This is a genomic window from Limnomicrobium aquaticum (genome assembly GCF_040545545.1).
Taxonomy (GTDB): domain Bacteria; phylum Pseudomonadota; class Alphaproteobacteria; order Rhizobiales; family Rhizobiaceae; genus Ensifer_A; species Ensifer_A aquaticum.
Genome location: NZ_JBEPMB010000006.1, coordinates 1 through 226543, shown reverse-complemented (window position 1 = coordinate 226543; position 226543 = coordinate 1). Strand labels below are relative to the sequence as shown.

Below are 226543 nucleotides of genomic sequence, written 5' to 3'. Positions count from 1 at the left end.
GGATCACATTCCGGCTGTCGGCTTCTCGCTCTGGCTGGATCGCATTGAGGCAACCAAGGGAGAGGCCGCATGACCATCACCATCGCGCTGCCCTCCAAGGGCCGGATGAAGGAAGATGCCTCGGCCATCTTTGCCCGCGCCGGCATGACCATTGTCAGCGTCGGCAATGACCGCTCCTATCGCGGCCGCGTCGAGGGCTGGGACGATGTCGAGATCGCCTTTCTCTCGGCCTCCGAAATCTCCCGCGAGGTCGGCAGCGGCCTTGTCGATTTCGGCGTCACCGGCGAGGACCTGATGCGCGAGGAATGGGCGGAGGTCGACACGCGCGTCGAATTCGCCGCCCGTCTCGGCTTCGGCCACGCCGATGTCATCGTCGCCGTGCCGGAAATCTGGCTCGATGTCGACACCATGGCCGATCTCGGCGATGTCGCCGCCGACTTCCGCGCCCGCCATGGCCGCCGGCTGGAGATCGCCACGAAATACTGGCGCCTGACGCAGCAGCACTTCTCCGCCACGCACGGCATCCAGCTCTATCGCATCGTCGAGAGCCTGGGCGCGACCGAAGGTGCGCCGGCGGCAGGGCAGGCCGATATCATCGTCGATATCACCTCGACCGGCTCGACGCTGCGCGCCAACCACCTCAAGATCCTGTCCGACGGCGTGATCCTCAAGTCGGAGGCCTGCCTTGTCCGCGCCCGCAAGCCCGAGCATGAGGGCAACGGAACGGTCGCGAAGATCATCGCCGCCGTGCGCACCGCGCTCTGAAGTTTCGATTGCTCTGAACATGAAAAACCCGCCGGATCGCTCCGGCGGGCTGCTCTTCCATGGGGTAGGGCTCTTGTTTTGTTCGCAATTCCGGACGCAAAACCGCAATGCAGTTTTGCTGGAATTGCTTTACGCGGCGACCGCGTAGGTCGTGCCGCGGCGGGCGTCGAGCGAGAGAGCGCCGGGACCAAACGTGGCGAGGAAGAGGTAGGCGCCAGCAAGCGTCAGGTTCTTCATGAGCATGATCTGGTTCAGCGTGTTGATCCAGCCGAGCGCCGCGTCGGGCCAGCCCGGAATGGCAACGGTGCCGGCATGGAACATGAAGCCAGTGAAGACGCAGAAGGCAGCCAGCGCAAAGCCGACAAGGCGCGTCTGGAACCCGACGAGAACGAGAAGGCCGGAAACGAGTTCAAAAATGCCTGCGAGATAGGCGAGCGCAGAGGCCGCAGGGAGACCCGCATCAGCGATCATTTGAGCCGTACCGGCCGGGTCGGTCAGCTTGCCGAATCCGGACAGGATGAACATGAAGGAAAGCAGAATTCGGGCGACTAAGAGAATGTAATTGTTCATGATTTTGTTACCTCGGGGTTGAAGTTGACTAAGAGGTAACAGTTTTGATTGTCGTCTGAAAGGTGAAAAATACTACACTGATTGTTCAATATTGATGAACGAAAACGCCATCAAACTTTTGTGAGCGGAGATTGAATTTTGAGCCGCCTGGCTCCACATTGCGCCACCCGCCGCATTCGTCCCATCCCACCCCTCAAGGAGACATCTCATGACAAGCCTAGCCGATTTTCCGATCACCCAGCGCTGGCCGGCCACCAATCCCGATGCCATCCAGCTCTATTCGCTGCCCACCCCGAACGGCATCAAGGTCTCGGCGATGCTCGAAGAGACGGGCCTGGCCTACGAACCGCATCTCGTTGATTTCGGCAAGAACGATCAGATGACGCCGGAATTCCTGTCGCTCAATCCGAATAACAAGATCCCCGCCATCCTCGATCCGCATGGCCCCGGCGGCAAGCCGCTCGGCCTGTTCGAATCGGGTGCCATCCTCGAATATCTGGCTGAAAAGTCCGGCAAGTTTCTGCCCAAAGACCCGACGCTCAAGTGGGAAACCATCGGCTGGCTGCATTTCCAGATGGGCGGCGTCGGACCGATGTTCGGCCAGCTCGGCTTCTTCACCAAGTTCGCCGGCAAGGAAATCGAGGATCCGCGCCCGCGCGAGCGTTATGTCGGCGAGGCGAAGCGCCTTCTCGCCGTTCTGGACACGCGGCTGGCCGGTCGTGACTGGATCATGGGCAGCGAATATACGATTGCAGATATCGCCATCCTGCCCTGGCTCCGCGCACTGACGGGTTTCTACGAGGCAGGCGAACTGGTGGGTATCGACAACTTCCCGGCGGTCAAGGCCTGGATGGATCGCGGGTTGACGCGCCCGGCCATGGTCAAGGCCTTCAACATCCCGGCACGCCCGGTTTGAAGCAACAAACAGTTTGAATATTTCGGCGCCCCGCTTTCGCATCGATGCGATGGTCATGATCGCGCAGCCGGTCTGCGCGATCATGACAAACTGTTGAGCGTCATCTTCAGGACGGGAGCCCTTGGCTCCCCGTCGACGCATCCTGGTTGAGCGTGAAATGCGGGAACAGGAAGACACCGTAGATGGTGCCGGAATATTTGCGCTCCAGCCCTGTCGATTCCCCGATACAGAACACCGGCTGGCGGCGTCCGTTCAGCGGGTTGTGAATGGTCGTCGAGAAGCAGAAGGACGATGAGTGCGTCGTCGCCTGCTCGAAGAGTTCGAGAAGCTTGCTGCGGTCGTTTGCTTCATAGCGACGGACAAGGTTCAGGAGGCCGCATTCGCCGCTGTCCAGACCATGCATGGCAACTGCGCGTGTCCCGAGCTTCAGCAACCCTGTCGACAGATCGCCCGACCAGGCTTCGGAAAAACAGAACTGCGACAGCATCGGCAGGTCATCCTTGCCGACCCCTTGCGGACGGGAAGCGGTGGACCGTGCGATTTTAAACACCTGGGAACACTCCAGACTAAATGAATTTCGGTTTACGACCTCAATGTCCGTCTAAACCCGGTCTCAGGCACGAACATGTCCGGGCATTGCGCGGGATTGGACATCGAATCCGCCTGACGTCAGCGGGTCGTTTCCAGCGTGTGCAGGGTCGCCTCTATCCCCGCATCGCGCCATCCCTATGTTTCAAATTAGAACACAATGAAGCAATTAAAGATGGCAAAAGAGTTAAGTTCGCCGAAATAACCCAATTTCTCGCCTCATGCGTGATATTTTTGGTAAACTTTCCCGGATGAGTAGCCGAGATTGCGCTAAAATTGACAGAACGCAACTTAACCCAACCTGCGCTCCGGTCTCTTCTGTCAAAATTCTGTTCATCCAGTTGATGTCATAGGCTTCAGGTACCTGAAAAACAAAAGGGCGGCCCGAAGACCGCCCTTTCGTCCAATCCCTTTGGGGGAGATGGATCACATCATGTCCATGCCGCCCATGCCGCCCATGCCGCCAGGCATGCCGCCAGCCGATTCCTTCTTCGGGATTTCGGCGATCATCGCTTCCGTCGTGATGAGGAGCGAAGCAACCGAAGCCGCGTTCTGGAGAGCCGTGCGGACAACCTTGACCGGGTCGACGATGCCCATGGCGATCATGTCGCCATATTCGGACGTCTGGGCGTTGTAGCCGAAGTTGTCGTTGTCCTTGTCGAGGATCTTGCCGACAACGATCGAAGCTTCGTCACCTGCGTTTTCAGCGATCTGGCGAACCAGCGACTGAAGAGCGCGGCGAACGATGTTGATGCCGGCTTCCTGGTCGTCGTTTGCACCCTTGACGGTGATCTTCGTGGACGAACGCAGCAGGGCAGTACCGCCGCCGGGGACGATGCCTTCCTGAACGGCAGCGCGCGTTGCGTTGAGCGCGTCGTCGATGCGGTCCTTGCGTTCCTTAACTTCAACTTCCGTTGCACCGCCAACGCGGATGACGGCAACGCCGCCAGCGAGCTTGGCAAGACGTTCCTGCAGCTTTTCGCGGTCGTAGTCGGAAGAGGTTTCTTCGATCTGGGCCTTGATCTGGGCAACGCGGCCTTCGATTTCAGCCTTGGCGCCAGCGCCGTCGACAATCGTCGTGTTTTCCTTGGAGATCGAAACCTTCTTGGAACGGCCGAGCATGTCGAGCGTAACGTTTTCGAGCTTGATGCCGAGGTCTTCGGAGATGACAGTGCCGCCCGTCAGGATGGCGATGTCTTCCAGCATGGCCTTGCGGCGGTCGCCGAAGCCCGGAGCCTTGACGGCAGCGATCTTGAGGCCGCCACGCAGCTTGTTGACGACGAGGGTCGCAAGCGCTTCGCCTTCGACGTCTTCAGCGATGATGAGGAGCGGCTTGCCGGTCTGCACAACGGCTTCGAGAACCGGGAGCATCGCCTGCAGGTTCGAGAGCTTCTTCTCGTGGAGGAGAATGAAGACGTCTTCGAGGTCAGCGACCATCTTTTCCGGGTTGGTCACGAAGTAGGGCGACAGGTAGCCGCGGTCGAACTGCATGCCTTCGACGACTTCGAGTTCGGTTTCGGCGGTCTTGGCTTCTTCGACCGTGATGACGCCTTCGTTGCCAACGCGCTGCATGGCTTCCGCGATGTCGCGGCCAACCTGTGCGTCGCCGTTTGCAGAGATCGTGCCGACCTGTGCGACTTCTTCCGACGTGTTGATCTTCTTGGCCTTGGCCTGGAGATCCTTCACGACTTCGGACACGGCGAGGTCGATACCGCGCTTCAGGTCCATCGGGTTCATGCCGGCAGCAACAGCCTTCTGGCCTTCGCGAACGATCGCCTGGGCCAGAACGGTTGCGGTCGTGGTGCCGTCGCCGGCGATGTCGTTGGTCTTCGAAGCAACTTCGCGGACCATCTGGGCGCCCATGTTTTCGAACTTGTCTTCGAGTTCGATTTCCTTGGCGACCGATACACCGTCCTTGGTGATGCGCGGAGCGCCGAAGGACTTGTCGATAACAACGTTACGACCCTTCGGGCCGAGCGTGACCTTTACGGCATCGGCGAGGATGTCGACGCCGCGCAGCATCTTCTCGCGTGCAGAGCGGCCGAATTTGACTTCTTTAGCAGCCATTTGAAAAACTCCCGGGGCGCTTGCCCCATTTCAAGACTTCTGGAAAGGGTGACGAAAGGCGCCGGCGATCAGCCGATAACGCCCATGATGTCGGCTTCCTTCATGATCAGAAGGTCTTCGCCGTTCACCTTGACTTCAGTGCCGGACCACTTGCCGAACAGAACGCGGTCGCCGACCTTGACGTCGAGAGCGACAACTTCGCCATTGTCCTTGCGGGCGCCCGAACCGACGGCGACGATTTCGCCTTCAGCCGGCTTTTCCTTGGCGGTGTCCGGAATGATGATGCCGCCACGGGTCTTTTCTTCAGATTCGACGCGACGAACAACGACGCGGTCGTGAAGCGGACGGAAAGAGATGCTTGCCATTCTTGAATCCTCGATCAAATGACAGAGAAGGTGTGTTACCTACCCGAATGTTATTAGCACTCGCACTCGGCGAGTGCTAGCGAGGGAGAAATAGGAAAGGGCCGTCCTTGAGTCAAGAACGGCCCATCCGAAATTTTCGCGAATTTTTGATGAAGGTTAAAGGCCGGGCAACCGGGGCTGCGGCCTATTTCTTCTCGATAGAAACGCCCTGTTCGCCGATCTTCAGCTGAACGGTGTCCTCTTTCTGCTTCTCGTTATAGATATAGGCACTCATGCCCACAACGACGACGACAAGCGCGCCAACGATCACGTAGAGGAAGCTGTTTCTGTTCTGCAAGGGCAATGTCCTTATGAAACGGGTTGAACTCGATGGCTCGTAAATGAACGAAACGAACTTTTGTTCCCCGATGTTTCGCGCTGCAGCGATAGGCCCTTGCCAAGTCTTCGCCGGTTTGCGATTTGACCGGGTGAGAATATTTGAGGTTTTGACGAATGGCCGAACGGATTGGCGGACTTGCGGACATTTCCGCCCGGTATGATGTGATCCTGTGCGATGTATGGGGCGTTCTTCATAATGGCATCGACCCGTTTCCCTTCGCAGGCATGGCGCTGAGCGCGGCCCGAGGGGCGGGGGCAATGGTCGTTCTGGTCACGAATTCCCCGCGTCCGCGACCCGGTGTCGAAACACAGCTTGGCGCCATCGGCGTGCTCGATACGGCCTATGACAGCATTATCACCTCGGGCGACGTGACCCGCCGCCTGATTGCCGAGGGCCCGCGCAAGGTCTTTCTGCTGGGCCCCGAGCGCGACCTGCCGCTTCTTGACGGGCTGGACATCGAGCGCGTCGGCGAGGCCGAGGCCGAAAGCATCGTCTGCACCGGCTTCTTCGATGACGAGACCGAGACGCCAGAAGATTATCGCGACATGCTGACCGCCTGGCGCGACCGCAAGGTGCCTCTCATCTGCGCCAATCCCGACCTCGTGGTCGAGCGCGGCGAGCGCTTGATCCCCTGCGCCGGCGCAATGGCCGCCCTTTATGCCGAACTCGGCGGCGAGACACGCATTGCCGGCAAGCCGCATCGCCCGATCTATGAGGCAGCGCTGGCCGAAGCGAAGGCCCTGCGCGGCGACTTCGACCAGGCTCGCGTGCTCGCCATCGGCGACGGCATGCCGACCGACGTGCGCGGTGCGCTTTCCGCCGGCTTCGATCTTCTCTATATCAGCGACGGCATCCATGCGGGCGAATATGCCCAGGGCGGCCGAACGGACGAAGCGGCCATGCACGCCTATTTTGAACGCGAACAGGTATCGCCGACATGGTGGATGCCGAGACTGGCTTGACGCGAATGACAGTTTTCCATCGCAACGAGAAACGCGAACCTCTGCCCGATGCGCTGAAGGGCGGCGTCATCGCAATCGGCAATTTCGATGGCGTGCATCGCGGCCATCAGGCCGTTCTCGGCCGCGCGCTGGAAGAGGCCGAGAAGCGCGGCGTGCCCGCGCTGGTTCTGACCTTCGAGCCGCATCCGCGCACCGTCTTCAATCCCGACAAGCCGCTCTTCCGCATCACGCCAGCGCCTCTGAAGGCACGGCTGATCGAGTTGCTCGGCTTCCGTTCAGTCGTCGAATATCCCTTCGACCGTGACTTCTCGCAGCGTTCGGCGGAAGATTTCGTCACCTCCATCCTGCAGGACTGGCTGCATGCCTCGCATGTCGTCACCGGCTTCGATTTTCATTTCGGCAAGGGCAGGGAAGGCGGCCCGGCCTTTCTGATGGAAGCCGGCAAGCGCCACGGCTTCGACGTGACGCTGGTTGATGCATTCCGCGATGAGAACACCGACATCGTTTCGTCGACCCGCATTCGCGACATGCTTTCCAGCGGCGATGTCGTCGATGCCGCCGGGCTGATGGGTTACCGCTATACGGTCGAGGCCGAGGTTTGCCACGGGCAGAAGCTCGGTCGCACGCTCGGCTTCCCGACCGCCAATATGGAACTGCCGCTCGAAAACCCGCTTAAAGCCGGCATCTATGCCGTGCGTTACCGCCGGCCCGATGGCAGCCTCTACGATGGCGTCGCAAGCTACGGTTTCCGCCCGACCGTCACCAGCAATGGCCGTGCGCTGCTGGAAACCTTCCTCTTCGACTTCGAAGGCGATCTCTATGGCGAAGTCGCCTCCGTTTCGCTCTTCGGCTTCCAGCGGCCGGAACTGAAATTCGACGGGCTCGATCCGCTGGTCGAGCAGATGAAGCGGGACAAGGAAGAGGCCAAGGCCTTGCTGGCGGGCGTCCGTCCGTTAAGCGAGCTCGATCTCAAGCTCTGTTTCCCGGTGGCGTAACGGCTGTCCGACAAAACATCGGCTTGCGCAAAAACGTTTCCCGAAACCGGGCAAAAACATAAAGCGAAACCTATGTTTTCGCGCCGCTCGTCCTATTCTATGGCAAATAATTTTCACTCGAGGGTTTTCCCATGACGGAGTTCACGCCCCTCATGTCTTTCGCCGGCGGCCTCATGATCGGCCTGTCCGCGGTTGCGCTCATGTACTTCTGTGGGCGCATTGCCGGCATGACAGCCATTCTGGGCGGCATACTGCCCCCGCTTGATCGTGACTGGGCATGGAAGGCAACCTTTCTGGCGGGCGCAGTGCTGGCGCCTGCGATCCTGGCCATCTCCGGTATCAGGCTGGACTTCGCATCACCTGTCCCGGTTTATGCGGTGATCGTCGGCGGCGTCGTCACCGGCATTGGCGTCACCTTCGGCTCCGGCTGCACGTCTGGCCACGGTATCTGCGGGCTTGCACGCTTCTCGAAGCGCTCGGCCGCCGCCACGCTCACCTTCATGGCTTTCGCCTTCCTGACGACCTTTGTCGTCCGCCACATCTTCGGAGGCTTCTGATGCGCTACATCACCGTCTTTCTCATCGGGGCGCTGTTTGGCCTCGGCATCGTCGTATCGGGCATGGGCAATCCGGCCAAGGTGCTGAATTTCTTCGACCTCGCCGGCACATTCGACCCCAGCCTCATTTTCGTCATGGCCGGCGCGTTGTCGATTGCCGTTCCGGGCTACGCCCTGATTTTCCGCCGCCGGCAGAAGCCGGTATTCGGTGAGACGTTTGTCCTGCCCAAGGCGAAATTCATCGACCGCAAGCTGGTCGGCGGCTCGGCCGTTTTCGGCATCGGCTGGGGCATAGCAGGATTCTGCCCTGGTGCGGCCATTCCGGCGCTTGGTTTCGGCCACGCAACTGCGCTGATCTTTGTCGCCGCGATGCTGGTGGGGATATTCGTGGCCCGGTTTCTGAGCCAGGCCGATTTCTTCGCTGCACCGGCAAAGCCGATCCCGGCCAGCAAGGGCTGACGGCAGTATTTCGTTCACTCTTGTCGCAGCAATTTCAAAAACATGGACAGATAGATATTGTTTTCAGCTTTCTAAGGTTGTCTAATGACAACAAGCAGGGGCTGACGGCATCAATGCTGGATTTCACGACGGTATTCGTATTCTCGACGGGCATTACCCTGTTCGTCTGCTTTGTAACCGGCCTTGCATGGTTTGCGGACGAATCCGGGGTCGAGACACGCAACTGGTTCCTTGCGAGCCTCCTGCAGCTTTGCGGCTCGCTGTTGATGATTTCCGGCGACGTCATACCCCTGCAGATCGGCGGCTATATCGGCGGCATTATCACGACCGCGGCGAGCGGCTATCTCGCGCTCGGCTATCGCCAGCTTTTCGGGCAGCAGGCCCGCCCTGGCGGCGTGCTTCTTGTCGCCTTTGGCACGGGAACGGCCGTTTACCTCACCAAATTTCTGTCGGGCAACCAGCAGGACGGCATCTGGATGCTCTACTTTGGGAGTTCGATCAACCTGTTCGTCGCCGCCCGCACGGTATGCGTCGGCGCACGTAGCGAACGCCTGCGCTTCGGGCGCTTCGCAGCCTGGTCGCTGGGGGCTTACGCGGGAACCTATCTGGCGGTCGCTCCACTCGCCCTCTTGTTTCCCGTTCGCTTCGTCGAGGGCAAGCCGGTCTCCGTCTGGCTCGAAATTACCACCATTCCGCTTGTCCTGCTCAATCTGACCGCGTTCCTGATGACGCTGGTTGTCAAGCTTGAGCGCGCGAAGGAAAGGCAGCGTCATCTGGCCACCTACGACAGCCTGACCGGCGCTCGAAACCGCTCCGCCTTCTACGCCGCCTGGTCGCGCCGTCTTGGTCGCTCCGGGGTTCTGGCGGTCATCGACCTCGATCATTTCAAGACGGTCAACGATAGCTACGGACACCGGGCGGGAGACGATGCCCTGCTTGCATTTTCCAAAGCGGTGTCGGCCGTCTTGCCGCGAAACGCTGTCTTCGGACGCCTCGGCGGCGAGGAGTTTGCCGTTCTCCTGAACGATCTGGATGCCGCCAACGCAGCACGGCATTTGGAAAGCCTGCGGGAGAAGGTCGCCACAATGGCCATCGATGCAGGTGACGGCCGTTGGTTCACAATCACGTTTTCGGGCGGCTATGTCGCTTTTGAAGAAACGGAAAGCGATATGGACCGGATTTTCACCGCTGCGGACCGGGCAATGTATGCCGCCAAGGACGCCGGTCGCGACCGTGTCGTTCTCTTCGATCCGAACCAGCTTCTTCACCGCGATGTGCAGCAATTGCGCTCGATCTCCGTTACCGCGTCGGGTTCGATGCCGGTGAGAGCCTGAACAAGGGCGAGGCGGGAGTGCGATAATCTTCGCCGCCGCCCCTTTCATTTTCCCGCAAAAACGCCTAGAAAGCGGCCGCTATGATGCCGCGCCGGTGGAACTTGATCATCCGAATTATTGGCCCGGCCCTTTGAGGCGCTCGTGACGCGAGCCTGCCCGAGGGTCCGGGATTTCGGCGCTTCTCCCCCGCGCCAGACTTTCACACCACCCGCAGATTTCATGCGTGGGCTGCTCCCGCGCTACTCAATGAGTGACAGACGTCCATGACCGATACCGCTGAAAAAGTCGATTATTCCGCCACCCTCTATTTGCCGCAGACGGAGTTTCCGATGCGCGCCGGCCTGCCGGCCAAGGAGCCGGAAATCGTCGCCCGCTGGCAGAAGATGGAGCTTTACAAGAAGCTGCGCGCCTCTGCCGCCGGCCGCGAGAAATTCGTCCTCCATGACGGCCCTCCCTACGCCAACGGCAACATCCATATCGGCCACGCGCTGAACAAGATCCTGAAAGATGTCATCACCCGCTCGTTCCAGATGCGCGGCTATGACTCGAATTACGTTCCCGGCTGGGACTGCCACGGCCTGCCGATCGAATGGAAGATCGAGGAAGCCTATCGCGCCAAGGGCAAGAACAAGGACGAAGTCGACATCAACGAATTCCGCCGCGAATGCCGCGAATTCGCGCAAGGCTGGATCGACGTGCAGTCGGCCGAGTTCAAGCGCCTCGGCATCGAGGGCGACTTCGAAAATCCCTATACGACGATGGCCTACCATTCCGAGGCCCGCATCGCCGGAGAACTCCTGAAGATCGCCAAGTCCGGCCAGCTCTATCGCGGCTCCAAGCCGATCATGTGGTCGGTCGTCGAGCGCACGGCGCTGGCTGAGGCGGAAGTGGAATATGCCGAGGTCGAGAGCGACACGATCTGGGTCAAGTTCCCCGTTTCGCCTAACGCGCTCAGACCTAATCAACACGGTGAACCAGTCTCTGTCCATAACGGGCAGAAAGGAGATCTCCGTGGTGCCTTCGTCGTCATCTGGACGACCACCCCGTGGACCATCCCCGGCAACCGCGCCATCTCTTTCTCTTCGCGATTTCCCTATGGCCTCTACGAAGTCGAGACGGCAACGAACGACTTTGGGCCGCAGCCTGGCGAACGCCTGATCTTCGCGACGCGGCTTGCCGATGAGGCTGCCGCAAAGGCGAAGGTCACGTTCAAGTTCATCCGCGACGTCGCGCCGGAAGAACTCGCGGCCATCACCTGCGCCCACCCGCTCGCCGGCCTTGGTTATACATTCGACGTTCCCCTGCTCGATGGCGACCACGTCACCGACGACGCCGGCACGGGCTTCGTCCACACGGCTCCCAGCCATGGTCGCGAAGACTTTGACGCCTGGATGAACGCGGCCCGCGAATTGGACGCGCGCGGTATCTCGACCAAGATCCCCTTCACCGTCGACGATGCCGGTTTCTACACCGAAGACGCACCGGGCTTCGGCCCGTCCGCAGAAGGTGGCCCGGCCCGTGTCATGGACGACAACGGCAAGAAGGGCGATGCCAACAATCGCGTCATCAAGGCGCTGATCGACGCGAACAATCTCTTCGCCCGCGGCCGCATCAAGCATGACTATCCGCATTCCTGGCGCTCCAAGAAGCCGGTCATTTTCCGCAACACGCCGCAATGGTTCGTCTACATGGACAAGGAGCTTGGCGATGGCACGACGCTGCGCTCGCGTGCGCTCTCGGCCATCGACCAGACCCGCTTCGTCCCCGCCGGCGGCCAGAACCGCCTGCGCGGCATGATCGAACAGCGTCCGGATTGGGTGCTTTCCCGTCAAAGAGCATGGGGCGTGCCGATCGCCATCTTCGCCAAGGAAGACGGTACGGTTCTGGTGGATGACGAAGTCAACGCCCGCATCCTCGACGCGTTCGAGAAGGAAGGTGCGGATGCCTGGTTCGCGGAAGGTGCTGCAGAACGCTTCCTTGGGAAAACATACGATCCGTCCGAGTGGAAGCAGGTCCGCGACATTCTCGACGTCTGGTTCGATAGCGGCTCGACGCATACCTTCACGCTGGAGGACCGACCGGATCTGAAATGGCCGGCGGACGTCTATCTGGAAGGCTCCGACCAGCATCGTGGCTGGTTCCATTCCTCGTTGCTCGAAAGCTGCGCCACGCGCGGCCGCGCGCCCTACAACGCCGTCGTTACCCACGGGTTCACGATGGCTGAAGACGGCCGCAAGATGTCGAAGTCGCTCGGCAATCAGGTCTTCCCGCAGGACGTCATGGCGCAATCGGGTGCGGATATCCTGCGTCTCTGGGTCATGAACACCGACTATTGGGAAGATCAGCGCCTCGGCAAGACGATCATCCAGACCAATATCGACGCCTATCGCAAGATCCGCAACACGATCCGCTGGATGCTCGGCACGCTCGCCCACGACAAGGGCGAGGAGATTGCCTATGCCGATCTCCCGGCGCTCGAAAAGCTGATGCTGCACCGTCTGGCCGAGCTGGATGACGTGGTGCGCAAGGGCTATGACGAATTCGACTTCAAGCGCGTCGTGCGCTCGCTGTCGGATTTCGCCAATGTCGAGCTTTCGGCCTTCTACTTCGACGTCCGCAAGGATGCGCTCTATTGCGACGCCCCGTCGTCGCTGCGCCGCCGCGCGAGCCTCCATGTGATCCGCAAGCTCTTCGAAAGCCTCGTGCTCTGGTTTGCCCCCATGCTGCCCTTCACGATGGAAGAAGCATGGCTCTCGCGCAATCCGGAGGCGGAATCGGTCCATCTCGAACAGTTCCCGGAAATCCCGGCCGACTGGAAGAACGAGGCGCTCTCCGCCAAGTGGGCGAAGATCCGCGAAGTCCGCAAGGTCGTCACCGGCGCGCTCGAAATCGAACGCCGCGAAAAGCGCATCGGTTCGTCGCTGGAAGCAGCACCCATCGTGCATGTCACGAATGCCGAGCTTCTGGAGGCCCTGAAGGGCGAGGACTTCGCCGAGATCTGCATCACCTCGGATATCGTGGTGGATGGCTCGGAAGGCCCGTCTGACGCGTTCCGCCTCGATGAGGTTTCCGGGGTCTCCGTCGAGCCGAAGCTCGCCGAAGGCACGAAGTGCGCGCGCTCCTGGAAGGTCACGAAGGATGTCGGGTCCGACCCCGATTACCCGGAGGTCTCCGCCCGCGATGCGGCAGCGCTTCGCGAGCTCGGCTTCAAGGCCTGAAGGTTCTTTGGTATAAATATCGGATGAGGTTTGCCTTTTGGCGACCCATCCGGTATTTTCCGCCCGAAATTGGCCGGAATTTCGGTTAATGGCTTTTAAATTGCGGTCGTAAGCCGTAGTAAAAGGCGTGCGAAATGTACGTCAGGTATCAGGGACAATCAGAAACATGACCTCTTGGTTTCGAGTAGCAGTCGGTATTCTTGGCGCAACGGTCTCCGTCACCGCGCTGACCGGCTGCATCAGCAGCCCGACCTACGGAACCAACAAGACCGCCGCCGAGCACCTGGTGGATGACGTCGGCAGCGTTCTCGACATCGCGCCTCAGAACCGAAACGACAAGATTGCCTACCAGCCGAACCCGAAGCTGGTCGTTCCGGCCCGCAAGGATCAGCTGATGGCGCCGCAGGCCTCTCTGGCCGATTCCAAGAACAATCCGAAGTGGGTCGAAAGCCCGGAAGAGACCCGCCAGCGTCTGCGCGAGGAAGCCGACCAGCAGGGCCCCGGCTACCGTTCGCCGCTTCTCGGCCAGACGGCCAGCGACCAATCCAAGTCTCTTGCCGAGCAGAGCAAGGCCTACAAGGAAGCCCGCAAGATCGATCAGGGCATCTATTCCGACAAGCGCCGCTTCCTCAGCGACCCGCCGCTCGATTACCGCAAGGTGGATCAAACGCAGCTGAGCGACCTCGGTACGCCTGAAAAGATCAAGGAACGCGACCGCAAGAAAGAGGCCGCCGCCGCCAAGCAGACCAAGGGCAAGTGGTGGGATGTTTTCGACTGATATTTCGGTCGCTTATTGAGAAGGAAGGCCCGGAACATCACGGTTTCGGGCTTTTTTCTTTTGTGCGCGCCCTGGGCGATTGTCGCGCCCGCCTTTGTTGGGCATAGATGCGACTCGGCTCAATAAGCAGGCGCTGCAACATGCCAAGTCTCTACAGGTTCGTGATCACGCGCGCTGCTTTGACGGCGGTCCTGTCCCTTGTGGCCTCCTTTTGCATTTCCTATGCCGTGGTTCCGCTTCTGGGCGGCAAGCTGGAAGGTGCAGGCCTCATCATGACTCTGGTCCTGCCGGTCGTGATCAGCTTTCCGGCGAGTGCGGTTCATTTCTGGCAGTTCGAAACCACCCGCCGGCTTAAGAATGAACTCTGCCAGGCCCTGACGGAAATCGACGAGGTGAATTCCAGACTGGTGAAGGCCAATCTGGAGCTGATGCGCGAGCGGAGCCACGATCCCTTGACGCGCCTGTTGACGCCGGATGTCTTCCTTCAGCGGCTGAAGGATCAGCCAGATGAGCCCGACATCGGCCAGCTCGTGAAGCTTCGCGTGGACGGTATTGCCGGCCTGCGAAGGCAGCACGGCGGCACCGCGGCGGATGCTGCGATCTTTTCTGCCGCAGCTGCCATTCGGCGCGCGCTCCGGCCGGTTGATTTCGCGGGTCGCGTCGGCGATCATGAGTTTGCGATCTTCATGCCGGGATCGACGCCGATCCTCGCCTCGCTGGCGGTCAGCTCGGTCTCGAAGGCAGTGGAACTCGTGCATTTACCCTTTGACGGCAATGGTCATCTTCCGACAACTGTGTCTGCCGGCGGTGTCGAATGCGCGCCCGGTTTTGCCATCGAGGCTGCACTGGCTGCCGCCGATGCCGAGCTTGAGCGTTCGACCCTGCAGGGCGGCAATTGCAGCCATTGGGGCAATCTCCGCGGAGCCGCCATCCCGCGCAACTCGAGATGAATTCGGAGAAGCCCATGCCCGCCACCATCCGCAAGGCGACCATCGCCGACACGCCGACCATCTTCCGTTTCATCTGCGAGCTTGCCGAATTCGAGAGGGCCGCCGAAAAAGTCGAAACGAGCATCGAGCAGCTGGAAAAAACCGTCTTCGGCTCCGATGCCGTCGTCGATGCGCTGATCTGCGAGGAAGCGGGCGAGCCGCTCGCCTTCGCGCTCTGGTACTACACCTTCTCCACCTGGCAGGGCCGCCCCGGCATCTATCTTGAAGACCTTTATGTCACGCCTGCCGCGCGGGGCAGGGGCATCGGCACGATGATCCTGAAACATCTCGCCAATTTCGCGCTGGAAAACGACTATGGCCGCTTCGAATGGAGCGTGCTCGACTGGAACACGCCCGCCATCCGCACTTACGATGCGACCGGCGCGAAACCGCAAAGCGAATGGATCCGTTATCGCCTGTCCGGCGACGAGCTTGCGAGCTTTGCGAAGAGCTGAGGCTCAGCGCCGGTTGGCGAAGAAGTCCTTGAGAATGCTCGCGGCTTCCTGTTCGGCAATGCCGGAATAAACCTCCGGCGAATGGTGGCAGGTGGGTTGCGCATAGAAGCGTCCGCCATGATCCACGCCGCCGCCTTTCTCATCCTCTGCGCCGTAATAGAGACGCCGGATGCGGGCAAAGGAGATAGCCGCCGCGCACATGGCGCAGGGCTCCAGCGTCACATAGAGATCGGCATCGATCAGCCGCTCGGACCCGAGCTTTGCCGATGCCTCGCGGATCGCCAGGATCTCGGCATGTGCCGTCACGTCATTGAACTCGCGCGTCCGGTTTCCAGCCTGGGCTATCACCTCGCCGTCGAGCACGATGACCGCACCCACCGGCACTTCACCGCGCGCGGCAGCGGCTCGCGCCTCTTCCAGCGCCCGATCCATGATGCGTTTTGACCCGTTCACGCGAGAAACCTCTTAACGTCGTGATTGCGACCTGATAAGGGACGCCAAACGAATAGGCAAATTCAGGATCAAGTCCAGCGAAAGCGTTTGCGCTTTCAGCGCGGATTTGGGTGTCGTGTGACACGAGACAGCCTGTTTGCGGCTCAAGAATAAGTGGACAGCCTCTCATGGCATTCGATGACGAAAAGAAGCGCCCGGCCCGCAAGCCGGCCGGCGGCGCAGGCAAGCGAGATTCCGCCGCAGGTGGTGAGCGTGGCAAGGGCGGCCCCGGCGGTAAGGGTGGAAAGCCCTTCGGCAAACCGGCAGGCAAGAGCTTTGGCAAGCCCGGCGAAGGTCGCAGCTTTGCCAAGAGCGCCGAGGGCGGTGGCGAAAAGCGTTTCGGTAAACCTGCTGGCAGGAGCTTCGCGAAAAGCGAAGAGGGCGGAGCCGAAAAGCGCTTCGGCAAGTCCGAGGGCCGTTCCTATGGAAAGCCGGGCGACAAGCCCAGATCCTTCGACAAGCCCGCGGGCAAGCCCTATGGCAAACCGGGTGGCAAGCCCGCCTTCAAGTCGGATCGTCCGAAGAGCGACGGCAAGTTCGCCGGTACCGGCGCTGCACCGAAGACTGCCGCCGAAACTGCCGGCCTCGAGCCCGAGCGCATTTCCAAGCTTCTTGCGCGTGCCGGCGTTGCCTCGCGCCGCGATGTCGAGCGGATGATCATGGAAGGCCGCATTCGCCTCAACGGCGAAGTGCTGACGGCACCCGCCGTCAACGCCACCTATGCCGACAATATCGAGGTCGATGGCGAGCGCATTCGCGGTCCGGAGCGCACGCGCCTCTGGCTTTACCACAAGCCCGCCGGCCTCGTGACCACCAATGCCGACCCGGAAGGCCGCCCTACCGTGTTCGACAACCTGCCCGAAGGCCTGCCGCGCGTCATGTCCATTGGCCGCCTCGACATCAATACCGAAGGCCTGCTGCTGCTGACCAACGACGGCGGTCTCGCCCGCGTGCTCGAACTGCCCTCGACCGGGTGGCTCCGCCGCTACCGCGTCCGCGCCCACGGCTCGGTCGATCAGGCCAAGCTCGACCAGTTGAAGGACGGCATTGCCGTCGATGGCGTGCTTTATGGCGGCATCGATGCGATCCTCGACCGCGAGCAGGGCCACAATGCCTGGATCACCATGGGTCTGCGCGAAGGCAAGAACCGCGAAATCAAGAACGTGCTCGGCGCCATCGGCCTCGACGTGAACCGCCTGATCCGCATTTCCTACGGCCCCTTCCAGCTCGGCAATCTGCCGGAGGGCCAGGTCATGGAGATCAAGGGACGCATGCTGCGCGACCAGCTCGGCCCCCGCCTCATCGAAGAGGCAAAGGCCAATTTCGACGCCCCGATCTTCGACCATAGCGGCGCGCTTGTCGTGGACGAGGACGACGCCCGTCCGGCGGCCCGCAAGCCGCGCGACCAGCAGGATCGCGCCCCGCGAGGCGACCGCGCCGAATGGAGCGACCGTGGCGACCGTGGCGATCGCCCGCAGCGCGACCGTTCCTTCGGCGACAAGCCCTTTGGCGCCAAGTCGGCCCGCGGCGGCGACCGCAAGGGTGGCGACCGCGAAGAGCGCTCGGACAAGAAGATCCCGCCGCGCAATGTTCGCAACGCGAATGTCTGGATGGCGCCCGGCGCGCGTCCGCTCGGCGAAAAGGAAGCCGCCAAGGTGGCCAAGGTGGCAGCCAAGCGCGGCCCGCGCCCGGAAGCCCGCAAGCCGGAGGCAACCGTTTCCGACCGCGTCGTGCGTCCGACCGTTCTCAAGGTTCGCGACGACGAGGGTCAGTGGATCCGCGCCACCGGCGATGCCGACAAGAAGCGCGAAGGTGAGGGCGGCCGCGACCGCAAGCGCGGCTTCGGCGACAAGCCCCGCGACGACCGCCCGCGCAGCGACAAACCGCGTGGCGAACGCTCCTTCGGTGACCGCCCATTCGGCGATCGGCCCCCGCGCGAGCCCCGCGAAGGCGGCCGCGACGATGCCCGTCCGGCCCGCGCCTTCTCCGGCAAGCCGCGCTCGGATCGCGATGCCGGCGACCGACCGTTCGGCGACAAGCCGAGGGGTAAGTCTTTTGGTAAACCGTCGGGAGACAAGCCTTTCGGCGCGCGCGGCGGCAAGCCGGGCGGTGGCAAGAGCTTTGGTGGTAAGCCGAGTGGTGGAAAACCCGGCGGCGGCATGGGTTTCGGTGGCAAGCCTCCAGGCGGCCGCACCGGTGGCCCGCGTGGCGGCAAGCCCAAGGGCTGAAGCATGTCGCGCAAAAGTGTTCAGCGGTTTTGCGATAGCGACATGCGACAAGAAGGAATGACCCATGCGCATTGTCGGCGGTGAATTTCGCGGCCGCGCTCTGGCCGCGCCGAAATCCAACGACATCCGCCCGACCACGGACCGGACGCGCGAGAGCCTGTTCAACATTCTCGCGCACAGCTATCCGGAAGCGCTCGCCAAGACGCGGGTAATCGACGTTTTTGCCGGCACGGGTGCCGTCGGCCTGGAGGCGATTTCGCGCGGCTGCCAGCAGGGCCTGTTCGTGGAGATCAGCGTCGAGGGCAGGGGATTGCTCCGCCAGAATATCGAGACGCTGGGCCTCCAGTCCCGCGCCCGCATCTTCCGCCGCGATGCGACCGACCTCGGCGTGGTCGGCACGATGGAGCCCTTTCATATTCTCTTCGCAGATCCGCCGTATGGAAAGGGTTTGGGCGAGAAGGCGATTGCAGCTGCCATCAAAGGTGGTTGGCTGGTTCCCGGTGCGCTGGTCATTCTGGAAGAACGAGCCGATGTCGCGCCCGTGATCCAGCAGGGCCTGACGTTTGTCGAGGAGCGCGCCTTCGGAGATACGAAGATGCACTTTTACCGTTTCGGCGCGTGATGGCTGACAAGAGCAAGAAGAAAAAGAAGAAGAAAGACAAGGACCGCGAAAAGGTCGCCCAGCAGACCTCGCCGACCATTGCGCTGGCGCTGGGCGGCGGCGGCGCACGCGGCATCGCGCATATTCCCGTTCTCGAAGCGCTGGACGAACTCGGCCTGAAGCCGGTCGCCATCAACGGCTCGTCGATTGGCGCGCTGATGGGTGCCGGCCGCGCGGCAGGCATGACAGGTCGCGAAATCCGCGAATATACGCTGGCGACCGTCGGAAACCGCAACCAGGTCATCAACCGCCTCTGGAAACTGCGCCCGGAAAACATGCGCAAGGGCTTCCGCTTCGGCCAGTTCAATCTGGAACGCATTCTGCGCGCCTTCCTGCCCGATGCCATCCCGGAAGATTTCTGCCAGCTCGACATTCCGCTGCAGGTCACGGTGACGGATTATTACGGTCAGTGCGGCATGCTGGTTGGCGAAGGCGAACTATTTCCCGCGCTTGCCGCCTCCGCTGCTATCCCGGCGCTCTTCATGCCCGTGACCATGGGCGGCCGCGTCATGATCGATGGCGGCGTCTTCGATCCGGTGCCTTACGAGAGCCTCATCGGTCGGGCCGATATCGTCATCGGCGTCGATGTCGTCGGCGCGCCGGAAGGCGATGGGGTCACCATCCCGAACCGCATCGACAGCCTCTTCGGCGCATCGCAACTGATGATGCAGTCGCTGATCGCCACCAAGATGCGCAGCAATCCACCGGACATACTGCTCCGCCCCGAGGTCAACCGCTTCCGCGTGCTGGACTTCATGCGCGCCGGCGAAGTGCTGGAAGCGGCAAACGGCGTCAAGGACGAGGTGAAACGCCTGATCGACGCCGAAATCGCCTTCCGCCAGAAGGCGTGATTTGTTTCAATCCTGCTCTTCGCGCTTGCGCGGCTTGACGAGAGGTTCGGGATTGACCGGACGCTTGTAGACCATGTCGCGGCCGGCGGTGATGCCTTCCGAAGCCTGCAGAGCCAGACGGGCGAAGTCGCGCTCGCGCGTTTCGTCCGCCAGTTCCTGCGCAGTCGTTTCGTCGAGGCCCAGGCCTTCCAGCGTTTTCGCGCCAAATTTCAGGCCGGCCTCGAAGGTCTCGCGCTCGCCATAGTCGATGCCCCGCTCCTGCAGCGAGAGGAGATGCACGCGGTCATAGGCGCGCACATAAAGCCGGGTCTGCGGGAACTCGTCGAGAACCAGATCGACGATCTTGTCGGTGATTTCCTGCTTATGGGTGCAGACCGCCACGATCTTCGCCCGCTCGATGCCGGCGGAGCGCAGCACGTCCTTGCGCGTGCCGTCGCCGAAATAGATGCGGAACCCGAAATTCGCAGCCTGCCGGATACGGTCGGCGGAGTGGTCGATGATGGTCACGTCGCGGCCGCTGGCCAGCAGAACCTGCGCGGCGATCTGCCCGAAGCGCGAGAAGCCGATGATCATGACGTCGGACCCCGCGCCCTCGAAATCCTCGTCCAGTTCTTCCACCGGCCCGTCCCTGAGCAGGAATGGCACGAGCGCCACGCCGAGCGGGGTCGCCGCCATGGTCAGCGTCACGGTGGCGATCAGCAGAGAGGCCGTCGAGGCCGGAAACAGGAAGGCGGCCGTGGCGGCGGAGAAGAGCACGAAACCGAATTCTCCGCCCTGCTGCAAGAGCCCGCCGATCTTCACCGCATCATTATGAGACGACCCTGTGATGCGGCAGGCCGCATAGATCGTCACGGCCTTGACGATCATGACGGCCGGAACTGCGACCAGCACGAGGATCCAGTTCTGCTCGAGCACCTGCAGATCGAGCGACATGCCGACCGCCATGAAGAACAGGCCGAGCAGAATGCCGCGGAACGGCTCGATATCGGCCTCCAGCTCATGGCGGAACGAGGATTCCGACAGCATGACGCCGGCAAGGAAGGAGCCCATGGCCATGGAGAGCCCGGCAAGCTCGACTGTCACGGCCGCCGCCATGACGACGAACAGCGCTGCCGCGATCATCGCTTCGCGCGCACCCGTCCGGGCAATCACCTGGAAGAGCGGGTTGAGCAGATACTTGCCCGCGACCAGAACCGCGGCGATAACGGCAATGGCGATCGCGAAATTCTGCAAGCGATCGGGCGCTGCGACATCGCCCTGCTGGCGTGCCAGCAGCGGGATCAGCGCCAGCAGCGGCACGATGGCGAGATCCTGGAAGAGCAGCAGCGAAAAGGTTCGCTGGCCATGCTTGGTCGATCGCTCACCGTTGTCTTCCAGGATCTGCAGGGCAAAGGCGGTCGAGGAAAGCGCAAGGCCGAAACCGGCAATCAGCGCGCCCTGCCAGTCGAGAAGCCCGGTGACGATGCAGATCGCCGATAGAGCCGCACCACTCAGGCCCACCTGCAGCATGCCAAGCCCGAAAATATCCTTGCGCATCTGCCAGAGCCGCGATGGCTTCAGTTCGAGCCCTATGACGAAGAGCAGGAAGACGACACCAAGTTCGGCGACGCCCAGAATGTCTTCGGCTCCGCGAATGAGATGCATGACAGGCCCGATCACCACGCCGGCGGCGAGATAGCCGAGAACCGTGCCCAGGCCCAGCTTCTTGAAAATGGGCGATGCCACCACCGCGCCGCCCAGCAGAATCAGAGCTTCCTCGAACAGACTATGGGCGTTCGTCATGGCATTCCTACATCGGACGGGCGTGAAACGGGGCGGAAAGGTCGAATCGGCATCGCTTGGGCTTGATGCTTCCAGAAGGGAACAATAAATGGAGCGGAAAGAAAGGACAAATCATGTCATCGACGTCCGATTCGGAAAATCTCCTTTCCCGTGCATCTGAGCTGATCGATCTCGCCCGCGCTGCCGGTGCGGACAAGGCCGATGCCGTGGTCATGCGCTCGCGCTCATCTTCGGTTTCCGTCCGCCTCGGCAAGGTGGAAGGCACGGAAAGTTCGGAGAGCGACGACTTCTCGCTGCGCGTCTTCGTCGGCCAGAAGGTCGCGACCGTCTCGGCCAATCCGGGCTTTGACCTGAAGGCGCTCGCCGAACGCGCGGTCGCCATGGCCAAGGTTTCGCCGGAAGACAAGTTTGCCTGCCTCGCAGACGAGAAGGATCTCGCGCGATCTTTCCCCGATCTCGAACTCTTCGACGGAACGGAAGTCAGCGCGTCCGACCTGACCGACAAGGCGCTTGCTGCCGAGGCTGCGGCACTTGCCGTGAAAGGCGTCAGCAATTCGGTCGGCGCCGGCGCCTCTGCCGGCATGGGCGGGCTGGTGCTTGCAACCTCGCATGGCTTTTCCGGCGCCTATCAGGCCAGCCGCTTCGGCTATTCGGTCAGTGTCATTGCAGGCGAAGGCACCGGCATGGAGCGTGACTACGACTATTCGAGCGAGCTTTTCTACTCGGAACTGGAAGACCCGACCGCCGTCGGTCGCCGCGCCGGCGAGCGGGCGGTCAAGCGCCTCAACCCCCGCCAGGTCCCGACCGCCAAGGGCCTCACGGTCATTTTCGATCCCCGCGTCTCGCGCGGCATCGCCGGCCATATCGCCGGCGCGATCAACGGCGCATCGGTCGCCCGCAAGACCTCCTTCCTGCGCGACCGCATGGGCAAGCAGGTCTTGAAGGCCGGTCTCTCCGTCACCGACGATCCGCTGATCGTGCGCGGCTCTTCTTCGCGTCCGTTCGATGGCGAAGGCGTAACGGGCGAAAAGCTGACAATGATCGAGGACGGGGTGCTCAAGCACTGGTTCCTCTCGACCTCCACGGGCCGCGAGCTGGGTCTGGCCACCAACGGTCGTGGCGTCCGCGGCGGCTCCAGCGTTACCCCGGCTTCGACCAATTTCGCTCTTGAGCCGGGCGACATCTCTCCGGAAGATCTGATCCGTTCCATCGGCACGGGCTTCTATGTCACGGAAGTCATCGGGCAGGGCGTGAACATGATCACGGGCGAATATAGCCGTGGCGCGTCGGGTTTCTGGATCGAGAATGGCGAATTGACCTTCCCGGTCTCAGAAGTCACGATTGCCTCGAACCTCAAGGACATGTTCATGGCGATGACGCCGGCAAGCGACATCGACCGCAGCTACGGCACGGCCGCACCGACGATTGCCGTTGAGAACATGACGCTGGCGGGCAAGTAAGGGGACGACTGAAGATGACGGAGAGCGGCGCGGGCGATTGGGATGACGATCTCGAACTGCTCGTCTCTGCCGCGACCGAAGCCGGCGAGGCCGCCATGGGCTATTTCCGCAATTCGCCGGAAACCTGGTGGAAGAACGAAGGTCGCTCCCCCGTCACCGCAGCCGACTACGCCGCCAACGACATCCTGATCGACCGGCTGCGGCTGGCTCGCCCCACTTACGGTTGGCTCTCGGAGGAGACCGAGGACGACGGCGCGCGGCTTGGCTACGAAACGCTCTTTGTCATCGATCCCATCGACGGAACCCGTGCCTTCATGAACGGGCTTTCCACCTGGTGCGTCAGCGCCGCGGTGGTTCATCGCGGCCGGCCCGTCGCTGGCGTTCTCGTTGCGCCGGCACTGGGCGAGACCTTCACCGCCGTGCTGGATGGCGTCGCGCTGAAGAACGGTTTCCCGATCTCCGTGCGCGATCCTTCCGATGCCATGGCGATCGCCGCGCCCGCCGAGGCCTTCAAACGTCTGAAACCCGACTATCTGGCCCGCGCCCGCCGCGTGGAACATATCCCGTCACTCGCCTATCGGCTGGCCATGATTGCCGACGGCCGCATCGACGCGACGCTGGTCTATCCGCATTCGCATGACTGGGATCTGGCCGCAGCCGAACTCATTCTGGAGCGGGCAGGCGGCAGGTTGTCTAGCCTTGATGGGCAAACGCTTGGCTACAACGGGGCGGTCGTCCACCATCCGGCGCTCTGCGCGGCGCATGAAACCGCGCTTGACGGCTTAACGAGCGCTGCACAATCAGCTTTCAGCCATTGACCTTTGCCGTCAAATTGAGCACACCGCTAACCCGGAGGAACCTGGGCAACAGGACTATTCCAAGGAGACACCATGTCTGAAGAAACAGGCGGCAAACAGCTTCTTCATCTCGTCTTTGGCGGCGAACTGAAGGACCTCGGCGAAATGCAGTTCCGCAATCTCAAGGAACTCGACATCGTCGGCATCTTTCCAGACTACCAGTCGGCGCTGACCGCGTGGCGGGGCAAGGCGCAGTCGACGGTGGACAATGCGCATATGCGCTATTTCATCGTCCACATGCACCGCCTTCTCGATCCGAACCACAAGGACTGATCGGCAACAGCCGGACTGGGTCATGAAATCGACAAGGATTGGCGCTTTGCGACAATCTGCAGGCCCGCGCTGATCAAGCTCGGCCAGCACGAGCCAAGGCCCTCAGACGGGAAGGACCAGGATGGCAAACACGATGGCGCGCTTTGCTCTGTCCGCCTACAAGTGGGCGGGCTTTGCCCTGTTTCCGCTTCTGACACCCTATCTTGCCGTCCGCTCGGCAAAGGGCAAGGAAGACGCTGCGCGCCGTCGCGAGCGCTTCGGCCATCCGGGCCGCGAGCGCCCCACCGGCCCGCTCGTCTGGTTCCATGCCGCCAGTGTCGGCGAAACGACAGCCGTTATCCCGCTCATCCGTGAAGTGCGCAAGCGCGACATTCACGTTGTCCTGACGACCGGCACGGTAACATCCGCGAAGGTCGCGAGCGAACGGCTGGATGACAGCGTCATCCACCAGTTCGTACCCCTCGACATCAAACCCGCCGTAGGCCGGTTCCTCGACTACTGGAAGCCCGATCTCGCCGTTATCGCGGAGTCGGAAATCTGGCCCGTGACCCTGATGGAGTTGGGTGAGCGCCATATTCCGCAAATCCTCGTGAACGGACGCCTGTCTGACCGATCCTTCGCGCGCTGGCGGCGCTATTCCGGTCTGGCGGGCGAGATTTTCCGGAACTTCGCGCTGGTCATCGCACAGTCCGAGGCCGATGCTTCGAAATATAGCGAACTCGGCGCCTTGCCCGTCACGGTCTCCGGCAATCTGAAGGTGGATAACGATACGCTGCCCTACGAGGCCGATGTTCTGGCCCGCTACAAGAGCCAGCTTGGCGCGCGCAAGACCTGGGCTGCCATCTCTACTTTCGACAAGGAAGAGGCTGCCGCCGGCCGGGTGCATCAGCGCCTGAAGGCGGCAAACGGCCTGCTCACGATCATCGTGCCGCGCCATCCAGAGCGCGCCGACGAGATCGAGAAGGAACTGAACGAACAGGGGCTCAAGGTTGCACGCCGCACCCGCAAGGACCCGATCACGCCCGATACAGACATCCTCCTCGGCGATACGATCGGCGAAATGGGGCTTTATCTGCGCCTCACGGAAATCGCCTTCGTCGGCCGTTCGCTCTATGCAGAGGGCGGACAGAACCCGATGGAGCCGGCTGCTATCGGCTGTGCTGTGCTCTCGGGCGGCAATGTCCAGAACTTCCGCGACAGCTATCAGCGCCTCGCCGCCAATGGCAGCGCCAAGATCGTCCGCGACGAGGACATTCTGGCCAAGGGCGTACACTATCTGATGAACAACGACCCCGTCCGCCGCAAGATGATCGATGCCGGCTTCGACACCGTGCAGGGCATGCGCGGCGCGCTGACGGCGACAATGAAAAGTCTCGAACCCTATATCAGCCCGCTCGCCATGAAGGCGCGGCTGGACGCGAAGTGAGGCCATCCGACCATGGCGATTGCCGGCATTCTCTTCGACAAGGACGGGACGCTTCTCGATTACTTCAAGAGCTGGTCGCCCGTGAACCGCAAGCTGGCTTTGATTGCTGCTGACGGTGATCAGGCTTTGGCCGATCATCTCCTCCGCTCGACCGGCATGGATCCGGAAACCGGTCATGTCGTGGCGGACAGCCTGCTGGCCGCCGGCAACACGGAAGAGATCGCGGAAGGTCTCGTCGCTGCCGGCTCGAAACTGTCTGCCCGCCAATTGATCGAAGACCTCGACGGGCTCTTCGCGGAAGCGGCGTTGAACGCTGTGCCTGTGACGGATCTTGCCGATTTCTTCGGCCGCCTGAAGGCGCGTGGCTTCAAGCTCGGCGTTGCCTCCAGCGATAACGAGCTGTCCATCCGGCGCACCGCCGACCGTTTCGGCTTCGCGGCCTATCTGGATTATATTGCAGGTTACGACAGCGGCTATGGCTGCAAGCCGGAGCCGGGCATGGTCTGGGGCTTTGCCGAAGCGGCGGGCCTGGAACATGCCGAAATCCTCGTGGTCGGCGATAACAGCCACGACATGATGATGGGCCGAAATGCCGGTGCCGGCATGACCATCGGTGTCCTGACAGGCACGGGTACGCGCGACACTCTTGGGCCGCTTTCGGACTATTGCCTCAACGACATCACCGAAATCGAAACGATCATCTGAGCACCACACCTTGCCAATCGGCGGGAATCGCCCTCTTGGTGGACCATCGGCAAACACGGAGCGAGCATGGTTTCCGAATCCCCGCCCTTCTGGTGGACGAAGATCGGTTGGCAGGCGGCGCTGCTGTCGCCGGCGAGCCTCATCTATAGCGCGGTCGCCGGCTGGCGGATGCGCCGTGCCCGTCGCGCGCCGGTGGATTGCCCGGTCGTGTGCGTCGGCAATTTCACGGTCGGCGGGGCCGGCAAGACGCCGACGGTGATCGCCATCGCTCAGGCCGCTGCAGCCCTCGGCTACAAGCCCGGCCTGCTGAGCCGCGGCTATTCCGGCCTTATCTCCAAACCCACGATTGTCGATCCACATCATCATCGCGCCGTCGATGTCGGTGATGAGCCTCTGCTGCTGGCCCGCGCCGGGCTGACGGTCGTGGCGCGGAACCGCCTGGAGGGCGCGAAGAAGCTGATTGCCGAGGGCGCCGACCTCATCATCATGGATGATGGCTTCCAGAGCGCCCGCATCGCGATCGACTATGCGCTGGTGGTGGTGGATGGAAAGCGGGGCATCGGCAACGGCCTTGTGGTTCCCTCGGGCCCCGTTCGGGCGCCGCTGAAGGAACAGCTCCGCCATGTCACGACGTTGCTCGCGGTATCCGGCGGCCCGGCGGCCGACCCGTTCATCCGCCGCATGGCGCGCGCCGGAAAGCCTGTTCTGGAAGCCGGCGTCGCCCCGGTCAATGGGTCCGAATTCGCAGGCAAGCGCCTCTTCGCTTTTGCAGGCATTGCCGATCCTGCGAAGTTCTACAAGAGTCTTGCTGATGTCGGGGCGGAGGTCGTGGCCACGCGGGCGTTTCCGGATCACCACCACTTTGCCGAGGATGAAATCCGCTCGCTTTGCGTGGACGCCGAGCGCGACGGTCTTCTGCCTGTCACCACCGCCAAGGATCGCGTGCGCCTCGCCGGCCACCATGGCGCGATGAACGAACTGATCGAGCGCATTCGCGTGCTGGATATCGAGATGAAGTTCGATGATCCGGCTGCGCCGTGCCTTATCGTGGAGCAGGCCTTTGCCAATTTCCGCAAGCGCAAGTTCGCGCTGAAAAAGCCGGCCTCGACGAAAAAGCCTGTTTCCGCTCAGCGCCGCTGATTGGGCAATGCGCCGGCACGCTTCTCGGCCTCAAGAGAGGAGGCTGCATCGCAATAGGCTTCCTGCCGGGCGACGCTCCAGTATTTCATTTCGTCGATCGGGATCTGCTTGCCGGTGACCGCGCAGATCACATAGGAGCCCGGCGTCAGTATCTGGAAATCGCCATCCAGAAAACGGATCCGCGCCTCGCGCCCACCGGGTCCTTCAAAGCGGTTCATCCGTTGTCTCCTGAAAAGTTTTGCTAAAGTGCTTCGCCCGCGCATCCGTTCGCCATACCAGACTTGGCAGAGAGGAACAATCCGGATGGCTCGCGCCTCGGCTCAGCTCCGCCCGAACAGCCGTTCAATGTCGGCAAGCTTGAGCTCTATATAGGTCGGCCGGCCATGATTGCATTGGCCGGACCCCGGCGTCGCCTCCATCTGGCGCAGCAGCGCGTTCATTTCTTCCGGCCGCAGCCGCCGGCCGGAGCGCACAGAGCCGTGGCAGGAGAGCGTTGCGGCGAGATGGTCGAGCTTCGACGCCAGCGTATCGGACGTATCCCATTCCGCGATCTCGTCGGCCAACTGCCGTATGAGACCGTTCGCGTCGATCTCACCCAGCATGGCCGGCGTTTCTCGCACGGCAATCGCACCGGGACCGAAACGTTCATAAGCGAGGCCGAACTGGTCGAGGCTCTGCGCGTGATCCATCAGGCGGTCGCAATCCTCTTCCGGCAGATCGATGATCTCCGGGATCAGCAGCGCCTGCGAGGGAATGCGCCGAGACCGCATGGCCTCCCGCATCGCTTCGAAGACGAGCCGCTCATGTGCCGCATGCTGATCCACGATCACCAGCCCGTCATCGGTCTGGGCGACGATATAGTTTTCATGCACCTGCGCCCGCGCTGCGCCGAGATGGAAGCCCGCAGCGGTGGGCATGGCTTGAGGCGAGGGCGCAGGCTGGCTCTCCGCCGTCTCCGCGCGCGCAGACGGCGCGGCAAAGGCCTCAAAGCCTGCCTGCAGCGCCTCGGCAAATCCGCTGGAGCGATCTTCCCGCAGAGGACGGAACGGCGAAGCCTGCGGGGACCAGCCGGCGTTTGGCGAAGCACGATAGGCCGGCGCGCCGCCGCCATAACCATTGGAATTTCCTGGCGGTCTAAACGCCTGCATCATCGCCGACGCACCCGTGGTCGAGGCCCGCGCCCCGTCTCGCTGCAGCGCCTCGCGGATCGCGCCGATCAGCAATCCGCGCACAAGGCCGGGATCGCGGAAGCGTACGTCCGACTTCGCCGGATGGACGTTCACGTCTACAAGCGCCGGATCGAGCGTCAGCCAGAGCACCGCGACCGGATGCCGACCGGAAGGAACGGTCTCGGCATAGGCCGCGCGCAACGCCGAAAGGAGCTGCCGGTCCTGCACCGGACGGCCGTTGACGAAGAGATACTGATGCGCGCTGTTGCCGCGGTTGAAGGTCGGCAGGCCCGCAAATCCGGTGAGCGCCACATCCTCCCGTTCCGCGTCGATCTCGATCGCATTGTCCTTGAACTCGCGGCCCAGCACCTGTGCAATCCGGGTCAGCCGGTCGTCGCCGGCGCCGGCGAAGTCGAGTGTCGTGCGATCCTGACCCGAAAGCGTGAAGCGAATGCCCGGAAAGGCGATCGCCATACGCTTGACGACTTCGGTGACCGCTGCGGCCTCGGCCTTTTCTGTTTTCAGGAACTTCAGCCGCGCAGGCGTGGCGAAGAAGAGATCGCGGACCTCCACCACAGTGCCCTTGTTTGCTCCTGCAGGTCGCACAGGTTCGACCTTGCCGCCGGTGATGCGGATTTCAGAGCCGGCATCTGCGCTTTCCGTGCGGCTGGTGATCTGCACGCGCGCGACCGAGCCGATGGAGGGCAGGGCCTCTCCGCGAAAACCCAGCGTGCGGATGTCGTCAAGGCCGGTGTCTATCTTGGATGTGCAATGCCGCCGCACGGCCAGTTCAAGATCGCCCGGCCCCATGCCGCAGCCGTTGTCGATGATGCGCAAGAGGCTTTTGCCCCCGCCGGCGGTCGCGATCTCGATGCGGCTCGCGCCTGCATCGATCGCGTTCTCGATCAATTCCTTGGCGGCACTGGCCGGACGCTCGATCACCTCGCCTGCAGCGATCTGGTTGATAAGCGTTTCGGGCAGCTGTCTGATGGCCATGATGATGAAGAGGGAATCGCCGGTCAAAGTGTGAGAGATGAAGTGCTCTTAGCGCAAAATTGCGCCAGTCCAAAGCTTCAAGCGGTTCTCTGCCTTCAGATAATCGCCGGCCGTTCCATTTATGGCCGCAGTTATTAAACCGTCCTTAAGGTCTTGCTGCCATCGTCCAACCCATTGGAATGAGCGCGTGTTTCCCCCTTTTGGATGGGTATCTGTACATCGTTGCCGGACGAGTACCTCACGATACCCGCAACGAAAACGCTCCAATCTTTGCCCGGCATGATCAGCAAAAGTCAGTGAATGCCTGCGTGCGGGTATAGAGGTCCAGTATGGGTCGTGTTGCGCCCATTGGCAGCGACATCGCGAACCTCATGTTCGAGGCGTGCACAGACGCGCTCGACACGGGCATTGTCGTATTCTCCAAAAGCGACCATATCCTGGCGGCCAGCAAGAATGCCGGCAACTTTTTCCCTGTTTCCGACGAGTTTCTGCGGCCTGGCACAAGTCTGCGTGCGTTCCTGATCGCCCTCTTCGAGGTTGGTGCAGCTGGGTCCGCGCCTCCTTTGGTCTCGCAGCCTGGCCTCTCCCGCGACAAATGGGTTTCCGAGCGCATTGCCGCCATGTGGCACGAGCGCGGTGAACACGAAACGCGCGTGGGGCGCGACAGGGTGCTGTCGCTGACGACGAGACGGCTGGCCAGCGGTCTCGGCATTCTGATGGCGCGCGACGTCTCCGCACATCGCAAGATGGAGGACCGCTGGCGATCCGACCTCGAGCGGGTCGCGATGACGGAGGAAATCCTCGACAACCTGCCATCCATGCTTTTCGTGCTCGATCGCAATCTGGCATTCGTGGCGGTGAACAAGGCGTATGGGCGTCTCCATCGTCAGCCGCCGGAGAGCCTGATCGATCGCCGGCTTGCCGATGTCGTCGCTCCGGAACTGGCCGAGCGGCATGAGGCAGAACTGCGCGAGGTTCTGGCCACCGGCAAGGTCTCGGTCAGCCGCGCCTATGCCGACGTCGATGGCGAACGATTGCTGCTTCTGACCCAGCGTTTTCGGCTCGGCAATCCGGGAAACTACGTTGTCGTAACTGTCCAGCAGCCGTTGGCAGAGTCCGGCGACGCAAGCGGGATCATACCCGAAATCGTAGCGCCTTTGCCGGATGCAAAGGACGCTGAACTGCAGTTCGAAGAGGATGTTGAGGCTGCGTTCGAGCCTGCGCCTGCCGGCGCAAGCAGTGTCCTGGTGATCAGCAGCGATCAACAATTTGGTAGAGCCCTTAATGATGCGCTTCACGCTTTCCGCTTCGATGCCTGTCATGCTGGCGGATTCAACGAGGCGCGAGAAATCGTTCAGGCGGCATCGGAGGTCGGCCTTTCCGTCGATCTGATCATGGCTGACGACGCCGATGTCGAGCTTGCAGGGCTTGCGTCGCTGGGCATTCAGGTTCTGCCGATCAGCCGGGCGCGACCCGTTCATTTCGCCGTTGCAGAGGCCGCCGCGGCCGTCACCCATCGTTCCCGCTCCATTTCGGTGGAAATCGACCCCGACTATCTGCCGGAGTTTCCGGAGCCGGGCCATATTCCCGAGCCTTCGGGCTTCGACGTCGACCTTCTCGTGGTGGAAGACAATCCCGTAAATCAGGAGGTTTATGCGCAGATCCTCGGCACGCTGGGCATCAGCTATGAACTGGCCAGGGATGGTGCAGAAGCGCTGCGCCTCTGGGATCTCCTGCATCCCTCGCTGGTGTTCATGGATCTGGGACTGCCCGACATGACCGGTTGCGAGGTTGCCCAGCGTATCCGGAGCCTGGAGAGCGGCGCGCAGCGCACCTCCATCGTCGGCGTGATGCCCAGACCCTCACAGGAAAAGCATGACATGTGTCTCGCCTGCGGAATGGATGAGACGATTGTGAAGCCCCTTTCCGTCGAAACGATAGAATCGCTCTATAAGCGACACATGCTCGTCTTGCTTGACCAACACCAGGAATTGGTTGCGGGCGGCTGAACAGCTTTGCAATTGGAGTGTGTTGCTCAACGGAGACGTCTTGTCGGGCAATGAAGCGAAAGAGATTTCTGACAGGCCGGCACTATCCATTTCTTAATCAATTTGCAGCCAAATAGTTAAAATCAACGTTGTCTGCATCGCGTGTCCGGGAGATGGGGGTTTGGTGAAATCTGCGAATGCAGAAATGATCCTGCAGAACGAGCAGAGTTCCGGTTTCACCGATCCCCTAACAGGGCTCGGGAACCGCAATCGCTTGCGCGAAAAGGTCACCCAGCTCGCAGCCGAACGCGCCGACGATCCTGCTCCCTTCACGCTCGGCGTTGCCAATCTCGATGGTTTTCGCCCGATCAACGACCTCTTCGGTCGCGACGCCGGCGACGAAATCCTTTGCCAGGTGGCGCACCGGCTGAGCGCCTGCATGCCGAGCGGCGCGATCGTGACCCGGCATGGCAGTGACGAGTTCGCCTTCGTTCTGCCGCTTGTCTTCGAGCGCCATGGCGCCGAGCGAATCGGCGCCATGTTCAAGGAAGTGCTTTCCGCCCCTTACGACTTGGGTGACCGCCATGTTCGGCTGTCTGCGTCTTTCGGCTTCGCCGTCTACCCCTTCGCCGGTGAGGATTTTCCAGATATCCTGAAGAGCGCTGAAACGGCCCTCTATCGTTCAAAGCGCAAGGGGACGGGAAGCGTGACCGTCTATTCGAGCGAGATAGCCGATGAAATGCGGCGCTCCACTCAGATCGAGCAGGCGCTGCGCAACGCCATCATCGCCGACGAAGTCGACGTGCATTTCCAGCCGATCGTCAATCTCGCCGGAGACGAGGTGGTCGGGTTCGAGGCGCTGGCGCGCTGGACGGATGCCGATCTCGGCTTTGTTTCCCCTGCGGTGTTCGTTCCGCTCGCCGAGGAGCGCGGTTTCATCGATATCCTGACGGAGACACTGCTGCGCAAGGCGGCTGCCGCTGCCGTCGCCTGGCCGCACGACCTCTTTCTCTCCTTCAACCTCTCCTCTGCGCAACTGACCGACCTGCGCACCAGCCAGAACGTGATGTCGATCATCAATCGCGTCGGACTGGACCCGCGCCGGCTTGAACTCGAGATCACGGAGACGGCGGTCGTTGCCGATCCGGAAACCGCCAGCAAGATCATTGCCGACCTGCGCGCCGAGGGCATCCGGATATCGCTCGACGATTTCGGCACGGGTCAGTCCAGTTTGGGACGGCTGATGGATTTCAGCTTCGACAAGCTGAAGATCGATCGCGCCTTCGTCAGCCGGATCACCCAGGACCCTGCCGCCGAACATATCATCCGGGCGATTGTCGCCATGTGCGAAGGACTGGGTCTGGAAGTGGTTGCCGAAGGGGTGGAGGACTTCGCGGAGGCCTTGAAGCTGAAGGCGCTCGGCTGCGGCATGGCGCAGGGCTACTTCTATGGAAAGGCCATGGATCGCAACGCTGTCAAAACATTCCTGGCCGAGAAATACATCGATTTCACCGGTCAGTTCGGCCGCAGCTGACACAAGCCCCAATAAAACAAAAGCCCGGCACGAAGGCCGGGCTCAGACTTCAGTCAACGTCGCTGCATGCCTCATGAATGCGGCTTGCCGTTGGACGTTTCGTGCTGCAGTTCTTCGTTGATCGCGTCCTGATGATAGGACGAGCTGCAGTCCACGTAATTTTTCATTCGTTCGATATCCTGACTGCCGACGCCGCCTCGCTGAGCAAGGCGCGGCGACAACGGGAACATATAGATCGTCGCGGACTGGCGATGATGCTCCGTATGCATGAGTTGGCCTTTCACGGTTCGGTTGTGGGGTTTCCCCAGTTTATGACGTGAATATAGTCGATCTCGAAACGGAATGCACATGAAATATCCGGAAAATGCAAAAATAATAATCTTTTGCATAAAAAATAATCACAACCGCCTCGTGGAAACGATTTTTAAAACGGTGGCGAAATTTTAATCGCGGTTTTAGGTCGTTTTTCAGGCCTCCGGGTCCTCCTCCTAAGCTGTTGAGAATCATTCATTTCGCGGGCGCAGCAGAAAACTCTCGGCATTTCGGTGCTTATATTGCGCCGCAAAATCAAAGATTTTCGCATTTCTTTGGGGCCTCGCATCAAAACTGGCACGGTCCGTGCATGGAAATTGTCGGCCTGTGGCGGCGGCATGAAGCCGGAAGCCTGACCTGTAACGGTTCTCATAGACCGATCACATTTCAAGGATGAGAGAAACACAAATGACCAAGTTTAAGCTCGAGTATATCTGGCTCGACGGTTACAAGCCGGTTCCGAACCTGCGCGGCAAGACACAGATCAAGGAATTCGACGCCTTCCCGACGCTGGAGCAGCTCCCGCTCTGGGGCTTTGACGGCTCCTCCACCCAGCAGGCTGAAGGTCACAGCTCGGACTGCGTTCTGAAGCCGGTCGCAATCTATCCCGACCCGGTCCGCACCAACGGCGCTCTCGTCATGTGCGAAGTCATGATGCCGGATGGCGTCACGCCGCATCCGTCGAACGCCCGCGCGACGATCCTCGACGACGAGGGCGCATGGTTCGGCTTCGAACAGGAATACTTCTTCTACAAGGATGGCCGCCCGCTTGGCTTCCCGGAACAGGGCTACCCGGCACCGCAGGGCCCGTACTACACCGGCGTCGGCTACAAGAACGTCGGCGACATTGCCCGCGAGATCGTTGAAGAGCACCTCGACATCTGCCTCGAAGCCGGCATCAACCACGAAGGCATCAACGCCGAAGTGGCCAAGGGCCAGTGGGAATTCCAGATTTTCGGCAAGGGCTCCAAGCGCGCCGCCGACGAAATCTGGATGGCTCGTTACCTGCTTGAGCGCGTTTGCGAAAAGTACGGCGTCGACGTCGAATATCATTGCAAGCCGCTCGGCGACACCGACTGGAACGGTTCGGGCATGCATTGCAACTTCTCCACCAAGTTCATGCGCGAAGTTGGCGGCAAGGAATATTTCGAAGCTCTCATGGCCCAGTTCGCCAAGAACTGGAAGGAACACATCGACGTCTACGGTCCGGACAACGACAAGCGCCTGACCGGCAAGCACGAAACGGCTCCGTGGAACAAGTTCTCCTACGGCATTGCCGACCGTGGCGCCTCGATCCGCGTTCCGCACTCCTTCGTGAAGAACGACTACCGCGGCTACCTCGAAGACCGCCGCCCGAACTCGCAAGGGGACCCCTACCAGATCGCATCGCGCGTTCTGCAGACGATTGCCGAAGTTCCGCTTTCGGCATCCGCTGCGGCCTGAGTTTTCAGTACCTTCTGATACTTGATGGGAATAATAAGCCGGGGCAGGCAACTGCCCCGGTACTTTTTGGCCTGTGTCGGGTAGGAAAGGCGTGATCCATCACCTGCACTGATGACTCTGTCAGCGAAATTCGCTTACGCTGATCTCGCGTTCATCGTAGGACTTTCCAACTGAATCGGGAGAAGAGCCCATGAGGCCGCGCGAAATCTTGCTGGCGCTGTTCGTCGTCGTCGCCTGGGGCATCAATTTCGTCATCATCGAGGTTGGGCTCGGCACGATGCCGCCGCTTCTTCTGGCCGCGCTCCGCTTTGCGGTGGCTGCCGCGCCCGCCGTCTTCATTCCGCGTCCCGCCGTGCCCTGGCCACGTTTCATTTTCATTGGCCTCGTGCTTTTCACCGGTCAGTTTGGGCTGCTCTTTATCAGTATGAAGGTCGGCATGCCGGCGGGCCTCGCCTCGGTGGTTATCCAGTCACAGGCCTTCCTCACAGGTCCGATCGCGGCACTGGTCCTCGGCGAAAAGGTCAGCCCGCGCCAGATGGCCGGGACGGGCATTGCCTTCCTCGGACTGGCTGCGATTGCAACGACTGCCGGCGGAGGTGGTGTGACGCTTGTCGGTCTGCTGTTCTGCCTCGGCGCGGCCCTATGCTGGGCGATCGGCAACGTGGCCCTGCGCGGCGCCGGCAAGATCGACATGTTCGCCATGGTCACATGGCTTAGCATTGTCCCGCCGCTGCCGCTGCTGGCGCTGTCCTATCTGTTCGAGGGCCCGCAGGAGATTGAGGCGGCCTTCCTGCATATGGGCTGGGCCGGCATCGGCGCGGTCGCCTATATCGCCATTGTCTCGACCAATATCGGCTATGGCATATGGGCCTATCTGCTCAAGCTCTATCCGGCAGCCCAGGTCGCACCTTTCTCGCTGCTGGTGCCTATTGTCGGTATCGTCTCCGCGGCGCTGCTCCTCGGCGAACAGTTCGGCCCCGTTCGCCTCGCAGGAATGGTGCTGGTTTTCGTCGGGCTGATGGTCGCGGTCTTCCCCTTCGACAGGTTCAGATCGCGGGCAGCGAGTTAGAAAGCGCCGCCAATGGCGGCGCTTCCGGTGATCAATCTCAGTCCCACTTGAAGTCCGGCTCGAAACGGCCGTTGACCCTGATACCGAGATCGAAGGTGAAACCGGCCTTGGGTTCTGCTGCCAGCCGGGCCGCATCCATGCCCTCGCATGCGCTGGTCACCATCAGCCGGTCGGCATTCTGGCCGATGAAGGCGGGGCACGACGTCTGCGGGGTCGGCAGCTTGTAGATCGCAAGCTTGCGGCCCGACGGATCGAACTGGTGCACGCTGCCGCCGTCCCAATGTGCGCTCCAGACATTGCCGTCGGCATCGCAGACCGCACCATCGGCAGCCCCGCCCGCTTCGCGCTCGTCCGAGAACACGCGTGGCTCGCCGGCCGGGAGGCCCGTCTTCGGATCGACGGCCACACTCTTGATGATGTTTTCCATCGTATCGACGAAATAGGCCGTCGCCCCATCTGGCGAGAAGCAGATGCTGTTCGGAATTGAAATCCCGGAGAAGAGCTTCGTCACCTTGCGGCCCGCGACATGATAGATCGAGCCCGCGCCCGTGCGGCCTTCGCCGGTCTTGGTCATCGTTCCGAACCAGAGCGCGCCGCTCTGATGCACGCGCCCGTCGTTGGAGCGCATGTTCGGCTTGTCTGCCTCGATCTCGACGACAAGTTCGGTCGCGCCAGTCTCGCGGTTGCGGATATAGATGCCGTGTTCCGAAACCAGCGCCTGCCGCTTGTCGTCGATACGGGCGAGAACCGAGCACATGGCGGGCAGGGCATGCACCGTCTTGGCGCCTGTCGAAAGGTTCAGTTCGTGCAGCTCCTTATCGACGATATTGAACCACGTCGCCGTGTCGGTCGCGCGATCATAGTTCGGACCTTCGCCGAGGTGGAGGTTGTGTTCGTCGAGGGCGTGGCCCTTGAAGTCATGCGTTTTCATGCGTTGGATGCTCCAAAGACGGCGTCATAGGCGGCAAGCGTCGCGCGGGCACGCAACTGCACTTCTGCGGGCTTCATGCCGGGCTTGTAGATGCTGGAACCGAGCCCGAAGGCCTTGATCCCGGCCTTGGCATATTCGCCGAAATTCTTGTCCGACACGCCACCCACGGCTGCAATCATCAGATCGGCGGGCAACACGGCGCGGATGGCGTTGATCCCGTCCGGGCCGAGGACGGAGGCCGGGAAAAACTTGAGCCCTGTCGCGCCCGCGCGTGCGGCAGCGAGTGCCTCCGTCGCGGTAAAGACGCCCGGCAACGTGACCATCCCGAGATCGACAGCGCGTGTCAGCACCGGCACATCGACATTGGGGCTGACAAAGAGCCGTCCGCCTGCATCCAGCAGCTGGTTGACGTCGCCGACGGTCAGCACGGTCCCGGCACCGATCAGCGCGGTCGAGGGTGCGTGTCGGGCGGCAATCTCGATAGACTTGAAGGGCTCGGGCGAATTCAGCGGAATTTCGATTGCCTCGAAGCCTTCATCGAGCAGCACGCCGACAATGTCCTGCGCCTCCTCCGGCTTCAGGCCGCGCAGAATGGCGACCAGAGGGTATTTGATCGGCGGAAAGGGAACGGGGACGGGCATTTGCCTTCACTCCTGGAAATTGCGGAAAAGGGAATCAGGACCAGATTTCACTTGCGGCTGTTGCCAGCCCCTTGCGGACGGCGTCGTCGGCATCGATGCTTTCGTGAGCAATCCCGACGGTCGTCAATGCGCTTTCATAAAGTGCACGCATGGAACCGGAGGCGACAAGGCGTATCTTGTGACGGTTGTCGCTGCCGGTCGCACCGCCGATTTCCGCACCGATCAGCGTACCGGAAATATGGGCGAGCGCCGCAGCCGGCGTCGCGCCGTTGAGAAGCTGGCCTGAACGTGCGGCAAAAAGCTGGCTGGTCACACGTCCGGGCTGGGCGAAGGCGGCTCTGACGGCATCCTTGAACGACGCGCTGTCTGCGCCTTCGCCGACCGTCTTGTCGGGCGCGGCCAGAATCGTATGCTTGGTGATCGCGTCATAGAGTTCGCCCGTCATGTAGGTCGAGAAACCCTCCACGCGACCCTCGTCAACCGTCACCCATTTCGAATGCGTGCCGGGCATGCAGACCAGCGCCCGCTCGGTGATCGCAGCGGCCGCGCCCAGCAATTGCGTCTCTTCGCCGCGCATGACGTCGGGCCGCCCGGCCGTGCGCTGGCAAAGTCCGGGCAGGATGCGAATGTCGCGCTTGATACCGGGCGCTGAAATCGCACCCTGACTGATCGCCGATAGTTCCGCTGGCGTTTCGACATAGCCTGCTTCCGCCCAGCCGCTGCGCGCGCCAGCCATACCGCAAATTAGAATAGGCTGATCGGCGGGCGCCTTGGCCGCGTTCAGATGCCGCAACAGCACATTGCCAAAGCCTTCGCGGGCAGCAAACAGCATGCCGTCGCCACCTCGGCTTTCCGAAATCACCCGGGCATCGCGATCGAGAACCCAAAGCCGGAAGGAGGACGTCCCCCAGTCGACAGCGATCAGCCTTGGTTCATTCATCAAAATACGCCTCCGTCGACGATTATGGATTGCGCAGTCATCGCAGCCGATTGCGACGAGGCAAGGAAAAGGCAGGGCCCCACAAGGTCGGCGGCCTCAAGCGGGCGCTTCAGGCACTGGCGTTCCGCTACGAAAGACGCGACGCCCCCTTCGGTCAGCCATAATTTCTTCTGCCGCTCTGTCACGATCATGCCCGGCAGGACGGCATTGACGCGAACGCCAGAGGGGCCGAGCCGCCCCGCAAGCGTCTTGGTCAGGCCGATGATCCCGGCCTTGGCCGCGCCATAGGCCGGCAGATCGCCCATGTTGAGCAGATAGGCAATCGAGGAGAAGTTCACAACCGAGGCACCGGCAAACTTCTCAAAATAGGGCAGGGCGGCCTGGGTGACGAACATCAGTGGCTTCAGGTTGACCGCCTGGCTTGAATCCCATTCGGCTTCCGTGATCGTTGCCGGATCGTGCCTGTCGTCGCGCGCCGCGTTGTTGACGAGCACCTTCAGCCCGCCCAGAAGATCGGCAGCCTTGCGCACCGCCGTTTGTGCATCGGCGACACGGGAGAGGTCAGCCTGTATGAAGTGCGGCGGATGCGTGACGTTCCCAAGCGACTCGACCAAAGCCGCGCCGGCCTCCGCGTCGATATCGATGAAGGCGGTGCGCGCACCCTGCTCGGCGAAGCCCGCAACCAGGCTTGCGCCGATACCACTTGCGCCGCCCGTGACAAGAACAGGCGCGCCCTGCAGGCAGGTATACCTCACGTGATCAGGCCGCATTGATCCTCCCTAGCCATGCTGCGCAAAGGCCGCGAAACGGGCAGCGGGCAGGCCAATTGTTCCATTATTTGGAACTATGTTTGACTATTCGGAATAATCGGGCCTATCTTTGCACACGTCAAGTCATTTCGAGCCGAACAAAAGGATCACGACGTGAGCGAGCGCGATACGGGAACTCTCGGGAAAGCCATGGCGATCCTCGATGCGGTTGCGCGCGCTCCATCACCGTTGCGTTTCTCCGATCTGCTCGCTGCAACCGGCGAGCCGCGGGGCACGCTGCATCGGCGATTGCGCCAGATGCTTGATGAAGGTCTTTTGGAAACGGGCCGTGATGGGCGCTATAGCCTGGGCCTGCGGCTCCTGCATCTTGCATCGCTCACCTGGGTGCGCAACGACATCCGGACAGTCGTGCGTCCGCATCTGGAGCGCTTGCGCGAAAAGGTCGGTGAGACCGTGCATTTCGGTGTGCTGACCGGCACCGAAATCGCCTATCTCGATAAGGTGGAGGCTCAGCAGAATGTGCGCATGCACTCCAGAGTGGGCGCCGTTTCGCCCGTCTATTGCACGGGTATAGGCAAGGCTGCGCTCGCGCTTCTGGATGATGGGATTTTGACGGAGTTGCTACCGAAGATAAGCTTCAGGCAATTTACGCAAACAACAATAAGCGACAGGGATCAATTACTCGCTGCTCTGAGGAGCGTACGTCAGGATGGCGTGGCCTATGATCTGGAAGAGCACGAGCCCGGAATCTGCTGTATTGCCATCGGAATTTCAGCGGGTGACAGGGCGTGCGGTATTTCCATCACCGCGCCGGCTTACAGGGCCGACCGTTCGCGACTCGATTCGTGGCGCGACGATCTGGCCGAAACGGCGCGGCGAATCGAGTTCGAACTTTTCGCCCGACTCGGTCCCGGATCGCGCGCTGTGATATGAGACGCAAGGGCGGCTGAAAGAAGTGACAACGAGGGAGTGTAGTTCATTCCGGCAAAATGTCACTGGGATTGAATTTGATATCGAATTAGATGAGCCAAATTTATCAAATGCTAATTCTGAGATTGATCGATTGACTTCTTCTATCGTATCGGTGTCGATGGGCGCTCTGATTTGATGAATGTTCATCTTTGCTGATGGTGAGCCCATCGAAAGGTATTGTCTTGCGACATATGTTGTTCACCGAGCGAGATATCGCTGAACTGTGGAAGGCCGGCGCCAGTTTCGAACTGGAGTTCTCCGAGCTCAGAACCCAGTTCGATGTGTTCCGCGCCCTCAAGCGCGTGACTGCCGATTTCGGCTGGCGTGCCTTCATGGTTATGCGCATGCCGCGCGATCTGGAAGACATCACGCTCTCCGCCCTGTCCATCATTTGCAGCTGGCCGGCGGAACTTGTCAATCGCTATGACGAAAACGGCTTCCTGAAACGCAGCCCTATCCTGGCGCGCCTGAAGAAGTCAGTGACGCCCTTCCGCTTCGACATGACCAATATTTCGGAGCAGGAGCTGCAGGGTCCGGTCGCCACGGCGGTTGAACTCTTCAAGAGCTTCAATATGGCACGCGGCGTCTATTTTCCGGTGCACGACGTGTTGGGCAACCGGGCGGCTGTCGTGCTTTCGGGTGACCGCGAACCGGCGGAAGTCAACGAAATGTTGCAACTTTCGATGATCTCGACGCTGGTTTTCGAGCGCATTTCGCAGCTTCAGCACGCCGATGAAAAGCCTTCGGAGGAGCTTAGCGAGCGCGAGGTCGAATGCCTCATCCTGACGTCTGCAGGGCGCACGAGTTCCGAAATTTCCGAAGTGCTCGGCGTCTCCGAACATTCCGTCAACCACTACCTCAACCGCGCTGCCAAGAAGCTCGGAACTTCCAACCGCACCCAGGCCGTCGCGAAGGCCTTGAGAATCGGCCTGATCCGCTGAGCGCGGCGAGGGTCAGATTTACGTGGATATTCGTGATTTCGGTGCAATAAGGACGTTGGTAGGTTCCTCAGTGGCCCCTATATAGAACGCCGCAGTCAACGGAAGGTGCCATGAGTTCAATCGACACACCGCTGAAAGTCTCCATCGTTGCGCCCTGCTACAACGAGGAGGAAGTGATCGAGGAATTCGCTCGCCGTGCAATGGCGGCCGGGCGCGCCGCTGCTGCCGACAGTTTTGAACTGGTCCTCGTCGATGACGGCTCGCGCGATACGACCTGGGCGAAAATTGAGGCGCTCTCGCGCGAAAATCCCCAGATCGTCGGCGTTCGGCTCATGCGTAATCACGGCCACGAACTCGCATCGACGGCAGGCATCGCCTCGTCATGTGGTGCCCGCATCCTGCTCATCGATGCCGATCTGCAGGATCCGCCGGAACTCCTGTCCGAGATGATGGCCATGATGGATCGCGGAGCGGATGTGGTCTACGGACAGCGTGGCATCCGCAAGGGTGAAAGCTGGATGAAGCTGACGACGTCGGCTCTCTTCTATCGCCTCCTTCGCTGGCTCGCGAGCGTCGATATTCCGTCCGACACCGGTGATTTCCGCCTGATGACGCGCCGCGTTGCAGAGCTTCTCCTGTCCATGCCGGAGCGTGACCGGTTCCTGCGCGGCATGATCAGCTGGATCGGCGGACGCCAAGTCCCGATCGTCTACGAACGCGACGAGCGGCATGCCGGCACGACAAAATATTCCTATTCCAAGCTTCTGCGCCTTGCGCTCGATGCGATCACCGGGTTCTCGGCCCGCCCGCTGCGCATCGCCTCCTGGGCGGGTGTCGTCACGGCCTTCATTGCCATGGCCCTTCTGGCCTACACATTCTACAGCTTCGAGGCTGGCTGGGCCGTCACAGGCTGGTCGAGCACCATGGTCGCCATCACCGTCTTCAGTGCCGTGCAATTGATCACGCTGGGCATCCTCGGCGAATATGTCGGGCGCCTGGTGCAACAGAGCAAGGGACGGCCGCTTTTCATGGTCGATCGCATGGTGCGCGGTGGCGAGGATGTCTCCCCGATCGACAGTTACGATATGGGCCCCGGTCGGCACCTGAACCCCGGACGTCGCGACAACTTCTTGCCGTAAGGCCCCTCCTGCCCTAAATGAGGCTCGAAACGCGCCATCGATCGAACGCATGGCTGCGCCAGCGATTGCAAGGAGAATGCGATGTCGGCAGAACTTTCGGCACAGGTCCTCGACAAGCTGAAGACGCTGCAGATGCCGGGTACGGGCAAGGACATTGTCAGCCTCGGCCTTGTGTCCGATGTCTTCGTCTCGCAGGGCAAGGCCTATTTCTCCATTTCCGTTCCCTCCGAAAGCGCAAACAGCCTTGAGCCTCTGCGCGAGCAGGCCGCGGCGCTGGCCTCGTCCGTTCCGGGCATCGGCGCGGCGACCGTGGTGCTGACGGCTGACCGCAAGGCAGGTGCACCCACCCCGCCGCCGCAGGCACAGCGTCCAGCGCATGCCCATTCCCACGCCCAGCCCCGCGCGGTGGCCAAGCAGGCCATCCCCGGCATAGGCGCGATCGTTGCGGTTGCTTCGGGCAAGGGGGGCGTTGGCAAGTCGACGACTGCGGTCAATCTTGCACTCGCCCTGCAGGCCAATGGTCTGCGCGCAGCTGTGCTTGACGCCGACATCTACGGCCCGTCCCTGCCGCGACTGATGAAAATCGCCGGTCGGCCTCAGCAGATTGATGGCCGGATACGCCCGATGGAAAATTACGGCATGAAAGTCATGTCGATGGGCTTCCTCGTGGACGAAGGCACCGCGATGATCTGGCGTGGTCCGATGATCCAGTCGGCCTTGCTGCAGATGTTGCGTGAAGTGGCCTGGGGCGATCTCGACGTACTTGTCATCGACATGCCGCCGGGCACCGGCGATGTGCAGTTGACACTGGCACAGCAGGCAGCATTGGCCGGCGCAGTCATTGTCTCGACGCCGCAGGATCTGGCGCTGATCGACGCGCGCAAGGCCGTCAACATGTTCAACAAGGTCGAGGTTCCAATCCTCGGCATCGTGGAAAACATGAGCCATTTCGTCTGCCCGAACTGCGGTACGAGCCATGACATTTTCGGCCATGGCGGGGCGAGGGCCGAAGCGGAGAAGATCGGCGCGCCCTTCCTCGGCGAAATCCCGCTCGACATGGACATTCGGCTGAACTCCGATGCCGGAACACCTGTTGTCGTCAGCCAGCCCGATGGCCCGCATGCGAAGGCCTATAAGGAAATCGCCCGCAAGCTGTGGGAAGGTATCGAAGGCCGCGCAGCGCCGGCATTTCCGGACATTTCCTTTGAGTGAGGCGGCTGCAACCCGTTGCCTCAGCGGCGGTACGCCACAGGTGCACATCTCTGAAAAGCCGGATTTTCGTCAAATTTCCGCTTGGAATCTTAACCGGCCTGTGGTTTGAATGCAGCGCAGCAGGAGCCTTCCCCGGGGTGGTCATGGAAACCCGCCTGGTTCCGGCGTAATTGAAATGAACGTAGGAAAATCCTTTGGACAGCGGACGCGGCTTTCGAGCCTGACGATAACACCGCACACGACGTTTCATATTGGCAGGGACCATCCCGTTTCATGATCATGCTTTATCGCGCTGATGGCAGCGCACGGCCTCTTGCAGCCGCAGAGCCGATTGATATCTGTCCGGACGACACCGTCTGGATTGATCTTCATTGCCCAACGCGCGATGAGGAAACGCTGGTCGAACGCCTGCTCGGCATTGCCGTCCCGACGCGGGACGAGATGAAGGACATCGAGCCGTCGAGCCGCCTGTACTCGGAAAACGGCGCCATCTACATGACCGCCTCTGTTGTCTGGCGTGCCGAAAGTGAACAGCCCGAGCTCGCAGATGTAGGCTTCGTTCTCGCCAAGGATCGGCTGGTGACGATCCGCTATGTCGAGCCGAAGTCGATCGGCCTGTTCGTCGGCGCCTTCTCCCGCTGCGTCGATGGCCGCTGGTCCGGCATCAAGGTCCTGTCGCGGCTCCTGGAAACGATTAGCGACCGCAGCGCCGAAATCCTCGAAATGGCCGAGCGCAAGGTCGATGCCATTTCACGCCAGGTTTTCACCGCCAATGCGCGCGCCGGTCAGCGGAGCAGGGCTTTCCCGCAGGCCATTCTCTTCAACATCGGCGAAGAGCAGCGGCTGGTCGCCAAGACGCGCGACAGCCTCGCCTCGCTCTATCGCCTGCTCACCTTCTTTTATGCCTTGCCGGTCCTGCAGGACGACAAGGACATGCGCGAACTTTGCCGCACCATCACGCGGGATGTTCAGTCACTGTCGGAGCACGCCAACTTCGTGTCCGGCAACATCACCTTTCTGCTGGATGCGTCTCTCGGTTTCATCAATCTCGAGCAGAACGCCATCATCAAGATCTTCTCCATCGCCAGCGTCGTCTTTCTGCCGCCGACGCTTGCTGCTTCCATCTACGGCATGAATTTCAAGGTCATGCCTGAACTCGAATGGACCTTTGGCTATCCGTTCGCGTTGTGTGTGATGGTCGTATCGGCAGTCGTCCCGTTTTTCTTTTTCCGTTGGAAAGGGTGGCTCTGAGCCTAACGGCTTGGAGCGTAAAGGTTCATCATGAGCAATTCGCTTGAACATGAAAATCAGGAGCCCGCGGGCCTCAAGAGCCTGCTGTCTTTGGCGCTGGGCTCTGTCGGTGTCGTCTATGGCGATATCGGTACAAGCCCGCTTTATGCCTTCAAGGAAGCGCTGCGGCCCGTTTCGGCCGACGGGCTTGATCGCTTCGAAGTGATCGGGATCATCTCGCTGATGCTGTGGACGCTCACGATCATCGTGACGCTGAAATATGTGCTCTTCCTGCTGCGCGCCGATAACGGCGGCGAAGGCGGTACGCTTTCGCTTCTTGCCCTGTTGATGAAGACGGCAAACGGCCACGCTGCCATTCTTTTCTTCATGGGGATCGCAGGCTCGGCCCTCTTCCTGGGTGACGCGATGATCACCCCGGCGCTGTCGGTGCTCTCCGCTGTGGAAGGTCTCCAGCTCGTTACGCCGGAACTGAAGGAATTCGTCCTGCCCTTGTCGCTGACGATCCTTGTGATCCTTTTCCTGGTGCAGTCCCGCGGAACGGCAGCCGTATCGGTCTTCTTCGGGCCGATCACCGCGGTCTGGTTCCTGGCTATGGGCGTCATCGGGCTGTACCACATTGCTGACGATCTGACGATTTTCACGGCGCTGAACCCTTATCACGCCGCCACCTTCCTCATTCAGGAAAAGTGGATCGGGATCGTTGTGCTCGGCGCCGTCTTCCTGACGGTGACGGGTGCCGAAGCACTCTATGCCGACCTCGGCCACTTCGGCCGCCGGCCAATCCAGCTTGCCTGGTTCGCGCTCGTCTTTCCGGCGCTGATGTTCAACTATCTGGGGCAGGGCGCGTTCATTCTGAAACACCCGGAAGCGGCTGAAAATCCGTTCTTCCTGATGTTTCCGTCCTGGGCGTTGCTGCCGGCAGTCATTCTTGCGACCGCCGCGACCATCATCGCGAGTCAGGCCGTCATCACCGGCGCCTTCTCGCTGGTGCGTCAGGCCATCCACCTCAACTTCCTGCCGCGCATGGAAATCCAGCATACCTCGGAGACCCATACCGGACAGATCTTCCTGCCCGGCGTGAACCTGATCCTGATGATCGGCGTTGTGCTCCTCGTCCTCGGTTTCCGCAGCTCGGATGCGCTGGCCACGGCCTATGGTATCTCGGTGACGGGTGCGATGACGATCACCACGATCATGGCCTTCGAATTCGTGCGCAAGCAGTGGCACTGGAGCCTCGCTGCAGCGATTGCCGGCCTGCTCCCGCTTCTTGTGCTGGAGCTCATCTTCCTGGGCGCAAACCTCTTCAAGATCCACGACGGCGGCTATGTTCCGATCCTGATCGCAGGCGGCATCGTCATTGTCATGTGGACCTGGCGCCGCGGCAGCCGTATCCTGGCCGAGAAGGCCAAGGCCAACAACATTCCGATCGACAAGTTTATCGAGATGGTGAGCCGCGAAAGCGACCACGCGCCGGCGACCGTTCCCGGCACCGCGATCTTCCTGACGTCCGATCCCGGCTTTGCGCCGGCAACGCTGCTGCACAACATCAAGCACAACCACGTCCTGCACAAACATAACATCATCCTGTCGGTGCGCACGGCCAACAAGCCCTATGTACCGGACGATATCCGCTATTCGCTGTCGCATCTCTCCGATCGGTTCACGAGCCTGGAAGTCCGCTTCGGCTTCATGGAAATGCCTGACATCACGAAGACGCTGGGGCGTATCCGCAAGGAAGGCATGAAGTTCGAGATCATGTCGACCTCCTTCTATCTCGGCCGCCGGCAGCTGCTGGCAAGCCCGGATGGCGGCATGCCGCTCTGGCAGGACAAGCTTTTCATTGCCCTTGCCAACACGGCAACGCGCCCGTCGGACTACTTCCGGCTGCCGTCTAACCGCGTTGTCGAACTGGGTTCGCAGGTCGTCATCTGACGCTTGCATTGCAGATCGCTTGCGGGCACAACTGCGCGCGTGAGGCATGTTAACCAAGTATCAAGGTTAATAATGCATTTTCACCTGCAACGAAGAATGCAGTTTGGAGTTGCGTGCGTGCGTGTGAATGCGATTGCGCTTGGCGCCAGCGGCTTTGTGAACCGCAAGATTATGACGATTGCCGCGTTGGGGCTTGCAGCGCACATGGCGCTTCCCACGGAAACGGGGCGATCAGACATTGCCGCTTATCTCGCGGGCCTGAACAGCGGCGGCGCCAACATGCTGCTGACGCGCTCGCCTGCGGGCTCCATCCAGCAGGCCGACGTTGTTTTCAAGGATCCGATGAAGACGAGTGCCATCGCAGCCGGTGGCGGGCTTTCCATGCCCGACGGAACCAAGGTGGCACTGCGTGACGAAGCCAAGGGCGAGGGCGGAACGCCCGACGAAGCCCGGGTGACCCGGAGCCTGAAGAAGTCCCGCATTCTGGCCATCATTCCGGTTGCTCCGCCGAAGGCGTTCTCGGCAGGCTCTATCCTTGACCGAACCAGCTTCAACTTTGCGCCGCTGACCAAGCTCGACAAGCAGCTCGCCTTCGTGAAGCCGAAGATCACCGGCAAGGAACTGCAGATCGCCGGGACCTTCTATGTGAAGAAGCCGCCGCAGGCTGTCGACGACACCGTGCCCACCGAGATTGCCACGCTCGTCAACAACAAGCGCGCCGATATTCTCGCAACCGCCTATGCCAGCGCAGGCCCGGATTATGCCAGCGTTTCGCCCTTTGACTCGATTCTGAACAAGGACGCCGATGACGGACGCTTCGTGCCCGAGATCGGGCCGAAGGACCATGCCTGGGCGGCCACGCCGCTGCCGCCGATCGTTTTCGACGAGAAGGAACAGGACTGCCTGACGCGCGGCATCTATTTCGAAGCGCGCGGCGAGGAGATCAAAGGTCAGGCCGCCGTCGCGCAGGTTATCCTGAACCGTGTGCGTAATCCCGCCTATCCCAAAACCATCTGCAGCGTCGTCTACCAGAATGAAAGCTGGCAGAACCGCTGCCAGTTCTCCTTCGCCTGCGACAACTTCCTCGACCGTATCCTGAACCGCGACAGCTGGCAGATCGCCAAGGATGTCGCCATGGCCGTGACCGCCGGCAAGATCTGGCTACCGGAAGTCGGCTCCGCCACGCACTATCACGCGACCTATGTCCATCCGGCCTGGGCGCGTTCGATGAAAAGGGTCGCCCGTATTGGCGATCACATCTTCTATCGCACCCGTTACGGTGGCTGGAGTTGACGTCTTGGGCCGCTTGCCTGCGGCCTTTTGACCCCTCTTGAGCAAGTGATTCCGGATAACTTTCGTCTCACATTTGCAACCTTTTGATTTTCTTGAAGAAACTCTTTAAGACTTCATCACCCCTCAGCCTTGACTAGACGGGTTCACAAAACTATGTTGCGCGCGAATTGAGGAACGGGCCATACTGGCGCCGCAAAACTGACGTTGGACGCGACCGGAGAGGGTTGCATCGAAAACGGACCGTGGAGGGCGCTGACATGGACGACGGGGAAGACGGTCTCGACAGGCGCCTGAACGAACTGGGCGAGCGCCTCGCGGAACGAAAGACGGCCGCTGACAGGGCAGGGGACAAGGCCAGGGGCGCAGACAAGAGCGCATATTCCCAGGCAATCAAGGTTTCCAGCGAGTTCATAGCGGGCGTCCTCGTGGGCGCGCTGATCGGTTATCTCGTCGATACGCTGGCCGGAACCGGGCCGTGGGGGATGATTGTCTTCCTCCTTCTCGGGTTCTGTGCGGCGGTGCTGAATGTAATGCGCGCGCTCGGCGTGGTGGCGACACCGCAGCCTCGGAAGCGCGACGACAGGAAATGAACTGCCAGGGCTTTCGCCCGCGGCATTGATGATGAAAAGACGCGATCCCGAACGGATGGCGACAGAACGAAAGAGACTTGACTGTGTCTGCAGCTGACAAGGTTGATCCGATCCACCAGTTCCACCTCAAGGAACTCGTTCACATCGAATTTGGCGGGCTGAACCTCTCGTTCACCAATTCCTCGCTCTTCATGGCGATCACCGTCATTGCGGCGGCCGGTTTCCTCTATTTCATGACCTCCAGCCGCGCCCTCGTTCCGGGCCGTGGCCAGTCGGTGGCTGAAATGAGCTACGAATTCGTCGCCAACATGCTGCGCGACGGCGCCGGCAGCCACGGAATGAAGTTCTTCCCGCTGGTCTTCTCGCTGTTCATGTTCATTCTGGTAGCCAACCTGTTCGGCATGATCCCATACTTCTTCACGATCACCAGCCACATCATCGTTACTTTCGCGCTGGCGATCCTGGTGATTGGCCTTGTCGTGGTCTACGGCCTCTACAAGCATGGCTTCCACTTCTTCAATCTCTTCGTTCCAAGCGGTGTTCCGGGTGTTCTTCTGCCCCTCGTCGTCGCCATCGAAGTGATCTCGTTCCTGTCCCGCCCGATCAGCCTCTCGGTTCGTCTTTTCGCAAACATGCTGGCCGGTCACATCACGCTGAAGGTGTTTGCGGGCTTCGTCTTCTCGCTCGGTTCGCTTGGCGCCATCGGCGTCGCCGGCGCTGTTCTGCCGCTCCTGATGGCAGTGGCGCTGACCGGTCTCGAATTCCTTGTCGCGTTCCTCCAGGCATACGTCTTTGCGGTTCTGACCTGCATGTACCTCAACGACGCTCTGCATCCTGGGCACTAAGCAGTAAACAGGGAAAAAAACGTTGACGCCAAATCGGCGTCAGTCTAAAGCCGCAACAAAACCATTTCCAAGGAGTAGAACATGGATCCTCAAGCAGCAAAGTACATCGGCGCTGGTATCGCTTGCCTCGGCATGGGCGGCGCTGGCATCGGCCTCGGCACCATTTTCGGTAACTACCTCGCTGGCGCACTGCGCAACCCGTCGGCTGCTGACGGCCAGTTCGGCCGCCTGATCTTCGGCTTCGCCGTTACGGAAGCTCTGGGCATCTTCTCGCTGCTCGTAGCACTGCTCGCCCTGTTCGGCTGATACCTCTTCGATCCAAAGAGGGCCACGGGCTTCGCACGGCGAACATCGTGGCCCTTTTTTCATGACGTATCCGCACCTGGAGGTGACAATGTTCGTGACATCGGCTTTTGCCGCGTCAACGGAAGCTGCAGCCGGAACGCAGGTTCCTGCGGAAGCAGCCGGCCACGAAGGCGGTTTCCCGCCGTTCAACCCGCACTATTTCGGCTCCCAGATCCTCTGGCTGGCGATTACGTTCGGCATTTTCTACCTGATCATTTCCCGCGCGGTTGCGCCTCGCATCGGTGCGATCCTTGAAGATCGCCAGGACCGGATTGCGCGCGACCTCGACGAAGCATCGCGCATGAAGGCTGAATCGGATGCAGCGGTTGCTGCCTTCGAAAAGGAACTCGCCGACGCCCGCGCCAAGGCTTCCAGCATCGCTGCCGAAGCCGGCGCCGCCGTCAAGGCCGAGGCTGAGAAGGAACGGGCGGCTGTCGAAGCCAGCCTGTCCCAGAAGCTCGCTGCTGCTGAACAGCATATCGCATCGATCAAGTCTGCGGCTCTCGCAGAGGTCGGTTCGATTGCAGAAGAAACCGTAACCGAAATCGTCCGTCAGGTCGTTGGCGTCGAGCTGACGAGCGCGGAAGCCGCTGCCGCCGTCAAGTCGGCCGCAGGCAACTGAGGAGGGTTCTTCGATGAACGCAACAGATTGGGCAACACTCTGGGCCTTCGTATCGCTGCTTCTGTTCCTGGGTCTTGTGATCTACCTCAAGGTTCCGGGCACGATTGGCAAGGCACTCGACAAGCGCGCTGACGAAATCAAGTCGCAGCTCGCCGAGGCCGCCCGCCTTCGCGAAGAAGCCCAGGCGCTGCTGGCTGAATATCAGCGTAAGCGCAAGGAAGCCGAGGCCGAAGCAGAACATATCCTGGCCAGCGCCAAGCGCGAAGCTGCGATGCTCGCAGACGAAGCCAAGCGCAAGACGGAAGAATATGTCGCGCGCCGCAACCAGCTTTCCGAGCAGAAGATCAAGCAGGCCGAAACCGACGCCATCAGCGCCGTTCGTTCTGCCGCAGTCGATATCGCGATTGCAGCCGCTCAGAAGATTGCCGCCGAAAAGGCGACCGGCGCCACCGGTGACGCGCTTTTCCAGAACGCGATCGATCAGGTTCGCACGCGTCTGAACTGATCGATCGGTTCAACGGGAATTCGGAAGGCCGGCCTCGCGCCGGCCTTTTTGCGTTTTGGGGCTGAGGCATCCAACGAGCCTTGAATGGGTGGGAGAGCATTCAGGCACCGCGCCGGCATTCCGCCACGGGGCAGTGTCAATCCTTGCTGTGCTCTTCAGCCAAGCCATCGTCCTGCCGAAGCGGCCGAAAGCTCCATCGATGCAGCAGGCAGCCGCCAACTTGCTTGATGGCGGCGCGATGTTCGGCTGTGGCGTAACCTGCATGGCGTTCGAAACCATAGGCCGGATAGACGAGCCCGGCACGGGTCATCATTCGATCCCTGGTGACCTTGGCGACAATCGAGGCGGCTGCAATGGACAGCGAGCGCGCGTCACCCTTGACGACGGCCTTGCCACGGCAATGGAGTTCTGGCGGCACGTCGCGCCCGTCGATCAGCGCGTAGTCCGGTTGAACGCTGAGAAGCAGCAGCGCGCGGCGCATGGCATCGAGGCTCGCCTTGCGGATGTCGATCCGGTCGATCGTCGGCGCGCTGGAGGAGGCAATGGCGACTGTCGCTGTCGCCATGATCTCCTCGAACAGATATTCGCGCTGCGCCACACTCAGTTGCTTGGAATCGTTGAGACCCTTCGGCGTGTGCCTGTCGTGGAAGATCACGGCTGCGGCGACAACAGGCCCCGCAAGCGGGCCGCGACCGGCCTCGTCAGCGCCGGCAACAAGCTTGAAGCCTTCGCGCCGCGCCATATCCTCGAAGGCGAAATCGGGGCCTTCCGGAAGGGCGAAAAGAGTGGGGGAATCGGCGGGCACGCGTTTGATCATGCGGCGATTTTGGCATGCCGCGCCGATTCCCCGCAAGTCCCGGCAGAGAGGCGGTCCGCCGGGGAGCTGCCGTGATGCGGGGAAACGTCACGGCGACTGGAGTTGATTCAACTAAAGCAGCGAGAGCTGTACGCCCGCACCAAGCGGCGGCACGAAGAGATCGTCGCGCAAGGGCAGGCGCTGCTGGTCGAGGCCCAGCCGTTTGCAGGCCATCTGAAAGCGGCGATGGATCTGCCAGGCATAGGGGCCGGCGCCCTTCATCCGCTTGCCGAATTCCGCGTCATAATCCTTGCCGTCGCGCATCGAGCGCACGAGCGACATGACATGCCGATAACGATCCGGATAATTGCGCAGAAGCCAGTCGCGGAAGAGTGGGCTGACCTCGAAAGGCAGGCGCAGGATGACGTAATTGGCCTCGCGTGCGCCAGCCGCCTTCACGCTGTCCAAAACGCGTTCGATCTCGTGGTCGGTCAGGCCCGGAATGATCGGCGCCATCATCGCGCCAACCGGAATGCCAGCTTCAGAGAGTTCCTTGATCGCCTCCAGCCGTTTCGCCGGCGTCGCAGCACGCGGCTCCATGGCCCGCGCCAGTGAACGGTCCAGCGTGGTGACGGAGAGTGCAACCTTGGCAAGACCGTCCTTCGCCATCCGGCTCAGGATATCGATGTCGCGCGTCACCAGTGCCGACTTCGTCACTATCGTCACCGGATGATGCGCGGCCTCCAGCACTTCAAGAACCTGGCGCATGATCCGCCATTCCTTCTCGATCGGCTGATAAGGATCGGTGTTGGTGCCGATGGCGATCGGCCGCGGCTTGTAGCCGGGCTTGGAAAGCTCGCGCTCAAGCAGCTTGGCGATATCGGGCTTGGCAAAAAGCTTTGCCTCGAAATCGAGCCCCGCCGACAGACCCATGTACGAATGCGTCGGTCTGGCGAAACAATAGATGCAGCCATGCTCGCAGCCGCGATAGGGGTTGATCGAGCGGTCGAAGGGAATGTCGGGCGACTCGTTGCGCGTTAACGCCGTGCGCGGCTTTTCCACCTGCACTTCGGTCTTGAAAGGCGGCAGCTCTTCCGGGATATCCCAGCCGTCATCTGTCCGCGCACGTTCCAGCGTCTCGAAGCGTCCGGCCATGTTGAGCGCAGCCGCACGGCCGCGCCGGCGATTGACGTCGATGCGTGCGCCAGACTGGCTCGCCAGCGCTTCGGCCACGTCTGCCCTGTGCGAGGGCGCAAAAGCACCCTCGGCAAAATCGGTTCGAATTGCCATCGGAAACTCCTGGGCAGCAAGACTCAGCCGCCGTTTCAATGACTATATTCCTATCTCGAAAAAGAGAACAAGACAAGAACAAACTTGCGAACCCACCCGATGACAGAAATGTGGCATTTCATGCTGCAATGCGTTAAATCGGTTTTATGCTGACGATCATCATGGAATGCAGAGATCAGGAGACCGAGGCGGCGCATACGCTGAATGCGCTGGTGTCCGGTGCTGTCGAGGGTCTTGTGTCCGATGTTCTCATTCTCGACAACGGTTCCAGCGACGGCATCCAGAAGCTCGCCGAAGCCGCCGGCTGCCGCTATTACGGCGACTGGGACATGAAGGATGTGCTGGACGGCGCGCGCGGCGATTGGCTGTTCCTCATCGAGCCGGGCGCGCGACCGCAACCTGGCTGGATCGAGGAAATTTTCGAATACGCCTCGGTGACGCGCGATCCGGCGCGCTTTTCCGATTCCCGCACCTTCCGTAAGCCGCTGCTCAAGCGCATTGGCCGCAAGCGGTCGGCGCTGGAAAATGGCGTGATACTCACCAAGCGTCAGGCCGTCTCGCTGGTCCGCAGCGGCTTCGATCTGGAAAAGCTGGCCTCTGGCCTCAAGAAGCGCGTGTTGCGCTCTGAAATCATTCCGGCCTGGGTGACCCGGCGCGATAGCGTGACCGCAGACTGATTATTTCGCGTGCCCGCGCTTCAGATGTTCATCCAGCCGCGGCATGATTTCCACGAAATTGCAGGGCATGTGTCGATAGTCGAGCTGCCCCTTCAGAATGCCGTCCCAGGCATCCTTGCAGGCCCCCGGTGAGCCCGGCAGCACGAAGATGAAGGTGGCATTGGCAACGCCGCCCGTGGCGCGCGACTGGATCGTCGATGTACCGATCTTGTCATAGGAAATGCGGTGGAAGACTTCCGCGAAGCCATCCATCTTCTTCTCGAACAGTGGTTCCAGGGCCTCGGGCGTCACATCGCGGCCGGTAAATCCTGTGCCGCCGGTCGTGATTACCACATCAATCTCGTCCCGTTTCGTCCACGCCTCCACGCGTTCGCGGATCAAGGCTTTGTCGTCCGTCACGATCGCGCGGTCTATCAGCTTGTGCCCTGCGTCGAGAATGCGCGCCTGCAGCGTATCGCCCGACTTGTCATCGGCCAGCGTCCGGGTGTCGGAGACCGTCAGTATGGCGATACCGACGGGAATGAAGGGCCGCGTCTCGTCAAGTCCTGGCATCGTCTGTCTCTCCCTTTCCCACCGTGCGCGTCTGCATGAAGAACCATTGCGGCCGCGCCGCTGTCAACCGCTCGAGGCTTTCGCGCGCCTGAGCTTCCGTTTCGTAAAGCGCAAAGCAGCTTGCACCCGAGCCGGACATCCTGACAAGGGCAGCGCCCGTGTCCTTCATCAGTCCGGAAAGCTCGGCAATCCGGCTCTGCACCAGCCGCGCCGGTGGCTCGAGATCGTTGCGCAGGCTGCCAAGCCATGAAAGCCAGCCGGCTGCACTGGAAAGCGCGGGCAGGGGACCCATCGGTGCGTTGTTCTTTTCCGTCAGGCGCTGGAACACCTGCGGTGTCGAAACCGGCTGCAGCGGATTGGCAATGATGCAATGGAAGGACGGCATAGCGGGCAGGAGCGCGATATTTTCTCCGACACCGCTCGCCATCAGCGGCTTGCCCACCATGCACATCGGAATGTCCGCGCCGAGCTTCAAAGCCAGCCTGTCGAGCGTCGAAGCCGCGGGCGTCGCATGCCAGTGGCGCAGCAGCGCGCGCAGCGTTGCGGCCGCATCCGCCGAGCCGCCGCCAATGCCCGAAGCGACCGGCAAGTTCTTTTCAAGATGGATGGCGACGGGTGGGGCGCTCATGCCCTCTTCCGACAAAGCCTCGCGCAGCACATCGCGCGCCCGCAAGACGAGGTTGCCGTCCGACCCGCCGGCTTCGCGCGAGAGCCCTTGCGAAAAGCGGCCTGACATGGAAAAGGCGTCTTCGGGCGCAGCCTCGACGGTGACAACGTCGCCGGCATCGGAGAAGGTCACGACCGTTTCCAGCAGATGATAACCATCGTCGCGCTGCCCGGTGACATGCAGCGCGAGATTGATTTTCGCCGGGGCGATTTCAGTGAGAGCCATGGCGAAGGGTCCTGTTCGGTTGCCCGGTCAGGATTTCTTGCCCGGCACATCGGCGGCGGGCGTCTGCATGGCCTTTTCGGCATCCGCTTCAGCCGGCGTCTTGCCGTTGAGATCCGGCAGGCCGTCCTTGAGCTTGGCCTTGAGTTTGGCCTCAAGATCCGGCTCAGGCTTGGCAATCAGGGCGCGGTTCCACTGGAACGTGGCCTCGAGTTTCCGGCCAACCCGCCACAGCGCATCGCCATAATGGTCGTTGATCGTGGCGTCGCCTTCCTTCAGCTGCACGGCACGCTGCAACTCGCGCGCAGCATCTTCATACTTGCCGGTGCGGTAATAGGCCCAGCCAAGCGAATCGACGATATAGCCGTCATCGGGACGAAGCTCGACCGCCTTGCGGATCATGGCCATGCCCTCATCAAGGTTCATGTTCATGTCGATCCAGGAATAGCCGAGATAGTTCAACACCTGCGGCTGGTCTGGGAAGAGCTCCAGCGCCTTTTTGAAGTTCGGTTCGGCATCCGCCCACTTCTTCAGCCGCTCATAGGCGATGCCGCGCTGGTAGAACACCGCCCATTGTGCCCGTGTTGGGTTCTGGCCGATCGAGTTCACGGCGTCGTCATAGGTCGACGCCATAGCGGCATAGTTTTCCTTGTCGGCATAGACACTGCCGAGCGCGAGGTAGGAGCGAAAGTCGGAAGGGTCTTCGGCAATCAGCGCCTTGAGATGCGTCTCCGCCTCATCCGCCTTGCCGGTCTGGCTGAGGTCGAGGCCCAGCTGCAGTTCCGAGACGCGATGCATCGGCGAGGAGGCATCCACCTTGCGGTAATATTCGATCGCCTTTTCCGGCTTGCCGGCACCATCGGCGACGTTGCCCAGAAGGATCATGACATCCGCGCTGTCCGGCGAAAGCGCCAGAGCGGCATTCAGATAGAAAGCCACGATTTCCTGCGCGTTGTCGCGCATGCCGACATTGCCGCTGACCGACTGGTTCAGCGCGCTGCCAACCGAGAACAGAACGGCGCCTGCGCCATCGGCGGGTGACGCCACCTGCGGCTTGATCGGCTCGCCCTTTTCGATCATCGCACGCACGGTCTGGAACGGCGCAAAACGGCCCGTCAGGCCTTCTCCCGATGCCAGCGCGTCGAAAGCCTTCTGCTTTTCGCCGTTCTGCGCCTCAAATCCGGCCAGAGCGATAACCGAGCGAACATAGACATCCTGCGCAGCCGCGCCGCCTTCCTTGTCGGTGATCGCATCCGTCAGATACTTGCGCGCACCGTCCTTGTCGCCGGCCAGCGCAGACATCACGCCGGCATGGTAGTTCTTGAAGATCTTGAACCAGTCGGGACCGTTCAGGTTCACCACCTGGTCGATCGCTTCCTTCTTCTTGCCCGCGCCGAAATCGGACCAGGCCACGAGAAGGTTGTTCATCATGCGGTCGAGGTCGTTCGGGCCCTTGTAGACCAGCAGCTTGCGGGCCTTGGAAAATTGCTTCTGGCGGATCGCGTCGACGCCGAGCGACAGCGTCGTCACGCGCTCGACGGACGGGTCCTTCTTCAGTGTCTGGGCGAGCTTGACGCCTTCTTCGAAGTCACCATTCAGGAACAGGTTGATCATCAACCGCTCCTGGAGCTGCAGATTGTTCGGTTCGAAATCGAGCGCGACACGATAAAGGTCGATGGCATTCTTGTGATCGCCATCGCTGTCCGCAGTGAAGGCCGCGAGATAGGCGCCGGAGAAACTGTCCACCGAGCCCGGATCGAATTTCACATCGACCGCCGGCTTGGCGGGTGTGTCCGCCGACTTGGCCCATGCGCCGCCAGCACCAGCAAGAACCGCCGCAAGCGCCGCACTGCAAAGAAGGGCCGACAGTGACAATTTCCGCATGAAGAAACCTTTCAACAACATCCGCCGACGCGGACATCAGACGGCCGCATCGCCGCCGGTATGATTCGGACCGAGCATGGCTTTTTTGAAGCAGTGCCGCAACAAATTCCATCCGCCCGTCCGCCCGCGCCTGACTTGCGGACGTCATGACGGCCTAGTCGCCTCAGCTGACCCGCTCGATACAGAAGTCGATGACTTCCAGCAGCGCATCCTTCAGCGGCGTATCCGGCAGCGGAGCCAGCGCATCGCGGGCTATGGTGCCGTAGTGGCGGGCGCGGGTGATCGTGTCGGCAAGGCTGCCATATTTCTTGATGAGGCCAAGAGCGATCGCCAGGTTCTCGTCGCTTGACTGGCCTTCCTCGATCGCACGCTTCCAGAAGGCGCGTTCCTCCGCCGAACCCCGCCGGTATGCAAGGATCACCGGAAGCGTGATCTTGCCTTCGCGGAAGTCGTCGCCCGTGTTCTTGCCAAGCTCGGCGGTGGTGCCGCCATAGTCCAGCACGTCGTCGACCAGCTGGAAGGCGAGGCCGAGATTCATGCCGTAGGATTTCAGCGCATTGCGCACGGCCTTGCTTTCGCCGGCAACGATCGGGCCGACTTCGGCGGCGGCTGCAAAGAGTGCCGCCGTCTTGGCGCGGATGACGGCGAGATAGTCGTCTTCCGTCGTCTCCATGTTCTTGGCAGCCGAAAGCTGCATGACCTCGCCTTCGGCAATCACGGTCGCGGCGGTCGCCAGAACGTCGAGCGCATCCATGGAGCCGGCTTCCACCATCATCTTGAAGGCCTGACCGAGCAGGAAGTCGCCCACGAGAACGCTCGCCTGGTTGCCCCAGATCATCCGCGCGGTCGACTTGCCGCGCCGCATGGCGCTCTCGTCCACCACATCGTCGTGCAGCAGCGTGGCGGTGTGCATGAATTCCACGGCAGCCGCGAGCCGGATGTGGTTCTCGCCGACATAGCCACAGAGCTCCGCAGCCGCGAGCGTCAGCATGGGACGCAGCCGCTTGCCGCCGGAGGAAATAAGATGGTTGGCCACTTCCGGAATCATCTCGACGTCCGAGCCGGCCTTTGACAGGATCAGCTGGTTGACGCGTTGCATGCCGCTCTTGGTCAAGTCCACGAGCGGCTTGACCGATGCCTGTTTGTTTTTGTTTTCTTCAAGCGGTATGACGACGCCCAACGAAAGCACTCCTGCTATTATGTCACTCGACAATAGCGAAGGGGCCGAAGGCGCGGCAAGAGGCGATTTGCCTCGCCTAGCAGTTTTTAGGGAGAATGGACATCGTGGAAGAGCTCGTGCGGACCAATGATCCGGTTCTGATCTCGTTTCTGGAGAGTCTGATGCGCGATGCAGGCATCATCTGCATGGTTGCCGACCAGACGATGAGCATTCTCGACGGGTCGATCGGTGCGATTCCCCGACGCGTACTGGTGGACAGTGACCGCATAGACGAGGCCCGCGCCATCGTCACGGATGCCGGTCTTGGTGCCGAACTGAGGGACAGGAAGCCGACGTGACCGTCGAAACCGTCGATGCCTTTCATTTCGGAAAGTTCCATGTGGTGCAGCCGGCCACAGGCGGCCATCGCTCGGGCATGGATGCGATGCTTCTTGCTGCCATGGTCGCGGATGAGGGGAGCCTGAAGGTTGCTGATCTGGGCGCAGGAGCCGGCGCTGCTGGTCTTGCCGTAGCATCGCGTCTTCTCCAGGCTGATGTGACCCTCATCGAACGCTCGCCGGAAATGGTGGCTTTCGCGTACAAATCTCTGGCTCTCTCGGAGAATAACCATCTGGCCTCGCACGTCAGAATCATCGAGGCGGACGTCACGCTGAAAGGCAAGGCGCGGGTGGCCGCGGGGCTGGAAGACGAGGTTTATGATCACGTCATCATGAACCCGCCCTTCAACGCTGCCGCCGACCGCTGTACGCCCGATGCCTTGAAGGCCGATGCACATGCGATGACCGAGGGCCTCTTCGAAAGCTGGATCAGGACCGCCGGCGCCATCCTCAAGCCCGGCGGCGAACTGTCGCTGATTGCACGGCCGGAATCGATTGCGGACATCATTGCTGCGTGCGGGCAGCGCTTTGGCGGGCTGGAAGTCACGCTGATCCATCCGCGCGAGGGCGAGCCTGCGATCCGATTGCTCGTTTCTGCGGTCAAGGGTTCGCGCGCCCGCCTTGTCTTCAGAGCCCCCTTCGTCATGCATGACGAGGGAACGCATCGCTTCGCGCGCTTCGTCGATGATCTGAACAACGGCCGCGCCGCCTATGCCCGCATGGGACGCAAGCGTCGTCCGGTATGATGCGCGCGCGATTTTAGCGGCATTCCATTGCGTTTTTGCCGCTGATCCCTACATCTTCGGCACGACACCGCAATCAAAGGCACCTCAATGAAAGACCTGTTCCGCCGCTATCTCCCCGCCCGCTTCCGCAAGGAGGAAACGGTCATTCCGGTGGTTCGGTTGCAGGGGACGATCATGAGCGGCGGCAGCCAGTTCCGCCCGGCGCTCAATCTGGCGAGTGTTGCCCCCGCGCTTGAAAAGGCCTTCGCCTCGAAGAAGTCTTCCGCCGTTGCCATCCAGATCAATTCGCCCGGCGGTTCGCCTGTACAGTCCCGGCTCATCTATCGCCGCATCCGCGATCTCGCAGCCGAGCATAACAAGAAGGTCTATGTTTTCGCCGAGGATGTCGCTGCTTCCGGCGGCTACATGATCGCGCTGGCCGGCGACGTCATCATTGCAGACGAAACCTCCATCGTCGGCTCCATCGGCGTCGTATCCGGCGGCTTCGGTTTTCCGGAGCTGCTCAAGAAGATCGGCGTCGAACGCCGCGTCTATACCGCCGGCGAGAACAAGGCGATCCTCGATCCCTTCCAGCCGGAAAAGGAAGGCGACATCGAATATCTGAAGACGCTGCAGCTGGAGATTCACAAGGTCTTCATCGACATGGTGAAGCAGCGCCGCGGAGCCAAGCTGGCAGACGATCCGACGATATTCTCCGGCCTGTTCTGGACGGGCATCCGGGCGAAGGAACTCGGCCTCATCGACGGTCTCGGCCATGCCCGCGAGGTTCTGCGCCGCGACTTCGGCGAAAAGGTCAAGCTGGAACTGGTCTCCGGCCAGCGCTCGTTCTTCGGGCGCCGCATGCCGGGCGTCAGTGTGGGCAGCGACATCGGCGCTTCGGCGGGAGAGGGCGCGATTGCCGCCCTTGCGCAGACGGCGGAAGACAAGGCATTATGGAGCCGGTTCGGGCTTTGAGCCCGCTTTAGCAATTCCAGGAAAAGTGGAAACCGGTTTTCCGTCTGGAATTGCGTCGAGACAAAGATGGTTCACTTTTCGAGGACAAGATGCCCCAGGCGCTCTTCCTGCTGATCGTTGCAGCAGGCGTTTACATTTTCTTCAGGCGTTTTGTTGCCGACGCCCGCAAGGCCACTGAGAACGCCAACGCGCGCCGCCGCGAAGTCGAGAACGGCGCTCACGGGACCCTGGTGAAGGATCCCGTGACAGGGGAATATCGCCTCAAGAAGGACGATACCTGATCAGGCGGCCCTGATCAGGTGGATTTGTGCCGCACATCCGGCAGGAAGATCGCCAGCAGGCCGATCGCCGGCAAGATCGAGCAGACCTGATAGACGAAGCCGATCGACGTATGGTCGGCCAGCACGCCGAGCAGTGCTGCCCCAATCCCGCCCATGCCGAAGGCAAATCCGAAGAACAGGCCTGCAATCGTGCCCGGCTTGCCGGGAACGAGTTCCTGCGCATAGACGACGATGGCCGGGAACGCGGAGGCCAGAATGAAGCCGATGGGGATCGTCAGGATGACGGTCCAGGTGAGGTTCGCAAACGGTAGCGCCAGCGTGAAGGGCAGAACGCCGAGGATCGAGAACCAGATGACGCGCCGCCGCCCGATCTTGTCGCCGATCGGCCCGCCGGCGATCGTGCCGGCAGCGACAGCGCCGAGATAGATGAAGAGCAGCAGCTGGGCGGTCGACGTCGAAATCTTGAACGTCTGCATCGTGTAGAAAATGTAGTAGCTCGACAGGCTCGCCATGTAGAGGAACTTCGAGAAGATCAGCGCGCAGAGAATGATGATGGAGCGGATCAGCACGCTGCGGCTGACGGGTGATTCATGTGCTACGGCGGCCTTGCCCTTGGCCGAACGGCGCTCCTCGCGATACCAGAAGCCGACACGCGTCAGGATCGCCATGCCGGCGAGCGCGAAAATGCCGAAATAGCTGATGGCATGCTGGCCGTAGGGAACGACCAGAAGCATGGCGAGCAGTGGCCCGATCGCCGACCCGAAATTGCCGCCGACCTGGAACAGCGACTGCGCAAACCCGTGCCGCCCGCCGGACGCCATGCGCGCGACGCGCGAAGATTCCGGATGGAAAACCGAGGAGCCGACGCCGATGGCGGCCACACCGATCAGCAGATGGTGATAGGATGTCGCATAAGCCATCAGGAGCAGGCCGACCAGTGTGCAACCCATGCCGAAGGTCAGGCTGAACGGCTTCGGATGCTTGTCGGTATAGAAACCGACACCCGGCTGCAGAATGGAGGCCGTGAGCTGCCAGGTGAAGGTCAGCAGGCCTACATCCGCATAAGACAGCTGGAACTTTTCTTTCAGGATCGGATAGACCGACGGGACGACCGACTGCATCAGGTCGTTCAGCATGTGCGACACGCTGATCATGATGAGGATCGCCATGGCGGGGCCGGTTGCAGCCTTGGCCATGCCGGCGGGCGAAGATGCGTTCGACGCTTGCGACGGCGTCGCGTTCTCTGTGACGGCGCTCAACGGATGTTTCCTTCGGGAGTATTCACTGTCGGGCTTTCCGCCCGTTTGAGCCCGAACTATGCTCCGCTCTTGAAAATCCGCAAGAACGTTTCGCGCCGAATTGGTACGGCGCCCTTAACATGACGGAGGCTTAATCGATTTTGGCGGACTGCGCGGCGTTTTTGCCTCAGTCGCCCGAACCGTTGCCACCATCCTCACCGGCCCAGCCGAGCTGGATGTCGCTCACATGCGGGTTCAGCTTGGCGAGCTTGGCATCGCTCGACGCAATACTCTTCTCGCCGGAAAGTGCAGACGGAACTTCCTTGCCCTCCGGCGGATTGAAGCGGATCGTCACCACGCAGCCGCCGTCGAGGGAGGAAAGCTTGCCGCCCTTGAGGTCAGTGACATAGCCGCCATAGTCCCAATCGAAACCGCTGATCTCGAATTTGCCGCCATTGGCCTTGATGACGTCGGCCAGCGATAAGCCGAGTTTGAGGCCTGCAATCGTCCAGTGCGTCGCGCCCTGCGCGGGGCCGATGGCCGAGAGTTTGGTCATCTCATCATCGAAGAAGGACACGAAAAGCTTGCGCGTCGGGTCCTTCGGGAAAATTGCCAAAGCCTTCGCCGTCGCGCCTTCCGCGCCGGTCGTTTCCTCGATTGCCGTTTCGCCCTTGTAGCGTGCCGCAATCGTCTTGGCCGTATCGCCCGCCTTCACAATGTTGCTGCAGGTCAGTTCTTCCGCCGGCTTGGCGTCACTCGCCGCGTAGACAGGAGCGAAGGGGAGGGCGGCGAAGGGAAGAGCAAGCAGAAAGCGGCGCATATCGGTCTCCAGAGGTCGTGGGGCCAAGTGTAACGTAGCGGGGGACGGATGCAACGCGGCTTTTATTCGGCGCTCGTTCCAGAGGCGCACGTGCCCACATGCTTGACCCTGTCGGCGATAATATGCCAAACGACAGGCTCGATTTCCCAAGGCTTATGGCTGACAACATGACCACGACCCTCGCTCCCCACATGGACCCCAAGCGCTCCTTCCAGGCGCTGATCCTGACGCTGCACAATTACTGGGCCGACAAGGGTTGCGCCGTTCTCCAGCCTTACGACATGGAAGTGGGCGCCGGCACGTTCCATCCGGCAACGACCTTGCGCGCGCTGGGCCCCAAGCCCTGGAAGGCTGCCTATGTCCAGCCCTCGCGCCGCCCCTCCGACGGCCGCTACGGCGAAAACCCCAACCGGCTGCAGCACTATTACCAGTATCAGGTCATCCTGAAGCCGAACCCGTCGAACCTGCAGGAACTCTATCTCGGTTCGCTCGAAGCCATCGGCCTAGACCCGCTGGTCCATGATATCCGCTTCGTCGAGGACGATTGGGAAAGCCCGACGCTCGGCGCCTGGGGCCTCGGCTGGGAATGCTGGTGCGACGGCATGGAAGTCTCGCAGTTCACTTACTTTCAGCAGGTCTGCGGCATCGAATGTTCGCCCGTCGCCGGCGAACTGACCTACGGGCTTGAGCGCCTCGCCATGTATGTGCAGGGCGTCGACAATGTCTATGACCTGAACTTCAACGGCCGCGAAGGCGACGAGAAGATCAGCTACGGCGATGTCTTCCTGCAGGCCGAGCAGGAATATTCCCGCCACAATTTCGAATTCGCCGACACCGAAATGCTGCACCGGCATTTCATCGACGCCGAGAAGGAATGCCAGGCGCTTCTGGCCGCCGGCGCGCCGGGTGACAACGACAATCTCCGCCTCCACAAATGCGTCTTCCCGGCCTATGACCAGTGCATCAAGGCCTCCCACGTCTTCAACCTGCTCGACGCCCGCGGCGTGATCTCGGTGACGGAGCGCCAGTCTTACATCCTGCGCGTCCGCACGCTCGCCAAGGCCTGCGGCGAGGCGTTCCTGCTGACGGATGCCGGCGGCGTGAACTGGAAGGATGTGGCGTAAGCAGCCACCAGACCACGCTTGGAAAAATTGGCCATATGATCTACATTTGCCGTGAAGCAATCTACATGGTGCATCATGGCGATCAATGTGAACAATCCAGAGGCCGATCAACTGACGCGAAAGTTCGCGCAACTAGAGGGTGTGAGTATCACCGACGCAATCGTGATTGCGATGAAAGAGGCGATCGCGCGCCGCAACGCTGACGAGGCACCCTCGCAGACCGCCGAACGCCTTCGCAAGCAATACGGCATCACCTTGACCGAGCGCGCCAGACAGCCACTTCCCCGTGAAGCCTTTGACAGCCTGTGGAGCGACTGATGTTCGTGGACGCCTGCGCGATCATCGCGGTTTTGTCCGATGAGCCGGAGTCAGAGCGGATTTCGGACGTGCTCGCGGATGCGCGTTCGCCTTTTACATCAGCCGTCGCGGTCCTTGAGGTCGCGCTTGCGCTTGCAAGGCCCGACAAATTCAATTTGCCAGTTTCGACTGTTGAAGCCCTGGTGTTCGATTTTCTGTCGGAAAGGGGAATTGAAATCAAGGATATGCCGCCTGCTCTTGAGGCGGCGAAACTGGCACTTTCGGCAGCCGATCGATATCGCAGTGGACGCTACGGGTTGAACCTGGGCGACTGTCTACACTACGCTTGCGCCAAACATTACCGTGTTCCCATCCTCGCCACGGCAAATGAATTCAAGCAGACCGATCTGGAAACGGCCTAAACCCTCTCGCCCCACTTCACCCCCATCTCCCAAACCGGCTTCAGCGTTGGATAGGTCCCGGCATCCGTCTGCTTGGCGATCGTACGCAGGCACCGGCGCGTGCCGGCCGGTTCTACCTTCTGCATCGCGACAGCATAGTCGATGAAGAGAACGAGGAGCGGAAGGGCTGTGCAGAGCCTGATTGTGGTTGTCATGATCGTTCCCCCGAAATCGTGTTTATGAGGACGATCTTGCTGCGTTTGGCCTCGCACCGCTGCTTCCTGGGTAACAGAGGATGGCGCGTTCAGCCGTTTACTCTCCCCCAAAATCCCGGATGACTTTGCGCTTCCACGCGGCTAATCTCCCCGCAACAGTCGGGGAGAGGGAAACCCATGTATGCATTGATCATTATCGTCGCGATCGCGGCCTATGCCGTCATCGTCTATAACGGCCTCGTGCGCTCGCGCCAGATGGCGGAGGAAGCCTGGTCCGGCATCGACGTCCAGCTGAAGCGCCGCGCCGATCTCATCCCGAACCTCATCGAGACGGTGAAGGGTTATGCCAGCCACGAGAAGACAACGCTGGAAGAGGTGGTCGAGCTGCGCAACAAGGCGCAGGCCGTGCCGCAGGGCGATGTCGCCGGTCGCGGTGTCGCTGAAGGCATGCTGTCCCAGGCTTTGGGCAAGGTGATTGCGCTGGCCGAAGCCTATCCGGACCTGAAGGCCAACCAGAACTTCATCGAATTGCAGAAGTCGCTCGAAACCATCGAGGGCGAAGTGCAGATGGCGCGCCGCTACTATAACGGTGCTGCCCGCGAGTTGAACGTCAAGGTCGAGAGCGTACCATCCAACTTCGTCGCCAAGGCCTTCGGTTTCGTCAAGATGGCCTATTTCGAAATCACCAACGAGGCCGACAGGGCTGTTCCCCAGGTCAAGTTCTGATAAAGGGCGGGTGAGATTTCTTCCGCCGAGACCGATAAGACATGAACAAAGATACGCTCACCGTCATCCCGCCGGCCCATGCGCTGACCGGCCGCGTGATGCCGCCCGGCTCCAAGTCGATCACTAACCGCGCCCTGCTGCTTGCCGGCCTCGCCAGGGGCACAAGCCGGCTGACCGGCGCGCTGAAAAGCGACGACACGCTCTATATGGCGCAAGCGCTCCGTGCGATGGGTGTGACGGTCGAGGAACCCGACGCCACGACCTTCGTCGTGACAAGCTCCGGCACATTCAATCCGCCGGAAAAGCCGCTCTTCTTGGGCAATGCCGGCACGGCGACCCGCTTTCTGACAGCGGCCGTTGCCATGTTCAACGGCCGCTTCGTGGTCGATGGCGACGAGCATATGCGCAAGCGCCCCATCGCCCCGCTGGTCTCTTCGCTGGCCTCGCTGGGCGTCGAGATCGAAGCCCCGACGGGTTGCCCGCCGGTGACGGTGAACGCCAAGGGCGGCTTCACCGCCAATCGCGTGGTCATCGATGCGGGACTCTCCTCGCAGTATGTCTCGGCGCTGCTCATGGCTGCCGCCTGCGGGCGCGAGCCGTTTACGGTCGAGCTTGCCGGTTCGGCCATCGGCGCGCGCGGCTATATCACGCTGACGACGGCCTGCATGACGGCCTTCGGCGCGGAAGTCCGCGAGGAAGGCAATGCCCGCTGGGTCATCGCCCCGACAGGTTATAGCGCCGCCGACTATCTCATCGAGCCCGACGCCTCCGCCGCCACCTATCTCTGGGGCGCGGAAGTGCTGACCAAGGGGAAGATCGATCTCGGCGTCGCCGCGACCGAATTTTCCCAGCCCGACGCGCGTTCCTACGACATGATCGCCGCCTTCCCGCATATGCCGGCCGAGATCGATGGAAGCCAGATGCAGGACGCTATCCCGACGCTCGCCGTGCTCGCAGCGTACAACGAAACGCCCGTGCGCTTCACCGGCATCGAGAACCTGCGCGTCAAGGAATGCGACCGCATTCGCGCTCTCTCGCTCGGCCTCAACAATATCCGTCCGGGCCTTGCCCGCGAGGAGGGCGACGACCTGATCGTCACCGGCGACCCGGCGCTGGCTGGTATGACGGTTTCGGCGCTCATCGACACTTTCGCCGATCACCGCATCGCCATGAGCTTCGCGCTGGCGGGCCTGAAGACGTCCGGCATCGCCATCGAAAACCCATCCTGTGTGGCCAAGACCTATCCGAATTACTGGGATGCGCTCGGCTCGCTGGGTGTGAATTTCGAGCGCAAGCCGGGGTAATCTTTCAAAAGGGGGAATGGTATGCACAAGCTCAAAGAAGACCCCCTTTATTCTGTCGGCGGTCTTGGTTCCCCCTCTGGCTGCCGCCATCTCCCCCACAAGGGGGGAGACGGATTGCGGCGCCCTCTGGCACTAAGGCCGTGGTATATTTATAGGCCGTGGGATATTCCCTCCGCATCGCGAGAGGGCAGCGAAACGCGAGACGCTCGCCACGGGTCGTCTCCCCCCTTGTGGGGGAGATGGCCGGCAGGCCAGAGGGAGTCTTTTGCTCCACTCTCAATCCTTGCCGGATTTCTCCTTCTCTTCCTCGCCGCTCTCCCCGCCACGGCCGCCGAAGTCATCCGCAATTTCCACGCCGACGTGACGCTCGACAGAAGCGGCGTCGTCACCGTGACTGAACAGATCGAAGTCAATGCCGAAGGCCGTGACATTCGCCACGGCATCTTCCGCGATTTCCCGCTGACCTTCCGCAAGCCGGATGGCTCAATCGGCGAGGTGGATTTTTCCCTGAAGGCCGTACGCCGCGACGGGCGCGACGAGCCGCATTCGACGGAATATATCGACAACGGCATCCGCATCTATGCCGGCGACAAGGACACCTATGTCAGCTCCGGCCGCCACCTCTACGAATTCGTCTACGAAACGAACCGGCAGGTGCGCTACGGCCCGGATGCCGACCTCTTCGCCTGGAACGTCACCGGCAATTTCTGGAAGTTCCCGATCCTGCAGGCGAACGCGGATATCCACCTGCCCGATGGCGTGAAGCCCACGAGCCTCCAGGTCTATACCGGCCCGGCTGGCGCGACCGGCAGCAACGGCACGATCCGCATGAGCGGCGCTGCTGTCAATGTGCAGGCGACGCGCGCGCTCGATTCAAATGACGGCATGACCGCCTGGATCACACTGCCGAAGGGCGCGATTGACGCGCCCTCCGCCGCTCAGGAACGCTTGTGGTGGCTGAAGGATCATCGCAACGCCTTCATCGCGCTCGTGGGACTTGCGCTCGTCTGGGGCTGGTATGGCTGGTCGTGGCTGAAAGTCGGCCGCGACCCGCCGCGCGGCATTATTGTGCCCCGCTGGGACGCGCCGGATGGCATTTCGCCGGCTCTGGTGAACTACATCGACAACAAGGGCTTCGGCGATGGCGGCTGGAAAGCCTTCTCGGCGGCTGCGCTCAATCTCGCCGTGGCCGGACGGCTGAAGCTGGAAGACCTGAAGACCTCGATCATCCTGACCGACACGAAAAGCGGCGGTGCGGCCAAGCTGCCGCCGGGCGAGGGCGCCATCATGGCGCGTGTTGTGTCTGCTGGCGGCACGCTGCGGCTCGACAAGTCCAACGGGACGGCCGTGCAGGCGGCGGGCGAGGCATTTGTCTACGCCATCACAAATGAAAACCGCGGCAAATATTACAACGCCAATATCGGCTACGTAATCTTCGGCGCCATTCTTTCCGTCGTCACGTTCGTCTTGCTCGTCGGCTTCGGCCGCTTTTCGTCCGACGATGTCGCGCTTCTGGTGGTCCCTGTCATTCTGGCCGTCGTTCTCGGCATCTTTGCCGGCGTGCTGGGCAAGGGCTTCCGGCCGGGCGTGTCGGCGGGGCGCAAGATCTTCTACATCATCGTCCTCGGCATCATCGGCCTCGTCGCCTTCACGGCCCTCGGCTCAATCGTCTCGCTGATGTTCGAGGAGCTGCTGTCCCATGGCGAACTCCCCGTCATCGTCGGCCTCGGCGGCATCATCATCGCCAACATCCTCGCCTTCTTCATCATGGGCGCGCCGACAGCGCTGGGCGCGAAGATGATGGATGGCATCGACGGCCTTCGCCAATATCTGACGCTGGCCGAAAAGGACCGGATGAACATGGCCGGCGCGCCTGAGATGTCGCCGCAGCATTTCGAGAAGCTTCTGCCCTATGCCGTGGCGCTTGGCGTCGAAAAGCCCTGGACCGAAACCTTCGACAAGTGGCTTGCCGCAGCCAAGATCGACGATTATCAGCCCGGCTGGTATTCCGGCTCCAATTATGGCGGCTTTGCCGGTGCCGTCGGCGGCTTCTCGCACTCCATGGCCTCCACCATACAGTCCACGCTGCCGGCACCTCCTCCCTCCAGTTCCTCCAGTGGCGGCTTCAGCGGCGGCGGCTCCTCCGGCGGTGGGGGAGGCGGTGGCGGTGGTGGCGGCTGGTAACGTCCAACGTATCGAAATTCGCCTTTTCGCGCGCCCTCATCTGCCTGCCGGCATCTTCTCCCCAAGGGGAGAAGAGGGAAGCCGCAGCCTCTCGGATCTCCTCTCCCCTCGGGGAGAGGTCCGCCGAGCGGAGCGGAGGCGGGGTGAGGGGCCTGCTTGACGCAACACGCATAAAAACCCGCCGCTTCAGGGGTTGAAAGCGGCGGGCAAGGGGTCACTCAAAACGCCTGCTTACTGCACTGTCTTCTTCGGAGCCGGTGCCATCGTCCCGGTTGCCTTCTTGGTGGGGCCGGCAGCGGCAATTTCCTTCGCGAGACCGGCAGCACCGCCCGGATGCGCGGCAATGGCCTTGGCCAGCGTCGGGTCGTTCTTCGCAAGCTTGGCGTCAACGGCGGCAATCGTCGTGGCGGTCAGCGGCTTTTTGGCGGCCTTTTCCAGCGCGGCATAGACGTCAGCTGCGGTTTTGGCGTTTGCCCCGCCGGCGAGATAGGAGTTCAGCGCATCGGCATAGCCATGCGTAACGAGGCCGATGGCGGAATTCGGAGCCGCCTTCTGCAGTGCTTCGGGCGAGGCATGCAGGAAGCCGTTCAGCTTGCCGAGGTCGGACGCGCCGCCCTTGTCCGCCGACTTGTCCTTGTTCATCTCATGGCTCTTGTCGGAACCCATGTCGGAATGTTTCGCAGCGGACTTGTCCATGTTGGTCGCGCCGCCGGGCGTCGCGGACTTGCCGCCGGAATTGTCGCTGGACGAATGGCTGGCGCTATTGCCTGCGCCATTGCCGCCACCGTTACCGTCTCCATTGCCCCCGCCGTTACCATTGCCTGCGGCGAAGGCGGGCGCAGCAACCATGCTGCCGATGATGAGAGCGACCGCAGACATGCGGGAAAATTTGGTCGTGTGCATCTGATCTCCTTCCGGCCGCTCGATAGACGCGGCCTATGTTCGTGAGCACTAACGAGCGGAATGTGAAATCGTCTCTTGGCGGAATTGCGGTTCGAAATGGAAATATTCACGACTTTTCGCGGGCAGTGATTGCACCGCCATGGGGCGCATCGCATGCCGATTTCGCCCGCTTTACAGGTGACAAGGCGGCCATGGCTTGCTAAGTCCCGCGCACTGAAAAACAACCGTTAAAGATTGTGCGCCAAGACCATGCCGGACCTTCTGCTTGAACTTCGCTCCGAGGAAATCCCCGCCCGCATGCAGAGAAAAGCTGCCGGCGACCTGAAGAAGCTCGTGACCGATGCGCTGGTCGAGGCCGGTCTGACCTATGAGGGTGCGCGCGAATACTGGACGCCGCGCCGCCTGACGCTCGACATTCGCGGCCTCACGGCCCGCTCCGCCGATACGCGCGAAGAGAAGAAGGGTCCGCGCACCGACGCGCCCGCGCAAGCCATCGAAGGCTTCCTGCGCTCGGCCGGCCTCAACTCCGTTGATCAGGCCGAGAAGGTGACCGACCCCAAGAAGGGCGAATTCTATGTCGCCGTGATCCAGAAGCCCGGCCGCGCGGCGGAAGAGATCATCGCTGACGTCATGCCCGGCATCATCCGCAATTTCCCCTGGCCCAAGTCCATGCGCTCGGGCGCTGCCTCCGCCAGGCCCGGGAGCTTGCGCTGGGTGCGCCCGCTGCAGTCCATCGTCTGCATGTTCGGCCCCGAACATGACGAAACGGTCGTCATCCCCTTCGAGGTCGATGGCATTGTCGCCTCCAACGTCACCTATGGCCACCGCTTCCACGCGCCGGCCGCCATCACCGTCCGCCGCTTCGACGATTATGCCGCCAGCCTCGAAAAGGCCAAGGTCGTGCTCGACGCCGAGCGCCGCAAGGAAATCATCCTGCAGGACGCCAAGAACCTCGCCTTCGCCTCCGGGCTTGAACTGGTCGAGGATGAGGGCCTGCTGGATGAAGTCTCCGGCCTTGTCGAATATCCGCATGTGCTGATGGGCACGTTCGAGGAAGAATTCCTCGAAATCCCCGCGGAAATCATCCGCCTCACCATCAAGACGAACCAGAAATGCTTCGTCTGCCGTCCACAGGGTGGCGAGGGGCTGGCCAACCGCTTCATCTTGGTCTCCAACATCGCCGCCAAGGACGATGGCAAGGAAATCATGCATGGCAACGGCAAGGTCGTCCGCGCGAGGCTTTCGGATGCCGCGCATTTCTACAAGCGCGACCAGAAGGACATCCCCGACCTCGGCGACCTGACGGCTAGCGCCGCCAAGTTCGGCCTCGACCTCAAGAAGCCGCTCGACCAGCGCATGGCCAAGCTCGACCATCTGGGCGTGACGTTCCACACCAAGCTCGGAACGCAGGGCGAACGCGTCACCCGCATCCGCGCACTGGCCGCCGAACTCGCCAAGATCATCGGCGCCGACCCCGCCAAGGTCGACCGCGCCGTCGTGCTGGCGAAAGCCGATCTGCGCACCGAAGCCGTCGGCGAATTCCCCGAACTTCAGGGCCTCATGGGCCGCAAATATGCGCTCCTGCAGGGCGAAGACGCCGACGTCGCAGCCGCCATCGAAGAACACTACAAGCCCCTCGGGCCCTCCGACTCGCTGCCGACCAACCCGGTCGCCGTCACCGTTGCGCTGGCCGACAAGCTCGACACGCTGGTCGGCTTCTGGGCGATTGACGAGAAGCCGACGGGCTCGAAGGATCCGTATGCGCTGCGCCGTGCGGCGCTGGGTGTGATCCGGGTGTTGCTGGAGAAGGGTGTGCGGCTGAAGCTACTTTCTGTAGCAAAGGATACCGACCTCCTCTCCTTCTTCCACGACCGCCTGAAGGTCTATCTCCGCGACCTCGGCGCGCGTCATGACATCATCGATGCCGTGCTGACGCCGGAGGCGGACGATCTCCTGATGGTGGCCCGCCGCGCCGAGGCGCTGACGGCTTTCATCACCTCGGAAGACGGCAAGAACCTGCTCGCCGGCACCAAGCGCGCCACGCAGCTACTGGCCGCCGAAGAGAAGAAGGGCACGAAGGTCGCGACTTCCGTGGACGAGGCGCTCTTCAACCAGGACGCCGAAAAGGCGCTCTTCGCCGCCGTCGCGCTCGCCCGCCAGGAAGCCGACGAGGCCGTCAAGCGCGAGGACTTCCGCGGCGCCATGGCAGCGCTGTCCAAGCTCCGCGCCCCGGTCGACCGCTTCTTCACCGACGTGCTGGTCAATGACGAGAACGAGGCAGTTCGCGCCAACCGGCTCGCGCTGTTGGCGCTCATCCGCGAGGCGACGGGCACGGTTGCGGATTTCTCGAAGATTTCGGGGTGATGTGGGCGGGTGCGCGAGACCCCCTCTCTTGCAAAATCTATGACTTAGCCTTTGGCTAAGATCATGATTTTGCTTTCTCCCCCACCAAGGGGGGAGATGGGGAGTCTGACGTGCCCGCGATCTCCAATCTCCCCCTTGGTGGGGGAGAAAGCGATTTCAACACCTTAGCTTCAGCTAAGTGTTAGAAATCGCAAGAGAGGGGGCTCGCCCCGCCGCAACAGAGGAGAAATGGCATGAAAATCCTCATCAGCGCCTGCCTCCACGGCCAACCCGTCCGCTATGACGGTCAGGCCAAAACCCTCGATCACCCCCATGTCGCCCGTTGGAGAAACGAAGGTCGCCTCGTCGCCATCTGTCCCGAACTCGCCGGCGGTTTCGACACGCCGCGCCTGCCGGCCGAAATCGAGCAGGGCATGAGCGGTGTCGATGTTCTCGCCGGCCGCGCCCGCGTGCTCGACAGCGCCGGAGCCGATGTCACCGCCGCCTATATCGATGGCGCGAAGGTGGCGCTGGATCTCGCCCGCCAGACGGGTTGCGTGGCGGCCCTGCTCATCGACGGCAGCCCCTCCTGTGGGTCGCGGGCGATTTATGACGGGACGTTTTCAGGTAGCAAACATGCCGGCGAGGGTGTAACGGCGGCCCTGTTCGCCGCCGCCGGTCTGCCGGTGTTTTCGCATGAAGAGGTCGAGGCGCTGGCGGAGTTCCTGCGCCAGCAGTGAGCTATCACGCCGGCGCGTGGAAAATCCCGAGCCGTGCCCCTGTCTTGCCAGCCGCATTTCTGAGCACCAGCCCAGCAATCACCAGCAAGGCCAGATCGCCGACCGGCGAGGCAAGCCAGATGCCCGTCTCACCCACCGCAAAGGGCAAGGCCAGTACCAGCGGCACGGTGAGCAGATACGGCTTGGTGAGGCTGAGCAGCCCCGCCATGCGGGCCTGTCCCAACGCCTGGAAGTAGCCGGCCAGAACATTCATCGGCGCATAGATGACATAGGTCGCCATCGCATAGGGCAGCAACCGCGCCACTTCCGCGACGACCGCCGGGTTGTCGACGAAGAGCCGACCGACCGCCCCCGGAAACAGCACCAGAATAGCCTCCAGCACGGCCGCATAGATGAGCGCAGCCGATAGCGCGAAAATCGCCGTGCGATCGGAGCGGGCGTAGAGCCCCGCACCGAAATTGTTGCCGGCAATGCTTTGTGCGGCCAGATTCAGGCCGAGCAGCGGCAGGAAGCAGAAGCTCATGATGCGCACGACAATACCATAGGCCGCAATCGTATCGGCATAATGCCCGCCCGCCCAGGCTTGCACGCTGCCGATGATGACGGTGGAGGCGAGCGCAATGCCGACGAAGGAGAGCGATGGCGGCAGGCCGAGCTTTACAATCTCGCCCCAATGGGCCGTCGCGCGGAATCCTTCGGGCGCGACGAAGGTCAACGGTAGGCGGCCGCTAAGCCGGATCGCCAGCACCACGACAAGCGCCAGCGCCTGCGCCACAATCGTGCCCGCCGCCGAACCGGCCGTGCCATAGCCCATCTTCCCGATCAGCACAAAGTTGAACAGGATGTTGAGCAGCGTCGCGGTGACTGCCAGCATCGCCATCAGCCCCGCCTTGCCCTCCGAGCGCAGCGTGTCGCCCTGCAGGGAGAGGAAGAAGGTGACCGGCGCGGCATAGATGGTGATCGCCATGAAGCGCCAGCCCTGTTCGGCCAGTCCCGCATCATGGTTTGCAGCGAGCAGGATCGCCCGCCAGCCGAGAAGCGCGAAGAGCACGGCCAGAACCGCCCAGAAGCCGAGCGCCAGCGTGTGCGCCGAGAGAAAGACCGATTGCGCGCGTTCGCGTTCGCCGGCCCCTAGCGCGCGCGCCACATGGCTCGCCATGCCGGCGCCGGCCATGGTGGTGAGCGCGATCATCAGCATGGAGATCGGGAAGGTGAGGGTCACGGCGGTCAGCGCATCGGCCCCGGCATAGACGCCGAGGAAGAAGGCATCGACCACGGCGAAAAGCCCGTTGACGACCATGACGAGGATCATCGGCAGCGCGGTGCGGACGAAAAGCGCACCGATGGGCGCATGAAGAAAGGGATTGGAATTCGGGTTGTTCATGACAGCAAGCTCGCTTTGTCACCCGGTGTCCGGTGGTGCCCGCGTTGCCACAAGTCGGGTGGTTTCGAACTTGTTTGCTGTTGTCGATCTTGCTTCACCGGATTGCGGGCGGCGGGTGCAAGAAACCTGACGCATTGGATAGGTTGCGCAAGCCCGCCTGTCAAACGAAAAGGCCGCGGAGCGATCCGCGGCCTTCAACGGGAATGGTGCCTGGTGTGTCCTTCAGCGCAGGCGCAGCTGCAGCCTGTTCGGATCGAAGGGCGCAGCGTCTGCGGCAAGCGCGGCTGTCGTTGCCTCGCGGTCGATGCCGGCAGCGGTTGAGTTCCTGCGCTCGTCGGGCGGCAGGATGGAGGAGGCCTTGGCCTCGATGGCCTGAAGCTGGGCATTGCGTGCCGCGATCTTGGCCTCATGCGCCTTCGTTTCGATGGCGGACATTTCTTCGATCAGCTTGCCTTGCGTCTTCGAAAGCGTGGTGACCGGCGAGCCGCCCATGAACTTGTCGACGCGCACGACTTCCGGCTTGCCTTCCTTGTCGACGATTTCCATCGAGGCGACACCGGCGAGATCCGGAACCTGATAATTCCGCTTGCGGGCGGGTGCGCCCTGGCAATCCGTGCAGGAAATCCTCACGATGCTGGCATCGTTGACCTGGCCGGCTTGGATCTTCTCGATGGAGGCCGCGTGGGCAGGCAGGACTGCCGAGGCCATCAGCGTTGCGAGCAACAGCGTACGCATATTCAAACTCCCCTGAAACGTGAAGAGGAGTCTAACAATGCAAGCTTTACAACGAGTCAGCAGAAAGAGTTAACGCGCGATTAATTTTCGCGCGCAACCGCACGCCAGCCGATATCGCTGCGCATGAAGCCGTTCGGCCAGTCAACCTGATCGGCCATGGCATAGGCCCGGGCTTGGGCTTCGGTGACCGAGCCGCCAAAAGCGGTAACATTGAGCACGCGCCCGCCGGTTGCAACCAGCCGGCCGTCCTTCAGCGCCGTTCCGGCATGGAAAATACGCTGCGTTTCGGTCGGCGCGGGCAGGGGGGCAATTGGCGTATTCTTTTCATACGAACCCGGATAACCCTTCGAGGCCATGACGACAGTCAGCGCCGTCTCGTCGCGCCACTCGGCGGTCACCTCGTGCAGCCGGCCCTCAGCCGTTGCCAGCAGCAGCTCCAACAGATCCGACTTCAGCCGCATCATCAGAACCTGGCATTCCGGATCGCCGAAGCGGACATTGTATTCGATGAGTTCCGGCCCCTTGGCCGTAATCATCAGCCCGGCGAAGAAGACGCCGGAGAAGGGATGCCCATCGGCCGCCATGCCGCGCATGGTCGGCTCGATGATCTCCTCCATCGTGCGCGCGACAATCTCGGGCGTCATCACAGGAGCAGGGGAATAGGCGCCCATGCCGCCCGTGTTCGGGCCGGTGTCGCCATCGCCGACGCGCTTGTGGTCCTGGGCGGAAGCGAGCGCCAGCAGCGTCTTGCCGTCGCAAAGGCAGAAGAAGGAGGCCTCTTCACCGTCCAGATAGGCCTCGACCACGACTTCCGCGCCGGCGGCACCGAAGGCGCCCTCGAAGCAGTCATCGATGGCCGCGCAGGCCTCGTCCACGGTCATGGCGACCGTGACGCCCTTGCCGGCGGCAAGCCCATCGGCCTTGACGACGATCGGCGCGCCTTGCGCCCGCACATAGGCTTTCGCTTTCGGGGCATTGTTGAAACGCTGGTAAGTACCGGTCGGGATATCGTATTTGGCGCAGAGATCCTTGGTGAAACCCTTGGAGCCCTCAAGCTGGGCGGCTGCAGCCGAGGGGCCGAATACGGCAATGCCTTCTGCGCGCAGCGCATCGGCAAGGCCCGCGACCAGCGGCGCTTCCGGCCCGACGACGACGAAGGGAACCGATTTCTCGCGGCAGAAGGCGATGACGGCGGCATGATCATCGACATTCAGCGTCACGCAGGTCGCGCAGTCCGCAATGCCGGGATTGCCGGGGGCGGCGTAGAGCGTCGTCAGCTTGGGCGATTGCGCGATCTTCCATGCCAGCGCATGTTCGCGTCCACCCGAACCGATCAAGAGCACGTTCATCGTCAGCCTCCGTTTTTGCCCGTGTCCGTGCCGTTAAGCGCGGCGGCGGCTTGCGTCAAGCAGATGACGCGCTTTTCCCGGCAAAGCCGCCTGCAACTCTTGACGCACGGGGTTGCCACTGCCAACAAAAGCACTATGAGCAATACCGATCAGACAACATCCCGCGTCGCCGATGCGACCCCCGACAACTGGGTTTACCGCTGGCTGCCGCGCGCCGCCTGGCCCTATGCGCAACTTGCCCGGCTCGACCGGCCGATCGGCTGGCAGCTCCTCATGTGGCCGTGCTTCTGGTCGGCGGGCATGGCGGCGAATGTCACGGCCGCGGCCGGCAGCTTCAGCCTTCGCCAGTTTGCGGCGCATCTGTTCCTGTTCTTCGTCGGCGCCGTCGTCATGCGCGGTGCAGGATGCACCTATAACGACCTGATCGACCACGAAATCGATGCGAAAGTTGCCCGCACGCGCTCGCGGCCGCTGCCCTCGGGCCGAGCCACCCGCCGGCAGGCCAAGGTCTTCATGGTCGCGCAGGCGCTTGTCGGTCTGGCGATCCTGCTTCAGTTCAACACATTCTCCATTTTCCTCGGCATCGCATCGTTGGCCGTGGTCGCGCTCTATCCATTCGCGAAGCGCTTCACCGACTGGCCGCAGTTTTTCCTCGGCCTTGCCTTCTCCTGGGGTGCGCTGATGGGTTGGGCTGCCGTTTTCGGCACGGTGTCGTTTGCCGCCTTCGTCATGTATGTCGCGGCGGTGGCGTGGACGATCGGTTATGACTCGATCTATGCGCATCAGGACCGCGAGGATGATGCGCTGATCGGCGTCCGCTCGACCGCGCGTCTCTTCGGCGAGAATACGGCCAATTGGCTGATCGGGCTTTACGGGCTGACGCTCGCGCTTCTGGCTGTCGCCTATATGCTGGCGCATCTCGGCTTCGTGGCCTATCTCGGTCTCATTGCGGCGGGCATCGCCTTCGTCTGGCAGATCAAGGTGCTGGACATCGACGACACCGCACAATGCCTGAAGCTCTTCCGCTTCAATCATATTGTCGGCGCGATCATCTTCGCAGGCCTGCTGTTCGCCATCCCATTCGCCTGATCGAAAAGGATGGCCGGAAAAGAAAGAGGGCCGACCTTCAGGGGAAAAGGCCGGCCCAAGAGCGACTGGAGTCCTCTTTGAATGCTTCTTGTGGAGCTTTAGTTCCGGGCAATGATCTCTCTGCCCTCGATTTTCATCGTCACGCCAAGCTGGCCGATCGAACGGCGAACGAGGAAGCGCGGGCGGCGTTCGGCAAAGTAGGAGTGCCGGCGGCGCGGTGCGGAATTCTTGTTGGCGATGTTGGTCAGGTGCTCTTCGAGCGGACGGGCAACGCCATCGGCCTCCACCATCAGCATCGGAATATTGTAGGCATCGGCCCAGGAGCGCCAGTCTGCTGCGATGTCGCAGAGATCGTGGGCGACGAGCAGCGGAATGCTCAGGTCCGGGTCGTCGTGATGCAGTTCCAGCGTGACGGTCACGCGGCCGTCGCCATGATCGATGGCGCGGGCGGCAACGCCGCGGAAGGTGCGGGCAGGAAGAGCAAAGGAAATCGGCAGGCCGCTGGTCGGAAGAAGCTTCTTCAGGACCGCGCCACGCTCATCAAGCGTGATCGACACGTCGCCGGCATTGGATTGTCCAGAATAGGACACCTGCTGGGGCAAGTGTTTCGGATCGAGCCGAAAGGTTGCCTCGGCCCAGACCGGGCCCATTGCTACGTTGCGCATGTTCATTACACCCTGTTTTCCTTGAGAGCCTGGGGCTCTTCTCTCGGGGCTTTTGCCCTCTTGGTAGGATGAAGTTAGCGGGCGTCTCTTCAGTCCGGCTTAATATTCGCGGTTAAGAAATCTTTGCATTCCCAGATGGTTATCGAAGTCGAACCCGACACGGTTGAGGGAGTGTGAACGGGGATGGTCGCCTTCTTCATTCCTTCTTAAAGGTTTGGGCAAGGTTTCTCGTGTAAGGTTGGATTTCCGGAAATGCGCGCGGACGTCGCCGATGGTTTCGACCTTTCTCAGCTATGACCTGATCGCCAGGGACATGTCCAAGTCCCTGAACCGCGTGGCGTCCGAAGGGCTGACCAAGCGCGAGACCGATTATTTCAATACCAATATATCCAAGGTGACGACGGTCGACGGGTTCATGGGCGATTATCGCCTGTATTCCTATGCCATGAAGGCCTACGGGCTGGATGACATGACCTATGCCAAGGCCTTCATGAAGAAGGTGCTGGATAGCGATCTCACCGACCCGCAAAGCTTCGTCAATCGGCTCTCTGACCAGAAGTACCGCGATTTCGCCAACGCCTTCCAGTTCGGCAAGGCGACGGCGACGGTTCAGACGACGGCGCAGAAGGACTCCACAGTCCAGGCCTACAAGGATCAGCTCGCGACCGAGGAAGCCGCCGTCTCGACGGATACGGCCTATTACAAGAAGGCGATTGCTTCCGTGAAGACCGTCGACGGCTTCATGGGCGACAGCAAGCTCTATACCTATGCGATGAAGGCTTCGGGCCTCGATCCGGACACATACTCGCGGGACTTCATCAAGAAGGTCCTGACCAGCGATCTCAACGATCCGCAGAGCTATGCCAACACACTCCCCACCGACACGTCTGCACGCTACCTTCTGAAGCAGAAGGTGCTGGACCTGCGCAAGGCGTTCAACTTCAATACAAGCGGCGGCCTCGACAGCGGTGTCAGCGCCCAGACTGCGGATCAGGTCAGCAAGATCACGGAAACCTATGTTACCACGGTTCCGAGCCATATCACGCCTGCCGCTGCGCAGCTCAACAGCACCTATCTCAACGACCAGATTGCGAAGGTCACCAAGGTCAGCGACATTACCGGCAATGACCGGCTGTTTTCGCTGGTTAAGACCGCACTCGGCCTTTCGTCCACGATGCTGGCGACGACTTTCCAGAACATCGTGACCAGCGATACGTCCACGCCGAACAACTACGCCAACCAGCAGGGCGGGGCGACCTGGACGGCCATTGCCAAGATGTTCAACTTCGACACGAATGGCGACGTCAAGGCCGGTGGCTCCGCCATGTCGAGCGACAATCTGACCGCGTTGAACAATCGTTATCTGGCCAATTACAGCAAGGATGACAACGCCAACGACGCGCAGATCTACAGCTATTACGGCTCCCATATCGGGCAGGTGAAAAAGGTCGACGACCTCATCAACAATTCCGCCCTTTACAGTTTCGCGCTGCATTCGGTGGGTCTGGCTGCGCAGGACGAGTCGCAGGCCAAGATCCGGATGGTGCTGGAAAGCGACGTCAACGATCCGAAGAGCTATGTGAACCAGCTTTCCGACAAGCGCTATCTCGCACTCGCCAAGGAGTACAATTTCGAGAAGGACGGAAAGATCGGCGCGCCGCGGCTTGCACAGTCGCAGGCCGAAATTACCTTGATGGCGCAGAACTACGTCAAGATGCAGACGCGCTATGACAACAAGGCGGCCAAGGCAGGCGCGACCGACGACATGAACTACTTCACCAAGACGATCCAGGGGGTCGACTCGGTGGACAAGCTTCTCTCGGACAGCAAGCTGGTCAAGGTCATGCTCGGCTCCTATGGCTTCGACCCTGCCAAGGTAACGAAGGATTTCCTGAAGAAGATCTTTACGTCGGACCTCAACGATCCCAAGAGCTTTGCCAACACGCAGACGGACCAGCGCTGGGCGCAGATGGCGGGCGCGTTCAACTTCGACAGCAAGACGGGCAAGATCGCAAGCATCGACCAGACAGGCGCGATGGATCGCCGCGCCCGCATCGCGACCGTCGACAACTACTACCAGCAGACGCTGGAAACCGAGGCCGGCGACGACAATGCCGGCACGCGCCTCGCGCTCTACTTCCAGCGCATGGCGCCTACGATCACCTCGGCATATGACATTCTGGCCGACCAGGCGCTGCTGCAGTTCTTCAAGACCAGCAACAACCTGCCGGACGGCTTCTCAACGCTGCCCATCGACACCCAGGCCGCCAAGGTCAAGTCGGTGATGAACCTGAAGGATCTGTCCGACCCCGAGAAGGTCAAGGGCATGGTCAAGAAGTTTACCGCTCTCTACGATATCCAGAATGGCGGCACGACCAGCGGTGCCTCTGCACTTTCGGTCCTTTCGGCAGGCAGCGGCGGCGCATCGCTGAGCGCCGATACACTTTTCACACTCTCCCAGCTCAAGCGCGGATAGGACGCGTTTGCACCGCTCTGCGTGCCGCGCGGTTGCTTTCCCTTGAGAGTCGTTATATCCAATGAGACATAACGATATGGGAGAACTTCATGCATCGCCGCACCTTCGCCGCCGGACTTCTGGCCGCCTCCGTCTTCGCGCTCTCAATATTCCATGCCGCCGGCGCGGTTGCCGGTGAGGTCAAGGTCTTCGCCGCCGCAAGCCTGAAGAACGCATTGGACGGCATCGCCAAGGATTGGAAGGCCGAGACGGGCAATGATGTTGTCCTCACCTATGCCGCAAGCTCCGCGCTCGCCAAGCAGGTCGAGGCGGGCGCGCCCGCCGATCTCTTCATCTCCGCCGACCTCAAATGGATGGATTATCTCGCCAAGGCTGACCTGATCAAAAAGGACAGTCGCGAAAATCTGCTCGGCAATGCGCTGGTTCTGGTCGGCCCGAAAGATGCGGCCAAAACCTATGAGCTCCTGAAAGGCGTCGATCTGGCAGGCGCGCTCGCAGGCGGACGTCTTGCCGTTGGTGCTGTGGACAGCGTGCCGGCCGGCATCTATGCCAGGCAGGCGCTGATCAGCCTCGGTGCCTGGGATGGCGTGAAAGGCAAGCTCGCGGAATCGGAGAACGTGCGCGCCGCACTTCTCCTCGTCTCGCGCGGCGAAGCGCCGCTCGGCATCGTTTACATGACCGACAGCAAGGCGGATGCCGGCGTCAAGGTCCTCGGCTCCTTCCCGGAGAGCTCCCACGAACCGATCATCTACCCGGTTGCCGAACTGAAGAGCGCGCCGGCGCTCACGGCCGAGTTCCAGAAATATCTTCGTTCCAAGAAGGCCGAAACCGTCTTCACGGGGCAGGGCTTTACGGTATTGTCCGCCAAGTGATTGCGGATAAGCGGCATTGGAATGATATTGTCTGACGAAGACTGGATCGCGCTGGCGATCAGCCTCAAGGTGGCCGTGGTCGCCAGCGCAGCAAGCCTGCCCTTCGGCATCGCGGTTGCCTGGGTGCTGGCGCGCAAGTCCTTCCCGGGCAAGAGCGCGCTGAACGGTCTGGTCCACCTGCCGCTCATCCTGCCGCCGGTGGTTACCGGCTATATCCTGCTCATCCTCTTCGGCCGCAAGGGCGCGATCGGCAGCGTGCTCGACCAGGTCTTCGGCATCGTGCTCTCCTTCCGCTGGACCGGGGCAGCACTCGCCGCCGCCGTCATGGGCTTTCCGCTGATGGTCCGGGCGATCCGCCTCTCCATCGAAAGCCTCGACCGGGGTCTCGAATCTGCCGCCTCGACACTGGGCGCCAGCCGCTTCGATGTCTTCCGCACAGTGACCCTGCCGCTGATCATGCCCGGCATTGTGACGGGAACCATCCTCGCCTTTGCCAAGGCCATGGGCGAATTCGGCGCAACCATCACCTTCGTCTCCGCCATTCCCGGCGAGACGAAGACGCTGGCCGCCGCGATCTACGGCTATACGCAGGTGCCCGGCGGAGATGAAGGCGCGATGCGGCTGACACTCATCTCCGTCGTCGTGTCGCTGGCCGCGCTGCTCGCCTCCGAATTTCTGGCCCGCCGGGTGCATGCCCGCACGGAGGGCCGCGATGCTTGAGGTCGATATCCGACACGCGCAAGGGGATTTCCGGCTTGAAGCGTCCTTTTCCGCAGGCGAGGGCCTCACCGCTCTCGTCGGCCCTTCGGGCTCCGGCAAGACCACGCTCGCCAACATCGCCGCCGGTCTCATCTGGCCGGAGGTCGGCCGGGTCAGCTTTAACGGCGAAACATGGTTCGATAGCGAGAGGAAGATTTTCCTCCCCGCTGAGCGCCGCCGCATCGGTTATGTCTTTCAGGAAGGCCGGCTCTTCCCGCATATGACGGTGAAGCAGAACCTGCATTATGCCCGCCATTTCCGCCCGGTGCGGACGGATGAAGCGGCGGATGCTCGCCTTGTCGATCTGCTTGGCATCGGCCATCTGCTCGACCGCCGCCCGGCCGGGCTCTCCGGTGGCGAGAAAAGCCGCGTCGCCATCGGCCGAGCACTCTTCTCCGCACCCTCGCTTCTCATCATGGACGAACCACTTTCGGCGCTGGATTCCGCTCGCAAGGCGGAAATCCTGCCGCATCTCGAATATATTCGCGACGAGACCCGCATTCCGATCCTCTATGTCAGCCATGCGATGGAGGAGGTCGCCCGTCTTGCCAACCGCGTGGTATCCGTGGCGGGCGGTCGCATCGTCGCGCAAGGCGAGCCGGGTGCTGTTCTCGGCGGTGCGCGGCCTATGCCGGACGACATGGAGCCCGCGACTTTCCTCAGCGCCACGATCACCCACCATCTGGACGACGAGGGTCTCACGGTTGCCGAATGCCGGGCAGGGCGCATCTATCTGAAGCGGGGGCTCGCTGAGCCCGGCGACCGCGTCCGCGTCTTCATCGCCGCCCAGGACATCATCCTCGGCATCGGCGAGCCCGGCAACCTCTCCGCACTCAACCGTCTCGAGGGTCTTGTCCTGGCGCTTCAGGAGCGGGCCGGCAGCGTCTGGGTCACGGTCGATTGCTCGGGAGAGGTCGTGTTGGCGCAGGTGACACGCCATTCGGCGGCGCGCATGGGGCTGACGGCAGGCCAGCCGGTAAGTCTTCTGTTCAAGTCTGTGTCCATCGACACGCAGGGACTGTTTCGTCGCTACGAAGCCCGGCCATAAGCCCAGAGCAGGACGATTCCGATGGCCATCGTGCCGCCCGCCATGATCATGCCCATGTCGTAGCTGCCCGTCGTTGAGGCAATCCGCCCGACGATTGCCGGCGCGACGATCTGCGCGACACCATAGGACAAGGTCAGCCGCGCCATGGCACCGGAGGGATTGTCCTTGTTGCGCTTGCCCGCCAGCGCCAGCGTCAGCGCCACGATGCCCATGAAGGTCGCGCCGAAGAGCAACGCCCCGCCGATGGCCGCGCCGGCGCTATGGCTGACAACGGGCAACACGATGCCGACGATCTGCAGGGCATAGGCGAGGATCAACGTCGGCACATCGCCGATCCGCCGCGCCAGCCGGTCCCAGGCGAGCGTTGCGGGAATGGCGGCAAGGCCCACGACGATCCAGATGAACGGCCCGAGATGCGACAGCTGCGGCACTTTGGCAGCGGCGGCAACGACGAAGGTCGCGCTGACGACAAAGCCGACACCGGCGCAGAAATAGGAGAGGTTGAGCAGCCACGCGCCGGGATGCGGGACCTTCGCCGCGCCTGCGGCACGCTGAGGCGTCGCCCCATCGGGAGCCGGCATCCAGAACCATGCCGGGATCAGAAGCGCAATCGTGACTGCGCCGAAGGCATGCCATTGCCCCGCCCAGTCGAGCCATCCCATGGTTGCCATCACCAGCCCGCCCGACAGGATGATGCCGATGGCGAGCCCGATGAAATGCAGCCCGAGCTCCGGCCGCCGCCCGTGGCGCACCAGAAAGGCGAGCACCATGCCCGAGGCGAGCAGCATGCCGGACGCGCCGCCGACGCCGGCGACGTAGCGCAGGACAAGCCAGAGCCAGGTCTGCGTCGTCAGTCCCATGCCGAGCGTACCGATCACGCCGGCCACGAGCCCGGCGCGGTAGACGAGATAGCGCCGCCGCGCATCCGAAATCGTCGAGGCGAAGAGCGCCCCGGTCATGTAGCCGGCATAGTTCACGGTCGCGAGCAGGCCGCCGACAAAGGGCGACATGCCCGTCTGCGCCTGCATCAGCGGCAGCATCGGCGTATAGGCAAACCGCGCAATCCCCACCGTCAACAACATCGCCGCCATCCCGGCCGCCATGACCTGCCAGGGCTTGATGGTGTCGGGAGGGGCGAGGGCGGTATTCGACATGGGGGTGTCCGGCGTTGCTGCATGATAAATGTCAGTAAGTCCTAACACGTTCCCTCGATGGGGATTATTGAACTTTCGGACAGAGACTTGTGCCGTGGGTGGGTGCTCCATCCGTCTCCCCCCTTGTGGGGGAGATGGCGGCAGCCAGAGGGGGTTTTTACCGCGAACACCTGAGCAAGCGGATAGAAGACCCCTCCCCAACCCTCCCCACAAGGGGGAGGGAGAGTGGCCGTCGTGCCAGTCTCGCCTTATTCGACCTTCACCACCGGCTCCCCAAGCGCCGCCTCGATCCACGCAAGATCGGCCCCCATCGCCTCTTCCGCCCGCTTCTCCATGCTGCGAAACCGCCCCAGCAGTTCCTCGCCAAAGGGCGTCAGCGTCGCCCCGCCACCCTGCTTGCCGCCCTGAACCTTCAGCACGACCGGCTCGCGGAACATGCCGTTCAGCTCGTCGATCAGCAGCCACGCCCGGCGATAGGACATGTTCATCGCCGCACCCGCCGAGCGGATCGAGCCATGCGTCTTGATCAGCTCCATCAGCTGCGCCTTGCCGGGCCCCAGCGGATGGTCGCCCGGCAGCGTGAGGCGCAGCTTGAAACCGACCTTTGCTCGGGTTGGGGCGCTCATTTCAGCACCTTGCCGGGGTTCATGATGCCGGCGGGGTCGAAGGCGGACTTGATCCGGTGCATGAGCTCCATTTCGATGGGGCTGCGGATGCTGGCCAGCTCGTCGCGCTTCAACTGGCCGATGCCGTGCTCGGCCGAAATCGAGCCGCCATGTTTCAGCACGATGCCGTGGACGATGGCGTTCACCTCGCGCCAGCGGGCCAGATAGGCCGCCTTGTCCGCCCCAACCGGCTGGGAAATGTTGTAATGGATATTGCCGTCGCCAAGATGCCCGAAGGCGCAGATGCGGGCGCCGGGTACGGCGGCCAGCACCGCCTTTTCCGCCTCCGCCATGAAATCCGGCACCTGCGACACCGGCACGGAGACGTCATGCTTGATCGACCCGCCTTCCGGCTTCTGCGCATCCGACATGCTCTCGCGCATATGCCAGATCGCCTTGCGCTGGGCTTCGGACGAGGCCACCACGGCATCGTCGATCAGCCCGCGCTCATAGGCCGTTTCCAGCAGGGTGCCGATCATCCGCTCGGCGGTCTCTTCCGCATCCGAGGTCGAGATGTCGATCAGCGCATACCATGGATGCACGCTCGAAAGCGGGTCGCGCACGTTGGGAATATGCTTCGTCGTGAACTCGACACCGATGCGCGGCATCAGCTCGAACCCGGTCAACGCCGTGCCGCACAGTCCTGCGGCGAATTCGAAAAGCTTCAGCGCATCGGCCGGGCTTTTCAGGCCGACAAAGGCCACCTGATGCCCGCGCGGACGCGGGAAAAGCTTCAGCACCGCCCCGGTGATGACGCCCAGCGTGCCTTCCGCGCCGATGAAGAGATCGCGCAGATCGTAGCCCGTATTGTCCTTCTTTAGCCGCCGCATCCCGTCCCAGATCTCGCCGGTCGGCAGCACGACTTCGAGCCCGAGGCAAAGCTGGCGCATATTGCCATAGGCAAGCACCGCCGTGCCCCCGGCATTGGTCGACAGGTTGCCCGCCACCCGGCAGGAGCCTTCCGAGCCGAGCGAAAGCGGAAACAGCCGGTCGACCTCTTCGGCCGCCTTCTGCACGTCGGCGAGGATCACGCCGCCGTCGACGGCCATCACATTGGCGACCGGATCGACATCACGGATACGATTGAGCCGCGCCAGCGACAGGACGACATCCTGCCCCTCCGCGCGCGGCACGCCGCCGCCGACCAAACCCGTGCCGCCGCTGACGGGCACGATCGGCGTCTTCGTCTCGCTGGCAAGCTTCATGATCGTGGCGACCTCTTCCGTCGAGCCGGGCTTGAGGACAAGCGGCGTCGCGCCGCGATAAAGCCCGCGCCCTTCGGTGAGATAGGGCTCCACATCGGCATCGGTTCGCAAGGCATTGCCGGTTCCGACGATGGCGGCGAAACGGTCAAGCAGGTCGGGAGATGGCATTCTCATTTTCCTCGGGGAGCAGCGGCGCGCATCAGGCGATCGTTGATCGCTTCGCCCAATCCTGTCATGGGCACTGGCGCAATCGCAATCGAAAAAGCACCCGTCCGATCGGCGGCGCGCAGCGTCGAGAAGAGATTGGCCGCTGCCTCGCGCAGGTTGCCGCTGGGACTCAGATCGAAGAGAGCGACGGCCTTGTCGGCATCCACGACGCTCTGCCCGCGGAAATTAATCAGCGCTTCGCCGAGCGAAACACGGCTGGCATTCAGCCGCACCTTGGCGTCCGGCGCATAATGCGAAGCGAGCATCCCCGGCGCTTCAATCGCGGCCGTCTGGCTGACATCGCGCAGCACCCGCCCGCCGATGACACGCTCGATATCCTCGACCGACAGCCCACCGGGGCGAAGCAGATGCACGCCCGTTTCGTCCGATTTCACGATGGTCGATTCCACGCCTACCTTTGTCGGCCCGCCGTCGAGGATCACGCGCAGCTTCTGCCCCAGATCGTCCTCGACATCTATTGCCGATGTCGGGCTGATGCGGCCGGATGTGTTGGCGCTGGGGGCTGCCAGCGGCTTGCCGAAGCGCGCAATCAGCTTGCCCGCAAAGCCTGCCGGAACGCGCAAGCCCACGGTCGAAAGACCTGCCGTCGCCAGCGGATGAATGGCGCTGCCCGGTTTCAGCGGCACGACCAGCGTCAGCGGTCCCGGCCAGAAGGCCAGCGCCAGCTTGCGTGACATCGTGTCGAACTCGCCATACTGTTCGGCCATCGCGAGATCCGACACATGGCAGATCAGCGGGTTGAAGCGCGGCCGGCCCTTCTTCTCGTAGATGCTCGAAATCGCATAGGAGCTGGTGGCGTCTGCCGCGAGCCCATAGACGGTCTCGGTCGGGATGGCGACCGGCTCCTCGCGGGCAAGCGCTGCCAGCGCCGCGTCCATGCCGGCGTCTGCCTCAGTCTCGATGTCGTAGATCGTCGCCATGCGCATCCTTCCGATGGGCTTCACTACACGCCCGCGCGGTTGAAATGCAATGGAGGAGTGGGGCGCCTTGCCGTGCCGTCCCTGAAATATCAGCCGATGGCCCGGATGATGGCGCGCAGCTGCTCGCTGCGTGCACCCAGCATCAGCACATTCTTCATCGCCTGCTTGGGATCGTGCGTGCGGAAAATGAGCCCGTTGCCGCGCACGGCAGTGTTGATTGCAAGCTTCGGCTTGTCGCCGCTCTTGTCGGTCGCCATGGCGACAGCGAAATACATCCGGCCCTGGCGCGGATTGATATGCTCGAAAAAGCTCTCCGATGTACCGATGTCGGCGAGGAAATTGGCGATATAGAAGCCCCAGGTCACCTCATCATATTCCGCAAATTTCGTCTTCGAGGCGGTGACGTGGCAATAGCCAAGATGCGGCGCTGCCGCGAGCGTGCGGTGAAAGATCAGCTTGGGAAACTGGATGGCGCGGTGGAACGCATTCAGACGTTCATGCGTCGTCTCGCCTGCCCGCTCGAGACGCTTGCCGGTTATAGCCGCCACCTCCTGATAGCTGAGATAACGCTTTTCTTCCTCGACCCAGGTATCTTCAGGCCGGACGATGCGGCCGGTGCGCAAGAATTCGGAATGCACAGCCACGGGCAGCTGCGATTTCTTTTTCACCTTGCTGCTGTCGAAATACCTCAGAACCGGCATGTTCAATAATTCCGCCACACAACCTACCCAAATTCTGCCGCAACATGGTTAATCTTTTATTGACCGTGGGTTGCCCAGGACTGGAGCATGCTTACCCCAAGATCCTGTCCAGCATCAGTCTGCGGCAGGCTCGAATTCGCCTTTGACGTTGACGTTCACGTAAAAATAAATTAGCCATTGGACGAATTGACAAAGGGATGCGCCCATCCCCGTATGGGCGCAAAATTGTCGGGAGGATTATCGATGTACAAGGCGCCAGTTGAAGAAATCGCGTTCACCCTGAAGCACGTCGCCGGACTCGGCGAGGCCATGGAGCAGGGCCTGCTTGGGGATCTGAGCGAGGATCTCCTGGACGCCATCCTGACGGAAGCCGGTCGCTTTGCCGAAGAGGAAATCGCCCCGCTGGCCGACATCGGTGACAAGCAGGGCGCACGGCATGTCGACGGCGGCGTCAAAACGCCGGACGGCTGGGCGGAGCTTTACAGGCGCTGGGCGGAAGGCGGCTGGAATGCGCTTGCATGCCCGGAAGAGTTCGGCGGACAGCATCTTCCGCAGTCGCTCCACATGGCGACGTTCGAGATGTGGAATGCCTGCTCGCTGGGTTTCGCGCTGGGTCCGATGCTGACCATTGGCGCGATCGAGGCTCTCAACGCACACGCCTCTGATGCCCTGAAGGAAAAATACCTGCCAAAGATGGTCTCGGGCGAATGGATGGGGTCGATGAACCTCACCGAGCCGGGTTCCGGCACGGATCTCGGCGGCATGAAGACCCGCGCCGAGCGTCGTCCTGACGGCACCTATCGCATCTTCGGCCAGAAGATCTTCATCACCTATGGTGAGCACGATTTCACCGACAACATCATCCATCTCGTGCTGGCGCGCCTTCCCGATGCGCCGAAGGGTTCCAAGGGCATCTCGCTCTTCCTCGTGCCGAAGTTCTTCGTGAACGAGGACGGTTCGCTCGGGAGCCGCAACGACCTGCATTGCCACTCCATCGAGCACAAGCTCGGCATCCACGGTTCGCCGACCTGCACGATGATCTTTGGCGACGGCAAGTTCGGCTCCGAAGCCGGGGCCGTCGGCTGGCTGGTTGGCGAAGAGAACCATGGTCTCGCAGCCATGTTCACAATGATGAACAACGAACGCCTCGGCGTCGGTATGCAGGGTGTCGGTGTTTCCGAAGCCGCAACACAGAAGGCAACGGCCTACGCCCGCGAGCGCCTGCAGGGCCGCGCACCCGGATGGAAGGGCGAGGGCATGAGCCCCATCATCGAACATCCGGACGTTGCCCGCACGCTGGTGACGATGCGCGCGTTGACGCAAGGCTCGCGCGCCATGACCTATGCCTGCGCCTTCGCCATCGACATGGCCATGCGCCTGGAAGACCCGGAAGCCAAGCGCCACTGGCAGGAGCGCGCCAACCTGCTCACCCCGATTGCCAAGTCCTTTCCGACCGATGCCGGCGTGGAAATTGCCTCGCATGGCATCCAGGTCCATGGCGGCATGGGCTTCGTCGAGGAAACAGGTGCGGCCCGCTACTATCGCGATGTTCGCATCACGCCCATCTACGAGGGTACGAACGGCGTGCAGGCTGGCGACCTCGTTGGCCGCAAGCTGCCGCAATCGGGCGGCAACCACGTTCGCGGCTTCATTGCCGAGCTGAAGGAAATTGCCGAGCAGGTTCGCGGCTCCAACCTTGGCGGCTTCGGCAATACGGCGGACAAGCTCGACGCCTCCATCGCCGATCTGGAAGAGGCCTCCGAATGGCTGCTTGCGGCGCTCGCCGCCGGCAAGGCCACCGAAGCCGCATCAGGCGCCACAGCCTATCAGCGCCTCTGGGGCCTGACGCTCGTCGGCTGCTATCTTGCCAAGGGCGGCCTCGTCGATGCCGGTGACGGCCGGCAGCCGGGTCGCATCGCGCTCTGCCGCTTCGCCGCCGAAAACCTGATCTCGGAAACGGCATCGCTCAAGGATCGCATCATCAACGGCGTGGATGCGCTTGCCGCCGCGCGCATGCTGCTCGCGTCCTGAAGTCATCCGGGAGGAGGAAACCATGACCGACCATATCCTGATCGAACGCCCGGAAACGCATCCGGGCGTCCTCGTCATCCGCATGAACCGCCCGGACAAGAAGAATGCGCTGACGCGGGCCATGTATGAAACCATGGCCAATACGCTGGTTGCGGCCAACAAGGACGACACCGTCCGCGCCGTCGTGATATTCGGCGTGCCCGGCAGCTTCTCCTCCGGCAACGATCTGGCAGACTTCGTGGCAATTGCCATGGATCCGCAGGCCAGCCGCGACGTCAACCGCTTCATCTTCGAACTGGCGCGCTTCGAAAAGCCGCTTCTCTCCGGCGTCGATGGTCTCGCCATCGGCATCGGCACGACGATGAACCTGCATTGCGACATGACGTTCGCTACCGCACGCACCGAGTTCCGCACGCCCTTCGTCGATCTTGCACTCGTGCCGGAAGCGGCCTCGTCGCTCATCGGCCCCCGCATCATGGGCCATCAGCGCGCCTTCGCGATGTTCGCCGCCGGCATCGGATTTTCGGCCGAGGAGGCCCGCGACGCAGGCCTGATCTGGAAGATCGTCAGGGAGGATGAGTTAGAAGCCGAAACCCTGAAGGCCGCCGATCGTCTCGCCTCGCGCCCGCCCAAGGCGCTGGCGCTCGCCCGCAAGCTCTTGAAGGGCTCCGTTGGCGAAGTCGAGGCGCGCATGAGCGAGGAACTGGTCCACTTCGGCAATCAGCTCAAGTCGCAGGAAGCCATGCAGGCCTTTCAGGCGTTTATGAGCCGTAAGAAATGACAGAAATGGCGGCCTCGGCCGCCATTTTCATATTCACGCTTATATTTCAGACTGTTAGATCAGAATAACGCGTTCGACGAAATAGAACGCGGCTTTCACCATGCCGTAGATCACGCCACCCGCGATCACCATGGAGACGACAAAGGCGACGATGCCGGCGAGCGTCCATACGCCGTCGCGCCCCAGAATGCCGAAGCAGAAGATGCAGATCGTCAGCGCTGGCAGCATGTTGCCGAGCGGGACGGGCAGAAGCAGGACGACCGCGAGGATCAGGCAGAGCAGGCCGACGACATATTCGAACGGCGGCTCGGTGAGGAAGGAAAGCCGCATTTTCAGGAGGCGTTCGGCCCAGGTCAGCCAGGGATGCGCCTTGTTGATGATGCTGGCGAAATCGGCCTGCGCTATGGAGCGGTCGGCGATAATGCCGGGGAGCCAGGGTTTCATGCCGAATGTCAGTTGCGCGGCCAGAAACACCAGCGGTGCGCCGAGAATGGCCGATGTCCCCGGCGGTGTGGGCATGATGTTGGGAAAGGCAAAGACCAGCATCAATGCGCCGATGGCGCGATCGCCGAGCGTGTCGAGCAGGTAGCGGATTGAGATGCGCTCATTGGTCGTATCGTCGGCGATCTTGCGCAAGATCCGTGAGGTTCTCACCCGCCGCCTTTTCGGCGCTGCCTCTTTCACGATACCTGCCGCCTCATCGACCATGGACACAACAACCCTACTCTATTTCTTCGGCCGCTCCAATGCAGCCACGACTTCCACATGCGGCGACCAGAGAAACTGATCGATCGGCGTGACGGCGACCACGCGATAGCCACCGGCGACGAGGATCGAAAGATCCCGCGCGAGCGTCAGGGGATTGCAGCTCACCGCGGCAATTTTACGAACTGTTGAACGCGCAAGTTCCTTCGATTGCGATTCAGCACCCGCACGCGGCGGATCGAAGACCACCGCGTCGAAATGCTTCAGCTCGCTCGCCATCATCGGACGGCGGAAGAGGTCGCGCCGCTCAGTCGTGAGAGGCTTCAGGCCCTGACGCTTGCGCGCGGCCTGTTCAAGCGCCGCAACCGACGGTGCGTCGCCCTCGACGGCATGAACCTTCGACTGCTGCGCAAGCCGGAGCGCAAACGTGCCCGAACCGGCAAAGAGATCAGCCACGGCCTTCGCCTTGCCGACAATCCCGCTGACCAGCTCCGCCATGGCCTCTTCCGCCTCGACGGTTGCCTGGGTGAAGCCACCCGCCGGCGGGCTGGCCTCGATGTCGCCGAAGCGCACGATCGGGCGCGTCGGCTCGATCAGGATTTCGCCATCCACGCTGACGCGGGCAATGCCGCGCAGCTTGAGGATGATGGCAATCGCTGACTGACGCTGCTGATCGGAAAGTTTCGGCATGCCTTCGACCGAAATGTCGAGCCCGGTCAGCGTTTCCAGCACAGCCATGCGGAAGGCTTCGGCATTCGGCGCCAGCGCCCGGCCGACGATGCGAATGTCCTCGAGCCGCGCCACGATGGACGGCTTGAGGACGGCACATTCCGAAATGTTGACGATGTGATGGCTGCCGGCCTGGTTGAAGCCGAGCAGCAATTCCTTCTCAGTCTTGCGCGCCGCAAAGACCGCGCGCCGCCGCTCGCCGGGATGGGCGGCAATCAGCGCGCCGACCTCGACATCGATGCCCTTGGAACGCAGCGCATTGACCACCAGCCCGCGCTTGAATTCGGCATAGAGCGCGGGATCGACATGCTGCAGCGAACAGCCGCCGCAGGCGCCGTTTTCGCCATCCGGGCCGAAATGCCGACAGACGGGCGCGATCCGGTCCGGCGAAGGCTCGGTGATCGCCATGATCGTGCCTTGCGATTTTTCAACCGCCACCTTCAGCCGGTCGCCGGGATGGGAAAACGGCACATAGACCGGACCGTTTGCGGTTTCCGCAATGCCGTCGCCTTCGGCGCCCAGCCGCGTGATGTCGAGAGTGATTGCGCTCACGCCTTGCGCCCTCCAAGCAGATATTCGTGGTTTCCATCGCCACCGGCGATGGGTGAGTCGGTGACGCCGATCGGCGACCAGCCGGGCTGGCTGGCAAGCCATTCGGCCAGTTCTGCAGCGATACGCGGGCCGGCGGACGCATCTTTCAGGATGCCGCCCTTGCCGATCGCCTCGCGCCCCGCTTCGAATTGCGGCTTGACCAGTAACACGCAGAAGGAACCGGAAGCAGCAAGGGACAGGGCAGGCGGCAGGGCAAGCCTCAGCGAGATAAAGGAAACATCCGAGACGACCGCGCCGATGGAGCGGCCCTCGACATGCGCCGCAGAGAGCTCACGCGCGTTCAGCCCTTCCAGTTTGGCGACCCGCGCATGGCCGACAAGGCTTTCGTGCAATTGGTCATGTCCGACGTCGACGGCAGTCACATGCCGCGCGCCGCGCTCCAGCAGAACCTGCGTGAAGCCGCCGGTCGAGGCGCCGATATCGAGACAGTCGAGCCCGTCCGGCGACAGTGCGAAATGATCGAGCGCGGCAATCAGCTTCAGCGCTGCGCGAGATACATAGGTCTGTGCCGGATCGTCGATCTCGATGGCCGCAGCGGGCGAAACGGTCTGCCCCGGCTTGGTCACAGGCTTGCCGTCGACGCGCACAGTGCCGCGCGCGATCGCGTCGCGGGCGCGCGAACGGGTCGCGAAATGGCCCTGCGCGACGAGCATCTGGTCAAGCCGCTGTTGATCACCTGTTGTCATGCCGCCGTCTTGGCCTGCGCTTTTCAACAACGCAAGGAAATTCGAAGGCTGCCAATCGGTGTGGCCCGAGACTTCGTGAGTCGTGGCAAGTTAAAAATCACTACAACACATTGAAAATCAACAGAATTTGACAAATATCAATTTCCTATTTTAACATACCTTAACGGATTTCTGGATAGTGTGGCTCATGTAAGGGCTTCGCGCACGCGGAGCGGTTGGAGCTTGTCCATGTTGTCCAGACTTCGCGCACTTCCCCTCACTGCGCAGATACTCCTGAGCGTTTCCGCCGTGCTGATCGCCGGCGAAACGATCAAGGTCGCGACCGACATTGCCGGCGACAAGCGCCGCATCGAGACCAATGGCGAGCTGCGCGGCAATGCGGCCCTCGACATGCTGGAGGCCGTTCACGTCCAGGCCATGCTCAATCGCGGCCAGATCGAAGACGGTGACCCGGCGGTGGAAACGCTGAACGGCACGATGGCGCAGTTTTCCAAATCCAATGCCGGGATTGGCATCTGGATTGTCATGGGCGACAAGATCCTGAATTTCCAGAAGCAGCAGGGCGGTCGCCAGCTGCCCGCCCATGACGATTTCGACAAACAGGTTATCACCTCAAAAGAGCGCGCAGCCACCGTTGCCAACGGCACGACGCTGCGCATCTCCCGCCCGGTCATTCTGGGGCAGGGGAGTGCTGCGGATGAACGCTGCGGCACTTGCCACACCGGCATGATGGAAATCCAACCCGGCGAGGCGATGGGCGTCTACAGCGCCGCCGTCGATCTTGGCCCCGATCTCGCCGCCTGGCAGCAGCGCCTCACAGGCCGCATCCTGACCGGCCTCGGCACGCTGGCCGTGACGCTCGTCCTTATCTTCGGTCTCCTGCGCCTCACCACGCTCCGGCCGCTGCGCCGGCTGGCTGCGCTGACCAGCCGTCTTGCCGCCGGCGATCTCTCCGTTTCCACCGGCATGGCCCGGCGCAAGGACGAGATCGGTGCGCTGGCCCGCTCGCTCGATGTCTTCCGCGATGCCTCCGCCGCCAACAAGCGGTTGGAAAAAGAGGCGGAAGAACATCGCCTCACCGCAGAGGCCGATCGCCTCGCGGCGCAGGAAAAGGCCGAAGCCGATGCCGCCGACCGGCTGCGCATTGCCACATCCGGCCTTGCAGGCGGCCTCAAGCGTCTCGCGTCTGGCGACCTCTCCGTCAGCCTCGACACCCGCTTCGCGCCCGAATTCGAGGAGCTGCGTAAGGACTTCAACGAATCCGTCCGCCAGCTCGGTGAGACGCTGATCGCGATCCGCGATGCCGCGGGCTCCATCGATCAGGGCAGCAACGACATCGCTTCGGGTGTCGGCGAATTGTCCAAACGCACCGAAAGCCAGGCCGCCTCGCTCGACGAGACGACAGAGGCGCTCGCCCAGATCACCCAGCACGTCGCATCCTCCGCAAAGCGGGTGGCAGAAGCCCGCAACGTCGCGGCGCAGGCCAATGACAGCGCCCGCAAGTCCGGCACGGTCGTTGCCAATGCCGAAGAGGCGATGGGCCGCATCGAAGAGTCTTCGGCCAAGATCGCCAATATCATCAGCGTCATCGATGAAATTGCCTTCCAGACCAACCTTCTCGCGCTGAACGCCGGCGTCGAGGCCGCGCGTGCCGGTGACGCCGGCAAGGGCTTTGCGGTCGTAGCGCAGGAAGTGCGCGCGCTCGCCGGCCGCTCGGCAGACGCGGCGCGCGAGATCAAGACGCTGATCGAGAATTCCTCCCGCGAGGTCGCCGGCGGCGTCGCCCATGTCCGCGATACGGGCGAGGCGCTGCACCTGATCAGCACCCATATCGTTTCGATCAACGAACTGATGGACGCGATCACCAAGGCGAGCGGCGAGCAGTCGACCAGTCTTGATGCTGTCAACCGCGCGCTCGGCACGCTGGATCATGTGACCCAGCAGAACGTCTCCATGGTGGAACGCACCGATGCCGCCACGACCGGGCTGGCCAACGAGGCCTCGCATCTGCGCGAAATGGTGGGACGCTTCAAGTTGTCTGACGGCCAGTGGGTGAGCCGGTCACGCGACGCTGCCTGATCTTGCCCGGCAGTCTCTTGCCGGAACCGCTGCGCCGTGCTTATCGTCTGTCCACGACTTGAGGGGACAGACAGCGATGACGAAGACCGTGCAAACCCTTTGCGTTCTGGCAGCGCTTGGCCTTGGAGGGGCTGCCCTCCCGGCACTCGCGAATGACTCGACCGCGCAGATGAAAACCGGTGGCCTCGAATTCGTCCAGACCGACGATATCGAGATGGCCGAGGAAAAGCTTTATGTCTCGCCGGACAAGGTGACGGTCGAATACCGCTTCCACAACAAGGCGACGAAGGACATCGAGGCGCTGGTCGCCTTTCCGATGCCCAACCTCGAAAGCGGCCTCGAAGTGAACGTGGCCATCGACTACGACGCGGGTGATAACTTCCTCGGCTTCACCGTCAATCAGGACGGCAAGGACATCAAGCCGGAATTGCAGCAGAAGGCGCTGGTCCACGGCGTCGACCTGACGGACCGGCTGAAGGCTCTCAACATCCCGCTCGTTCCCAATTCGAAAGCCTCGACCGAAGCCCTTGAAAAGCTGCCGGCCGACAAGCTGGCCGAACTCGTCACGCTCGGCCTGGCGCGCGTCGATCAATGGGACGACGGCAAGGGCATGAAGGATCATCCGACGTCGAACTGGACGCTGAATTCCGTCTATTGGTGGAAGACCGTCTATCCCGCCGGCAAGGACGTGATCGTCAAGCACAGCTACAAGACCAGCGTCGGCGGCACGGTAGACGTGACCTATCTGGACGAAAACGGCCAGCCGAAGGGCGAACAGTGGAACGACTACGTCAAGCGCTACTGCCTCGATGACGACATGGTCAAGGTTGCCCAGAAGAGCTGGAAACAGAACCAGGCCGGCAAGGGCCCGCTCTATGTCGAAAACTGGATTTCCTACATCCTCATGACCGGCAACAACTGGGCCGGCCCCATCGGCAAGTTCACCCTGACGGTGGACAAGGGCAAGCCGGAAAACCTCATCAGCCTCTGCGGCGACGGCATAAAGAAGACGGGTGCCACGACCTTCGAGATGCAGAAGACGGAGTTCTATCCGGAGCGGGATCTGGAGATTCTGCTGCTGGTGCCGGCGAATTTCCAGCAGTGAGCTGATTGACGCGCGGACGCTTCGGTCAGCGTCTCAGTTTAGCTGACACTAAGATTGCGGTCGTCAGAAAAGCGAAAAAGAAAAACAAATACAAGGATATGAGGCCTGGGAGAGTGAAGAGAATCCAGTCGGAAAAGGCGTTCTGCGGAAGAAGACGAAAGATAATCTGAATTCCAAGCCAGAACGCGCCCATTGCGAGCACCGCGCTGAGAAACAAAATCAGTGCAAGCCCCAAAAGAAACTTAGCTTTCGATGGCTTTGACATGGAAGAAACCCTGGTAGCCGGCACGCCTTTGGAAACCGGATTTCGATAGAGCGTTTTGAGGAGCCTCAAGCCCGCTGCGTGAGATGCGCCGTCCCCAGCGCCGCGAACACCGTCCTGACGATGCCTTCGCGATCCAGACCGGCCTTGGCATACATGGCCTCGGGCTTGGCCTGATCCATCCACACATCCGGGAGAACCATCGGGCGCACCTTCAGGCCGCCGTCGATCAGGCCTTCGCGGGCGAGGAATTGCAGGACGTGGCTTGCAAAGCCGCCGATCGAGCCTTCCTCGATGGTGACCAGCACCTCATGCTCGCGCGCCAGACGGCGGATCATGTCCTCGTCGAGCGGCTTGGCAAAGCGCGCATCGGCGACCGTGGTCGAGAGGCCCGCAGCCTCCAGATCTTCCGCCGCCAGAAGACATTCCGCAAGGCGCGTGCCGAAGGAGAGGAGGGCGACCTTGGTGCCTTCCTTGACGATGCGCCCCTTGCCGATATCGAGGATCGAGCCGCGTTCCGGCATCTCGACGCCGACGCCTTCGCCGCGCGGATAGCGGAAGGAGATCGGGCCTTCGTCATAGGCGACGGCCGTGCGCACCATATGCTTCAGCTCCGCCTCATCGCTGGCCGCCATCACAACAAAGCCCGGCAGCATGGCGAGATAGCCGGTGTCGAACGAGCCCGCATGGGTCGGCCCGTCGGCGCCGACGAAACCGGCGCGGTCGATGGGGAAGCGCACGGGCAGCTTCTGGATCGCCACGTCGTGCACGACCTGGTCATAGGCGCGTTGCAGGAAGGTGGAATAGAGCGCCGCAAACGGCTTCATCCCGTCGCAGGCAAGACCGGCCGCAAAGGTGACCGCATGCTGCTCGGCAATTCCGACATCGAAGGTGCGGGCCGGAAACGCATCGGCAAACTTGTCGACGCCGGTACCCGACGGCATGGCGGCGGTGATGGCGACGATCCTGTCGTCAAGCGCGCCTTCCTGCACCAGCGTCTCGCCGAAAACGGCGGTATAGCTCGGCGCATTCGGCTTCACCTTGGCCTGTGCGCCGGTGATCACGTCAAACTTGTTGACGCCATGATACTTGTCGGCGGCGGCCTCCGCCGGCGCGTAGCCCTTGCCCTTCTGCGTCACGACATGGATCAGAACCGGGCCCTGCTGGTTGTCGCGCACATTGCGCAAGACAGGCAGGAGATGCTCGAACGAATGGCCGTCGATGGGGCCGATATGGTAGAAGCCGAGCTCCTCGAACATCGTGCCGCCGGTGACGTAGCCGCGCGCGTGCTCCACAGCGCGGGTGATCGCCCGGTCCACCGTCTTGCCGAGGTAAGCCGTCAGTTTCTTGCCGAATTCGCGCACGCCCATATAGGTGCGGCCAGAGGCAAGGCGGGCCAGATAGGCGCTCATCGCGCCCGTCGGCGGGGCAATCGACATGTCGTTGTCGTTGAGAATGACGATGAGGCGCGCATCCAGCGCACCGGCATTGTTCAGCGCCTCGAAGGCCATGCCGGCCGACATCGCGCCATCGCCAATGACGGCGATCACCCGCCGGTCGCTGCCCTGTAGGTCGGCCGCGACAGCCATTCCGAGGCCTGCGGAAATCGAGGTCGAGGAATGGCCGGCGCCAAAGGGATCGTATTCGCTCTCACCGCGCTTGGTGAAGCCGGAAAGCCCGTCTTCCTGGCGCAGCGTGCGGATGCGCTCGCGCCGGCCGGTCAGGATCTTGTGGGGATAACACTGGTGGCCGACATCGAAGATGATGCGGTCGTCAGGCGTGTTGAAGACCTTGTGAAGCGCGATCGTGAGTTCCACGACACCCAGCCCGGCACCCAGATGCCCGCCGGTCTTGGAGACAGCGTCAATCATCTCCGCGCGCAGCTCGGAAGCAAGCTGCGGCAAGTCACGGTCTTCAACCTGTTTCAGGTCCGCCGGAATATGGACGGTGTCGAGCAGCGGTGTGGAGGGTACGCTCGTCAATGGATGTCGGCCTTCTACAGCAATTCCGGCAGACTTGCGTCGCCGAGTCCTTTCCGGAACCGCATTTACAAAAACACTGGAAGCAAGTCAGGCGACAGGACTGTCGCCGCTCATGCCCGTTTCATGCCTGCTCTTCTTGCCGGTCAAGCAATCCACTGCCTATAGTCCATCGTGTTCCGCGTTGAAAGCGGCAAGACGATGACACACCACGGTCATCTCAAGATAATTCATTTCAGCCCTGCGGCAAAGGCACGAACTCTTCCTCGTCGCCGGGCACGATGTCGAAGCGGCCGGTTTTCCACTCTTCCTTCGCCTGTTCGATCCGCTCCTTCGATGATGAGACGAAATTCCACCAGATATAGCGCTGCGAATTCAGCGCATCGCCGCCGAAGAACATGACATGCGCACCGAGCGGCCCCGCTTCGAACAGGATAGCGTCTCGCGGGCTCAAGACCAGCAGCTGGTCGGCCTCGAACGTGGTTCCCGCGACCGTGACTGTGCCTGACAACACATAGGCCGCACGCTCTTCCCATTTCGGCGCCAGCGAAAAGCGCGCGCCGGGATCGAGCTTTATGTCGAGATAGAGCGTGCCGGTCGGCACCTTCACCGGCGAGACCATGCCCTCATAGGTCCCGATGACCAGCCGGCCCTGAAGCCCGGCTTGTGAAAACTCCGGCATCACCCCGGCTTCCGTATGCGCAAAGCTTGGATCGGTCTCCTCCATCTGGTCCGGCAGTGCTAGCCAGGTCTGCAGGCCGGAAATCGCCTGCGGATGGCCGCGCAGCTTCTCCGGCGAGCGCTCGGAATGCACGATGCCGCGCCCCGCCGTCATCAGGTTGATGTCGCCCGGCTGGATGACCATGTCGTTGCCGAGGCTGTCCTTGTGGGTGATCTGGCCGTCGAAGAGATAGGTTACGGTCGAAAGCCCGATATGCGGATGGGGGCGCACATCCAGCGCCGCATCTGCCTTGAGAACCGCCGGTCCCATACGGTCGAAGAAGATGAACGGCCCGACCAGCCGGCGCTTGGCCGAGGGCAGGGCGCGCCGCACTTCCAGCCCGCCGATATCGCTCGTACGCGGCACGATCAGCAGTTCGACAGCGTCGCAGGCGCTCGCATCGCCGGGTTCTGGATCCTGTCCGGGAAAGAATGACATGAGGTTTCCTTTCGTCATGGGGCTGTCCCGCAAACTATCCCGTCCGGCAACGAGCGCAACCGCAAAGGCACAGCCGTATTTGATTTTTGTAAGGCAACCTTCTTACCCTCTTGCGAAAGGGCAAGGAAAATTATATATGCAGCCTTATTATAAGTAAGCTTATGTTTTCAGGCTCTGCGATGCCGAAGGAAGATCAGACAATCGGGATTTTGCTGCATGACGTTGCGCGGCTGATGCGCAGGCGTTTCGAGCAGCGCGCGCGTCCTGTGGGGCTGACCCGGTCGCAGTGGCATACCCTGCTTCTGCTCTCCAAGAACGAAGGGGTTCACCAGAAGGCACTTGCAGAAATGCAGGAGGTCGAGCCGATCACACTGATGCGGCTGATCGACAAGCTGGAGGAACGCGGCCTCGTTGAGCGCCGCAAGCACGAGACCGACCGGCGGATCTGGATGCTTTACATCACGCAGACCGCGCGCAGTCTTCTGGAGGGCGCGCGGGAATTTGGGAACGAAACCCGCGCAGAAGCACTTGAAGGCATTTCGGATGCCGACCGGGTGCGGCTGTTTGAAATGCTTGAAACCATGAAATCGAACCTTGTTGAAGGCTGCCGGCAGGCAGCGGAAGTTGAGAAGAGACATGTCTGAGCCAGTGAAGATCCGCCAGGGTGAAGATGCAGGCGCTGCCAAGATGGAACGCCCGGCCAATACCTCCGAAGCCAAGAGCACAGTCATCCCGCCGGAAACCCCGGTGTCGGCGCCGGCCAAGGGCAAGCGCTCGCGCGTGCGCGGCCTTCTCTTCGCGGCACTCCCCATCGCTCTCGTTGTCGGCGGCTATTACTATGTGACCGGCGGCCAGCTTGTTTCGGTCGACAACGCCTATGTTCAGGCCCGTATTGCCGGCGTCTCCACCGATGTCGCCGGCACGGTCAAGGCGATCCAGATTCATGACAACGAGAAGGTGACGGCCGGGCAGGTTCTCTACAAGCTCGACCCCGCGAGCTATCAGATCGCGCTCGACAGCGCCAAGGCCAAGGTCGATGCCGCCCGCAACGATCTCCTGACGCTGAAGGCGACCTACGCCCAGGATCAGGCACAGATCACGCAGGCGCAGGCCGACATCCCCTTCTATGAAGACGCCTATGCCCGTGCACAGAAGCTCGTCTCGTCCGCCACCGCCTCAAAGGCGACGCTGGACCAGGCAAGCCACGATCTCGAATCCGCCAAGCAGAAGGTTGATGTGGCCAGGGCCGAGGCTGCCGCAACGCTGGCCAAGCTGAACGGCAATCTGAACCTTCCGCTCGAACAGTTCCCGGAATACATGCAGGCGCAGGCCGCCGTCGACGATGCCCAGCGACAGCTTGACCACACGGTCGTCAAGGCGCCCTTCGACGGCATTGCCACCAATGTGAACGCCATCCAGATCGGTAGCTATCTGCAGCCGGCCCAGACGGCCTTCTCGCTGGTCTCGACGCAGGACATGTGGATCGAAGCCAACCCCAAGGAAACCGAACTCACCTATGTGAAGCCCGGCCAGCCGGTGACGGTCACGGTCGACGCCTATCCGGGTGTTTCCTGGAAGGGCGAGGTCGCAAGCGTCAGCCCGGCTTCGGCCTCGAGCTTCTCGCTACTGCCTGCGCAGAATTCCTCGGGCAATTGGGTGAAGGTCGTGCAGCGCATTCCGCTTCGCGTCGCAGTTCATGCTGAAGACGGCAAGCCGCAACTTCGCGCCGGCATGAGCACGGAAGTCGATATCGACACCAACCATGCCCGCGGCCTGCCGCAATTCGTCGAAAACCTGCTGGGACGGAACACGGCCTACGCCCATGAGTAACGCGGCAACATCATCGACAGGGTTCACGCCCGTTGCCAATCGCGGCGCCATCGCTGCCTGCGTGATCCTTGCGGTGATCATGCAGGCGCTGGACACCACGATCGCAAACGTCGCTCTGCCCTATATCCAGGGCAGTGTCGCAGCCAGCGCCGACCAGATCAACTGGGTGCTGACATCCTATATCGTCGCCGCCGCCATCATGACGCCGCCGTCCGGCTTTCTCGCCGCCAAGTTCGGCCGCAAGCGCATGCTCACCATCAGCATCGTCGGCTTCGTCGTCGCCTCCGTTCTGTGCGGCCTTGCCCAGTCGATCACCCAGATCGTAGGCTTCCGGCTCTTGCAGGGCTTCTTCGGTGCGGCTCTCGTGCCACTGTCGCAGAGCATTCTGCTCGACATCTATTCCGCTGAAGAGCGCGGTCGTGCCATGGCCATGTTCGGCGTGTCCGTCATGGTCGGGCCTATCCTCGGCCCCGTCATCGGCGGCTGGCTGACGGAGAATATCAGCTGGCGCTGGGTGTTCTATATCAACGTCCCGATCGGCATCATGGCCGTCATGGGCATCGCGACCTTCGTCAAGGAAACCGAGATCAACGCCAAGGCCAAGCTTGACTGGTTCGGCTTCGGCATGCTGTCCCTTGCCATCGGCGCGCTGCAATTGATGCTCGATCGCGGCTCGCAGCTCGACTGGTTCTCCTCGGGCGAGATCGTCGTCGAGACGATCATTGCCGCCGGCGCCTTCTATCTTCTCATCGTGCATATGTTCACGTCGGAGAATTCCTTCGTCAATCCGCGCCTGTTCCTAGATCGGAACTTTGCGGTCAGCATGCTGTTCATCTTCGTTGTCGGCGTGGTGCTGCTGGCATCGCTGGCGTTGCTGACGCCCTATCTGCAGACGCTGATGGGCTATCCGGTCATCACCGCCGGTCTCGTCATGGGTCCGCGCGGCATCGGCACCATGCTCTGCATGATGTTCGTCGGCCGGGTTATCGGCAAGATCGATACCCGCATCCTGCTCTTCGCCGGCCTCGCAGTCACGGCTTTCGCCATGTATGTCATGACCGGCTGGACACCCGATATCTCGCAATGGGAAATCGTCTGGGTCGGCTTCCTTCAGGGAGCAGGTCTGGGTTTGCTCTTCGTGCCGCTGACGACGGTGGCCTTCGCAACGCTGTCCCCGGAACTGCGCGGCGACGGCACGGGCCTTTACAACCTCTCGCGCAATATCGGCTCAAGCGTCGGCATAGCGGTGGTTTCGGCGTTGCTGACCTCGAACATTCAGGTCAATCACGCGGAGATCGGGGCAGCGCTGACCCCGTTCAACCATGCGCTTCAGGCGCTGGCCCATGCCGGGCTCAATCCGAATACGGCGAGCGGTCTTTCGACCCTCGACGGCCTCGTCACCCTGCAATCGATCATCATCGCCTATGCGGATGATTTCAAATTGCTGATGCTGATGTCGATCGTCGTCATGCCGCTGCTTCTCCTGCTGCAGCCGCCCAAGCGCGCGGCCTCCGCAGCGGATCGCGAAGAGGCGATGGAAGTCGTGATGGAATAATCAATCGTCCCTGGCATGAGGCTGCCGCCTAGGCTGGTCCGCGTCTGCCAGGGAGACTGCATTGCGTTCGGCAGGGAATCCCATCATGTTCCCGTTCAGGAGCCAATGGGGGCGCCTTGAGTTCGCCCTGTCGGAGGGCGGAAGGACGTGTTCGATCATGGCGAAATCCCGATTTGCTGTTCGTGTGGCGCTAACGACCTTGGTTGTCTTGACGTTGAGCGCTCCCGTTTTCGCTGCAGGGAGGCTCGCGCTGATGTCCGCCTGCCGGCAGGACTATCGCAAATTGTGCAGTGACGTCCCCATGGGAGGAGGGCGCGTTGCTGCCTGTCTGAACGATCACCGCAACGAACTTTCGCCCGCCTGCCGCGACGCCGTTTCGGGCGGGGAGACGACTGCCGGGCGCGCGGTTGCGGAGCCGACTGCTGCGCGTCGGGATATCGCTTACGGACCGGATGCTGCACAAAGGCTGGACGTCTATACTCCGGCTGGAGCGGCGAAGGCACCGGTGATTGTCATGATGCACGGCGGCGCCTGGGCTCTCGGTTCGAAAACGTCGCACAGCATCGTCGATGCCAAAGTGGCGCATTGGCTGCCGCGCGGCTATGTCTTTGTCTCGGTTGAGACACGGCTCCTTCCGGCCGCAAACCCCGTCGAGCAGGCGCGCGACCTTGCAGCCGCCGTCGCCTATGTCCAGAAACATGCGGCGGAATGGGGTGGCGACGGCGCACGGGTGGTTCTGATGGGGCATTCCGCCGGCGCGCATCTGGCGGCGCTTCTGGCAGCCGACCCCTCGCTCGGCGCCAAATCTGGCCTTCGTGCAGTCCTCGGCACGGTCGCACTCGACAGCGCGGCCTACGACGTCACGCAGATCATGAATGCCCGGCACTTGGGTCTCTACGACCGCGCATTCGGCAGCGATCCCGCCTTCTGGCGCACCGCGTCGCCCAGCCAGCAGGTGCGCGGAAAGCCCGCGCCCGCACTCCTCGTCTGCTCTTCACGGCGCCGCGATTCCTGCGATCAGGCGGAGGGCTTTGCCGCCACCCTGAAGCGGGCAGGCGGACGTGCGACTGTTCTGCCGCAAAACCTGTCGCACATGGACATCAATGCGCAACTGGGCAAGGACGGCGCCTATACAGCGGCCGTCGACAAATTCCTGGCGTCCCTCGGGCTGCCCTGATCAGCTGTCCAGCGGCTCGACGCCCTGCGGCTTGCCGGCGCGGTCGAGACGGATCTTCTCGATGCGGGCTTCTGCGGCCGAGAGCAGCGTCTCGCAATGCTTCTTCAGCGCTTCGCCGCGCTCGTAGATGGCGATCGACTGGTCGAGCGCCACATCGCCGCGCTCCAGCCGCGACACGATGCTTTCCAGCTCGGCCACGGCCTGTTCGAAAGAGAGGCCCTTGATGTCGGCCGGTTTTGCGGTGTCCGTCATGGTCATCCTTTCATGAGCCTGTAGATATGCGCGCCGGCCGATTCGGCCAGCCCCTGAAGGTCATAGCCGCCTTCGAGGATGCTGACGAGACGGTTGGAGGCAAAGTCCCCCGCCATATCCATGAGTTTGCCCGTCGCCCAGTCGAAATCATCCGCCACAAGATTGATCTGCGCCAGCGGATCGCGGTGATGGGCGTCGAAGCCGGCGGAGATGATGATGAGGTCCGGCGAGAAATTGCGGATCGCCGGCAGCACGCGATCCTTGAACGCCTCGCGAAAATCGTCCGATCCGGTATTGGGCGACAGCGGAGCATTGACGATATTGCCGACCCCCGTCTCATCCTTGCGGCCGGTGCCGGGATAAAGCGGCATCTGGTGTGTCGAGCAGTAGAGCACTGAACGGTCGGCCTCGAAGATATCCTGCGTGCCGTTGCCGTGATGCACGTCCCAGTCGATGATGGCGATTCGCTCCAGCCCGTGCTTCTGTTGCGCGTGGCGGGCGGCAATCGCCGCATTGTTGAAGAAACAGAAGCCCATGGCGCGCATCCGCTCGGCATGGTGTCCCGGCGGGCGCGAGGCGACGAAGGCGTTGTCATGGGCACCGGAGATCACGTCGTCCACGGCGGCCATGGCCCCGCCCACCCCGGTCAAGGCGGCCTGCAGGCTCTTCACGCCCGCATAGGTGTCGCTCTCGAGCTGGTTGATCTCACCCTCGTCCTCCGGCATGGCGCGCATGACGGCAAAGAGATGCTCTTCCGGATGCGCCAGCAGAACCGCATCCTCATTGGCCTGCGGGGCCTCCTTGCGGTCGAGGGTGGCAAAATTCGGATGGCTCAGCGCCTCGTTCAGCGCCCTCAGCCGATCCGGCCTCTCCGGATGACCTTCCGGCACCTCATGCTCCAGAAAGATCGAATGCTCGTAAAGCCGTGTCGTCATGGTGGAACCTGTGTGCGTCGGAGGGGTCGTCTCCTCTCCCCTTGTGGGAGAGGAAGCGATTTCAACATCTTAGCTTTAGCTAAGTGTTAGAAATCGCAGGTGAGGGGTTCGATTTTGTGGCACTTGCGGAAAATACCCCTCACCAAGCTCGCCCACGCCAATCGGCTACGCCTCTTGGGGCGAGCTATCCTCTCCCACAAGGGGAGAGGAGGGGCCATGAACACCTCGTCTCAAGCCCGCGACGGCAGCATCGGATAGCCGGCGAGCACGGCGCGCGCGGCGAGCGTTGCAAGCACGGCCTTGATCAGGTCGCCCGGAACGAAGGCGAGGTTGCCGATGAGAGCCTTGCCGACCGGCGTGCCGGTGGAGAAGCAGAGCCACGCGATGCCGAAGGCATAGACCACGACGATGCCGCCGACGATGCTGGCGAGGAAGAAGCCGACATACTGGCGGATTTCCGGCTGGCCGTCGCGGACCAAGCGCTCGGCAACAAGGCCGGTGACGAAGGCGCCGAAGATCCAGCCGATAATATAGCCGCCCGTCGGGCCAATGATCTTCTGCAAGCCGCCAGCGCCGCCGGCCAGAACCGGCAGGCCGATGGCCACCATCAGTACGACGAGAACATAGGCTGCAGCACCCCGCTTCGCCCCGATGATCGTTCCGGCCAGCATGACGCCCATCGACTGCGCCGTGATTGGCACAGGAATGAAGGCCAGCGTGATCGGCGGCAGGAAGCCGAGCGCAACGATGATGGCGGCGAAAAGCGCCACGAGCACGATATCCTTGGTGGTCATGATTGTCTCTCCTTGATGAGGGCGCGCCAAACGCTCAGCGGCCCCTTATACCCCTGGCGTCGATGGCGTCTGCAATCGCATCCGCATCCTTCAACGCCAGAATGATCAATGGCCCGATGGCTCGCACCGGACGGAACGCGATGCCGCGCGCCGCATGCGCCTCTCTCAGCGCCTCATAGTGTCCGAAGATATCCGGCAGGAAGCGAAGCACAAGCCCCAAAGCGAGGCTGACGTCTGCCGCCCGCACGATCCCCAGCTTTTCGGCCGGCCGCAGCGCCCAGGTGATCGTCTCCATGAAATCCGCAATCCGTGTCGTCGCGGTGACCGCAGCGGCGAGGAACACGACCGCCAGCAGCCTGAAAGTCGAGACAAGAGCCTCCGGCCAGCTCAGCACATAGGCGTTGAACAGTGCCAGAATGGCGATGGCGAAGAGCACCGGTTTCAGCCGGTAAACCGCCTCGCGAACCGTCATCGGCAGGCTGAAATAGATCGCCCCGGCGATAACCATCGCCACCGCCTGAACCGCCATAAGCTCGGTGAAATAGAGCGCCAGACCCAAGACGAGGATCAACGCCAGCTTCGCGCCCGGCCGCTGCCGATGCAGAAACGTGTCGCCCTCGACATAGAGGCTCGTCAACATCCGGCAATCTCCCGGTAATACGCAATCGCCGCCGCAGGCAACCCGTCGAAGACGATGCGCCCCTCATGAAACACCAGCACCCGGTCGAAATCCTCGACCAGCGGCAGATCGTGGCTGATGACGATGGCGTTTTCGGAAAGCGCATGGATCGCCTCGACCACGCGGGCGCGGTTTTTCAGGTCCAGCTGGTTGACCGGCTCGTCGAAGATGAGAATATCCGGCCCCGTGGCCGACACGCTGGCAATGGCCGCCAGCTGCAATTCGCCACCGGACAGTTCATGCACCCGGCGCTGCCCCAGCGCCTCGATGCCGAAGCGGGCAAGGGCGGCTTGCGCCCGCGCCTCGGCCTCCGCCGGCGCGACGCCATGCGCCTTCAGCCCGAACACGATATCTTCCATGACCTGCGGCATGATGAGCTGCTGCGCCGGGTTCTGGAAGATGAAGCCGGCAACGGTCAGCACCGCCCTGGCATCCTTGACCGTATCGAGCCCGTTGACAGTCACTGTCCCCGACGTCGGCTTGACGAGCCCGTCGATCAGCTTGGCGAAGGTCGTCTTGCCCGAGCCGTTCAGCCCGATTATGCCGATGCGACGCTCCGACAACGTGAGCGAAAACGGGTGAAGCGCGATATGCGTCTTGAATTTCACCGAACAATCGGAAAAACGGATGTCCAACGCGCTACAGTCCCAAAAAGAGTGACCCCGATGCAGCGTCTATAGCCAAGGATGGACCGTTTGCAAACAGAACCATGTTGCAATGCAGTGGAGGAGCAGCAGCCCGTGCGCCTGCGCGGCCACCATTTCCTCTGCCTCCTGACCTACAAAGGCCTCGGCTACACCCCCGCTTTCGTCGAAAACATGACGGCGGTCGCCACCCGCATCAACGCCGGCGCCAAAGTCATCCTCCACCCCGGCCCTGACGACATCTGCGCAGCCCTCACCCCCGCCGACCGCGCCGCCTGCAACCACGATTGCGCCAAGCCGGAGACGGCAGCGCTCGACGAACTGGCCGAAAAGGCGACCGTCGCGGTGCTGGGGCATGGCTTGGCGGAAGCCTTCACGCTCGACGCGGAGAAGGTGGCGCAACTGCGCGCCGCCTTCCTCACCGGCGAAAGCCGCACCGCCTGCGGCCTCTGCCGGTGGCGGGCGGTGTGCGACGAGATTGCGGCGAGCAATTACGCGCAAACCTTGCTCATCGGCTTTCACGCCGCCTGAGTTCCGCCTGCGCCGAAGGCCCGATCCTTCAACTCGCGGAACTTGGAGGACGCAGACGCCAGCCGTGCGTCCCATTCCGGATTGGGCCGCTGGCCTTCGATCGCTTTGAGATAGACCTGCATCAGCGCCGTGATCGCGAAAGGTTCCAGCACCGCGGCCTTGAAGGCCCAGGCGAAGATGATGGCGAGCACGATGCCCCAGCCGGAAAGCGCGCCCGGAAACAGATAGGCAATCGCACCCGCAGGCGCCAGCATCAGAATAAAGACCGCAATCGCCAGCACCCAGAGGAAGACCGAGAGCCAGATGGCGTTCTTCACCATCGTCTTGCCGTTCTGCGCATAGAGCACGAGGCCCTGCCGCGATGTCTCCCAGGGGTTCTGGCTGTCGATGCGCATGTTGTAGCCGAGAATGATTTCGTCGACATAGGTGAGCGAGAGCCGGATGACCGTGTTGATAAACCGCGCGATCCCTTCCAGCCCGAGGATCGGAATGAGCCACGCCACCCCGCCGATGATCCCCGTCAGCGCCCGGATCACGCCCTTGATCAGCTGGTCGAGCACGAAGAGCACGTTCATCTCGGCAAAACGCGCCTTCACCGTGTCGGTCGCATGCGCAATCTGGCTCTTGCCCTCCGGCATCGGCTTGCCGTCCAGCATCTCAACGATCACCGCGATATGCCCGGCCTTGATCGTGTAGAGAATATATTCCCGCACCCAGTAGACGCCCGCCGAGACGATCCCGAAGCCGATGATCCCGCCCCAGACCGAATAGCCGGTCGGATCGGCACTGATATGCCCGATCCCATACCCCAGCCCCGCGCCGCCGCCGGTGCCGACGATATAGGCCAGCGTAATCCCGAAATAGACCGCCATGCGCAAAAGAATGAACGGCATCGTCCGCGCCATGATGCCCATCGTCCTGCCAATATCAAAATCCCACATCGCCCCGCCCTCCGGATTGGATGGATCATAATCGGTTTTGCCTATGACGGGCAGGGGGTGGGTTTTGTTCGGGGGGGCGTTTTCCCTTGATTACATATAAAACCCTGCGACTTTCAAACTCGTTGATCTTCAACCAAATAGAGCAATAGTTGCCTGCTAACAAAGGTTGGGTCGCGTCTTACGGGGCGCAGACTCGGTTGAGACATTTTGGTTTTTTCTGATATGAAACTAAAACGTGCATCTCGAACGAGGGGGAATTCGTGCTCGATTGGTCCAAGCTAGAAGACGATGTGAGAACCATAGCCAGCGCGCACTGGAACGCGCCATGCCAGCCCCGAACCATCAATGGCGTTAGATGTGACGGAGTGATCGAAGTGAAGAGCGATCACTGGATAGCAATCGAGATATCGAAATCCGATACTTTGGAGAAACTAAGAACAGATCTTGCAAAATTTGCAGCGTTCCGTTTGGCTCAAATGGTCGATGGAATATATACAGAATGCCTGTTTATTACGGCAGGAGATACTAATTCTCTGAAGGAAACCGGAAGAGCTAATAAAGTTGATGTAATGTCGGTGAACGAGTTCGCTGGAAAATTTATTGGTAAAGACGAATATGTGTATATCCGTAATAGCCAAAAATTTGGAAGTGCTGTTGATCCAGATACCGGAGGGAAAGACAATGCAGCGTTTGCTGAGGTTGGGTACATTCTGAGTAACACCGGAAGCGCTGTCGATATTACGAACGTCGCCGATAAGGTCGCCAATCGGAAAAAAGCTATTCTTATCGGTGAGTTCGGAAGCGGGAAATCCAGATGCGTACAAGAGGTGTTCCTGGCGCTTAGTAAAGCCGATGACATGTTTCCAACGGTAGCGATCAACCTCCGCGAGTGTTGGGGCTTGCAGAGCTTTGACTTAATCATTCGAAGTCATCTTGAAAGTCTTGGATTGTCTAAGATGGCTGACAATCTCATCAAGCTGGCCTTGGCTGGAAAGGTGCGCTTTTTGCTGGATGGTTTCGATGAGATTGGTTCACAGTCATGGACGGGAGAAATCGAGCGGTTGAAAGATCTGCGACGTCGCAGCCTAAAGGGTGTGTTCGATCTAATTGCAAAGTGTGGAACCGGAGGAGTGCTTATTACCGGACGGGAGCACTATTTCTCTTCCAACGATGAGATGCTTGATTGCTTGGGGCTAGAGGCGGGGCAAGTCGAAATTATCGAATGCCGTGATGAATTTTCGGAAGCCGAGTTGCAACACTATCTCACATCAAATTCTATTATGGTTGATGTTCCTTCTTGGATGCCTCGCAAGCCGTTAATATGTCAGCTATTCTCAAAGCTACCTTCATCGGAATTGAATTCAATATCTGATGACGCTGTCGATGAAGTCGATTTTTTTGAGAAATTCTTAGATGCTATATGCCTCCGAGAAAGGAGAATTCATCCATCAATAGATGACAAGGTTCTGAAGGCTGTATTGTTAAACCTGGCAGATAAGTCGCGTGAAAAATTATCTTTACCGGAGCAAATTACGCCAGAGGATATAAATAGATCTTTCTTTGAAGTTTCCGGTCTCACCCCACTCGATGAATCCGCGATTATGCTCCAGCGGTTACCTTATTTAGGAAGAACCGGGACTGATAACGCAAATCGCATATTTATCGACGATTACGCAAAAAGTGGTCTGCGAGGATTGTCACTTTGTGAACATATCTACGTCTCTGACAAAAGGATTTCATCCACCCCTTGGAAAGGCGCGCTCGGAGAATTCGGCTCACGTGTTGTATGTAGTCGCGTCAGCAATTGGAATGACGCCTATAAATATGGTGCGTACTGCGCCAAGTACGGTAATTCTCAAGTCGCAGCCGATATTGTGACATCACGGCTGGCTGGCGATGATGCAACGATTAGTTTTCTGGGCGTCCGAGTGGAGAATGCTCACTTTGATGTATTGGACTTCTCCGGAAGTGAAATAATAAATTTGAACATAGAAAGCTGCTCTGTCGATGAAATTAAGATAACTGAAGCAGAATTCAAAAAGTGCTCCTTCCGAGATGTGATTGGAGACAGGGTATTGGGCGTAGGGTCACATGCTAGACTGCCTGATTGTTTTCAGAAATGCGACTTTTCGGCTTATGATCAGGCCGACAATGCCGCAAGGATCAGTGAACTTCCTTTAACGAATGCGCAAAAGACAATCTTATCTCTGATAAAGAAGCTGTTTTTTCAGCGGGGGCGCGGGCGTAAGGAGGAAGGGTTACTAAGAGGAGCGGAGGACTACTGGGAGAGGAAGACTGCGGCATCTTTCCTAAGCTACGCTCTAACCAACGGAATCGTGATTGAGGCCAAGGGGAATGAAGGCAAAATTTTTGTCCCGCAGCGTCGACACACGCGCAGGATGGCCAACATCATGGAGCGCATGGGCAGTTGCGGTGATGTGATTTGGACACTAGCTGGCTAGCTTATCCTTCGTGACATCAAGCTAGCCACGAAGTGCGCTATGGCTTGGCAAGGGAAGCGTAGTAACGTTTTTACCTACTGTGGGCCTCATGTGTTCGGTCAACATGAGCACATTCATGGGTGCGTTAACAAATTGGAGATTGAACAAATCAGGAACATATGCCTCAATGACCCATGCCGACTCATCTCCCCAACCCGCTCGCCCGCCGCATCTTCCTCGCTCGCCAGGGCCTCTCCGCCCATCCCGGTCGCGCGCTCGACCGCGAGGGGATTTATCAGCTTATCCACGATCTCGGCTTCGTGCAGGTGGACAGCATTGCGACCGTCGTGCGCGCCCATGAGCAGATCGTCTTTTCGCGCAACCAGACCTTTGATCGCGAGCATCTGCGCCAGCTGATCGAGGAGGATCGGCGGTTGTTTGAGCATTGGACGCATGATGCCTCGATCCTGCCGGTGGCGTTCTTTCCCTATTGGAAGCATCGCTTTGCCCGCAAGGAAGCCTCGATGCGCGAGCGCTGGGCGAAATGGCATGGGGAGGGGTTCGACAGCGCCTTTGAGGAGACGATGGCGCGCATTCGCGAGGGCGGCGAATTGCTGGCGCGGGAGGTCAAGGCGGAGGATCACAAGTCCGGTGGCTGGTGGGAATGGCACCCTTCCAAGACCGCGCTTGAATTCTACTGGCACACCGGCAAGCTTGCGATTGCGCGGCGCGAGAATTTCCAGAAGGTCTATGACCTGACGGAGCGGGTGATCCCGGCCCATGCGCTTGAGCCCGAAGTGAGCCACGAGGCCTTTGTCGACTGGGCCTGCCGCGCAGCGCTGACAAGGCTCGGCTTTGCCACCCATGGCGAGATCGCCGCCTTCTTCGCCCTCGTCTCGCCGGAGGAGGCGAAGACCTGGGTGACGGCGCATCGCGACGAACTGGAGCCGGTGGAGATCGCCGCAATAGATGGCGGCAAGCCGCGCGCCGCCTTCGCCTTCCGGGGCCTTTCCACCCACCCGGACGACTGGCCCGAGCCGCCCTCGCGGGTGCGGGTGCTCAGCCCCTTCGATCCGCTGCTGCGCGACCGCGACCGCGCCGAACGGCTTTTCGGCTTCCGCTACCGCATCGAGATCTTCGTGCCCGAGCCGAAGCGCGAATATGGCTATTATGTCTTCCCGCTCTTGGAAGGCGACCGCCTGATCGGCCGCATCGACATGAAGGCGGACCGGAAGACGGGCGCGCTCAATGTCCGCAAGCTCTGGTGGGAGAGGAGTGTCCGCGCCTCATCCGGGCGCATGGACAAGCTGATGGCCGAGCTTGCCCGCGTCGCCCGCTTTGCCGGTGTGGAGGAGGTCGTGCTGGCAGACGATTGGCTGGCTCGGTGAGGGGTTCCCTCTTCTCCCCCTGGGGAGAAGGTGGCGCGAAGCGCCGGATGAGGGGTTCCCCCGCCTGACGTGAAAGATCCCCTCATCTGTCCTTCGGACATCTTCTCCCCAAGGGGAGAAGAGGGGGCGCCGTTCCCAACCGCTTCTGTGAACGCTGCATTGACCGTTTGTAATGCTTTTCGGGTGGTTCTTATGTTGCAATGCGGTCAAAACTGTTCCTACATAACAATTGTATGAACAGGCCGCCCGCCGTCCCGGATCGCGCGGCTGCATTGCGAGTTTCCCATGTCCCGCCCCGTGATTGGCATTATCGGCAATACCTATTCCATCGAAAACCGCTTCCCCGTGCAGGTCGTCGGCGACCGCAACATGGCGGCGGTGACGGATGTCATGGGTGGGTTGCCGCTGATGTTTGCGGCGCATCCGGCGATCACCGATATCGAGGCGCTGCTGGAGGTCGTGGATGGCGTGCTTCTCACGGGCGCGCGGGCCAATGTGCATCCCCGTCATTTCGGCATGGAGCCTAACCCCAAACACGAGCCTTACGACGAGGAGCGCGATTCGATTGCGCTGCCGCTGATCGACGCCTGCGTGGCGCGCGGCGTGCCGGTCTTCGGCATCTGCCGAGGCTTTCAGGAAATGGCGGTCGCCGGCGGCGCGACGCTGCATCCGGAAATCCGCGAGCTTCCCGGCCGCATCAACCATCGCATGCCGCGGCTGGAAACCGGCGAGGTCCATCCCGATCCGGCGGTGGTCTTTGCCGATCGCCACGGCGTGGACCTGACCCCCGGCGGCGTCTTCGCGGGCATTTTCGGCAGCGACAAGATCCGCGTGAATTCGCTGCATGGTCAGGGCATTCTCGATCTTGGAGACAGGATCATCGTCGAGGGCCTGGCCGATGACGGCACCGTGGAGGCGATCCGCATGCGCGATGCGAAGGACTTTGCGCTGGGTGTGCAATGGCATGCCGAATTCGATCCGCAGACCAATCCGATCAATCGCGCGCTCTTCGAAGCCTTCGGCGATGCAGCCCGCGCCTACCGGGCCGCGCGCCTTAGCTGCGGCGTGAGTGAGCGGGTCAAGGGCACAGCCGCGCGCTGATCGTGTTTCCTGCTTTGCGCATGTCGCTGTCGCAAAGCCGCGCCACGCTTTTGCGTAACCGGCTTTAGACCGCTTCCCCGGCCAGATGCCGGGCCGCGAGCGAGAACAACTCGGCCTGCGAGGAAATCGAAAGCTTCGCATAGGCATGCCGCCGATGCACCTTCACCGTGCCTTCCGAAATCCCCGTTGCCTGCGCGATCGCCCGTGTCGAGCGCCCGTTGAGGATCATGTAGACGATATCGCGTTCGCGCGGCGAAAGCCGGCCAGCGGCAAAGCTCGCCAGCCGCTCGTCGATGCCGGACCTCTTCGCCGCTGCGTCGCCGTCCCAATGCTTCAGGCTCGCGGCGGCAAACAGCGGAAAGGCCGAAGCAAGCCGCGTCGCGTCCTGCCTGCTGAAGCGCTCCGCCTGCAGACCGCGCGCCAGCGACAGCACCAGCCATTCGTCGGGCCTGCCTGTCGCAACGAACAGCCCGAGTTCGTCCGTCATCTTGATGCGGCGAAAGAAGGTCCGGTAGTATTCCGAGCGCACGAACCCGTCCGGGGCCAGATCGAAGAGCAGGTGCACGCCCGGCCTGATGCCGTTGCGCATGGCGATGTGGAACGGGTCGAGCAGATAGGGCCCGCTCTCATAGAAGCGCGTATTGACCAGCGCCTGGCTCTCATCAAGATCGTGATAGACCGTCTCCGGCTGCGCGCTGCCGCGATAGAAGGTCGTCATCAGCGTGTCGAATGGCGCGAGATGCCTCAGCGCCGCTGTCAGCGCCACGGGAAAGTCTTCGGTGCCGATGGCGGCAACGCAGCGCGCGGCCAGCGGCGACCAGGTGGAAAGTAGCGTCAGATCCTCAGTCATGATCCCCATATACCACCAAAGGCGTATGCCTTTAACGGATTTTTCAGGGCAGGTGGAACGTGTTTGATATGCGCCGACATTCCAGGCCACCCCGACGCAAAGGATCACCCATGAGCGCCCCCATCGAAGTCATGCCGAAGATCGGCGATCTCGCCTTCACCCGTGACAGCCACTATGGCTCGATCATGGAAAATGCCTTTGCCGGCGCGCTCTCCTTCATGCGCCGGCGCTACACGCGCGACCTGACGGGCGTCGATGTCGCCGTCATGGGCGTGCCGCTCGATCTCACCACCTCCGGCCGCCCCGGCACCCGCCTTGGCCCCCGCGCCATCCGCGCTGCCTCCTCGCATCTCGCCTGGTCGCGCCCCTGGCCGTATGAGAGTGATGTGTTCGAAGACCTCGCGGTGGTCGATTACGGTGATTGCCTCTTCGATCCCGGCCGGCCGATGGAGATCCCCAAGGCGATCCGCGAGGCAGCCGCAGACGTGCTGGCGACCGACACCGCGCTGCTGACGCTCGGCGGCGACCATTTCATCACCTGGCCGCTGCTGCAGGCCCATGCGGCCAAGCACGGTCCGCTTTCGATCATCCAGTTCGACGCGCATACGGACACCTGGGCGGATGAGGGCGAGCGGCTGGATCACGGCACGATGCTCTGGCACGCCATCCACGAAGGCCTCGTCGTGCCCTCGCGCTCGGCCCAGATCGGCATCCGCTCGCACAATGACGACCCGATGGGCGTCAACATCTTCAACGCCATCGAGGTTCACAAGCAGGGGCCGGAGGCGATTGCTGAAAAGGTTCGCACCATCGTCGGCGACAACCCGGTCTACGTCACCTTCGACATCGACTGCCTCGACCCGTCGGCCGCACCCGGCACCGGCACCCCGGTCGTCGGCGGGCTGACGAGCTATCAGGCGCAGGAAATCATCCGCGGCCTTGCCGGGCTGAACGTCGTCGGCATGGATGTGGTGGAAGTCTCGCCGCCGTTCGATCACGCGGAGATCACGGCGCTGGCCGGCGCGACGATTGCCAACGATCTGCTGGCGCTGCATGCGGCGGGGAAGAAGGCAAGGGCGCGTTAAGCGTCAGCGCTCGGATAAATGCCCCTACCCAACCCTCCCCACAAGGGGGAGGGAGAGCGAGCGTCGAGACTGCCGCTTCAATACCTTGCGTTGGACATAGCCAACATGGGTGCGCTGAATGGGGTCGTCATCAGCGCTCCATCCGTCTCCCCCCTTGTGGGGGAGATGGCGGCAGCCAGAGGGGGAAGCCGCAAGCGCTGGCCTCAATGGAAAATCCTTACCGCACTTTCCCGTTCTGCCCGCGATCCCGCAGGAAGTGATCCGCGATCGTGCAGGCCACCATGGCCTCGCCGATCGGCACCGCGCGGATACCGACGCAGGGGTCGTGGCGGCCCTTGGTGCGGACGGAGACATTGTTGCCGTCCTTGTCGATCGAAAGCCGCTCGGTCAGGATCGACGAGGTCGGCTTGACGGCAAAGCGGGCAATGACCGGCTGGCCGGTCGAAATGCCGCCGAGAATGCCGCCGGCGTGGTTCGACAGGAAGATCGGCGTGCCGTCATTGCCCATGCGCATCTCGTCGGCATTTTCCTCGCCGGTGATTTCGGCAGCACCGAAGCCGTTGCCGATTTCGACACCCTTCACGGCATTGATCGACATGAGGTTCGAGGCGATGTCCTGATCGAGCTTGGCATAGATCGGCGCGCCGAGCCCTGCCGGCACGCCTTCCGCCACGACCTCGATGACAGCGCCGACGGAAGACCCCGCCTTGCGGATGCCGTCGAGATACTCTTCCCAGACCGGCACGATGGCGGCATCCGGAGCAAAGAACGGGTTCTGGTCGACCTGTTCCCAATCCCAGTTGTCGCGGTTGATCTTGATCTTGCCGATCTGCACGAGAGCTGCGCGCACGATCACGCCGGGCACGACCTTGCGGGCGAGTGCGCCAGCCGCCACGCGTGCCGCTGTCTCGCGGGCAGACGAGCGCCCGCCGCCGCGATAGTCGCGAATGCCGTATTTGATGTCATAGGCATAGTCGGCATGGCCGGGGCGATAGCGCGTGGCGATCTCGCCATAGTCCTTGGAGCGCTGGTCGGTATTCTCGATCAGCATGGAGATCGGTGTTCCCGTCGTCACCAGCGTCTCGCCATCATCCTCGGGCAACACGCCGGAGAGCACCTTCACAAGGTCCTCCTCGCGACGCTGTGTCACGAAACGCGACTGGCCGGGCTTGCGCTTGTCCATGAAGGCCTGGATCTCGGCGAGCGTGAAGCGGATGCCGGGCGGGCAGCCGTCGATCACGCAGCCCAGCGCCGGCCCGTGGCTTTCGCCCCAGGTCGTGACCCGGAAAAGATGTCCGAACGTGTTGTGCGACATGAGGAGCCTGCTTGAGTGATAATGAGAATTTGCGCCTCTCTTAGAGCAATTCCAGCGAAAGTGGAAACCGGTTTCGCGTCCGGAATTGCGGAAAAGAACGAGATAGGGCGTTTCAGCGTTTCTGTGAAACGGTGAAATGCTCTAAACGCCAAGCTCGAAAAGAAAAGCGGCAAGGCGTGTCAGATCGCGGTCGCCAGGGACGGTGTTTCGCGCATGGCCTTCCAGGGGGCGGATGACGCAAAGTCGACGAGATCGGTGGCAGGCATCGGCTTTGCAAAAGCATAGCCCTGCAGGGTCCAGCAGCCCATCTCCTCCAGCCGCACCGCATGCGTCATGCTCTCCACACCCTCCGCCACGGTTTCGATCTCCAGCGATGTGCCGATATCGATGATCGACCGGACCAGCGAGAATTCGCGCGACGAGGTCAGCATCGGCTGGACGAGCTGCCGGTCGATCTTCAGGCGCTTCGGTTCCAGCTTGAGCAGGCTGACGATGGAGGTGTGACCGGTGCCGAAATCGTCGATCTCGATGTCGATGCCCAGGCTCTTCAGCCGGCGGATATTGCGCGTGATGATGTCGTCCGTGTCATCGAGATAGATCGACTCGACCAGCTCGAAGGCGATCTGGCCCGGAGTGATGGCAAGTTCCCTCAGCGACTTCAGAAGCTGGTCATCGCGAAGCCGCCGAGCCGAAACGTTGACTGAAATCTTCGGCACGACGAGGCCTCTGGCGACCCAGCCGAGGCGGTCGGCGAGCGCCTGTTCCAGCACATGCCCGTCAATCGTCGCCAGCGCGTTGATCTCTTCCGCGGTGTTGAGGAAATGATCCGGTGTAAGAATGCCGCGTTCGGGATGGTCCCAGCGAACCAGCGCTTCCACGCCGGTGAGACGGTGGGTCCTGGCGCAGAACTGCGGCTGGTACCAGGCCACGAATTCCCGGTTTTCAAGGCCGCGCAGGATCTCGTCAGCGAGCGTCTTGCTGCGCTTGATTTCCGCCTGCAGGTTCGATGTAAAGAATTCAAACCGGTTTCTGCCATGCGCCTTGGCGCGATAGAGCGCGATATCGGCATTGACGAGAAGCTGTCTGACGGAGCTGCGTCGCGTCTGCTCGCGAGCGATCCCGATCGATACGCCGAAACGGCACTCGTGACCCTGATAATCCAGCGGAACGTTCATGCTCTCGATGATCCCGCCGGCGAGAGCTGCGATTTCGCGATGCGTGGCATTGTTCTGCAGGAGAACGACGAATTCATCGCCGCCGATCCGTGCGACGAGGTCACCCGGCGCCGTGTTGCGGCGCAGGACGTCGGCCGCATGCACCAGCATCGCATCGCCGGCTGAGTGACCGAGCGTATCGTTGATCTGCTTGAAGCGGTCGAGGTCGATATGGAGCAGGGTGACGCGTTTGAGGGGATCTGATGGCTCTCCCGAAAGACGCTCCAGCACATCATCGAGCGCACGCCGGTTTTGCAGGCCCGTCAATGGATCGTGCGTGGCGTTGTGCTGCAGCATGGCGTGCATCGCCTCAAGCTCGGCACGCCTGGCTTCCGCATCGTTCTTGGCGGCCAGCAGGGCTTCGCTCTTCTGGATTTCATCCGAGATGTCGAGCGCAATGCCGATGAACTTCAGCATGCCATCGGCCGTCCGGTGGGTTTGCCCCATGGCCCGAAGGTGTCTGACCGTGCCGTTCTCGGTCACGATGCGATAACTGCAGGAGTAATGCTTGCCCATCTCGACCGTTTCGGCAATCGTTGCCTCGACACGGGCGAGATCATCGGGGTGGACGTGTTTGACGAAGATGCTGTCATCGACCTGGCCGTCGACATACGGAATGCCGAAATATTCGTGCATGCGGCGGTCCCAGACCGCCGTGCCGGTGCCGATATTCGCCTCCCAGATCCCGCAGCCATAGGCCTGGATCGCCAGCTGGAAGCGCTGCGTCAGATCCTGCAGGTCCGACTCCCGCGTCGACAGGCGTGAGAGGGCGGCCTCAAGCTCGCGGTTTTTCTCTTCCGCCTCCCGCTTGGCATCCTCAAGCGCCTGCTGCAGTTCGATGTCTTCGGTCGCGTCGACCGCAAGACCGATCATTTTCCTGTCTTCGCCGGGCTGTGCATGAACGGTGCCGACGACCCGCAGGTGGCGGATGGTGTCCGGGGTTGGCATGATCCGGTATGTCGCAGAATAATGGCCTCCCCGCGCGAAGGCCTCCATGCGTCCGGCAAGGGCGCGGTCCCGATCTTCCGGATGAACGTGGGAGAGCCATATTTCACGGTTTGTCTTGCCGTCAGTCACCGGCACGTTGTAAAATTCGTGCATGCGCGCGTCCCAATAGTGCGTCTGCGTGTCGAGATTGCTCTCCCACACACCGCATCCGTATGCCTGGGTTGCGAGATTGAGACGCTCCGAAACGGCCCTCAGATTGCGCTCGTTGGCTGACAGACGAGAAAGCGCGATTTCCAGTTCTGCATTTTTCCTTTCGGTTTCCTGTTTTGCGGCGGAAAGCCTCTCCGCCAGGATCGTGTCTTCGGTCACGTCAATTGCAATGCCGAAGAGGCGTCGCAGGCCATCCTGGCCGAATTGCATGTGGGCCACATATCGAATGTAACGTGTCGCCCCGTCGGGACGAACGATCCTCACGGTCAGCGAGAGACCGCTGCCGTCGGCAATGACCTCTCGAAGGGCCTGCTTGGCCCGGTCAACGTCGTCCGGATGGACAATGCTCAACCAGTTTTTCCGATGAGCCCATTCGGGCATGCCGCTGACACCGTGCAGGTCCAGCATTCGCTCGTCCCAATGCGTGTCGTCGACGCTGAGGGATGATTCCCAGACGCCGCATTTGTAACTGTCGAGAGCCAGATCCAATCTCTTTGTCAGCCGGAGCAGCAGGGCTTCCCGTCTGGCAAGCGCCGACTGGTTCCGCGCGTTGAGCTTGATGAGCCTGATGCTGCGGAAGAATGGGATGAGGACGACGATGCCGATGCCGAAAAAGAGGCTGCGCGGCACCCATACCTCTCGCGGTGAGCGGTTCCAGCCGCTGGCGGGCACTGCGGCAAATTCCCACGTGTCAGAAACGACGTTTGCCGACGTCTTCACCGCATGCGCTTTCGGGGAGAACAGGCTATCGACGGTCGAGGCGTCAAAAAAAGGCTCCAGCGAGTTGCTTGCCCGACCGGCGAGCCGCACAGCCAGACGATGGCTGTCGTCGGTCAGCGTGAGTCCGGTTTTCCTGAAGAACCTCGATGCGTCGATATAGCCAGTCACGGTTCCCCAATGAACCATGGCGCCGTTTCGGTTAGCAAGGACAGGAACCCTGATCTCGAGAGCATGGGCACCTGAACTCATGCGAACGAGTGGGCCGAACCCGGCCCCGCCGGGGGTCTGCAGCATCGCGGTCAACGGCTCTTGCTGCACGGCCTGCATCTGGAGACCGGCCGGCTCGGGAACGACATCTCCCCGGCCATGGGTCAAGGCACGTCCGGCAGCGTCGCTGGTGGCGATGTAGAGAAGGTCCGGATTATTCTCCAGGATCGGGGTGGCAAGCCTTTCGAACGAGCCGGGGTCGAGATCCGGAGTTTCGGACAGCTGTTTCTGAATGGCCGCAACAGAGGCGATTTCAAATCGCACCCGGTTCTGGAATGTTTCCACCTGTGCGCCAACAGCTGCCGCCGTGTCCAGCCGCAGACTGGCACGGTGCGCAGCCTCGTAATCGCGATCGAGGAAATAAGCGGCCAACGACAATGATGCCGCCGCAACAAAAACTTGCGCATAAATCAGCCAGGCACTGCCAAGCTTCTGGTTCGCCATCTGGTGCAAGGTCGTCGCGGTCCCGTCTGCAACATCTTAGATTAAGGTATCTTTGAAGAAACGATTATTATTGGTCGGACGTTAAGAAGCCCTTGCATTTTGAGGTTGTGCGGGCCTGTCTGCCCGCAGACGCGACGGTCGACGTGCATAAATTCCGCCACAATCGCCACGCACTAAACACTCGCGATATCAATCGGCATGCCTGAAATCCGGGGATAACGTCGGCCTCCGGGGCTGGCCCCCGATAGATAAGACCGATTGCGCGCTGTAAGAGTTTTCGACGCCCGGCCTTGCTCACGAACCCGGAAAGAGCCTTCGATGAAAAGAACCGCCATTGCCCTGTCTCTTGCCATGCTGCTTCTGCCGACATTCGCTCTGGCAGAGAGCGACGACACGTCTGGCGAGATCACTGCGATCGACAAGGACAAGGGCTCGATCACGCTCAGCGACGGCAAGACCTACATGACGCCATCCGAATTCAATTTCGACGGCCTGAAGCCGGGCGTGAAGGTGGTCATCTATTATTCGACGAACGATGGCAAGCGCGTGATCGACGATCTGCAGACGCAGTGAGGCTAAGCTTGCTCAGGCCGCAATCCAGGTCAGGGTGCCGGTATCGAGCTTCAATATGCTGTCCTGCCGGATGTCGGTCTCCGAGGCCTCGATCGCTCCGCTGGCTGCGCAGAGCTTGATGATCGACCGCATCACGCCGCCATGGGTAACGCAAACGGTCGGCTCACTCACGGATTGAAGCCATCCCGAAACGCGCCATGACAGGATTTCGTAGCTCTCGGCGCGTTCGCCAGGCGGCACGAAATTCCACTTGTCCGCCTCGCGGCGATGCATGGCTTCCGGAAAAAGCACCTTGAGTTCGGCCAGTGTGTGGCCTTCCCAGTCGCCGAAGGAGAGTTCGATCAGCGCGTCGTTGGTTCCATAGCTGGTCGGCTCCAGCCCCATGGAAGTGCGAACCAGCTCCATCGTCTGCCGCGTCCGGGTCATCGGGCTGGACACGAAGGCAAAGTCGCTGACGCGGTCGCCGATCAGCTTTTGCAACAGGATACCGTTTCGGCTTGCCTGCCCGCGTCCAATGTCGTTCAGCGGGATGTCGTGCTGGCCCTGGAAACGGCCCTCGGCGTTCCAGTCCGTCTGTCCGTGGCGGATCAGGTAGATCGGAACGTCGGGAACCATGGGCGCGATCTCAGTCCTTCACCACAGAAATGTCGGGTGCATCAACCGACTTCATACCGATCGAGTGGTAGCCGGAATCGCAGTGGTGGACCTCGCCGGTGACACCGGTCGACAGGTCGGAGAGGAGGTAGAGGCCGGAACGCCCGACCTCTTCAAGCGAGACGTTGCGCTTCAGCGGCGCGTTATATTCGTTCCACTTGAGAATGTAGCGGAAGTCGCCGATGCCGGAGGCGGCCAGCGTCTTGATCGGACCCGCCGAAATCGCGTTGACGCGTATGCCGCGCCCGCCGAGATCAACCGCCATGTAGCGAACGCTCGCCTCAAGCGCTGCCTTGGCAACACCCATGACGTTGTAGTTCGGCATGACCTTCTCGGCGCCGTAATAGGTCAGCGTCACCATGGAGCCGCCATCGTTCATGATACGGTCGGCGCGCTGGGCGACAGCCGTGAACGAATAGACGGATATGTCCATGGACTTCAGGAAGTTCTCGCGCGTCGTGTCGACATAGCGGCCGGTCAGCTCTTCCTTGTCGGAATAGGCGATGGCATGCACGAGAAAGTCGATCTTGCCCCAGTGCTTTTCGACGGCATCGAAGACAGCGTCGATGGAGGCCATGTCAGTCACGTCGCAATCGCCGGCCAGGAAGGCGCCGATCTCGCCGGCCAGCGGCTCGACGCGCTTCTTCAGAGCATCGCCCTGCCAGGTCAGCGCGATCTCGGCGCCGGCGTCAGCACAGGCCTTGGCGATACCCCAGGCGATCGAACGATTGTTGGCCACGCCCATGATGACGCCGCGCTTGCCTTGCATCAGGCCGCCAGTTTGGACCATGGAAATGCTCTCCGTCTCAATGATTTCGAGCCCTATGGCACAGCGGGAGTGAAGGTTCAAGAAGTGGAATGGTCAGGAAATGCGAGCAATCGTAATAATCTGTGCGCTTTTTGCACGCAGATTATATGCAGTCACAAAAACAGTCCCTCGCGCAGGCTGCGCATCAGATCCTTGACCTTGTCGTCCGGATGATCCCAGAGCATGACGCGGATTTCGGCGTAGAGATCGCCACGTTCGCCCTCGCGTCCGGGCAGGCCGCGGCCTCTGATCCGCAGCGTCCGGTCCGAGCCTGACCATTCCGGCACCGTGACCCGGATCGGCCCGTCTGGCGCATCGACAATGGTCTCACAACCGAGAACAGCGTTTTCGATATCGACCGGGAGGTTCGTATAGAGGTCGAGGCCCTCAGCCCGGAACACCGGATGCGGCGCGATCCGGAAGGTGACGACGACATCGCCGCGCTTCAGGCCAGTGACGCGGTGGCCCTGCGCGGCGATGCGCACTTGCCTGCCATCCGTCACACCCTCGGGCAACGCCACCCGCAGCGTCTTGCCGTCCGGAAGCTGCACGAGCGCCTTGGCCTTCTGAAAAATGTCCTCGATGGAAATCTGCGCGTCGAGCGCAAGATCGGGGGCCTTGTCGGGCGCATTGGCCTGGCCTGCCATATTGCGCCAGAGGTTGGAGAATAAGCTGCTATCGCCGCTTTCCGCCTTCGCCTGTCTTTCAGCACTGCGCTGACCGCCAGCCTGTTCGCGCCGACGCGCCTCGTCGGCCATCCGGCGTTCCTGATCCAGGCGCTGCCGGCTTTCCGGATCCTTCAGGAGCTGATAAGCCTGTCCCACTTCCGCAAAACGCAGGTGTGCGGTCGGATCGCTCTGGTTCCGGTCGGGATGCAGCGCCTTGGCAAGCGCCCGCCACGCGGCCTTGATCTCGTCAAGGCTTGCCGTCGGCTTCACGCCCAGCACGCTATAGGGATCACGCATCCGAAAGCCATCCAACCACGTATTGAAGCAGATCAAGGTCTGCTCCATTTCATCGGGAAAAGTGTGGAAAGGCCACGGGCTTGCGCATGCGGTCGTTTCGCATTCATCGCGCCGGCTCGGAACTCTCACATGAATCCCAGAGCGCACAAGATAGATCGCAGGCCTTACCTTGGGCTTGCGCAAAGACAACTCAGCGGAGGATCAGTCCTGCTTGGCGAAGCTGACGATTTTCCATTCGCCCGACGGCGTCAGGCACGTCGTCCCGCTATATTTGGATACGCCCTTGAAGCTATGGCTCGTCGTCGTGAAGTCGCGGCAGGTGACTTCGCCGGCCTGCGTCTGGGTAATGCCCGTCACCACACCGGCACTGCCGGTATCCGTGTTGGCCCAGGGCAGCGGCTCTCCCTTCAGGCGGCCAAGATCGGCAGAGCTGACGGCATTGCGGATCGTGTTTTCGTCGGAATCGACCGGCTTGCGCTGTGCGGCCGGCGTCGACTGTGTCGTCAGCCCGGCATCGACATTGTCGGCAAAGCCAAGTCCGGTACCCATGCACCCCGTCACCGGCAGGCAAAGGATTGCCACCGTGACAAGTTTCACGACTCCGCAGGCAGAGCGGCTATTCTTTTCCCATGCCTGCTTTGTTATTGGTTGCACGACTACATATCCCGACGCGAAAAAACGAGGACTGCGACAAGAATGACCGCAAATGGGTTAATAACAAGTGACTTCACCGAAGAAAGTGAACCATTCACACTTTTCGCCCAGTGGCTGGCTGACGCAACGGCAAGTGAGCCGAACGACCCCAACGCTCTGGCGCTTGCCACGGTCGATGACGAAGGACTGCCCAATGTGCGCATGGTCCTCTTGAAGGGTTTCGATCAGGACGGCTTTGTCTTTTACACGAACTACGAGAGCCAGAAGGGTAGGGAACTCTTAAGCGCGCCCAAGGCAGCGATGTGTTTTCATTGGAAGAGCCTGCGCCGTCAGGTCCGCGTTCGTGGTGATATCGAGACGGTGACGGATGCCGAGGCAGACGAATATTACGCTTCGCGCGCCCGCGGTAGCCGCATCGGTGCCTGGGCGTCAAAACAGTCGCGCCCGCTGGAAAGCCGCTTCGCGCTGGAGAAGGCCGTCGCTGAATATACTGCGAAATTCGGTCTCGGCGACATTCCGCGCCCGTCGCACTGGTCGGGCTTCCGCCTGAAGCCGCGCTCGATCGAATTCTGGCACGACCGCAAGTTCCGCCTGCATGACCGCGTCGAATTCAAGCGGACCGAGGGTGGTTGGGACAAGGTGCGGATGTATCCGTGATCCAGGCAATTCCAGCAAAAGTGTGCAGCGGTTTTACGTCCGAAATTGCGTGGAAAAAGTCAATTCACCAGCTTGAACGGGATTCCTGAAGCGAGCGCCTTCACATAGCGCGCCTTCTGGTAATAGCCGTTCAGCGACACGCGGGGCAGGGCGCCCATATGCGCCAGGGCCCGCGCGGTCAGAGTGCCGGGCGTCGTGGTGGCGGCAAGGTCGAAGCCGCATTCGAGCGCGAGATCGCTGTCCCGTTTCGATACGGCTTCGGAAAAACCGTAAGGGTAGGCAAAGACACGATTTCGACGCCCGGTGATGCCGGTCACATAGATTGCGGAGGCCGTCATCTCGTCGACGGCTGCCTCGCGGCTGAGATGCGCCATCGCCCGGTGGGAAATCGTGTGAGCACCGAGATGCGCCATCGGTTGCGAACTGAGCGCCTGAAGTTCCTTCCGGTCCATCACGAGGTCGCGAACGATGGCGTCGGCATTGACCCCGTAGGCCCGTGCGCATTCATTCAATTGCGCGATGGCTTCCGCCTCATTGCAGCCAATGATCCCGGCCCCTATGCGCTTGTAAGCAGCAAGCTTCTGATGCGGTGTTGCCGTTTCCACCAGTTCGACGCCATTGCCGAAATCGTAATCGATCTCCGGGGTGGCGTTGACGAGTGCTTCCAGCGTTTCCCACCACAGCGTATGGGTTCGCTCGGTCAGTCCACGGGTGACAAAAACGGTATAAGGCACATCATGGCGCGCGAAAATCGGGGCGGCATGGATCGCATTGTCGCGATAGCCGTCATCGAGCGTGAAGATGGCCACCGGCTTCGACGGATCGCCATGCCTGAGCCAGTCCGGCAGTTGTGACAAGGCGATCGGGGTATAGCCGTCTTCCAGCACGGCATTGATCGCATCGTCCAGAAACTGCGGCGTGACTTCGAGGTGGCGGTTGGGCTCGCAGGCGCGCGGTACATGCGGGCGTACATGGTGCAGTGTGAAGATCACACCGCGGCCGGCCATGCTGCGTCCAAGCCCGAGGCTGCTGAGCATGGCAGAAGCCTCCAGCCCGCCTGCAATCCCCAGTCGCTTGGCCTGTTGTCTGGCCAGCAATTTCAATCCGCCCGTCATTGATCGTCTCCAGTACTCGTCCATGAGACATGCAGGTAAAACCGAGCATGCTCCGGACAACTCCGAGGCGAGACTAGAATGCAAAGATTGAAAATGGATTGAGAAAAGGCAGTGTTGGACGAAGCTCTTGAAGCAACGTGAAACTATTGCGCCGCTGCACTCTTCTCATGGCGGGTGACCCAGCGGAAGAATTCTTCTTCCGGCATGGGCTTGTGCCAAAGGAAGCCCTGACCTTCGTCGCAGCCGATCTTGCGCAGCATGTCCGCTTCGGCAGCAAGCTCGATGCCCTCTGCCACACATTTAATGCCCAGTTCGCGCGCCATGGCGACGATGGTACGCGCAATGGCGGAGGGCTTTCCGTCATTGACGCGGGTGTGGACGAAGCTGCGGTCGATCTTGAGCGTCGCGATCGGATAGCGCGTCAGGCTGCTGATTGCGGAATATCCAGTGCCGAAATCGTCGATGGATACGGCAACGCCGAGTGCCGAGAGCCCGCGCATCAGTTCGTCGATGCGCTGCGGATCAGACATGAGCATGCTTTCGGTAATTTCCAGCTCCAGCCATTCCGCGCGGCAGCCGGCACGGGAAATACAGCCCTTCAGCATGGGAATGAAGTCGTCCAGCATCACCTGCCGGGCAGACAGGTTGACCGACACGCGTATGGGTTTGCGGTTGCCGTCGTTCCAGTGCCGGGCAAAATGGCAGGCATCTGTCATGATGCGTTCGCCCAGCGGAATGATCAGGCCCGTCTGTTCGGCAAGGGGAATGAAAACGCCGGGCGGGATCGAGCCCATGTCCGGATGGTTCCAGCGCATCAGCGCTTCAACACCTGCAATTTCGCCCGTCTGCAGGTTGATCTTGGCCTGGAAGTGGGCAGTGAAGTTGTCGCCTTCGATCGATTTGCGCAGATCGGCCTCAAGCTCGAAACGCTCGCGCGCTTCGTCGAGCAGGCTTTCATCGAAAATGCGCCAGGTGTTCTGCCCTTCACGCTTGGCGGAGAGAAGCGCACTGTCGGCTCGGGCGAGAAGCTGCTCGGAACTGTCGCCATGCTCGGGGAAATAGGAGGCGCCGATGCTCGCCGTCACCGTCAGGAGTTTCTGCTCGACGAAATGCGGCCGGGAGATGCGGGTGAGCAACCGCTCGCAATCGCGGGCAATATCGTCGTGGCTGGTCTTGCGTTGCAGGATCATGGCGAAACTCGCCCCATCCAGCCGGGCCAGAAAATCGCCGTGACGCTCTGCCTCTTCGCGCAGGCGCTTGGAAAGCTCCAGCAGAACCTGATCCCCGGACGCACGACCGACGGTCTCGTTGATTGCGCTGAAACGGTCGAGGTCGATCTTGAGAACAGCGCCGCCTGCTCCGCCCGAACCGGCAACCGCTGCCGCCTCCGCGAGCTTGCCGGTCAGGTGGCGCAAATTCGCCAGTCCCGTCATCGGGTCGTAATAGGCATGCTGGAACAGTTCATTGCGGCTCGCCGTCAGCTCGAGTTCGAGGGCTTTGCGGCGGGTCATGTCATGCGCGATGCAGACATATCCGTCAGGCGTTCCGTCGGGTCTCTTCAGAGCGATCTGGGTTGTTTCGAAGTAGATGCGCAGGCCGGTCTTCGGGCTGCGCACCGCATGCTCTTCGCGGTCCAGCTTGCATTCGGTCGAGCCCTGCATGAAGCTGCGGATGAACGAGGGCAGCTCAGCGCCCTCGTAAGGCGGCGTCATTCCGGCGAGGTCCCGCTGGGTTCTGCCCGTAAACGCCTCGAAAGCCGCATTGCAAAGCCGGAAGCGGCGATCCTGGTCCAGACACCAGACGATGTCGGGCAATGACAGGAGAATGCGCGCTTCCACATCGGAAAGTGCCGCAGCCGGGGCTCCCGGTACTGCTGCAGGGTCCGCGCCAGAAAGCGTTTTATCCTCCATGGAGATCATGCCCGTGACAAAGCCGAATTCCGGCTGAAACACTACGTCCGATCTCTGCCACCGTCCACCGGTTTGTGACCTCAAACAACCTCCAGTCACGCGCTTGTGACCGGAATGTGCTGGCTGGATAAACGACGCGCATCTGCCATTCGCTCGCGATGGCGCGCAATTACGTGCGCGTCCCGCCGACGGTCACCTGATCCATCCGCAGATGCGGCTGCCCGACGCCAACCGGCACACTCTGGCCGGCCTTTCCGCACATGCCGATGCCCGGATCGAGCTTCGAGTCGTTGCCGATCATCGAGATACGGCGCATCGAGTCCGGACCGTTGCCGATCAGCATGGCGCCCTTGACCGGCGCGCCGATCTTGCCGTCCTCGATCATGTAGGCCTCGGTGCAGCCGAAGACGAATTTGCCCGAGGTGATGTCCACCTGTCCGCCGCCGAAGGAGACGGCATAGATGCCCTTCTTCACCGAGGCGATGATCTCTTCCGGCGTCTTGTCGCCGGAGAGCATGTAGGTGTTGGTCATGCGCGGCATCGGCCGGTGCGCATAGGACTGGCGACGCCCATTGCCGGTCGGCTTCATGCCCATCAGGCGCGCATTCTGCCGGTCCTGCATGTAGCCGACGAGACGTCCGTCTTCGATCAGAACATTGTAACCGGACGGCGTGCCTTCATCATCGACCGTCAGCGAACCGCGGCGGGATTCGATCGTGCCGTCATCGACAACAGTCACGCCCTTGGCGGCGACCATCTCGCCCATCAGGCCGGCAAAAGCCGAGGTCTTCTTGCGGTTAAAGTCGCCTTCCAGCCCATGACCGACAGCCTCGTGCAGCATGACACCCGGCCAGCCCGAACCGAGAACGACATCCATCGTGCCGGCCGGCGCCTCAATCGCGGAAAGGTTCACCAGCGCCTGGCGCAGCGCTTCGCGCGCACCAAGCTGCCAGTTCTCCGTCAGGATGAAATCGCCGAAGCCCTTGCGGCCACCCGTGCCGAAGGAGCCGCTCTCCTGCCGGTCGCCTTCGCCGGCAACGACGGAAATATTGAGCCGCGTCATCGGCCGGATATCGCGCACCCGATGACCGTCGCGGCGGATGATATCGACAATCTGCCAGCTGGCGGCAATCGAGGCCGTGACCTGACGAACGCGCGGGTCTTCGGCGCGCAAGAAAGCGTCGATTTCCTGCAAGAGCTGCGCCTTGGCCTCGAAGCTCGGCTCGCCGATCGGATTTTCGGCCGAATAAAGCCGCTTGTTCGTGCCCTGCGGCGCGTCCGCATAGGAGCCGGAATAGCCGCGCGTCACCGCGCCCACGGCATCCGCCGCGCGCTTGAGCGCGCTCAGCGAAAGATCGCCCGCATGGGCATAGCCGACAGCTTCGCCGGCCACGGCGCGGAGGCCGAAGCCCTGGTCGGTGTTGAACGTGCCGGCCTTGAGGCGCCCGTCATCGAAGGTCAGGGCCTCCGCCTGGGCGTGTTCGAGATAAAGCTCGCCGTCGTCCGCGTCCTTCAGCGCCTCGGCGACAATGTCCTTTACAGCCCCTTCGTCTGCATCGAAAAGCTTCAGGAGATCGTCGTTCATGAGAGGCGCCTTTCAGCGAAATTGATGATGTGTCGTAACGTCAGATAGGCGTCGCGACGCCGTTTTCCAACCGTACTTTCGTCACGGCAGGGCGTCGTAGCCGTCGGCAAAGCCCTTGAGGTCGACCGGGATGCCGACGCCTTCTTCCGGCGACTGGAAGACGATGAACGTTGCCTGGGTGCCGGCGCGCAGCGTCTTCAAGAGTTCGTCCTGCAGCACGACTTCCGCATAGCAGCCGTCGGAGAAGCAGCGCACGAAATAGGCGCGCCCGATATCCTTGCCATCGACGTTGAGCCCCAGACCGTTGGGGAGCAGCACGCCGAGCGGTGCCAGAACGCGCAGGATTCGCGACTTGCGGTCGGCGGTCTTGAGAACCACGACGGACAGGCCCACCTCCGGACGGTCGTCGGCAATCACGTTCTGCATCAGCGCGCACTGCTCCTCCGAAGCGCCCGCCGGCGTGTCGCAGATGATCGACCATGCGCCATGCGTTGACCGCACCGTGCCCTGTCCCTGTCCGGGAGCCGGCGGCGGCTGGGTCGCGGCGAGTGCCGGCGTGACGGCGAGCGCCGCCAGTGCGGCAAGTGCGGCCGCGGCACGCTTCAACTGGCTGAATATCATGAACGTCCTCGAATCATTCTTCCGCTTACCGCATCTCGTTTAGCGCCGAAACACGGTTCATTGAACAGTCAAAGCGCGCCGGCATCAAGGGGTGAGTTCCGGAGTGCTCCGGACCTACTCCACTCATGCCTGCACCGGCTGCATTTAATGGGTGTTGATCGGCGTGAAAAGCGGCAAAAATAGTGTCCGCAAACCTTCACAATTTCAGGCGCAATCGAAAGCTAATTTGATAAATGCCAGTCAACCCCCGGCTCTTGCGCAAAAATGACGCATGCGTTGCGGGTGACGACGGTTGCGATTGGGGCTAAACTGTGGTTTGAAACAGTTAGTATAGCAGGGATTCTGCTAGACGGTTTGATCTCGATCAAGTGTCGGGGACCAAACACTGAGGGGAGAGAGTTTCGTGAGGAATAAGGCTATTGCAGCAATGGCGTCGGCCGCCAGTTTGCTCTTTGCTGGAGCGGCATTCGCCGCCCAACCGACGCCGTGGCAGACCGATCTGCAGCCGGCTGCATCCGGGATCATGCATGAAATACGCTGGTTCGAAGAATATACGCTGTGGTTCATCGTGCCGATCACACTGCTTGTTCTTGCACTGCTGGTGATTGTTGCGCTGCGCTTCCGCGCCGGTGCCAACCCGGTTCCTTCGAAGACCAGCCACAACACACTGATCGAGATCATCTGGACGCTCGGCCCCGTTGTGGTTCTCTTCCTGATCGCAATCCCGTCATTCCAGCTGCTCTCGAACGAACTGATCATTCCGAAGGACACGGATCTCACGATCAAGGCCACGGGCAACCAGTGGTACTGGTCCTACGAATATCAGGGCGGCAAGGAACTCGCATTCGATTCGCTGATGCTGAAGGACGCCGACCGCTCCAAGTTCGGCAAGGACGACAAGGCGGCCTATCCGCGTCTTCTGGCTGTGGATAACGAACTCGTCGTGCCGGTCAACAAGACGGTGCGCGTTCTCGTGACCGGCGCCGACGTCATCCATGCCTTCGCAATGCCGGCTTTCGGTGTGAAGATCGACGCCGTTCCAGGCCGCATGAACGAAACCTGGTTCAAGGCGGACAAGGAAGGTCTCTACTACGGCCAGTGTTCCGAGCTCTGTGGCAAGGACCACGCCTTCATGCCTGTCGCGATTCGCGTCGTGACCGAAGAACAGTACAAGACGTGGCTGACCGCCGCCGCCGGTAATCTCGGTGCGGCCAACAAGGCCCTCATGGCAGCCACCGACGGCAAGAAGACCGTCGACGTGGCCTCCAGCGCCAATTAATCCGGAGGGGGAACATCAGGATGGCTAGCAATCACGATCACGCCCATGATCACGCCCACGGTCACGACGACCATGCGGGCCACGATCATCACCACGCTCCGGGTTTCTTCACGCGTTGGTTCCTCTCGACCAACCACAAGGACATCGGCACGCTCTACCTGATCTTCGCGATCATGGCCGGCGTCGTCGGCGGCGCACTCTCCGTCGTCATGCGCATGGAGCTGCAGGAACCGGGCATCCAGATCTTCCACGGTCTGGCCTCGATGGTCTACGGCTTCGAAGGCGATGCCGCCATTGACGGCGGCAAGCAGATGTACAACGTCTTCACGACCGCGCACGCGCTCATCATGATCTTCTTCATGGTCATGCCGGCGCTGATCGGCGGCTTCGCCAACTGGATGATCCCGATCATGATCGGTGCGCCGGACATGGCCTTCCCGCGCATGAACAACATTTCGTTCTGGCTGATCGTGCCTGCCTTCCTGCTGCTTATCCTCTCGATGTTCGCGCAAGGGCCGGCTGGCGGTTACGGCGTGGGTGGCGGCTGGACCATGTATCCGCCGCTTGCCACGTCCGGAACACCCGGACCGGCGGTCGACCTTGCGATCCTGGCGCTTCACGTCGCCGGCGCATCCTCGATCCTCGGCGCGATCAACTTCATCACCACGATCATGAACATGCGAGCTCCCGGCATGACGCTGCACAAGATGCCGCTGTTTGCCTGGTCGGTTCTGATCACCGCCTTCCTTCTGCTGCTGTCGTTGCCCGTTCTCGCCGGCGGCATCACCATGCTCCTGACCGACCGCAACTTCGGCACGTCCTTCTTCGCGCCGGAAAACGGCGGTGACCCGATCCTCTTCCAGCACCTGTTCTGGTTCTTCGGTCACCCGGAAGTGTATATCCTGATCCTGCCCGGCTTCGGCATCATCAGCCACATCATCTCGACCTTCTCGCGCAAGCCAGTCTTTGGCTATCTCGGCATGGCTTACGCGATGGTGGCAATCGGTGCGGTCGGCTTCATCGTGTGGGCGCACCACATGTACACGGTCGGTCTGTCGCTCAACACGCAGCGTTACTTCCTCTTCGCCACGATGGTTATCGCGGTGCCGACGGGCGTGAAGATCTTCTCCTGGATCGCAACGATGTGGGGCGGCTCGATCTCGTTCCGCACACCGATGATCTGGGCGATCGGCTTCATCTTCCTGTTCACCGTCGGCGGTGTGACGGGCGTGCAGCTGGCAAACGCCGGTCTCGACCGCGCGGTGCATGACACCTATTACGTGGTGGCCCACTTCCACTACGTTCTGTCGCTCGGCGCCGTCTTCGCGATCTTCGCCGCCTGGTACTACTGGTTCCCGAAGATGACCGGATACATGTACAATGAAACGCTGGGCAACCTGCATTTCTTCATCATGTTCGTCGGCGTGAACATGGTCTTCTTCCCGCAGCACTTCCTCGGCCTCGCGGGGATGCCGCGCCGCTACATCGACTATCCGGATGCATTTGCCGGCTGGAACTATGTCTCGTCCATCGGCTCCTACGTTTCGGCCGCCGGTGTTGTCGTGTTCTTCATCTGCATCATCGAGGCCTTCATGAAGAAGCGCGTTGCTGGCGACAATCCGTGGGGCGCTGGCGCCGATACGCTGGAATGGCAGCTGTCTTCGCCGCCGCCGACTCACCAGTGGGAACAGCTGCCCCGCATCAAGTAGGCGGACAACGAAACGAAGCGCCGCTTTCATGGCGGCGCTTCCTTCTTCATGAATCCGTTTCCGGACGGGTGCACAGGGTAAAAGCAGGTTCAGTTTATGTCTCTGGTCGACAACCGCGAAATCTCCAACATTGAGGCAGGGTCCCGGATTTCCGAAGCCTCTGCCGGGGATTTCTTTGCGCTGCTGAAGCCGCGCGTCATGTCGCTGGTCGTCTTCACGGCCTTCGCCGGACTGGTCCTGGCGCCTGGCACGATCAACCCTGTCATGGCGCTCTTTGCGATCATCTGCATCGCTGTCGGTGCCGGCGCATCCGGCGCGCTGAACATGTGGTATGACGCCGATATCGACGCTGTCATGGCGCGCACGGCAACCCGTCCCATCCCCGCCGGCAAGATCGTGCCGAGCGAAGCGCTAGCCTTCGGCCTCGTGCTCTCTGCCTTTTCGGTCGCCATTCTGGGCCTCGCCGTCAACACGCTGTCTGCCGGCCTGCTCGCCTTCACCATTTTCTTCTACGCCGTCATCTATACGATGTGGCTCAAGCGCTCGACACCGCAGAACATCGTCATCGGCGGTGCTGCCGGTGCCTTCCCGCCCATGATCGGCTGGGCCTGCGTGACCGGCGGCGTATCAATCGACAGCATCTGTCTTTTCCTCATCATCTTCCTGTGGACGCCTGCCCATTTCTGGGCGCTGGCACTCTTCAAGATGAAGGATTACGGCGCGGCCGGCGTGCCCATGCTGCCCAACGTCTCGGGTGTTGCGACGACGAAGACACAGATCGTGCTCTACTCGGTCCTGACGGCCATTGCCGGCGTCTCGCCGACCTTCACTGGGCTCGCCAGCGTCTGGTACGGCGCCTTCGCCGGTATTCTCGGCCTCATCTTCGTCGCCATGTCCATCGGCGTCTACCGCATGGACGAGAACGACCAGAAGATGATGCCGGCCAAGAAGCTCTTCGCCTATTCGATCCTCTATCTCTTCGTGATCTTCTCCGCGCTGATGGTCGACCATTACGCGGCAAGCATCTCGCATTTGGGAGGCCTGATCTGATGGACATCGAAACGGTGAAGCTCACGGAAGCGCAGCAGAAATCCCGCCGGGGCCGCAACATTGCGCTTGGTCTGGTCCTCGCCGGTTTGGTGGCCGTGTTCTACGTGATCACGATCATCAAGTTCGGCAGCAAGCCGGTGTGACTGGGAACAGGGGAGGGGATCATGGCGACAGGAACACAACAGAGACGCAACGGCGTCGTCGTCGCGGCCTGCCTCGGCATATTCTTCGGCATGATCGGCCTGTCCTATGCCGCCGTGCCGCTCTACAGCATGTTCTGCAAGGTTACCGGTTATGGCGGCACCGTGAAGACGGTGGAGCAGGCCTCCAGCGTGATCCTCGACCAGAACATCAAGGTCCGCTTCGACGGCAACGTCACACCTGGACTTGCGTGGGACTTCAAGCCCGATCAGCGCGAAGTCGTCATGAAGATCGGCGAGACAAAGCAGATTTTCTTCCACGCGAAGAACACGTCCGACAAGGAACTGACCGGCCAGGCGACGTTCAACGTGACGCCGGAACAGGCCGGGGCCTATTTCAACAAGATCCAGTGCTTCTGCTTCACCGAGACCACGCTGAAGCCGGGGGAAGAACTGGAAATGCCGGTGCTCTTCTTCGTCGATCCTGACATCGTCAAGGATCGCGAGACCAAGAGCATCGGAACCATCACGCTGTCCTACACCTTCTATCCGCATGAGAAGACCCGCCCGGTCGCCGATGCGAAGAAGCCGGTGGATGCGGCGAAGAAGCTTTGAATTTTCATGAGGAGAGCCTCGGGTATCCGGGGCGGGATTGAAATCCGGGGAAGACTGACATGGCAGACGGACATAACAGACAACACGACTATCACATCATCGATCCGAGCCCGTGGCCGTTCCTGGCTTCGATCGGCGCCTTCATCATGGCGATCGGTGGCGTGTCCTACATGCGCTATCTTTCCGCACAGCCCTTCGAACTGTTTGGCGTGAACCTCGCCAATCCGTGGGTCTTCTTCATCGGCCTCGTGCTGGTGCTCTACACCATGTTTGCCTGGTGGGCCGACACGATCAAGGAAGCTCACGAAGGTCACCACACGCGCGTCGTATCGCTGCACCTGCGCTACGGCATGATCATGTTCATCGCGTCCGAAGTGATGTTCTTCGTCGCCTGGTTCTGGGCCTTCTTTGACGCCAGCCTGTTCCCGGGCGAGGCTATCCAGGCTGCTCGCACCGCCTTCACCGGCGGTCACTGGCCGCCGAAGGGCATCGAGGTTCTCGATCCATGGCACCTGCCGATCTACAACACCGTGATCCTCCTGCTTTCGGGCACGACGGTGACCTGGGCGCACCATGCCCTGCTTCACGGCGACCGAAAGGGCCTGATCAACGGCCTGACGCTCACCGTGCTGCTCGGCCTGCTCTTCACCTTCGTGCAGGGCTACGAGTATGCCCACGCTCCCTTCGCCTTCAAGAACTCGATCTACGGCGCGACCTTCTTCATGGCGACCGGTTTTCACGGTTTCCACGTCATCGTTGGGACGATCTTCCTGCTGGTCTGCCTGGTGCGTGCATTGAAGGGCGATTTCACGCCGAAGCAGCATTTCGGCTTCGAGGCCGCCGCATGGTACTGGCACTTCGTTGACGTCGTCTGGCTCTTCCTCTTCTTCGCCATCTACATCTGGGGTGGCTGGGGTGCGCCGCTGGCGCATGGCTGAGGCAGGCTGAAAAACGAATATCCGGCGGCGCGGCTGGTCCGCGCCGCTTTCATTTCAAAAGGACGCTTCCCATGGACATTCGCGAAGAGAAATCGGGCTCCGGCGGTCGCTATGTCGCCACGCTTGAGGGCCATGAAGCGGAAATGTCCTATTCGCGCGCATCGACGGAACTGATCATCATCGATCACACCGGCGTTCCGGATGCGTTGCGCGGAAAGGGTGTGGGTCAGGCGTTGGCCCTGCATGCCGTGGAAGAGGCGCGAAAAGGCGGCTGGAAGATCATCCCGCTCTGCCCTTTCTTCAAGGCGCAGACGCTGCGCCACCCGGAATGGGCGGACGTGATCAAGTAAGCGTTAGAGCAATTCCGAGCTGAAAGTGGAAACCTGTTTGGCGTCCGGACTGCGGAAAAACAAATGGATGGAGCATTTCAGGTGATCCGGATTTCACCGGAAATGCTCTGGGAACGTTTTGACAAAGGATCAAGTCGTGCAGCCAGATAACAACGATTCGGCGATCTATCCTCCCGTCAATGCCATCTCGGCCGGCCTGCGCTGCCGATGCCCGCGTTGCGGCGAGGGGGCGCTGTTCGAGGGCTTCACCAAGGTCAAGCCCGCCTGCTCGAATTGCGGTCTGGACTATTCTTTCATCGACGCCGGCGACGGCCCGGTGGTCTTCGTGCTGCTGATCATAGGCTTCATCTTCGTCGGCCTTGCCTTCTGGATGCAGGTGACCTACGAACCGCCCATGTGGCTGCAATTCGTGCTCTGGATACCTCTGATGATCATCGCCGGGCTCGCGCTGATGCGTTCGCTCAAGGGCGTGCTCATCACCCTGCAATATGCCAACAACGCAAGGCCGGGCGAGATCGACCGTGGCTGACAATATCGCAGACGGCCGTCGCGCGGCTCGCCCTTTCTGGCGCTGGGTCCGCCGGATAGCGACACTCGTGTTGCTGGCCGTCAGCTTTACCGTTCTCATCGCTTTGGGCACCTGGCAGGTTCATCGTCTGCAGTGGAAGGAAGAGCTGCTGTCCGACATTGCCGAACGGCGCGCCATGGCCCCGGTCGGTGTCGACAAGCTCGGAGCGGTACTGGCCTCCGGCGACGATGTGGATTATCGCCCCGTCAACGTGTCGGGTACATTTGATCACGCACATGAGCAGTACTTCTTCGCCACGCATGACGGCGAGCCCGGCTATTATGTCTATACGCCGCTGAAGCTTGCGGGCAGTGAGTTCATCTTCGTCAATCGCGGCTTCGTGCCCTACGACAGGAAGGAGCCGGCCACGCGCATGACGGGGCAGGTTGCGGGTGAAGTGACGGTCACCGGCCTTGCTCGCTCACGGCTCGATGGCAAGCCATCGATGATGGTGCCGGAGAACGACCTGGCGAAGAACATATTCTACTGGAAAGACCTCGACGCCATGACGGCCCATGCGGGGCTCACCAAGGGTCGCGTCCTGCAGTTCTTCATCGATGCCAATGATGCGCCCAATCCGGGCGGCCTGCCCATTGGCGGCGTCACCCAATTCGACTTTCCCAATAATCATTTACAATATGCGGTGACATGGTATGGCCTTGCAGCAACATTGGCCGTCGTCGTCGCGATATTCTGGTTCCGCGAACGCAAATCGGGGAGTGAGAAATGACCATTGCCGCCGCCGTGCTGACAGCCCTTGTCGCTCTCGAGCATGTCTATATCCTTTATCTCGAAATGTTTCTCTGGACGAAGCCGGCAGGTCTGCGCACCTTCGGCATGACACAGGAAAAGGCCGAGGAGACAAAGGTGCTCGGCGCCAATCAGGGGCTTTACAACGGCTTTCTTGCCGCGGGTCTTTTCTGGAGCCTCGTCCATCCCTCGGCCATGTTTGCCTATGAGTTGAAGGTCTTCTTCCTCGCCTGCGTCATCGTCGCCGCAGTCTATGGCGCCTGGTCGGCGAGCAGGAAGATCCTGTTCACGCAAGGAATGCCGGCCATCATCGCGATGATCGCCGTGCTGATTGCCGGCGTGCATGTCTGAGGTTTCCATGAAGCGTCCGCTCACAATCCGGCTTTGTGAACCGCGCGGCTTCTGTGCCGGCGTCGATCGCGCCATTCAGATCGTCGTTCTGGCGCTCAAGCGCTTTGGTGCGCCCGTTTATGTCCGCCACGAGATCGTGCACAACCGGTTCGTCGTGGAAGGGCTGGAAGCCAAGGGCGCGGTCTTCGTTGAGGAGCTGGACGAAATCCCGGCCGAACATCGCATGCAGCCGGTGGTGTTCTCCGCACATGGCGTGCCGAAATCGGTGCCGGCGGATGCTGAGGCGCGCAACCTCTTCTATCTCGACGCGACATGCCCGCTCGTTTCCAAGGTGCACAAGCAGGCCATGCGCCACCAGCGCCTCGGCCGCCATGTCGTGCTGATCGGCCATGCCGGCCATCCTGAAGTCATCGGCACGATGGGCCAGCTCGAGCCGGGCGCCGTCTCGCTCATCGAAACGGTTGAGGATGCCGATCGCTATGAGCCGGCCGATTCTGAAAACCTGGGCTATGTCACCCAGACCACGCTTTCGGTCGATGACACGGCCGGCGTGATCGCGCGCCTGCAGGAGCGCTTCCCCAATCTCTCGGCACCCGCCGCCGACAGCATCTGCTATGCCACGACCAACCGGCAGGAAGCGGTCAAGCATGCGGCTCCCGGATGCGATCTTTTCCTGATCGTGGGCGCGCCGAACTCGTCCAATTCCAAGCGCCTCGTGGAGGTCGCCGAGAAAGCTGGCGCCAGGAAGTCCTTGCTCGTGCAGCGCGCCTCGGAAATCGACTGGGACAATCTCGGCGACATCTCGGTCGTCGGCCTGTCTGCGGGAGCATCCGCGCCGGAAGTGATCGTCAACGAGATCATCGCAGCCTTCAAGTCGCGATTCGATGCCACTGTCGATCTCGCGGTGACGGCAGAGGAAAACGAACACTTCCTCGTCAATCGCGAGCTGCGCGATGTGGAACTCACCAATCAGGACATGGCTTTTGTCAACGGCTGAGCGTTTTTTTGGGGTAGCAATGCGTCCGATTGCGTCGTTTACCCGAAATAAATGATAGTCTTTAATTTCTATGAAATTTTAGAAGGCTATAACTTGCCATAAAGCAGACATAATCTGTTTGGCACCGCCTGGGTGGGACGAGTTGATGGGGCAAAAGAGCGGCAGGAAAGTTCTGGGCGAGGTGATCGGCTGGGCCACCGTGTTCACGTCTGTCGCTTTCGTTGCGATCGAGTTGCATCTTCATCGTTATGTTGACGGCTTTCTCGACGCCTACCGCGTGTATTATTTCGACGACCTCTTCGTCTCCCTGAACATTGCGGGTCTGATCGGGCTGATCTATTCCGTATTGCGCGTCAAGGACCTGACCCTGGAGAACCGCCGGCGCCGTGAAGCCGAACGCAATGTCGAATGGATCGCGACACACGACGCGCTGACAGAACTTCCGAACCGGCGCCTTCTGGATCGGGAAATCGCCGCTGCAGGGGGCGGTCGGAGCTCGCCGAAGACGGTTTTCTCGGTCGATCTCGACGGGTTCAAGCGCGTCAACGACCTCTTTGGACATGCGGTCGGAAATGAAGTCCTCAAGACGGTTGCAGAACGTCTGAAATGTTCGTTCCCAGAAGGCACGATCTACCGCATCGGCGGCGACGAGTTCCTGGTGATCACTGACGGGGCTGACGCCGAAGAGGCCGCGGCAGCCGCTCAAAGGATCGTCCAGCAACTGACAGCGCCTATTGATGCGGACGTCATGACGGTCGATGTCGGCGCAAGCGTCGGCTACGGATTGGCCTCTGGCAGCCCTGAGAGCCTGAATGCCGCCATCCTCCAGTCCGACTATGCCATGTATGCCGCCAAGTCTTCCGGTCGCAACCGGGCCGTGGCCTTTGCTCCCTTCATGGAGCAGGACGTTTACAAACGGGCCCGCCTGGAAGGCGCCCTCAAACGCGCCGTTCGCGAAGGCACGATCATCCCTCATTTCCAGCCACTGATCGATCTCAGGACGAACAGCGTCTACGGCTTTGAGGCGCTTGCGCGTTGGGAATTGCAGCCGGGCGAATTCGTATCGCCCGGCGAATTCATCCCTCTTGCGGAAGAAACCGGCCTGATCGTCCCGCTGACCGAGCATCTGCTGCGGCTCTGCTGTGCCGAGGCGCGCAATTGGCCGAAACATGTCGGCCTCGCGTTCAACCTTTCCCCGGTTCTCCTGAGCGACGCCGTTATCGGGCTCCGCCTGATCAGAATCATGTCGGAAGAGGGGTTCTCGCCGACAAGGCTGGAGCTTGAAATCACCGAAAGCAGCGTGATGAAGGACTATCCCGCCGCGCAAAAGGTGCTGGGCGACCTCATGGAGGCGGGCGCCCGTATCGCGCTTGACGATTTCGGCACCGGTTACTCCAGCCTCTCCCAACTTTCCGGCTTCTCCTTCGACACGATCAAGATTGACCGAAGCTTCGTGACCGCCATGAACAAGGGCGAGCGCCAGGACAAGGTCATCCGCGCCATCGTGGCCCTCGGCTCCGGCCTCGGCGTGAAGACGACAGCCGAAGGGATCGAGGACGAAGAGCAGCTCGCCTACCTGCGCTCGCTGGGCTGCGACATCGGCCAGGGCTATCTTCTCGGCAGGCCGATGCCGGCGGAAGCGGCGCGGCGTTTCCTTCAGGAACGGCTGGGCCATCCGGTCCCCATGGAAAGCGAGCAGCCCGAGACTGGCGAAGGCTCGCCGAGCCGCCTGCCGGCGAAACTGCGCCGCGCCTGATCACCACATCGGCGCAGCGTTGCGAACTTCCGAACGGCCTTGCATGCCTGTTGCATTTCACGCCCGATTCGGGGCATGAGAGCGGTGATTGACCTGCGAGGAGCCCCGCCTTGGCCGTTTACACCGACATCTCGGAAGATGAGCTTTCCGCCTTCCTGGGCGACTATGACGCCGGCCGGCTGACCTCCTACAAGGGGATTGCCGAGGGCGTCGAGAACTCGAACTTCCTGCTTCACACGACAGAAGGCTCCTTCATCCTCACGCTTTATGAAAAGCGCGTCGATCCTGCCGATCTGCCCTTCTTTCTCGGTCTGATGCAGCATCTGGCGAAGAACGGTCTGTCCTGTCCGCTTCCGCTCATCCGCAGGGATGGCGGGATGCTGGGCCAGCTCGCCGGCCGCCCGGCTGCGATGGTGACCTTCCTGGAAGGCATGTGGCCGCGCAAGCCGACGGTCGTGCACTGCCGCGAGACCGGCAAGGCGATCGCGGCCATGCATCTCGCCGGCGAGGGCTTCGAAATCACCCGGCGAAACGCGCTTTCCGTTGCCGGCTGGCGGCCGCTCTGGGACAAGTCAGAAGCCCGCGTCCACGAGATCGACGCGACGCTGCGCGATGAAATCCCCAGCGAACTGGCCTTTCTCGAAGCCAACTGGCCGAAGGGCCTGCCGGCGGGCGTCATCCATGCCGATGCCTTCCCGGATAACGTCTTCTTCCTCGGCGAGACCTTTTCCGGCCTCATCGACTTCTATTTCGCCTGCAACGATTTCCTCGCCTATGACGTGGCGATCTGCCTGAACGCCTGGTGCTTCGAGAAGGATGGCTCGTTCAACCTCACCAAGGGCATGGCGCTTCTGGAAGGCTATCAGGAGGTTCGTCCGCTTTCCGAGGCGGAGGCTGCCGCGCTGCCGATCCTCGCGCGCGGCTCGGCGCTGCGCTTCTTCCTCACGCGACTTTATGATTGGCTGGAAACGCCTCCGGGCGCGCTGGTGGTCAAGAAGGACCCGCTCGAATATCTGCGCAAGCTGCGCTTCCACGCGCATGTCAAAAGCGCCGCCGATTACGGCTTGTAAGAAAGCATTCCCATGAAGCATGTCGATATCTTCACCGATGGCGCCTGTTCGGGCAATCCCGGCCCTGGCGGCTGGGGCGCGATCCTGCGTTATGGCGACAAGGAAAAGGAAATGTCCGGCGGCGAAGCCGAGACGACCAACAACCGCATGGAACTGATGGCGGCCATCGAAGCGCTGAACGCGCTGAAGAGCCCTTGCGAGGTCGATCTCTACACGGATAGCGCCTATGTGAAGGACGGCATTTCCAAGTGGATTTTCGGCTGGAAGAAAAACGGCTGGAAGACCGCCGACAGGAAGCCGGTCAAGAATGCAGAACTCTGGCAGGCACTGGAGGCCGCCCGCGACCGCCACAAGGTAACGCTCCACTGGGTCAAGGGCCACGCAGGCCACCCGGAGAATGAGCGCGCGGATGAACTGGCGCGGATGGGCATGGCGCCGTTTAAGACGCGGTGAGGGGCAATCTCGGCTCAAGGCCGCCATGTCATCGCCGAATGTTGCGACGGATGACGTCCTCGGCGCGAACGGTCACATATTCATCGTCTGAAGCGGCGAGAGCGGGGGCCAACTCATCCTCGAGAAAACGCCATCCGTCTTCTTCGGACTGCAAATCCTGCCGGATCAGCGCACGAATATATTCGCCCGCATCCTCGTAGAGGCCATTTTCGGTCTGCTGGCGAACATGGTCTTCAAGCTTCCCGCTGACCTTGACCTGAATACTGCCCGGCATGGCTGACCTCCATCAGTTGCTTGGAAGTTTGGCGAGAGACCACGCTTTGTCAACCTCGAAAGTCCTTTACCCCTTCAGCGCCCGCTCGACAAACATCAGCCGATCCTGCCCCCAGAACATGTCCTTGCCGACAAAGAAGGTCGGCGCGCCGAAGACGCCGCGTTGAACGGCTTCGTCCGTGTCGGTTCTCAGCTTGTCCTTCACTGCATCCGTGGCGATCTCGGCCAACAGTGCCTGTGGGTCGATGCCGGCCCGGGCAAGCACCCTGCCGATCTCCTGCACGTCGCCGAGATTGACCGGCTGCTCGAACATCGCCGGAAAGATCGCATCGAGATAGTCTTCCAGCGCCTTGGGGCCGCGCTTGAGCATGGCGGTCGCGCCGCGCATCAGCGGCAGAGTGTTGATCGGAAAATGCGGGTTCATCTGGAAGGGGATGCCGTAATAATCCGCCCAGCGATAGAGATCGATGGTGGAATAGCTGCCCTTGGCGGGAACCGTCATCGGGCTCACATTGCCCGTCGCCTTGAAGACGCCGCCGATCAGGATCGGCCGCCAGACGATCTCCGCCCCGTTGCGCGCCGCAATTTCCGGCAGCGCCCGCCACGCAATATGGCTGAATGGGCTGCCGACATCGAAGAAGAATTCCACCTGTTTCATGAGGATGGTCCTTGTGAGGTGAGGGGGCTACCAGCGCTCTGTCCAGGGGCGCAGATCCAGTTCATGCGTCCAGGCGTCGCGCGGCTGAGTGTGGAGATGCCAGTAGTTTTCGGCGATGTGATCGGGATTGAGAATGCCGTCCTGGTCCTTCAGCGCATATCGCTCGGGGAAGCTTTCGCGGATGAAATCCGTATCGATCGCCCCGTCGATGACGACATGGGCGACATGGATGTTCTTCGGCTGCAGCTCGCGCGCCATGCTTTGCGCCAGCGCGCGGAGCGCATGTTTCGCACCGGAAAAGGCGGCGAAGTTTGCAGACCCTCGAAGCGATGCCGTCGCACCGGTGAAGATGATCGTGCCGCGCTGACGCTCCACCATGCGCCTGGCGACTTCGCGGCCACTCAGAAACGCGCTGAAACAGGCCATCTCCCAGATTTTGAAGTACTTTCTCGCGGTCTCTTCCAGAATGCTTGCGGGGACATTGGCACCGATGTTGAAGACCATGACCTCGATCGGCCCGACCTCGCGCTCGATCCGCTCCACAAGCGCCACGACGTCGTCTTCCTTGCGCGCATCCGCCGCAAAGCCATGCGCCTCTCCGCCTTCTGCCCGTATGGCCTCGACGAGCCCTTCAAGCTTGTCCGCAGACCGGCGCGTCACGCAGGCCGCATAGCCGCCGCGCGCGAAGCGCCTGGCAATCGCAGCACCCGTCGCATCGCCCGCACCAATGATCAGCGCGGCCTTCCGGCCCGTCTGGTCCGTCATCGGTTCCTCCCTGATAACGACCGTTACAATAACGAACGTTATGTGATATGAAGGAGACCTGTCAAGGACGATGGGGCGAGGCGGGCATGCGCTATCAGGATGGTTACAAGGATCAGAAGCGGCGCGAGCTGCTGAAGGCAGCTGGCGCTGCCGCGAAGAAAAAGGGCTTCGCCGCCACCGGCGTCGATGCGTTGGCGGAAGCCGCTGGCGTCACGTCCGGCGCGGTCTATGCCCATTTCGGTTCCAAGGCCGGTCTGCTGGATGCGGTGATTGTCAACGAGATGGAGCGCAGCCGCGCCCGCTGGTCACGAAATCCCGAACGATCAGTTGAGACTTGGGCCGCGGAAGAGGTGGCGCGCTATCTCAGCCGCGCCCATATCGATCATCCCGAAAGCGGTTGCCTGATGCCGGCTTTGGCCGCGGATGTGGCCCGCGCGGCGGCACCCACTCGGCAGGTTTTCGAAGATCAGCTCAAGCAGGCACAGAGGGAGATTGCGGAGAGACTGGGCGAAAAGGACAAAGCCTGGCAGTTCCTGTCCCAGATCGTCGGCGCCATGGTGCTGGCGCGTGCGGTCGTCAGTGACGATGTGCAGGATGAAATTCTGGCCGCCAGCCGCGATGCCGTGACGGGCTGACGAGGGCACCCAAGTGGGGTGCCCCTCCCGGGGGCTTGGGAGGGGCAGGCCGACGGCAAGGAGGGACCCGAACTGTCGGCCGAACTGATGGCTTCGGCGCTTTAGCTGTTCTTCTGCATGGCAGCAGAAAGCTGCTCGACGTTGAAGCGGAACATCTTCTCATAGGTCGAAGCCGGGCCGTCCTGCTTCGACAGCGATTCGACATAGAGCTCGCCGCCGGAGGTCGCGCCGGTGGCCTTGGCGACCTGCTTGACGAGGCGCGGGTCGTTGGAGTTTTCGAAGAAGTAGGTCTTCACACCTTCCGACTTGATCTGGTCGATCAGCTTGGCAACGTTGGCGGCCGAGGCTTCCGTCTCGGTCGAAACGCCGAGCGGCGACAGGAACTTCACCTTGTATTCCGCCCCGAAATAGCCGAACGCGTCATGGCTCGTCAGAACCTTGCGGCGATCTTCCGGGATCTTGTCGATCTTCTGATGCGCGAAGGCGTCCATCGCGTCGAGCTTCTTCTGGTAGGAATCCGCATTGGCGGTGAAGACGGCGGCGTCTTCCGGATCGGCGGCCTTCAGCGCCGCTTCGATATTCTTCACCCAGACCTTGACGTTGACCGGGCTGTTCCAGACATGCGGGTCGGTCACGGTCTTGCCGCCTTCTTCCATCTGGTTGAGCTTGATGCCTTCCGAAACGGTGACGGGCTTGTTCTTGGTGCCCGACGCCGAGATCAGGCGGTCCATCCAGCCTTCCAGGCCTTCGCCCGAAACGAAGACGACATCGGCGGCCTTGAGGTGCTTGGCATCGGCCGGCGACGGCTGGAACTCATGGGGGTCGCCGTTCGGCTGGACAAGGCTCGTCACCTTGACCTTGTCGCCGCCGACCTGATGGACGACATCCGCCAGAACGGTAAACGAGGCCACCACGTTGAGGTCCTTGGCCGAAGCCGCGCCTGCAAAGGCAAAGGGGAGCGCGAGGCCGAGGAGGAGAAGACGTTTCTGCATGAGAAAACTCCTGTTCAGTTGGGAAATGGGATCAGTTGGCGAGATGCGGCCGGCGGATATACCGGCTCATGAGGCCCGATGGGGCCGCGACCAGCGAGACGGCGTAGATGATCGCCGCAGCAACAATGATTGTCGGGCCGGAGGCGAGTTCGAGATGGTAGGAGGCAATCAACCCGGCATAGCCGGAGACGAAGGCCGTCACGACCGAGATGGCGAGCATGGCGGGAAGCGTGCGCGCCCAGAGCTGCGCAATCGCCGCCGGCAGCATCATCAGTCCGACTGCCATCAGCGTGCCGAGGGCCTGGAAGCTCGCCACGAGATTGAGCACGACCATCAGCATGAACAGCCCATGGATGAGCGGCCCGCGCCCGCCGACGGCCCGCAGGAAGCCGGGATCGAAGCAATCGATGACCAGCGGCCGGTAGATTACCGCGAGCGCCACCAGCGTCAGCGAAGTGATCGTGCCGATGAGCATCAGCGCATCGTTGTCGATGGCGAGAATGGTGCCGAAAAGCACATGCAGCAGATCGATATTGGAGCCGCGCAGCGACACGATGAGCACGCCGGCGGCGAGCGAAATCAGATAGAAACTCGCAAAGCTGGCGTCCTCCTGCAGCACCGTCATGCGGCTGACGACGCCGGCAAGCAGCGCGACGGACAAGCCCGCGATCAGCCCGCCAATGCCCATTGCCGTCAGGGATAGCGAGCCGGCGACGAGATAGCCGATGGCCGCGCCCGGCAGGACTGCGTGGCTCAGCGCATCGCCCATCAGGCTCATGCGACGCATGGAAAGAAACATGCCGATCGGCGCGGCACCCAGTGCCAGGCAGAGGCAGGCGACAAGCGCCCGGCGCATGAAGCCGTAGTCCATGAAGGGCGCGACAAGGAGATCGTAGACGCTCATGCCGGCACCTCGCAGACCGGAGCGTTGTCGTCCCAGCGCTCGGCCAGCGCGCGGGCGCGTTTCAGGTTCTGGTCGGTCATGACCTCTTCGGTCGGCCCCCAGCCGATGAGTTCGCGCGCAATGAGCAGCGTCTGCGGAAAATGCTGACGCACCTGCTCGTGATCGTGCAGCACGGCAACGACCGTGCGGCCCTCGCCATGCCAGCGCAACACGATGTCGATCAGGTCCTGCGTCGTGCGGCTGTCGATGGCGGTGAAGGGCTCGTCGAGAATGATCACGGAGGCATCCTGCAACAGAAGCCGCGCGAAAAGCGTGCGCTGGAACTGCCCGGCCGAAAGCGAGCCGATCGGCCGCGCTTCGAAGCCTTCGAGCCCCACCGCGACCAGCGCCTCGGATGCCTTCCGCCGCTCGGCACGTCCGATGCCGCCAAATGCACCGGCACGCTTCCAGGCCCCCGTCACAACCGTGTCCATGACGGAGACCGGGAAGCGCCGGTTGATATCGGCTGCCTGCGGTAGATACCCATAATCGCGGCTCGGGACAGCACGGCGAATTTCGCCCTCTGCCGGCTTTAACTCGCCCATGATGGCGCGCAGCAATGTCGATTTGCCAGCACCGTTCGGGCCGGCGATTGCCGTCAGGCTACCGCGCGCGAGCGAACCAGACACGTGATGCACAGCCGGATGCCGGTTATAGGCGACCGTGAGGTTTTCGAGGGAAATCGCAGCTTGGGTCATGACAGTGACATCGCCCAGGCAATCGCAAGCCAGAGCCCGCCCAGCGCAATAGCAGCCAGCCCGACGCGAAAGAGCGCCGAGTGCTGCAACAGACTGACGCGATCGCTTGTGGCGCGCGGCGGGGTGGCATGAGAATGCATTCCAAAGTCCTAAATGTTATATTGTTACGTGTTATGATATAACAAATCGGACGTAAAGAGGGCAAATGCGATTGTGGAGAAAGTTTAACCTACTGCAGCGTGACTAGACGCAGCGCAATCGCGCCCATGATGACACCGATGCCGGCATCCAGCACACGCCACGCCGCCGGTCGCGCCATCAGCGGGGCCGCCAGCCGCGCGCCATAGCCGAGCGCAAAAAAGAAGACGACCGAGGCGCTCGCAGCGCCCGCGCCGAAAATCCACTGGTTCGGCGCAAAGCGCGTCGAGATCGAGCCGACAAAGACAACCGTGTCGAGATAACAATGCGGGTTGGCCCAGGTGAACGCCAGGCAGGTCAGCACGGCTGTCATGAGCGGCATGGCCGGCGCATCCGCAGGGTTCAGGCCGCTTGTCACATGAAAAGCCGACCACAGGCTCTTCAACCCGTAAAGCGCCACGAAGGCCGCGCCGCCATAGCGCATCACAGGTTCGAGCCATGGCAGCGCCTGCATGGCCGCGCCGAAGCCCGCCACGCCGGCCGAAATCAGCACTGCATCGGACACCGCGCAGATGGAGGAGAGCACAAGCACGTGCTCCTTCCGCAGTCCCTGCCGCAGCAGAAACGCATTCTGTGCGCCGATGGCGACGATGAGGCCGAGACTGGTGGCAAAGCCGGTGGCGAAGATCGAAAGCATGGACAATTCCGGATGATGAGGCTTGCCTTCTCTCCCACATCCGCGCTTCAGTAAAACTAACTTTTCTAAATTGAGATTAGGAAAACTGAAGATGCTGGATTATGCCGCCCTTGCCGCGCTCGCCGCCGTCGTGCGGGAGGGAAGCTTCGAACGCGCCGCGCACGCACTCCATGTCACGCCCTCGGCGGTGTCGCAGCGGATCAAGGCGCTGGAGGAAAAGGTCGGCGCGGTTCTTGTCCGCCGGGGCCAGCCGGCCGAGCCGACGCCACAGGGTCGCGCGCTCTGCCGCCATTTCGATGCCGTCTCGACGCTGGAAGGCGAGCTTTCTGCCGACTTGCCGGGTCTCAGCCTCGAAGGCGAGGGCAGGGCGACGATCCCGGTGGCTGTGAACGCCGACAGTCTCGATAGCTGGTTCCTGATGGCGGTGGCGGACTTCTCTGAGAAGACCGGCCATCTCGTGGAGATCAAGGTGGACGATCAGGATCACACGGCCGAATGGCTTCGGCGCGGCGAGGTTCTGGCCGCCGTCACGTCAGAGGACAAGCCGGTGCAGGGCTGCCGCGTCAAGCCGCTGGGAAGCCTGACCTATCGCGCCAATGCCAGCCCGGATTTCATGGCGCAAAACTTCGCCGATGGCGTTACGCCCGAGACACTGGCGCTCGCGCCATCGCTCGCCTTCAACCGCAAGGACCGGCTGCAAAGCCAGTGGATGCAACGACATTTCGGACGCGACTTGACACCGCCCCTCAACTGGGTCCCGTCCCCCCACGGCTTCGTCATCGCCTGCCGCCTCGGCCTCGGCTGGGGCTGCAATCCGGATATGCTGGTGGTGGATGACATGGCGAATGGGACGCTCGTAGAACTCGTTCCCGGCGCCACCCTCGACATCCCGCTCTTCTGGCAGGTCAGCCGCTTGCCGTCGGGATTGCTGAAGGCTCTAGGGGAGGCGGTGGCTGGGGCGGCTGCGGTGCTGACCCGCTGAACATTGACGATGCAATGCATTTGCATTACCTTCGCTCAAAAGGAGCTTGCCATGGCCAGCCGCGCAACCATCGAAATCGACGCCACCATCACCGAACGCGGGCAGACGACCGTGCCTGCCGCCATCCGCAAGATGCTCGGCGTCCGCAAAGGCGGCATCGTTTTCAAGGGCTTGGCCGATGGCACTGTCGTGATCGAGCCGAAGCTGGAGGCCGACGAAGCCGATCCCGTTCTGGACGAATTCCTCGCCTTTCTGGAGCGCGACATCCCGGCGAATGCCACGATCAAGCCGCTCGATGCGCGCCTTCTCCACGAGATCGATACGTTGATCGAGGGTGTCGAGATCGATCTGGACGTGCCGATTCCCGATGAGTAATCTGAAGATCAATGGCTGGACAATCTATCTGCATCCGCTCTTCGCGGATGCGCTCCACGCCATGATGGATGAGGTTCGCAAGGCCCGCGCGGCGGAGCCGGAGAACTACCGCCAGAAGCGCGCCGCCAAGCTGCTGGCCGCCACCCGGAAAATGGCCTTCGAGGAAATCCCCGCCAATCCCGCCGATCCGAAATTCCGGCAGGGATCGACCTTGGGTGACGCTTACAAGCACTGGTTCCGCGGCAAATATGTCCAGCAATACCGCCTCTTTTTCCGCTACCACGAGGAACGGAAAGTCATCGTGCTTGCCTGGGTGAACGATGAGAAGACCAAGCGCGCTTATGACAGCAAGACAGATGCCTATGCCGTCTTCGCGCGTATGCTGAAAAACGGCAATCCGCCTGACGATTGGGCGGCGCTTGTTGCGGAAGCACAGCAGCAAACGGAAGGCGTGGCCGATATTTTGGCGTCGGACCTCTGATGCACTCCCCCGCGAAGCCGGCGGGGAGGTTGCCGGCTTCGCGAGGCGGTCGGGCTGCGGGATTAGCGGCCCCTGACCGTGATGCGGTGGAGCAGGCGGCGTTCGCCGGAATAGTCGTTCACGGCGAGATGCCAGGTGGTCCGATTGTCCCAGATGGCGAGCGAGCCGACTTCCCAGGCGAAACGATGGGCGAATTCCGGCTTCTTGATATGCTCGTAAAGCGATGAGAGCAGGCCTTGTGACTCCTGTTCGGTCCAGCCGTTGATGCGCAGCGTGAAGCCCGGATTGACATAGAGCGATTTATCCCCGGTCAGCGGATGCCGGAAGGCGACCGGGTGGATGGCGTCCTGGGTGGCCAGTTCCGCATTGCCGATCCGCTCGCCGAGATCGTTATTGGCCTTTGCCTTGGCCGCCGCGCCGAAGACATGGCGGCTGGAATGGAAGGCATCGAGCGTTTCGAGTGTTTTCTGCAGGCCGGGCGACAGCGCTTCAAAAGCTGCGACCGTGCTGGCGAAGATCGTGTCGCCGCCAAGCTCCGGCAGTTCGCGGGCATAGAGTAGCGAGGCGGTCGCCGGGATCTGGTCATAGCTGTGATCGGTATGCCAGCCGCCGCCGATATTGTTCTTCTGCCCGGCCTCCTTGCGCACTTCGGCAATCTGCGGGTAGCCCTCGACCGCGCGGAAGAAGCGGTTGACGTCGATCTCGCCGAAGCGGGTGGCGAGCGCGATATGCTGCTCCGGCGTCAGATCCTGATCGCGGAAGAAGATGACGCCATGCGCGGCGAGCGCCGTCTCGATCTCGGAAAACACCGCATCGCTGACGGGCTGCGAAAGATCGACGCCTGAGATATAGGCGCCGACAAACGGGGAGGCCCGGCGCACCTCTATGAAATGGTAGTGATCGGCGTTGAAGGTGCGCGCCACGGGTGCAGACGCTGCGGAATAGGGGGAGCTTGCGGCAGTCTCGGCATGCGCGGTCATGGCTGGTTCCTTCCATCATGTGGATCGCAACGATCCTTTTGAGACGTGACCATGCCAGTCTCGCCGCAGACCGGCCCTCACGCGAGAAATCCTGTTTCCAATTTGTCTATAGATTTAATATATAATTTCGGAAAATGCCGTCTGCCGTTTCTGCGCGCGCGAAGGTCACAGTTGCGCAAGAGGCCAGAGGATTTATTTCCCCAAACACGCGTCCCCTTCAGCTTTTGGTAACCAAAATCGGTAACCCTAACCGGGAGTTAAGCGCATCTGTTTGGATGTGTCTTGAAGTGTTCCGAGTAAGCGTAACCAAGAGTATCCGATGTCTGCAGTTCTTTCGCTTGGCGAGGTTTCCGGCCGTCCGGAAAGTCGCAACTGGCTCAACACGATCATCAAGGGTGACTGCGTGGCGGCGCTTGAGGCGCTACCGGACAAGTCCGTCGATGTCATCTTCGCCGACCCGCCTTATAACCTCCAGCTCGGCGGCGAATTGACCCGGCCCGACCAGTCCAAGGTCGATGCCTGTGACGATCATTGGGATCAGTTCGCCTCTTTCGAGGTCTATGATGCGTTCACGCGGGCATGGTTGCTCGCCTGCCGCCGCGTCCTGAAGCCGAACGGAACGATCTGGGTCATCGGCTCCTATCACAATATTTTCCGTGTTGGCGCCATCATGCAGGATCTCAATTTCTGGATTTTGAACGACATCGTCTGGCGCAAGACGAACCCCATGCCCAATTTCAAGGGGCGTAGGTTCCAGAACGCGCATGAGACCATGATCTGGGCGTCCCGCGACGCCAACGCCAAGGCCTATACGTTCAATTACGAGGCAATGAAGGCCGCCAACGAGGACGTGCAGATGCGCTCCGACTGGCTCTTCCCGATCTGCAACGGCGGCGAGCGCCTGAAGAATGACGACGGCGACAAGGTTCATCCGACCCAGAAGCCGGAAGCGCTGCTGGCGCGTGTGCTGATGTCCTCGACCAGGCCCGGCGATATCGTGCTCGATCCCTTCTTCGGCACCGGCACAACAGGGGCTGTGGCCAAGCGTCTCGGCCGCAACTTCGTCGGCATCGAGCGCGAGCAGGACTATATCGATGCCGCTTCGGCGCGCATCGATGCGGTCGAGCCGCTGGGTGCGACTGAGTTGACCGTCATGACCGGCAAGAAGGCCGAACCGCGCGTCGCCTTCGTCTCGCTGATCGAATCCGGCCTCATGAAGCCCGGCACGATCCTGTCCGACGCCAGACGCCGCGTCAGCGCCATCGTGCGCGCCGACGGCACGCTGGTTTCGGGTGTGGAAGCCGGTTCCATTCACAAGGTGGGTGCGCGCGTGCAGGGCCTGGATGCCTGCAACGGCTGGACCTACTGGCACTTCGACGATGGGCAGTCCCTGAAGCCCATCGATGTATTGCGTTCTCTCATCAGGGAAGACATGGCCAAGGCGGGGTAACCCCTGACACCGCTTTTGCCCTGAAGCCAACCGACGACGCCTGTACCTCCAGTCCAGCGCCACCGGATTTCCCGCCCGGAGCCTCCAAGCTCCGGGCGTTGTCTTTTCTTCTTGGCTTTGAACCTGCCAGCCTGACGCAAGACCTTCCTCCTATGCTCCCGCAAATTTGCAAGGGAGGCGGCTTTGGCGTCCGAGATTTACGAACAGGCGCTCGCGGCATTCCGCTCGGGCAATGCCGCGCTGGCCCTTGCCGTGTGTGACCGCATCCTGTCGCTCGATCGCTCCGATGCCGATATTCTGCTGCTTTCCGCCACGATCCTCGAACAGGGGGGTGAAAAGCGCAAAGCCGCCATGCTCTATGCCGAGGCCGCCGGCAAGGCGACGGCGCGGCGCAAGGACATCGCCTTCCGCGCCGCCAGCCTCTTCGAGGAACTGGGCGAGCGTCCGCTGGCCTTTCAGGTGCTCCACGCGCTTCAGCCGGACCTGCCGGATGATCCGGACCTTCTCCAGAGCCTTTGCGGGCTTGCCCGCGAGATGGGTGACTACGGGCTGGCCAGAGATGCCGCGCTGAAACTGGCGACGACAGCGGCGGATTTCGATGCGTGCCTCTCCGCAGGCATCATCCTCAACGGTCTCGGCCTGTTCGAAGAGGCCTTTGCAACGCTTGCCCGCGCGCATGCCGAGCGTCCGGACGAGCGGCTGGCGCTGTCGGAATATTTCTGGGCCGCCGCCAATGTCTGCGATCTCGAAACCTCCGCCGCCCTACAGGCAAGGCTTGAGGCGGCCTATACGCAAGAAGGCGATGCCGCCGATATCCGCGAGAATGCCTTCCGGGCCCTGATGTGGACGGGCGACGAGGCGCTGCTGGCGCGCTATGCTAGGCGCACGGCGGATGTCATGCTGCCGCCGGTCGCGCCGGCGGTCGGGTTCGACACGCAGGTCGAGGGCAAGGACCCGGAAATCATCCGCGTCGGCTATGTCTCCTGCGACTTCTACGACCACGCCACCATGTCGCTGCTGGCCGGCGTTCTGGAAGCGCATGACCGCGATCGTTTCGAAATCTTCGCCTTCTGCCACACGCCGGCATCCCGCCGAGAGGATGCGATGCACGAGCGCATGCTCGACACGGTGGATTATTACATCGACATCCTGAACCTCACGGACGCCGAGGCCGCCGAGACGATACGCAGCCTTGGCATCGATGTCCTAGTCGATCTCAAGGGCTTCACGCAAGGGTCGCGGCTGGGCATCTTCTGCCGCCGCGCCGCGCCCATCCAGCTAACCTGGCTCGGCTATCCGGGCTCCGTCACGGGCGCGGGCATCCAGTTTGCCATCACCGATCATATCGTCACGCCGGACACCAGCATTCCGTATTATCAGGAAAAGCTGCTCCGGCTTCCCGGTTCCTACCAGTGCAACGATGCTGCGCGCGAGCGGGTGAGCCGGGCAGGGGACCGCGCCGACCACGGCCTGCCGCAGGATGCCATCGTCTTTGCCGCCTTCAATCACCCGGCAAAGATCCGCCTTCCGGTTTTCGAAAGCTGGATGCACATCCTTTCGGCTGTCGAAAATGCGGTGCTCTGGCTTTACCCGATGGGCGCTCTGGCGCAGGCGAACCTGCGCGCCGCTGCCGCAAAAAGCGGGATATCTCCGGAGCGGCTCATTTTCGCCGATCTCGCGCTCCCGGGCAATCATCTCCGCCGCTTGCCGCAGGCGGATCTGGCGCTTGATACCGGCCCCTGCAACGGCCATACGACGACCTCGGACGCGCTTTGGGCCGGCGTTCCGGTTCTATCGTTCAAGGGCACGAGTTTCGCCGGTCGCGTGTCCGAAAGCCTGCTCAATGCGGTGGGTTTGCGCGAACTGGTGGCGGATAATCTGGCGGGTTTTGAGACCATGGCCATCGAGGTAGCGGGCGATCCCGCGCGGTTGACCGATCTGCACGATCGGCTGGTTGCCGCCCGCGACACCGCGCCGCTCTTCGACACGGAGGAACTGACGCGGCAGGTGGAAGCCCTCTACCAGAGCGTGGTCACGGCCTCGCGGTTGGGGGAGTGAGTCGGTCACTCTCCCTCCCCCTTGTGGGGAGGGTTGGGGAGGGGTCTTCTATCCGCTTGCTCAGGTGTTCGCGGTAAAGTCCCCCTCTGGTTGCCGCCATCTCCCCCACAAGGGGGGAGATGGATGGAGCCGCAACCCCTTACAGCCGTTCCAGCATAGCCGAAGCCGACGAAACCGTCGCCTGGCCGGGATTTTCCTCGACCTCGACGAACTTCACGACGCCATTTTCCACCAGCATGGAGAAGCGCGTGGAACGGACGCCGAGGCCGCCGGCGCTCAGGTCCTTGGCAAGGCCGGTGGCGTTGGCGAAAGAGGCGTCCCAGTCGGCGAGGAAGCGGATCTTGCCTTCAGCACCGGTCGCCTTGGCCCATGCATTCATCACATGGTGGTCGTTGACGGAGATGACCGCGATGTCGTCCACGCCCTTGGCGAGAAGCGCATCGCGGTTTTCCAGATAGCCGGGCAGGTGGTTCAGCGAGCAGGTCGGCGTAAATGCGCCGGGAACGCCGAAGATCACGATGCGCTTGCCATCGAAGAATTCCTTCGAAGACATCTTGGCCGGGCCATCGGGCGTGCGCTCCATCAGCGTAACGTCGGGGATCTGGCTGCCGGGTTCGATGGTCATGGTGTCTCTCCATTATTGGGTTTGATGTTGGCGCGGATCAAAGCGGAATGCCGGCCCGATTTCAAGGCATGAGGCGATCAGTCGGTAATATGCTTTTCGAATGATAATGGATTGCGGCGGGTGCCTGTTATTTCAGGACAACGGTCGTTTCCATCGCCCGGCTTCCGGCGAGCGCCAGAATGGTCAGCGATTTGCCTGCCAGACTGGTGGCCGAACCACCCTGCAGCCTTGCCTCCGCAAAGAGCGTTCCCGCTTCCGAAGTCCTGCGCATCAGGCGGCTCAGCGGTTGTCCGTCGGGACCGATCGCGATGATATCGGCCGTCGTGACATCCGCGCCGGCAGGCAGACGCAGCTTCATGACGACGCCCTGACCATCGGCCGTCGCGCTGGCTTCCGCGACCGAAAAATCCGTCCCCGGCGCTTCCGGAAGCAACGCATTGGCCGCGTTGACCAGTGCAAGCTCCGCCGGCTTCGGCTTGTCGTCCGGCGCAACCTTGGCAGACACCTCGGCCTGGAAGGGAACGCAGATATCGGCGCAAAGGCCGATGAAGACAGAGGCGGCGATGGTTGATGGCTGGCCCGGCCTGTCCTGTTTCAGCGTGACGGGAAGCATCACGCGGGCATCGTAACCGAAGTCACGCAGGTTGCCGTCATCGAAGATGCGGGGCGCCGGAAAATCGACCTTCTCGAGCCGGGCATTGCCGCCTTCCTTCAGCGAAATCTGCGGAGGGATGCCGCCGCTGCCGGGCACTTTCCAATAGGTGTGCCAGCCGTCTTCGGGCGTGATTTCCACAAAACCGCGAATGGTGCCCTCACCATCCGGCGGCAGCGCCACCAGTCTGAGCTTGCCGCCCTTGGTGCCGATCCACGGGGAGCTGGCGGACCAGACAGGCAGTGTCATCGTGCAGAGAGAAGGCAGGGCAAGCAGCGCCGCCATCATGAATCGCTTTGTCAGCATCTTGAATCTCGTTGTCATGCATCATCGATAAGTCTTTGGCATTGCTTATGCCAGACACGAGCATCGGCCGGGCGTTCAAATTCACTTGATTGTGAGGCGCGCGGGGAGAGAAAAATTTATCGCGTTTCGCCCTTTTCATTTTCACCCGACTTGCTAGGCTGCTCTCCATGATGAACATGTTGGGAATGGGAAGCAGAAAGGACAAAGGGTTCCTGGACGGTCAGTTCCTGATCGCCATGCCCTCGATGCTCGACCCGAATTTCGTGCGCACGGTTGTCTATGTCTGTGCCCATTCCGAGGATGGAGCCATGGGCTTTGTCATCAATCGCGCGCAGGACGTTTCCTTCTCAGAAATTCTCGTCCATCTGAAGATCGCTACCGACGACTCCGTCGATCGTCTTCCGCTGGCTGTTTCGAAGTTCCCCGTTCTGTCCGGCGGCCCCGTCGACAATGGCCGCGGCTTCGTGCTCCACACCGAGGACTATCATTGCAACTCCTCGATCCCGCTCAGCGAGGAGCTCTGCCTCAGCACCACGCAGGACATCATCCGCGCAATCTCCGCCGGGCGCGGTCCGACCCGCGCGACCATGCTGCTCGGCTATGCCGGCTGGAGCGCCGGCCAGATTGAAAACGAGATCGCGCAGAATGCGTGGCTGACCTGCCCGGCGAGCGAAGCCCTCATCTTCGACTGGGACCTGGACACGAAATACGAGCGCGCCATGGCGCTGCTGGGCATCTCGCCATCAATGCTTTCCAGCGAAATGGGCCACGCCTGACGGAGGCTACAGGTCGCTGTCGAGTTCGGTCGAAGGCGCGGCATGCTGCGTTCTGCCGTGGCGAATGACGACAATGTCTATCAGATTGCCGTGCAACAGATAATGAAAGAGATAGTCCCCGACGACGAGTGTGCGGCCTCCGGCGATCTGAAGACCGTGCGTTTTGCTGCCGGCATGGGGGAAGCGCTCGAGTGTTCGCTTCCCTGACGGTTGACGCAAACTTGCGAGCGGCGCTGGGATTGCGCAGACGGAGATATTCGGCCTCTTGGCGGACGTAATCGGCGGCGAGCTACGAAAGCCGGATTTGTGTCATGCAACCTTGCCCGCGATGATGCGGTCTATGTCGGCAATGACGTCATCGATATTGGCATGCTCGCCGTTGGCAATTTCTTCGCGCCCTTTGATGGCCGCCAGCACATCAGCACCCTCATTCATCAGATAGGTCCGCAACGCGCGAACGATAATCCAGCTTCTCGAGCGCTCGGTCGCCTCAGCGATCGCTTCGATGTCGGCAAGAACATCGACAGGCATTCTCAAAGTGATCGGGTCAGAGAGATCAGGCTTTGCCATCCGCACCTCCAAAATTTGTAATACGCAGTATTGCAAATCTCCGTTGATGGGGCAAGGCCGCGAAAGTGGCAGCTTGAGCGTCTACGCCTTGGCCCCCACGAGAGGGAAGCGCTCACGCAGGAGCCTCTGTGCCATGTCTGCGGTGATCGGCGGGCCGAAGAGGTAACTCTGGCCGTAGGCGCAGCCAAGTTCGCTGAGCTTGGCGGAGAGTTCGTCCGTATCGACGCCTTCCGCAACCGCGACCATATCGAGCTTGTTGATCATGTTGAGCAGCGACACCAGGATCGTGCGGCCCGTCGGCGTCTGGTTGACCACCAGCGAACGGTCGATCTTGATCGTGTCGAAGGGCAGTTTGGTGAGATAGCCGAGGCCGGAATAGCCGGTACCGAAATCGTCCAGTGCCAGCGAAAAGCCCATGCTCTTCAGCCGGTTCAGGATCATCCGCGATTGTTCGGGATTTTCCATCAGCACGGTCTCGGTCAGCTCCAGCTTCACCTGGCTCGGCTGACAGCGGTTCTTGGCGACGACCGAGCGGAAGTCGTCGCAAATGCTGCTGTTGATCAGCTGCGCGCTCGACATGTTGACCGAAATGAAGATCGGCAGATCGCCGCCCAATTGCTGCCAGAGACTGAAATCGGCCACCGCGCGCTCCAGTGCAAACAGTCCGACCTGATGGATCAGTCCGCAATCTTCCGCCACGGGAATGAACTCGTTGGGCGAGACATCGCCGCGGCGCGGATGCTCCCAGCGCATCAGCGCCTCGAAGCCTGCAATGCGGCGCGAGGCGAGATCGACGATGGGCTGGTAGACCATCGTCAGTTCCTTGCGCTCAAGCGCCCGCCGCAGGTCGACTTCCAGTTCCTGCGCGTCGCTACCGGCGGTCCGGAACGCAGGCCGGAACGGCTCGACCCGGTTGCCGCCCTCGCGCTTGGCGCGGATCATCGCGAGTTCCGCATCGGCAAGAAGGCCTGCGCCGTCCTGCGACTGGTCGAGCCAGGAGGCCAGACCGATCGAGGCCGTCAATACGATTTCCTGATTGGCAAAGTCGATGGGCGTCGAGATGCTGCGCAGAATAGCGTCGGCAAAGTCGGCCACTTTCTGCGTTTCCGTCTCCGAGACCAGAACGATCCCGAAGCGGTCGCCGGAAATGCGCGACAGCGTGTCCTGCGGCTTCAGAAGCCGGCGCAGGCGGCGCGTCAGCACGATGAGGATATTGTCGCCGGCGGCGATGCCGAGCCGGTCGTTGACGCTCTTGAAGCCGTCGATGCCGATGGAGAGCACGGTCGGCTGGATCGGGTTCTGCTCGCTGGCAATCGACAGCAGCGACTGGATGCGGTCGACGAAAAGCTGGCGGTTCGGCAGACCGGTCAGATTGTCGGTCAGCGGATCGCGCAACAGCCGTTCGATGGAGTTGCGCTCCTCCGTCACGTCGATCAGCGTGCCGACGCAGCGGATGACTTCGCCCGTCGAGCCCACGACAGGTCGAGCCCGCACGGCCAGCCAGTGATAATGCCCGTCCTGCGCCCGGACGCGGAACTCGTGGTTCAGCTTGCCGCGCCGATGTTCCAGCAGCACATCCATCGTGGCGCGGAACCTGTCGCGGTCGTCGGGATGAAGGTTCGGCAGCCAGTTGCGCACCGGCCCGTGCAGGGCGCCCGGCTGCAGGCCCAGATGCACCGAGATGTCGGGAATGGTGACGATGCGGTCGCGCGCCACGTCCCAATCCCAGATCGTATCGCCCGCGCCGGTCAGCGCCAGCGATTGCCGCTCAAGATCGGAAAATAGCCCGTTGTGGAAGCCGCCGCTCGCAAAGGCGTGCTGCATGACGGTGAAGCCGATCATCAGCACGATGAGCACGAGGCCGCCGCCGAGCGCGGGCTGCACGATATCGTTGTCGAGCCGCCCCGTCACGGTCATCCATGCCGCTACCAGCCAGGCGATCAGTAGCGCCCAGGAGGGCACGAGAAGAATCGCGCGGTCATAGCGCTTGATGCCGAGGAAGAGGATGAGAAACACGCCGGCCGCTGCTGTCAGCGCGAAGGACAGCCGCGCCACGCCTGCCGCAATCGCCGGGTCGTAGACCGCAACGCCCGCCAGAAGGCCAAGGCCGCCGATCCAGGCCAGCGTCGCATAGACAAGGTTGGTGTGCCACCGGTTGAGATTGAGATAGGAGAAGAGGAAGAGCACGAGGCTCGCCGCCATGCCCACTTCGGTCGCCGCCCGCCATATTCGCTGGTCGCCGGAAGAGAGGCTGACGAGCTTTTCCAGAAAGCCGAAATCCACGCAGATATAGCCCAGCACCGCCCAGGCGAGGGCTGCCGCCGCCGGCAACATGGCCGTGCCCTTGACGACGAACAGAATGGTCAGGATCAGCGCAAGGAGACCGGCAATCCCGAGCACGATGCCACGATAAAGGGTGAAGGCGTTGACCGTATCCTTGTAGGCATCGGGCTCCCAAAGGTAGAGCTGCGGTAGGTCCGGCGTCGAAAGTTCCGCCACGAAGGTGACGACCGCGCCGGGGTTCAGCGTGATCGAGAAGACGTCTGCTTCCGTGCTCGCCTCCCGGTCGAGTGCGAAGCCTTCCGACGGGGTGATCGAAATGATGCGCTGTGAACCGAGGTCCGGCCAGAAGAGGCGCGAATTGACGAGGCGGAAATGCGGCGCGACGATCACCCGGTCAAGCTGCTGGTCCGACACGTTGGCGAGCGCAAAGACGGCCCAGTCGCCCTGATGCTTGTTGTCGGACGAGCGCACCTCGATGCGGCGCACGATCCCGTCGGCGCCCGCCGCCGTCGAAACCTGAAACACATTGCCCTGGTTGCGATAGATTTCGGTCGTCTTGGTCAGATCGAGCGCATTGTCCTCGCGCGAAATCTTCACCGGCTCCGCCGCAAAGACCGGAGCCATGGACTGCAACGCGAAGGCCGCAAGGAGAAACGTCAGAAACAACGTCAGAAACGGGGCCCGGAGCGGCAGCTTACGCATGACTGTTCGCGCGATAGAGGCCGGAATCATCAAGCAAGTCTTTTCCAATATCGTCGTTTGCCAGACGCGCCAGCAGCACATGGTCGCGCCACCGGCCGTCGATTTTCAGGTAATCGCGCAACAGGCCCTCGCGCCGGAAACCGGCGCCTTCGAGCAGGCCGATGCTGCGATGGTTCTCCGGGATACAGGCTGCCTCAATGCGGTGCAACTGAAGCCGGTCGAAGATGTGGTGGACTGTGAGCTTCAATGCGGCTTTCATGTGGCCTTGGCCGGAAAAACGCTCGCCCATCCAGTATCCGATCATGCAGGATTGCGATGCGCCGCGCCGGATATTGCCGATGGTGATGCCGCCCATCAGGTCGTCATGCTCGCCGAAGATGAAGAGCGTGATGGCCGTCCCTGCTGCATATTCCTGTTCGTAGCGGTTCACCCGCGCGCGGAAGGAGCGTTCGGTCAGGTCGTCGGCGCTCCAGGTCGGTTCCCAAGGCTGCAGAAACGCCCGGCTTTCGCGGCGCAGTGCCCACCATGCATCGAAATCGGCAAAGCGGGGCATGCGCAGCAGATGCTTGCCGTCGCTCAGCTTCACCGCACCGTTAGGGCGCGTGAGAAAACGGAACATGGACCCCTGCATCGATGACTTCGGACCCCCAAAAGGTTCTGTTGGTCAGGTCTTCGCTTGCCGAGACCGGGCCGTGCGGCTTTACGCCGACTTCTGTTTGGCGATGTTGTGCGAGAGCGACGATGTGATGTCCGACAGCGGCGCAAGCTTCTCCAGCGGCCCGATGGCCGAAAGCGTCGGCTTCGTGTCGAAGAACAGCCGGCCTGAAAGGTCCGTCAGCCGCTCGGTTGTGATGCCGGACAGGCGCTCCATCAGCTCCGGGTTGGAGATCGGACGGCCGTAGAGCATCATCTGCCGGGCAATCTGGCCGGCACGCGCGGCCGGGCTTTCCTGACCCATCATCAGCTGCGCGCGGATCTGTGCCCGCGCCCGGTTGATTTCTTCCTGCCGGATATTCTCGGACGACTTGCGCAGTTCCTCCAGAATGACCGGCACCAGTTCGCTCATGTCTTCCGCACCCGTTGCGGCATGAATGCCGAAAATGCCGGTATCCGAGAAGCCCCAGTGGAAGGCATAGACCGAATAGCAGAGCCCGCGGATTTCGCGCACTTCCTGGAAGAGGCGCGACGACATGCCCCCGCCGAGAATATTGGCGAGAACCTGCGAGGCATAGAAGTCGCGCACATGATAGGCGCGGCCTTCAAATCCGAGCAGAACCTGCGCGTCCATGAGGTCGCGGGTCTCACGGAAATCACCGCCCGTGTAGCGCGCCGGCTCCATGACCGGCAGCAGCGTCGGCCGCTGCGGGATGGAGGCGAAACGCTCCTCGGCCTGCTTCACGATCGCATCGTGATCGACGGCGCCGGCGGCCACCACGAACATGCGGTCGGTCGTGTAATTGCGGCCGAGATAGGCGCGGATCTGGTCCGGCGTGAAGGATTGCACCGTCTCCGGCGTGCCGAGAATGGCACGGCCGATCGTCTGGTCGCGGAAGGCGGTCTCGGCAAAACGGTCGAAGACCACATCGTCGGGCGTGTCGTTGGCCGCGCCGATTTCCTGCAGGATGACGTGCTTCTCGCGCTCCAGCTCTTCCTCCTCGAAGGAGGATTCCGTCAGGATATCGGCGAGAATGTCGAGCGCGAGCGCGGTATCGTCGCGCAGTACGCGGGCGTAATAGGAGGTCGTCTCGGTCGAGGTGGCGGCATTGACTTCGCCGCCGACATTCTCGATTTCCTCGGCGATCTGACGGGCGGTCCGCTTTGCGGTTCCCTTGAAGGCCATGTGTTCGAGAAGATGGGCAATTCCGTGCTCATCCTGCAATTCGTTGCGGGAGCCGGACTTGACCCAGACGCCGAGCGCAACGCTTTCGAGATGCGGCATGTTTTCTGTGACGACCGTCAGACCCGACGGAAGCTTGGTGCACTCAACTTTCATCAACACACTTTCCGGCGTTCAATGTCCGGCAATCCGGGCTTTTCCGCCGATATAGGCCTCGACGGCATCAAGCTCAGCCTGCAAAACGTCGAAGCGCTCCTCCCTGTCCATCAAACCAGCAAGCCACGACGGAAGCGCCGGGTCAATACCGCTGGCCTTTTTCACTGCCGCCGGGAACTTGGCCGGGTGGGCGGTGGAGAGGACGATCATCGGCGCATCCGCCTTTAGATTGCGCTTTGCGGCGTGAATTGCAACAGCCGTGTGCGGATCGGCCAGATAGCCGGTTTCGGCCAGCACGGTCTTGATCGTCTTCTTGACCTCGGCTTCGGAGGCCCGCGTCGCCTTGAAGGCCTTGCGGATGGCCTTCAGGGTGCTCTCTTCGATGTCGAACGCGCCGGACTGTTTCAGCCCGCTCATGTAGCGCACGACTTCGCCGGCGTTACGGTCGGATGCTTCGTAAAGCAGACGTTCGAAGTTCGAGGAGATCTGGATATCCATCGAGGGCGACGTTGTCGCCTTGACGCTGCGCATCTCGTAGCGGCCCGTCTTCAGCGTGCGGGCGAGAATGTCGTTCTCGTTTGTGCCGATAACCAGCTTGGCAACCGGCAGACCCATCTGCTTGGCGACATAGCCGGCAAAGATATCGCCGAAATTGCCGGTCGGCACGGTGAAGGACACCTTGCGGTCCGGGCTGCCGACGGCAAGCGCTGCGGTGAAGTAATAGACCACCTGCGCCATGATGCGCGCCCAGTTGATGGAGTTCACACCGGAAAGCTGCACCTTGTCGCGGAACTTCACATCGCCGAACATCGCCTTCACGAGGTTCTGGCAGTCGTCGAAATTGCCCTTCACGGCGACCGGATAGGCGTTGGCGGCACCAGCCGTCGTCATCTGGCGCTGCTGCACCGGCGAGACCTTGCCTTCCGGGAAGAGCACGAAAATGTCGGTCCGGTCGCGTCCGGCAAAGGCGTCGATCGCGGCCCCGCCGGTATCGCCAGAGGTGGCGGCGACGATGGTGGCGCGTTCGCCGCGCTCCGTCAGCACATGGTCGAGCAGGCGGGCCAGCAACTGCATCGCCACATCCTTGAAGGCGAGCGTCGGGCCGTGGAACAGTTCCATGATGAAGACATTCGCATCCGTCTGCACAAGCGGCGTCACGGCCGGATGGCGGAAGGTCGCATAGGCCTCATCGATCATTCGGCGCAGGTCGGCCTTCTCGATGTCGCCGCCCACAAAGGGGGTGACGATCGCTTCGGCAATGTCCTGATAGGACTTGCCGCGCAGCTTGCGGATGTCCTTCTTGGAAAAATGCGGCCATTCCTTCGGGACATAAAGACCGCCATCGGCGGCGAGGCCCGCCAGAAGCGCGTCCGAAAAGCCAAGAACGGGCGCATCGCCGCGCGTCGAAATGTATTTCACTTCCCAAGTCCTCACAGTAAGGCAGCGTGCCGGGACGAAGCGCCGCCCCGCAATTTTCGACTGCTGCTATAAAGACTTTCCGCGCGGGCTGGAAGCGCTTTATCCTTGGTATTTCCGCGGGAAATGCCTGACTTGGGTCAGGTATAACCGGGGCGACAGCTTCCATTTCGTCAAAGGACGCGATAAATCAGAGGCAACGGCGAAAGCCTGATGCAATTCCGGGCAAAGTCATGATGCCTTTGCCTTCGGATTGCGATTGAACAGAGCGCAGGGCCGGCATGATGCCGGCGAGGTTTCGTGAAGGTGTGACATGACAGCGTTTGGTCTGGTTTCGAAGGGTTTGGTTGCCGCATCGCTCCTCGGGATGCTGGCGGCGTGCAGTACGGCTGATACGAAGAGCGCGCTGGGTCTCGGCGCCACGCAGGCGTCCGCTCCCCAGCCGACGGTCGTGCAGGGCAATTGCCCGCGCATCGTTCTGCGTGACGGAACGGCCTATCACGACGTCTATGTCGGCGGCACCAAGGCTGCTCCCGACGGGAGTATGGATCAGGCCAAGCTGATGTACCAGGCCTCCATTGCCAACACGACCCGCCAGTGCCGCCTCGAAGGCGGCCAGATGGCGATTACCGTCCAGGTCGCGGGCCGCATCGTCCTCGGACAGGCCGGCGCGAAGGGCAACGCCAAGCTGCCGATCCGCGTCGCCGTCACCGAAGGCGACAAGGTTCTCTTTTCGGAACTCGTGCCCTTCGAGGCAGCACTTCCGACCAGCGAGCCGGCGAGCCAGTTCCTGTTCTCCAAGGACAACGTAATGATTCCTGTCGGCGCCGACACCGCCATGATCTATGTCGGCTTCGACAACGGCTCCGATAAGGCTGCTACGAAAAAGAAGAAGAAGTAAGCGGCCTTCGCTGTTTCAGCGAACGGTCGCAGACTGGACCAAAAAAAGGGGCGTGATCGAACGCCCCTTTTTACATTTCAGGTTTGACCGCCTGCGGCGGTCGTCACACCAGTTCGTGCCAGCCTGACAGCGCTTCGATTGTCGCCGGCAGTTCGCTCATGCGTGCGATCACCGTTTCCGCACCCGCCTCAGTCAGCTTGTCGGCATGCGACGGATAGGTATGCGACGCTCCGGTGAAGCCTACGACGCGCATGCCGGCGGCGCGGGCTGCGGTCACGCCATGCACCGAATCCTCAACGACGATGGTCTTGGCAGGGCTGACATTCATCTGCGCCGCACCATGCAGGAAAATGTCCGGCTTCGGCTTCACCCGATCCGCACCCAGATCCTTCGCCGAATAGACATGCCCCTCGAAATAGGGCTTCAGCCCGACGCGCGTCAGCATGGCGTCCAGGCGCTGCGTGCTGGAGTTCGAGCAGACACAGCGCGGTAGCGTGATCCGCGAGAGCGCGAACTTCACGCCGTCGATGATCTTCACCTCGTTGGCAAGCTTCTGGTCCAGAAGCTTCTCCGATTTGTCCAGCAGCGACGCTGAAAGCGGAATGGAGGCTTCGGCCTCGACAGCCAGAAGAATGTTCTTCCAGGTCATGCCGGCAAAGCGCTCGCCCATTTCCTCCACCGAGATCGGGTAACCGGCCTCGGTCAGAAGCGCGGATTCCACCCGCGCTGCGATGATCTCGGAATCGACGAGCACGCCGTCGCAATCGAAAATGATGAGGTCGAAGCCGTTCATGATGGTCCAGACGTGAAATGGAAACGGGAATTGTGCGGGCAACCGCCAAACAAGCGCGCCCTTTAGACGAAACTATGGCTTGAGGCAACGGTGCTCGCCGGAGGGACGATCGGCAATTAGATTTGGAGCGATGACGAAAACAATTAGCCACACGATCGCAACGCTTCCCCAGCTGTCCGAGGAGGCCCGGGCGCGCCTTGTGGCGCTGCGCGACCAGCCGGATGCGGAAACCGATCTTTCCGATATCGCGGAATTGGATCCAGCGCGGTTCGATAATGCTGTTCGGGGCAGATTCTACCGCCCCGTGAAGCAACAGATAACGGCTCGCATTGATGCTGACGTGCTGGACTGGCTCAAGTCCGAGGGCAAGGGTTATCAGTCGCGCCTGAACGCCATCCTTCGTCGCGAAATGCTGGCCGCATCTGCGCGACGAAAGAAGTCCTGAGTCTGCCGCTTACGCCGCAATCCCGTATTCCGCGAGATCCTGCCGCAGCTTGTCCGCGCCCGTGAAGACAACCGCCTGCCAGCCACAGCCTTTTGCGCCGACGATATTCGGTGGGCTGTCGTCGATAAAAAGGCACGCCTTCGGATCGAGATCGAAGGCCTTGGCATGGGTCTCGTAGATCGCCGCATCCGGCTTGATCAGACCAACGCGCGCCGAAACCGTGACCCCGCGCGGGGCATGCAGGAAGTCGTACATGTCTTGCGCTTCCGCAAACGTGTCGTCGGCGAAATTCGTCAGCATCGTCACGTCATGACCGTCGGCAATCAGCTTCCGCATGATTGCGACGCTGCCGTCATAGGCATGCGGCACCATTTCATGCCAGTGCTTGCGGAAAGCGCGGATTTGCTCCTCGCGCTCTGGATAGGACTCGATCAGCAGCGCCTCGGCTTCAGCCCAGGTGCGGCCGCGGTCCTGCTCGACGTTCCAGTCATGCGTGCAGACATTGTCGAAAAACCAGCGCCGCTCGGTCTCGTCCGGAATCAATCGGCTGAAGGGGAGGTTGGGATCGTAGTGGATCAGGACCTTGCCGATGTCGAAGACGATGTGGCGAATTTCGGGTTTCATGCAGAACCTTTCTCAAAAACCTGTCGGGCCAAAGCAATGCCCGGTATCAGAACGCGCCGGGAATAGCGGCCTCGATTGCTTTTTTCATGACAGTCGGCAGCGCTTCGCGATCAAGATTTTCGATTTTGCGCCAGAAGCCGTGATCGACCGCCTTGCCTTCCGTTTCGGCGACATGAACCGTCAGCCGCAATTCGAAATGCGTGAACACATGGGTGACCACGCCGGCCGGCCGCCAATCCGCAGGAAAAGGCGCGGCCGATAAATCGGTCGCGCCATCTTCGCGTGCCGTCCAGCGGCTGCCCGGCACTTCGGCCATGCCGCCGAGCAGACCCTCGGGCGGACGGGTACGCAACAGGACTTCCCCCTTGCCGTTGATGGCCACAAACGCTGATCCGACGCGCACGGGCCGCGCCTTCTTCGTTGCCTTCACGGGATAGAGTTCCGGCTCACCTTCTTTCAGCGCCTGACAGTCATCCGTCAGCGGGCAGAGTACGCAGGCCGGCCGCTTCGGCGTGCAGATCGTCGCGCCGAGATCCATCATGGCTTGAGCGAAATCACCCGGCCGATCGGAGGGTGTCAATTCCACCACGCGCATTTTCATCTGGGGCTTCGAACCGGGCAGGGGCTCGCCGATCGTGTAGAGCCGCGAGATGACCCGCTCGACATTCCCGTCCATCACCGCCGCCGGGCGGTCGAAGGCAATCGCTGCGATGGCTGCAGAAGTATAGTCGCCGACGCCCGGCAGCGCGCGCAGGCCCTCGACCGTATCGGGAAAAACGCCGCCATGATCGCTGGCGACCGCTTCCGCGCATTTCTTCAGATTGCGGGCACGCGCGTAATAGCCAAGCCCCGCCCAGGCCTTCATCACATCTTCGACCGGTGCCGCCGCGAGATCGTTGACAGTCGGCCAGAGCGCGGTGAATTTCTCGAAGTAGGCCTTCACGGCCTGGACGGTCGTTTGCTGCAGCATGACTTCCGAAAGCCAGACGCGATAGGTATCGGGTTTGACACCCTTCCGCGCTGCAGCCGGGCTCACCCGCCAGGGAAGCTCGCGATGGTGCCGGTCATACCAGGCGACGAGCACGTCACTGAGGTCTTTCTGCAAGGTCTGGAGCTCCGTCGCCTCTTCAGCCGTCAGGCCGGCGATCTGCGCCCGCTTCAACCGGGACGCCTATCTTTTTGTTTTCACACAATTCCACAAACGAATCCGGTTCGCACTTTCGGCCGAATTGCGTTATATGTGCCGACGCAAGCCGCATGGTTCAAGAAGAACCGGCGCCAGGGGCCAAGAACATGGTGGAAAGACGACGGGGCGCGCAGCAGATCGCCAATGTGGCCAATGGCCTCATCGATCCCGTTCTCGCGCGCCGTGCCGGCATCAATACGGCGCTGCTGAGTTCATGGCCGGAAATCGCCGGCCCCCAGTTCGCCGATTGCACCCGGCCGGAAAAGATCGCCTGGGCGCGCCGCGACGAGGCCGGAGACGGTCGCCCGCAGCCGGGGGTCCTCACCGTCGCCTGCGAAGGGTCGCGCGCCCTCTTCCTCACCCATGCACAGGGCGAGCTTATCGCCCGCATCAATTCCTTCTTCGGCTTCGCCGCCATCCGGCAACTGCGCATCGTGCAGAAGCCCGTTGCGCCACAGCCGAAGAGCCGGCCGCTTCGCCCGCTGGACGCTATTGCTGCCTCCAGGCTGGAAGATATGGTCGATGGCATGGACGACGGTCGGCTGAAGGAGGCGATCATGCGTCTCGGTCGCGGCGTGCTTTCCAGCCGCAAACGCCCTCAGAGATGACACCGGCTCTTTGTGAAATTTTGATTGCAAGAAAGTAAGGGTGCTTGACCTTTCAAGCTGGCGACATACCTAAGCAGCTCCGACCGATGGAGTACGCCCGCATGACAACTTCTCCCAACGAAACGCTTTTCCGCCCCTTCCGCCTTGGCTCCATGGAGCTGAAGAACCGCATCGTCATGGCTCCCATGACCCGCTCATTCGCCCCCAAAGGGGTGCCGGGCCGCCACAATGCCGATTATTACGCCAGACGCGCCGCGGGCAATGTCGGTCTCATCCTGTCGGAGGGCACGGTCATCGATCGGCCCATCTCGCGCAACGATCCCGGCATTCCGTTCTTCCACGGTGAAGAGGCCCTTGCAGGCTGGAAACTGGTGATCGACGCCGTCCATGCCGCCGGCGGCCGCATGGGCCCGCAGATCTGGCACACCGGTTCGACGATCGGCAAGCCTGACTGGGACCCGGGTCATCCGGTCGAAAGCCCCTCGGGTATTCTCGCCCCCGGCAAGCCCCGCGGCGAAGCGATGAGCGAGGAGGCGATTGCCGACGCAGTGTCCGCCTTCGCCCGCGCTGCCGCCGATGCGAAGCGCCTCGGCTTCGACATGGTGGAGCTCCACGGCGCTCATGGTTACCTCATCGACCAGTTCTTCTGGTCCGGCACGAATGAACGCACCGACCGTTATGGCGGCGCGACGCTCAAGGAACGTTCGCGTTTTGCAGCCGAAGTGGTGGCCGCCGTGCGCGCCGCCGTCGGTCCCGACCTGCCGGTCAGCCTCCGCGTCAGCCAGTGGAAGCAGCAGGATTATGCGGTGCGTCTCGCCGAGACGCCGGATGCGATGGCCGAGTGGCTTGTGCCGCTGGTCGAGGCGGGCGCCAATCTCCTGCATTGCTCGCAGCGCCGCTTCTGGGAGCCGGAATTCCCTGAAATCGACGGCGAAAATGGCCTGAACTTCGCCGGCTGGGCGAAGAAGCTCACGGGTGCCGCGACGATCAGCGTCGGCTCGGTCAGCCTGTCGAACGACTTCTTCAACGCCTTTGCCGGCCGCAACGCCGCCTCCACCGGCCTTGAGCAGCTCACCGCCCGCATGGAGCGCGACGAGTTCGATCTGATTGCCGTCGGCCGTGCCCTCATCAGCGATCCGAACTGGGTCGAAAAGGTCCGCACCGGCAAACTCGGCAACCTGGCCGGATTCGAACCCTCCGCGCTGGCGGAACTGGTCTGACATGCAAGGAGGCGGGCGGCGAGTGCAAGTCGCCCGCCTATTCGAACGTTTTCGAGAACCTCAGCTGAATGCTTTCGATGCCGGGGTTCTTGCGTCCGAGCCCGGCGTTCGAACGGTGATCGTAGGAAATGGAAAGCTGCGCTCCATTATCGGTCACAAACCCCAGCTCCACTCCGGACCGAAAGACCAGCGGGTAGCCGAGGTCGAAGCCGTTGCCTTTCATGTAAAGGCCGGGAATGAAGGAAAAACCCGCAAAGAAGTCGCGCTCGCCGATCGAGAAATTCGTCTGCTGGTAAAGACCAGCGCCAACAAAGGTCGCTCCGCCCGTGCCCACGGAAAAATCGACGATCGGGTTAAAGCGGTTCAGCACCCGTGCGAAACTGTAGGACACGCGCGCTTCGCCGCCGACGACGCGTCCGCGCGATTGCAGAAACCCTTGCGTGAAGGTCACGCGGTTGGCTGCGTCGCCATGCTTTACGGAAAAGGAATTTCCTTCATAGTCGCTCGAGACGAGCGACATGAGCCAGAATGCTATCGCCATCTTGGCGTCCATCGTATCCTCATCCGATGTGCATTCGAACCGTGTCCGCATCCGGCCACGTCAGGGCCGCGAAGCAGTAATATCCATTAGTAAGCCAGCGGAACCGACAGACAAGTCGGAAAATTGTATTCTCTCAAGAAAACGTGATCCTGAGTTGAACGCCGCGCGCAATGCCGGATTTTGAACGCTTTCAGCGTTTCGCGGCGCCGCGTCTCCTCGGTCACCGCAATCCTGTCTTAATTTTCATGATTTGTGCTTTGACTTGCCGGCACCCATCGGCAAAAGGTGCAGATCAGAGCGACTTGAAAGCGGAAATGGTCCGTTTTAGAGAAGCAATGCTTCAAACAACTGGATATTTGACGATGAACAACCTCATGCTGACCAAGCGTCATCTCCTCGGCGGGATCGCTCTTGCTTCTTCCGCTGCCGTTCTGGCCGCCTGCAACGGCAAGGACGACAACAAGGAGAGCGCGGCCAAGGATGCAAATCCGGGCATCGACAACACCAAGACCGCCTCCACCTCGGATGTTCCGAAGTCCGACGGCTCCGTCGATGTGGCCAAGCTGATGGCGCCGGGCGCTCTGCCGGAAATGTCGATCGGCAAGGCCGATGCGCCAGTCACCATCGTCGAATACATGTCGATGACCTGCCCGCATTGCGCGCGCTTCCAGAAGGATACGTTCCCGGGCATCAAGACGAAGTATGTCGACACCGGCAAGGTGCGCTATATCCTGCGCGAATTCCCGCTCGACCCGGTCGCTGCCGCCGCCATCATGCTGGCCCGCTGCGCTCCGCCGGAACAGTATTTCCCCTTCGTCGATGTTCTCTTCCAGCAGCAGATGAGCTGGGCGGCAGCCGACGACAAGCGCGCCTCGCTGATGCAGATGTCCAAGCTTGCCGGTTTTACACAGGAGAGCTTCAACGCCTGCTTGACGAACCAGAAGCTTCTGGATGATGTGAACGCGGTTCGCGAAAAGGGCGCGAAGGATTTCGGCGTCAACGCAACGCCGACCTTCTTCGTCAACGGCGCGCGTTATGCAGGGGAAATGACGGTTGACCAGATGTCGGCCATCATCGACAGCAAGCTTTAAGCGCAGTCATTTTGGGAAACCGGGCCGCGGCGGTAGCCGCGCGCCCGGTTTTTCGTTGTCTGGACGCAGCGTATGTGGCGCACCCCTCTCTGTCAGCTTCGCTGACATCTCCCCCTCAAGGGGGGAGAGCGGGAGTCTGAGGCTCGCTGCCCACGAACGATCAACCGTTGCTACGGTTGCTACGGATAGTGGCGTTCAATGGCGCGAAGGTGCTGTCCGCGCGCTCCACTCTCCCCCCTTGAGGGGGAGTTGTCACGCAGTGACAGAGGGGGGTGCCCCACGGCACGCCATCGGAGCGGCCCCATGAAATTCAACAAGCTCCGCCTCCTTGGCTTCAAATCCTTCGTCGAGCCCTCCGAATTCGTCATCGAAGCCGGCCTCACCGGCGTCGTTGGCCCGAACGGCTGCGGCAAGTCGAACCTTGTCGAGGCGCTGCGTTGGGTGATGGGGGAAAATTCCTACAAGAACATGCGCGCCTCGGGCATGGATGACGTCATCTTCTCCGGCTCCGGCAATCGTCCGGCCCGCAACACGGCGGAAGTCGGCCTCTATCTCGACAATTCCGACCGCACCGCGCCCGCCGCCTTCAACGATGCCGACGAAATCCAGGTGACGCGCCGCATCGAGCGCGAGCAGGGTTCCGTCTATCGCATCAACGGCAAGGAAGCCCGGGCCAAGGATGTGCAGCTTCTCTTCGCCGATGCCTCGACCGGCGCGCGCTCGCCCTCCATGGTCGGCCAGGGCCGCATCGGCGAACTCATTCAGGCCAAGCCCCAGGCGCGCCGGCAATTGCTGGAAGAGGCTGCCGGCATTTCCGGCCTCCATTCCCGCCGCCATGAGGCGGAACTGCGGTTGCGCGCCGCCGAAACCAATCTGGAACGTCTCGATGACGTGACGGCGCAGCTCGAAAGCCAGATCGAGAGCCTGAAGCGTCAGGCCCGTCAGGCGACGCGCTTCAAGCAGCTCTCCGCCGATATCCGTGCCCGCGACGCCATGCTCTATCACATCCAGTGGACGGATGCGAAACAGGCCGAGACGGAAGCAACTTCCGCCCTGAATGAGGTCACCTCCATCGTCGCCGAACGCGCGCAGGCGCAAGCGGAGATGGCGAAGAACCAGGCGGTGGCCGGTCTTCACCTGCCGGAACTGCGTGAAGATGAAGCCCGCGCCGCCGCCGCGCTGCAACGCCTGCAGATCGCCCGCACGCAGCTGGAGGAAGAAGCCTCCCGCATGGCCCGCCGCCGCGACGAACTGGAGCGCCGTCTGCTTCAGCTTTCGGGCGATATCGCCCGCGAAGAGCAGTTGCTGGCCGACAATGCCCGCTTCCTTGCCGAACTCGATGCGGAGGAGGGAGATCTTGCTGCGGAAGTGGAAGCTGCGGCAGAGCGCGCCGAGGAGCTGGCCGCTGCCGTGGCCGAGGCCGGCGGCGCGCTGGCCGAGGCCGAAAGCGTCTTTTCAAGCCTCACCGCCGAGCGCGCCGAAGCCGCCGCCTCGCGCCAGCAGATGGAACGCTGGCTCTTCGACCTGACCGAACGCGCCGGCCGCCTGACGCGCCAACTGCAGGACGCCGCCCGCGACCTCGACGCCGCCGAGCGCGCCATTGCCGACATGCCTGACCCGTCCGCCCACCGCGAGGAGGTCGCGGAGCTGGAGATCACGCTGGAGGAGGGAGCGGAAGCGATTGCCGCTGCAGAGAATGCCCTTGCCACCGCGCGCGAAGGCGAGGCGGAGGCCCGCCGCGGCGTCGAAAACGCCCGCCAGGCACTCAACGGTCTGGAAACCGAGGCGCGCACCATCGAGCGCATGCTGGAGGCCGGCTCCGCCGGCAGCGATCATACGCCCGTCGCCGATCTCCTCTCCGTCGATCGCGGCTATGAAACAGCACTTGGTGCGGCACTCGGCGAAGACATCGACGCGCCCGCCGACGCCCGCGCTGCCCGCCATTGGGGCGCGCCACTGAGCGCTGCAAGCGATCCCGCATTGCCCGAAGGCGTTGCGCCGCTTATCCGTTTCGTCCGTGCGCCAAAAGAGCTTGCCCGGCGTCTCTCCCAAGTCGGCGTCGTGGCCGCAGGCGAGGGGGCGTCCAAACAGGCGCTTCTGAAACCCGGCCAGCGGCTGGTCTCGAAGGAAGGTGCGCTTTGGCGCTGGGACGGGTTCGTGTCAGGGGCAGACGCGCCGGGCGCGGCGGCATTGCGGCTGGAACAGAAGAACCGGCTTGCAGCGCTGGCAGACGAGATCGTTTCCGCTCGCGAGACGCTGCTGACCGCCGAGACCGCGCACCGCGCCGCAGCGCAAGCCGTGGCGCTCACCGAGGCGCAACTGCGCGACGCCCGCGAGGCCGAGCGCCACACCCAGCGCCGTCTCGTCGAAGCCCGCGATGCGCTCTCCAGGGCCGAACGCGCGGCGCTTGAAGTCGCCCGCCGTCGCGATACGCTGGCGGAAAATGTCGAGCGGCTGAAGGGCGAGATCGAGGACCTGAAGGTTCAGGAAGACGAGGCCCGCGAAGCCATAGCCGACACGCCCGACCTCTCCGGCCTCGACCTGAAGCTGGCGCAGGCGCAGGCCGATGTCGCCGCCGGTCGCGGACGGCTCGCCGAAGCGCGCGCCGCGCATGACGGTCTCGCCCGCGAAAACGACATGCGCCGCCGCCGTATCGGCGCGATTGCGCAGGAGCGCGCCGCCTGGACCGCCCGCGCCGCCAATGCGCAGACGCAGATCGCGGCGCTGAAGGCGCGCGGCGAAGAGGCCCGCGACGAGCTGGAGGGGCTGGAAGACGCTCCGGAAGAACTCGACGACAAGCGCCGCCGCCTGCTCGACGAACTGGTGAAGGCAGACGCTGCCCGCAAGGCCGCCGCCGACCGCCTCGTTCTCGCCGAAACCGCCGGCCGCGATGCCGATCAGGCCGCCGCCATGGCCCTATCAGCGCTCGCCGAAGCGCGCGAAAAGCGCGGCCGCGCCGAAGAACGTCTCGTCTCCGCCCGCGAGCGCCGCGAGGATGTCGAAAACCGCATCCGCCACACACTTCAAATCGAGCCGCACGAGGTCTTCCGCCTCACCGGCCGTCCGCACGGCGCGCCGCTGCCCGATCCGCGCACGGTGGAAATCGAACTCGACCGCCTGCGCATCGAGCGCGAGCGGCTGGGCGCGGTCAACCTCCGCGCCGAAGAGGAGCAGATCGAGCTCTCCGATCGCCTGAAGGCCCTGATCCGCGAGCGCGACGACGTGGTGGATGCCATCCGCAAGCTGCGCGCCGCCATCCAGAATCTCAACAAGGAAGGCCGCGAACGGCTGATTGCCGCCTTCGATGTGGTGAACGCCCAGTTCCAGCGCCTCTTCACCCATCTTTTCGGCGGTGGTACGGCCGAACTGCAACTCATCGAAAGCGACGATCCGCTGGAAGCGGGCTTGGAAATCCTCGCCCGCCCGCCGGGCAAGAAGCCGCAGACGATGACGCTGCTCTCCGGCGGCGAACAGGCGCTGACCGCGCTCGCCCTCATCTTCGCCGTCTTCCTCACCAATCCCGCGCCGATCTGCGTGCTGGACGAAGTCGACGCGCCGCTCGACGATCACAATGTCGAGCGCTATTGCAACCTCATGGACGAAATGTCCGCCTCCACCGAAACCCGCTTCGTCGTCATCACCCACAACCCCATCACCATGGCCCGCATGGACAGACTTTTTGGGGTGACGATGGCCGAACAGGGCGTGTCGCAGCTCGTCTCGGTGGACCTGCAGACGGCGGAGCAGCTGCGCGAGGCGGGGTGAGGCCGATGGACGCATCGGACAAGAGAACGGCCTCACTGGAGGCATTGCGATTGATGAAGGAGAGGCGCGAACTTTTTCATGATCCGAATGCGCCCGCGGCTGACTCACTCGGGGCTGAATTCTGGAAGGCCGCTGTTGTGGAGCCTGCCAAACGTCGTAGCCTTGACGACGAGGCATGGCCGCCCGAACCGTCATCTTGACGAATGCTTTGGTATCGAGCAATGATACTAAATTCTTTGGTGTCGTCGCATGATCGTTTCGTTCAAGGACAAGCAGGCGGCCGCCGTTGCCGATGGAACTGTTCGCAAGGGCTTTCCCATGGAGATGGTTCGGCGTGCGCAACAGCTCCTTGCCGTGATGGAAGCGGCAACATCCATAGGGGATCTTCGTTCGCCACCTGGAAATCGTCTTGAGAAGCTCTCCGGCGACCGGGAAGGGCAGCATTCCGTCCGGATAAACAAACAATGGCGGATTTGTTTTGTGTGGACGGAGCAGGGCCCGAGAGATGTCGAAATTGTGGACTATCACTGAGGAACAACGATGAAGCCGGCTGACAAATTGCCCCCGATACATCCCGGTGAAATCCTGCGGGAACTCTATCTGGAGCCGCTGGAGCTGACGCCCTATGCCTTGGCGAAGCAGCTTCACATTCCCCGCACGCGAATAGAGCGGATCGTCGCCGAGAAATCGGGAGTAACGACGGATACGGCGCTGCGGCTGGCGAAATATTTCCGCACGTCACCGGAATTCTGGACCAACCTTCAATCGGCTTATGAATTGAAGGTGGACTCAAAGCGATTGGCGGAGGAGCTTGCTGCGATCCGCGAGATCGAGGCGGCCTGACCGCTCATCCCCCATAAACAAACGTCATCACCAGCTGCCGCACATTGCCTCCATCGCCCATCTCCGTCTTATCGAACGCCGCGTCCTTGCCGCTCTTCTCCTTGAAGGCTGCGCCCATGCGACGCGTCAGTTCCGCGCGGACCTTTTTGCAAGTCGGATCGTTCGCAGCACTCAGGTTCGAGGTCTCCGCCACCATGCGACGAACCATCTGCATGATGAACTGGCCGTGCTGGCGCTCATGCGCCTCTATGCCGGCTTCGAATGTGTTCCAGTTGGCCTTTACCGAAGGCGCCAGCTTTCCGGAGGGCTTGGGGAAGCGGTAGATGATGGTGACATTGGGAATGTTCCGGGCCAACCGGCAGGCTCCGGTCGCGTCGCTCTCGTAGGCGCGGTCCCAGGTCAGCTTGAAATCCGTATAGGCAATGGCGCGCACCTTGCCGCCGCGCACCATCGGACCCTTGTCGCCAATGGACTTGTAGAGATCGAGTTCGCTCTGGCCGGATATCGCGTAGCGCTCGATCTTTTCGGTCGGCTTCCAGCCGCTTGGCTCCTGTGCAGCGAGCGGGGATGTGGCCACGGGAGACATGGCAAGCGCAAATGCGAGGGCCAGAACGGTCCGGGACATGCAGAGCGAATCCTTCTTCAAATGATGAAAGAAGCTATCACGCCCTTTTCGTCGCGACCACGGCGTAGCGGTGTTGCGTGGCCCGCTCGAGGCTCTTGAAGAGGCTGAAATTTTTCCGCTGCGCCTTGTGTATCGCCCGCATGTCGGTGTCGATCACCACCGTTTCGAAGCCCGCCTCCTTCAGCAAGTCGGCCACCGCATCGGCGCGTGCGCCTTGCGAGAAATAGACGCGCGAGAGGATGCTCTGATGCGTCGCCGCCATGTCGGACGTCGCTGGGCCATGGTGCTTGTCGCGGGCGAGGCCGAAACGGGCGGCCAGCGCCGCAATCTTTCTCACAAGCCTGGCCACCGGCCCCGGATTGACGAAATCGCCATCCACCACCAGCACCTTGCCGCCCGGCTTCAGCACGCGATGCCATTCCGCAAAGGCGGCTTTCGGATCGACCAGCGTCCAGACGAGGTGCCGGTTTGTGACGACGTCATAGGTTTCGTCGGGCTCCATCGTGTTTTCCGCGTCGCCCATGACGAAGCGGATCGGCCGCCCGTTGCGCTTCGCCTTGGCGCGGGCAAGCGCCAGCATGGGGTCGGCCCAGTCCATCCCGGTGACGGCAAAGCCGAGCCCGTCGAGGAGATGCGAGACGACGCCGGTGCCGCTCGCCAGATCCAGCGCCTTGCGCCCTTCGCCTGTGCCCAGATGGCGCATGAAAAGCCGTCGCCATGCCTGACGCTCGTCCTCCGAAAAAATCTCGTGGCCGGGCTGTTCATCGAAGGTCGCAGCGCGCGCCGACCAATAGGCCTTGATCTCGTCGCGCAGCGAGAAATTCGCGCCCTCCATCGTATTGCCCGTCGCATTTTCCATGTCGTCACCCGCAGCCTGGAATCGTTCCAAAAGATAATTCTTGACTGAGAATATCAACTTATCTAGTCAAAACATGATCGCATTTATCAAGATAAAGCGCCCGCATCAAGCGGCGACTTGAGGGATAGAAACATGAAATATATCAACAAGGTGGCTTTCGCCGCCTCGGCTTCGTTCGTCCTGTTTTCCGGCCTCGCCTTTGCAGGTGAGAAGACGGAAGTGACCGATATTACCGGCCGCAAGGTCACGGTGTCGTTGCCCGTCGAGCATGTGATCCTGGGCGAGGGCCGGCAGATCTATTTCACCGCCGCGCTCGACACCGACGCCCCCTTCAAGCGTGTCGTCGGCTGGCGCGATGACTTCAAGAAGGCCGATCTCGACGGCTACAATGAATATCTCGAGAAGTTCCCCGAGATGACCAAAATCCCGACCTTCGGCGGCATGAAGGACGGCACGTTCGACATCGAGCAGGCGGTCGCCCTGCATCCCGACGTCATCATCATGAACATCGACGCCAAGTCGGCGACGGAAGAAAGCGGCTATATCGAAAAGCTCGCCAAGGTCGGCATCCCGCTGGTCTATGTCGACTTCCGCGAAAAGCCGATGGAAAATACCGAGCCATCCATGCGCGTCATCGGCAAGCTCTTCGGCAAGGAGCAACGCGCCGAGGACTTCATCAAGTTCCGGGCGCAAGAAATCGCCAAAGTGACGGACGTTCTCGCCAGGCATCCGGAAGCCAAGAAGCCGCTCGTCTTCATGGAGCGCGCCGGCGGCTATTCGGATGATTGCTGCATGTCCTTCGGCAACGAGAATTTCGGCAAGATGGTCGAAATGGCCGGCGGCATCAATCTGGCGAAGAACATCATTCCCGGCACGTTCGGGAATGTGAACCCCGAGCAGATCATCGCCTCGAACCCCGATCAGGTCATCGTCACCGGCGCCAATTGGGAAGGCTATGTTCCGGGCGGCAAGTGGGTCGGCGTTGGAGCTGGTGCCGACAAGGTCAAGGCTCGCGAAAAGCTTGCTGGCCTCATGCAACGCCCGGCTTTCACCGGCATCAAGGCGGTCAAGGATGGCAATGTCCACGCCGTCTGGCACCAGTTCTACAACAATCCGTACCAGTTCGTCGCCATCCAGCAATTCGCCAAGTGGCTGCATCCGGACCTCTTCAAGGACCTCGATCCGGAAGCGACCTTTGCCGAGCTGCACAAGCGCTTCCTGCCGGTCGAGTACCGCAGCGGCTACTTCGTCTCGCTGAACGCCGGAGAATAAGACCATGGCAAGCATCGCGGCCGAAACGCCGGCGAGCGGGGCAATCACGGGGCGCGGTCAATACCGCGCCCTCGTCATGCGCCGCATCCTGATCCTCGTCGGCATCGCGCTCACGCTCTGCCTGACGCTCACGCTTGATATGGCGCTCGGCCCGGCACGCTACACGCTGGCGCAGGTTCTCTCGGCGCTCACAAGCCCATCGGCCGTTGCAGAACAGTTGCGCGTCGTTATCTGGGATATCCGCATGCCCATCGCTCTCATGGCGATCACGGTGGGCGCATCGCTATCGCTCGCCGGCGCACAGATGCAGACCATTCTCGCCAACCCGCTCGCCAGCCCCTTCACGCTCGGCATTTCGGCGGCTGCCGGCTTCGGCGCAGCGCTCGGCCTTGTCGGCGGAGTGGCGCTCTTCCCGGGCGCGGTCGAACTCATGGTGCCGATCAATGCCTTCGTCATGGCCATGGTCGCCTCGATGTTCATCTACGGCGTCTCGACGCTCAGGGGCGTCACGGTGGAGACGATCGTGCTGCTCGGCATCGCGCTCGTCTTCACCTTCAATGCGGCACTGTCGCTGATGGAATATCTCGCGTCCGAACAGGCGCTCGCCGCCGTCGTCTTCTGGACCATGGGCTCGCTCACCAAGGCGACATGGACGAAGGTTGCCGTTACGGGCGCCATTCTCGTCGTCTGTGTGCCACTCTTCGCGCGCCAAGCCTGGCAGCTCACGGCGCTGAGGCTGGGCGATGACAAGGCGGCCAGCTTCGGCGTCAATGTCCGCCGCCTGCGTCTTGAAGCCCTGATCATCATCAGCCTTCTCGCCTCCATTCCGGTCTCCTTTGTCGGGACGATCGGTTTCGTGGGCCTCGTCGGTCCGCATATCGCCCGGATGCTGGTCGGCGAGGACCAGCGCTTCTTCCTGCCGGGCTCGATCCTCTGCGGCGCGCTGCTCCTGTCGGCCACTTCCGTCGTCAGCAAGATCCTCATTCCCGGCGCGGTTCTGCCCATCGGTGTGATTACGGCGCTGGTCGGCGTACCCTTCTTCTTCTCGCTCATTTTCACCCAGAGGCGGCGCGCATGGTAAGCCTGACGCTCGACAATCTCGGCGCATCCTATGGCCGAACCCGTATTCTCGACGGCATCACGACCGGCAGGCTCGAAGGCGGCTGCCTGACAGCCGTCGTCGGACCCAACGCGGCCGGCAAGTCGACGCTCTTCAAGCGCATTGCCGGCCTCATCAAGGGCGATGGCAAGGCAACGCTGGAAGGCTCCAAGCGCGGCCGCGACGGCATCTGCTACATGCCGCAGGACACCGGGGCAAACGCGGTGCTCACCGTCTACGAATCCATCGTTCTCGCCTCGCGACAGGGTGCCGGCTGGCGCGTCGGGGAGGGGGACCTCGCCGAAATCGACCGGCTGCTGGAAAGCCTCAACATCGCCAATCTCGCCTTCCGCAATCTCGGCGAACTCTCGGGCGGCCAGCGGCAATTGGTGGCGATTGCCCAGGCGCTCGCCCGCAATCCGGAAGTGCTGCTGATGGACGAGCCGACCTCGGCGCTCGACCTGCATCGCCAGATCGAGGTGCTGGATTTCATGCGTCGTCTCGCGGCGAAGCGCGGAATGGCGGTGCTGATCGCCATTCACGACCTGAACCATGCCCTGCGCTATTGCGACCAGACGCTGGTGATCGCCCATGGAAAGCTGATTGCTTCCGGCCGTACCGCAGACATCGTCACGGCGCGAATGCTGCGCGAGACCTACCGGATCGACGCCCGCATCGAAACCTGCTCCCAAGGCCTGCCGCACGTCATCGTTGATGCAGCGGCGTGACCTGAGTGCCGTGCGTCCGTGTGGATGCACGGCACGCCGATGCGTGATGAGCGCACGGATCGAGTGATTTGTGCGCTGCAGCAAATTCCTCGCAACTTCCCATTTCCTTTTTTATAGCCATACCTTAGTGTCGCTTTTCTCAAGCTGAGTCCGGCGGCGGAATGCTTGACTGCGGGAGGCGGGGAGCAGGTAGGCGAGAATGAGGAAATGGGTCTATACGTTCGGCAACGGCCAGTCCGAAGGCAGTGCCGGCGAACGTGATATTCTGGGCAGCAAGGGCGCCAATCTCGCCGAAATGGCGAGCCTCGGGCTTCCTGTGCCGCCCGGTGCGACCATCATTTCCCCGGCCTGCACCTGGTTTGCCGACCATCAACGCCATTTTCCCGAATCCCTGCCCAAGCAGATCGATCAGGCGCTTGCCGAAATCGAGCGCATGTCCGGCCGCAGGTTCGGGGGCGTGACCAAGCCGCTCTTCCTCGCCGTGCGTCCCGGTTCGCGTGTGCCGATCCCCGGCATGATCGAGGCGATCCTCAATCTTGGCCTGAATGACGAGACGGTCGAGGCACTGGCAGAAGAAACGGGCGACCGCCGCTTCGCCTATGACTGTTACCGCCGTTTCATCAGCAGCTTCGGCGATGCCGTGATGGGTCTCGACCGCGGCTATTTCGAGGATCTGACCGAGGCCGAAATGCGCGCCCGTGGCGTCAGCCTCGATACCGATCTCGATGCCGAAGCGCTGATCGACATTGTTGCGGCCATGAAGGAACTCATCTTCGAGGAGATGAGCGAGGCCTTCCCGCAAGACCCGCGCGAACAGCTCTGGGCGACGATTTCCGCCACCTATCAGGCCTGGCTTGCGCCGCGCGCCAGCGCTTATCGTGCTCTGCACGGCATCCCCGTCGAATGGGGCACGGCGCTGAACCTGCAGGCCATGGTCTTCGGCAATCGCAACGCGGCGTCTGCCTCCGGCATCGTCCTGACGCGCAATCCGGAAACGGGCGAAAGGCAACTGTTCGGCGATTATCTGCCGAATTCCCAAGGCAGCGAACTGGCACTCGGCGAGCGCAAGCTCTATCCGGTCTCCGGCCGCGCCCACGCCAACAGCAATGCCGGGGTCACCTCCATGGAGGCGCAGTTCCCGGCAGCCTATGCGCAATTGCGCGACGTCGCCGCCAGGCTCGAAGCCCATTATCGTGATATGCAGGATATCGAATTTGCCGTCGACGACGGCAGGCTGCACGTGCTGCAGGCGCGGCCCGCCCGCCGCAGCGTTAAGGCAAGTCTCCGGCTCGCCGTCGAAATGGTTGGCGAACGGCTGATCACCCGCGAAGAGGCGATCTCCCGCATCGATCCCGTCTCCCTCGAACAATTGCTGCATCCGGCCATCGACCCCTCCGTCGAGCGCAATGTCATGGGCACGGGCCTGCCGGCCTCGCCGGGTGCGGCTTCCGGCGAGATCGTCTTCACCTCCGAAGATGCCGTTGCCGCCTATCGCGAAGGCCGCAAGGTTATCCTCGTGCGTGCTGAAACGAGCCCTGAAGATGTCCATGGCATGCATGTGGCGGAAGGTGTTCTCACCTTGCGCGGGGGCGTCACCAGCCATGCGGCCGTGGTGGCGCGCGGCATGGGTATCCCTTGCGTCGCCGGCGCCTCCGGCCTGCGCATCGACACCGCCGCTGGCACGCTGACCGGGTTCGGCGTCACCCTTGAGAAGGGCGATTTCATTACTATCGACGGCTCACTCGGCCAGATCATCAATGGCGAAGTGCCGATGATCCAGCCGGAACTGTCCGGCGATTTCGCCGAGATCATGGAATGGTCGGACGCCATCCGCCGTCTCGGCGTCCGCTCCAATGCCGACACACCGGCGGACGCGCGGGGCGCCCGGTCCTTCGGCGCCGAGGGCATCGGCCTCTGCCGCACCGAGCACATGTTCTTCGAAGAAGGCCGCATCAACGTGATGCGCGAAATGATCCTCGCGGAAGACGAGGACGGCCGCCGTGCGGCACTTGCGAAGCTTCTGCCCATGCAGCGCTCCGACTTCATTGAACTCTTCGAGATCATGCACGGGCTTCCCGTCACCATCCGCCTGCTCGATCCGCCGCTGCACGAATTCCTGCCGAAGGCGAATGAGGACGTCGCAGAGACTGCTGTCGCCGTCGGCATGGATGAGGACAAGCTTCGACGCCGCATCGAGGACATGCACGAGTTTAACCCCATGCTCGGCCATCGCGGTTGCCGGCTCGCCATCTCCTATCCCGAGATCGCGGAAATGCAGGCGCGCGCCATTTTCGAGGCCGCCGTCAAGGCCGCGGAAAGCACCGGCGCTGCCGTCGTGCCGGAAATCATGGTGCCGCTCGTCTCGCTGCGCAGCGAGCTCGATTACGTCAAGGCTGCCATCGACGGTGTAGCCCGCAAGGTCGCCGAAGAAACGGGCGTCTTCCTTGATTATCTCGTCGGCACAATGATCGAACTGCCTCGCGCCGCCCTGCGCGGCCAGGAAATCGCCGAGGCTGCCGAATTCTTCTCCTTCGGCACCAACGACCTGACACAGACGACCTTCGGCATCTCGCGCGACGATGCCGGCGGGTTTCTCACGACCTACAAGCGCAAGGGCATTATCGAGCAGGACCCGTTCTCCTCGCTCGATTTCGACGGCGTCGGCGAACTGATCAAGATCGCCTCGGAGCGCGGCCGCAAGGCGCGCAACGATCTCAAGCTCGGCATCTGCGGCGAGCACGCCGGCGACCCTGCCTCGATCCGCTTCTGCGAGCAGACCGGGCTGGACTACATTTCGTGCTCGCCCTTCCGCGTGCCGATCGCCCGCCTTGCCGCAGCCCAGGCCGTGACCGGCTTGTCAGCGAGATAAGACATGGCCATCGAATATCTGAGACCGGTTTCCTACGCCGCCTTCTGGGCGCGGCGGATCGCGCTTTTCGCGCTGATGCTGATGCTGGCGTCCTGGATCGCGACACGTTTCGGTCCGGTGCTGGAGGTGCATTTCCTGGCGCTGTACCTGGCGGCTTGCGGGCTGGCGGGCGTGGCGCTTCTCGGCGCTTTCATTGGTCTGGTCAATCTCTGGCGCGTCGGTGCCAAGGGCGGCAAATCCGCTATCGCCGCCGTTGCCCTTGCCGTTCCCGTGCTGCTGCCGGGAGCCTATGCCGGCTGGCTCTACAAGTCGCATCCGAAGATCCATGAGGTGACGAGCGATCTTTCCGATCCGCCCGCCTGGATCAGGGAACCAAACTATGACCAGCTCTGGCTCGGGCCGCGCCTGACGGCCGATACCACCATGCGACAGGCTCAGTTTGTAGCCTATCCGGGCCTGATCACCCACCGCTACGACGCTTCGCTGGATCGTGTCGTCAAGGCGCTCCGCGAGGCGGCGGCCGATCGCCGCATCAGGTTTGTGGAAGAGGATGTCCCGACCGCCATTCGCGAGCGCGAGCAGGAAGAGGCGGTCCCCCAGCCTGAAGTACTGGGCGGGATCCCGGTGCCGCGCCGGCGGCCGTCCAGTGTCATCACGATACCGGGGGCGGCCCTGCCGAAGCCACAGAACGCCATCGCCATCTTTCAGGGCGTCGTGATCAACCGCATCACCGGCTTTCCCTATGATGTCGTCATCCGCGCCCGCGAGGCGGGTGACGCGACGCTGGCCGACATCCGGGTTTCGGCGCGATACGGCCGCGCCGATCTCGGCGTCACCGCCGCAATCGCCGATGCCTTCCTGAAGGCGCTGGACGAGGCGATGCTGGGCTCGGCCGACGAGTAAATCGCTTTACGCCGGCACGGGCACCGCCACAGGCGGGGCGGCGGCCGCATCCGCCGGTCGCCTCAGCATGGTCGGGTCGATCACGATGTCATCGATGGGCGGGGCGATGGCCGACATGATTTCGTAGATCTCGCGCGGCGTGCCGGCGCCGGTGTTGCGGTTGTTGAGGTAGATCTTGCCGTCCCGGATTCCTGAGAATGCGCCGACATGGGTGGGAAGCTCCCTGTAGACGGGGCGAAAGGCGTGGCCATAGCGCCCGCCGTCCCAGCGCGCGAAGGATGAGCGGTAGAGTTCGGTGATGGTGTCGAAGTCCTCGCGCTTGCGAAACCGGGAGCAGTAGTAGGCGCAGGCCCGCGCGAAATTCTCCTGCCAGCCGTCGATCTCGAACCCGGCGCTCTGCTTGATCCACTGCTGCGTGACCAGAACCGAGGCCGTTACACCCATGTCACAAAAGAAGGGCACCCCCTCCATGGCGGGATCGTTTGAGATGTTGCGCCCGACTTCCTCCATGAAGGTCGCGTTCTTGCTCTGGAAACCACCGATATTGTAGACATCCGCAGACATGGAGGCCGGGCATACGCCGTGTACGGAGAGTGGCCTTTGCCACATGAGAAAGCGGTTGCCCTCAAGGACTGCCTTGAAGCTCGAATCGAAATCGACCGTCGGATGTTCGAAATAGCGGCCGTTGAACCGCCGCCTGATCCGCTCGATGAGCCGTCGCGAGAGGGCGGAATGGTAGATCGAGAAGCCATGCGTGGGCGTGGTCGTTGCGTCCACCCAGAGATAGGCCCGGCGGGTGAGCCAGTCCTTCGGCAGCTCGATGAAATGGTGCGTGAGATCGAGCGCGATGTTGGTCTCGGGCGCGCGTTCGCTGCCCGGCCAGGTGAAGCTGGCATAGGTCCAGCCAAAGGCCTCCACGTCCGGCAGCATCAATTCCACCTTGCGGAGCACCGAGGCAAGTTCCGGGTCGACATAGTCGTCGTCACCGATGACCGTCACCCAGTCGCCGCTCGAGGCTGCGACCGTCCGTTCCCAGTTGTCGACCATGGAATAGACTGACGGGCCGGGATGCAGGAAAACGACCCGCGGATCGCCCGCATGGGCGCGCATGAAATCGGCCATGATGGAGGCGTCGTCGGAATTGTCGGCGAACACGAATTCGACGTCGTCGCGCGGGCTGTCTAGGAGCGCGCGTATCGTCTCCTGAAACCAGATCTGCCTGTTGCGCGACGGCACGCAGATGGAAAGCTTCGCCATGGCGGGTCCCTTTGCGAGCAAGCTTGATAGCGCGCCGCACTGGAGCCGGGCTTGCGGAAAGAACGTTTGGCAAGGGGTCGGCCGGTGCTTCAGGCCGGAAGATACACCCCGCCGAGACGCGCGGGGCCGTCCGTCAGCACGAGACCGCGCTCGGTCAGATCCTCCAGATGCGCCAGCACCGAAAGGGCGGCCGCACCATGCAGGCGCGGGTCGGTCTCGCGATAGATGACCTTCACCATGTCCGCAATCAGCCGGTCGCCAGCCTTCACGCGCTCCAGAATGGCGCGCTCGCGCATGCGCCGATGCGTGCGCAAGCCCCGGCAGAAGGCCGCCGGCGAGGTGACGGGCCCGCCATGGCCGGGCAGATAAAGCCGGTCATCGCGCTGCAGGAGCCGTTCCAGCGAGGCCATGAAATCGGCCATGGCGCCATCGGGCGGCGCGACGATGGAGGTCGCCCAGGCCATGACGTGATCGGCCGAGAACACGATGCCTGTTCCCTCAAGGCCGAAAGCCATGTGGTTGGCGGTATGGCCGGGCGTCGCAATGCCGGAAAGCGCCCAGCCGTCGCCCTCTACCGTGCCGCCATCGGCAAGCACGATGTCGGGCACGAAATCCACATCGGAGCTTTCCGCAAACGGGTTGGTCTCCCCGTCGTGAAGGGGACGCGCCGCGCGATGCGGGCCTTCCGCAACAATCAGCGCCCCGGTCGCTTGCCTGAGCCGGCGGGCAAGCGGCGAGTGGTCCTTGTGGGTATGGCTCACCGCGATATGCGTCACCTCGCGGCCGTCGAGCGCCCGCAGCAGACCCTCGAAATGCGCCGCGTCCTCCGGCCCGGGATCGATCACGCAGACGGAACGGTCGCCGACAATATAGCTGTTCGTGCCGTGGAAGGTGAAAGGGGAGGGGTTGTTGACCGTGACGCGCTGCACGCCCGGTGCCACATCGACCGCCGTGCCATAAGCCGGCTGAAACGCCAGTTCGAATTTCGGAAGATCATCGCTCATGCCCCCTTATAGTCGATTTCTACGGGCCGAAAACCCTTGGCCGCGCCAGCCGGTGCGGATCGCAATTAACCGCGAATATGCGTTGCCGTGCCGTCCACTTCTTGCTAAGAGCGCTTCCGCAACTGGATGTTTCGCCCCTTCGGATCGGCCACGGGCCGCGCCGAAACATAAAAAGGGCGAAACAGGCATTGGGGCGTCGCCAAGCGGTAAGGCACCGGTTTTTGGTACCGGCATTCCCAGGTTCGAATCCTGGCGCCCCAGCCAGCATTTTCAAGCAGGTTTCGCACACGACCGTTGCTCAACGGAGCCCGGCCTCGAAGATTCGCGCGCAGGCACCGATAATCGCTCCCATGACAGTTCGTCCGCGGAAACCATAAGCTAACGATCCGTACGCATAATGGAATCCAGCGCGACGATGTTAGAAGCGCGAGGAAGCCAACGAGGCCGGAGATGTATTCTGAACTCATCGCACGAGGAACGACAGGCGATATTGCAGCCGGGGCTGCAACGAGCCTCGAGCAGTTCCACCGTATTCAGGATCTGTTTGACAAGACGTTCAGGGTATCACGTGTCGGCATATGGGTTTGCACGCTTCCGGATGAAAAGCTGACCTGGACCGACACGGTCTTCGATCTGTTCGATCTCGATCCGCAGTCGCCTCTTCGTCGCAGTGACATTGTTGCACTTTATACTCCGGGTTCGCGGGAGGCACTCGGCAAACTGCGCTCAGCGGCGATCGCGGACGGGCAAGGGTTCACTCTTGATGCTGAGATCGTGACGGGCAAGGGCAGGACACGCTGGATCCGGATCACCGCCATCGTTGAACGCGTTGATGGCATCGCAACGCGCTTGTTCGGCATGAAGCAGGACATTACCGCCGAAAAGATGATGTTCGAGCAAGTTCGTTATGCAGCTGAGGTCGATCCGCTCACCGAGCTCGCTTCTCGTGCCAAGTTCGACAGCGTCTTCAGCGATATCTATGCTGGACGTGATCCGTTGTCGTATGGCCTTCTTCTGATCGACCTGGACGGCTTCAAGGCGGTCAATGACAGACTGGGTCATCAGGCCGGTGATCAATGCTTGGCGATGGCGGGCCAAAGACTCCTGAAGGCCCTCCCACAAGCAAGATTGATCGCCCGCCTGGGTGGCGACGAATTCGCGGTGCTATATCCCTGTGAAACGACGGAAGCTTTGCGAGGGGCGGGACATCGGATCGTCGAGGCTCTGGAGTATTGGTGGGGACGTGGATCCGATAAACTCAAGCTGACGGCATCGGTTGGAGCCGCGCTGATCGATCGCGATATCGCAGCAAAAGATGTCTTCTCTCAGGCGGACAAGGCGCTCTACAGGGTGAAGGCAGAAGGGAAGGGTGGCCTGCAGATGGCTTCCGAAATCGACATCACCAATGCTGCCTAAGTCGATTTCCGTGCTGACGTCATCGCAGCTTAGCACTGGCTCGCAAAACTCTTGCATTTTAAAGCCCTGAAGTCCAAATAGGCGCGACACTGGGACCCGGAGCAATTTGACTCCGCAGCTTGGGCGCTGGCGTTCATGGCGTCCCCGGCCCGATCAAAAGGCACACCTCATCCATGCTGGACAATTTCATCTCCCGCACCAACAAGACGCTTGTTGCGCGCCTGCTTTCCGAAAATTTCAAGAAGCAGGCTCCCTGGTACGGTATTGCGATCGTTTCCATGCTTGTCGTTGCCGCGATGACCTCGGCCAGCGCCTGGATCATGCGCGACATCGTCAACGAGACCGTGGTCTCGCGCGACCTGAACCGTGTCTTCATGATTGCCATCGCGGTTGCCGCGATCTTCGCGGTCAAGGGCATCGCGACCTATGTCCAGACCGTCTTCCTGTCCCGCGCCGGCAACAACATCATCGCCGAGACGCAGAAGAAGCTCTTCCGCAGCGTGCTCGGCCAGAGCATCGGTTTCTATTCGAAGTTCGCCTCGTCTGAACTCCTGATGCGCATCACCAACAATGCGCAGGCGGCCCGCAACGTGATGGATCTGATCGTGACGTCCTTCGTTCGCGATCTCTTCTCGCTTCTCGGCCTCATCGCCGTCATGGTCATCCAGCAGCCCTGGCTGTCGCTGATCTCCGCCGTCATCGGCCCGGCCGCCATTTTCGGGGTGCGTCGCCTGTCGAAAAAGGTGCGCAAGATCATGGAGCAGGAGATGGTGTCACTCGGCGCGATCATCCGCAACGTTCAGGAGACATCGTCCGGCATCAAGGTAGTGAAGGCCTTCAACCTTGAGGATTTTATGGGCGCGCGCATGGACCGCCATGTCGAGGAAGTCGAGGCGCGTTCCAATGCGATTGCGAAACTCGAGGCCGCCTCCAGTCCGATCATGGAAACGCTCTCCGGTTTCGCCATTGCGGCCGTGGTGGCTCTGTCGGGTGTCTGGGTGCTGGAAAAGGGCAATACGCCCGGCGAACTCATGTCTTTCATCACGGCGCTGCTACTCGCCTACGAGCCCGCCAAGCGGCTGGCGCGCGTGCGCATCAGCCTCGAGTCCGGCCTTGTGGGCGTCCGCCTCATGTACGAGCTGCTCGATCACCCCGTTGATCTCACGGAGCGTCCGGATGCGCGCGACCTCGTTGCCGGTCCCGGCGAAATCCGCTTTCACGATGTCGATTTTGGCTATCGTGAGGGGCAGGGCCTGTTCCGCAAGCTGAACATCACATTCCCGGCCGGCAAGACGACGGCGCTGGTTGGTCCCTCCGGCGGTGGCAAGTCCTCGATCATCAATCTCGTGATGCGGCTTTACGATCCCGAAAGCGGATCTGTGACCATCGACGGGCAGGATTTGAAATCGGCTACCTTCCGGTCGCTGCGCGAGCGCATGTCCTATGTCGGCCAGGACACGTTCCTGTTCTCGGGCTCCATCCGCCACAATATTGCGCTGGGTCGCGAGGGCGCGACGGATGAGGAGATCATCGCCGCCGCAAAGGCCGCCAACGCACATGATTTCATCATGGCGCTGCCTGGCGGCTACGATTGCGATACGGGCGAAAACGGCGGTAACCTGTCGGGCGGCCAGAAGCAGCGCATCGCCATCGCGCGGGCCATGCTGCGAGACGCGGAAATTCTCATCCTGGATGAGGCGACAAGCGCGCTAGACTCCGATTCCGAGGCTCAGATCCGCGATGCGCTGGCGCGCCTGACGACGGGCCGCACGACGATCACGATCGCGCATCGCCTTTCGACGGTCACGACCGCCCACAATGTCGTCGTCATGGAAAACGGCGCGGTGGCCGAGCGGGGCGAACTTGGCCGTCTCTTGTCGCATGACGGCCCGTTCAAGCGGCTTTATGAACTGCAGTTGCTGCCAGGCAAGGAAAGCTTCGAAGGTGCTGCGGAGTGAGCGAAACGCAAGGCAGGCATTGGTCAGCCTTTTGAAGAGACTGGTCGCAGGTGTTGAGGGATTCGTTGGAAACGCCCAAGTGGCAGAGCTCGGCGACCGCGGTCATCACTCGTGAGTCCGGCCCGACAGGCCGCAGGGTTCGGCGCCAGGCGCTTTGTCTATAACGCAATGGTATAAGGCGGCCGAGGCGAAGGCCTAGACGTTCCGCAAATCCGAAAGTGCATCCAGCATTTCGACAGCGACCGTTTTCCAGGTTCTGAGTTGCGGCTTCGCATCCTCAATCCGCTGTCGCAGTTCCTCACGATAGGCCGCATCTTCGTTGAGCCGCGCGATCTGACCGGCCAGCGTCTCCGGATCGTCCGGATCGAAATAAAGGCCGAGTTCGCCGCAGACCTCATAGAAGACGGGCGCCGTCGAGCAAAGCGCCGGCGTGCCACACCAGAGCGCTTCGCCTGCCGGCAGGCCCCAGCCTTCGATCCGGCTCGGGATGATCAGCGCCAGCGCGTTCTCGTAGAGCCGTACAAGGTCGGTCTGGTTCGGGTTGTTGACGAAGACGATACGGTCGCGGATCGGCTGCAGATCGCTGCGCTCCACGTAGCGCTTCAATCGCTTGCGGTGCGCGCCCGCGAGCACGAGATTGGGGATGCTTTTACCGGCCTTTGCCATGATCAGCAACGCATTCAGCACGATCTCGACATTCTTGCGGCCGAGATTGAGCCCCACTGTCAGAAGATAGGGCGAGGACGGCAAATCGATTTCCGGGGCTTCGACGCCTGGCGGACATTCGTGAACAAGGGGGATCGCCGTCACGGGTCCCGGCTTTGGAAGCATGTCGGAGCCGGCAAAGCGATTGAGTTCGTCAAGGGTGAAGACCGAGTTCGTGAGAATCATGTCGGAATGTTGAATGAGGTAGCGATTGTCGTGCATGAAGTTGCGGTCGAAACGACGGAAGCGCTTCGTCGCGCCGTTATGCAGCGGCATGAAATCGTGCACGAGCGGCACGATTCGCGTCTTCGACCCGGCGCGCTTCAGCGCCTCGATCATGTCGACAATCATCTTAGGCCGCGCAGCGGAGACGAAGATGCCGTCCCGGATATCCGCCTTCTTCAACCCCGGCGCTCGTTCGTCCCAGACGCGAACATTCCGCTTGGAGACGGAGGCGTTGAGCAACCGCATGAAAAGCCCGATCACGCCCGCGCCGCCGAAATGCGTGCGGAACCAGCGTTGACCGACATCCTTCGGAATCTGGAATTCGACGCTGCCGTCTTCAGCCCGCGCCCATTCGATCTCATAGAAGGCCTTCTTGCCGAAGGAGAAGACGACGAAGCGGATGTTCGGATCGAGCAGAGCCACCTCGCGCGCCGTCTCAATGACGACGCGGGCTATCCCGTAATATTGAACCCGCTTGGCAGATGCCGAAAGCAGGGCCTCTGTGAGGTCGTAGAAGGTATGGCCCCGCATGTTGATCACGATGTTTTATCTGCCTTTCTCGCTTCTATGAGCATATCGTTAACGATTGCGTAGAGGAGGCCAATCAACAAGCAGTAGTAGTGTGTATAAAACTTCAAGTTGAAGTAAGAGTCAAATATCATTGATATGCCCCAGACGAGACTGACCGACAGCGTAATCACAAGGCGATCGGAAAATTCGAGCCCTGAGGAAATCAACCATGGTATTCCGAGGAAGAGCAATCCGATACTCAACTGAAGAAGCCCACCTGTGACCAGCCAGGAGAGGTATTGATTGTGGTTGTGTTCGTAACCATATCGCTCAGTTATCAAGTGTTGCAGATACATCGAGCCGTGCCCGAATAGGGGAGCCTCGCGAATTGACCCCAACGCCGTCGCCCACATCTCAAATCGTTCACCAGCTGATAAGTCCGCGTGTTTGAAATCATCGAAGCTTGCTGCTGTGATGATGTCCGGTTGGGAAGCTTGCTGAACAGAGGATGGTCTCTGCTCGGGCGCGTATGACGATGGAACCCCGGGCATCGCTGCCTCAGCAGCGCTGATCTGGAAGTGTGATGACACTTGCGGCGCCGAGGAGGAGAGCACCTGGAAAACGGAAAAGACCGAGATCATCCTTGCGCCGCAACCGGTGACTACGCCCAGAGAGGCGCTCATCAATATGCCGATGGCAAGGGCGCCCAGGAGCTGTTTCCATGATGGAAGTCTTCCCCTGAATCGGGGAAAGAATGTTAGCAGGCAGAAGGCGCCAAACACCACGAAAAACGCCAGCGCATTGCCGCGCGCTGCCGTGAAGGTTAAAACAACCACCGAGTTCAGCGATAACAAGGCCAGGCAAAGGAAACGCTGGAAACTGTCCTTGTTGCGCCATTGCAACATGGTCAGAAAACTCAAAGTGCAGAAGATGAGAGCAGGGATAAACGGCCACGCTGCAAGACCTTTTACGCGCTGACATCCTTCCGGAAGTGTGACCAGAAACAATGCTGCAAGAACGGCGAAGGAGCAAAGCAGCGCAAACGGCATCACTCTTAGGAAATAATGCGATAGATTGGGGATCAGGAGGCCCCGGAGGGTTCCAGTCACGAGAAGCGCAATTGCCAGCACGTAGAGTTCGAGGTCCGGGTTGACCGGACGTTTTTCATTTGGCGCGAGGCCAGTAAAGAAAAAATAGGTGCAGAGGCAGTAGCCGAAATAAAGGCCTGCAGGCGCTGCCAAGCGCCACAGCGGCTCACGCAGGGGTTCGATGGGCACGATCTTGAGCAAAAAGGGGATCGGCAAGAGGCCCGCTACGATGAATAGCCCGGTAGCCTTGTCACCCAGGAACGACGCGAATGCAAAGCCTGCAACAAAGAGAATGTCCAGAAAGAGGACCGTGCGTGCTTTCAATGAATTGTTCAACTGGCTATCCGGGTTTGAGAGATATACTGAGTTGCGATTGAAGTTCTCTGTAATTATTAGATCAAAACAACAGTGCTGTCTGGCGCCAAAATCGACTGCTGAGTGCTGCTAGACGCAACATTTCAGCTCTTTTGCGCGCTTGAGCCTTCCTGTTGATAAATCCAGTCGACAATTTCGCTCTCGCTATAGTAGCCGGAAACAAGCTCGCGTATCAGATGCCTTATGGCTTCTACGTCGTTGTCGTTCAACATCTTTTCCAAAGCTGTCAGCTTTGGCTGAAGGTCGTCCCAAGAAAGGAAGTGCTCGTGTCCCTTCATGATGCGGGGATGCGGTGTTGGCTCCGGATTGTCTCCGATCAGCAGCTCTTCGTAAAGCTTTTCTCCTGGGCGGAGGCCTGATACCTCGATTTCAATGTCGCCGTCCGCATTGTTCTTATCCTTCACACTGAGACCGGAAAGCTCAATCATCCGGCAGGCCAGATCGATGATTCGAACCGGCTCGCCCATGTCAAGGACGAAGACGTCGCCGCCCGTCGCCATGGCTCCTGCCTGGATCACAAGCTGAGCAGCCTCGGGCAGGGTCATGAAATAGCGCGTGATTTCAGGGTGAGTTAGAGTAACGGGTCCGCCCTCTCTGATCTGCTGCCTGAACTTCGGAACTACAGACCCGGAAGAGCCGAGCACATTGCCAAAGCGAACCATGCTGAACGTTGTTCCCGAGCACTTTTCCGCAATGGCCTGCAGTACCATTTCTGCAAGGCGCTTGCTGGCGCCCATTATGTTCGTGGGGCGGACTGCCTTATCGGTGCTGATCAGCACGAAATCCGATACAGCATTCTTCGCGGCAGCTTGAGCAACGCAAAGGGTTCCGAAGACATTGTTGCGAACACCTTCAGCGGGGTTGTGCTCGACAAGTGGAACGTGTTTGTAGGCCGCTGCATGATACACGGTCTGCGGACGCCAGGTCTGCAGGATCTGTCCGATTCTTCTCGGATCCGTGACCGAGGCGAGCAGCGGGACCAATGAAACGCCAGACCCTTCAAAGTGCTGCTCGAGATTTTGATGTACTGCGTAGAGTGCGAACTCGCTATGCTCTACTAGCAGCAGCTCTTTCGGCTTTGCAGCCATGATTTGTCGACAAAGTTCGCTTCCGATCGATCCCCCGGCTCCCGTCACGAGAACGATTTTGTTCTCGATATTCCGTCTCAACAGGACCGGATCCGGCGAAATCGGCTCCCGGCCCAGGAGATCATCAATGTCGAGTTCTCTCAGATCCGAAACCGTGACCCGACCTTGAGCCAGATCCGAAAGGCTGGGCAAGGTTCTGACCGACACCTGCCGGCCTCTCAGTTGTGCGAGGATTTCGTTGCGACGTTTCCTCGGAAGATTCGGCACAGCCAGGAGAACGTGAGCAATGTTCATCTGCTCGACAATTAATTCCAGATCCGCAGGATCGTAGACCGGAAGACCATTCAGAGACCTGCGATGAAGCTGGTGATCATCATCCAGAAAGCCCACGACTTGCATCTCGGGGCTGTTTGCCAACGCAATCGCCAGTTCGTTGCCGGTTTGGCTTGCGCCATAAATCAGCACTTTCGGCCGCTTCGCCCGCCGCAGCATGTTCTCGTAATGGCCGCCAAGCCAGACATGCACCAGCGCTCTGGTTCCGCCTACGAAAAGCAAGAGCAGTATTGGTTGAATGATTCCAACGGTCCTCGGAACGCCGTCAACACCGATTGCGGTGAATATCGCCCCGTAGAGAACGGAGTAAACGCCAACGGCCTGCGTCACAGCCTGCAATGCGGGCCAGCCGCTGTAGCGAAAAATGGCTCTGTATAATCCCGAGACGACGAATATAGGCAGCGACAGGGCAATCGCAGCTGCGACAGCCCAGAGCGGTTTGCCATATAGACTGATGACCTCCCCCAGACGCAGATAATAGGCGAACCAAACGGTCAGAACGCACATTCCCGCGTCTAGGGCCAGGGCCATAACCCTTTTGGTGACGCGTGGCAGGCCCAACAATGGCGCTGCCATTTTGTCCAGACGTCTTAACACCATTATCAATGTCCGAGACCAAGAGTTCAATCGATGGAAAATTGGCATCGCCACGCCTTGCGATGCGGAGCTCCATGACTAATTCATGTTATTTACCGACCGTATTAGCTGGCTCCACCGTCTAGACAACTTGTGCCGCCGTTGCAACTGTCGCTGGGGAAAAACCGCGCCAGACCAGCGAAAGCGAAGGCGGACGAACGGATTCAGATTGCTGTCGTTACTTGGCCTCAGCCGTTTCCGATCGCGACTTGACCTGCAGGTCATAGGCGGGTAGAGCGACCTCCTGTTGATGGTTAAAATTCCGCAGTGCCATGCGCTATCTGAGCGATAAAAACATGTATGTCGAGGGTCGGGGACTGTCGACGAAAACCGGCAGCCAAAAGAAGTGATTGAAGCAGACAATGGGTACTGAGCAGTTTGTAGATGTCACCGAAATTGCCGGCCAAATGATCTCTGCCGAACAGCTTGATCGCATGTGCAACCGTTACTACTGGGCGCGCCAGTTCGTGGAGGGACGTGATCTGGTCGAGGCCGGGTGTGGTGCCGGCCAGGGATTGGATTATCTGGCATTGCATGCGCGGTCGGTCGCGGCTGGAGATATCTCTGCCGAGGTTCTTGAGCGTGCGCGTGGCACCTATGGCGACAGATTTGACCTGAGAGTCTTTGACGCGGCGGCCATGCCTTGGGGCGATGGTTCTTTTGATGCTGTTATTCTCTTTGAGGCGATCTACTATCTGCCCGATGTCGATGCCTTCATTCGCGAAGTTAAACGCGTTCTGCGCCCTGGCGGATATCTGCTGGTTGCGACGGCGAACAAGGATCTTTATGATTTTGTCCCGTCCCCGTTTTCCGTCGACTATTACGGCGTAGAGGAACTGGCCAGACTTGTCGGCAAGCACGGATTCTCAGCTGAATTCTGGGGATATGTGGACACTGCCACGGTGTCTGCGCGGCAACGTACTCTGCGACCGATAAAGTCTGTAGCGTCGCGACTGGGGCTGATCCCCAAGACCATGGGAAGCAAGGAGCTGTTGAAACGGCTGTTTTTCGGTCGCCTCGTCAAGATGCCGGCCTCGATTCTGGAGGCGCCGGTGAAATATGTCGAGCCTACGCGCCTTCCCGCCGATCGGGCAGACAAGCGGTTCAAGGTCATATATTGCGCAGCCCGTTTCAGCGGCACATCGCGCAGCAGTTAACGAAACGGGCGTGAAAGAACGCTGGTTGGGATAGAATAGAGATGGTTAAAGTTCCTTTTTTCGATTGGGCCGGTCTGTATAACGAGCGCGCGGACGACTTTTCGCGGATTGCCCATCAGACATTGTCGCGTGGAGGGTTCATCCTTCAAAAAGATGTAGAGGAGTTCGAGGCCAACCTCGCCCGCTATGTAGGCTCAAAATATGCCGTCGGCGTGTCGGATGGAACGAACGCGATCCTGCTAGGCCTGCGGGCATCGGGCGTAAAGCCCGGAGACGAGATCATCATCGCCGGTCATTCGTTCATCGCGGCTGCACAATCAATTCACTTTGCGGGCGCCGTTCCGGTACCGGTCGAACTGGATGAAGACGATTGGCTGATTTCTCCGGAAGCCATCGAGGCTGCGATTACCCCCAAAACCAAGGCCATCATGCCGGTCCACGTCAATGGACGTGTCTGCAAGATGGATCGTATCCTGGAGATTGCCGAACGTCACGGCCTGGAAGTCTTTGAAGACTCGGCTCAGGCAATGGGTGCCCGTTTCGACGGCAAGGGTGCGGGGACGATTGGCCGCTGGGGCACGTTTTCGTTTTATCCGTCGAAAACCCTTGGTTGTTTTGGCGACGCCGGCGGCTTCGTCACCAATGACGAAGAGATCGCCGAGCGTGTTCGCGCCATGCGCAACCACGGTGCAAACAAGGAAAAGTCGATCCCGCTCGACGTCGATGTCTGGGGCACCAATGCCCGTCTCGACAATCTTCACGCCGCGATCCTGAACTATAAGCTCGGGTACTACGATGAGGCGATCGCCCGCCGCCGCGAGATCGCTGGCCGCTATCACGAGGCCCTGAAGGGGGTAGAAGGCGTGCGATTGCCGCCGGCGCCCGATGCGGACGACCGGTACTTCGACATCTACCAGAATTACGAATTCTGCCATCCGCGGCGCGATGCGCTCCGCAAATACCTCTCCGGGCGGGACATTGGAACGATTGTCCAGTGGGGCGGCTTCGGTATTCATCAGTTGAACGGTCTCGGGATGGCGCGGGATCTGCCAAGGACCGACCGCTTCTTCAAGGAATCCTTGCTGTTGCCGCTCAATCATATTCTGACTGACGAGCAGGTTGATCATGTCTTGAAGGCGCTATCGGACTTCTTCTCTGGAGGTGAAGCTTGAGAAACTTCGAGGATAGCCTTGGACCGCTTGCCGATCCCAAGCAGCTCACGTCAGCCCTGGAGCTGAGAAACGCGTCAACCGACTGGCTGCTTGGTTGCTACCGCGACATGCGCGCCATTCGCCGTGCAGAAGAAACGATCGCGGCGCTTTACAGTGCCAAGGAGACATTGACGCCGGTCCATCTGGGGATCGGGCAGGAAGCTGTGGCCGTGGGCGTTTCCGCCCATTTGAATGATGGCGACCGAATTTACAGTGGCCACCGCGGTCACTCCCATTATCTCGCCATGCATGCTTCCATGAAGGGTCTGATGGCGGAGGTTCTGGGGAGAGCGACAGGGGCCTCCGGCGGCATGGGAGGATCTATGCACCTTTTCGCGCCGGAAGCCGGGTTCCACGGCTCTGTGCCGATCGTGGGTGCAACGATCCCGATCGCCGTGGGAGCGGCGATAGCCTGCAAGATGGACGGTCGCGGACAGGTCGCCGTCTGCTACTTCGGCGACGGCGCGTGCGAGGAGGGTGTACTTCACGAATCACTGAACCTCGCTCGCGTTATGGACCTCCCGGTCCTGTTCGTTTGCGAGAACAATCTTTATTCCAGCCACCTTGATATCCACCTCCGCCAGCCTTCCAATAGCGTGGCACGCATTGCCGAGGCGCATCGCGTCGCGCGGCGGGTCGTGGACGGCAATGATGTCATGGCAGTCGCCGATGCTGCGTCCGAATTGATAGGTGCCTGCCGTCGCGGCGAGGGCCCTGCCTTCCTTGAAGCCGTGACGTTCCGCTGGCTTGGCCACGTCGGCCCCAATGCGGACATCGATGTGGGCGTGCATCGTAGCCCCGGAGAACTGGAGGCTTGGAAGCGGCGCGATCCGATCCGCCGCTTGGTGGATGCGCTGATCCACGATCGCAATTTGGATACTTCTGTTCTGGAAGATATCGACCGTGAAATTGATGCCGAGGTATCCGACGCTGTCGCCTTTGCGCGAGGGTCGGGTTTCCCAGAGGACCGCGTGCTGATGGATTATGTTTACGCTGGAGCAGGCGCATGAGCCATGCGACGCAAAGATTGACCTATGCCGACGGCATTCGTCAGGGTTTTGAATACGCCATGGAACGCGATCCCAAGTGTTTTGCCATCGGCCAGGGTTTGTGGAGCCCTTGGTATGTCGGCAACTCCATGAAGGATCTGGACAAGAAGTTCGGCAAGGAGCGCGTGATCGACACGCCGGTGTCCGAACTCGCGACCACGGGTGCTGCTGTTGGCGCTGCCCTGAATGGTTATCATCCGATTGTTGTTCATCCGCGCATGGATTTCATGATCCTGGCTGCCGACCAGATCGTCAATCAGGCGGCCAAGTGGCGTCACATGTTGGGCGGCAAGGTGTCGCCGACCATTACGATACGCGGGATTATCAATCGCGGTGGTGAACAGGGCGCGCAGCATAGTCAGGCATTACACTCCTGGTATGCCCATATCCCAGGCCTCCGGGTACTCATGCCGGGTACGGCAGCCGACGCGCGGGACATGCTCATTGCCGCAGCACAGAGCCCGGATCCGGTCATGTATATCGACGACCGGTGGTGCTATGAACTTACGGAGGACGTAACGGTTGCCGCTGACGTTGATATCCGCTCGATCGTGCCGCTGGTCAGGCGGGCCGGCCGGGACGTGACCGTCGCGGCCGCGAGCTTCTCGCTCAAGCTGGCGCTTGATGCGGCAGAGATACTCGCCCGGGAAGGGATTGATGTGGAAGTCATCGACGTCCGGCAGATCAACCCGCTCGACCCGGCATTGATCGTCGAATCTGCAGCGCGAACGGGCCGCTTCGTTGCCGTGGATGGTGGCTGGAGCACGTGCGGGCTTGCTGGGGAACTTATCGCCTGCGTCGCCGAAAGCGTGGTGCCGTCAAAGCTGAAGGCGCCTCTTGCTCGCGTGACATTACCCGCTGCCCCCGCACCGACAAGCGCGCCACTCGAAAAACTCTATTACCCGACGGCACGGACGGTGGCTGATCGCATCCGCGGGCTGTTCGCGTGAGAGATGTCATGAAGCGTTTGTTTGACATTGTCGCATCTGCGATAGGCCTGATCGTGCTCTCGCCGATCCTGGCCGTCGTGCTGTTTCGCGTGTGGCTGCAGGATCGACACTCGCCGTTTTACCTCGGAGAGCGCGCGGCCTGCGGCGGCGGTTCGTTCTGGATGGTCAAGATTCGTTCGATGGTCGTCGGGGCCGATCGTAGCGGTGTTGAATCGACCGGAGCAGCCGACAACCGCATTACGCCCCTGGGACATTTCATTCGTCGTTACAAGCTGGATGAAACGACGCAGCTCTGGAACGTCCTAAAAGGCGATATGAGTCTGGTCGGACCGAGGCCGAACACGCTTCGGGAGGTAGCCAAATACACGGCCGCCGAGCGTGGCCTGCTGAACGTGCGCCCCGGGATCACCGACATCGCATCGATCGTTTTTTCCGATGAGGGCGACATCATCAAGGATGCTCCCGATCCGGACGATGCCTATGACAAGCTGATCAGGCCCTGGAAAAGTCGTCTGGGGCTCGTCTATGCGCAAAATGCAGGCGTCTTCCTCGACATCAGACTGATCCTTCTGACGATCGTTGCCATCCTTGACAAGCAGAGGGCTTTGGCTGGCGTTGAGAGTATTCTGCGCTCGCTCGGAGCTGAAAGCCGGCTGATCGAGGCTGCACGACGCGACAAGGCGCTTGAACCGGCAAGTCCGCCGCAATGACCTTACAACGGCGGGATTATTGGCGTGCAGTGGCCCTGGTTTTCTCCGGGACAGCAATGGCGCAGGTGGTCCCACTTGTCGGTTCGCTCGCGATCGCGCGTATATTCGTTCCTGCCGAATTCGGAACTTTCATGGCGTGGCTCGGTGCAACCTCCCTTGCCGCCGTGTTCTCGACCGCGCGCTTTGAGATGGCGCTTGCTCTCGAACCCGACGGTTTGCCAAGGGCAAAAGCCGCCGCGGCAACCGCGCTCACGACTGTATTGGTCATCGGAGTGCTGGCCATTTTCGGCCTGCTGTTTGCAGTCGTTTTTCCCATCTATCGCGAGCGCTTTGGCAACGGTCTGGTAGGATTGTTCATCCCGACCGTGGGGGCCTCGGCCGGCGCGCAGATATGGCAAGCGTGGGCGGCGGCGGAGGGACGGTTTCGTGCCTTGTCGGGAATGCGCATTGTCCAGGCTTGTGCCGTTACCGGCTTGCAACTTTTGGGGGGACTTCTCTATCCGTCTGCTGTCACGCTTGCCTTGGCGCAGTTTCTCGGCGTTATGGCGGGCGTCGCATTTATTGCTCGATATCTGCCTCTCCCATCCTTGACAGTCGATCGTGCGGAACTTCAGAAATTCTGGTCGAGATATCGTCGATTTCCGATTTACGCTCTGCCGGCCGATACCGTGAATACGGCGGCAAGCCAGCTTCCGCTGGCAATTCTCGCCACGCGGTTTGGCCCTGACGTTGCGGGGTTCGTGGCGCTCGCCTTTCGCACGTTGGGGGCTCCCATCTCGCTTATGGGATCTGCTGTCTTGGACGTCTTTAAGCGCCGGGCATCCGAAAGCTGGCGGTTAACCGGATCATGTCGCGGAACCTATATCGAAACGTTTATGGTTCTCGCTGCGGGTTCAGCTCTAGCCACGCTCGTCTTTTGGCTGATGGGCGAGCAGCTTTTTACAATCGCTTTTGGTGAAAAGTGGCGTCCGGCTGGTGCGGCAGCCGTGATCCTGCTACCTCTTTTCGCCTTACGTTTCGTTGCAAGCCCGCTAAGCTACACGCTCTATATCGCCGAAAAGCAGAATCTTGATCTCATCTGGCAAATTTGCCTCTTTGCAGTGACTCTGGCTACCCTGGTGCTATTTCCGGGTTACGAGGCGACGTTGTCTGCCTATGCTCTGGGCTACGGGATACTTTATGTCATTTATCTCGGGCTCACCTACTGGTTGAGCGGTGGCCACCAAGCCGATACGGGGGTGTGATGATAGCGATCATCGATTACGATATTGGGAATCTTGCGGCCGTGTATAACATGTTCCAGCGGGTGGGTTATCCAAGTACGATCACCGCGGATCCCGATGTGATTGCCGCGGCAGACAGAATAGTTCTGCCAGGGAACGGGCATTTCGACACGTGTATGCGCAATATTCGTGCCACGGGGCTCATTCCTTTGCTTGAGGAAAAGGTGCTGCGCCAGCAGACGCCGCTGCTTGGAATTTGTGTGGGAGCGCAGATGCTGGGTCACTCAAGTGAAGAGGGTGCCGAGGCGGGGCTCGGATGGCTTGATCTCACGGTAAAGCGCTTTCCGTCGCTGCCGGGGCTACGCATTCCCCACATGGGATGGAGTGAAGTCGGAAAGCCGCTGCCTGATCATCCGCTTGTGGAAGCTTTGGGTGATGATGCCAGGTTTTACTTCGTGCACAGCTACTATCTTTCTCCGGCAGCGAGTGTCGATACGTTGCTCTCGGCGAATTATGGTATTCCTTTTGCCGCTGGTGTCGTCAAAGGCAATATCGCAGGGGTCCAATTCCACCCCGAAAAGAGCCATCGTTTCGGAAAGATGCTCCTGTCCAATTTTGCGAAGGGCGAAAGCTGATGTATCGTCCGCGTGTCATTCCGGTTTTGCTGCTGCGGGGCCATGGCCTCGTCAAGACGAAGAAGTTCAAGGATCCAGTTTATATCGGGGATCCGATCAACGCCGTTCGGATCTTTGCCGAGAAAGAAGCCGACGAGATCGTGATACTGGACATTGACGCTTCCCGGGAGGGACGAGGTCCCAATTTCGAACTTGTCGAGGAGATTGCCGGCGAATGCCTCATGCCGATGGCCTATGGCGGCGGCATCACTAGTTTTGAACAGGTTCGTCAACTTATCCGATCGGGCGTGGAAAAGGTCGTGATCAATTCCGCGGCTGCGATGGGCGACATGGACGTCATCTCCACGTCGGCTGCCGCATTCGGCAGCCAGGCTGTTGTCGGCGCGATGGACGTGAGGAAAAGCGTGCTGCGCGGCTATCGTGTGGTCGCAAAATCAGGCACGGTGGAGACCGCTCTCAAGCCAGAGGACCATGCTCAGGCGCTCGTCGCGGCGGGAGCGGGCGAAATATTCGTAAACGATATTGACCATGATGGAACCATGGAGGGATACGATCTGAAGCTCGTCAGACGAATATCTGATTGCGTCAATGTTCCCGTCGTCGCTTGCGGTGGTGCGGGTAATAGAGAACACCTGAAGGCCGCGCTGGCGCAGGGAGGCGCAACTGCGGTAGCAGCCGGCAGCATGTTTGTGTTCCACGGCAAGCACCGCGCTGTTTTGATTAGCTACAGCTCCGAACTGACGGCCTGAGAATTCATATGACGCTGCGCCCGAAACACCTGCTCTTGCCGTTACTCGCGCTCGTTTTCTTGGCGACTTACCAGTTTTGCCTTGTAGGGCTCTATGCCAACGAAGGGATGCTGCCGCTTGAAATGAACCTGACTTTTGTTGTCGTGTTCGCAGTGAGCATTTGCGCCATGTCTTTCATATTTCCATCGAGTATTGAGAAGCCTTCGGATGTTTTCTTGCTATTTTATGTGATCATCTGTGTCCTTTGGAATTCCGTTATTTGGAGTGCGACAAGATTAGTTACGTTGCAGACCGTACTTCCGTATTTTGCACTGTTGATGCTCCCGCCAGTCTGCGTCATCTTGCTTCGCACGATACTCACCCAGCGCATGGCTCTGGTGCTGAAGCCGGTCATGGTGGCGCAGCAGGACCAACTGCCGCTGGTTTTCGCCGCTTTGCTCGTCGTAGGAGCGGTGACGGCAGTCATGGTGGTCGGAGGCGGTAGCTTTGACTGGGACAGCATGTATGCACGCAGGCTCGAAGGTCGCGATCTCTATGCCAATCACGTGCTTGCTGGATATGCGCTGAACATGGCCACGAATAGCGCGCTGCCCATGTGCGGCTTTTTCGTGGGCTATCGGCGCTCGCTCAAGCTTGCTCTCCTCTGCATTGCCTTCGTGGGACTGATGTTTTTCCTTCTGGGCCTCAAAGCGCCTGCAGTGAACTTCGTCGGGCTCGGAGTGCTCGGATTGTTCCTCAGCATTCCATTTTGCCGCCGAAATCTGGTCTCGCTCCTGCTGTTGGGAATTTTTGTCGTTTACGCCTTATCTCTGCTCTTGGTGATCATCAGGAACAATACCTTCTTGGCCGATTATCTCGTCCGGCGAATTTCAATGGTGCAGCCGCAGCTGCAGGAGTTCTATTTCGATTATTTTACGAAAATACCGTCCATCAGGGGCGCTTTGCCCCATGCGTTGTCGGATACTACTTTCGAAATCGGCTATCTTTATCTTGGCAACGAATTGAGCAATGCAAATACCAATGCGTTTTTCTACGAACTGTCGCGGGGCGGAATTCCCGCATACATGGCGGCCAGTATCGTTATTTCGTTGATTTATGTTGCAATGGATATTTTCTGGAAGGAAACACGCAGTCCTGGTTTTCTCGGAGCGGCTGCATTGTTTGCGGTCTTGCTCTCCGAGCAATCGTGGACCGCTGTCTTGTTGACTTCAGGCATGGCTGTAACCCTTGCACTGGTGACACTTTTTTCCTATCCGTCGCGGCATGCACAAACACTTGAAGAGGCGCCAGATGCATAACCTTGGATATCGGCAGTGTACGCGCTGTGTGATGGATACATCCGACCCAGAGATTACGTTCGACGCCGAGGGTGTTTGCAATCATTGCCATGAGTTTGACGGCTTGCGCGGCACACAATGGTTCCCGGACGAAGTGGGACGTCGTCGGCTTGAGGCCATTCTGGATGGAGTTCGACGTGAAGGAGCCGGTAAGGAGTACGACTGCATTCTGGGTCTCTCGGGCGGAGCCGATAGCACGTATCTGGCCATGAAGATGAAGGAATGGCGACTCCGCCCCCTCGTCGTTCACGTCGACGCCGGATGGAACAGCGAGCTGGCCGTGGCCAATATCGAACGAGTGGTGAAGTACTGCAATTATGATCTCCACACCCATGTGGTCGACTGGGAAGAGATGCGTGACCTGCATCTTGCCTATCTCAAGGCGGGGGTACCCAACCAGGATGTACCCCAAGATCACGTGTTCTTTGCCACTTTGTATAACTTTGCAACGGCCAACGGCATTCGCGCGATTTTTTCCGGCGGGAACCTTGCCACCGAAGCGGTCTTTCCCAGGAGCTGGCACGGCTCGGCTATGGACGTGATCAATCTGAAGGCGATCCATTCCAGGTTCGGTTCGCGCCCGCTGAAGACTTACTCAACGATCAGCTTCCTGAAGTACTATTTCTGGTATCCATTCTTCAAGAAGATGCGGACGGTTCGGCCCTTGAATTATATGCCTTACGATAAGGCGGCGGCAATTCAGGAAATGACACAGACATTTGGCTATAAGCCCTATGATCGCAAGCACGGTGAATCGCTGTTCACGAAGCTGTTCCAGAATTATTATCTGCCGAAGAAGTTTGGCTACGACAAGAGACTTCCCCATTACTCCAGCATGATCCTGTCCGGGCAGATGACGCGTGACGAGGCCCTTCGGAAGCTATCGGAGCCGCTTTACGATTCCCGCGAACTGGAAACGGATATCGCCTTCTTCTGCAAAAAACTGAGGATCTCGCGTGCGGAATTTGATGACCTGCTAGCCGCGCCGAACCGTCAGCATGCGGATTTCCCGACGTGGGATGGGCGCTATCGGGTCGCCAAGAAGGCCCAAAGTTTTGTTGAGCGCCTCCTCGGGCGCCGTGTTTCGGTATATTCCTGAGCCTAGAGAGAGAACAACCATGTCCCGACAGATGACAGACGGTATCGATCTTCTGGAGTTCCTGGCCGAGATCTGGCGGGTCAGACTCCGGTTTGTTGGGATTATAGTGATCACGACTGCGGTTTTCGCCGGTGCCATTCAGCTCGGAAAGCGCGGAGAGTTGGGCTCGACGAATGCCGGTCCCTCCGCGCTCCGAGGCTGGGTAGTTCGGCTCGACCCGGTTATCTCCTCCCATCCCTATCTGATGGACCGGGACGCCGTGCTGCGTGATTTTTCCCTTCGGATCCGGTCGTTCGACAAGGCAGGTTTCGACAATCTTGCCGAAGTTTCGCAGGATGTGACGAAGTCTGTCAAAAGCTATGCCATAAGCCCATCGGGCGGCACATTCTTCGCCTATATCAACACGGTCGGAGAGGGAAGCCAGGATGCGGAAGGTTTCCGCAATGCTCTCGTGGCAGCTTCATCTGCGCAGTTTGGCGATGTTGTCCAGCAGGTAAACGGCGATGTGGCCCTGATACAAAAGATGGGGCTCGAGGCGCCGGCTCGCTCTTCTGATGCGCTGGCCCTGCAGGAATTCAAACTCCGGCAATTTCTTTCATTGCCGGCTGTTCGCGACGGAACATTGCGCTTTGTCGATGTGGGGCCTTTGCGCCCGGTGAAGGAGCGGCCAGTCAATTCTCCCTCGCTATCGCAGGCTGCAATGACGAAGATCTTGATTATCGGAGCGTTGAGCGGCTTTATTCTGGCGTGTTTTTATGTCGTTGCACGAATAGCCCTTTCTCGTGCGTCAAAAATCCAAGATTGAATCGAGACAGTTCATGCAAGCTGGCCGCCAGCATAGCTCACCTCACGATCGCGAGGTGGGCCACCTCGTTTCCTTCGCGTTTCTGTGCTTCTTGCTGGCATGCGGAATTGCTTGGGAGGCAAGCAAGCATGTCGAGCTTGCCACAGCTTATTTTGGGTTTTCTCCGGTTGGTATGATGCACCCGGTATCGACCTTTGTCGGATTCGGGCTAGATTTTCCAAACGGCGAAGGGGAGATGATGAAGTCGCTGGTGGGATGGCTTTATGCGACCATCGGCCAGCTGAATGTTTTGGACTTCAATGGCAGTTTTGGCGTTATCTTTCTTGAGGTGATCGTCTTCCTGGGCGGCACCTACAGTTTGGCTCGCCGCCTTAACGCAGACCTGCCGCGATGGACCTGCGTTGCTGCTGCGGTTGTGCTCGCTGCTGGGTCGTTTGTCAGCGCGGATTTTAGCCGCTGGTTCCACCCGTATTATGGATCCGTCTATAACTTTGCCTACGGTCTTGGTCTGGCCGCGATAGCTGCGGCTATGGGCCGTAAGATGGTTCTGTCTGGTTTCCTAGTTGGTGTCGCGTTGGCCGTCCACCCCATCATAGGCCTTTTTTGTGGCGTCGCCATGGCCGCTGTCGTGGTTGCCGATTTGCCGAACTACCGGCTTGCTGCGGTTGCATCGGGCATGTTGGCGGCAGCTAGCGTATTTGCGATCTGGTATCTGGTCGCGTTCCGTGGCGCCGCAATAGGTGGGGGAGCCGTCGATCATCATGCTTATGCTGCCTTGACGCGGCTGATGAGCTTTCACTGGTTTCCATTGGAACTTGAAGTTTTTGGGGCTCGTGCCTGGGAAGTACTGCTGCCCTTTACCGCGGCCGTGCTCATAATCCTTGCAACGATTCCTCTCGGTTCGCCGGCGACCTCTCTCCCGGAAAGGCAAATCGCAGCCGCGCTTGTCGCGCTGCTCGCTGTCAGCGTGCTGGGCCTGCTGCTCTCTGAAATCACGGAAAATCCGTTCCTGATCAAGCTCGCCCTCCAAAGGGCAAGTCTGGTCTTTCTCATTGTTGGGATGGCCTTGGCTGCTCCAAGGCTCTTCGTGTTGCTGACGAACGGGCCGCTATGGTTGCTTCCGATCGTTGCTTTGCTCTTGCTCTCCCCTTTCTGGCGTAGCCACGGGATCCCTGTATCCGTTGCCATCGTTTTTGGCATTGCAGTGCAGTGTGGGGCCCTCGGCGCCCCGAAGCCAGCCTCAAAGTTCTCCCTCGCGACAGGTATTCTTGCTGCGGTGGGCGTGTGTGTTTGGCTGATCGCAGGTGGCGACTTCGGCGCTGTGTCGATAGACATTCGGCAGACCTTCAACGGTTTGCTGAATTATCGGCTTCTCGCTGCCTTCTTCCTCGTCGGCCTAGCCCGGATAATCCGAAATCCCATTCCGGTCGCGGTCGCTCTTGCAATAGGCAGCTATCTCTGGCTGCCGCAGGTCGATGCGATGCGCGACCCTCAAACGCGCGAGCGGGCCCAAGCTTTTCTGGAAGTTCAGGAATGGGCGAGGAAGGCCACGCCGCCTGGATCGCTTTTCATGCTGGATCCGACCGGTTCATATGGCTGGAGGCAATATTCGCAGCGACCGTCGTTCGGGGTACTACGTGAATGGCTTTATTCCGGCTGGATCTATAACCCGAAGCCAGAAATACTCAATGAAGGGCTGCGTCGGGCTGGCCTATTGGGTCTGTCAAGCGACGACCTTGCGATTAGGCCCGGAGAGAGCCCGGATGACGCTCGCGCACGGATTGCTGATCGGGCAGCGAAAGCATTCAACGGCCTAGATGCATCCTCAATTCAGCGCATGGCAAAGGACAATGGTATCAGTTACTTTGTGTTTGACCGGGCTGGGCGAGAAAACCTGAACTCGCTGGATGTCGTTTACCAGAATAACGATTACGCTGTCGTTCAACCGCAGTGACCACGTCGGACAAGCGAGTCATGCCAGTTGTTCAAGCAGAGATTCGAAGCCGCTTCCCCACCCATACACGGATGTGATGGTGTGGTTATGCCAATTGACGGTAGCCTGACCGCCTACCGCGCGGATTTCGCCGATCCAGTGCCGCATGGCGTTCCCGGGCGACCGCTCCGCGGTGGAGTGGGAATAGTCGTAGAAATGGGAATCCATGAAGACCATCGGCACGGCCTCGATTGCTATGGGTTTGCGTGCAGTGGGATCCCACGGAGCGATGGCCAGCGCATGCCCTGACCTGAAACCGGGGCGATCGTTGAACCCGAGTGTGGCATCTCTCTTTAGTCCAGCCGCCGCTTGTGCTGCCCATGTCTCGCGCCATGAAAAGCGTAGCCAGTGTTGCCGACAGTGGATGATATGCTGGCGCGCCGCCGCTTCAACGCGGGCCTTCTCAGCCCTCATCAGATCAGGGCTTTGCCAGGCGTCGAAGGACTGGTGAAGGCCGATCGTCCAGCCACCGTCAGCCAATGCGGCAAGTTCGCGCGCCATATCCGCGTCGAGAATGTCATAGGCCGGGTCAATGAGTATGCGTTTTGGTGTGATGCGCTTCCAGCCCGGTGGGCCACCATAAAAGTGGAATGTGCTTCTGAGGCCCGCGGCCGCTTCCATCTCCCTCAGACGCTTCAGTGTCCGGAAGTCTCCACGTGAAAGGAGGTAGCGCCTTGCGTCGGCCAGCCGCGCCGCTGTGGCGCCCCCGTCACCGGTTGCGATGCCGCGCGCCGCGTTGAAAAGCTGGAAAACAGTCTGTTTGAGACGGATTTCTGGAGTGAGCCGAAGTGCGTCTATGTCGTGGGTGAGTTCAATGCTGGCCATGGGGAACGGCCCGAAGAGTTCCTCTTCAGGGCGTTGCGCAATCTGCGCTGCCCAGGCGCGTAGAAACATGAAGATACGGTTGACCCAGGCGCGTTCGAAAACGACGGCGAAACTCTCGGGCAATCTGAAGGAGTAGGAAAGAACCGGCCCTTTCTCGGCCTCCACAACTCTTTCCATGGTGCCGGAAAGCAAATGATAAGCTACGGAAATCCAGTCGCAGCGCTGCCATTCAGGTCCGTCTCCAGGGGCTATACACTCTTCAAACGCAAGCAGATGATTTTCTACGCCTGACGTCTCTCCCCAGGCGGGCAGCGTGATGAGTCGAGGCCCGAAACCGGCGTTGAAAACACCTGGTTGAACCGGAACTGGAAGCGCCTCTATCTTTCCACGATTCCTCGGCCAGTAGACAATTCCGCAATCCCAAATCCATTGTCTTTCTGCGTGAACTTCCTTGTATTGCTCTGAGTCAGGACCCGTCTGCATCGCGCCGCGTCCTAGTTTTGAGCATTGAAGATAAGTCAGCCCAGCGTTGAGAAACTTCCCAAAGCGCCAACGGTATCGCTGGGGCAATGGTTGAGAGGCGCAATGCGACTGCAAAAAGGATAGCGTCAGGGATTTCGTAGCCAAACGTCGTCAACGCGGCAACCGTTGCGGCTTCGAACGTCCCCAGCCCACCTGGAACGACTGTGATCACCATCCCGAATGTTCCCGCAACGAACACCACCAGCGCTTGCGCCAGTGATAGTGGATGCTGGCCTAGCAGAATGCCAGCGACGACGACATTGCCGCAACTGGCAAGCCAAGTCATGAGCGTCAGGCCCGCGGCGAAAGCCAGCGTGGAAGGTCGCCCGACGCTCTTGATCGCAGAGATGAAGTCATGGCTATTCTTTTGTGCCCAACCCCAGGGAATAGCTCTCACCAGTCTTTCAAGTATTTGTGGATATTTCAGCAACAGGATGATAGCGCATGAAAACACAAGCGCTGTGAAAATTGGTATCAGCAGCCCGTTTTGCACCCAGCTAACGTTGTTCGCCGCCGTAAGCGCAATCGCGCATATTGCCAGGAAGGCCACACAGGCGGCATCCATGGCACGTTCTATCACGAGAGCGGCGATCCCCCGGCTGAAAGGCAGGCCCTCTCTGAAATGAAGCACCACGGGCTTAAGAAATTCCGAGGCGCGACCGGGAAGAACGAGAAAAAGGCTGGCAGAAACGGAATTGGCCACGTAGGCCGAATAGACTCGCACCGATGCGCCGCAAAGAAGCGCCAAGCGCGGCGCTTGAACGTAAAATGATGTAAATGACAATGGAAGCAACGCCAGAAGCGAAAGACCAAATGCACCCGTTGTTGCCTTTGCTGAAGTCGAACGGTAGGCCAAGGCGAAGACTACAGCCAGGAGGCAGGCGAATATTCCAACGAGCAACAGCACGCGGTTTCCTGACAACCTCACTGGCTCTGGATTTGGTGAGTTTTTCAATCAGTTCACCTGAATTTAGGTCTCACAATTCTCATTGAGGCTGCAAGAAGGAGAAGGAAGTTGAAGAATCCCAGAAGGGGGCGCCGCGTAGCCAGAAACTCGTCAACCTGACTGGCATCAGGCCAAGAGTAATAGCTGGGTTCCAAGCCTTGATTCAAGAGCGGCTTGTCCGGTGGATTTCCGAGGGCCAAATTGCTCACCATCTCCGAAAGAAGCTGCCCGGCACGACGATTATTTTCGACGATATGCCAAAAGAGAGAAGCCTTGGGGTCGCTTTCGAAGGCGACTTGGGCAAGAGGTGGCCCCTCATCGAGCTTGACCGTAACTTTGAAGACCGTTGAGCCAAGGCTGAGGCGGCCTTCCCGAAGTGCCTGAAATTCCCCTGCGATGCCACCATACGCGGGCAGTAGGCTGGAATGGACACACCATGTGCCCAGCTTCGGAATCGATAGAATTTCAGCGTCAAGGATGGTGCTTACACGAATGAGCAAGAGATCCGGCTCGAGGGCCCGCAGGATTTCTTTGGTTTCCTTGTCGTTGAAGTTGATACTGCTGAATAGCTTTACATTTCGCACAAGCGATAAGGCTTTCAAGTCGCGCAAGGGCCCAAACGCCGGTGTCAAGCGAAAGAAAGAGGTCAAATTTGAGTATATAGAGAAAAATCCGTTCGTTACGACGAGGAAAAGCCAATATCGCACATCCATCCGTTTGAGTAGCGAAAGTGCAGCCGCGACCACGTTGTCTTTCTTTTTCACTGGGCTTTTGCTAAAAAATACCGCTTCTATATTTATTCCTAAAGCATTGAACAATTCAGAGAATATCAAATTTCCGGTGAGATCATTGTTGGTCAGAACTACAATTTTCATATCAGTTCTTTCTAGCCCAGTATTCACCTGGAATAGCTCCGATGCGATGTATCGGTTCAAAATCGACGGAAATCAGCCAACTTTCCACAGTCTCCTTTTTGGGAAAAGCGAGTCTCGGTGGTGCAATATTGACTAGAACTACTTCTCGGCACTCGCGCCAAGTTCCGGTACGTAGGTCTAGTTTCGACACGGTCGGCAGGAAGGTTAGAAACGGAACTATGAAGTCAGCCAGACGCTTCTGAAAGAACAATGGCAGTCTGGTGGCGATCGACCGGGTTAGTCTAAGCATGAATTGGGCAAAACCCTTTGTTGGTGGAGCAATCCAGAGGCCGATCATCCCGCCGGAGCGCACGACACGGGAGATTTCCGCCAAGCCTTCCCGGGGATTTTCGAGGTAGGCGAGAACTCCGAAAGATATGACAATGTCGAAGGTTCTGTCGTGGAACGGCAGGTGCTGCGCGTCTGCGTGAACGGCGTTCCAGCTTCCGTGTATTTCAGAGGCGTTGCGAAGAGCCGTTACTGACATGTCCAACCCGTACAATTGGGTCTTATTTCCTGTGCCGGCAATAAGCTTGATATGGACTCCATCTCCGCATCCCACGTCTAGGAGGCGACCACCTTCTTCGATCATATTTCTGATCGGCGCAAGGAACTGCTTCGCTACCTTTTCTTTTGCCTCCGCGCGTTGGCTCGAGGAGGCTCCCGTCCAGTGATCGTCAAAGTTATTCGAATGGTTGGGCAAAAAGTCAAAAAAATGCTCTTCTGACGGATACATTCCATGCTCGACGCATGACAATCCTCCCGTTTGCTTCGCCAGAGTCCCGCCACACTGAGGGCAGGCGAATATCGATGTGTCTCGTACCATTGGAAGCTCAAACTCACAGGGCATTCTGGACTTTCGATGCCGTTCATAGGTGCATTGGTCACATCGATCAACACTAATACCAAGGATCATTGATTAGAACCCATTTGATGGCTTGGAAACGGACATCCGGGTAGGAGAAACCGGAGAGCGATGCAAAAGCATCGGTCGAGGATTTCGACGCCCTCCGGTGGCCGATTTCCATGCCACCCGCCCGCAGGATTGCGATTGCAATCCTGCAAACGGATAAAGCTGCTCGCCAGTGCAATCGCTTTGCTTTCAGCAAAGCGGCCTGGCGAGTGGGGCCGGTCGCTTTTGGCTTCCGGACGTCGTCTAAAATCCTCGCCGGACCTTGTGGTCCGACTGCGGTTTTCTCCTAGCCGGAAGTCAAAATCGATCCGGTCAAATGGGTTCTAATCAATGATCCTTGGTATAAGCTGACGAGTGGTGAACTAACCTGCTCCGCGCAATGTCCTTTACCACCCCGATCACCCTGTCCGCCTTGGCCTTGTCACCCCAGATAGGAAGGTTGAGGACCGTTCTATTCAGCCGGTGTGTTTCGGGGAATGGGCCTTGGCCGCGCGCCAGTTCGCGATAGGACGGCATGTCGGGCACACAGTAATCGATCAGCCGTCCGAGTTCCACGCCGCGCCTCAGGGCCTCTGAGCAGTATGTTTCTGGATCGTCCACTCTGAGCACGTAGTGCGAATATGTTGCGCCATCGATGAGCGGAGGAAGCGCGTTTGGCATCATATCCCCGAGCGATGCATCATAGTAGGCGGCAAGGTCCCTACGCCTTTGGATGTTGACGCGGTAGCGGCGACTCTGCCGAACGCCAACACTCGCTTCCGCACGACCGATCTGGCTGAGATAGTCTTTGGGCATATCTATGAGGCTTTCATCATAATACCGGATGAACCGGTCGATCAGTCCCATCTCGGAAATCCGCTTGACCATTCCGAAAACAGGCGGTGAAAGCGCCGCTGCGGCGGCTGTGAGGTACACCGCTCGACCGAGGTTCCGTCCACCTTCGCGCATCAGGTGGCGCGACCTTATTTCCCGCAAACGCGCAGCAAGTTCGTTGTCGTCTGTCGTTATCATTCCGCCGAAAATCGATGTCATCAACTTCGAGACGTTCAATCCGAAAATGGCGGCAAGTCCCGCCTTTTGCACCGGGCGCCCCTGCCATTCCGCGGCGAAGGAATGGGCACAATCCTGCAGGATCGCCACATGAGGGTGCTTTTCCCGGATAGCATCCAGGCGATCCAGATCGACGGGGTAGCCGTGAATCGAAGTTGCCATGATTGCGGCGGTTCGCTCGGTCACGGCGGCCTCGGCGAGGTCGAGATCCATGTTGAAGCCGCCGGGTTCGCTGTCGATGAAGACCGGTCGATTTCCGGAAAGCACGATCGCGTGGGCAACGACAACGCATGTATAGGCCGGTAGAATGATCTCGCGATCCTTCAATCCCATGGCCTCAAGAAGAAGCAACTGGGCTGTTCTCCCATAGGGGAACGCAACCGCATGCGCCTGTTGCATCGTCTCGGCAAAAACGGTCTCGAATTCCTCGACAGAGTTTCGGCCGGCGAACGCGGCAACGAGATCGCAGAGGGTCAATTGAGGTCGCAGCCTTGGGATCATTTCGGCCTCAACTCCGTGTCGCTGCGCTGCCAGTAGCCCGAACTGGCCATATGAATTGCCGAGAACGGCCGGTCCAGGCTGACCTTCTTCAGTTCCCGCGGTTCCCAGTCGTCCGAAACTGACAGGTCCATTCCCAAAGTCACCGTGCGGCGGAACCGCGCGCCAGAACTGCCCCCGGCCTGCACGAGCAGACGGGCGATCATGGTCTTGATGAAACCGTTCATCCAGGGGATGCGCATGATCGACAGGGTAAGGAACCGCAAGACAAGAAAATTATAGGGGTTGGGAGTTGGAACGGAACGTTTGGCCAAGGTGCCGTGCAAGATGATTTTGTTGTCCAGCATCTCGACGGCAGTGTCCTTCGATCCCTGGCTGGTCAAAACCTGCCGGCGGTCATCCGACAAGACCAGGCCCGAATCGCAAATATCGAGCTTCCCGTCACGCCAATGATAAATGACAGACTTGCGCGTCGAAATGATGGAGTAGTGATGTGCGCCGCGATCGACTACAAGGCCGGCATCCGGGAAGATGTGACGGCCTTCCGGTGCCGGCGTTGACGGGAGAGTTTCCATCAGATGGCCAGCGTTGAGTAGTGCTTCGCAGTAATTGTTGAAGACCGGCGAGAGGTTCGGTGCATCGATCGCGGCGAGGGTAACCGCCGCCTTGCGGGCGATGGCAGGGCGCATCCATTCGGCAAGCGCGCGCGCCGACGAAAACCGCGCCGCTAGCAGCTCCATGCCTGCCGGATAATATATCCGCGTTGCGCGGCTTCCATAGATCCCGCCGAATGACCCATCCGGATGCGCAAAATGTGCCAGAAAATCGCATGCGCGTTCCAGCGCCAGCCAAAGCTTCGGCGAATCCAGCATCTGGGCGGCTTCGGCAAGGTGCGTCATGCACAGCGTCTGATAGCCCGGGTCGGCGCCCCCATACTCGTCGAACCATCCCTCGGCGGACTGCCGTCCGACGATCCTGTCGATCAGGGACACCGCCTTGTTCCGTGCCTTGGTGTCGCCATGCATGCGATCCCACATCAGCAGCGCCGCGGCAGCCGTTGCAAGATGATTGGAGATAAAGCCGTGGGTCTCATCGCGCTTGACCAAGAAGTCCACAGCAGGTGCGAAATCGCCAGTCCTTGCGATCAGTTCGCCGCCAAGGCGACGGGCCGCCTGCAGATGATCGTAAAGCACCAGCGCCGTCACGCAGTAGGACTGTTCGAGGGGAAGCGCTTCCTCGAAGCTTCCGTCCCGGCGCATGATGCGGGAGGTTGCAGAAAACCCGTCCTCGATTCGTCGCCGTAAGGACTTCAAATCGACCCCTGACGCAAAGGCACCGGCGGCGATGAGCGCCGAGAGCCCGTTGACCGGACCTTGAAGCGTGCCGTTCGGGAAATCTATGAGTTTCCATGCCCAGTACTGTCGATCTCCGAGGCCAAGGGTCGTGTTAAGGGGATCGGTGTCTGCCATTGCGAGAACGCGGGGTAGCGCCGCTTCGATCTCGGTAGCGTAAGGATTGGCCGCAAGCGTCGGGGATATGAAAATGTTCAACGACGTTCCTCACCGCAGGGGGCAACGAGACGCACCCCCAGATGGGTCCGATACTGGCGTATCCAGCTCTCAAGGCAAAGCAGCATCCAGATACGGTGCGTGGCGATCTCGTCCAGCGGTCTCAATCGCCGAAACCAGGAACGCTCATAGGATTTCCAGAACCGCTCTATTTGCGAGGTTTCAAAGATCAAGCCGAGCTCGCTCTCCGGGCCAAAGAGACGTTCGGCAGCCCATGGTGCAAGATCGCCCCTCAGCCATTGGCTGAGGGGGTTTGGAAAGCCGCGCTTTGGCATGCTGAATATTGCATCGGGAAGGAGGCCGCGCGCCGCAGCCTTCGGGATAGCCTTTAACTTTCCGCCATCGAGTTTCGACGAAAGTGAGAGCGACAACGCCCAGTCCACCAGTTCATTGTCGAGGAACGGCGTTCGGGACTCGAGCGAATGGGCCATCGAGACCTTGTCCTCCACGACAAGAAGCCCCGGCAGGTAATCCTGGACATGCTGGCGCATGAGTGCCGCAAGGCCGCTCTCTTTCGAAACCGTGTTGCGGCCTTCCTCCCGTTGGACGGCGTCGAAGGTTGGGGCTTTGAGCAACCTCCGGAGCATTGTCTGTCCAAAGAGGCGCGGCAGGAAGGGCCTTTCGCTTCCCCCGATCAGACCTCTGAGAGCAAAGTAGGCGATGTGCGGAAGCTCCGAAATCCGCAATGACCGGACAAGGCGAAGCAACACACGTCCGTCTCCCTGCTTCAGGGCCTCAATCATCGCAACGAATTTGAAGACCGGATATCCTGCGAAAAGCTCGTCGCCCCCGTGACCGGTCAACACGACCTTATGCGTTTCGGCCACCTTCCTCGCCACGAGGTATTGGGGCAGGGCGCCCGTTCCCATGCGCGGTTCTTCGAGCGCAAAAACAAGTTCGTCGAAATAGTTGCGAAAGGCGTCGGCTCCGATTGTCACACGGGTGTGCGGCAAGTCTGCGGAACCTGCCACCAGCGCTGCGCCGGAGACCTCGTCATACCAGCCGCCGGCATCGAACGTTCCCGTGAATGCCGCAGGACCCTTGGTCGCCTGTCCCGCCGTCAGTCTACGCGCGGAATAAAGCGTGACCATCCCGCTGTCGATGCCGGAGCTCAGATAAGAAGCAAGTGGCACGTCGCTCATCAGATGTCGGTCAATCGCCTGGCCGAACCTCAGCGGAAACTCCGCCAGCGCGGTCGAGAAGTCCGCCTCCCGCGGTTCGCAGGCAAGGGCGTCGCTATAAACCCTGTCCTGTATGCCATTGGCATCGAATTTCAGCATGTGCCCCGGCTCAACCATGCTGACCCCTTCAAGCATGGTTGTTTTCCCAAAACGGTTCTCGAACTTGAGATACTGGGCAAGCCCGGTTCCTGACATTCTCCATTCGGCGCGGCCGCTCGCTGCCACAATCGCTCTGAGATCAGACGCAAAAAGCGTCGTTCCCGAATGTTCCCAATAATAGATGGGCTTTATCCCCATACGATCGCGGACGAGATAGAGCGCCTGGCTGCGCCGATCCCACAAGGCGATCGCGAACATACCATTGTAGCGGGAGAAGCTTGCTTCGCCCCACATTTCCCAGCCGTGGATGACGGTTTCGCTGTCACAATCCGATTTAAAAATGCAACCGAGCGCTTCCAGCTCGGCCCGAAGCTCATGATAGTTGTAGATTTCACCGTTTACCGAAATTACGATGTTTCCGTCGCTAGAAAACATCGGCTGCCGGCCGCGTTCGGAAAGATCAACGATAGAAAGGCGGCGATGGCCGAGCGCTATTCCCGGCGCGGCCCATTGCCCGGTCCCGTCCGGTCCGCGATGTTGCATCTGATCGAGCATCGTGGCGATAGGATCAAGCGACGCGCCCGGTCCGTGAATGCCGCAGATGCCGCACATCAGTCCGCTTTCTCCGCTTCCAGTTTCTTCAGCTTTTCGTTCATCCGCGACATCAGAAGATAGAGCTCTTCGAATTGCTTCTTGCTTTGCAGGGATTGGAAGTAGAAAGCGACGAAGACGAGCAGAACGACTCCGCTGGCGCCTGTGATTGCCAGCGTCAAGCTGCCCTTGAGCAGAGTTTCCCGAAGACCTTCATAAAGCGCAAAGAAAATGCCTTGGTCGATGCTCCTTCCGATCGCCAGGATCCAGTTGATGAACAGCGTCAACAGGCCGAGAAACACCGAGATGGCGAGAATGGAGACCGGCACGAAGAGCATCGCGCCGGGTCTCAGCACGTAGTTGTATACCAGGTGGGACGCAATCGTTCCGGACATGGCGAGAAGCGGAAATGCCCCGCCCTTGCCGACACGCTTTGCTCTCGACTTGTCGCGCCAGTCAAGAGTTGCGGGAACTTCCGCGATACGGAAGCCGAACAGATTCGCCTTCTGGATGATCTCGATATGGAGATCCTTTCCGTCGCTGACCAATTCGAGCGATTTCACCACTTCTTTTCGATAGGCGCGAACAATGCAGGTCAGTGTGTGGAGCTGGCCACGCACGCCCGCGCTGAGCACCTTGTTTCCGTAGTAGGACAGCTTCGCACGCATCCAGGGGACATTACGCACGATACCTTGGGGGTGGTAGGCAGACGCCAGAACGATATCCGCCCTGCCTTCCTCGAGGGGCTTAAGCATGCGCGGGATGTGGTTCGGCGCATAAGAAAGATCGGAATCGAGCGTTACCACATAGTCGCCCGTTGCGGCGTCGAACCCGGTTCGAACGCCCGCGCCGCGGCCGCGATTGCGCGAATGACGCACCACCTTGAGGTTATCCATGGCGATTTCGGCGAGCCGATCTGCCATGCCGTCGGTAGAGCCGTCATCGATAACGATAATCTCGAAGCTGCGCCCAGGCATTTCGGCCCGCATGAAGGAGACGAGCTCGCTGACAGTTTTCTTGATGATCGCGTTCTCGTTGTAGGCGGGAATGATCAGTGAAATTTCGGTCATCCAATGAGCCTCAGACCGCCGGTCGTTTCGTCCAGTTCATAGCGCTCGCCCGATTCCGGGCAGACGAGATCATCGCCCATACGAACGCCACGGCGGGAGACCCAGCCGAGGTGACGCGCTGGCGAGCCGACCCAGAGTGCATGAGGAGGTACATTCTTGGTCACCGTCGATCCGGAACCGATCATGCAATATTCACCGAGCGTGTTACCGCAGACGATGGTCGCATTCGCGCCGATGGTTGCGCCACGCTTGACGAGTGTCTTGAGAAACTCGTGTTTTCGGCTGATATGGGCGCGGGGTGTCTTGACATTGGTGAAGACGCACGAAGGACCACAGAAGACGTCGTCTTCAAGCTCAACGCCGTTATAAAGGCTGACATTGTTCTGGATCTTGCAATTGTTCCCGACATTCACCGCCGGGCCGATGACCACATTCTGACCGACCACGACGTCACGCCCGAGATTGCTGCCCGAAAGAATATGGCTGAAATGCCAGATCTTGGAGTTTTCGCCCACCGTCACATTGTCGTCGATCACTGCCGATGAATGGGCAAAATAGGCAGGCTTCTCAGTGCTGCCGACCTTCTTTCGGAGATCCGCCTCGGCCTTCTCCAAAACCGCCAACACCCTCAGACCCTCGGCGGCATCTGTCAGGGGCTGGTGTCCGGTTGAAGCCGCCTGCAGGAAATGCCGGATTTCTTCACGGAGCGGTTCGGCCTGTTCCACAGAGACGAACTTTCCGGCGCCCTTCGTCGGAGCCGGACGTCCATCCTTCCATTCTATGTGATTGTCGAAAACTTCGAGCTTTTCCTGCCACGGCCTGACGTCGTCGAACACGGCCATTCCCTTGTCTCCGACGACGACGATGCGTTGTTCCTTGAATGGATGCATCCACGACGTCAGTACATGCGCATCGAGACCACTTTCGAAACGCAGATGGGTGGTCGCAAAATCGGCAAGCCCTGGGGTCACGAACGCCGTTCCCGTTGCGCTCACACTTGTCGGCGCCGCGCCGGCAAGCGCCAGTACCATCGAAATGTCGTGCGGCGCAAAGCTCCACAAGACGTTTTCTTCTTGTCTGACTTTGCCAAGACTCAACCGGTTCGAATAGATGTAGCGCAGCGTACCGAAATCATCTGCCCTTGCCATGGACAGGAGCTTCCGGAAAACCGGATGATATTGCAGAAGATGCCCGACCATCAGCGTACGCCCTGTCTTTCGGGCGACCTCCGCGAGGACTTCCCCGTCCTTGACCGACAGGGCTAACGGTTTTTCCACGAAGACATGCTTTCCTGCCTCGAGCATCTGCTTGGCAACGGCCAGGTGAAGCTCCGCCGGAACCGCAACACAGACGGCATCGATCTCGGGATTGCCGGCAATCTGGTCCGTCGACAGTGCTGGCACGTTGTACTCGGCTGCGAACTGCGCAGCAGTCTGCGGATAGGCATCGGAGATCGCTGTCAAGGCGCCAAGAGCTGCAACGTTCTTGACGATATTCTTGCCCCATCCGCCGCATCCGATAACGGCAACGCGAGGGTTCACTGCTTGCATGGTAGTCTCCAGATCAGCTCTATCTTACTGAGTAGCCGCGAGGTCATCGTTGCCAGAAGGACCCTTCCACCAACCATTTGCCCGGGAAGCCAACGGAACATGCGCCCGGCCGCCTATCCCGCTCCCAAATTCAATCTGGCGCTGGTTTATACGAGCAGTCCATAAGCTGCAAGCTGTCGGCTGTTTCCGGCCGGGTTTATTCCGAAGCTGACCACAAGGAGGGAGTTCACAGAGTGATTTGCTCTGCCGCTCGATCTCGGTCAGATTTTGCCAAGAATGCGATTGTAGAGAGCGACGAGCTTGCATGCCTCGTTCTGCCACCGGTATTTTTCATGGACGATCACGCGCGCCTTGGTCCCCATCGCCTCGGCTTCGTCACGATGCTCGATGATCCATTTCATTTGCCCGGCGATGTTTTCGGGAGATGTCGGATCGCAGAAAAGGCCGATCGAGTTGCCCAGTACGATTGATTTCCAGCTTTCAAAATTTGAGCAAAGGATCGGAAGCGCCGATGCCATGTACTCGAACATCTTGTTCGGGACGGAGTTGATGTGATTGGGCTCCGGATAGAACATCAGCAGCCCCGCCATCGATTTGCTTAGATATGGCGCCAGCGCACTTTGATCGACATAGCCCAGATAGGTCACACAATCCCATTCCGGTAGTTTGCGCATTTCGGCTTCAAGAGCGGCATCCTCGAAGGGACCGGCGAGATAAAGTCTTGCTCCAGCTAGCTTTGTAGCAATGACCATTTCAAGGGCGGCGCGCTTGCGAGAAATTGCCCCAACATAGATGAACATCGCATTCTCGGGCTTCCGCTCGGGCAAAGCGTCATTCTCGGAAATCACGGGATAATTGGTGACGCTGATCGTCCGAGGATTGATGCGATCGAAGCGCGACGCGATGTGCGGGGTTGCGGCAACAATGGCACTCATTCGCCGCGCACAGAAATCCTCAATCGTCTCCGAGAGTCCAGAAATGGCTCTACGCAGCGTTGGGCGGATCCATTCCTTGCTCAAGATGGCCCGCGGGAGGTCTTCGTGTGAATCATAGATGACCTCAAGCCCCGAGAGGCGAAGCAGATACCCGACGGGAAGAAATTCAGGGTCGTGAAAATGGACCAGCGAGGGCTTCAGTCTCCGGATATGAAAGAATGCTCGCATGGGCAACAACGTCATGCGCTTCAAGCGACCACGAACGAGACCAATATCGTGTATCGTCACGCCGTCCTGGCCCTCGTCGCCCTTGCCATCCGCAACCACAAGCTGGACATCGAAGCCTGCAGCCTCAAGCGTAAGGCACTCTTTCCGAAAGATTCGAATGTCGTAGCGCGGATGTACCGTGGTGACGTGGACGACGTTAGCCATGATGATTTCCGCTGGATGCTCGAGCTTATTTGCAGGTCTGCATCAGGTATCGAAGGATATGCTTTGCAGCATGTCCGTCTCCATAGGGTTCACCGGCATTACCCGGCGCGCTTGCGAGCGCACCGGCAATGGCAGTTCGAATGCCTTGGACGTCAAACGATTCCGGAAGCCGGTTCCAGCCAAGCTGAAGCAGTTCAACCCATTCCGTCTCGTCTCTCACTGTGACGCAGGGAACCTTGTGGAAGAACGCCTCTTTTTGCAGGCCACCGGAGTCCGTTACGACGAGGCGCGCTCCTGCAAGAAGTGAGGCCATGTCGAAAAAGCCTAGCGGCTCGGTCATTGTCAAGACCGACGCTGCCTTTTCAGCCTGCGGCAGGCCGGCCAGCGTCTTGCGAGTGCGAGGATGCAGCGGTAGGATTACAGGCATCACCTTTGCCGTCTCAGCAAGCGCGTCAAGGATGGCGACAAGTCTGGCTGGGTCGTCGGTTGTCTCCTGGCGATGTAGCGTGGATACTACGTAAGGTCGGCCTTCCAGCCCGAGCCGCCGTACGATATCCGTTCTACGGGCCGGGTTATCAATGACCAGTCGCGCTACGTCATACATCACGTCGCCCACCAACTGGACGCGATCGCCCTTTATGCCCTCACCGGCGAGATTTTCGACCGCAGTCTGAGTGGGCGCGAAGAGCCAGGTCGCAGCGTGATCCGAAAGAACACGATTGACCTCCTCCGGCATCCGCCTGTTGAACGACCGCAGACCGGCCTCGACATGCGCGACCGGCACATGGAGCTTCGCAGCGGCGAGCGCGCCCGCGAGGGTCGAGTTTGTGTCGCCATAAACCAGACAAACATCCGGCCTTTCGGAAACAAGCGCATCCTCAATGGCGGAAAGCTGCTTGCCTGTCATGTGTCCATGGCTGCCGCCGCCGAGATCGAAGCGGTACTTGGGTTCCGCAAGCCCGAGTTCCCGAAAAAAGACGGCAGACATGTTGTCGTCGTAATGCTGTCCGGTGTGGAGCAAGACTTCCTCGACGCCCTCGGTGGAGGCAACTGCGTGAGATAGCGCAATTGCCTTGATGAATTGCGGTCTTGCGCCGATGACGGTGAGGATTTTCATGGGCTGGCGCTCTCGCAGAAGACGATCAGAGGATCGCGTTGATGATGGTGTCCTGCGTTTCCGTATCGAGATACGGATGCATCGGGAGGCTGATCACGCGCTTCGCGAGGTCTTCGCTCACCGCAAGGCCATTCGGGTCGCGCGGAAATGCCTTGAAGGCAGTCTGAAGGTGCAGCGGCACCGGGTAGTATACTGTCGTCGGTACACCCGCGGCTTTTGCCTTATCCTGAAAAGCCGTCCGGGCTTCTTCCGAGGCCGTCTTGAGCGTGTATTGCGCCCAGGTGCTGACCAGCCCGTCCGGAATATGAGGCACCTCGAAAGTGCCGCGCAGGGCGTCCGAATACCGCTTGGCCACAGCTTGTCTCTTGTCGATCTCGTCGGCAAAAATGGCAAGCTTCTCGATCAGGATGGCGGCCTGAAGAGTGTCCAGGCGGCTGTTCATGCCGATCCGCTCGTTATCATATTTGTGCGATCCCTTGCCGTGGACGCGATAGGAGTCGATGAGCTTTGCGGTCTCGTCGTTGTCGGTAAACACGGCGCCGCCGTCGCCATAGCAGCCGAGTGGTTTTGCGGGGAAAAACGATGTGGTAGTAATGTCGGCCAGCGAGCCGACTACCCGATTGTGATAGCGCGCGCCGAAACCCTGGGCCGCGTCGTCAATAACCGACATGCCATTTTCGCGGGCAATCGGAATGATGCCATTGAAGTCTGCGGGAAGGCCAAAAAGATCAACCGGGATCACACATTTCGGAGTAAGACCGAGCCGCCCTGCCTCTTCGATGCCGCGCTTCAGGCTTGCGGTATCGAGGTTGAACGTGTCCGGATGAACATCGACAAAAATCGGCGTCGCGCCAATAAAGGGGACAACCTCCGCCGTCGCGGCGAACGTGAAGGATGGAACGAACACGGCATCGCCCGCTTTGACACCCAGTGCCATCAGGGCCAGCGAAAGGGCGTCTGTTCCGTTTGCGCATGAAAGAGAATGTTTTGCCCCGCAGAAGTCTGAGAGCCCTGCTTCGAAGGACTTGACCTGCGGCCCCATGATGTAGTTGCCCTGATCCAGAACGGTGGCAATCGCCGTGTCTAGCTTTGCGCGGATGCCGGCTTGTTGTGCCGCCAGATCGATGAAATTGATCGCCATGACTTAATATCCAGAATAGAGCGGGTTGCTTCAGCGGATGCCAGGTATGCCATCTCGGTCAATGCTGGCCACGATGGATACCATTGAGCGCGCTTAGCATCCTCCGCTTGCCAAAGGCAACACCCAAAAAGTCGCAAAGGCGTCTGCATTCGGGTGCGCTACCTTTCTGAGGCGTCCTTTGAGATGACCAGATTTTCGAGACCGTTCAGCGCGCGTTGAAAAACCCGATCTTCCTCGAACGTGTTCGCGAAAAGTTCGGCAGCGTTACGACGAATGCCGGTGAGCCTCTCAGTGCCCACTTGCGAAACCACCGCCGCGATGTTGGTTGCTGACGGCTCTACCCAGACGCCGCAATCGCGTTCATCGATAAGCCGATGGACTTCACCTTCGGTGCAAGATAGGACGCCCAGCCCGCCTGCAAGATATTCAACGAACTTGTTCGGGATCGACAGATGGAAGTCGGGCCGATCATAGGGGAGTACACCCAGGTCTGAGGCTTTCATGATGTCGGAAAGCTCCGATGCGGACAGCCAGCCGTGAAAGGTCACGTTGGTGAGCCCGGATGCTCGCGCCTTCAGCGAGTCCGAAGCTTCTCCTGTCCCGCATATGTCCAGATGCGCCTTGACGTTGCGTCCGGAGAGAAGTCTCATGGCGTCGACCACGATTTCCAGATTGCTGCGATGGGAGAGGGTGCCGATAAAGCAAAGCCGCACGCCGTCATGTTCCTGTGCGCCGCCTCGCTGCTGTGCCTTGTAGCTGAACGGAAACCAGAAATCTGCGTTCGATTGTTGTCTCCCAGCCAGGGACAACGCCCAGTTCAAGGCGGATTGCGTCATGCCAGACAGGGCCGCCGCCCGCCTGACTGTGCTGCGCGCGGCATGGCGGAAAGGGCTGAAGATCAGGTCACCCGTGAAACGGAACGGCTCTGGCAGAAGCTCCGAGAAAATGTCCGGCCAGAAATCCCGCACGTCGATTGCCACGGGAATGTTCCTCGGTTCGCAATAGTCGAGAATGGCCCGGCACAATTCTTCCGTCGGATAGGAGGAAAGAACCACATCGGGTTTTTCCAAGTTGGGCGCCATGGTACGAAACGCTTTGGCAACATCACGATGGTTCATGAAGCGCGAATAGGAAATCGAACGGCTGTAAAGCCTGCCCTCCAAGACAATGATGCGATAGTTCTGGTCAATCCGGTATTCGGCCGTTGTTTTAGATCGCAATCTCCGCGCGTAGTGGTCCATGGTTCCCGTGAAAAACACGACATCATGCCCGCGCCTAGAGAGCCAATCGGCAAATTGCCCTGTACGAAGCAACCTCTGTCCGCCCTCGTCGATCGGAAGTGGCTCCCCCACCGTCGCCAGCCAAATTCTCAAGCTTGATACTGCCCTTGTAAAACGCCTGGATGGGCTCGCCTCTATCCGCTGCCTTATTCATAAGGCGAGGGTGTATTGGCACGATCAAAAGCACTTATCAAGCTTTGTGAAGTTGCTCCTGTCGGCTTTACACCGCGCGGCTGGTCGGCTATGGCACAGCAAAATCCAACCGCGATGAAGAAGAGCATTATTCATGAAGATCGGCATTATTGGACTGGGCTATGTCGGGCTGCCTCTTGCCCTCCATTTTGCAGAGGCGGGGACCGAGGTCTATGGTTTCGACATCGATTCGACCAAGGTGGATATGATCAACGGAGGCCGCAGCCCGATCCGTTATATCCCGAACGAACGCATCGCCGCGGCGAATGCGAAGCTCACGGCAAGCAATGATCCTGCGGGTTTGAGCGCTGTCGATGGAATTATTATCTGCGTTCCAACACCCCTGACCCATCAGCGCGAACCGGACATGACCTTCATCCTGTCGACGCTTGACCTCATCGGTCCGCATCTGCGCAAGGGGCAGATGATGTCTCTCGAAAGCACCACCTATCCGGGCACGACGGACGAGATAATCTGTGGCTTCGTGAAGAAGCTAGGCTTCACCATCGGCGAGGATTTCTACGTCGTCTATTCGCCGGAGCGTGAAGATCCGGGCAACGCGAAGTTCAACGCGGCAACCATCCCGAAGGTTATCGGCGGAACGACGCCGGCCTGCCTCGCCAAGGGCAAGGAAGTCTATTCGATTATCGTGCAGCGTCTCGTGGAAGTTTCCTCCACGCGTGCTGCGGAAATGACCAAACTCCTCGAAAACATCCACCGTTCGGTCAATATCAGCCTCGTGAACGAGATGAAGATAGTCGCCAACAAGATGGGCGTTGACATTTTCGAGGTGATTGATGCCGCCGCGACCAAGCCGTTCGGCTTCACACCGTATTTCCCGGGTCCGGGCCTCGGCGGCCACTGTATTCCGATCGACCCGTTCTACCTCGCCTGGAAGGCCCGCGAATACGGGTTGAATACCCGCTTCATCGAACTGTCGGGCGAGATTGATAACGATATACGTAACTGGGTTCTCGGTCGCATCATGGACGGCCTGAACGGCCAGAAGAAGGCGCTTAACGGAAGCCGGGTTCATTTCCTCGGCATCGCATACAAGAAGAACATCGATGACGCCCGCGAATCGCCCTCAATCTGGCTTATGGAGGCCGTCAAGGCAAAGGGTGGAGTGATTTCCTACTCCGATCCTTATCTGCCAACCTTCCCGAAGATGCGTGAACACCATCTCGATCTTCAGAGTGTCGCCTTGACACCTGAATATTTGAGCAGTGTGGATTGTGTCGTGATCGCTACGGACCACGACGATTTCGATTACGAGATGGTCCTCCGTCACGCCAAGCTGATTGTTGATACGCGCGGCCGATATCGCGGGCAGGCGGAGAACGTCATCTCCGCATAAATTTCAATTTGATGGAAAGGCCGCCGATCCGGGCGGCCCCATCAATACTGCCAGGCCTCGAACGCCGGCTCGACGCTTTGCTTCCAGGCGCCATGGAACTCGTCCAGCATGTCCTCGGCAAGAACCTTGC

The 226543-nt window shown here is 60.9% G+C and carries 214 protein-coding genes and 1 tRNA gene (1 of these 215 cut by a window edge); 121 read left to right on the top strand and 94 right to left on the bottom strand.

All coding sequences use genetic code 11. The features are described from left to right. Both ABID16_RS17975 and hisG read left to right on the top strand, forming a co-directional pair. Window positions 1-73: the final stretch of an ATP phosphoribosyltransferase regulatory subunit gene (locus tag ABID16_RS17975; RefSeq protein WP_354557735.1), read on the top strand. The gene continues 1052 nt to the left of window position 1, outside the view; only the last 73 of its 1125 coding nucleotides appear in the window; the start codon falls outside the window, past its left edge; the stop codon is at window positions 71-73. Continuing rightward, entirely contained in the window at window positions 70-765 is a 696-nt protein-coding gene (gene hisG / locus ABID16_RS17970; protein ID WP_354557734.1) for an ATP phosphoribosyltransferase, read from the top strand. Before ABID16_RS17975 ends, hisG begins: the two co-directional genes overlap by 4 nt. A gap of 129 nt (window positions 766-894) precedes the next feature. On the opposite strand, the gene ABID16_RS17965 is transcribed toward hisG, so the two are convergent. Further along, entirely contained in the window at window positions 895-1335 is a 441-nt protein-coding gene (locus tag ABID16_RS17965; RefSeq protein ID WP_354557733.1) for a DoxX family protein, read from the bottom strand. 208 nt (window positions 1336-1543) lie between these two features. On the opposite strand from ABID16_RS17965, the gene ABID16_RS17960 reads away from it, so the two are divergent. After that, window positions 1544-2251 (top strand): glutathione S-transferase C-terminal domain-containing protein, encoded by a 708-nt coding sequence (locus tag ABID16_RS17960; RefSeq protein ID WP_354557732.1) that lies wholly within the window; start codon window positions 1544-1546, stop codon window positions 2249-2251. A gap of 106 nt (window positions 2252-2357) precedes the next feature. On the opposite strand, the gene ABID16_RS17955 is transcribed toward ABID16_RS17960, so the two are convergent. The 4 genes from ABID16_RS17955 to ABID16_RS17940 form a co-directional block, all read right to left on the bottom strand. Further along, window positions 2358-2801 carry a hypothetical protein gene (locus ABID16_RS17955; RefSeq protein WP_354557731.1) on the bottom strand — a complete coding sequence of 148 codons (444 nt, stop codon included), beginning with the start codon at window positions 2799-2801 and terminating at the stop codon, window positions 2358-2360. A gap of 464 nt (window positions 2802-3265) precedes the next feature. Further along, on the bottom strand, window positions 3266-4906 hold the full coding sequence (gene groL, locus ABID16_RS17950) for a chaperonin GroEL (RefSeq protein ID WP_354557730.1): 1641 nt from the start codon (window positions 4904-4906) through the stop codon (window positions 3266-3268). Between the two features lie 68 nt (window positions 4907-4974). After that, on the bottom strand, window positions 4975-5271 hold the full coding sequence (gene groES, locus ABID16_RS17945) for a co-chaperone GroES (protein ID WP_112694929.1): 297 nt from the start codon (window positions 5269-5271) through the stop codon (window positions 4975-4977). A gap of 184 nt (window positions 5272-5455) precedes the next feature. Then, window positions 5456-5608, bottom strand: coding sequence for a hypothetical protein (locus ABID16_RS17940; RefSeq protein WP_354557729.1), 153 nt, complete (start codon window positions 5606-5608; stop codon window positions 5456-5458). A 155-nt stretch (window positions 5609-5763) separates the two neighbouring features. Between ABID16_RS17940 and ABID16_RS17935 the strand changes: the two genes are divergently transcribed. The 9 genes from ABID16_RS17935 (at window position 5764) to ABID16_RS17895 (ending at window position 15396) form a co-directional block, all read left to right on the top strand. Next, complete coding sequence (locus tag ABID16_RS17935) at window positions 5764-6612, top strand: TIGR01459 family HAD-type hydrolase (protein ID WP_354557728.1); 849 nt, start codon at window positions 5764-5766, stop codon at window positions 6610-6612. Window positions 6613-6617: 5 nt separating this feature from the next. Continuing rightward, entirely contained in the window at window positions 6618-7607 is a 990-nt protein-coding gene (locus ABID16_RS17930) for a bifunctional riboflavin kinase/FAD synthetase (RefSeq protein ID WP_354557727.1), read from the top strand. Window positions 7608-7738: 131 nt separating this feature from the next. Next, window positions 7739-8164 carry a YeeE/YedE family protein gene (locus tag ABID16_RS17925; protein WP_354557726.1) on the top strand — a complete coding sequence of 142 codons (426 nt, stop codon included), beginning with the start codon at window positions 7739-7741 and terminating at the stop codon, window positions 8162-8164. Continuing rightward, window positions 8164-8622: a DUF6691 family protein gene (locus ABID16_RS17920; RefSeq protein ID WP_354557725.1), complete on the top strand. Its 459-nt coding sequence runs from the start codon at window positions 8164-8166 to the stop codon at window positions 8620-8622. The genes ABID16_RS17925 and ABID16_RS17920 overlap by 1 nt, the downstream gene beginning before the upstream one ends. Before the next feature lie 113 nt (window positions 8623-8735). Further along, window positions 8736-9956 (top strand): diguanylate cyclase domain-containing protein, encoded by a 1221-nt coding sequence (locus ABID16_RS17915; protein WP_354557724.1) that lies wholly within the window; start codon window positions 8736-8738, stop codon window positions 9954-9956. A gap of 263 nt (window positions 9957-10219) precedes the next feature. Further along, window positions 10220-13174 carry an isoleucine--tRNA ligase gene (gene ileS / locus ABID16_RS17910; RefSeq protein ID WP_354557723.1) on the top strand — a complete coding sequence of 985 codons (2955 nt, stop codon included), beginning with the start codon at window positions 10220-10222 and terminating at the stop codon, window positions 13172-13174. Window positions 13175-13340: 166 nt separating this feature from the next. Then, on the top strand, window positions 13341-13952 hold the full coding sequence (locus ABID16_RS17905; protein WP_354557722.1) for a hypothetical protein: 612 nt from the start codon (window positions 13341-13343) through the stop codon (window positions 13950-13952). A 140-nt stretch (window positions 13953-14092) separates the two neighbouring features. Continuing rightward, window positions 14093-14902, top strand: a complete 810-nt coding sequence (locus ABID16_RS17900; protein WP_354557721.1) for a diguanylate cyclase domain-containing protein — start codon at window positions 14093-14095, stop codon at window positions 14900-14902. 14 nt (window positions 14903-14916) lie between these two features. Then, the gene (locus ABID16_RS17895; protein ID WP_354557720.1) at window positions 14917-15396 is read left to right on the top strand and encodes a GNAT family N-acetyltransferase; all 480 of its coding nucleotides are present in this window, start codon (window positions 14917-14919) and stop codon (window positions 15394-15396) included. 3 nt (window positions 15397-15399) lie between these two features. Here ABID16_RS17895 and ABID16_RS17890 read toward each other — a convergent pair whose 3' ends face one another. Then, the gene (locus tag ABID16_RS17890; RefSeq protein WP_354557772.1) at window positions 15400-15828 is read right to left on the bottom strand and encodes a nucleoside deaminase; all 429 of its coding nucleotides are present in this window, start codon (window positions 15826-15828) and stop codon (window positions 15400-15402) included. A gap of 188 nt (window positions 15829-16016) precedes the next feature. On the opposite strand from ABID16_RS17890, the gene ABID16_RS17885 reads away from it, so the two are divergent. The 3 genes from ABID16_RS17885 (at window position 16017) to ABID16_RS17875 (ending at window position 19628) form a co-directional block, all read left to right on the top strand. Then, on the top strand, window positions 16017-18116 hold the full coding sequence (locus tag ABID16_RS17885) for a pseudouridine synthase (protein ID WP_354557719.1): 2100 nt from the start codon (window positions 16017-16019) through the stop codon (window positions 18114-18116). A gap of 64 nt (window positions 18117-18180) precedes the next feature. After that, the gene (gene rsmD / locus ABID16_RS17880) at window positions 18181-18738 is read left to right on the top strand and encodes a 16S rRNA (guanine(966)-N(2))-methyltransferase RsmD (protein WP_354557718.1); all 558 of its coding nucleotides are present in this window, start codon (window positions 18181-18183) and stop codon (window positions 18736-18738) included. Then, the gene (locus ABID16_RS17875; RefSeq protein ID WP_354557717.1) at window positions 18738-19628 is read left to right on the top strand and encodes a patatin-like phospholipase family protein; all 891 of its coding nucleotides are present in this window, start codon (window positions 18738-18740) and stop codon (window positions 19626-19628) included. The genes rsmD and ABID16_RS17875 overlap by 1 nt, the downstream gene beginning before the upstream one ends. 6 nt (window positions 19629-19634) lie before the next feature. Here ABID16_RS17875 and ABID16_RS17870 read toward each other — a convergent pair whose 3' ends face one another. Next, the gene (locus ABID16_RS17870) at window positions 19635-21410 is read right to left on the bottom strand and encodes a monovalent cation:proton antiporter-2 (CPA2) family protein (RefSeq protein ID WP_354557716.1); all 1776 of its coding nucleotides are present in this window, start codon (window positions 21408-21410) and stop codon (window positions 19635-19637) included. A gap of 113 nt (window positions 21411-21523) precedes the next feature. Between ABID16_RS17870 and ABID16_RS17865 the strand changes: the two genes are divergently transcribed. From ABID16_RS17865 to lpxK, 6 genes are all read left to right on the top strand, one after another. After that, window positions 21524-22870: a TldD/PmbA family protein gene (locus ABID16_RS17865; protein ID WP_354557715.1), complete on the top strand. Its 1347-nt coding sequence runs from the start codon at window positions 21524-21526 to the stop codon at window positions 22868-22870. Between the two features lie 14 nt (window positions 22871-22884). Then, entirely contained in the window at window positions 22885-23688 is an 804-nt protein-coding gene (locus ABID16_RS17860) for a 3'(2'),5'-bisphosphate nucleotidase CysQ (RefSeq protein WP_354557714.1), read from the top strand. 72 nt (window positions 23689-23760) lie between these two features. After that, window positions 23761-24000: a DUF4170 domain-containing protein gene (locus ABID16_RS17855; protein ID WP_109855617.1), complete on the top strand. Its 240-nt coding sequence runs from the start codon at window positions 23761-23763 to the stop codon at window positions 23998-24000. A gap of 121 nt (window positions 24001-24121) precedes the next feature. After that, window positions 24122-25426, top strand: coding sequence for a lipid IV(A) 3-deoxy-D-manno-octulosonic acid transferase (waaA, locus tag ABID16_RS17850; RefSeq protein WP_354557713.1), 1305 nt, complete (start codon window positions 24122-24124; stop codon window positions 25424-25426). A 12-nt stretch (window positions 25427-25438) separates the two neighbouring features. Next, complete coding sequence (locus tag ABID16_RS17845) at window positions 25439-26131, top strand: HAD family hydrolase (RefSeq protein ID WP_354557712.1); 693 nt, start codon at window positions 25439-25441, stop codon at window positions 26129-26131. 66 nt (window positions 26132-26197) lie between these two features. Further along, the gene (gene lpxK, locus ABID16_RS17840) at window positions 26198-27271 is read left to right on the top strand and encodes a tetraacyldisaccharide 4'-kinase (RefSeq protein ID WP_354557711.1); all 1074 of its coding nucleotides are present in this window, start codon (window positions 26198-26200) and stop codon (window positions 27269-27271) included. Here lpxK and ABID16_RS17835 read toward each other — a convergent pair. Both ABID16_RS17835 and mutL read right to left on the bottom strand, forming a co-directional pair. After that, a complete protein-coding gene (locus ABID16_RS17835; protein ID WP_354557710.1) occupies window positions 27259-27489 on the bottom strand; it encodes a DUF2093 domain-containing protein in 231 nt (76 codons plus the stop codon). The genes lpxK and ABID16_RS17835 overlap by 13 nt on opposite strands. A gap of 102 nt (window positions 27490-27591) precedes the next feature. Beyond that, window positions 27592-29436 (bottom strand): DNA mismatch repair endonuclease MutL, encoded by a 1845-nt coding sequence (gene mutL, locus ABID16_RS17830; RefSeq protein WP_354557709.1) that lies wholly within the window; start codon window positions 29434-29436, stop codon window positions 27592-27594. Window positions 29437-29765: 329 nt separating this feature from the next. On the opposite strand from mutL, the gene ABID16_RS17825 reads away from it, so the two are divergent. The 4 genes from ABID16_RS17825 to ABID16_RS17805 all read left to right on the top strand — a co-directional run bounded on the left by ABID16_RS17825 (window position 29766) and on the right by ABID16_RS17805 (window position 35782). Next, window positions 29766-31445: a response regulator gene (locus ABID16_RS17825; protein WP_354557708.1), complete on the top strand. Its 1680-nt coding sequence runs from the start codon at window positions 29766-29768 to the stop codon at window positions 31443-31445. A 160-nt stretch (window positions 31446-31605) separates the two neighbouring features. Next, a complete protein-coding gene (locus ABID16_RS17820) occupies window positions 31606-32958 on the top strand; it encodes a putative bifunctional diguanylate cyclase/phosphodiesterase (protein WP_354557707.1) in 1353 nt (450 codons plus the stop codon). 720 nt (window positions 32959-33678) lie between these two features. Continuing rightward, complete coding sequence (locus ABID16_RS17810) at window positions 33679-34713, top strand: glutamine synthetase beta-grasp domain-containing protein (RefSeq protein ID WP_354557706.1); 1035 nt, start codon at window positions 33679-33681, stop codon at window positions 34711-34713. A 190-nt stretch (window positions 34714-34903) separates the two neighbouring features. Beyond that, the gene (locus ABID16_RS17805) at window positions 34904-35782 is read left to right on the top strand and encodes an EamA family transporter (protein ID WP_354557705.1); all 879 of its coding nucleotides are present in this window, start codon (window positions 34904-34906) and stop codon (window positions 35780-35782) included. A 37-nt stretch (window positions 35783-35819) separates the two neighbouring features. On the opposite strand, the gene ABID16_RS17800 is transcribed toward ABID16_RS17805, so the two are convergent. From ABID16_RS17800 to ABID16_RS17785, 4 genes are read right to left on the bottom strand one after another with little or no spacing between them, the layout of a single operon-like run. Continuing rightward, complete coding sequence (locus tag ABID16_RS17800; protein WP_354557704.1) at window positions 35820-36713, bottom strand: SMP-30/gluconolactonase/LRE family protein; 894 nt, start codon at window positions 36711-36713, stop codon at window positions 35820-35822. Continuing rightward, on the bottom strand, window positions 36710-37354 hold the full coding sequence (locus tag ABID16_RS17795) for a 2-dehydro-3-deoxy-6-phosphogalactonate aldolase (RefSeq protein ID WP_354557703.1): 645 nt from the start codon (window positions 37352-37354) through the stop codon (window positions 36710-36712). Before ABID16_RS17795 ends, ABID16_RS17800 begins: the two co-directional genes overlap by 4 nt. A 34-nt stretch (window positions 37355-37388) precedes the next feature. Next, on the bottom strand, window positions 37389-38294 hold the full coding sequence (locus tag ABID16_RS17790) for a 2-dehydro-3-deoxygalactonokinase (RefSeq protein ID WP_354557702.1): 906 nt from the start codon (window positions 38292-38294) through the stop codon (window positions 37389-37391). Continuing rightward, the gene (locus ABID16_RS17785) at window positions 38294-39064 is read right to left on the bottom strand and encodes an SDR family NAD(P)-dependent oxidoreductase (RefSeq protein ID WP_354557701.1); all 771 of its coding nucleotides are present in this window, start codon (window positions 39062-39064) and stop codon (window positions 38294-38296) included. The genes ABID16_RS17790 and ABID16_RS17785 overlap by 1 nt, the downstream gene beginning before the upstream one ends. Before the next feature lie 153 nt (window positions 39065-39217). On the opposite strand from ABID16_RS17785, the gene ABID16_RS17780 reads away from it, so the two are divergent. The 12 genes from ABID16_RS17780 (at window position 39218) to ABID16_RS17725 (ending at window position 50711) form a co-directional block, all read left to right on the top strand. Beyond that, on the top strand, window positions 39218-39997 hold the full coding sequence (locus tag ABID16_RS17780) for an IclR family transcriptional regulator (RefSeq protein ID WP_435532445.1): 780 nt from the start codon (window positions 39218-39220) through the stop codon (window positions 39995-39997). A gap of 230 nt (window positions 39998-40227) precedes the next feature. After that, entirely contained in the window at window positions 40228-40977 is a 750-nt protein-coding gene (locus tag ABID16_RS17775) for a helix-turn-helix transcriptional regulator (RefSeq protein ID WP_354557770.1), read from the top strand. Window positions 40978-41087: 110 nt separating this feature from the next. Further along, on the top strand, window positions 41088-42116 hold the full coding sequence (locus tag ABID16_RS17770; protein ID WP_354557699.1) for a glycosyltransferase family 2 protein: 1029 nt from the start codon (window positions 41088-41090) through the stop codon (window positions 42114-42116). An 81-nt stretch (window positions 42117-42197) separates the two neighbouring features. Further along, complete coding sequence (locus ABID16_RS17765) at window positions 42198-43328, top strand: Mrp/NBP35 family ATP-binding protein (RefSeq protein WP_354557698.1); 1131 nt, start codon at window positions 42198-42200, stop codon at window positions 43326-43328. 273 nt (window positions 43329-43601) lie between these two features. Then, window positions 43602-44579: a magnesium transporter CorA family protein gene (locus ABID16_RS17760; protein ID WP_354557697.1), complete on the top strand. Its 978-nt coding sequence runs from the start codon at window positions 43602-43604 to the stop codon at window positions 44577-44579. A gap of 30 nt (window positions 44580-44609) precedes the next feature. Continuing rightward, entirely contained in the window at window positions 44610-46511 is a 1902-nt protein-coding gene (locus ABID16_RS17755) for a potassium transporter Kup (protein WP_354557696.1), read from the top strand. Window positions 46512-46682: 171 nt separating this feature from the next. Continuing rightward, window positions 46683-47804: a cell wall hydrolase gene (locus ABID16_RS17750; protein WP_354557769.1), complete on the top strand. Its 1122-nt coding sequence runs from the start codon at window positions 46683-46685 to the stop codon at window positions 47802-47804. Between the two features lie 257 nt (window positions 47805-48061). Continuing rightward, window positions 48062-48394, top strand: coding sequence for an AtpZ/AtpI family protein (locus tag ABID16_RS17745; RefSeq protein ID WP_354557695.1), 333 nt, complete (start codon window positions 48062-48064; stop codon window positions 48392-48394). 83 nt (window positions 48395-48477) lie between these two features. After that, the gene (locus tag ABID16_RS17740; protein ID WP_354557694.1) at window positions 48478-49239 is read left to right on the top strand and encodes a F0F1 ATP synthase subunit A; all 762 of its coding nucleotides are present in this window, start codon (window positions 48478-48480) and stop codon (window positions 49237-49239) included. Between the two features lie 81 nt (window positions 49240-49320). Then, complete coding sequence (locus tag ABID16_RS17735; protein WP_109855594.1) at window positions 49321-49545, top strand: F0F1 ATP synthase subunit C; 225 nt, start codon at window positions 49321-49323, stop codon at window positions 49543-49545. An 88-nt stretch (window positions 49546-49633) separates the two neighbouring features. Continuing rightward, window positions 49634-50206, top strand: a complete 573-nt coding sequence (locus ABID16_RS17730; RefSeq protein WP_354557693.1) for a F0F1 ATP synthase subunit B — start codon at window positions 49634-49636, stop codon at window positions 50204-50206. Between the two features lie 13 nt (window positions 50207-50219). After that, window positions 50220-50711 carry a F0F1 ATP synthase subunit B gene (locus ABID16_RS17725; RefSeq protein WP_354557692.1) on the top strand — a complete coding sequence of 164 codons (492 nt, stop codon included), beginning with the start codon at window positions 50220-50222 and terminating at the stop codon, window positions 50709-50711. Window positions 50712-50847: 136 nt separating this feature from the next. Here ABID16_RS17725 and rnhB read toward each other — a convergent pair whose 3' ends face one another. Both rnhB and ABID16_RS17715 read right to left on the bottom strand, forming a co-directional pair. After that, on the bottom strand, window positions 50848-51528 hold the full coding sequence (rnhB, locus tag ABID16_RS17720) for a ribonuclease HII (protein WP_354557691.1): 681 nt from the start codon (window positions 51526-51528) through the stop codon (window positions 50848-50850). 111 nt (window positions 51529-51639) lie between these two features. Continuing rightward, window positions 51640-52797: a PA0069 family radical SAM protein gene (locus ABID16_RS17715; protein ID WP_354557690.1), complete on the bottom strand. Its 1158-nt coding sequence runs from the start codon at window positions 52795-52797 to the stop codon at window positions 51640-51642. 146 nt (window positions 52798-52943) lie between these two features. Between ABID16_RS17715 and ABID16_RS17710 the strand changes: the two genes are divergently transcribed. Then, entirely contained in the window at window positions 52944-53474 is a 531-nt protein-coding gene (locus ABID16_RS17710) for a glycosyltransferase family 2 protein (RefSeq protein WP_354557689.1), read from the top strand. Here ABID16_RS17710 and moaB read toward each other — a convergent pair whose 3' ends face one another. The 4 genes from moaB to ABID16_RS17690 form a co-directional block, all read right to left on the bottom strand. Next, window positions 53475-54026: a molybdenum cofactor biosynthesis protein B gene (moaB, locus tag ABID16_RS17705; protein ID WP_354557688.1), complete on the bottom strand. Its 552-nt coding sequence runs from the start codon at window positions 54024-54026 to the stop codon at window positions 53475-53477. Beyond that, window positions 54013-54918, bottom strand: coding sequence for a 4-(cytidine 5'-diphospho)-2-C-methyl-D-erythritol kinase (locus tag ABID16_RS17700; protein ID WP_354557687.1), 906 nt, complete (start codon window positions 54916-54918; stop codon window positions 54013-54015). The genes moaB and ABID16_RS17700 overlap by 14 nt, the downstream gene beginning before the upstream one ends. Window positions 54919-54945: 27 nt before the next feature. Then, window positions 54946-56799: a tetratricopeptide repeat protein gene (locus ABID16_RS17695; RefSeq protein ID WP_354557686.1), complete on the bottom strand. Its 1854-nt coding sequence runs from the start codon at window positions 56797-56799 to the stop codon at window positions 54946-54948. 163 nt (window positions 56800-56962) lie between these two features. Next, a complete protein-coding gene (locus ABID16_RS17690; protein ID WP_354557685.1) occupies window positions 56963-57979 on the bottom strand; it encodes a polyprenyl synthetase family protein in 1017 nt (338 codons plus the stop codon). A gap of 104 nt (window positions 57980-58083) precedes the next feature. Between ABID16_RS17690 and ABID16_RS17685 the strand changes: the two genes are divergently transcribed. The 4 genes from ABID16_RS17685 (at window position 58084) to ABID16_RS17670 (ending at window position 60337) form a co-directional block, all read left to right on the top strand. Next, the gene (locus tag ABID16_RS17685; RefSeq protein ID WP_354557684.1) at window positions 58084-58317 is read left to right on the top strand and encodes a putative signal transducing protein; all 234 of its coding nucleotides are present in this window, start codon (window positions 58084-58086) and stop codon (window positions 58315-58317) included. Next, on the top strand, window positions 58314-59102 hold the full coding sequence (locus ABID16_RS17680; RefSeq protein ID WP_354557683.1) for a tRNA1(Val) (adenine(37)-N6)-methyltransferase: 789 nt from the start codon (window positions 58314-58316) through the stop codon (window positions 59100-59102). Before ABID16_RS17685 ends, ABID16_RS17680 begins: the two co-directional genes overlap by 4 nt. 87 nt (window positions 59103-59189) lie before the next feature. Further along, complete coding sequence (locus ABID16_RS17675; protein WP_354557682.1) at window positions 59190-60056, top strand: S49 family peptidase; 867 nt, start codon at window positions 59190-59192, stop codon at window positions 60054-60056. A gap of 89 nt (window positions 60057-60145) precedes the next feature. Further along, the gene (locus ABID16_RS17670; protein WP_112628648.1) at window positions 60146-60337 is read left to right on the top strand and encodes a hypothetical protein; all 192 of its coding nucleotides are present in this window, start codon (window positions 60146-60148) and stop codon (window positions 60335-60337) included. 14 nt (window positions 60338-60351) lie between these two features. Here the strand turns inward: ABID16_RS17670 and ABID16_RS17665 are convergent, their stop codons facing one another. Both ABID16_RS17665 and ABID16_RS17660 read right to left on the bottom strand, forming a co-directional pair. Next, window positions 60352-61533, bottom strand: coding sequence for an MFS transporter (locus tag ABID16_RS17665; protein ID WP_354557768.1), 1182 nt, complete (start codon window positions 61531-61533; stop codon window positions 60352-60354). Between the two features lie 229 nt (window positions 61534-61762). Further along, complete coding sequence (locus tag ABID16_RS17660; protein WP_354557681.1) at window positions 61763-62395, bottom strand: hypothetical protein; 633 nt, start codon at window positions 62393-62395, stop codon at window positions 61763-61765. A gap of 191 nt (window positions 62396-62586) precedes the next feature. Here ABID16_RS17660 and ABID16_RS17655 point away from each other — a divergent pair, with 191 nt between their 5' ends. The 3 genes from ABID16_RS17655 (at window position 62587) to ABID16_RS17645 (ending at window position 64238) form a co-directional block, all read left to right on the top strand. After that, entirely contained in the window at window positions 62587-63519 is a 933-nt protein-coding gene (locus ABID16_RS17655) for a glycine--tRNA ligase subunit alpha (protein WP_354557767.1), read from the top strand. A 75-nt stretch (window positions 63520-63594) separates the two neighbouring features. Beyond that, complete coding sequence (locus ABID16_RS17650; RefSeq protein ID WP_354557680.1) at window positions 63595-63837, top strand: type II toxin-antitoxin system VapB family antitoxin; 243 nt, start codon at window positions 63595-63597, stop codon at window positions 63835-63837. Next, entirely contained in the window at window positions 63837-64238 is a 402-nt protein-coding gene (locus ABID16_RS17645; RefSeq protein ID WP_354557679.1) for a type II toxin-antitoxin system VapC family toxin, read from the top strand. The genes ABID16_RS17650 and ABID16_RS17645 overlap by 1 nt, the downstream gene beginning before the upstream one ends. Here ABID16_RS17645 and ABID16_RS17640 read toward each other — a convergent pair. Further along, entirely contained in the window at window positions 64235-64432 is a 198-nt protein-coding gene (locus ABID16_RS17640; RefSeq protein ID WP_354557678.1) for a hypothetical protein, read from the bottom strand. The genes ABID16_RS17645 and ABID16_RS17640 overlap by 4 nt on opposite strands. Window positions 64433-64609: 177 nt before the next feature. On the opposite strand from ABID16_RS17640, the gene ABID16_RS17635 reads away from it, so the two are divergent. The 3 genes from ABID16_RS17635 (at window position 64610) to ABID16_RS17625 (ending at window position 68646) form a co-directional block, all read left to right on the top strand. Continuing rightward, entirely contained in the window at window positions 64610-65158 is a 549-nt protein-coding gene (locus ABID16_RS17635) for a LemA family protein (protein WP_354557677.1), read from the top strand. A gap of 41 nt (window positions 65159-65199) precedes the next feature. Then, window positions 65200-66462 (top strand): 3-phosphoshikimate 1-carboxyvinyltransferase, encoded by a 1263-nt coding sequence (locus tag ABID16_RS17630; RefSeq protein ID WP_354557675.1) that lies wholly within the window; start codon window positions 65200-65202, stop codon window positions 66460-66462. Between the two features lie 279 nt (window positions 66463-66741). Then, the gene (locus ABID16_RS17625) at window positions 66742-68646 is read left to right on the top strand and encodes a DUF2207 domain-containing protein (RefSeq protein WP_354557766.1); all 1905 of its coding nucleotides are present in this window, start codon (window positions 66742-66744) and stop codon (window positions 68644-68646) included. Window positions 68647-68877: 231 nt separating this feature from the next. Here ABID16_RS17625 and ABID16_RS17620 read toward each other — a convergent pair whose 3' ends face one another. Further along, on the bottom strand, window positions 68878-69549 hold the full coding sequence (locus tag ABID16_RS17620; protein ID WP_354557674.1) for a hypothetical protein: 672 nt from the start codon (window positions 69547-69549) through the stop codon (window positions 68878-68880). 249 nt (window positions 69550-69798) lie between these two features. Between ABID16_RS17620 and glyS the strand changes: the two genes are divergently transcribed. Both glyS and ABID16_RS17610 read left to right on the top strand, forming a co-directional pair. After that, window positions 69799-71913, top strand: a complete 2115-nt coding sequence (gene glyS, locus ABID16_RS17615; protein WP_354557673.1) for a glycine--tRNA ligase subunit beta — start codon at window positions 69799-69801, stop codon at window positions 71911-71913. Window positions 71914-72146: 233 nt separating this feature from the next. After that, window positions 72147-72632, top strand: a complete 486-nt coding sequence (locus ABID16_RS17610) for a 2-thiouracil desulfurase family protein (RefSeq protein ID WP_354557672.1) — start codon at window positions 72147-72149, stop codon at window positions 72630-72632. 4 nt (window positions 72633-72636) lie between these two features. On the opposite strand, the gene ABID16_RS17605 is transcribed toward ABID16_RS17610, so the two are convergent. From ABID16_RS17605 to purD, 3 genes are all read right to left on the bottom strand, one after another. Continuing rightward, window positions 72637-74016, bottom strand: a complete 1380-nt coding sequence (locus ABID16_RS17605; RefSeq protein ID WP_354557671.1) for an MATE family efflux transporter — start codon at window positions 74014-74016, stop codon at window positions 72637-72639. Window positions 74017-74238: 222 nt separating this feature from the next. Beyond that, the gene (locus tag ABID16_RS17600; protein ID WP_354557670.1) at window positions 74239-74751 is read right to left on the bottom strand and encodes a plant virulence effector HPE1-like domain-containing protein; all 513 of its coding nucleotides are present in this window, start codon (window positions 74749-74751) and stop codon (window positions 74239-74241) included. An 80-nt stretch (window positions 74752-74831) separates the two neighbouring features. Then, the gene (gene purD / locus ABID16_RS17595; protein ID WP_354557669.1) at window positions 74832-76100 is read right to left on the bottom strand and encodes a phosphoribosylamine--glycine ligase; all 1269 of its coding nucleotides are present in this window, start codon (window positions 76098-76100) and stop codon (window positions 74832-74834) included. Window positions 76101-76235: 135 nt separating this feature from the next. On the opposite strand from purD, the gene ubiA reads away from it, so the two are divergent. Further along, the gene (ubiA, locus tag ABID16_RS17590) at window positions 76236-77189 is read left to right on the top strand and encodes a 4-hydroxybenzoate octaprenyltransferase (RefSeq protein ID WP_354557668.1); all 954 of its coding nucleotides are present in this window, start codon (window positions 76236-76238) and stop codon (window positions 77187-77189) included. A gap of 98 nt (window positions 77190-77287) precedes the next feature. On the opposite strand, the gene ABID16_RS17585 is transcribed toward ubiA, so the two are convergent. Next, window positions 77288-77854 (bottom strand): DUF6101 family protein, encoded by a 567-nt coding sequence (locus ABID16_RS17585; protein WP_354557765.1) that lies wholly within the window; start codon window positions 77852-77854, stop codon window positions 77288-77290. A 271-nt stretch (window positions 77855-78125) separates the two neighbouring features. Here ABID16_RS17585 and ABID16_RS17580 point away from each other — a divergent pair, with 271 nt between their 5' ends. The 4 genes from ABID16_RS17580 to modC all read left to right on the top strand — a co-directional run bounded on the left by ABID16_RS17580 (window position 78126) and on the right by modC (window position 83009). Further along, window positions 78126-80330: a DUF1217 domain-containing protein gene (locus ABID16_RS17580; RefSeq protein WP_354557667.1), complete on the top strand. Its 2205-nt coding sequence runs from the start codon at window positions 78126-78128 to the stop codon at window positions 80328-80330. A gap of 89 nt (window positions 80331-80419) precedes the next feature. After that, entirely contained in the window at window positions 80420-81202 is a 783-nt protein-coding gene (modA, locus tag ABID16_RS17575) for a molybdate ABC transporter substrate-binding protein (RefSeq protein ID WP_354557666.1), read from the top strand. Between the two features lie 21 nt (window positions 81203-81223). Beyond that, entirely contained in the window at window positions 81224-81922 is a 699-nt protein-coding gene (modB, locus tag ABID16_RS17570) for a molybdate ABC transporter permease subunit (RefSeq protein WP_354557665.1), read from the top strand. After that, window positions 81915-83009 carry a molybdenum ABC transporter ATP-binding protein gene (gene modC, locus ABID16_RS17565; RefSeq protein WP_354557664.1) on the top strand — a complete coding sequence of 365 codons (1095 nt, stop codon included), beginning with the start codon at window positions 81915-81917 and terminating at the stop codon, window positions 83007-83009. The genes modB and modC overlap by 8 nt, the downstream gene beginning before the upstream one ends. On the opposite strand, the gene ABID16_RS17560 is transcribed toward modC, so the two are convergent. The 5 genes from ABID16_RS17560 to ABID16_RS17540 form a co-directional block, all read right to left on the bottom strand. Further along, window positions 82991-84163 (bottom strand): YbfB/YjiJ family MFS transporter, encoded by a 1173-nt coding sequence (locus tag ABID16_RS17560; protein ID WP_354557663.1) that lies wholly within the window; start codon window positions 84161-84163, stop codon window positions 82991-82993. The genes modC and ABID16_RS17560 overlap by 19 nt on opposite strands. Before the next feature lie 248 nt (window positions 84164-84411). Next, window positions 84412-84789, bottom strand: coding sequence for a winged helix-turn-helix domain-containing protein (locus ABID16_RS17555; protein ID WP_354557662.1), 378 nt, complete (start codon window positions 84787-84789; stop codon window positions 84412-84414). Next, a complete protein-coding gene (locus ABID16_RS17550; protein WP_435532444.1) occupies window positions 84786-86201 on the bottom strand; it encodes an FAD-binding oxidoreductase in 1416 nt (471 codons plus the stop codon). The genes ABID16_RS17555 and ABID16_RS17550 overlap by 4 nt, the downstream gene beginning before the upstream one ends. 2 nt (window positions 86202-86203) lie before the next feature. Continuing rightward, window positions 86204-87181, bottom strand: a complete 978-nt coding sequence (locus tag ABID16_RS17545) for an L-threonylcarbamoyladenylate synthase (protein WP_354557660.1) — start codon at window positions 87179-87181, stop codon at window positions 86204-86206. Between the two features lie 89 nt (window positions 87182-87270). After that, window positions 87271-87882, bottom strand: a complete 612-nt coding sequence (locus ABID16_RS17540; protein WP_354557659.1) for a DUF6656 family protein — start codon at window positions 87880-87882, stop codon at window positions 87271-87273. A 243-nt stretch (window positions 87883-88125) separates the two neighbouring features. On the opposite strand from ABID16_RS17540, the gene ABID16_RS17535 reads away from it, so the two are divergent. Further along, the gene (locus tag ABID16_RS17535) at window positions 88126-89913 is read left to right on the top strand and encodes an acyl-CoA dehydrogenase family protein (RefSeq protein ID WP_354557658.1); all 1788 of its coding nucleotides are present in this window, start codon (window positions 88126-88128) and stop codon (window positions 89911-89913) included. Window positions 89914-89935: 22 nt separating this feature from the next. Continuing rightward, window positions 89936-90694 (top strand): crotonase/enoyl-CoA hydratase family protein, encoded by a 759-nt coding sequence (locus ABID16_RS17530; protein ID WP_354557657.1) that lies wholly within the window; start codon window positions 89936-89938, stop codon window positions 90692-90694. 54 nt (window positions 90695-90748) lie between these two features. Here the strand turns inward: ABID16_RS17530 and ABID16_RS17525 are convergent, their stop codons facing one another. From ABID16_RS17525 to ABID16_RS17515, 3 genes are all read right to left on the bottom strand, one after another. Then, a complete protein-coding gene (locus ABID16_RS17525; RefSeq protein ID WP_354557764.1) occupies window positions 90749-91330 on the bottom strand; it encodes an exopolysaccharide biosynthesis protein in 582 nt (193 codons plus the stop codon). A gap of 90 nt (window positions 91331-91420) precedes the next feature. Further along, the gene (locus ABID16_RS17520; protein WP_354557656.1) at window positions 91421-92680 is read right to left on the bottom strand and encodes a class I SAM-dependent RNA methyltransferase; all 1260 of its coding nucleotides are present in this window, start codon (window positions 92678-92680) and stop codon (window positions 91421-91423) included. Further along, complete coding sequence (locus tag ABID16_RS17515; protein ID WP_354557655.1) at window positions 92677-93426, bottom strand: TlyA family RNA methyltransferase; 750 nt, start codon at window positions 93424-93426, stop codon at window positions 92677-92679. The genes ABID16_RS17520 and ABID16_RS17515 overlap by 4 nt, the downstream gene beginning before the upstream one ends. Before the next feature lie 228 nt (window positions 93427-93654). On the opposite strand from ABID16_RS17515, the gene ABID16_RS17510 reads away from it, so the two are divergent. Together ABID16_RS17510 and ABID16_RS17505 are read left to right on the top strand one after the other, a co-directional pair. Next, window positions 93655-95505, top strand: coding sequence for a methyl-accepting chemotaxis protein (locus ABID16_RS17510; RefSeq protein WP_354557654.1), 1851 nt, complete (start codon window positions 93655-93657; stop codon window positions 95503-95505). A 76-nt stretch (window positions 95506-95581) separates the two neighbouring features. Then, complete coding sequence (locus tag ABID16_RS17505) at window positions 95582-96610, top strand: DUF4424 domain-containing protein (protein WP_354557653.1); 1029 nt, start codon at window positions 95582-95584, stop codon at window positions 96608-96610. 330 nt (window positions 96611-96940) lie between these two features. On the opposite strand, the gene dxs is transcribed toward ABID16_RS17505, so the two are convergent. Both dxs and ABID16_RS17495 read right to left on the bottom strand, forming a co-directional pair. Continuing rightward, the gene (gene dxs / locus ABID16_RS17500; protein WP_354557652.1) at window positions 96941-98854 is read right to left on the bottom strand and encodes a 1-deoxy-D-xylulose-5-phosphate synthase; all 1914 of its coding nucleotides are present in this window, start codon (window positions 98852-98854) and stop codon (window positions 96941-96943) included. Window positions 98855-99086: 232 nt separating this feature from the next. Beyond that, window positions 99087-100010 (bottom strand): pirin family protein, encoded by a 924-nt coding sequence (locus tag ABID16_RS17495; RefSeq protein WP_354557763.1) that lies wholly within the window; start codon window positions 100008-100010, stop codon window positions 99087-99089. A gap of 179 nt (window positions 100011-100189) precedes the next feature. Here ABID16_RS17495 and ABID16_RS17490 point away from each other — a divergent pair, with 179 nt between their 5' ends. From ABID16_RS17490 to ABID16_RS17475, 4 genes are all read left to right on the top strand, one after another. Beyond that, window positions 100190-100654, top strand: coding sequence for a MarR family winged helix-turn-helix transcriptional regulator (locus ABID16_RS17490; RefSeq protein ID WP_354557651.1), 465 nt, complete (start codon window positions 100190-100192; stop codon window positions 100652-100654). Then, window positions 100647-101840 (top strand): HlyD family secretion protein, encoded by a 1194-nt coding sequence (locus ABID16_RS17485; protein ID WP_435532443.1) that lies wholly within the window; start codon window positions 100647-100649, stop codon window positions 101838-101840. The genes ABID16_RS17490 and ABID16_RS17485 overlap by 8 nt, the downstream gene beginning before the upstream one ends. Then, a complete protein-coding gene (locus ABID16_RS17480; RefSeq protein WP_354557650.1) occupies window positions 101833-103395 on the top strand; it encodes a DHA2 family efflux MFS transporter permease subunit in 1563 nt (520 codons plus the stop codon). The genes ABID16_RS17485 and ABID16_RS17480 overlap by 8 nt, the downstream gene beginning before the upstream one ends. 85 nt (window positions 103396-103480) lie before the next feature. After that, window positions 103481-104572 (top strand): alpha/beta hydrolase fold domain-containing protein, encoded by a 1092-nt coding sequence (locus ABID16_RS17475; RefSeq protein ID WP_354557649.1) that lies wholly within the window; start codon window positions 103481-103483, stop codon window positions 104570-104572. On the opposite strand, the gene ABID16_RS17470 is transcribed toward ABID16_RS17475, so the two are convergent. The 5 genes from ABID16_RS17470 to ABID16_RS17450 form a co-directional block, all read right to left on the bottom strand. Beyond that, window positions 104573-104824 carry an exodeoxyribonuclease VII small subunit gene (locus ABID16_RS17470; RefSeq protein ID WP_354557648.1) on the bottom strand — a complete coding sequence of 84 codons (252 nt, stop codon included), beginning with the start codon at window positions 104822-104824 and terminating at the stop codon, window positions 104573-104575. It abuts the gene before it with no gap. Window positions 104825-104826: 2 nt separating this feature from the next. Further along, window positions 104827-105759: a histone deacetylase family protein gene (locus ABID16_RS17465; RefSeq protein WP_354557647.1), complete on the bottom strand. Its 933-nt coding sequence runs from the start codon at window positions 105757-105759 to the stop codon at window positions 104827-104829. 230 nt (window positions 105760-105989) lie between these two features. Continuing rightward, a complete protein-coding gene (locus tag ABID16_RS17460; RefSeq protein ID WP_354557646.1) occupies window positions 105990-106553 on the bottom strand; it encodes a biotin transporter BioY in 564 nt (187 codons plus the stop codon). A gap of 34 nt (window positions 106554-106587) precedes the next feature. Continuing rightward, window positions 106588-107193, bottom strand: coding sequence for an energy-coupling factor transporter transmembrane component T family protein (locus ABID16_RS17455; RefSeq protein ID WP_354557645.1), 606 nt, complete (start codon window positions 107191-107193; stop codon window positions 106588-106590). Continuing rightward, window positions 107187-107867, bottom strand: coding sequence for an energy-coupling factor ABC transporter ATP-binding protein (locus ABID16_RS17450; protein WP_354557644.1), 681 nt, complete (start codon window positions 107865-107867; stop codon window positions 107187-107189). The genes ABID16_RS17455 and ABID16_RS17450 overlap by 7 nt, the downstream gene beginning before the upstream one ends. A 60-nt stretch (window positions 107868-107927) precedes the next feature. Here ABID16_RS17450 and ABID16_RS17445 point away from each other — a divergent pair, with 60 nt between their 5' ends. Then, window positions 107928-108407, top strand: a complete 480-nt coding sequence (locus ABID16_RS17445; RefSeq protein WP_354557643.1) for a DUF1284 domain-containing protein — start codon at window positions 107928-107930, stop codon at window positions 108405-108407. On the opposite strand, the gene ABID16_RS17440 is transcribed toward ABID16_RS17445, so the two are convergent. Continuing rightward, complete coding sequence (locus ABID16_RS17440; RefSeq protein WP_354557642.1) at window positions 108395-109348, bottom strand: hypothetical protein; 954 nt, start codon at window positions 109346-109348, stop codon at window positions 108395-108397. The two genes, ABID16_RS17445 and ABID16_RS17440, sit on opposite strands and share 13 nt — an antisense overlap. Before the next feature lie 365 nt (window positions 109349-109713). Here ABID16_RS17440 and ABID16_RS17435 point away from each other — a divergent pair, with 365 nt between their 5' ends. The 3 genes from ABID16_RS17435 to ABID16_RS17425 all read left to right on the top strand — a co-directional run bounded on the left by ABID16_RS17435 (window position 109714) and on the right by ABID16_RS17425 (window position 114278). Further along, window positions 109714-111810 carry an NACHT domain-containing protein gene (locus ABID16_RS17435; RefSeq protein ID WP_354557641.1) on the top strand — a complete coding sequence of 699 codons (2097 nt, stop codon included), beginning with the start codon at window positions 109714-109716 and terminating at the stop codon, window positions 111808-111810. A 173-nt stretch (window positions 111811-111983) separates the two neighbouring features. Then, window positions 111984-113177, top strand: a complete 1194-nt coding sequence (locus tag ABID16_RS17430) for a winged helix-turn-helix domain-containing protein (RefSeq protein WP_354557640.1) — start codon at window positions 111984-111986, stop codon at window positions 113175-113177. A gap of 285 nt (window positions 113178-113462) precedes the next feature. Continuing rightward, entirely contained in the window at window positions 113463-114278 is an 816-nt protein-coding gene (locus ABID16_RS17425) for a gamma-glutamyl-gamma-aminobutyrate hydrolase family protein (RefSeq protein ID WP_354557639.1), read from the top strand. 64 nt (window positions 114279-114342) lie between these two features. On the opposite strand, the gene ABID16_RS17420 is transcribed toward ABID16_RS17425, so the two are convergent. Continuing rightward, complete coding sequence (locus tag ABID16_RS17420; RefSeq protein WP_354557638.1) at window positions 114343-115128, bottom strand: helix-turn-helix transcriptional regulator; 786 nt, start codon at window positions 115126-115128, stop codon at window positions 114343-114345. 110 nt (window positions 115129-115238) lie between these two features. On the opposite strand from ABID16_RS17420, the gene speB reads away from it, so the two are divergent. Then, window positions 115239-116213 (top strand): agmatinase, encoded by a 975-nt coding sequence (speB, locus tag ABID16_RS17415; RefSeq protein ID WP_354557637.1) that lies wholly within the window; start codon window positions 115239-115241, stop codon window positions 116211-116213. 217 nt (window positions 116214-116430) lie between these two features. Here speB and aroC read toward each other — a convergent pair whose 3' ends face one another. Continuing rightward, the gene (gene aroC / locus ABID16_RS17410; protein ID WP_354557636.1) at window positions 116431-117528 is read right to left on the bottom strand and encodes a chorismate synthase; all 1098 of its coding nucleotides are present in this window, start codon (window positions 117526-117528) and stop codon (window positions 116431-116433) included. 179 nt (window positions 117529-117707) lie between these two features. Continuing rightward, window positions 117708-121265, bottom strand: coding sequence for a bifunctional diguanylate cyclase/phosphodiesterase (locus ABID16_RS17405; RefSeq protein ID WP_354557635.1), 3558 nt, complete (start codon window positions 121263-121265; stop codon window positions 117708-117710). A gap of 384 nt (window positions 121266-121649) precedes the next feature. On the opposite strand from ABID16_RS17405, the gene ABID16_RS17400 reads away from it, so the two are divergent. Further along, window positions 121650-121904: a DUF1344 domain-containing protein gene (locus ABID16_RS17400; RefSeq protein ID WP_354557634.1), complete on the top strand. Its 255-nt coding sequence runs from the start codon at window positions 121650-121652 to the stop codon at window positions 121902-121904. A gap of 12 nt (window positions 121905-121916) precedes the next feature. On the opposite strand, the gene ABID16_RS17395 is transcribed toward ABID16_RS17400, so the two are convergent. The 4 genes from ABID16_RS17395 to ABID16_RS17380 form a co-directional block, all read right to left on the bottom strand. Continuing rightward, window positions 121917-122519, bottom strand: coding sequence for a histidine phosphatase family protein (locus ABID16_RS17395; RefSeq protein WP_354557633.1), 603 nt, complete (start codon window positions 122517-122519; stop codon window positions 121917-121919). Window positions 122520-122529: 10 nt separating this feature from the next. Beyond that, window positions 122530-123348, bottom strand: a complete 819-nt coding sequence (gene fabI / locus ABID16_RS17390; RefSeq protein WP_354557632.1) for an enoyl-ACP reductase FabI — start codon at window positions 123346-123348, stop codon at window positions 122530-122532. A gap of 131 nt (window positions 123349-123479) precedes the next feature. Beyond that, entirely contained in the window at window positions 123480-124331 is an 852-nt protein-coding gene (locus tag ABID16_RS17385; RefSeq protein WP_354557631.1) for a DnaJ C-terminal domain-containing protein, read from the bottom strand. A 201-nt stretch (window positions 124332-124532) separates the two neighbouring features. Then, window positions 124533-124880, bottom strand: a complete 348-nt coding sequence (locus ABID16_RS17380) for an RT0821/Lpp0805 family surface protein (RefSeq protein ID WP_354557630.1) — start codon at window positions 124878-124880, stop codon at window positions 124533-124535. A 147-nt stretch (window positions 124881-125027) separates the two neighbouring features. On the opposite strand from ABID16_RS17380, the gene pdxH reads away from it, so the two are divergent. Continuing rightward, window positions 125028-125642 (top strand): pyridoxamine 5'-phosphate oxidase, encoded by a 615-nt coding sequence (gene pdxH, locus ABID16_RS17375; RefSeq protein ID WP_354557629.1) that lies wholly within the window; start codon window positions 125028-125030, stop codon window positions 125640-125642. 59 nt (window positions 125643-125701) lie between these two features. On the opposite strand, the gene ABID16_RS17370 is transcribed toward pdxH, so the two are convergent. The 4 genes from ABID16_RS17370 to ABID16_RS17355 form a co-directional block, all read right to left on the bottom strand. After that, window positions 125702-126757 (bottom strand): polysaccharide deacetylase family protein, encoded by a 1056-nt coding sequence (locus tag ABID16_RS17370; protein WP_354557628.1) that lies wholly within the window; start codon window positions 126755-126757, stop codon window positions 125702-125704. A gap of 143 nt (window positions 126758-126900) precedes the next feature. Then, window positions 126901-128709: a putative bifunctional diguanylate cyclase/phosphodiesterase gene (locus ABID16_RS17365; RefSeq protein ID WP_354557627.1), complete on the bottom strand. Its 1809-nt coding sequence runs from the start codon at window positions 128707-128709 to the stop codon at window positions 126901-126903. 127 nt (window positions 128710-128836) lie between these two features. Then, window positions 128837-130252, bottom strand: coding sequence for a metalloprotease TldD (tldD, locus tag ABID16_RS17360; protein ID WP_354557626.1), 1416 nt, complete (start codon window positions 130250-130252; stop codon window positions 128837-128839). Window positions 130253-130333: 81 nt separating this feature from the next. Further along, window positions 130334-130873, bottom strand: coding sequence for an invasion associated locus B family protein (locus ABID16_RS17355; RefSeq protein WP_354557625.1), 540 nt, complete (start codon window positions 130871-130873; stop codon window positions 130334-130336). Between the two features lie 403 nt (window positions 130874-131276). Between ABID16_RS17355 and coxB the strand changes: the two genes are divergently transcribed. From coxB to rnhA, 14 genes are all read left to right on the top strand, one after another. Then, window positions 131277-132152 (top strand): cytochrome c oxidase subunit II, encoded by an 876-nt coding sequence (gene coxB, locus ABID16_RS17350; RefSeq protein ID WP_354557624.1) that lies wholly within the window; start codon window positions 131277-131279, stop codon window positions 132150-132152. A 20-nt stretch (window positions 132153-132172) separates the two neighbouring features. Continuing rightward, the gene (gene ctaD, locus ABID16_RS17345; RefSeq protein ID WP_354557623.1) at window positions 132173-133861 is read left to right on the top strand and encodes a cytochrome c oxidase subunit I; all 1689 of its coding nucleotides are present in this window, start codon (window positions 132173-132175) and stop codon (window positions 133859-133861) included. 96 nt (window positions 133862-133957) lie between these two features. Next, window positions 133958-134911: a heme o synthase gene (locus tag ABID16_RS17340; protein ID WP_354557622.1), complete on the top strand. Its 954-nt coding sequence runs from the start codon at window positions 133958-133960 to the stop codon at window positions 134909-134911. A 5-nt stretch (window positions 134912-134916) separates the two neighbouring features. Continuing rightward, window positions 134917-135054 (top strand): cytochrome c oxidase system small membrane protein, encoded by a 138-nt coding sequence (locus ABID16_RS17335; RefSeq protein WP_494337806.1) that lies wholly within the window; start codon window positions 134917-134919, stop codon window positions 135052-135054. A 21-nt stretch (window positions 135055-135075) separates the two neighbouring features. Next, window positions 135076-135666, top strand: coding sequence for a cytochrome c oxidase assembly protein (locus ABID16_RS17330; protein WP_354557621.1), 591 nt, complete (start codon window positions 135076-135078; stop codon window positions 135664-135666). A 59-nt stretch (window positions 135667-135725) separates the two neighbouring features. Continuing rightward, window positions 135726-136604: a cytochrome c oxidase subunit 3 gene (locus ABID16_RS17325; protein ID WP_354557620.1), complete on the top strand. Its 879-nt coding sequence runs from the start codon at window positions 135726-135728 to the stop codon at window positions 136602-136604. Window positions 136605-136675: 71 nt separating this feature from the next. Continuing rightward, on the top strand, window positions 136676-136954 hold the full coding sequence (locus ABID16_RS17320; RefSeq protein WP_354557619.1) for a GNAT family N-acetyltransferase: 279 nt from the start codon (window positions 136676-136678) through the stop codon (window positions 136952-136954). A gap of 136 nt (window positions 136955-137090) precedes the next feature. Next, window positions 137091-137483 carry a DUF983 domain-containing protein gene (locus tag ABID16_RS17315; RefSeq protein ID WP_354557618.1) on the top strand — a complete coding sequence of 131 codons (393 nt, stop codon included), beginning with the start codon at window positions 137091-137093 and terminating at the stop codon, window positions 137481-137483. Continuing rightward, window positions 137443-138252 carry an SURF1 family protein gene (locus ABID16_RS17310; RefSeq protein ID WP_435532442.1) on the top strand — a complete coding sequence of 270 codons (810 nt, stop codon included), beginning with the start codon at window positions 137443-137445 and terminating at the stop codon, window positions 138250-138252. The genes ABID16_RS17315 and ABID16_RS17310 overlap by 41 nt, the downstream gene beginning before the upstream one ends. After that, window positions 138249-138623 carry a DUF1304 domain-containing protein gene (locus tag ABID16_RS17305; protein ID WP_354557616.1) on the top strand — a complete coding sequence of 125 codons (375 nt, stop codon included), beginning with the start codon at window positions 138249-138251 and terminating at the stop codon, window positions 138621-138623. Before ABID16_RS17310 ends, ABID16_RS17305 begins: the two co-directional genes overlap by 4 nt. A 7-nt stretch (window positions 138624-138630) precedes the next feature. Then, window positions 138631-139620 (top strand): 4-hydroxy-3-methylbut-2-enyl diphosphate reductase, encoded by a 990-nt coding sequence (ispH, locus tag ABID16_RS17300; RefSeq protein WP_354557615.1) that lies wholly within the window; start codon window positions 138631-138633, stop codon window positions 139618-139620. Between the two features lie 145 nt (window positions 139621-139765). Then, window positions 139766-141376, top strand: coding sequence for a putative bifunctional diguanylate cyclase/phosphodiesterase (locus ABID16_RS17295; protein ID WP_354557614.1), 1611 nt, complete (start codon window positions 139766-139768; stop codon window positions 141374-141376). 110 nt (window positions 141377-141486) lie between these two features. Continuing rightward, complete coding sequence (locus ABID16_RS17290; protein WP_354557613.1) at window positions 141487-142446, top strand: homoserine kinase; 960 nt, start codon at window positions 141487-141489, stop codon at window positions 142444-142446. Between the two features lie 12 nt (window positions 142447-142458). Further along, window positions 142459-142899 (top strand): ribonuclease HI, encoded by a 441-nt coding sequence (gene rnhA / locus ABID16_RS17285; RefSeq protein ID WP_354557612.1) that lies wholly within the window; start codon window positions 142459-142461, stop codon window positions 142897-142899. A gap of 28 nt (window positions 142900-142927) precedes the next feature. Here the strand turns inward: rnhA and ABID16_RS17280 are convergent, their stop codons facing one another. The 3 genes from ABID16_RS17280 to ABID16_RS17270 form a co-directional block, all read right to left on the bottom strand. Continuing rightward, entirely contained in the window at window positions 142928-143173 is a 246-nt protein-coding gene (locus tag ABID16_RS17280; RefSeq protein ID WP_354557611.1) for a transcriptional regulator, read from the bottom strand. Window positions 143174-143239: 66 nt separating this feature from the next. Next, the gene (locus ABID16_RS17275; protein WP_354557610.1) at window positions 143240-143830 is read right to left on the bottom strand and encodes a 2-hydroxychromene-2-carboxylate isomerase; all 591 of its coding nucleotides are present in this window, start codon (window positions 143828-143830) and stop codon (window positions 143240-143242) included. A gap of 27 nt (window positions 143831-143857) precedes the next feature. Next, entirely contained in the window at window positions 143858-144595 is a 738-nt protein-coding gene (locus ABID16_RS17270) for an SDR family oxidoreductase (protein WP_354557609.1), read from the bottom strand. Window positions 144596-144681: 86 nt separating this feature from the next. On the opposite strand from ABID16_RS17270, the gene ABID16_RS17265 reads away from it, so the two are divergent. Next, entirely contained in the window at window positions 144682-145230 is a 549-nt protein-coding gene (locus ABID16_RS17265; RefSeq protein ID WP_354557608.1) for a TetR/AcrR family transcriptional regulator, read from the top strand. Between the two features lie 101 nt (window positions 145231-145331). Here the strand turns inward: ABID16_RS17265 and ABID16_RS17260 are convergent, their stop codons facing one another. The 5 genes from ABID16_RS17260 to ABID16_RS17240 form a co-directional block, all read right to left on the bottom strand. Beyond that, the gene (locus tag ABID16_RS17260) at window positions 145332-146222 is read right to left on the bottom strand and encodes a metal ABC transporter substrate-binding protein (RefSeq protein WP_354557607.1); all 891 of its coding nucleotides are present in this window, start codon (window positions 146220-146222) and stop codon (window positions 145332-145334) included. 31 nt (window positions 146223-146253) lie between these two features. Next, window positions 146254-147126 (bottom strand): metal ABC transporter permease, encoded by an 873-nt coding sequence (locus ABID16_RS17255; RefSeq protein WP_354557606.1) that lies wholly within the window; start codon window positions 147124-147126, stop codon window positions 146254-146256. Further along, entirely contained in the window at window positions 147123-147863 is a 741-nt protein-coding gene (locus tag ABID16_RS17250; protein ID WP_354557605.1) for a metal ABC transporter ATP-binding protein, read from the bottom strand. The genes ABID16_RS17255 and ABID16_RS17250 overlap by 4 nt, the downstream gene beginning before the upstream one ends. Continuing rightward, window positions 147860-148003 carry a hypothetical protein gene (locus tag ABID16_RS17245; RefSeq protein WP_354557604.1) on the bottom strand — a complete coding sequence of 48 codons (144 nt, stop codon included), beginning with the start codon at window positions 148001-148003 and terminating at the stop codon, window positions 147860-147862. Before ABID16_RS17245 ends, ABID16_RS17250 begins: the two co-directional genes overlap by 4 nt. An 89-nt stretch (window positions 148004-148092) precedes the next feature. Further along, entirely contained in the window at window positions 148093-148698 is a 606-nt protein-coding gene (locus ABID16_RS17240; protein WP_354557603.1) for a LysE/ArgO family amino acid transporter, read from the bottom strand. Window positions 148699-148789: 91 nt separating this feature from the next. Here ABID16_RS17240 and ABID16_RS17235 point away from each other — a divergent pair, with 91 nt between their 5' ends. The 3 genes from ABID16_RS17235 to ABID16_RS17225 are packed head-to-tail and all read left to right on the top strand — an operon-like array spanning window position 148790 to window position 150536. Beyond that, window positions 148790-149680 carry a LysR family transcriptional regulator ArgP gene (locus ABID16_RS17235; RefSeq protein ID WP_354557602.1) on the top strand — a complete coding sequence of 297 codons (891 nt, stop codon included), beginning with the start codon at window positions 148790-148792 and terminating at the stop codon, window positions 149678-149680. Window positions 149681-149731: 51 nt separating this feature from the next. Further along, window positions 149732-150055, top strand: a complete 324-nt coding sequence (locus ABID16_RS17230; RefSeq protein ID WP_354557601.1) for a type II toxin-antitoxin system PrlF family antitoxin — start codon at window positions 149732-149734, stop codon at window positions 150053-150055. Continuing rightward, window positions 150048-150536, top strand: coding sequence for a type II toxin-antitoxin system YhaV family toxin (locus tag ABID16_RS17225; RefSeq protein WP_354557600.1), 489 nt, complete (start codon window positions 150048-150050; stop codon window positions 150534-150536). Before ABID16_RS17230 ends, ABID16_RS17225 begins: the two co-directional genes overlap by 8 nt. A 62-nt stretch (window positions 150537-150598) precedes the next feature. Here ABID16_RS17225 and ABID16_RS17220 read toward each other — a convergent pair whose 3' ends face one another. Next, window positions 150599-151516 carry a TauD/TfdA dioxygenase family protein gene (locus ABID16_RS17220; RefSeq protein WP_354557599.1) on the bottom strand — a complete coding sequence of 306 codons (918 nt, stop codon included), beginning with the start codon at window positions 151514-151516 and terminating at the stop codon, window positions 150599-150601. Window positions 151517-151835: 319 nt separating this feature from the next. On the opposite strand from ABID16_RS17220, the gene ABID16_RS17215 reads away from it, so the two are divergent. Next, window positions 151836-152966 carry a site-specific DNA-methyltransferase gene (locus tag ABID16_RS17215; RefSeq protein WP_354557598.1) on the top strand — a complete coding sequence of 377 codons (1131 nt, stop codon included), beginning with the start codon at window positions 151836-151838 and terminating at the stop codon, window positions 152964-152966. 183 nt (window positions 152967-153149) lie between these two features. After that, window positions 153150-155024, top strand: coding sequence for an O-linked N-acetylglucosamine transferase, SPINDLY family protein (locus ABID16_RS17210; protein ID WP_354557597.1), 1875 nt, complete (start codon window positions 153150-153152; stop codon window positions 155022-155024). 139 nt (window positions 155025-155163) lie between these two features. Here ABID16_RS17210 and ABID16_RS17205 read toward each other — a convergent pair whose 3' ends face one another. Then, entirely contained in the window at window positions 155164-155649 is a 486-nt protein-coding gene (locus ABID16_RS17205; RefSeq protein ID WP_354557596.1) for a peroxiredoxin, read from the bottom strand. A 127-nt stretch (window positions 155650-155776) separates the two neighbouring features. After that, window positions 155777-156607, bottom strand: a complete 831-nt coding sequence (locus tag ABID16_RS17200; RefSeq protein WP_354557595.1) for a protein-disulfide reductase DsbD domain-containing protein — start codon at window positions 156605-156607, stop codon at window positions 155777-155779. A gap of 170 nt (window positions 156608-156777) precedes the next feature. On the opposite strand from ABID16_RS17200, the gene ABID16_RS17195 reads away from it, so the two are divergent. Both ABID16_RS17195 and ABID16_RS17190 read left to right on the top strand, forming a co-directional pair. Continuing rightward, complete coding sequence (locus tag ABID16_RS17195; protein WP_354557761.1) at window positions 156778-157383, top strand: YqgE/AlgH family protein; 606 nt, start codon at window positions 156778-156780, stop codon at window positions 157381-157383. A 42-nt stretch (window positions 157384-157425) separates the two neighbouring features. Further along, on the top strand, window positions 157426-157590 hold the full coding sequence (locus tag ABID16_RS17190; protein WP_354557594.1) for a hypothetical protein: 165 nt from the start codon (window positions 157426-157428) through the stop codon (window positions 157588-157590). 102 nt (window positions 157591-157692) lie between these two features. On the opposite strand, the gene ABID16_RS17185 is transcribed toward ABID16_RS17190, so the two are convergent. The 5 genes from ABID16_RS17185 to thrC all read right to left on the bottom strand — a co-directional run bounded on the left by ABID16_RS17185 (window position 157693) and on the right by thrC (window position 164350). After that, on the bottom strand, window positions 157693-157953 hold the full coding sequence (locus ABID16_RS17185; RefSeq protein ID WP_354557593.1) for a CopG family ribbon-helix-helix protein: 261 nt from the start codon (window positions 157951-157953) through the stop codon (window positions 157693-157695). Window positions 157954-158034: 81 nt separating this feature from the next. Beyond that, complete coding sequence (locus ABID16_RS17180; protein ID WP_354557592.1) at window positions 158035-160938, bottom strand: EAL domain-containing protein; 2904 nt, start codon at window positions 160936-160938, stop codon at window positions 158035-158037. After that, the gene (locus ABID16_RS17175; RefSeq protein ID WP_354557591.1) at window positions 160931-161569 is read right to left on the bottom strand and encodes a GNAT family N-acetyltransferase; all 639 of its coding nucleotides are present in this window, start codon (window positions 161567-161569) and stop codon (window positions 160931-160933) included. Before ABID16_RS17175 ends, ABID16_RS17180 begins: the two co-directional genes overlap by 8 nt. A 69-nt stretch (window positions 161570-161638) precedes the next feature. Continuing rightward, on the bottom strand, window positions 161639-162934 hold the full coding sequence (locus ABID16_RS17170; protein WP_354557590.1) for a M16 family metallopeptidase: 1296 nt from the start codon (window positions 162932-162934) through the stop codon (window positions 161639-161641). Window positions 162935-162949: 15 nt separating this feature from the next. Next, on the bottom strand, window positions 162950-164350 hold the full coding sequence (gene thrC, locus ABID16_RS17165; RefSeq protein ID WP_354557589.1) for a threonine synthase: 1401 nt from the start codon (window positions 164348-164350) through the stop codon (window positions 162950-162952). Between the two features lie 310 nt (window positions 164351-164660). On the opposite strand from thrC, the gene ABID16_RS17160 reads away from it, so the two are divergent. Continuing rightward, window positions 164661-165248: a hypothetical protein gene (locus tag ABID16_RS17160; protein ID WP_354557588.1), complete on the top strand. Its 588-nt coding sequence runs from the start codon at window positions 164661-164663 to the stop codon at window positions 165246-165248. Between the two features lie 103 nt (window positions 165249-165351). On the opposite strand, the gene ABID16_RS17155 is transcribed toward ABID16_RS17160, so the two are convergent. After that, complete coding sequence (locus ABID16_RS17155; RefSeq protein ID WP_354557587.1) at window positions 165352-166041, bottom strand: HAD family hydrolase; 690 nt, start codon at window positions 166039-166041, stop codon at window positions 165352-165354. A 199-nt stretch (window positions 166042-166240) separates the two neighbouring features. Here ABID16_RS17155 and ABID16_RS17150 point away from each other — a divergent pair, with 199 nt between their 5' ends. Continuing rightward, a complete protein-coding gene (locus tag ABID16_RS17150) occupies window positions 166241-166486 on the top strand; it encodes a BrnA antitoxin family protein (RefSeq protein ID WP_354557586.1) in 246 nt (81 codons plus the stop codon). 9 nt (window positions 166487-166495) lie between these two features. Here the strand turns inward: ABID16_RS17150 and ABID16_RS17145 are convergent, their stop codons facing one another. Together ABID16_RS17145 and mutY are read right to left on the bottom strand one after the other, a co-directional pair. Further along, window positions 166496-167110 (bottom strand): HAD family hydrolase, encoded by a 615-nt coding sequence (locus ABID16_RS17145; protein WP_354557585.1) that lies wholly within the window; start codon window positions 167108-167110, stop codon window positions 166496-166498. Window positions 167111-167156: 46 nt separating this feature from the next. Further along, entirely contained in the window at window positions 167157-168272 is a 1116-nt protein-coding gene (gene mutY / locus ABID16_RS17140) for an A/G-specific adenine glycosylase (protein ID WP_435532441.1), read from the bottom strand. 131 nt (window positions 168273-168403) lie between these two features. On the opposite strand from mutY, the gene ABID16_RS17135 reads away from it, so the two are divergent. Together ABID16_RS17135 and ABID16_RS17130 are read left to right on the top strand one after the other, a co-directional pair. Then, a complete protein-coding gene (locus ABID16_RS17135) occupies window positions 168404-168904 on the top strand; it encodes a DUF721 domain-containing protein (RefSeq protein WP_354557584.1) in 501 nt (166 codons plus the stop codon). Between the two features lie 101 nt (window positions 168905-169005). After that, window positions 169006-170124, top strand: a complete 1119-nt coding sequence (locus ABID16_RS17130; protein WP_354557583.1) for an NADH:flavin oxidoreductase — start codon at window positions 169006-169008, stop codon at window positions 170122-170124. Window positions 170125-170161: 37 nt separating this feature from the next. Here ABID16_RS17130 and ABID16_RS17125 read toward each other — a convergent pair whose 3' ends face one another. Beyond that, entirely contained in the window at window positions 170162-170665 is a 504-nt protein-coding gene (locus tag ABID16_RS17125; protein ID WP_354557582.1) for an acyloxyacyl hydrolase, read from the bottom strand. A 362-nt stretch (window positions 170666-171027) separates the two neighbouring features. Between ABID16_RS17125 and ABID16_RS17120 the strand changes: the two genes are divergently transcribed. The 4 genes from ABID16_RS17120 (at window position 171028) to ABID16_RS17105 (ending at window position 176364) form a co-directional block, all read left to right on the top strand. Then, window positions 171028-171756, top strand: coding sequence for a DsbA family protein (locus ABID16_RS17120; protein WP_354557581.1), 729 nt, complete (start codon window positions 171028-171030; stop codon window positions 171754-171756). A 303-nt stretch (window positions 171757-172059) separates the two neighbouring features. Further along, on the top strand, window positions 172060-175521 hold the full coding sequence (gene smc, locus ABID16_RS17115; RefSeq protein ID WP_354557580.1) for a chromosome segregation protein SMC: 3462 nt from the start codon (window positions 172060-172062) through the stop codon (window positions 175519-175521). A 249-nt stretch (window positions 175522-175770) separates the two neighbouring features. Next, on the top strand, window positions 175771-176052 hold the full coding sequence (locus ABID16_RS17110; RefSeq protein WP_354557579.1) for a type II toxin-antitoxin system RelE/ParE family toxin: 282 nt from the start codon (window positions 175771-175773) through the stop codon (window positions 176050-176052). A 9-nt stretch (window positions 176053-176061) separates the two neighbouring features. Continuing rightward, window positions 176062-176364 (top strand): HigA family addiction module antitoxin, encoded by a 303-nt coding sequence (locus tag ABID16_RS17105; RefSeq protein WP_354557578.1) that lies wholly within the window; start codon window positions 176062-176064, stop codon window positions 176362-176364. Window positions 176365-176368: 4 nt separating this feature from the next. Here ABID16_RS17105 and ABID16_RS17100 read toward each other — a convergent pair whose 3' ends face one another. Both ABID16_RS17100 and ABID16_RS17095 read right to left on the bottom strand, forming a co-directional pair. Next, window positions 176369-176989, bottom strand: a complete 621-nt coding sequence (locus ABID16_RS17100) for a DUF922 domain-containing Zn-dependent protease (RefSeq protein WP_354557577.1) — start codon at window positions 176987-176989, stop codon at window positions 176369-176371. A gap of 37 nt (window positions 176990-177026) precedes the next feature. Beyond that, a complete protein-coding gene (locus ABID16_RS17095) occupies window positions 177027-177848 on the bottom strand; it encodes a class I SAM-dependent methyltransferase (protein ID WP_354557576.1) in 822 nt (273 codons plus the stop codon). Window positions 177849-177980: 132 nt separating this feature from the next. Between ABID16_RS17095 and ABID16_RS17090 the strand changes: the two genes are divergently transcribed. The 5 genes from ABID16_RS17090 (at window position 177981) to ABID16_RS17070 (ending at window position 184719) form a co-directional block, all read left to right on the top strand. Beyond that, a complete protein-coding gene (locus ABID16_RS17090) occupies window positions 177981-179120 on the top strand; it encodes an ABC transporter substrate-binding protein (RefSeq protein WP_354557575.1) in 1140 nt (379 codons plus the stop codon). Window positions 179121-179124: 4 nt separating this feature from the next. Further along, entirely contained in the window at window positions 179125-180201 is a 1077-nt protein-coding gene (locus ABID16_RS17085; RefSeq protein WP_354557574.1) for a FecCD family ABC transporter permease, read from the top strand. Beyond that, window positions 180195-180947, top strand: coding sequence for an ABC transporter ATP-binding protein (locus ABID16_RS17080; RefSeq protein WP_354557573.1), 753 nt, complete (start codon window positions 180195-180197; stop codon window positions 180945-180947). Before ABID16_RS17085 ends, ABID16_RS17080 begins: the two co-directional genes overlap by 7 nt. Window positions 180948-181146: 199 nt before the next feature. After that, complete coding sequence (ppdK, locus tag ABID16_RS17075) at window positions 181147-183816, top strand: pyruvate, phosphate dikinase (RefSeq protein WP_354557572.1); 2670 nt, start codon at window positions 181147-181149, stop codon at window positions 183814-183816. Between the two features lie 3 nt (window positions 183817-183819). Beyond that, on the top strand, window positions 183820-184719 hold the full coding sequence (locus ABID16_RS17070) for a DUF1499 domain-containing protein (RefSeq protein WP_354557571.1): 900 nt from the start codon (window positions 183820-183822) through the stop codon (window positions 184717-184719). Between the two features lie 6 nt (window positions 184720-184725). On the opposite strand, the gene ABID16_RS17065 is transcribed toward ABID16_RS17070, so the two are convergent. Both ABID16_RS17065 and ABID16_RS17060 read right to left on the bottom strand, forming a co-directional pair. Continuing rightward, window positions 184726-185976, bottom strand: coding sequence for a glycosyltransferase family 2 protein (locus ABID16_RS17065; RefSeq protein ID WP_354557570.1), 1251 nt, complete (start codon window positions 185974-185976; stop codon window positions 184726-184728). Window positions 185977-186065: 89 nt separating this feature from the next. Continuing rightward, complete coding sequence (locus ABID16_RS17060; protein WP_354557569.1) at window positions 186066-186980, bottom strand: MBL fold metallo-hydrolase; 915 nt, start codon at window positions 186978-186980, stop codon at window positions 186066-186068. Between the two features lie 189 nt (window positions 186981-187169). Between ABID16_RS17060 and ABID16_RS17055 the strand changes: the two genes are divergently transcribed. The 3 genes from ABID16_RS17055 to ABID16_RS17045 all read left to right on the top strand — a co-directional run bounded on the left by ABID16_RS17055 (window position 187170) and on the right by ABID16_RS17045 (window position 190354). After that, window positions 187170-187244 (top strand) — tRNA-Gln (locus ABID16_RS17055). A gap of 186 nt (window positions 187245-187430) precedes the next feature. Continuing rightward, window positions 187431-188396, top strand: coding sequence for a GGDEF domain-containing protein (locus ABID16_RS17050; RefSeq protein ID WP_354557568.1), 966 nt, complete (start codon window positions 187431-187433; stop codon window positions 188394-188396). A gap of 173 nt (window positions 188397-188569) precedes the next feature. After that, window positions 188570-190354 (top strand): ABC transporter ATP-binding protein, encoded by a 1785-nt coding sequence (locus ABID16_RS17045; protein WP_354557567.1) that lies wholly within the window; start codon window positions 188570-188572, stop codon window positions 190352-190354. 195 nt (window positions 190355-190549) lie between these two features. On the opposite strand, the gene ABID16_RS17040 is transcribed toward ABID16_RS17045, so the two are convergent. From ABID16_RS17040 to ABID16_RS17030, 3 genes are all read right to left on the bottom strand, one after another. Next, complete coding sequence (locus tag ABID16_RS17040; RefSeq protein WP_354557566.1) at window positions 190550-191815, bottom strand: glycosyltransferase family 4 protein; 1266 nt, start codon at window positions 191813-191815, stop codon at window positions 190550-190552. Window positions 191816-191820: 5 nt separating this feature from the next. Then, complete coding sequence (locus ABID16_RS17035; RefSeq protein WP_354557565.1) at window positions 191821-193218, bottom strand: O-antigen ligase family protein; 1398 nt, start codon at window positions 193216-193218, stop codon at window positions 191821-191823. Between the two features lie 122 nt (window positions 193219-193340). Further along, window positions 193341-195278, bottom strand: a complete 1938-nt coding sequence (locus tag ABID16_RS17030; protein WP_435532440.1) for a polysaccharide biosynthesis protein — start codon at window positions 195276-195278, stop codon at window positions 193341-193343. 398 nt (window positions 195279-195676) lie between these two features. Between ABID16_RS17030 and ABID16_RS17025 the strand changes: the two genes are divergently transcribed. Genes ABID16_RS17025 through ABID16_RS16970 form a run of 12 tightly spaced genes read left to right on the top strand, consistent with a single transcriptional unit; the run spans window position 195677 to window position 208193 of the window. After that, window positions 195677-196471, top strand: coding sequence for a class I SAM-dependent methyltransferase (locus tag ABID16_RS17025; RefSeq protein WP_354557563.1), 795 nt, complete (start codon window positions 195677-195679; stop codon window positions 196469-196471). A 41-nt stretch (window positions 196472-196512) separates the two neighbouring features. Further along, complete coding sequence (locus ABID16_RS17020; RefSeq protein ID WP_354557562.1) at window positions 196513-197643, top strand: DegT/DnrJ/EryC1/StrS family aminotransferase; 1131 nt, start codon at window positions 196513-196515, stop codon at window positions 197641-197643. Next, window positions 197640-198692 (top strand): thiamine pyrophosphate-dependent dehydrogenase E1 component subunit alpha, encoded by a 1053-nt coding sequence (locus tag ABID16_RS17015; protein WP_354557561.1) that lies wholly within the window; start codon window positions 197640-197642, stop codon window positions 198690-198692. The genes ABID16_RS17020 and ABID16_RS17015 overlap by 4 nt, the downstream gene beginning before the upstream one ends. Continuing rightward, entirely contained in the window at window positions 198689-199681 is a 993-nt protein-coding gene (locus tag ABID16_RS17010; protein WP_354557560.1) for an alpha-ketoacid dehydrogenase subunit beta, read from the top strand. The genes ABID16_RS17015 and ABID16_RS17010 overlap by 4 nt, the downstream gene beginning before the upstream one ends. Before the next feature lie 8 nt (window positions 199682-199689). Then, window positions 199690-200391, top strand: a complete 702-nt coding sequence (locus ABID16_RS17005) for a sugar transferase (protein ID WP_354557559.1) — start codon at window positions 199690-199692, stop codon at window positions 200389-200391. Window positions 200392-200447: 56 nt separating this feature from the next. Continuing rightward, window positions 200448-201635 carry a lipopolysaccharide biosynthesis protein gene (locus ABID16_RS17000; protein ID WP_354557558.1) on the top strand — a complete coding sequence of 396 codons (1188 nt, stop codon included), beginning with the start codon at window positions 200448-200450 and terminating at the stop codon, window positions 201633-201635. Beyond that, the gene (gene hisH / locus ABID16_RS16995; RefSeq protein ID WP_354557557.1) at window positions 201635-202249 is read left to right on the top strand and encodes an imidazole glycerol phosphate synthase subunit HisH; all 615 of its coding nucleotides are present in this window, start codon (window positions 201635-201637) and stop codon (window positions 202247-202249) included. The genes ABID16_RS17000 and hisH overlap by 1 nt, the downstream gene beginning before the upstream one ends. Next, window positions 202249-202998 (top strand): AglZ/HisF2 family acetamidino modification protein, encoded by a 750-nt coding sequence (locus ABID16_RS16990; RefSeq protein WP_354557556.1) that lies wholly within the window; start codon window positions 202249-202251, stop codon window positions 202996-202998. The genes hisH and ABID16_RS16990 overlap by 1 nt, the downstream gene beginning before the upstream one ends. An 8-nt stretch (window positions 202999-203006) precedes the next feature. Further along, window positions 203007-204296 (top strand): hypothetical protein, encoded by a 1290-nt coding sequence (locus ABID16_RS16985; protein ID WP_354557555.1) that lies wholly within the window; start codon window positions 203007-203009, stop codon window positions 204294-204296. After that, entirely contained in the window at window positions 204262-205434 is a 1173-nt protein-coding gene (locus ABID16_RS16980; RefSeq protein ID WP_354557554.1) for an N-acetyl sugar amidotransferase, read from the top strand. Before ABID16_RS16985 ends, ABID16_RS16980 begins: the two co-directional genes overlap by 35 nt. Before the next feature lie 19 nt (window positions 205435-205453). Beyond that, window positions 205454-206239, top strand: a complete 786-nt coding sequence (locus ABID16_RS16975) for a hypothetical protein (RefSeq protein WP_354557553.1) — start codon at window positions 205454-205456, stop codon at window positions 206237-206239. Window positions 206240-206252: 13 nt separating this feature from the next. Continuing rightward, the gene (locus ABID16_RS16970) at window positions 206253-208193 is read left to right on the top strand and encodes a hypothetical protein (protein ID WP_354557552.1); all 1941 of its coding nucleotides are present in this window, start codon (window positions 206253-206255) and stop codon (window positions 208191-208193) included. A gap of 18 nt (window positions 208194-208211) precedes the next feature. Here ABID16_RS16970 and ABID16_RS16965 read toward each other — a convergent pair whose 3' ends face one another. The 13 genes from ABID16_RS16965 to ABID16_RS16905 all read right to left on the bottom strand — a co-directional run bounded on the left by ABID16_RS16965 (window position 208212) and on the right by ABID16_RS16905 (window position 224825). Then, window positions 208212-209540 (bottom strand): polysaccharide deacetylase family protein, encoded by a 1329-nt coding sequence (locus tag ABID16_RS16965; RefSeq protein ID WP_354557551.1) that lies wholly within the window; start codon window positions 209538-209540, stop codon window positions 208212-208214. After that, the gene (locus ABID16_RS16960) at window positions 209524-210534 is read right to left on the bottom strand and encodes a lysylphosphatidylglycerol synthase transmembrane domain-containing protein (protein ID WP_354557550.1); all 1011 of its coding nucleotides are present in this window, start codon (window positions 210532-210534) and stop codon (window positions 209524-209526) included. Before ABID16_RS16960 ends, ABID16_RS16965 begins: the two co-directional genes overlap by 17 nt. Window positions 210535-210539: 5 nt before the next feature. Next, entirely contained in the window at window positions 210540-211400 is an 861-nt protein-coding gene (locus tag ABID16_RS16955; protein ID WP_354557549.1) for a formyltransferase family protein, read from the bottom strand. 1 nt (window position 211401) lies between these two features. Then, on the bottom strand, window positions 211402-212175 hold the full coding sequence (locus ABID16_RS16950) for a class I SAM-dependent methyltransferase (protein WP_354557548.1): 774 nt from the start codon (window positions 212173-212175) through the stop codon (window positions 211402-211404). 504 nt (window positions 212176-212679) lie between these two features. Beyond that, a complete protein-coding gene (locus tag ABID16_RS16945) occupies window positions 212680-213903 on the bottom strand; it encodes a DegT/DnrJ/EryC1/StrS family aminotransferase (RefSeq protein ID WP_354557547.1) in 1224 nt (407 codons plus the stop codon). Continuing rightward, window positions 213900-215105 carry a hypothetical protein gene (locus ABID16_RS16940; protein ID WP_354557546.1) on the bottom strand — a complete coding sequence of 402 codons (1206 nt, stop codon included), beginning with the start codon at window positions 215103-215105 and terminating at the stop codon, window positions 213900-213902. The genes ABID16_RS16945 and ABID16_RS16940 overlap by 4 nt, the downstream gene beginning before the upstream one ends. A gap of 341 nt (window positions 215106-215446) precedes the next feature. Then, a complete protein-coding gene (asnB, locus tag ABID16_RS16935; protein WP_354557545.1) occupies window positions 215447-217360 on the bottom strand; it encodes an asparagine synthase (glutamine-hydrolyzing) in 1914 nt (637 codons plus the stop codon). Then, entirely contained in the window at window positions 217360-218409 is a 1050-nt protein-coding gene (locus ABID16_RS16930; protein WP_354557544.1) for a glycosyltransferase family 2 protein, read from the bottom strand. Before ABID16_RS16930 ends, asnB begins: the two co-directional genes overlap by 1 nt. Then, entirely contained in the window at window positions 218406-219959 is a 1554-nt protein-coding gene (locus tag ABID16_RS16925) for a Gfo/Idh/MocA family oxidoreductase (RefSeq protein ID WP_354557543.1), read from the bottom strand. Before ABID16_RS16925 ends, ABID16_RS16930 begins: the two co-directional genes overlap by 4 nt. Before the next feature lie 260 nt (window positions 219960-220219). Beyond that, a complete protein-coding gene (locus ABID16_RS16920) occupies window positions 220220-221326 on the bottom strand; it encodes a glycosyltransferase (protein WP_354557542.1) in 1107 nt (368 codons plus the stop codon). A 25-nt stretch (window positions 221327-221351) separates the two neighbouring features. After that, window positions 221352-222443: a non-hydrolyzing UDP-N-acetylglucosamine 2-epimerase gene (gene wecB, locus ABID16_RS16915; RefSeq protein ID WP_354557541.1), complete on the bottom strand. Its 1092-nt coding sequence runs from the start codon at window positions 222441-222443 to the stop codon at window positions 221352-221354. A 25-nt stretch (window positions 222444-222468) separates the two neighbouring features. Then, window positions 222469-223584 (bottom strand): DegT/DnrJ/EryC1/StrS family aminotransferase, encoded by a 1116-nt coding sequence (locus ABID16_RS16910; RefSeq protein WP_354557540.1) that lies wholly within the window; start codon window positions 223582-223584, stop codon window positions 222469-222471. A gap of 158 nt (window positions 223585-223742) precedes the next feature. Beyond that, complete coding sequence (locus tag ABID16_RS16905; protein ID WP_354557539.1) at window positions 223743-224825, bottom strand: glycosyltransferase; 1083 nt, start codon at window positions 224823-224825, stop codon at window positions 223743-223745. 325 nt (window positions 224826-225150) lie between these two features. On the opposite strand from ABID16_RS16905, the gene ABID16_RS16900 reads away from it, so the two are divergent. Next, window positions 225151-226413: a nucleotide sugar dehydrogenase gene (locus ABID16_RS16900; RefSeq protein WP_354557538.1), complete on the top strand. Its 1263-nt coding sequence runs from the start codon at window positions 225151-225153 to the stop codon at window positions 226411-226413. Window positions 226414-226543 lie beyond the last annotated feature (130 nt).

Excerpts from the sequence above, each read along its gene's own strand:
- hisG (WP_354557734.1), top strand. The coding sequence starts at position 70 with ATGACCATCACCATCGCGCTGCCCTCCAAGGGCCGGATGAAGGAAGAT.
- ABID16_RS17965 (WP_354557733.1), bottom strand. The coding sequence starts at position 1,335 with ATGAACAATTACATTCTCTTAGTCGCCCGAATTCTGCTTTCCTTCATG.
- ABID16_RS17960 (WP_354557732.1), top strand. The coding sequence starts at position 1,544 with ATGACAAGCCTAGCCGATTTTCCGATCACCCAGCGCTGGCCGGCCACC.
- groL (WP_354557730.1), bottom strand. The coding sequence starts at position 4,906 with ATGGCTGCTAAAGAAGTCAAATTCGGCCGCTCTGCACGCGAGAAGATG.
- groES (WP_112694929.1), bottom strand. The coding sequence starts at position 5,271 with ATGGCAAGCATCTCTTTCCGTCCGCTTCACGACCGCGTCGTTGTTCGT.
- ABID16_RS17935 (WP_354557728.1), top strand. The coding sequence starts at position 5,764 with ATGGCCGAACGGATTGGCGGACTTGCGGACATTTCCGCCCGGTATGAT.
- ABID16_RS17930 (WP_354557727.1), top strand. The coding sequence starts at position 6,618 with ATGACAGTTTTCCATCGCAACGAGAAACGCGAACCTCTGCCCGATGCG.
- ABID16_RS17925 (WP_354557726.1), top strand. The coding sequence starts at position 7,739 with ATGACGGAGTTCACGCCCCTCATGTCTTTCGCCGGCGGCCTCATGATC.
- ABID16_RS17920 (WP_354557725.1), top strand. The coding sequence starts at position 8,164 with ATGCGCTACATCACCGTCTTTCTCATCGGGGCGCTGTTTGGCCTCGGC.
- ABID16_RS17915 (WP_354557724.1), top strand. The coding sequence starts at position 8,736 with ATGCTGGATTTCACGACGGTATTCGTATTCTCGACGGGCATTACCCTG.
- ileS (WP_354557723.1), top strand. The coding sequence starts at position 10,220 with ATGACCGATACCGCTGAAAAAGTCGATTATTCCGCCACCCTCTATTTG.
- ABID16_RS17905 (WP_354557722.1), top strand. The coding sequence starts at position 13,341 with ATGACCTCTTGGTTTCGAGTAGCAGTCGGTATTCTTGGCGCAACGGTC.
- ABID16_RS17900 (WP_354557721.1), top strand. The coding sequence starts at position 14,093 with ATGCCAAGTCTCTACAGGTTCGTGATCACGCGCGCTGCTTTGACGGCG.
- ABID16_RS17895 (WP_354557720.1), top strand. The coding sequence starts at position 14,917 with ATGCCCGCCACCATCCGCAAGGCGACCATCGCCGACACGCCGACCATC.
- ABID16_RS17890 (WP_354557772.1), bottom strand. The coding sequence starts at position 15,828 with ATGGATCGGGCGCTGGAAGAGGCGCGAGCCGCTGCCGCGCGCGGTGAA.
- ABID16_RS17885 (WP_354557719.1), top strand. The coding sequence starts at position 16,017 with ATGGCATTCGATGACGAAAAGAAGCGCCCGGCCCGCAAGCCGGCCGGC.
- rsmD (WP_354557718.1), top strand. The coding sequence starts at position 18,181 with ATGCGCATTGTCGGCGGTGAATTTCGCGGCCGCGCTCTGGCCGCGCCG.
- ABID16_RS17875 (WP_354557717.1), top strand. The coding sequence starts at position 18,738 with ATGGCTGACAAGAGCAAGAAGAAAAAGAAGAAGAAAGACAAGGACCGC.
- ABID16_RS17870 (WP_354557716.1), bottom strand. The coding sequence starts at position 21,410 with ATGACGAACGCCCATAGTCTGTTCGAGGAAGCTCTGATTCTGCTGGGC.
- ABID16_RS17865 (WP_354557715.1), top strand. The coding sequence starts at position 21,524 with ATGTCATCGACGTCCGATTCGGAAAATCTCCTTTCCCGTGCATCTGAG.
- ABID16_RS17860 (WP_354557714.1), top strand. The coding sequence starts at position 22,885 with ATGACGGAGAGCGGCGCGGGCGATTGGGATGACGATCTCGAACTGCTC.
- ABID16_RS17855 (WP_109855617.1), top strand. The coding sequence starts at position 23,761 with ATGTCTGAAGAAACAGGCGGCAAACAGCTTCTTCATCTCGTCTTTGGC.
- waaA (WP_354557713.1), top strand. The coding sequence starts at position 24,122 with ATGGCAAACACGATGGCGCGCTTTGCTCTGTCCGCCTACAAGTGGGCG.
- ABID16_RS17845 (WP_354557712.1), top strand. The coding sequence starts at position 25,439 with ATGGCGATTGCCGGCATTCTCTTCGACAAGGACGGGACGCTTCTCGAT.
- lpxK (WP_354557711.1), top strand. The coding sequence starts at position 26,198 with ATGGTTTCCGAATCCCCGCCCTTCTGGTGGACGAAGATCGGTTGGCAG.
- ABID16_RS17835 (WP_354557710.1), bottom strand. The coding sequence starts at position 27,489 with ATGAACCGCTTTGAAGGACCCGGTGGGCGCGAGGCGCGGATCCGTTTT.
- mutL (WP_354557709.1), bottom strand. The coding sequence starts at position 29,436 with ATGGCCATCAGACAGCTGCCCGAAACGCTTATCAACCAGATCGCTGCA.
- ABID16_RS17825 (WP_354557708.1), top strand. The coding sequence starts at position 29,766 with ATGGGTCGTGTTGCGCCCATTGGCAGCGACATCGCGAACCTCATGTTC.
- ABID16_RS17810 (WP_354557706.1), top strand. The coding sequence starts at position 33,679 with ATGACCAAGTTTAAGCTCGAGTATATCTGGCTCGACGGTTACAAGCCG.
- ABID16_RS17805 (WP_354557705.1), top strand. The coding sequence starts at position 34,904 with ATGAGGCCGCGCGAAATCTTGCTGGCGCTGTTCGTCGTCGTCGCCTGG.
- ABID16_RS17800 (WP_354557704.1), bottom strand. The coding sequence starts at position 36,713 with ATGAAAACGCATGACTTCAAGGGCCACGCCCTCGACGAACACAACCTC.
- ABID16_RS17795 (WP_354557703.1), bottom strand. The coding sequence starts at position 37,354 with ATGCCCGTCCCCGTTCCCTTTCCGCCGATCAAATACCCTCTGGTCGCC.
- ABID16_RS17790 (WP_354557702.1), bottom strand. The coding sequence starts at position 38,294 with ATGAATGAACCAAGGCTGATCGCTGTCGACTGGGGGACGTCCTCCTTC.
- ABID16_RS17785 (WP_354557701.1), bottom strand. The coding sequence starts at position 39,064 with ATGCGGCCTGATCACGTGAGGTATACCTGCCTGCAGGGCGCGCCTGTT.
- ABID16_RS17775 (WP_354557770.1), top strand. The coding sequence starts at position 40,228 with ATGTTGTTCACCGAGCGAGATATCGCTGAACTGTGGAAGGCCGGCGCC.
- ABID16_RS17770 (WP_354557699.1), top strand. The coding sequence starts at position 41,088 with ATGAGTTCAATCGACACACCGCTGAAAGTCTCCATCGTTGCGCCCTGC.
- ABID16_RS17765 (WP_354557698.1), top strand. The coding sequence starts at position 42,198 with ATGTCGGCAGAACTTTCGGCACAGGTCCTCGACAAGCTGAAGACGCTG.
- ABID16_RS17760 (WP_354557697.1), top strand. The coding sequence starts at position 43,602 with ATGATCATGCTTTATCGCGCTGATGGCAGCGCACGGCCTCTTGCAGCC.
- ABID16_RS17755 (WP_354557696.1), top strand. The coding sequence starts at position 44,610 with ATGAGCAATTCGCTTGAACATGAAAATCAGGAGCCCGCGGGCCTCAAG.
- ABID16_RS17750 (WP_354557769.1), top strand. The coding sequence starts at position 46,683 with ATGACGATTGCCGCGTTGGGGCTTGCAGCGCACATGGCGCTTCCCACG.
- ABID16_RS17745 (WP_354557695.1), top strand. The coding sequence starts at position 48,062 with ATGGACGACGGGGAAGACGGTCTCGACAGGCGCCTGAACGAACTGGGC.
- ABID16_RS17735 (WP_109855594.1), top strand. The coding sequence starts at position 49,321 with ATGGATCCTCAAGCAGCAAAGTACATCGGCGCTGGTATCGCTTGCCTC.
- ABID16_RS17730 (WP_354557693.1), top strand. The coding sequence starts at position 49,634 with ATGTTCGTGACATCGGCTTTTGCCGCGTCAACGGAAGCTGCAGCCGGA.
- ABID16_RS17725 (WP_354557692.1), top strand. The coding sequence starts at position 50,220 with ATGAACGCAACAGATTGGGCAACACTCTGGGCCTTCGTATCGCTGCTT.
- rnhB (WP_354557691.1), bottom strand. The coding sequence starts at position 51,528 with ATGATCAAACGCGTGCCCGCCGATTCCCCCACTCTTTTCGCCCTTCCG.
- ABID16_RS17715 (WP_354557690.1), bottom strand. The coding sequence starts at position 52,797 with ATGGCAATTCGAACCGATTTTGCCGAGGGTGCTTTTGCGCCCTCGCAC.
- ABID16_RS17710 (WP_354557689.1), top strand. The coding sequence starts at position 52,944 with ATGCTGACGATCATCATGGAATGCAGAGATCAGGAGACCGAGGCGGCG.
- moaB (WP_354557688.1), bottom strand. The coding sequence starts at position 54,026 with ATGCCAGGACTTGACGAGACGCGGCCCTTCATTCCCGTCGGTATCGCC.
- ABID16_RS17700 (WP_354557687.1), bottom strand. The coding sequence starts at position 54,918 with ATGGCTCTCACTGAAATCGCCCCGGCGAAAATCAATCTCGCGCTGCAT.
- ABID16_RS17695 (WP_354557686.1), bottom strand. The coding sequence starts at position 56,799 with ATGCGGAAATTGTCACTGTCGGCCCTTCTTTGCAGTGCGGCGCTTGCG.
- ABID16_RS17675 (WP_354557682.1), top strand. The coding sequence starts at position 59,190 with ATGAAAGACCTGTTCCGCCGCTATCTCCCCGCCCGCTTCCGCAAGGAG.
- ABID16_RS17670 (WP_112628648.1), top strand. The coding sequence starts at position 60,146 with ATGCCCCAGGCGCTCTTCCTGCTGATCGTTGCAGCAGGCGTTTACATT.
- ABID16_RS17665 (WP_354557768.1), bottom strand. The coding sequence starts at position 61,533 with ATGGCCAAGGCTGCAACCGGCCCCGCCATGGCGATCCTCATCATGATC.
- ABID16_RS17660 (WP_354557681.1), bottom strand. The coding sequence starts at position 62,395 with ATGCGCCGCTTTCTGCTTGCTCTTCCCTTCGCCGCCCTCCCCTTCGCT.
- ABID16_RS17655 (WP_354557767.1), top strand. The coding sequence starts at position 62,587 with ATGGACCCCAAGCGCTCCTTCCAGGCGCTGATCCTGACGCTGCACAAT.
- ABID16_RS17650 (WP_354557680.1), top strand. The coding sequence starts at position 63,595 with ATGGCGATCAATGTGAACAATCCAGAGGCCGATCAACTGACGCGAAAG.
- ABID16_RS17645 (WP_354557679.1), top strand. The coding sequence starts at position 63,837 with ATGTTCGTGGACGCCTGCGCGATCATCGCGGTTTTGTCCGATGAGCCG.
- ABID16_RS17640 (WP_354557678.1), bottom strand. The coding sequence starts at position 64,432 with ATGACAACCACAATCAGGCTCTGCACAGCCCTTCCGCTCCTCGTTCTC.
- ABID16_RS17635 (WP_354557677.1), top strand. The coding sequence starts at position 64,610 with ATGTATGCATTGATCATTATCGTCGCGATCGCGGCCTATGCCGTCATC.
- ABID16_RS17630 (WP_354557675.1), top strand. The coding sequence starts at position 65,200 with ATGAACAAAGATACGCTCACCGTCATCCCGCCGGCCCATGCGCTGACC.
- ABID16_RS17620 (WP_354557674.1), bottom strand. The coding sequence starts at position 69,549 with ATGCACACGACCAAATTTTCCCGCATGTCTGCGGTCGCTCTCATCATC.
- glyS (WP_354557673.1), top strand. The coding sequence starts at position 69,799 with ATGCCGGACCTTCTGCTTGAACTTCGCTCCGAGGAAATCCCCGCCCGC.
- ABID16_RS17610 (WP_354557672.1), top strand. The coding sequence starts at position 72,147 with ATGAAAATCCTCATCAGCGCCTGCCTCCACGGCCAACCCGTCCGCTAT.
- ABID16_RS17605 (WP_354557671.1), bottom strand. The coding sequence starts at position 74,016 with ATGAACAACCCGAATTCCAATCCCTTTCTTCATGCGCCCATCGGTGCG.
- ABID16_RS17600 (WP_354557670.1), bottom strand. The coding sequence starts at position 74,751 with ATGCGTACGCTGTTGCTCGCAACGCTGATGGCCTCGGCAGTCCTGCCT.
- purD (WP_354557669.1), bottom strand. The coding sequence starts at position 76,100 with ATGAACGTGCTCTTGATCGGTTCGGGTGGACGCGAACATGCGCTGGCA.
- ubiA (WP_354557668.1), top strand. The coding sequence starts at position 76,236 with ATGAGCAATACCGATCAGACAACATCCCGCGTCGCCGATGCGACCCCC.
- ABID16_RS17585 (WP_354557765.1), bottom strand. The coding sequence starts at position 77,854 with ATGCGCAACGTAGCAATGGGCCCGGTCTGGGCCGAGGCAACCTTTCGG.
- ABID16_RS17580 (WP_354557667.1), top strand. The coding sequence starts at position 78,126 with ATGGTTTCGACCTTTCTCAGCTATGACCTGATCGCCAGGGACATGTCC.
- modA (WP_354557666.1), top strand. The coding sequence starts at position 80,420 with ATGCATCGCCGCACCTTCGCCGCCGGACTTCTGGCCGCCTCCGTCTTC.
- modB (WP_354557665.1), top strand. The coding sequence starts at position 81,224 with ATGATATTGTCTGACGAAGACTGGATCGCGCTGGCGATCAGCCTCAAG.
- modC (WP_354557664.1), top strand. The coding sequence starts at position 81,915 with ATGCTTGAGGTCGATATCCGACACGCGCAAGGGGATTTCCGGCTTGAA.
- ABID16_RS17560 (WP_354557663.1), bottom strand. The coding sequence starts at position 84,163 with ATGTCGAATACCGCCCTCGCCCCTCCCGACACCATCAAGCCCTGGCAG.
- ABID16_RS17555 (WP_354557662.1), bottom strand. The coding sequence starts at position 84,789 with ATGAGCGCCCCAACCCGAGCAAAGGTCGGTTTCAAGCTGCGCCTCACG.
- ABID16_RS17550 (WP_435532444.1), bottom strand. The coding sequence starts at position 86,201 with ATGCCATCTCCCGACCTGCTTGACCGTTTCGCCGCCATCGTCGGAACC.
- ABID16_RS17545 (WP_354557660.1), bottom strand. The coding sequence starts at position 87,181 with ATGGCGACGATCTACGACATCGAGACTGAGGCAGACGCCGGCATGGAC.
- ABID16_RS17540 (WP_354557659.1), bottom strand. The coding sequence starts at position 87,882 with ATGCCGGTTCTGAGGTATTTCGACAGCAGCAAGGTGAAAAAGAAATCG.
- ABID16_RS17535 (WP_354557658.1), top strand. The coding sequence starts at position 88,126 with ATGTACAAGGCGCCAGTTGAAGAAATCGCGTTCACCCTGAAGCACGTC.
- ABID16_RS17530 (WP_354557657.1), top strand. The coding sequence starts at position 89,936 with ATGACCGACCATATCCTGATCGAACGCCCGGAAACGCATCCGGGCGTC.
- ABID16_RS17515 (WP_354557655.1), bottom strand. The coding sequence starts at position 93,426 with ATGACAACAGGTGATCAACAGCGGCTTGACCAGATGCTCGTCGCGCAG.
- ABID16_RS17510 (WP_354557654.1), top strand. The coding sequence starts at position 93,655 with ATGTTGTCCAGACTTCGCGCACTTCCCCTCACTGCGCAGATACTCCTG.
- ABID16_RS17505 (WP_354557653.1), top strand. The coding sequence starts at position 95,582 with ATGACGAAGACCGTGCAAACCCTTTGCGTTCTGGCAGCGCTTGGCCTT.
- ABID16_RS17495 (WP_354557763.1), bottom strand. The coding sequence starts at position 100,010 with ATGTCATTCTTTCCCGGACAGGATCCAGAACCCGGCGATGCGAGCGCC.
- ABID16_RS17490 (WP_354557651.1), top strand. The coding sequence starts at position 100,190 with ATGCCGAAGGAAGATCAGACAATCGGGATTTTGCTGCATGACGTTGCG.
- ABID16_RS17485 (WP_435532443.1), top strand. The coding sequence starts at position 100,647 with ATGTCTGAGCCAGTGAAGATCCGCCAGGGTGAAGATGCAGGCGCTGCC.
- ABID16_RS17480 (WP_354557650.1), top strand. The coding sequence starts at position 101,833 with ATGAGTAACGCGGCAACATCATCGACAGGGTTCACGCCCGTTGCCAAT.
- ABID16_RS17475 (WP_354557649.1), top strand. The coding sequence starts at position 103,481 with ATGTTCCCGTTCAGGAGCCAATGGGGGCGCCTTGAGTTCGCCCTGTCG.
- ABID16_RS17470 (WP_354557648.1), bottom strand. The coding sequence starts at position 104,824 with ATGACGGACACCGCAAAACCGGCCGACATCAAGGGCCTCTCTTTCGAA.
- ABID16_RS17465 (WP_354557647.1), bottom strand. The coding sequence starts at position 105,759 with ATGACGACACGGCTTTACGAGCATTCGATCTTTCTGGAGCATGAGGTG.
- ABID16_RS17460 (WP_354557646.1), bottom strand. The coding sequence starts at position 106,553 with ATGACCACCAAGGATATCGTGCTCGTGGCGCTTTTCGCCGCCATCATC.
- ABID16_RS17455 (WP_354557645.1), bottom strand. The coding sequence starts at position 107,193 with ATGTTGACGAGCCTCTATGTCGAGGGCGACACGTTTCTGCATCGGCAG.
- ABID16_RS17440 (WP_354557642.1), bottom strand. The coding sequence starts at position 109,348 with ATGTGGGATTTTGATATTGGCAGGACGATGGGCATCATGGCGCGGACG.
- ABID16_RS17430 (WP_354557640.1), top strand. The coding sequence starts at position 111,984 with ATGCCGACTCATCTCCCCAACCCGCTCGCCCGCCGCATCTTCCTCGCT.
- ABID16_RS17425 (WP_354557639.1), top strand. The coding sequence starts at position 113,463 with ATGTCCCGCCCCGTGATTGGCATTATCGGCAATACCTATTCCATCGAA.
- ABID16_RS17420 (WP_354557638.1), bottom strand. The coding sequence starts at position 115,128 with ATGACTGAGGATCTGACGCTACTTTCCACCTGGTCGCCGCTGGCCGCG.
- speB (WP_354557637.1), top strand. The coding sequence starts at position 115,239 with ATGAGCGCCCCCATCGAAGTCATGCCGAAGATCGGCGATCTCGCCTTC.
- aroC (WP_354557636.1), bottom strand. The coding sequence starts at position 117,528 with ATGTCGCACAACACGTTCGGACATCTTTTCCGGGTCACGACCTGGGGC.
- ABID16_RS17400 (WP_354557634.1), top strand. The coding sequence starts at position 121,650 with ATGAAAAGAACCGCCATTGCCCTGTCTCTTGCCATGCTGCTTCTGCCG.
- ABID16_RS17395 (WP_354557633.1), bottom strand. The coding sequence starts at position 122,519 with ATGGTTCCCGACGTTCCGATCTACCTGATCCGCCACGGACAGACGGAC.
- fabI (WP_354557632.1), bottom strand. The coding sequence starts at position 123,348 with ATGGTCCAAACTGGCGGCCTGATGCAAGGCAAGCGCGGCGTCATCATG.
- ABID16_RS17385 (WP_354557631.1), bottom strand. The coding sequence starts at position 124,331 with ATGCGTGATCCCTATAGCGTGCTGGGCGTGAAGCCGACGGCAAGCCTT.
- ABID16_RS17380 (WP_354557630.1), bottom strand. The coding sequence starts at position 124,880 with ATGGGTACCGGACTTGGCTTTGCCGACAATGTCGATGCCGGGCTGACG.
- pdxH (WP_354557629.1), top strand. The coding sequence starts at position 125,028 with ATGACCGCAAATGGGTTAATAACAAGTGACTTCACCGAAGAAAGTGAA.
- ABID16_RS17370 (WP_354557628.1), bottom strand. The coding sequence starts at position 126,757 with ATGACGGGCGGATTGAAATTGCTGGCCAGACAACAGGCCAAGCGACTG.
- tldD (WP_354557626.1), bottom strand. The coding sequence starts at position 130,252 with ATGAACGACGATCTCCTGAAGCTTTTCGATGCAGACGAAGGGGCTGTA.
- ABID16_RS17355 (WP_354557625.1), bottom strand. The coding sequence starts at position 130,873 with ATGATATTCAGCCAGTTGAAGCGTGCCGCGGCCGCACTTGCCGCACTG.
- ctaD (WP_354557623.1), top strand. The coding sequence starts at position 132,173 with ATGGCTAGCAATCACGATCACGCCCATGATCACGCCCACGGTCACGAC.
- ABID16_RS17340 (WP_354557622.1), top strand. The coding sequence starts at position 133,958 with ATGTCTCTGGTCGACAACCGCGAAATCTCCAACATTGAGGCAGGGTCC.
- ABID16_RS17330 (WP_354557621.1), top strand. The coding sequence starts at position 135,076 with ATGGCGACAGGAACACAACAGAGACGCAACGGCGTCGTCGTCGCGGCC.
- ABID16_RS17325 (WP_354557620.1), top strand. The coding sequence starts at position 135,726 with ATGGCAGACGGACATAACAGACAACACGACTATCACATCATCGATCCG.
- ABID16_RS17320 (WP_354557619.1), top strand. The coding sequence starts at position 136,676 with ATGGACATTCGCGAAGAGAAATCGGGCTCCGGCGGTCGCTATGTCGCC.
- ABID16_RS17310 (WP_435532442.1), top strand. The coding sequence starts at position 137,443 with ATGCCAACAACGCAAGGCCGGGCGAGATCGACCGTGGCTGACAATATC.
- ABID16_RS17305 (WP_354557616.1), top strand. The coding sequence starts at position 138,249 with ATGACCATTGCCGCCGCCGTGCTGACAGCCCTTGTCGCTCTCGAGCAT.
- ispH (WP_354557615.1), top strand. The coding sequence starts at position 138,631 with ATGAAGCGTCCGCTCACAATCCGGCTTTGTGAACCGCGCGGCTTCTGT.
- ABID16_RS17295 (WP_354557614.1), top strand. The coding sequence starts at position 139,766 with ATGGGGCAAAAGAGCGGCAGGAAAGTTCTGGGCGAGGTGATCGGCTGG.
- rnhA (WP_354557612.1), top strand. The coding sequence starts at position 142,459 with ATGAAGCATGTCGATATCTTCACCGATGGCGCCTGTTCGGGCAATCCC.
- ABID16_RS17280 (WP_354557611.1), bottom strand. The coding sequence starts at position 143,173 with ATGCCGGGCAGTATTCAGGTCAAGGTCAGCGGGAAGCTTGAAGACCAT.
- ABID16_RS17275 (WP_354557610.1), bottom strand. The coding sequence starts at position 143,830 with ATGAAACAGGTGGAATTCTTCTTCGATGTCGGCAGCCCATTCAGCCAT.
- ABID16_RS17270 (WP_354557609.1), bottom strand. The coding sequence starts at position 144,595 with ATGACGGACCAGACGGGCCGGAAGGCCGCGCTGATCATTGGTGCGGGC.
- ABID16_RS17265 (WP_354557608.1), top strand. The coding sequence starts at position 144,682 with ATGCGCTATCAGGATGGTTACAAGGATCAGAAGCGGCGCGAGCTGCTG.
- ABID16_RS17260 (WP_354557607.1), bottom strand. The coding sequence starts at position 146,222 with ATGCAGAAACGTCTTCTCCTCCTCGGCCTCGCGCTCCCCTTTGCCTTT.
- ABID16_RS17255 (WP_354557606.1), bottom strand. The coding sequence starts at position 147,126 with ATGAGCGTCTACGATCTCCTTGTCGCGCCCTTCATGGACTACGGCTTC.
- ABID16_RS17250 (WP_354557605.1), bottom strand. The coding sequence starts at position 147,863 with ATGACCCAAGCTGCGATTTCCCTCGAAAACCTCACGGTCGCCTATAAC.
- ABID16_RS17245 (WP_354557604.1), bottom strand. The coding sequence starts at position 148,003 with ATGCATTCTCATGCCACCCCGCCGCGCGCCACAAGCGATCGCGTCAGT.
- ABID16_RS17240 (WP_354557603.1), bottom strand. The coding sequence starts at position 148,698 with ATGCTTTCGATCTTCGCCACCGGCTTTGCCACCAGTCTCGGCCTCATC.
- ABID16_RS17235 (WP_354557602.1), top strand. The coding sequence starts at position 148,790 with ATGCTGGATTATGCCGCCCTTGCCGCGCTCGCCGCCGTCGTGCGGGAG.
- ABID16_RS17230 (WP_354557601.1), top strand. The coding sequence starts at position 149,732 with ATGGCCAGCCGCGCAACCATCGAAATCGACGCCACCATCACCGAACGC.
- ABID16_RS17225 (WP_354557600.1), top strand. The coding sequence starts at position 150,048 with ATGAGTAATCTGAAGATCAATGGCTGGACAATCTATCTGCATCCGCTC.
- ABID16_RS17220 (WP_354557599.1), bottom strand. The coding sequence starts at position 151,516 with ATGACCGCGCATGCCGAGACTGCCGCAAGCTCCCCCTATTCCGCAGCG.
- ABID16_RS17215 (WP_354557598.1), top strand. The coding sequence starts at position 151,836 with ATGTCTGCAGTTCTTTCGCTTGGCGAGGTTTCCGGCCGTCCGGAAAGT.
- ABID16_RS17205 (WP_354557596.1), bottom strand. The coding sequence starts at position 155,649 with ATGACCATCGAACCCGGCAGCCAGATCCCCGACGTTACGCTGATGGAG.
- ABID16_RS17200 (WP_354557595.1), bottom strand. The coding sequence starts at position 156,607 with ATGCTGACAAAGCGATTCATGATGGCGGCGCTGCTTGCCCTGCCTTCT.
- ABID16_RS17195 (WP_354557761.1), top strand. The coding sequence starts at position 156,778 with ATGAACATGTTGGGAATGGGAAGCAGAAAGGACAAAGGGTTCCTGGAC.
- ABID16_RS17190 (WP_354557594.1), top strand. The coding sequence starts at position 157,426 with ATGCTGCGTTCTGCCGTGGCGAATGACGACAATGTCTATCAGATTGCC.
- ABID16_RS17185 (WP_354557593.1), bottom strand. The coding sequence starts at position 157,953 with ATGGCAAAGCCTGATCTCTCTGACCCGATCACTTTGAGAATGCCTGTC.
- ABID16_RS17180 (WP_354557592.1), bottom strand. The coding sequence starts at position 160,938 with ATGCGTAAGCTGCCGCTCCGGGCCCCGTTTCTGACGTTGTTTCTGACG.
- ABID16_RS17175 (WP_354557591.1), bottom strand. The coding sequence starts at position 161,569 with ATGCAGGGGTCCATGTTCCGTTTTCTCACGCGCCCTAACGGTGCGGTG.
- ABID16_RS17160 (WP_354557588.1), top strand. The coding sequence starts at position 164,661 with ATGACAGCGTTTGGTCTGGTTTCGAAGGGTTTGGTTGCCGCATCGCTC.
- ABID16_RS17155 (WP_354557587.1), bottom strand. The coding sequence starts at position 166,041 with ATGAACGGCTTCGACCTCATCATTTTCGATTGCGACGGCGTGCTCGTC.
- ABID16_RS17145 (WP_354557585.1), bottom strand. The coding sequence starts at position 167,110 with ATGAAACCCGAAATTCGCCACATCGTCTTCGACATCGGCAAGGTCCTG.
- ABID16_RS17135 (WP_354557584.1), top strand. The coding sequence starts at position 168,404 with ATGGTGGAAAGACGACGGGGCGCGCAGCAGATCGCCAATGTGGCCAAT.
- ABID16_RS17130 (WP_354557583.1), top strand. The coding sequence starts at position 169,006 with ATGACAACTTCTCCCAACGAAACGCTTTTCCGCCCCTTCCGCCTTGGC.
- ABID16_RS17125 (WP_354557582.1), bottom strand. The coding sequence starts at position 170,665 with ATGGCGATAGCATTCTGGCTCATGTCGCTCGTCTCGAGCGACTATGAA.
- ABID16_RS17120 (WP_354557581.1), top strand. The coding sequence starts at position 171,028 with ATGAACAACCTCATGCTGACCAAGCGTCATCTCCTCGGCGGGATCGCT.
- smc (WP_354557580.1), top strand. The coding sequence starts at position 172,060 with ATGAAATTCAACAAGCTCCGCCTCCTTGGCTTCAAATCCTTCGTCGAG.
- ABID16_RS17110 (WP_354557579.1), top strand. The coding sequence starts at position 175,771 with ATGATCGTTTCGTTCAAGGACAAGCAGGCGGCCGCCGTTGCCGATGGA.
- ABID16_RS17105 (WP_354557578.1), top strand. The coding sequence starts at position 176,062 with ATGAAGCCGGCTGACAAATTGCCCCCGATACATCCCGGTGAAATCCTG.
- ABID16_RS17100 (WP_354557577.1), bottom strand. The coding sequence starts at position 176,989 with ATGTCCCGGACCGTTCTGGCCCTCGCATTTGCGCTTGCCATGTCTCCC.
- ABID16_RS17095 (WP_354557576.1), bottom strand. The coding sequence starts at position 177,848 with ATGGAAAATGCGACGGGCAATACGATGGAGGGCGCGAATTTCTCGCTG.
- ABID16_RS17090 (WP_354557575.1), top strand. The coding sequence starts at position 177,981 with ATGAAATATATCAACAAGGTGGCTTTCGCCGCCTCGGCTTCGTTCGTC.
- ABID16_RS17085 (WP_354557574.1), top strand. The coding sequence starts at position 179,125 with ATGGCAAGCATCGCGGCCGAAACGCCGGCGAGCGGGGCAATCACGGGG.
- ABID16_RS17080 (WP_354557573.1), top strand. The coding sequence starts at position 180,195 with ATGGTAAGCCTGACGCTCGACAATCTCGGCGCATCCTATGGCCGAACC.
- ppdK (WP_354557572.1), top strand. The coding sequence starts at position 181,147 with ATGAGGAAATGGGTCTATACGTTCGGCAACGGCCAGTCCGAAGGCAGT.
- ABID16_RS17070 (WP_354557571.1), top strand. The coding sequence starts at position 183,820 with ATGGCCATCGAATATCTGAGACCGGTTTCCTACGCCGCCTTCTGGGCG.
- ABID16_RS17065 (WP_354557570.1), bottom strand. The coding sequence starts at position 185,976 with ATGGCGAAGCTTTCCATCTGCGTGCCGTCGCGCAACAGGCAGATCTGG.
- ABID16_RS17060 (WP_354557569.1), bottom strand. The coding sequence starts at position 186,980 with ATGAGCGATGATCTTCCGAAATTCGAACTGGCGTTTCAGCCGGCTTAT.
- ABID16_RS17050 (WP_354557568.1), top strand. The coding sequence starts at position 187,431 with ATGTATTCTGAACTCATCGCACGAGGAACGACAGGCGATATTGCAGCC.
- ABID16_RS17045 (WP_354557567.1), top strand. The coding sequence starts at position 188,570 with ATGCTGGACAATTTCATCTCCCGCACCAACAAGACGCTTGTTGCGCGC.
- ABID16_RS17040 (WP_354557566.1), bottom strand. The coding sequence starts at position 191,815 with ATGCGGGGCCATACCTTCTACGACCTCACAGAGGCCCTGCTTTCGGCA.
- ABID16_RS17030 (WP_435532440.1), bottom strand. The coding sequence starts at position 195,278 with ATGGTGTTAAGACGTCTGGACAAAATGGCAGCGCCATTGTTGGGCCTG.
- ABID16_RS17025 (WP_354557563.1), top strand. The coding sequence starts at position 195,677 with ATGGGTACTGAGCAGTTTGTAGATGTCACCGAAATTGCCGGCCAAATG.
- ABID16_RS17020 (WP_354557562.1), top strand. The coding sequence starts at position 196,513 with ATGGTTAAAGTTCCTTTTTTCGATTGGGCCGGTCTGTATAACGAGCGC.
- ABID16_RS17010 (WP_354557560.1), top strand. The coding sequence starts at position 198,689 with ATGAGCCATGCGACGCAAAGATTGACCTATGCCGACGGCATTCGTCAG.
- ABID16_RS17005 (WP_354557559.1), top strand. The coding sequence starts at position 199,690 with ATGAAGCGTTTGTTTGACATTGTCGCATCTGCGATAGGCCTGATCGTG.
- ABID16_RS17000 (WP_354557558.1), top strand. The coding sequence starts at position 200,448 with ATGGCGCAGGTGGTCCCACTTGTCGGTTCGCTCGCGATCGCGCGTATA.
- hisH (WP_354557557.1), top strand. The coding sequence starts at position 201,635 with ATGATAGCGATCATCGATTACGATATTGGGAATCTTGCGGCCGTGTAT.
- ABID16_RS16990 (WP_354557556.1), top strand. The coding sequence starts at position 202,249 with ATGTATCGTCCGCGTGTCATTCCGGTTTTGCTGCTGCGGGGCCATGGC.
- ABID16_RS16985 (WP_354557555.1), top strand. The coding sequence starts at position 203,007 with ATGACGCTGCGCCCGAAACACCTGCTCTTGCCGTTACTCGCGCTCGTT.
- ABID16_RS16980 (WP_354557554.1), top strand. The coding sequence starts at position 204,262 with ATGCACAAACACTTGAAGAGGCGCCAGATGCATAACCTTGGATATCGG.
- ABID16_RS16975 (WP_354557553.1), top strand. The coding sequence starts at position 205,454 with ATGTCCCGACAGATGACAGACGGTATCGATCTTCTGGAGTTCCTGGCC.
- ABID16_RS16970 (WP_354557552.1), top strand. The coding sequence starts at position 206,253 with ATGCAAGCTGGCCGCCAGCATAGCTCACCTCACGATCGCGAGGTGGGC.
- ABID16_RS16965 (WP_354557551.1), bottom strand. The coding sequence starts at position 209,540 with ATGCAGACGGGTCCTGACTCAGAGCAATACAAGGAAGTTCACGCAGAA.
- ABID16_RS16955 (WP_354557549.1), bottom strand. The coding sequence starts at position 211,400 with ATGAAAATTGTAGTTCTGACCAACAATGATCTCACCGGAAATTTGATA.
- ABID16_RS16950 (WP_354557548.1), bottom strand. The coding sequence starts at position 212,175 with ATGTATCCGTCAGAAGAGCATTTTTTTGACTTTTTGCCCAACCATTCG.
- ABID16_RS16945 (WP_354557547.1), bottom strand. The coding sequence starts at position 213,903 with ATGATCCCAAGGCTGCGACCTCAATTGACCCTCTGCGATCTCGTTGCC.
- asnB (WP_354557545.1), bottom strand. The coding sequence starts at position 217,360 with ATGTGCGGCATCTGCGGCATTCACGGACCGGGCGCGTCGCTTGATCCT.
- ABID16_RS16930 (WP_354557544.1), bottom strand. The coding sequence starts at position 218,409 with ATGACCGAAATTTCACTGATCATTCCCGCCTACAACGAGAACGCGATC.
- ABID16_RS16925 (WP_354557543.1), bottom strand. The coding sequence starts at position 219,959 with ATGCAAGCAGTGAACCCTCGCGTTGCCGTTATCGGATGCGGCGGATGG.
- ABID16_RS16920 (WP_354557542.1), bottom strand. The coding sequence starts at position 221,326 with ATGGCTAACGTCGTCCACGTCACCACGGTACATCCGCGCTACGACATT.
- wecB (WP_354557541.1), bottom strand. The coding sequence starts at position 222,443 with ATGAAAATCCTCACCGTCATCGGCGCAAGACCGCAATTCATCAAGGCA.
- ABID16_RS16910 (WP_354557540.1), bottom strand. The coding sequence starts at position 223,584 with ATGGCGATCAATTTCATCGATCTGGCGGCACAACAAGCCGGCATCCGC.
- ABID16_RS16905 (WP_354557539.1), bottom strand. The coding sequence starts at position 224,825 with ATGGACCACTACGCGCGGAGATTGCGATCTAAAACAACGGCCGAATAC.
- ABID16_RS16900 (WP_354557538.1), top strand. The coding sequence starts at position 225,151 with ATGAAGATCGGCATTATTGGACTGGGCTATGTCGGGCTGCCTCTTGCC.